Source organism: Agrococcus jenensis, from assembly GCF_003752465.1.
In the GTDB taxonomy this organism is placed as follows: domain Bacteria; phylum Actinomycetota; class Actinomycetes; order Actinomycetales; family Microbacteriaceae; genus Agrococcus; species Agrococcus jenensis.
In genome coordinates this window covers 278,835-506,119 of the sequence record NZ_RKHJ01000001.1, presented here as the reverse complement: position 1 = coordinate 506,119, position 227,285 = coordinate 278,835, and the positions used below count along the sequence as shown (strand labels likewise).

The following is a 227,285-nucleotide window of genomic DNA, read 5'->3' as shown; positions in this document are numbered from 1 at the left end:
GGCGCAGATCAAGGTCAACGAGCCGCTGCGGGTCGCCGGCGCCGACCTCTACCTGATCTCGAACGGCTACGCGCCGCGCATCTCGGTGCGCGACGCGGAGGGCGAGGTCGTCTACGACCAGTACACGCCGTTCCTCGCGCAGGACGACAACATGACGAGCCTCGGCGTGATCAAGCTGCCCGACGGGCTCGAGGAGCAGCTCGGCCTGCGCGGCTTCTTCTACCCGACCGCCGTGCCGCTCGAGACGGGCGCGCTCGCATCCGCCTATCCCGACCTCGCCAACCCGGTGCTGTCGCTGCAGGCGTTCACCGGCGACCTGGGGCTCGACGCGGGCATCCCGCGCTCGGTCTACGCGCTCGACACCGACACGATGACGCAGATCGCCGGCGGTGACTCGGGCACCGAGTCGCTGACGCTCGCGGCCGGGCAGACGATCGACATCCCCGGCGGCCTCGGCACGATCACGTTCGAGGACGTGCGGCGCTACGGCGTCATCGAGGTGCACGTCGACCACACGCAGACCCCCGTGCTGTGGATCGTGATCGTGCTGTTCGTCTCGCTGCTCGGCTCGCTGCTCATCCCGCGCCGCCGCATGTGGGTGAAGGCGACCCCTGCGGGCCTCGAGCTCGCGGGCCTCGCGCGCGGCGACGACCCGACGCTCGAGCGGGCGGTCGACGACCTCGCCAAGCGCGTCCGCGAGGGGTGGCCGGGTGAGGCTCCGGACGAGGCGGCCGATGCGCCACGAGCGTAGGATCGGACCGTGACCCTGGCCGACCTCGACTCCTACTCGCTGCTGCTCGTGTACTCCGCGATGGCGGTGTACACGCTCGCGTTCATCGCGTACGCGGTCGACGTCGCGCGCCGCTCGGCGGCGAAGGTGCCGGCCGAGCGGGAGCTCGTCGGTGCGGGTGCGCCGATCGAGGCACCGGCGGCTCCGGCCGCGCCGGCGGCTGCGCTGCCCGGTCGCGGTGCCCGGATCGGCTACGTGCTGACGGTGCTCGCCTGGGTGCTGCACGTCGCGGGCGACGTGCTCCGAGGGCTCTCCGCCGGCCGCGTGCCGTGGGCGAACATGTACGAGTTCGCGCTCACCGGCGTCGCCGTCATCGTGGGCGTCTTCGTGGTCTCGCGCGTCTGGCGCGACCTGAACTTCCTCGGCGTGTTCATCACCGGCCTCGCGACGGTCTTCCTCGGCGTCGCGACCGTCAACTTCTACGTCGCGCCCACGCCGCTGCCGCCGGCGCTCCAGTCGTACTGGCTCGTCATCCACGTCTTCGTGGCGACGCTCGCGACCGGCTTCTTCGCGCTCGGGTCGGGACTCAGCATCCTGCAGCTCCTCAAGGAGCGTCGCGACAGCGGCTTCCTGCGCTCGCTCCCGTCGGCGGTGCAGCTCGAGGACCTCGCGTACCGCGTCGGCGTGGTCGGCTTCATCTTCTGGACCTTCACCCTCATCGCCGGCGCCGTCTGGGCCGAGCACGCGTGGGGCCGCTACTGGGGCTGGGACACGAAGGAGGTCTGGACCTTCGTGATCTGGGTCATCTACGCCGGCTACATCCACGCACGTGCGACGCGCGGCTGGCGCGGCTCGCGGTCGGCCTGGCTGCAGCTGATCGGCTTCGCCGCCATCATCTTCAACTTCACGGTCGTGAACCTCTTCTTCAAGGGCCTGCACGCCTACAGCGGCCTCTAGCCCTTTTCTCAACGGAGCGACTGGCAGCACGAGGGGATAGTGCCCTCGCGGCGCCAGCCGCTCCGTTGAGTTCAGGTCCAGAGCTTCCGGCGGTGGGCGTCGCGCCGGACGAGCGCGAGCACGCGCTCCCGCACCAACTCCGGCTGGAAGAGCATCTGCTCGTACGTGAAGCGGAGCGTGCGGTAGCCGAGCGCGAGCAGCTCGGCGTCGCGGCGCCGATCGGTCTCGATGTCGACCGGGCGTCCGTGCCACGTTCGCGAGTCCAGCTCGACGATGAGCGATGTCCCGATGAGGAAGTCGACGAACATCCCGGGGATGGGTTCGAACTGCTGCACGTAGGCGATGTGCGCATCGCGGAGCATGAGCGCGAAGATCGACTCGACGCCGGATCCGGACCGGTCGCAGAGCCGCTCCAGCCCGCGCCGTCGGCGACGGGGCAGTCCCGCCGCGATCGTCCTGACCTCGTGCGGCTGCACGGTCCCGAGAGCGAGCCCGCGCTCGGCCGCGGCAGCGAGATCCTCCGCCGAGACGCACCCGGATGCGACGGCGAGCGTCGCCACCACCGGATCGAAGCCGTGCGTAGGTCGCGCGTCGTCCAACCACTCGTGCATGCGGTGCACGACCACGCCAGGCGTCCGTTCCGCCTCGGTGATGCGAGCGCTGTGGGAGCGCCGGTTCACACGGACGTGCAGCCGAGTCTCGCCATGCGGCGTCCAGAGGCCGTGCATCCGGAGCGCCGTGACGCAGGTCGCGACGCCGCCCACCCGCAGCGCGCGCGTCACATCGTTGCTGACCCCGGTCAGCGCCACCCACCCGCGCAGGGGCGTCCAGATCGCGCCGCTGCCCTTCAGGTCGAGCAGCTCCTCAGCGCTGACCAGGTCGCGAGCGGCCTGGACGGTGCTGACGCCGCCGTTGGCTGCGAGCCATTCCAAGAGCTCCATCGGCGCATCGTCGTGCCCCGGATCGAGTGCTCGCTGCGCCCCGAGCCCCGCCTGTGGACGGAGCCTTCGATCTCAACGGAGCGATCGGTAGCTCGAGGGCACTATCCCCTCCAGCTACCAGCTGCTCCGTTGAGAATCTCAGAGGTGGGGGTGGGCGGCGGCGAGGCGGGCGCGCCAGGCGGCCGTGCGCTCGGGGGAGGCCTGGTGCGTAGCCAGGAGCTCGGGGGTGGGGGTGACGCGGACGACCGGGATCGAGCCGGCGACCGGCACGAGCGGCTCGGCGACGTCGGCGGCGAGCAGCGCGCCGGTGCCGAGCCCGCAGTCGTAGGGGAGCGACGGCATCGCGCCCGCGAGCGCCGCACCCATCGACAGCCCGACGCTCGAGTCGAGCGCGCTCGACACGACCGCGGGCAGCCCCGCCTCGGCGACGATCGCGAGCGCCGATCGCACGCCGCCGAGCGGCTGCGCCTTGACGACCAGCACGTCGGCGGCGCCGGCGCGCGCCACGAGCAGCGGGTCCTCGGCCTTGCGCACCGACTCGTCCGCCGCGATCGGGATCGCCAGCCGGTGCACCCGCATCCGCAGCTCGGCGAGCTCCGGCACGGTCGCGCACGGCTGCTCGACGTACTCGAGGTCGAAGCGCTCGAGCGCCCGCACCGCGTGCTCCGCCTCGTCGATGTTCCAGCCGCCGTTCGCGTCGACGCGGATGCGCGCGTCCGGCAGCAGCGCGCGCACCTCCGCGACCCGGGCGACGTCGTCGTCGAGCGTCTGCCCCCGCTCGGCGACCTTCACCTTCACCGTGCGGCAGCCGTCGTAGCGCGCGAGCACGCCCGCGACCGCGTCCGGCCCGACGGCCGGCAGCGTCGCGTTGACCGGGATGCGGTCCCGCACCGCCGCCGGACGCTCGAGATCCGCGTCCTCGAGCGCCGCCCGCAGCCAGCGCGCCGCCTCCTCCGGCGGGTACTCGAGGAAGGGGCTCCACTCGCCCCACCCCGCCTCGCCCGAGAAGAGCGCCACCTCGCGCACCTCCACCCCGCGGAAGCGCGTGACGAGCGGCAGCGAGACGACGTGCATGCGATCGGCGAGCCGTTCCAGGGCGAGGTCCACGCGGCCATGCTCGCATGCCTGTCAGAATCGTCGCGTGACCGAACTGCCCTGGGTGCTCGAGACCCGCCTCGCGCCCCGCCGCAATCCCGTCTGGGGCGTGCTCGCGCTCGTCGCCGCGGTGCTCTGCGGTGCGATGCTGCTCGTCGCGATCGGTGTCGCGTTCGTCGACCTCGACGGCCTCGTCATCTGGCTGCTCCCCGTCTGGGGCGTCTGCACACTGCTGTCGATCGCCTTCGCGATCACCGCCGCGGTGAAGCGCGGCACCGCCAACATCACGATGGCGGCGATCAGCGGCGGCTTGCTGGTCATCTCGAACCCGGTCGTGTTCCTCGTCACCGGCTTCGCGCTCGGCCTGCTGGAGTAGCGAGCGCGCCTCCCGCGCCGACCGCCGCGGCGCTCGTAGCATCGACCGATGCTCGACGAACTCATGACCGACGCCCCGCCGAGACCCGCGCGCGTGCGCAGCACCGACCGCCGTGCCCGCTTCGGCGTGCTCTCGCTCTGGCTCCTCGCCGCCGCGGTCGTGCTGCAGGTCGTCTCGCTCGTGCAGCAGGTCAGCTACCTCTTCGCGCCGCGGCCCGGCGAGCTCCCCCTGCTCGTCGCCGTGCTCGTGACGGCCGTGCTCGTCAGCCTCAGCGGGATCGTCGCCGGATGCATCGGCGCGACCGTGCCGGACGGCCGACGCACGGGCGTCTTCGGTGCCGCTCTCGGGCTGGGCCTGCTCGTGCTCTTCGGCGCCGCCAGCTCCTTCGGCTGGGGCTTCCTCGAGGCGCTCTCCGCCTCGGTCTGACCGCGGTAACGATTCGCGCACTGCTCTTTCCGTCGGCACCGCCGCGCGACAGGATGAGGGCGTGCCGTCACCGGAGTTCGTGATGCCCGAGCCGGCGCCCGTCATCGAGGCGCCGGTCGAGCCGCCGCCCGTCCGCGATCCGCGGTCGAGCGCGCCCGATTCGGTCGCGGAGCGCGACCTCCCCGAGCCGTTCGCCCGCCCGCGCCGGCCGTGGAGGCAGCTCGTGATCGCGGCGCTCATCGGCGTGCTCGTCGGCGCGGGACTGCCGACCGCCATGCAGGGCATCGACCAGGCCGCCGCCGACGCGCGCATCGAGCGCCTGCGCCAGACCGCGATGGACTACCTGACGGCCATCGCGGAGGGCGCATCCGACCGAGCGACCGCGATGGCGCCGGTCGAGGGCGAGACCCCGCCCGACGCGGTGCTGCAGTCGGCCGATCGGCTGGACGAGCCGGAGGTGCGGATGACCACCGTCGACGGCGACGCGGCGACGGTCGAGGTGCGCTACCGCGTGGCCGGGCAGACGGTCACGCGAGCGCTCGAGGCGGAGGAGGTCGACGGTGCCTGGCAGCTGCGCACGTCGATCGCCGAGCCCACGATGGCCTACACCTACGAGGGCTATGCGGCGGTCACCATCGCCGGCGTCGAGCTGCCCTCCTCGCGTCGCACGCTGCTCTACCCCGGGGCGTACGAGTCCGACCGCGTGGAGGGATCGCTCGTCGTCAGCGGCGGCAACCCGATCATCGTCGACGGCGACCCGCTGACGCCGACCGAGCTGGTCTCGACCATGGAGCTGGCGCCGGGACTCGACGAGCTCGCGCAGGAGGTCGCGGTCGCCCACGTGCGTGCCTGCGATGCCGAGTGCACGTTCGAGCCGGATGCGGCGCTGCGCGTCGATGGGCCGTGGGTGATGGGCGAGGAGCCGACAGGCGCCGTCAACGTGTCGATGCAGGTGTACACGAGCGCCTTCAGCGGTCAGACGGTGGAGATGCAGCTCCGCGCGATCGTCGACGAGGCCGGCACGCTCGTCTCGTGGCAGTGCGCGATGCCCAGCGCCTCCGAGTTCGAGCTCGAGCCCTGCCGCGGCTAGTCCGCCCGCGCGACGCGGCGCTCCGCCTGCCCCGAACTGCCCTCTTCTCGGCCTGCCGCGACGGCGTGAGAATGGTCGCGTGTCGACGGCGATGCCCGAGTTCGAGATGCCGTCGCAGGCGGTCGCCCCGCCCGCGGCGGTGGTCGAGCCCGCCGTCGACGTGCGAGTGGAGACGGCGGAGCCGCCGGTCCTCCGCCGCCGCAGCGTCCCGACCTTCGGCTGGCGCCAGATCGCGATCGCGGCCGTGGTCGGCGCGATGCTCGGGGCGGCGGTGCCGGCCGCCTTCGAGGCGTCGGAGCGCAGCGCGGCGACGGCGAGCGTCGACGGTCTGCGCGCGGTGGCGCTCGACTACCTGACGGCGATCGCGGAGGGCAGGGCCGAGCTCGCGTCGGAGGTCGTGCCGCTCGAGAGCAGGGGCGCGGTGGCGCCCGATGCGGTGCTGCAGGCCGCGGACCGGATCGAGGCGTTCGAGGTGCGGCTCGTGCACGTCGACGGCGACGTCGGCACGGCGGAGGTGCGATACCGCGTCGGCGGCAGCGACATCTTCCGCACGCTGCAGGCCGAGCGCGCGGGCGGCACGTGGCGACTCATGACCTCGCTCGCCGAGGTCGCCGACCTCGCCTACTACGACCCGATCACCCGCGTGCAGATCGCGGGCGTGCCCCTCGGCGGCGAGGAGCCCGTGCTCCTGTACCCGGGCACCTACACGATCGACATCGTCTCCGGACCGATCTTCCTCACCGGCGGCGACGTGTTCGTCGTCGACGGCGACCCGCTCACCCCGACCGTGCCCTACGTGACCGCGGGCATCGTGCCGCAGATCAGCGACTACGCCACCCAGCTCGCGCTCGTCACCATCGCCGCCTGCCAGGTCGAGCCGGGCTGCCCGGTGCCCGCCGAGGCGCGGCTCGAGCCGGCCGGCGAGGTCTACCCGATGGGCATGGGCACGACGATGGGCTCGATCGACCTGTCGGTGCCGGTCACGGCGACGGTCGACGGCGCCCCGGAGTGGTTCGAGGTGCGCGTGCGCGTCGTCTTCGACGACGACGGCGTCGCGACGGAGTGGCTGTGCGGCGAGCCCGGCGAGTACGGCGCCGAGCTCCAGCCCTGCGCCCCCTGAGTCGAGGGAAGGCCTCGAGGATGGCGGCAGCACGGGCTGACGGGGCCGGCGCGCGACGGTCGCTCGGCTGGCGGCACCTGCTGGTGGCCCTCGTCGCCGGCGGGCTCGTCGGAGCCGCGGTCGTCGTCGGCATCCGCGCCGCCGACGATGCGAGCGCGGGCGATCCGGCGGCCGTTCTCGAGGCGACCGCGAGCGCCTACCTGCAGGCGATCGCCGACGGCGAGGCAGTCCGAGCGGTGCAGCTCTCGCCGCTCGGCCCGGGACGCGTGCTCGCGCCGGAGGCGGCACTCGCATCCGCGACGCGCATCGAGCCGGTCGCGGTGGGACCGACGCGCGTCGACGGCGCGCGAGGGAGCGTCGACGTGCGCTACCGGGTGGGCGGTGCGGAGGTGCAGCGCACGCTGCAGGCGTCGCTGACGCCCGCGGGGTGGCGGCTCGCCACGTCGCTCGCGGAGGCGCCCGACACCCGGTACAACGAGCCGACCGCGGTGCTGCGCGTCAGCGGCGTGCCGCTCCCGGAGGGTGGCGCGCTGCTGCTCTACCCGGGGGTGTACCGGCTCGACGTCGTCGAGGGGCCGCTGTTCGCGTGGGGCGGCGACGCGTTCGCGGTCGACGGCGACCCCGCGACGCCGACGCAGGTGCAGGCCGCGCGCGAGCTCATGCCGTCCTTCCAGGATCGGCTCGCGAGGCTCGGCCTCGAGGTCATCGACGCGTGCCGCGAGCGCCCCGACTGCCCGATCCGCACCGGCTACGACTTCGAGCTCGCCGGCGAGATCAGCGTGCTGGAGGCGCTCGACGACGGCCGCACGGTCGACCTCAAGGTGCCGCTCGTCGCGCGCGACGCCGCCGGCTGGGAGTGGCGCGACGTGATCGTGCGCGTCAGGCTCGACAGCCGCGACCTGCCGGTCGAGCTGCAGTGCTCGGCGTCCGGCACCGCCTTCGAGCCGTGCGGGCCCTGAGCCGGCGCCACGGCGAGCGCTCCTCGTCCCCGCCGTGAGCCGCCACGCGCACGGCCCGATGGCTAGGGTGGACACGTGATGCCATCGCCGCTCTTCGACCCAGCCGAATGGGCCGACGCGGCGCCGGGCTACGACGACATCACCGTGCACCGATCCCGCGACGGGCGCATCGCCCGCATCGCGTTCGACCGCCCGGAGGTGCGCAACGCCTTCCGCCCGCACACGGTCGACGAGCTCTACCGCGCGCTCGACGACGCGCGGCAGGACAGCCGCATCGGCGTCGTGCTGCTCACCGGCAACGGCCCCAGCCCCAAGGACGGCGGCTGGGCGTTCTGCTCGGGCGGCGACCAGCGCATCCGCGGCCGCGACGGCTACAAGTACGCCGAGGGCGACACCGCCGGCTCGATCGACCCGGCCAGGTCCGGGCGCCTGCACATCCTCGAGGTGCAGCGGCTCATCCGCTTCATGCCGAAGGTCGTCATCGCGGTCGTGCCCGGCTGGGCGGCCGGCGGCGGCCACTCGCTGCACGTCGTCTGCGACCTCACGATCGCGAGCGCTGAGCACGGCCGCTTCAAGCAGACGGATGCGGACGTCGGCTCGTTCGACGCCGGCTACGGCTCCGCCTACATGGCGCGCCAGACGGGGCAGAAGTTCGCCCGCGAGGTGTTCTTCCTGGCTCGGGAGTACAGCGCGGAGCGCGCGCTCGCGGCGGGCGCGATCAACGCGGCGGTGCCGCACGCGGAGCTCGAGTCGACGGCCCTCGACTGGGCGCGCGAGATCCTGACGAAGAGCCCGACGGCCATCCGGATGCTGAAGTTCGCCTTCAACGCGGTGGACGACGGGCTCGTCGGCCAGCAGATCTTCGCGGGCGAGGCGACGAGGCTCGCCTACGGGACCGACGAGGCGGTCGAGGGGCGAGACGCCTTCCTCGAGAAGCGGGAGCCCGACTGGTCCCCCTTCCCCTGGCAGTACTGATCGAGCGACGCGGACGGAGGTGCCCATGACGATCGTCGTCGAGACGAGCGGGTCGAGCGGCGTGCCGAAGCGCGTCATCATCTCCGAGGCCGCGATCCAGGCGTCGACGGACGCCGCGAACGAGCGACTCGGCGGCCCCGGCCAGTGGGTGCTCGCGCTGCCCGAGCACTACATCGCCGGCAAGAACGTGATCTGGCGCAACGAGGCCTCCGGCACCCCGCTCGTGCGCACCGAGGGCTCCTTCACGGCGGAGGCCTTCGTCGAGGCCGTGCAGAGCCTCGAGCACGACCGCAAGTTCACCTCGCTCGTGCCCACGCAGCTCGCGCGGCTCGTCGACGCCGCGCTGCTCGACCGCTCGTTCATCGGACCCATCGCCCGCCTCGACCGCATCCTGCTCGGCGGCCAGCGGGCGCCGTTCGGGCTCATCGAGCGCGCCGCGCGGCTCGGCTGGCGCATCACGCGCACCTACGGCGCGACCGAGACGGTCGGCGGCTGCGTCTGGGACGGCCGGCCGCTGCGCGACGTCAAGGTGCGCCTCACCGACCAGATCGAGATCTCCGGCCCGCAGCTCGCCGACGGCTACGACGACCCGCAGCTCACGGAGCAGCGCTTCATCACCGACGGCACCGGCACCCGCTGGTACCGCACCGGCGACGCCGGCTCCCTGCTGGGCGGCACCCTGCAGGTCTCCGGCCGCATCGACGACGTCATCATCTCCGGCGGCATCAAGGTGTCGCTCGCCGCGGTCGAGCACGTCGTCCAGACGTTCGCGCCGGATGCCGTGGTCGTGGCCGCGCCGCACGCCGAGTGGGGCGAGGTGCCAGCCGTCGTCACGACGCTCAAGCCGTCGCTCGCCGAGATCCGCGCCGCGGTCGGGAACGCGCTCGGCAAGCCCGCCCGGCCCAACCACCTCGTGACGGTCTCGGTGATGCCGACCACGGCATCCGGCAAGCCCGATCGCAAGCGGCTCGCCCGGCTCGTCGCCAACCGCACGCAGGAGCGCCGGCGCCGCGGCATCTTCGGCTGACCGGTCGCCGCGCGGCCAGGCGATCGGCCCCTCGCCCCGACGGTGATTGGTCGCTTGCAGCGGTGTGGGGGGGCCCCGCTGCAGCCACCCGCGACCAATCGGGCCCTGGCGCGGGCGCGAGCGACCAATCGGGGCCCGGCGCAGGCGGGAGCGACCAATCGGAGCCACGGGGCGACGCGAGCGACCGATCGAACGCGCGAATAGCATGGAGGGGATGGCTTCCAACCGCTCCGGCAACCCTGCTCGACGCTCCCAGACGGCCGGCACCTCGTCCGGTCGGGCGACCTGGCGCGACTGGGTGGCCGCCGCGAGGCCGCGCACGCTCGGCATGGCGATCGCGCCGGTCGCGCTCGGCTCCGCAGCGGCGTTCAACGCCGAGGGGTTCCACCTCGGGATCGCGCTCGCGTGCCTCGTCCTCGCGCTCTGCATGCAGATCGGCGTGAACTTCGCGAACGACTACTCCGACGGCGTGAAGGGCACGGATGCCGTGCGCGTCGGCCCCGGGCGACTCGTCGGCGCGGGGAAGGCGGCGCCGCGCGTCGTGCGGAACGTCGCGATCGGCTTCCTCGCCGCCGGCGCGCTCGCCGGCATCGCCGTGGTGCTCATCTCCGGGCGCTGGTGGCTGCTGCTCGTCGGCGCGGTCTGCATCGTCGCCGCCTGGACCTACACCGGCGGCAAGCGCCCCTACGGCTACTTCGCGCTCGGCGAGCTGATGTCGTTCCTGTTCTTCGGCCCGGTCGCGGTGCTCGGCACCACCTACGCGATCATCGGCCGGATCACCGAGGACGCGCTCGCGCTCAGCGTCGCGATCGGCTGCTTCTCGGCCGCCCTCATGCTCACGAACAACCTTCGCGACATCGACACCGACCGGGCGGCCGGCAAGCGCAGCCTGCCGACGCTCATCGGCCGGCGCGCCTCGAAGGCGCTGTACGCGCTGCTGATGCTCGTGCCGTTCGGCATCCTGTGGGTGTTCTCCTACGCGCTCGCCTACGGCTTCGCGGTGTTCGCCGTGCTGCTGCTCGCGGGCCCCGCGATCGTCATCGTGCTGCTCGCCCGCAACGCGCGCGACCTCACCACGGCGCTCGGCCTCACCGGCATCTCGGCGCTGCTCTACGGCGTCGGCCTCGCGGTCGCCATCTGGGGCGGTCCTGCGGGGTTCGTCGGCGCGTAAGCCCGGTCCGCGCGGCGAGCGCTCAGCGGCCGGATGCGTCCGGCTCGTCGCGCCGGTCGGTGACCTCGGCGTCGTCGTCGCCGAGCGCCGCATCCTCGACGTCGCCGTCGTCGGGGCCTGCGCCGTCGCGCCGACGGCCCTCGCGCATCCGCTGCAGGTCGGCCGCCGCCTCGTTGCGCAGCTTCCCGAAGAAGACGATGCTGGCCGCGAAGGCGAACGCGAGCGCCACGAGCAGCGAGAGCCACCACGGCACCTGCGCGATCATGAGCACCGCGAACGGCACGACGAACAGCAGGGCGCGCGCGATGAGGTATCGCATCGAGGGAGCCATGCACCAAGTCTATGAGCGACCCACAGACTCCGGACGTAGGGTGGAGCCATGAGGTGGTTGATCATCGGCGGAGTCCTGGCCCTCGTGGTCACGGTCTACGCGCTCGTCGACCTCACGGTCACGGACGATCGACGCATCCGCCGACTGAACCGGGTGCTGTGGGTCGTGCTGATCGTGGTGCTGCCGATCATCGGTCCGCTCGGCTGGCTGGCCTGGGGCAAGGGACCGGTCTCCTCTGCCCGCCCGATGGCGCCGGACGACGACCCGTCCTTCAAGCGCTCGAGCGACGTGACCGACGACGAGGCGGATCGCCGCATCGCCGAGATCGAGGCGCAGCTCGCCGCGCTCGACGCCGAGGTCGAGATCGTGCGGCCGGAGAAGCCGCAGCCGAAGCCGAAGCCCGAGCCGGCACCGGAGCCCGAGGCGGAGCGCGATGCCTCCACGGACGACGACACAGACGGGCAGGGCCACCGGGCACCTGACGACGGCGACCCCGCGCGTGCCTGAGGCGCTCGCCGCCGCCGCATACGCCGACCGGCTGGTCGCCGCCCTCGCCGCCGCAGGCGTCGCCGACATCGTCGTCTGCCCGGGCTCCCGCTCGCAGGCGATCGCGCTCGCCGCGGCCCGTGCCGCGCGCGACGACGGCATCGGGCTGCACGTGCGCGTCGACGAGCGCACCGCCGCGTTCCTGGCGCTCGGCCTCGCCCGCGAGACCGGGCAGCCCGCGGCGATCGTCGTCACGAGCGGCACCGCGCTCGCGAACCTGCATCCCGCGATGCTCGAGGCGCACCACAGCGACGTGCCCGTCATCGCGATCACGGCCGACCGCCCGGCCGAGCTGCAGGGCATCCGCGCGAACCAGACGACCCGCCAGCCCGGCATCTTCGGCGAGGCGGCGCGCGTGGTGCTCGACATCGGGGCGGACGCGCTGCACGACCCGGAGGGCGACGCCGTCGCGGCCGTGCGCGCCGCGCTCGGCTGGCGCGGCGACGGCGATCCCGCTGCCCACACCGAGCCCGGCCCGGTGCAGCTGAACATCGCGTTCCGCGAGCCGCTCTCCGGCGGCGAGCGCGCGCACGGACCGGCCGTCGCCCGCGTCGAGCGCCCGCCGCTGCCGACCTCGACGCTCGAGGCCGCCGAGCGCACCGTCGTCATCGCCGGCGCCGATGCCGGCCCCGCTGCCGTCGACCTCGCAGAGGCGATCGGCGCACCGCTCATCGCCGAGCCCACCTCCGGCGCCCGCTTCGGGCCCATGCTCGTGCCGCACGGCCGCGACGTCATCGCCTCGCTCGCCGACGAGGTGCGGCGCGTGGTCGTGATGGGCCACCCGACGCTCGCGCGCGCCGTGACCGGGCTCATCCGCCGCCCCGACGTCGAGGTGGTCGCGATCGGCCGCGCTGGGCAGGACAACGTGCGCGGCACGGGCGTCACGAGCGTGCGCTCCGGTCGCATCCAGGTGATCGAGGCCGAGCCCGACCGCGCGTGGATCGACCGATGGATCACCGCCGGCCGCGCCCTCGCAGCCGAGCGCGACGCCGAGCGCGCCCCCGACTCGCAGCTGCCCCGCGCCGCCTACGCCCGCGCCGAGCTCGCCGAGGGGCGCACCGCCATCTCGCGCCGCGACCTCGTGACGGCCGTGTGGGATCGCACCTGGCCGCACGACCGCCTCGTCGTCGCGGCCTCCCGCCTCATCCGCGAGCTCGACACCTACGCCGGGCCGAAGGCGGTGACCGCGCGCGCCAACCGCGGGCTCGCGGGCATCGACGGCACGGTCAGCACCGCATCCGGCGTCGCGATCGCGCACGAGCGCTCGGGCGCCGGCGGGCTCACGCGGCTGCTGATCGGCGACCTCGCGCTGCTGCACGACGCGGGCGGGCTGCTCGTGCCGCCCGGCGAGGAGCGGCCCCGGCTGCAGATCATCGTGGGCAACGACCGCGGCGGCTCGCTCTTCGAGCTGCTGGAGGTCGCGGGCAGCGCCGACCCCGACGACTTCTCGCGCGTGCAGCGCACCCCGCACGACGTCGACCTCGAGCACCTCGCCGCGGCCTACGGCTGGCCCTTCGAGCGGGTCGTGGACCGCGCAGGCCTCCGCAGGGCGCTCTCGCAGTCGGAGCCCGGCATCATCGAGGCTGTGCTGGAGGGGGAGACGGATGCGCAGGGGCTCTGACGCAGGAAGCAGGTCGGGCGCGATCGGCGCCGGCACCACCATCGTCATCACCGGTGCCGCGAGCGGCATCGGCCGGCTCGTGGCGCTCGGCGCCGCCCGCAAGTGCGCACACGTCGTCATCTGGGACCGCGACGCCGTCGCCGCGCGCTCGGTCTCGGATGCCGTGCACGAGGCGGGCGGCCGCGGCACGGTCGTGGTCGTCGACCTCGCCGACGCCGACGCGATCGAGCTCGCCGCCGCCGAGACGCTCATGCTCGGACCCGTCGACGTGCTCATCAACAACGCCGGCGTCGTCTCCGGCCGACCGCTCGCCGAGCTCACCGCCGCGCAGATCGACCGCACGATGCGCGTCAACGCGATCGCGCCCATCCTCGTCACGCGCGCGCTGCTGCCCGCGATGCGCGACGCAGGCCGCGGCCGCATCGTGACGGTCGCGAGCGCCGCGGGGCTCATCGGCGTCGCCGGGCAGACCGACTACGCGGCCTCGAAGTTCGCCGCGGTCGGCTTCATGGAGTCGCTGCGCGCCGAGCTGCGCAAGGAGCGGTCGCCGATCACGACGCTCACCGTCACGCCGTTCTACATCGACACCGGGATGTTCGCCGGCGCGACGACGAAGGTGCCGGCGCTGCTGCCGATCCTGTCGTCCGCCGCGGTCGCGACGCGCATCCTCGCCGCGATCGACTCACGCCGGTCGATGCTCGCGCTGCCGCCGCTCGTCCGGGTCGTCCCGGCGCTCAAGGTGCTGCCCGCGGCGATCGCCGACCGGCTCGCGGATGCGCTCGGCGTCAACGAGGGCATGGACGGCTTCACGGGCCGCGAGGCGGTCGTCGAGCCGCCGCGCGCGAGGCGCGACTGATGCGCTGGCCGTGGCAGCGGCAGCGCGAGCTGCCGGTCGTGCCGGTGGTGACCGAGGCGGTCGAGCGGCGCTGGATGCTGCCGCGCACGCTCATCATCCTGCTGTCGATCATCGCGACGATCGCGGTGCTCATCCTGCTCAGCCAGGTCGCGACCTTCGTCGCGCCGGTGTTCCTCGGCGTGAACCTCGTGATCGCCGTGCTGCCCCTGCAGCAGTGGCTGCTGCGCAAGGGCGCGCCTCGGCTCGTCGCCGCGCTCGCGGCGCTGCTGACCGTCTACGTGTTCCTGGCGGCGCTCTTCTGGTCGATCTACTGGTCGGTGCAGTCGCTCGTGCAGGAGCTGCCGGCCTACGGCCCGGAGTTCAACGCGCTCTACCGCGACGTGCTCACGTGGCTTGAGGGCTTCGGCGTCTCGCAGGACGAGGCGCTGCACCAGCTGCAGAGCGCCTTCAGCCCGAGCGCGATCGCCAGCGCGCTGACGAGCGTGCTGTCGAACGCCGGCAGCGTGCTCGCCTTCCTCGCGACGCTCACGGTCGTGGTGTTCTTCCTCGCCTGGGACTCGATGAACATCCCCGCCCGGGTCGAGCGGATCGCGCTGACCAACCCCGGCATCATCCGCGGCGTCGACCGCTTCGCCGCCGGTGTGCAGCGCTACTGGGTCGTGACGACGCTCTTCGGCCTCATCGTCTCGGCGCTCGACCTGGTCGCGCTCACCGCGCTCGGGGTGCCGCTCGCGCTCGTCTGGGCGGTGTTCGCGTTCGTCACCAACTACATCCCCAACGTCGGCTTCGTGGTCGGCGTCATCCCGCCCACGCTCATGGCGCTGCTCGCCAACGGCCCGATCAACGCGCTGCTGACCGCGATCCTCTTCAGCGTCATCAACTTCGTGATGCAGTCGCTCATCCAGCCGAAGGTCGCGGGGGATGCGGTGGGCGTCACGCCCGCGACCTCGTTCCTGTCGCTGCTCGTGTGGGCCTACGCGCTCGGGCCGGTGGGCGCGCTGCTGGCGCTGCCGGCGACGCTCGCCGTGAAGACCCTCATCGTCGACCCCGACCCGCGGCTCGGCTGGGTGAGCACGCTCATGTCGAGCAAGCTCGAGGCGCCGAAGGCGGGCAGGCTCGGCCGCGCCGTCTCGCCGGGGGTCCAGGGCAGGCGCTGAGCCGGGCGACTACGCTCGGCGCATGACAGCGATCACCGACGCGCTCCGCGTCATCCGCTCCGTCCGCCTCGCCGACGTGGATCCCGCATCCACTCCTGGCTTCGACGGCGACAAGGCCGCCGGGGAGGCCGCGCTCGCGGCCGGCGCCGACCGGCTGGAGGAGCTGCAGGAGCGGCTCTTCGCCGAGAGCCGCGCGGGCGGCCAGCGCGCGGTGCTGCTGATGGTGCAGGGCATGGACACCTCCGGCAAGGGCGGCATCATGCGCCACGTCGTCGGCCAGGTGGATCCGCAGGGCGTGCGCATCAAGGCGTTCAAGGCGCCGACGGCCGCCGAGCGGCGACACGACTTCCTGTGGCGCATCGAGCGGGAGCTCCCGCAGCCCGGCTTCATCGGCGTCTTCGACCGCTCGCACTACGAGGAGGTGCTGATCCACCGCGTGCGCGGGCTGTCGACGCCCGATGCCATCCAGGAGCGGTACGGCCGCATCGTCGAGTTCGAGCGGCAGATCGCCGAGCGCGGCATCGCGCTCGTGAAGGTGATGCTGCACGTCTCGCGCGAGGAGCAGGGCGCGCGGCTGCTCGAGCGGCTGGATCGGCCCGACAAGCACTGGAAGTTCAACCCCGGCGACATCGACGAGCGCCAGCGGTGGGACGACTACATGGAGGCCTACCAGGTCGCGATCAACCGCACCGCCCGCGCCTCGGCGCCGTGGCACGTGGTGCCCGCCGACCGGAAGTGGTTCGCGCGGCTCGCGGTGCACGAGCTGCTCGTCGAGGCGCTCGAGCGGATCGACCCGCAGTGGCCGGTCGCCGACTTCGACGTCGCGGCCGAGCGGGAGCGGCTGCTGGCGACGGGGGATGTCGTGATGGTGGAGGCGGATGTCGCGGATGATGCGGATGCCGCGGGCGCGGACGGCGGCGGTGTCGAGGGGCAGGACGCGCTGGACGGGCGGGGCGAGCAGGGCGAGGACGACGCGACGCGCACGAAGGCCAAGAACGTCAAGCAGGACAAGCAGGACAAGCAGGACAAGCAGGACAAGCAGGACAAGCAGGACAATCAGGACAAGCAGGACAAGAAGGACAAGAAGGACAAGAAGGACAAGAAGGACAAGCAGGACAAGCAGGACAACAAGGACGACAAGAGCAAGAAGGACAAGAAGGCCAAGAAGGACAAGAAGGCCAAGAAGGACAAGAAGCGCAAGCAGGGGAAGCAGGGCAAGGACACGAAGGCCGGGGAGCAGTCCGGCGAGCAGGCGGGGGCGAAGGGCGATCACCAGGCCGCGATGTAGGCGGGCGGTGCAGCCGCGCGGGGCTAGGGGAGCGGGTCGGCGAGCGCGTCGGTGATCGGGCGCAGCTTCACGGCCGTCTCGGTGAGCTCGTCGTGCGGGTCGGAGCCCGCGACGACGCCGGCGCCCGCGAAGGCGCGGATGCAGCCGTCGTCGTCGATCTCGGCGCCCCGCAGCGCGATGACCCATTCGCCGCCGCCATCGGCGTCGACCCAGCCGACCGGGCCCGCGTAGCGGCCGCGATCGACGCGCTCGAGCTCTCGGATGATGGCCAGCGCCGCGGCGCGCGGCGTGCCGGCGACCGCGGCCGTCGGATGCAGCAGCGCCAGCACGTCGAGCGTCGAGCTGCCGCCGAGGGTGCCGGTGATGTCGGTCGCGAGGTGCCACAGGTTGGGCAGCCGCAGCGGGAACGGCTCCGACGCCCGGGTGTCGGGCGCGAGCTCGCGCAGCACCTCGATGGCGGAGTCGGCCGCGAAGCGGTGCTCGCGCACGTCCTTGTCGCCGCTCGCGAGCGACTCCGCGATCTCCGCGTCGAGCGACGGGGTCGCGCCGCGCGCCGCGGTGCCCGCGAGCACGCGCGAGAAGAAGTGGCCGCGGTGCGCGGCGATCAGGGTCTCGGGGCTCGCGCCCACCACGCCGTCGACGGCGTAGGTGACGGCATCCGGGTAGCGACGGCCGAGGCCCACCACGACCGAGCGGATGTCGCCCTCGGGCGGCAGCTGGCCGACGCGGTCGCGCGCGACGACGACCTTCTCGGCGTCGCCGGCGCGGATGCGCTCGGTCGCCGCGGCGACGATCGCCCGGTAGCGCTTCGCGCCGATGGCGCCGTCGTGGAGCTCGACGCGCACCTCGTCGATCGCGGTCGGGTGCAGGCGACCGCCGTCGCCGATCCACGTCACCCACTCGTCGTCGCCTCGGCGGCCCACGACGAGCCGCGGCACGATGAGCACGCTCGTCGCCGCGGAGGCGTCGTCGAACGCGAAGGCACCGAAGGCGATGAGCCCGGTGCCGGGCACGCCCACCTCGTCGTCGACCTGCGCGTCGCGGGCGACCTCGCGCCACGCGTCCGCCGCATCCGTCAGCCGCGAGGGGCCGCGGAACTCGAGCCGCAGGGCCTCGCCGCGCCCGACGATGCCGTCGGCGCCGCGTCGGATCGCGAGCGGTGCGCGCGGATCGGCGTGCTCCAGCAGGCGTCCGAGCTCCGCGCGCTCGGTGCGCGCCCGCAGGGCCGGCATGCGAGCCAGCCTATCGCCGCGCTCCGGAGGGACCCGTGCCGGCCGGCGATCACGAGCCTGGACGGCCGCCGGAAGGGCCGCACGTCGGGGAGCCTAGGATGGAGGACGTGAGCCGAGCAGACATGCAGAAGGACCCAGCAGAGGTCGCGGGCATGTTCGACGCGACGGCCAAGCGCTACGACCTGCTCAACTCGCTGCTCTCGGGCGGCAACGACAAGCTCTGGCGCATCCACATGCAGCGCGCCGTGCGGCCGCAGCCGGGCGAGCGCATCCTCGACGTCGCCGCGGGCACCGGTGCCTCGGCCGCCCCGATGGCGAAGGCCGGCGCGCTCGTCACCGCGCTCGACATCAGCCAGGGGATGCTCGAGGAGGGCCGCAAGCGCCACGCCGACATCGAGTTCGTGCACGGCTCCGCCGAGGAGCTGCCGTTCGAGGACGACACCTTCGACGCCGTCACCATCTCGTTCGGGCTGCGCAACGTGCAGCACCCGCGTGCCGCGCTGAGCGAGTTCTACCGCGTGCTGAAGCCCTCCGGCCGCCTCGTCATCTGCGAGTTCTCGCAGCCGCCGGTGAACGTCGTGCGCAAGGGCTACGAGCTCTACCTCGGCACGATGCTGCCCGGCCTGGCCAAGGTGGCGAGCTCCAACCCGGAGGCCTACCGCTACCTCGTCGAGTCGATCCGCTCGTGGCCCGACCAGCAGTCGCTGTCGCAGTGGATCCGCACCGCGGGCTTCACGCGCGTCGCGCACCGCAACCTCACGATGGGCGTCGTCGCGCTGCACCGCGGCCGCAAGCCCACGGAGCAGACCGCCGCGATGCGCGTCGCCCGCCATGCGCAGGCGGAGGAGCAGGCCGACTGATGCCGTCGATCGCTGAGGCCTTCGGCCTGCGAGGGCCGCGCTTCGTCGCGCCCGCGGACGCTCGCGTCGTCGACAACGTCGACCGCGGCCTCGACGAGCTCGAGGCGCGCCTCGACGCGCACCTGCGGGTCGCCGACCCGGTCGCGGATGCGGTCACCCGCTACCTGCTCGAGGCCGGCGGCAAGCGCGCCCGCCCGCTGCTGCTGCTGCTCACGGCCCACCTCGGGTCCGGCGTCGACGACGACGTGCTCTCGGCCGCCGAGGTCGTCGAGATCACCCACCTCGCGAGCCTGTACCACGACGACGTGATGGACGAGGCGGACACCCGCCGCGGGGTGCCGTCGACGCACACCGTCTGGGGCAACTCCGTCGCGATCCTCGCCGGCGACCTGCTGTTCGCGCGCGCCGGCCAGATCGCCGCGCCGCTCGGCCGCGAGGTCGCGGTGCTGCAGGCGCGCACGTTCGAGCGGCTGTGCCTCGGCCAGCTGCACGAGACGCTCGGGCCGGGCGACGCGGATGCGGTCGACCACTACCTGCAGGTGCTCGCCGACAAGACCGGCTCGCTCATCGCCGCCGCCGCCGAGCTCGGCGTGGTCGTGAGCGGTGCCGACGACGCCTACCGCGAGCCGCTGCGGCTGTTCGGCGAGCGCATCGGCGTCGCGTTCCAGATCGTCGACGACGTCATCGACCTCTCCGCCGACCCGGAGACGGGCAAGGACCAGGGCAACGACGTGCGCGCGGGCGTCGCGACGCTGCCCGTGCTGCTGCTCGCGAAGCGCGACGACGAGGCCTCCGCCCGGCTGCACGCCCGGCTCGAGAGCCCGGCCGACGACGCCGACCTCGCGGCCGCGGTCGCCGAGCTCGCCGCGCATCCGGTCGTCGACGAGACGATCGCCGAGGCCGAGCGCTGGCAGCGCAGCGCCCTCGAGGCGCTCGCGCCGCTGCCGCGCGGCACCGTGCGCCGGGGGCTCGAGACCTTCGCCGAGCACGTCGTCTCGCGCACCCGCTGAACCCCGACTGAAGAAGACTCGGGCGGCGAGACCGCCCCGCACCTGAGGAGAATCGTGAGCGCAGCGCTCCGCATCGCCGTCGTCGGCGCCGGCCCGGCGGGCATCTACGCCGCCGACATCCTGAAGAAGTCGGCCGCCGAGTCCGGCCGCGAGGTGCTCATCGACCTGTTCGAGCACCTGCCCGCGCCCTACGGGCTCGTCCGCTACGGCGTCGCGCCCGACCACCCGCGCATCAAGGGCATCATCGCCGCGCTCCGCGAAGTGCTCGAGTCGGGCGTCGTGCGGCTGTTCGGCAACGTGCGGTTCGGCGAGGACATCACGCTCGCCGACCTCGAGCGGCTCTACCACGGCGTCATCTTCGCGACCGGGGCGACGAAGGACGCACCGCTCGACATCCCCGGCATCGACCTGCCCGGCTCCTACGGCGCCGCCGACTTCGTCTCCTGGTACGACGGTCACCCCGACGTGCCGCGCGAGTGGCCGCTCGAGGCGAAGGAGATCGCGGTGATCGGCAACGGCAACGTCGCGCTCGACGTCGCGCGGATGCTCGTGAAGCACCCCGAGGACCTCATGCCCACCGAGGTGCCGGCCAACGTCGTCGACGGCCTCGAGGCATCCCCGGTCACCGACGTGCACGTCTTCGGCCGTCGCGGCCCGCTGAACGTCAAGTTCACGCCGCTCGAGCTGCGCGAGCTCGGCGAACTGCGCGACGTCGACATGATCCTCCACGACGACGACTTCGGCGTCGACCCCGACGAGGAGACGCTCAAGCAGAACAAGCAGATCCTCGTGATCTCGCGCGTGCTCGAGCAGTGGCGGCAGCGCGAGGTCGGGCAGGCGTCGCGCCGCCTGCACCTGCACTTCTGGTCGCGGCCGGATGCCGTGCTCGGCGACGGTCGCGTCGAGGCGCTGCGCATCGAGCGCACCCGGCCGACCGAGCACGGGCTCGAGGGCACGGGGGAGTACCGCGAGATCCCCGTGCAGGCGGTCTACCGCGCGGTCGGCTACTTCTCGTCGCCGCTGCCCGACGTGCCGTTCGACGAGCGCCGCGGCGTCGTCCCCAACATCGCCGGGCGCGTGCAGGACGGCTCGCGGCCGATGCCGGGCATGTACGCGACCGGATGGATCAAGCGCGGGCCGGTGGGCCTCATCGGCCACACGAAGTCCGACGCGAAGGAGACGGTCGAGCACCTGCTCGGCGACGAGCACTCGTGGTGGACGCCCGAGGCGTACGACCAGGATGCGGTGCCCGCGCTGCTGCGCGAGCGCGGCGTCGCGTGGACCGACATCGACGGCTGGATCCGCCTCGACCAGCACGAGATGGCCCTCGGCGAGCCGCACGGCCGCACGCGCATCAAGGTCGTGCCGCGCGACGAGATGATCTCCGTCTCGCGCGACGAGTGACGGCGCCGCAGCCGCGGGCCGGGCGCTGACGTGGAGCTGCCCGGCTACCTGCTGATCGCGCTCGCCTCCCTCGGCGCAGGCGCGATCAACGCGGCCGCGGGCGGCGGCACGCTCATCACCTTCCCGGCGATGCTCGCGGCCGGCATGAGCCCGCTGGCCGCCAACATGACGTCGTCGGTCGGGCTGCTGCTCGGCACCGTCGGCGGCGCGTGGAGCTATCGCCAGGAGCTGCGCCGGCAGCGCCGCCGCTTCATCGCGAACGCCCCGTTCGCCGCGATCGGCGGCGTCATCGGCGCGGTGCTGCTGCTCCTCACCCCGTCCGACTCCTTCGAGGCGATCGTGCCGTGGCTCGTGCTCACCGCTGCGGCCCTCTTCGCCGCGCAGCCGCTCGTCGCGAAGGGCCTGCGCCGCGGCGACGCCGCGGGGTTCGACGTCGAGTCGACCGGCGGCTGGGTGACGAAGGCGTCGTTCGTCGCGATCGGGGTCTACGGCTCGTACTTCGGCGCCGGCATCGGCGTCATGATGCTCGCGATGCTCGGGCTCGTGATCCACGACTCGCTGCAGCACCACAACGCGCTCAAGAACGCGATCGCCGGCGTCATCAACGGCACGGGCGTGCTCATCCTGGCCTTCTCGCCGCTCATCCACTGGGGCGTCGTGCTCGTCATGCTCGCGAGCTCGCTGCTCGGCGGGCTCGCCGGCGGCTGGCTCTCCCGGCGGGTGCCGTCGTGGGCGCTGCGCACCGTGGTGATCGCGTTCGCGGTCGTCGTGGGGCTCGCGATGCTGCTCGACTGAGTCGCTACTGCAGGGCGGAGGTCAGCCGCGCGACGCTGTCGAAGAGCTGGGCGACGCGCGGCCGCGCCATCCAGTCGTCGAGCTGCAGCTCGGTCGACTGCCGCCGGTACCCCTCGGCGATGCCGTGCAGCTGCGCGACCATCGACGTGCCCTCGATGAGCATCGAGACCTCGAAGTTGAGGCCGAAGGAGCGCAGGTCGATGTTCGACGAGCCGATGACCGAGACCCGGTCGTCGAACGTCATGAACTTCGAGTGCAGCACCGTCGGCTTCTCGAACAGGATGATGCGCACGCCGGCGCGCAGCAGCTCCTCGTAGTATGAGCGCTGCGCGTGATACGTCCAGAACTGGTCGCCGATCTCGCTCGCGTACAGCTCCACCTGGACGCCGCGCATGGCGGCGGAGGTGATCGCGTAGCGCATCGCGTCGTCGGGCACGAAGTACGGGCTGACGATCGTGATCCGGTCCTCGGCGGCGTGCACGAGCTCGACGAAGACGCGCAGGTTGATCTCGCCCTCGAAGCCCGGCCCCGAGGGGATGGCGGATGCCAGCAGGTCGCCGCCCGTCTCGGACTCGCTCGTCGCGAGCTCGACGAGCTCGTTCGTCTCGGCCCACCAGTCCGACCAGAAGAGCACGTCGAGCGCCCGCACGGGCGGGCCGCTCAGCTCGATCCAGGTGTCGCGCCACTGCAGGCCACGCCGCAGGTTGCGCCGCCACAGGTAGGAGGGGTCGATGAGGTTGAGCGAGCCGGTGAAGCCGACGCGGCCGTCGACCACCATGAGCTTGCGGTGGTTGCGCAGGTCCGGTCGCTGCCACTTGCCCGCCCACGGCCGCAGCGGCAGCATGTCGCGCAGCTCGGCCCCCATGGTGTCGAGGCGCGCGAGCGTCTCCTTGCGGCGCGGGTACCGCACGCTCGTCAGGTGGTCGACGAGCACTCGCACGGTGACGCCGCGGGCGGTCGCCCGCTCGAGCGCCGCGAAGAACGGCTCGGTGCGCTCCGACGCGACGATGAGGTAGAACTCGACGTGCACCCAGTGCTCCGCCTCGTCGATGCGGCGGGCCATCGCCTCGAGCTGCGCGTCGAACTCACCCCAGACGATGCCCGACGATGGACCCACGTGCGGCATCGACGTGAGCGTGCGGTTGAGCTCGAGCACACCGGGCAGCCACGACGGCCGCTCCGCGGGCGGCGTCGCGTCGTCGATCGCCTCGGTGCTCTCCCCGATGAGCTCCTGGATCGCCGACATCTTCGCGTGCCGGCCGCGCGAGACCCGGTTGTTGCCGAGCAGCAGGAAGACGATCCAGCCGACGACCGGCTGGATCATGACGATGAGCAGCCATGCGATGGCCGTCGCGGGCCTGCGGTTGTGCGGGATGACGACGAGTGCGAGCAGGCGCAGCGCCACGTCGAGGGCGATCCAGAGCGCGCCCAGCGCCTGCGTCAGCTCCACGGCCGGCGGTCAGCGGAAGTTGATGAACTGCAGGTCGATGTCGAGATCAGCGCCCTTGAGCAGCTGGATGGTGGCCTGCAGGTCGTCGCGGCTCTTCGAGGTGACGCGCACCTCGTCGCCCTGGATCTGCGTCTTCACGGTCTTCGGGCCCTGCTCGCGCACGAGCTTCGTGACCTTCTTCGCGTCCTCGGTCGAGATGCCGTCCTTCAGGCCGACCTCGATGCGGAACTCCTTGCCGGAGGCGTAGGGCTTGCCGGCGTCGAGCATCTTCAGGTCGATCCCGCGCTTGACGAACTTCGACTGCACGACGTCGAGCACGGCCTTCACGCGCTCCTCGCTGGAGGCCTTCAGCAGCAGGCTGTCGCCGCTCCACGAGACGTCGGCGCCGACCCCCTTGAAGTCGTAGCGCTGCTCGACCTCCTTGCGGGCCTGGTTGACCGCGTTCTCGGCCTCCATCTTGTCGACCTTGCTGACCACATCGAACGAGGAATCTGCCATACGGCAACCCTAGATCACCACGGTTCCGAGGGAATCCATGGGTCGCGGAGCGCTGGACCCCCCGGATCACCTGCGGCAACGACGAAGCCCCGCCTCGAGGGCGGGGCTTCGGATCGGTGGCGAGTGAGGGATTCGAACCCCCGAATGCTGAGCAGTCTGATTTACAGTCAGATCCCTTTGGCCGCTTGGGTAACTCGCCGTGGCCGGACAGGCCGTCGTCAAGGATACATGCCCCGCAGGCGGCCCGGCGACCGCGACCGCCCGGCGACGTGGGCGGTAGGTTCGAGGCATGCGCGAGCTCCATGACCTGGTCGTCGGCATCGCCACCGAGGCGGCCGAGCTCGCGCGCACGCGCCGTCACGAGGGCGTCGCCGTCGCGGCGAGCAAGTCGAGCCTCGTCGACATCGTCACCGAGGCCGACCGCGAGGTCGAGCGCTTCGTCGTCGAGCGCCTGCAGGCGGCACGGCCCGACGACGGCATCCTCGGCGAGGAGGGCGCGAGCGTCGCCGGCACATCGGGGCTCACGTGGGTCATCGATCCGATCGACGGCACGGTGAACTACTTCTACGACATCCCGGCCTACGCGGTCTCGATCGCGCTCGTCGAGGGCGAGCCCGAGCCCACGACCTGGCGGGCGCTCTCGGGCGTCGTCATCAACGGCGCGACGGGGGAGCGGTTCGAGGCGCTCCGCGGCGAGGGCGCCCGGCTCGACGGCAGGGCGATCCGGGTCGCGGATGCGGTGCCGGCGTCGATGGCGCTCGTCGGCACCGGCTTCGGCTACGACGCCGGGCGCCGCGAGCGGCAGGCCGCGGTGGTGCAGGGCCTCATCGGCTCGGTGCGCGACATCCGCAGGATCGGCTCGGCGGCGCTCGACCTCGCTTCGGTGGCGTGCGGTCGGCTCAACGGCTACTACGAGCGCGGCCTGCAGCCGTGGGACATGGCGGCGGGCGCGCTGCTCGTCGAGGAGGCGGGCGGGCTCGTCCGCGGCTGGGACGGCGCGCCCGCGAGCTCCGCGTTCCTGCTGGCCGCGCACCCGGCGCTCGCGGACGAGCTCGATGCGCTGCTGGCGCCGCTCGCGCCGCACGAGGTCTGACACCTTGCCCTCTCGTTACCGTTCCGTTATATTTGAACCTTGAGCGAGTGATGATCGGCCGCACAGCGTGCCGCTTCCCGCCACGGCCGGTTCATGCGAGCATCGTTTCCGGCACCGCACAGTTGCAGAACGACCCAGCTGCGCGCCCCACCGCACATCGAGCATCAGGACGGCATCCAGCGTGACGCACCCCACCCGACGAGCACTCCGCTCGTCCCCTGAGGGCGTCTCCCGACCCGATGCGGCTCCCGCCGCCACGCGACGGTCGGTCCGGGATCGCGAGCGCGCCGCCGAGGCCATCGCCCTCACCGCGAGCGAGGCGCGCGCCGCCGAGCGCGTCACCGTCGTCGAGGGTTCCGCGCCGCTCTACACGACGCGTCGCGCCATGCGCGACGCCGCGACGCGGATCGCCCGCGACCTGCCCGTGCAGATCGCCGAGCCCACCTTCGAGTCGCCCAGCATCGTCGTCGACGCACCCTCGCTCGGCAACGGCGGCGACCAGATCCCCAGCGTCCGGCCCGTGCCTCGCGCCCTCGCGCCCCGCGTCATCCGCCAGGCGCCGATCGCGCCGCCGACGCAGGCCAAGCGCGGCGCGCGCAAGATCGTGCAGAAGATCACCGCCGGTGGTGCGCTGCTCTTCATCGGCTCGCTCGTGGTCGTCACCTCGCTGCCGGCCCAGGCCGTGCAGTCGCCGGACGGCCTCGACCCCGAGGTCGCCCAGATGAGCGAGGGCGTCCAGACGCTCGAGGGCGTCAACGCGGAGTCGACCGGCTACTTCCAGCGCGACGACATCATCGTCAACGACCAGATCGCCGCCGCGCGCATGGCGCCGGGCGAGCTCGCCGCCTACCAGGCGGTCGCGGACTCCGAGGTGGCCGGCCCGTCCTACACCGGCGACCCCGCGTTCCCGCAGGTGTGGGGGATGCTCCAGACCGGCTTCGTGCAGACGCCCTTCCCGAACCTCGACCAGGTGCCGATGTCGAGCGGCTTCGGCTACCGGCCCGGCGGCTTCCACGGCGGCAGCGACTTCATCCCCGGCATCGGCACCGACGTGCGACCGATCGCCAACGGCGTCGTCTCGGCCGTCTTCCAGGGCAACAACCCGGGCGGTGGCGGCTACTCCGTCTTCATCGACCACAACATCGACGGCCAGTTCGTGCAGTCCTGGTACGGCCACATGCTGCCGGGCTCGCTCACCGTCGAGGTCGGCCAGGTCGTCGACATCACGACCGTCATCGGCCAGGTCGGCAACTCCGGCCGCTCCACGGGCCCGCACCTGCACCTCGAGCTGAAGAACGCCGACTACGTGTCGTTCGACCCGCTGCTGTGGCTGCAGACGCGCGAGATGAACCTGGAGTACCGCTAGCGCGGTGCCGGTCTCGATGCGCGCGCCTTCGGCGTGATGCTCGGCCGGCGCGTGTGGTCTCGATGCGCGCGCCGTCGGGGTGCTCCTCGACCAGCGACGCGTGCGACATGACGGAGGGCCCTGCCGGGTGGCAGGGCCCTTCGTCGTCGCGGGAGGCTAGGAGGTGCGGACCCAGACCACCTCGTCGGCCGAGAGCGACGCCGAGTCGAGCGGCGACGAGGCGAGCAGGATCTCGCCGCGGGGCACGTCGACCGCGTCGTGCCCGAGGTTCGCGACCACCGTGATCGAGCCGTTGCGGAACGCGAGCGCCGTGGGGCCCACGTCGAGCCACTCGAGCGTGCCGGTGCCGAGGCCCAGCTCGCGCCGCAGGTGCAGCGCGCGGCGGTACATCGCGAGCGTCGAGTCAGGGTCGTGCTCCTGCCGGTCGCGGGCGAGCTCGCCCCACAGCGGCGGCTGCGGCAGCCACGTCTGGCCGGTCTCGCTGAAGCCGTAGGCGGGCGCCGCCGACTCCCACGGGATCGGCACGCGGCAGCCGTCACGGCCCCACAGCTCGCCGCCCGTGCGGGCGAACGTCGGGTCCTGGCGCTCGTGCGGCTCGATCGCGGTGACCTCGGGCAGCCCCAGCTCCTCGCCCTGGTAGACGTAGGCGCCGCCGGGCAGCGCGAGCATGAGCGCGGTGGCGGCGCGGCCGCGGCGCAGCGAGACGGTCGGGTCGGCCTTCGAGCGCGATGTCGGGCCGATGCCGGCGCCGTGGATGGGCGGCGGCACGAGCGCGAGCCGCGTGCGGTGCCGGATCGTGTCGTGGTTCGAGAGCACCCAGGTCGGGGGAGCGCCGACGGCACCGAACGCCGAGATCGAGTCGTCGATCACCTCGTGCAGCAGCTTCGCGTCCCACGGGGTCTCGAGGTAGACGAAGTTGAACGCCTGGTGCATCTCGTCGGGGCGCACGAAGCGCGCCATCTTCTCGAGCGGGGTGACCCACGCCTCCGCGCACAGCACCCGGTCACCGTCGTACGCGGCGAGCACGTCGTGCCAGCGGCGGTAGATCTCGTGCACGTGCTCCTGGCCGAAGAACGGCGAGTCCATCGAGCCGGCCGCGACGAGCTCGACGTCGACGTCGGGCAGCCCCTCGGCCTTCGCGTTGCCGTGCGCGACGTCGACCCGGAAGCCGTCGACGCCGCGGTCGAGCCAGAACCGCAGGACGTCGACGAACATGTCGCCGACGGCGGGGTGGTTCCAGTCGAAGTCGGGCTGCGACGTGTCGAACAGGTGCAGGTACCACTGGCCGTCGGGCACGCGCGTCCACGCGGGGCCGCCGAAGACGCTCTGCCAGTTGTTCGGGGGCAGCTCGCCCGACTCGCCCTTGCCGTCGCGGAAGATGTAGCGCTCGCGGGCCTCGCTGCCGGGACCGGCGGCGAGCGCCTCCTGGAACCAGGCGTGCTGGTCGGACGAGTGGTTGGGCACGAGGTCGACGATCACCCGCAGGCCGAGCGCGTGCGCCTCCGCGAGCATCCGGTCGAAGTCGTCGAGCGTGCCGAAGAGCGGATCGACGTCGGTGTAGTCGGCGACGTCGTAGCCGGCGTCCTTCTGCGGCGAGCGGTAGAACGGGCTCAGCCACACCGCGTCGACGCCGAGGTCGGCGATCGCCGGGAGGCGCGCGGCGATGCCGGCGAGGTCGCCGATGCCATCGCCCGAGGCGTCGGCGAACGAGCGCGGGTAGATCTGGTAGATGACGGCGGATCGCCACCACTCGCTGCCGGGGGCGGTCGGGGCGAGGCGGGCGTCGGGCGCGGATTGCGTCGAGGCGTCGGTCATGCGACCAAGGCTATGCGGAGGCGACTGGGTGCGCGCGGAGCGCGCGCAAGGTCACGAGTTGCGAACGATTGGCGGAGCGGGGGCGCTTCGGCTTGCGATGCGCCGCACCCGACCGCCACGATGAGCCGGGCTCAGCCGACGATGGCCGTCGGCGCCGCGAGTCCCGAAAGCTGAGGAACGCAACCATGAAGCAGAGCAGCCTCATGAAGGTCGCCGGAGTCGGGGCGCTCGCGCTCTCGCTCGCGGCATGCTCCGGCGGCGGCACCCCCGCCCCCGCTCCGTCGCAGAGCGAGTCGGCAGCGCCCCAGGGCGGCGGCGAGCTCGTCATCTGGATGGACCAGAACCGGGCGGATGCCCTGACCGACGTCGTCGCGACGTTCGAGGAGGAGACCGGCACGACCGTCGAGGTCGTCGTGCAGGACTTCGACTCGATCGACGAGAACCTGACCACCCAGGCGCCGTCCGGCGAGGGCCCCGACGTGATCGTCGGCGCGCACGACTGGATCGGCAAGCTCGCGCAGAACGGCGTCATCGCGCCGGTCGAGCTCGGCGACACCGCGGGCGACTTCCAGGAGATCGCCGTCAACGCCATGACGTTCGAGGGATCGACCTACGGCGTGCCCGTGTCGATCGAGAACATCGCGCTCGTGCGCAACACCGACCTCGCCCCCGAGGCGCCCGCGACGTGGGACGAGCTCATCTCCACCGGTCAGGCCGCTGTGGACGCCGGATCGGCGGAGTTCCCGCTGCTCGTCGGCATCGACCCGAACAACGCCGACCCGTACCACCTGTACCCGCTGCAGGCGTCGTTCGGCGGCCCGGTCTTCGGCATCAACGAGGACGGCTCCTACAACGCCGACGACCTGCAGCTCGGCAACGAGGGCAACGTCGCGTTCGCGCAGGCGCTGGGCCAGTGGTCGGCAGAGGGCATCATCAACCCGAACATCAGCCAGGACATCGCCAAGGAGCAGTTCGCGAGCGGTGCGTCGCCCTACACGATCACCGGTCCGTGGAACCTCTCCGCGTTCCAGGAGGCCGGCGTCAACTACGCGGTCAGCGAGATCCCGTCGGCCGGCGGCGAGCCCGCCACGCCGTTCGTCGGCGTGCAGGGCTTCATGGTCTCGGCCTACGCGAACAACCCGATCGTCGCCTCGCAGTTCCTCACCGAGTACATCGCCGGCGAGGAGGCGCAGACGGCCATCTACGAGACCGGGCAGCGCGCGCCCGCGCTGACCACGGCGTTCGAGGCAGCGCAGTCGAACGAGGACGTCGCCGCGTTCGGCGAGGTCGGCGCGGCCGGCGTGCCGATGCCGAACATCCCCGAGATGGGCCTCCTGTGGGAGGACTGGGGCGTCGCGGAGGGACAGATCATCGCGCAGCAGGGCGGTGACCCGGCCACGGTCTGGACGGCGATGGCCGACAAGATCCAGAGCTCGCTCGACGGCTGACAGCCTCTCGACGCGGCGGCCGGTCCGATCGGGCCGGCCGCCGCGCCATCCCCGCAACCCACCTCGGTGATCAGGAGCTCCGCGTGACGACGACCGTCTCGAAGGACAGCAAGGCGACGCGCACGCGGAGCATCAGCACCGCGCCGCCCAGCATGAAGGTGCTGGCGGTCAAGATCCTCTTCCTCGCGATCGTCGACGCCGTCGCGGTCTTCGCGATGTCGATGCTGTTCTTCCGCGGCGACTGGCTCGTGCTCGGCATCGTCGCCGTCACCACGCTGCTCGTCAACATCGTCTACCTGTCGCCGGGGCTGCTGCCCGGCAAGTACCTGACGCCGGGCCTCATCTTCCTCGCCGTGTTCCAGGTGTTCGTGGTCGTGTACTCGCTCTACATCGCGTTCACGAACTACGGCGACGGGCACAACTCGACGAAGGAGGACGCGATCTCGGCGATCGTGCTGCAGAACACGCAGCGCGTCGAGGGGTCGCCCACCTACCTCGTGCAGCTCGTCGAGGGCCCCGGCGGGCTCGGCCTGCTCGCGACCTCGCCAGAGGGCGAGGTGCTCGTCGGCACCCAGGAGGAGCCGCTGCAGCCCCTCGACCCCGGAGCGGTCACGCTCGACGGCGACCGCGCCGTCGCGGCCGAGGGATGGACGAGCCTGCAGCAGCAGGACGTGCTGCAGCGGCAGCAGGAGGTGGCGGCGCTGCAGGTGCCGCTGAGCGACGACCTCGCCGACGGGTTCCTCCGCACGACGGATGCCCGCAACGCCTTCGTCTTCCAGTCGGTCTTCGTCTACGACGAGGCCGCCGGCACGATGACCGACACCACGACCGACACCGTCTACGCCGACCTCGGCAACGGCCAGTTCGAGACCGAGGGCGGCGAGGTGCTCGGCACCGGCTGGCAGATCGTGGTCGGCCCGGAGAACTTCCTCTATCCCTTCGAGAACCCGCGGTTCGGCGGCGCGCTCCTCGGGGTGGCCGTCTGGACCTTCGCCTTCGCGATCCTCTCGGTGGGGCTGTCGTTCTTCCTGGGCCTGTTCCTCGCGCTCACCCTCAACGACCCGCGCATGCGCTCGCGCAAGGTCTACCGCGTGCTCTCGATCCTCCCGTACGCCTTCCCGTCGTTCCTCTCGGCGCTCGTCTGGCTCGGCCTGCTCAACACCGAGTTCGGCTTCGTCAACGAGGTGCTGTTCGGCTCCGCCAACATCCCCTGGCTCACGGATCCGTGGCTCGCGAAGTTCTCGGTGCTGCTCGTCAACGTCTGGCTGGGCTTCCCCTACATGTTCCTCGTCTGCATGGGCGCCCTGCAGTCGATCCCGGAGGAGCTCACCGAGGCGGCGACCGTCGACGGCGCCAACGGCTGGCAGGTGTTCCGCGGCATCAAGTTCCCGCTGCTGCTCGTGTCGACCGCGCCGCTGCTGATCTCGTCGTTCGCCTTCAACTTCAACAACTTCAACACCACCTACATGCTCACGCGCGGCGGGCCGCGCATGGAGGGCGTCACCGAGAACGTCGGCCACACCGACCTGCTCATCACGCTCGTCTACAAGACGGCGTTCGAGGGCGGCAACCGCGACTACGGCCTGGCGGCCGCGCTCTCGATCCTCATCTTCATCGTCGTCGCCGCCGTCTCGGCGATCTCGTTCCGCCAGACCAGGGCACTGGAGGATCTGCACTGATGAGCATCAACATCGACCCCGCCGCCATCGAGCTCGACGCCGAGCCCGAGCGCCGCCCGGCCCCCCAGCCCAGGATGAGCTTCCGCAAGTGGGTGCGGGAGCTCGGCTGGCGCCACCTCATCGGGATCGCCGTGGTGATCTTCGCCGCGTTCCCGCTCGTCTACGTCCTGAGCGCCTCGCTGAACCCCGGCGGCACGCTCACCGGCTCGAACGCGCTGTTCCGGAACTTCTCGCTCGAGAACTACGTCGACCTCTTCACCGACCCCAACCGCCCCTACGCCGCGTGGTTCGCCAACACGATGGTGATCGGCCTCGTCACGTCGGCCGGCACCGTCTTCCTGGGGGCGCTCGCGGCCTACGCCTTCAGCCGGCTGCGGTTCACGGGCCGCCGGGTCGGGCTGCTGAGCCTCATCCTCGTGCAGATGTTCCCGCAGCTGCTCGCGGTCGTCGCGATCTACCTGCTCATGCGCGGCATCAGCGACATCTTCCCCGTGCTCGGGCTCGACTCGCAGATCGGCATCATCCTCGTCTACCTCGGCGGCGCCCTCGGCGTGAACACCTACCTCATGTACGGCTTCTTCAACACGATCCCGACCTCGATCGACGAGGCGGCGAAGATCGACGGCGCCGGGCACGCCCGCATCTTCTTCACGATCATCCTGCGGCTCGTGGCCCCGATCCTCGCCGTCGTCGGCCTGCTCTCGTTCATCGCCACGACGAGCGAGTTCGTGATCGCCTCGACGCTGCTGTCGAGCAACGACAAGCTGACGCTCGCGGTCGGCCTCTTCCGCCTCGTGTCGGACGAGACGAACTCGAACTACCCGGTGTTCGCCGCCGGCGCCGTGCTCGCGGCCATCCCCGTCATGGCGCTGTTCCTCTGGCTGCAGAAGTACATCGTCGGCGGCCTGACCGCGGGAGCCGTGAAGTAGCGACGCGCCCGGCCGGACCGGACACCGCGGATCCCTCAGCATCCGCGCCGCGTGCCGCTACGCTCGTCGCACCTCGACGGTGAGGCGGGCGCAGCGTCGCGTCCGGGAATGGGAGCGTCACGCATGCCTGAGTCCGACCCCGTAGCCGAGCGCAGCCTGCAGATGCAGCGCTCACCCGAGTTCCAGCGCCTGCGGCGCACCTTCATGGGCTTCATCGTCCCGCTCACGGTGCTCTTCCTCGGCTGGTACCTCGCGTACGTGCTGATCGCCGGCTTCGCGCCGAGCTTCTTCGCGACCCGCATCGGCGACAGCAACATCAACGTCGGGCTGCTCTTCGGGCTCGCGCAGTTCGTCTCAACGTTCGTCATCACGATGGCCTACAGCCGCTGGGCGAACCGCACCTACGACCCGCTCACCGAGCCGCTCGCCCTCGAGATGGAGCAGGCGGCGCAGTCGGGGGGTGCGCGATGATCATCCAGGCCGGCCCCGTGAGCCTCGACGAGATCAACCCCACGATCAACATGATCGTGTTCGCGGCATTCGTCGCGGTCACCCTCTTCATCGTCTTCCGCGTCTCGCGCCGCAAGGCGACCGAGAACGAGTTCTACGCCGCGGGGCGGTCGTTCTCCGGCCGCCAGAACGGCATCGCGATCGCCGGCGACTACCTCTCCGCCGCGAGCTTCCTCGGCATCTGCGGCGCGATCGCGGTCGCGGGCTACGACGGCTTCCTCTACTCGATCGGCTTCCTGGTCGCGTGGCTCGTCGCGCTGCTGCTCGTCGCCGAGCTGCTGCGCAACACGGGCCGCTTCACGATGGCCGACGTGCTCAGCTTCCGGCTCAAGCAGCGCCCGGTGCGGATGGCGGCGGCGCTCGCGACGCTCACCGTCTGCTTCTTCTACCTGGTCGCGCAGATGGCCGGCGCCGGCGGCCTCGTCGCCCTGCTCATGGGCTTCACCGAGCCGATCGCGAAGACGATCACGGTCGCCGTCGTCGGCGTGCTGATGATCGTCTACGTCATCTTCGGCGGCATGAAGGGCACGACCTGGGTGCAGATCATCAAGGCCGTGCTGCTCATCGCGGGCGCCGGCATCCTCACCCTGATGGTGCTCTTCATCGTGCGGTTCGACTTCAACGAGCTGCTGCAGCGCGCGATCGACGCGTCGCCCGACGGCGAGGCGATCCTCGCCCCGGGCCTCAAGTACACGAACCCGATCGACTTCCTCTCGCTGGGCCTCGCGCTCGTGCTCGGCACCGCCGGCCTGCCGCACGTGCTCATGCGCTTCTACACGGTGCCGTCGGCGAAGGAGGCCCGGCGCAGCGTCGTCTGGGCGATCTGGCTCATCGGCATCTTCTACCTCTTCACGCTCGTGCTCGGCTTCGGCGCCGGCGCCCTCGTCGGGCCGGAGACGATCCGCGAGGCCGCGGGCGGCGAGAACGCCGCGGCGCCGCTGCTCGCGCTCGCCCTCGGCGGCCCGGTGCTCATGGCGATCATCTCGGCGATCGCCTTCGCGACGATCCTCGCGGTGGTCGCCGGCCTCGCGATCACGGCGGCGACCTCGTTCGCGCACGACATCTACGCATCCATCATCAAGCGCGGCGACGTCGCGCCCGGTGCCGAGGTGCGGGTGGCCCGCTACACCGTGGTCGTGATCGGCATCATCGCGATCATCGGCGGCATCGTCGCGCAGGGGCAGAACGTCGCGTTCCTGGTGGCGCTGGCGTTCGCGGTCGCGGCGAGCGCCAACCTGCCGACGATCCTCTACTCGCTCTTCTGGCGGCGCTTCAACACCGGCGGCGCGCTCTGGTCCATGTACGGCGGGCTCATCTCGTGCGTGCTGCTCATCGTCCTCTCGCCGGCCGTGTCGGGTCGCGAGACGTCGATGTTCCCGGATGCGAGCTTCGCGATCTTCCCGCTGTCGAACCCGGGCATCGTATCGATCCCGCTCGCCTTCCTGCTCGGCATCATCGGCACGCTCGTCACGAAGCCGTCGGCCGACCACGAGGTCAAGCAGGCGGAGATGGAGGTGCGCTCGTTCACCGGCGCCGGCGCCGAGAAGGCCACCGAGCACTGAGGATCGGCGTCAGGGGGCCCACCAGCCGCCGAGGTACGCCTCGAGGTCGGGCGCCTCGGGCAGCGGCACGACGCCGTCGCCCGGGCGCTCGACCCGACGCCACCCGGTCGGCCGGGCCCACCGGCGGTCGCGCGCGTCCGCGCGCGTGGCCGTGACGGTCATGAGCGCACCGAGGGCGATCGAGCCGAGGTCGCCCTCGCCCACCTCTCCGGTCGCCGCCCGGAGCCGCGCGGCGGCCGCGGCGTCGACGTGCACCGGGGCCGCGAGCTCGATCGCGACCCTGGGAGTGCCGCTCCAGCGCTCTACCACCCGCGGGTCGCCGGCGAGGGCCTCGTGCACGACCGGCGGCACGATGACGCGGGCGCCGGGCAGGGCCTGCAGGATGCTGTCGACGCAGACGACGCCGGCGGCCGCCGAGCCGGCCGACCCCAGGGTGACGAGCACATCCGCCTCGCGCACGAGCACGCCGCGCGGGGCGGAGCCCGGTGCCGCGATCGACTGCATGAGCCGGAGCGTCTCGACGTTCTTGCGCCGCAGCCGGTCGGCCTCGTCGCGGCCGGCCCAGTCGGGGCCGTCGTGCCAGGCGACGGCGTCGGGCACGTGCGCGAGGGCGGCGCCGCCGAGCCACGCGCGGTACGCCCACTCCCAGTCCTCGCCGCCGTAGGCGTCGAACGTCTCGTCGAAGCCGCCGACGTCGTCGAAGAGCCAGCGGCTGCAGGCGACGACCGCGCTGATGACGAAGCGATAGGAGCGCGCATCGGCGTCGCGCAGGTCGCGCGAGCGCGCGTAGGCGTCGGCGAGCCAGGCCGGCTCGTCGATCGCGCGCGCCGCACCGGCCACCTCGATCGGCCGGTCGTCCCCGCTGCCGGCCAGCATCGCGTGGCGTCGCCGCCCGACCGCGACGACGTCCGGGGCGAGCGAGGGCAGCCGCGCGACCCTCGACACGTAGTCCGGCTCGGGGGCGGTGTCGGCGTCGAGGAAGCACAGCACGTCGCCCGAGCTGTGCCGCACGCCGAGGTTGCGCGCCGCAGCGACGCGGAAGCCGAGATCCTGCTGGCGCACGAGCGTCACGTCGTCCGGCACCGCGGGCGGCGTGGGCGAGCCGTCGTCCGCGACGATCACCTCGAGCAGCGCGGCGGGATGCGTCTGGCGGCGCAGCGCCGCGAGCGTGCGGTCGAGCTGCTCCTGCTGGTCGTAGTGCGCGACGATCACCGAGACGGACCGCGGCGCAGCCGGCTCCCCGTCGAGCGCATCCCAGCCGTTGCCCGCGATGGGACGGCCGAACGGGGCCGTCACCACGCCGCCCACAGGTCGAGGTAGGCCGCGGCGGTGTCGTCGAGGTGCGGTGCGCTGCTGGCGTCGTCCGGCAGCCACGTGCGCGACGGGTCGAGGAGCGCCGCGGCGACGGCGGCCGCGAGGCCATCCCGCTCCACGAGCTCGACGGTGCCGGGCCGGAGGGCCGCCATCTCGGCGAAGTAGTCGTTCACGATCGTGATCGGCCGCCTGCCTGCCGCGATCCAGTCGTTGAGCGAGCCGGACGCCGACACGTGCTGATGCGCGACGACCGGCACGGCCGCACGGCGGGCGCGCTCGAGCAGCCCGTCGTCGGGCACGAAGCCGGTCGCCGAGAGGTGGACGCCTCGCGCGGCGGCGTACCGCTGCAGCTCGGCGAGCTCCGCCTCATGGCCCGGGGCGGCCCGGCCGATCGCGGTCACGGCGATCGACGGCTCGAGCGAGGCGACGGCGTCGACCGCCTCGCGGTGTCCCTTGCCCGGGTAGAAGAAGCCGAGCACCGCGACCTCCGCGAGTGGCTCCCAGCGCTGCGGCCGCGGGAGCGGCGCCGCCGCGGGCAGCGGCACGACCTCCGCCGCCACGTCGCCCAGCGCCGCCCGCAGCAGCGCTCGCTCGTGCCGGCTGTTGCAGACGACGAGCTCGGCGGCGTCGACGACGCGACGGTAGGCCTCCGTGCGGCGCCGCATCGAAGCGACGCCGTCCGACACCTGCGGCACGTCGTGCAGCGTCACCGCCACCCGCGACCCAGCGGCGATCGCCTCGACCGCGTCGGCCGCGGACTCGGGCGACGCGCCCCAGAGCCGGTCGGTGAAGTGCAGGTGCACGCGCTCGGCGTCCGAGGCGTCGCCGTCCAGCTCGAGGCGCACGCCGGGGTGCATCGCCCGCGTCGCGTCGGCGAGGCTCTTGGCGCACCGGTCGACGCCGTGCTGCGCGTCGCCCCTATGGAGCAGCACGGGGAGCACCACGGGGAGCACCACGGGAAGCAGCGCGGGGAGCAGCGCGGGCGGCGGCTCGGCCGGAGCGGCCGTCACAGCCCGAGCACCGCCATGGCCTCGGCGTGCCGCTCGGTGCCCGCGACCACGACGTCGGGGTGCTCGCGGTACCAGGCGAGGTGCGCCGCGCGCACGTCGCCGTCGTCCACGGCCTCGCCGTCGACGATCCAGTGCTCGCGCGGCTCCGCGTCGAGGCCGAGGGCGTCGATGACCCGGGCGGCCCGCGGCGCGTGCACGCGGTCGAGCAGCGGCCGGGGGAGCGGTGCGGGAGCCCCGCCGAGCCGGAGCGCCTCGTGCACGCGTGCCGCGAGCGCGTGCCAGACGGGGTTGCCGGGGTGGTTGATGGTGCGCATGTGCTCGAAGGTCGGGCGCGCGAGCACGTCCGAGATCGGCACGGTGCCGAAGCGCTCCTCGCGCCACCGCAGCTGGTCGAGCGAGGCCTGGCCGACCTCGCGGAGGGCGGCGGGCGACGCGGGGGCCGACGCATCCGCCCCCGCGGCCTCGGCGAGCGTGCGGAGGTCGTGGTACGGCACGATCGGCGGGGCGGCCGAGGGGTCGTGCGGCGGCCGCACGATCGCCTGCCACGGGTGGAGCCCGGCGAAGCGGATCACCGGCACGATCGCCGAGCGCGCGCCGACGCGCGCGGCGTCGAGCAGCTGCCGGGTGCCGAGCGGCATGCCGCGGTAGTCGTCGCGGATCGGCTGCGCGACCACGACGTCGACGCCGGCGAGCAGCCGCTCGAGGTGCGGCAGGTCCGACGCCTCGAGCTCGTGCACGGGCGGCACCCGGAGCAGCCGCACGTCGGAGCCCGAGAGCGCCTGGCGCAGCGACTCCGCCTGGCAATTGCCGAGCAGCACGCCGGTCGGACCGTCGTGGGGGGTCGGGTCGTAGAGGTCGGCGTAGTGCTGCCGGCGGCCGGCGTCCGATGCGGCCTCGCTCGTCATGCTGCCTCCTGTCGGCGCGCGCGCCGACGGCGGCAGGGTCGCGGGGCGGTCGCTCAGCCGCCAGCACCTAGTGTACGAACCGGTGGTCCTCCACTGCTGCGCACCGACGACGCCTCGCGCCGCTTGTCCCCGCGCCTGTTGAGAAGGAGCACCGCATCGACGTCATCGAGCCCGCATCGCGGACCGCCACCGTGCGGGTCGCCTCGGTCCGGGTCGCCTCCGTGCCGGCCGCGCACCCCTACGTGCGGGCCGTCTCCGCGGCCGAGGGCGTCGCGGTGCTCGCGGACCCGGTGCCCGACCCCGCGCATCCGGACCGCTGGTGGCCGCCGGCGATGCTCGACGCCGAGTGGATCCGGCGGTCCGCCGACCGCTTCGACGTCATGCACGTGCACTTCGGCATGGAGTCGCTGCCCGAGGGGCGCCTCGCGGCAGCGCTCGACGCGCTCGACGCGCTCGGCAAGCCCCTCGTCTACACGGTCCACGACCTGCAGAACCCGCAGCTGGACGAGCAGACCGGCCACCGGGGCGACCTCGACCTGCTCGTCCCGCGCGCCGCCCGGCTGGTGACGCTGACGCGCGCCGCGGCCGACGAGGTGCGACGCACGTGGGGCCGCGATGCGCTCGTGCTCGCGCACCCGACGCTCCTCGACGACGATGACGACGAAGCGGTCGACGCGGATGCGCACCCCGACGCCGGGCTCGACGCGCCGCTCGTCGTGGGCGTGCACCTCCGCGACCTCCGCCCGAACATCGACGCCGAGGGGGCGGTGCGCGCGCTCCTGCAGGCGCTCGACGCGCTCGCGAGCGCCGGTGTGGCCGCGACGGGACGGGTGCTGCTGAACGCGACGACGCGCGACGAGGCGCTCGCGCGACGGCTCGAGGCATCGCTCCGCGGCCGCGGGGACTGCCACCTCGTCGTGCGCGCGCGTCCCGACGACGCCGCCCTGCTGGCCGAGCTCGACCGCCTCGACGTCGCGCTGCTGCCGTACGGCCACGGCACCCACTCCGGCTGGGTCGAGCTCTGCTACGACCGCGGCGTGACCGTCGTCGGGCCCGGCTCGCTCGCCATGGCGGGGCAGCACCCGGACGGCTACGTCGGGATCACCGCGCCGGACGACGCGGGCCGTGCCGTGGTCGAAGCGGTCTCGCGCGGTGCGCGCGCCGGATCGCCCGAGCGACGGCGGCTGGTGGCCGCGCGCCGCGAGCGGCGCCTGGCCGAGCGCGCGGTCGTGGCCGAGGCGCACGCGGCGCTCTACCGCGAGGTGCTCACCGAGGGCCGGTCGCGGTGATGCGGCTCCCGCTCGGCGACCGGCTCCGCATCCTCGTCATCGCCCCGTCGCGCCATCCGATCCGCGAGCCGCACGCGGGCGGCCTCGAGGCGCTCGTGTGGGACCGCGTGCGGTCGCTGCGGGCGAGCGGCCACGACGTCACGCTCGTGGCGGCGCGCGGCTCCGACTTCCTCGATCGCACCCCCGAGCGGATGCGGCTGCCCCGTGTCGTCTGGGGCGGCGGCCGCTCGTCCGACGAGGCCTATCCGGACGGCTACCTCGACCAGGTGGCGAGCGTGCTCGACGCCGTGGTCGACGAGCTCGTCGTCGACCGCACCGCCTTCGACCTGATCGACAACCACAGCCTGCACCCGGTGCCGATCGCCCGTGCCGCCGAGCACGGCATCCCGATGCTCACGACGCTGCACACGCCGCCGCTGCCCGAGCTGGTCGCGGCGGCGGATGCTGCCGGGCCCGCGCACTCGTTCCTCGCGGTGAGCGCCCACACGGCGGGGGAGTGGCGCGCGAGCGGGGTCGAGTCGACGGTGCTGCTGAACACGGTCGACGCCGACGCGTGGCCGCTCGGGCCGGGCGGCCCGGGGCTCGTCTGGTTCGGGCGCATCGTGCCGGAGAAGGGCCCCCACCTCGCCGCCGATGCGGCGCGCGCGATGGGGCGCCCCCTGGTGGTGGCGGGTCGCGTGGGCGACGAGCAGTACTTCGAGCGCTCCGTGGTGCCGCGGCTCGGGGGCGGCATCCGCCACGTCGGGCCCATGCGGCGTCGCCGGCTCGCCCACCTCGTGGGGCGCAGCGGCTGCGCGCTCGTCACGCCGTGCTGGGACGAGCCCTTCGGGCTCGTGCTGGCCGAGGCGCTCATGACCGGCACGCCGGTCGCCGCCTTCGACCGCGGCGGCATCTCGGAGGTGCTCGAGGGGCTGCCCGGCACGCGCCTCGTGCCGCCCGGGGATGTCGCGGCGCTCGCGGCCGCCGCCGACGAGCTGCTGCGCCTGCCGAGCACCGCGCGGGTCGGCATCCGGGAGCACGCGGTCGAGCGGTTCTCGGCGATGCGCCGCGACCGCCAGCTCGAGGCGCTCTACCGCGACCGGCTCGACGCGGTCGAGCGCACGGCGGCCCTGCCGTGACCGCGGTCGGCTGGTACGTGCACCACCACGGCATGGGGCACCTGACCCGCTTCCTCGCGATCCGGCCGCACGTCGCCGCGTCGGTGGTCGCGTTCAGCTCGCTGCCGCAGCCCGCGGCGCTGCCCGTCGGCACGACGTGGGTGCAGCTGCCTCGCGATGACGAGGACGAGGGGGCGGGTGCGCCATCCGCGGCCGAGCCGACGGCGGGCGGCGCGCTGCACTGGGCGCCCATCGGGCACCGCGGGCATGCCGAGCGGATGGCGGCGATCGCGGCTCGCGCGCCGCACCTCGACGCGATCGTCGTCGACGTCTCGGTCGAGGTGACGCTGCTCGCGCGGCTCCTCGGGCGCCGCGTCGTGCTGATGACGCAGCCGGGCGACCGCACCGACGAGCCGCACGTGCTCGGCCGACGGCTCGCCGACGCGGTGATCGCCCCGTGGCCGGCCGACGACGGCGAGGTCCACCCGGTGGGCGGCATCTCGCGCTTCGCGACGTGGGAGCGCTCGGCCTCGCGCCGTCCCGGCGCCGTGCTCGCGCTCGGCGGCGGGGGCCGGGACGCGGCGTGGGACGCGATGCTGCGCCAGGCGATCGCGGCGACGCCCGACCGGCAGTGGCGCATCGCCGGCGGCGCGACGTGGATCGACGACCCGTGGCTGGCGCTCTGCGAGGCGGAGGTCGTGGTCACGGCCGCGGGGCAGAACGCGATCGCCGACGTCGCCGCGGCCGGGGCCAGCGCCATCGTCGTGCCGCGGCCGCGCCCGTTCGACGAGCAGCACCGCACGGCCGCCATGCTGGACGAGCTGGGCCTCGCCGTCGTCGTCGACGCCCCCGCGCCCGATGACTGGCCGGCGCTGCTCGCCCGCGCGCAGGCGCTCCAACCGGACTGGAGCGCATGGGGCGTGCCCGGCGCCGCGGGCAGGGCCGCGGCGATCATCGACCGCGTCGCGGCAGGAGGACGGCCATGACCATCGCCACCATCACGCTCGCCTCGCGCGCGCGGGCCGGGCACCTGGCGCGGCAGCAGGAGCGGCTGCAGGGCGTCCCCGGCCTCGAGCGGGTCGTCGTGTGGCTCGACGCAGAGCCGCCCGGCGACGAGGTGCCCGCGACCGTCGTGCTGCACGTGCCGCCCGCGGCCGCGGGCATGCGGCTCGCCGCCGCCCGCAACGCCGGTGCGCGGGCCGCGATCGACCGCGGATGCGACCGGCTCGTCTTCCTCGACGCCGACTGCGTGCCGGGCGACGCGCTGCTCGATCGCTACGACCGCGCGCTCCGCGCGCACCCCGGAGCGCTGCTCGCCGGCCCGGTGACCTACCTGGCCGAGGGCGTCGCCGTCGATGCCCAGACGGATCTCGCGGCGCTCACGGCGCCGCACGCCGCGCGTCCGTCGCCGCCCGACGGCGAGGTCCACGTCGCGGCGCCGGAGGACCAGCTGCTGTTCTGGTCGCTCTCCTTCGCGCTCAGCGCCTCGACCTGGCGCCGCATCGGCGGCTTCGACGAGGCCTACGTGGGCTACGGCGCGGAGGACACCGACTTCGCGATGCGCGCGCAGGCAGCGCCGGCGCCGCTCGCGTGGGTCGGCGGCGCGCACGCGTACCACCAGCACCACCCGACCTCGAGCCCGCCGTGGCAGCACCTCGACGACATCCTCCGCAACGGCGGGCTCTTCGCCGACCGCTGGGGGTTCTGGCCCATGCGCGGGTGGCTCGAGGCGTTCGAGGCGGCAGGGGCGGTCGAGCGCGTCGACGGCCGCTGGCGCCGCGCGTCCGTCGCTCCTCGCTAGCCGGCGCCGGTCAGCGCGCGGCGGGTGACGGCGCGCGCTCCGTGGGCGGCTCGGCCACGGGTCGGGCGGCGCGACTCCCGCCGCCCAGCGCGCCGGATCCCAGCAGCACGCCGGCCACCACCACGCCGGCGCCGGCGATCTCGACGGCCGTGAGCGTCTCGCCGAGCACGACCCAGGCGGTGAGCAGGCCGACGACGGGCACGAGCATCGAGAACGGCGCGACCCGCGCGGCCGGGTGGCGGCTCAGCAGCCACGTCCAGAGCCCGCTGCCCACGACCGTGCCGAGCAGGATCGTGTAGGCGAGGCCGGCGATGGCGAGCAGGCCGGTCGCGGTCTCGAGCCCGACGAACGACTGCGCGATGCGGTCGGGGCCCTCGACCCACAGCGAGGTCGCGAGCATCGGCAGCACCGGCACGACCGACATCCAGAGCGTCAGGTGGAGTGGCTTCGAGGGCCGCGCGAGCCGGCTCGAGACGTTGCCGAGCGCCCAGCCGAGCGCGCCGAGCAGCGTGAGCAGGAACGGCCCGAGCGCGGCGGTGCCGAGCTGCTGCGCACCGATGACGGTCAGTCCCGCGACGGCGAGCAGGATGCCCAGCACCTGCGCGCGGTCCAGGCGCTCGCGCAGCAGGGTCGCGCCGAGCAGCACCGTGAAGGGGGCGGATGCCTGCAGCACGAGCGAGGCCAGCCCGGTCGGCATGCCGGCCGCCATCGCCCAGTAGAGGAAGAGGAACTGCAGCGTGCCGAACCCGAGCCCGTAGCCGAGCAGCCACCGCAGCGGCACGTCCGGCCGCGGCACGAGCAGGATCGTCGGCACCGCGAGGAGCGCGAACCGCAGCGCGACGAGGAAGAAGGGCGGGAACTGCTCGAGCGAGAGGTGGATCGCCAGGAAGTTGAGCCCCCACAGCACCGCGACCAGCAGGCCCAGCAGTCGTTCTCTCGTCGTCATGCGCACAGCCGAGCAGGCGATCACCGTGCAGCACAAGCGATGGATGCTGCATCGACTGTGTAGCGTTGCTGCATGGAGTTGCGTGACCTCATCCTGCTGCGCGAGCTCGACGACCGCGGCAGCCTCTCGGCCGTGGCGCGGGCCACGCAGGTGACCCCGTCGGCCGTGTCGCAGCGCATCCGATCGCTCGAGCGCACGATCGGGCTGCCGCTCACCGAGCCGCTCGGGCGCGGCGTGCGGCTGACCGAGGCCGGGCGGCTGCTCGCCGCCGGTGCGATCGAGGTGGCGGCCGTCGTCGCGCGCGTCGAGGGCAGGCTGGCCGCCTACCGAGGCGGGATCGGCGGGCGGGTCGACGTCGCCGCGCTGCCGAGCGCGGGCGTCGTGCTGCTGCCGTCGCTCATCGCGGCGCTCGGCGCGGACGTCGACCTCCGCGTGCACGACCACGACGTCGCCGAGGCCGACTACGCGGCGCTCGCCCGCGACCACGACCTCGTGATCGGGCACCGGATGGCGCCCACGCCGCTGCCGGACTGGCGCGGCCTGCACGTGGTCGACCTGCTGCGGGAGCCGATCGACATCGCCGTGCCCGAGGCGCATCCGCTCGCGGGGAGCGGCTCCGTGCGGCCGTCGGACATCGCGGGCGAGCGCTGGATCGGCGTGCCCGGGGGGTATCCCTTCGACGACCTGCGCGTCGCGGTCGAGGCGGCGGCGGGGGAGCGGTTCGCGATCGGGCAGCGCGTGCGCGACAACCGCCTCGTCGAGGCGCTCGTCGCCGCGGGCCTCGGGATCGGGATGCTGCCGCGCTTCAGCACGCGGCCCGGCGGCGGCATCGCGCTCGTGCCGCTCGCGGGGCTCCCGACCGGCCGGATCGTGAGCGTCCTCGCCCGCCCGGACGTCGCGGAGCGCGCCGTCGTCGCGCACACGATCGATGCGCTGCGGCGCTGCGCGCGGGCGATCGGGGGCGTCGACGCGCTCGCGCCGTGAGGTGCGCGAAGGGCCCGTCCGCGGTGCTACGATATTCCGGTTGCCATCACGGCTTCGCCCCGATAGCTCAGCGGTAGAGCACTTCCATGGTAAGGAAGGGGTCGCGAGTTCAATCCTCGCTCGGGGCTCGCGTTCGCTTGATGCTTCGTGCTTGGGTGGGCGTTCTGGCGGGGTAGCTCAGTTGGTGAGAGCGCACGACTCATAATCGTGAGGTCGCGGGTTCGAACCCCGCCCTCGCTACCAGAAGGCCCGGAATCTCAACAGATTCCGGGCCTCTCCGCGTTTGGCGGGTAGATCCATCCCGCACAGACCCCGCGCATTCAGCGGGGCTCGGGCGCCGCGCCCACCGCCGCCGCAGCTCGTGTGGAGTTCGAGCGCTTCGCCATGTGGACGTCCTGGGTCACTGAGGGGTTCTCGTGCCCCAGGCACTCCGCGATGTCTCGGGCTGAGAGCCCAGCGCGGTCCAGAGCGGTTGCTACCGTCTTCCGGAACGAGTGGGTCGGGACCGTCGGGAACCCCAGCCGAGCTCGAGCCTCCGCCCGTGATAGCCGCCCCAATCGACAGTCGTCGTAGTGCTCCGCCGCGACCTCCGAAGCGAATCGAGGCTGCGACCAGCGGACGAACCGGTCGAGGTGCTGAGCAGGGACTGCCTCCCAGGGCGTCGTCATGAGATCGAGGTGCCGAAGACCCCTGAGGGCGGTGGCCGAGATCGACTCCATAGCCGGATGTCGCCGAGAGGGAAGGGCGGAGCCGCCGCTGGCCAAGCGGGCCAGTGGCCCCTCCCCCCTGTGACGGCGCTCCGGGAGGCCAGCGCTCATACCCGGACGGATGCGGCTCTGGGCCGGGCGATACCGCCCGGTCGGGCGGCTTGTGGAGGTTGTCTCACCTGACCTAGCGTTCATTGCACGCATCGATGAACGTAGGCGAGCAACCTAGAGGAGACGCATGAGATTAGTGGGAGCGTGTGCGTTGGTTGTCGTCGCGGCGCTCGGCCTCACGGGGTGTCAAGCGTCCGGCTCAGCGACGCCGGCACCGCTGGCGACGCCGGAAGCATCGCGGTCCGCCGCGCCGGAGGCCGCCTCGCCGAGCGCATCAGCGCAGACCTTCGACACCTACGTCTCCGGCCTGGTGCTGGCAGCTGAGGACTTCCCGATCCAGGGATGGGAGCCGATCGAGAGGGATACCGGTGGTGACTGGCCGACGACCGCAGTGCCGTGTGCGCTCGACGTTGAGCCCCTGCTCGGCGACGTCTACCTCGAGCGGGATGGCGACCTCGGGAGCCAGGCTGGACAGGTCTACTCGACGGCTCCCGCGACGTCACCCCTCACAGCCGCGACGGTCCACGTCTATATGACCGAGACGGCGGTTGACGGCGTGCGTGCTGCGCAAGAGGCCGTCGCCGCGTGCCCTCTCGATGTCGTCGGTCCATCGAACTCGTACGGGCCAGTCACCTTGACGGAGCCTGCTGCGCACATCGACGCGGGTGAGGCTTCGTTCTGCGCCTCTGCGTCGGTCGATCACTTCCAGTACGGGCTCATGACGGAGACGTCGTGTTGGGCTGCCGTGCCCGGGCATCGGCTCGAGGTGCTGGTGTCGGCTCCGGCTGGCGCTCCGGTGCCCGCCGTCGATGTGCAAGCCATCATCGACGCTGCCGCCGATCGCGCGTTCCCAGGCTGAGCCGCAGCGCGACCTTCGCTGCGGTGCTAGATGTGCGCTCTGACGGTCAGCGGCGCCCGCAGCTTGGCAGGCAGGTCTGCGGACTTCGCCAGCAGCCAGAGTGGTGCGGCCAGCGGGAAGCACAGGATGAGCGCAGCGAGCATTGCGAGACGTGCGAGCGGGGCCATCGTGGTGTCGCGGATCACGCTGATGACGGCCCACGATCCGGACAGGATGAAGGTGAGCCCGACGGCGAGCACGAGAGCGAAGACGAGGGGATCATCCTGTGGCATGGTCGGAACCTAGCAGGCACTCAGCAGTCGCTCGACTGCCACAGGCCGGCCGTCGAGTGGGTGCAGCACGTCCCACTCGCACGGCCTGATCGTCACGCATCCAAACGTGCGTTCCAACTCGCCCGACGCGCCAAACGGCGTCGCGTAGAGCATCACTAGGCTCCGAGCATGACCGAAGCCGAGCCCCTGCTGTCCGTGCTCGGCACGCGATGGGTAGAGGACCCTACGGTCGATGTCCGATGGCGCGGCTTCCTCCGGCTACGCATGGACGTGGTCGACGCGCAGGCCCGCAGGTCCCTCGGCTGGACGGTGGACGGTGAGCCAGTGCGGGACTGGTTCACGACTGATGACGTCGAGCTGAACGAGACGACGCACATCGTCGAAGGTGCCACTGATGGAGGGCTGGTCGACGCCAGCCTCGGCGCGCCTCTGCCCGACCGTGCAGCCGCATTCGACCCCGACGTGCACTTCGACGACGGGCGAGTGGCGATCCTGTTCTGTGCGGCCTGCGGTGATCTGGAGTGCGGCGCGTTGAGCGTCGACCTGCGCTGGACCGAGACGACAGTGGAGTGGCGGAACGTCACCTACCAGGACACGATATCCGGCGAACTGTGGACCCCAGAGATGCCCGTGCGATCGGTGCGCTTCGAACGCGAGGCGTACGAAGCAACGATTCGCGACCTCCTCGGCCAGTGGGGCACTCGGCGCAAATAGTCCGCTCTCTGCTTCGCTCGCGGAGCGGTCCCACAATCTCACCACCCGCGAATGCCCGGCACCTCGCCGTCGTCCGGCTTGTCGACGTGCGGTGGAGGCTCGCGAGCGCGCCCGCAGGCTCGGCACAGCTCGTCCCAGATGAGCGCCCCGCGCCGCGACGTCGAATCGTGAGGTCGCGGGTTCGAACCCCGCCCTCGCTACCGCCACGAAGGGGATCGGATGCGTCCGGTCCCCTTCGGCATGTCGGCAGCAGATCGGGGCATGGACCGACAGCGCCGCCGCGAGTAGCCTGCGGCCGGGCAGACCGCCCGGCCTGCCGCTGTGCTCGGCGGAAGGACGACGATGTCCAGCATGATCCCGAGGGCGGCATTGCCCTCGCTCACGGAGAAGCCCTCCACCCACCACCACGTCGTGCCGCATCGCCGCACGGGGCGCTGGCCGTCGCCCGAGCATCCGTTCGTCACCGACGGCGGCCTCGAGACCGACCTCATCTTCCGCCACGGCATCGACCTGCCGCACTTCGCCGCCTACCCGCTGCTGCGCAGCGAGCACGGCAGGGCGACGCTCGCGGCGTACTTCGGCGAGTACGCGGCGATCGCCGCGGCCGTCGGCGCCGGTCTGGTGCTCGAGACGGCGACGTGGCGGGCCAACCCCGACTGGGGTGCGAGGCTCGGCGACGCGCGCCGGGCGCTCTACGACGTCAACGTGCTGGCCGTGCGCCACCTGCAGCAGCTGCGCGAGTCGTACGTCGACCTCGACGCGGTGCTCATCAGCGGCGCGATCGGTCCGCGCGCCGACGCGTACGCCGACGTCCCGCCCGTCGACCCCGACGACGCGAGGACCTATCACGAGGCGCAGGTCGACGCCTTCGCGGAGGGCGGGGTCGACCTCGTCACCGCGTTCACGCTCAGCGACCCCGGCGAGGCGATCGGCATCGCCCGTGCCGCCTACTTCCACGGACTGCCCGCGGTGATCGGCTTCACGGTCGAGACCGACGGACGGCTGCGCGGCGGCATGACCCTCCGCGAGGCGGTCGAGCTCGTCGATCGGGAGACCGACACGGTGCACTTCATGGTCAACTGCGCGCATCCGCAGCACGTGCTGCGCGCGCTCGACGGAGGGTCGTGGCGCGAGCGCATCGCCGCCGTGCGCTACAACGCCTCGACGCGGAGCCACGCGGAGCTCGACGCCGCGACGACCCTCGACGCCGGCGACATCGGCGAGCTGGGACGCGCGCACGAGCAGGTGCGGGCGCTGCTGCCGTCGCTCTCGGTGGTGGGCGGATGCTGCGGCACCGACAGCCGCCACGTCGCCGCCCTCTGGCAGGCGCACGCCACTGCCTAGACTGGCTGCGTGCCAGTGAACCCCGAGATCCAGGGCAGGCAGTACCCGCCCACGGCCCCCTACCTCGTCGGGCGAGAGAAGGTGCGCGAGTTCGCCCGCGCGGTGCAGGCGACGCACCCCGAGCACCTCGACGTCGAGGCCGCGCGTGCCGCCGGCCATGCCGACGTGATCGCGCCGCCCACCTTCCCGATCGTCATCCAGGAGCTCACGCTCCGCCAGCTGCTCGAGGACGAGACCGCGGGCGTCGACTTCACCCGCGTCGTGCACGGCGACCAGCGGTTCAGCGCGACGCGGCCGATCGTCGCAGGCGACGAGCTCACGGCGCAGCTGACTGTCACGAGCGTCAAGTCGCTCGGCGGCAACGACATGGTGACGAGCGAGAGCGTCATCACGGATGCGGACGGCGAGCACGTGGTCACCGCCACGTCGACGCTCGTGGTGCGGGCCGCCTGATGGAGGGGACGACGCCGATGACCGGCGCGCAGCAGCTCGGCGAGCTCGAGGTGGGGCAGGTGGTCGCGGAGCGCGACCTCGCGCTCACGCGCGACTCGCTCGTGCGGTACGCCGGTGCCTCCGGCGACTTCAACCCCATCCACTACCGCGACGACGTCGCCGAGTCCGTCGGTCTGCCGGGCGTGCTGGCCCACGGCATGCTCACGATGGGAGTCGCCGTGCAGCCGGTCGTGGACTGGGCCGGCCCCGGTCGGATCCTCGACTACCAGGTGCGCTTCACGCGGCCCGTGGTCGTCGATCCCGAGACGGGTGCGGCGCTGCACGTGGTCGCGAAGGTCGCGCGCGTCGACGAGGGCAGCGCCCGCATCGACCTCACGGTCACCGTCGGCGAGCAGACCGTGCTCGGCAAGGCGCAGGTCGTCGTGGCGACCGACCGATGACGGCGTCGCGCAGGCTCGCCGACGCCACCACCATGCGCGTCGGCGGCGAGGTCGGCCGCTGGATCGAGGCGGGCACGCGCGACGAGGTCATCGCGGCCTACACCGAGATCGTGGCGGACGGCGGCGAGCACCTGCTGCTCGGCGGCGGCTCCAACACGGTCGCGTCGGACGAGCCCTACGACGGCACCGTCCTGCACATCACCACGCGCGGCATCCGCACGCTCCCCGCCGCGGAGCGGCCGCACCGTCCCGCGGGCGAGGACGCGCCCGTCGACGACGCCGTCGTGCTGCGCGTCGAGGCCGGCGAGTCGTGGGATGCGCTCGTCGCGCTCGCGGTCGAGCAGGGCCTGACGGGCATCGAGGCCCTGAGCGGCGTGCCCGGCTCGGTCGGCGCCTCGCCCGTGCAGAACATCGGCGCGTACGGCCAGGAGCTGTCGTCGACGCTGCAGGGCATCGAGCTGCTCGATGCCGAGACGCTCGAGGTGCGCTCGGTGCCGGCCTCCGAGCTGCGGCTCGGCTACCGCGACTCGGCGATCAAGCGGGGCGTGCTGCGCGGCGTCGTGCTGTCGGTCGACCTGCGGCTGCGCCGCTCGCCCGACGGTCGCAGCCAGCCGGTCGCGTACCAGCAGCTCGCCTCGGCGCTCGGGGTCGAGCTCGGCACGCGCGTGCCCCTCGAGGACGTGCGCGCATCGGTGCTCGCGCTGCGCGGCTCGAAGGGCATGGTGCTGTCGGACGACCCCGACTCGGTGAGCGCCGGCTCGTTCTTCACCAACCCCATCGTCTCCGCACGCTTCGCCGCGGCGCTGCCGAAGGACGTGCCGAGCTGGTCGACGTCGCCCGCGCCGCAGGCGACGGTGCTGCCGCTCGACGCCGACACGGCGGTGCCCTCGCTGGAGCGACCGGTGCCGCAGGTGAAGCTGTCGGCCGCGTGGCTCATCGAGCACGCGGGCATCGGCCGCGGCTTCTCGCTGCCGGGCTCGCGCGCGGCCATCTCGGACAAGCACACCCTCGCCCTCACCAACCGCGGCGGCGCGACGGGCGAGGAGATCGCCGAGCTCGCGCGCTTCGTGCAGGCGCGCGTCGAGAACCAGTTCGGCGTGCACCTCGTGGCGGAGCCGGTGCTCGTCGGGCTGACGCTCTAGCCGCCCCGCCGCGCGCTCGATCGGCCGCAGCGGCCCGCCGAGCGCGTGGAGCGGCTCGCCCCGGCGTCAGACCGATCGAGCGTGCGCCGGACGCGTGCGCTCGCTCGCGGTGCGCGGCGCCACGATTGCTCCCCGCGTCGGGCCGTGGCAGAGTCGATGCTCGGGGGACAGCCATGGATCAGCACGAGCCGGACGACACCTCGCCGATCGAGCACGAGCTCGAGGTGGCGGTGAGCCGGACGCGCGCCTGGGACGCCTACGTGCACGGCCTGAGCGAGTGGTGGCACCCCGGCTGGACCGCGACGGGCTCCGGGCTCGACCGCATCGAGGTGGAGCAGCGCGACGGCCTCCGCATCGTCGAGCACGGGCGCGACGGCCGCGAGGTCGTCTGGGGCGAGGTCACCGAGACGGTCCCTGGTGAGCGCTTCGGGCACACCTTCCGCCTCACCCACGAGGGCGACGCGACCACGGTGCTCGTCACCTTCACCGACCTGCCGCACGGCGGCACCCGCGTGCACCTCACGCACTCCGGCTGGAACGCCTCCAACCAGCGCGGCCGCGAGCAGCACGGCGGCTGGCCGAAGCTGCTCGAGCGCTACCGCGCCTACGCCCAGCACGTGTAGCGGGCGGCTCGGCCCGTCGGCGCGGTCAGAGCCGGGCTCGGAGCCACTCCTGCGCCGCGCGCCGGTAGCGCTCGGCGAGCGCCGACCGCGCTGCGACCGCCAGCAGCCCGTGCGGCGCACCCGGCACCACCAGCAGGTCGACGTCGACGCCTGCGGCGCGCAGCCGCTCGGCGTACGCGACGTCCTCGTCGTGGAAGAGGTCGATCGAGCCGACCCCGATCCACGCCGGCGGCAGCCCGCCGAGGTTCGCGCGGCGCGTGGGCACGGCATGGGCGGGCACCGACGGCGCGCCCGGCTCCTGGCCGAGCAGCGAGCGCCAGCCCAGGCGGTTCTCGCGGTTGTCCCAGACGAAGTGCGCCTCGTCGTCGCGCGCGGCGTCGGCGGCGGTGCGGTCGTCGAGCATCGGGCAGTCGAGCAGCTGCGCGATCGGCTGCGGTCCGCCCTCGTCCAGCAGCCGCTGCGCGAGCCCCGCGGCGAGGCCGGCGCCGGCGCTCTGGCCGCCCAGCGCGATCCGCGCGTGACCGCGCGCGATGAGCCCGGCGAAGACGCGGGCGCAGTCGTCGAGCGGCGCCGGGAACGGATGCTCGGGCGCGAGCCGGTAGTCGACGCTCACGACCCGGATGCCGAGGCGGGCGGCGGTCTCGGAGCAGAAGTGGTCGTCCATCGCCGGCGCACCGATCAGCATCCCGCCGCCGTGGATCCACAGCAGCACGGCGTCGCTGCGCACCTCGGGCGGCGCGTAGGTGCGCACGCGCACGCCGCCGACGCGGGCGCGGCCGATGCGCACACCCGGCTCCCTCGGCCAGCGCATCAGCCGGGGCGCGATCCTGCCGATCGCCCGGCCGACCCGACGCTCGAGCGGGACGCCGCCGAGCCGCGCGACGGCATCGCGCAGCTCGGGCGCGACCTGCTCGAGCTCCACCGGCTACGCGGCGAAGAGGCGCTGCAGCCGCTGGACGCCCTCGAGCAGCGCGTCGTCGCCGAGCGCGTACGAGAAGCGCAGGTAGCCCGAGGGGCCGAACGCCTCGCCCGGCACCGCGGCCACGTCGGCCTGCTCGAGCATCAGGTCGGCGAGCTCGAGGCTCGACGAGGGCGTGACGCCGCCCCACGTCCTGCCGAGCAGCCCGGCGACGTCCGCGTAGACGTAGAAGGCGCCCTTGGGCGTCGGCACGGTGATGCCGTCGATCTGCGAGAGCTCGGCGACGATCGTCTGCCGACGGCGGTCGAACGCCGCGAGCATCTCGCCGACCGCGTCCTGCGGACCGGTGAGCGCCTCGAGCGCACCGCGCTGGGCGACGTTGTTCACGTTGCTCGTCAGGTGCGACTGCAGGTTCGCGGCCGCCTTGATGACGTCGGCGGGGCCGGCCATCCAGCCGACGCGCCAGCCGGTCATCGCATAGGTCTTCGCGACGCCGTTCACGAGGATGGTGCGGTCGGCGAGGGCGGGGACCGCCTCCGTCACCGAGACCGCGCGCTCGCCGTCGTAGACCAGGTTCTGGTAGATCTCGTCGCTCACGACCCAGAGGCCGTTCGCCTCCGCCCACTCGGCGATCTCGCGCACCCGGTCGGCCGGGTAGACGGCGCCGGTCGGGTTCGACGGGCTCACCATGAGCAGCGCCTTCGTGCGGTCGGTGCGGGCGGCCTCGAGCTGGTCGACGGTGACGAGGTAGCCCTGCTCGGCGCCGGCGAAGACGTCGACCTGCCGTGCACCCGTGAGCGCGATCGCCTCGGGGTAGGTGGTCCAGTACGGCGTCGGCACGAGCACCTCGTCGCCCGGGTCGAGGATGGTCTGGAACGCCTGGTAGACCGACTGCTTGCCGCCGTTCGTGACGAGCACCTGGCTCGGCTCGACCTCCAGGCCGGAGTCGCGCCGCGTCTTCGCGGCGATCGCCTCGCGCAGCTCCGGCAGACCGGCCGCGGGGGTGTAGCGGTAGTTCTTCGGGTCGGCGAGCGCGCGCTGCGCGGCCTCGACGATGTTCTGCGGGGTGGCGAAGTCCGGCTCGCCCGCGGCGTAGGAGATGACGTCGCGGCCGGCGGCCTTGAGCGCCTTGGCCTTCGCGTCGACCTTGAGGGTCGCGGACTCGTTGATGGCGGCGATGCGGGCGGCGATGCGGTTCACGGCGCCCAGCCTAGGCGGCACCGCGTGTCGCCGCCCGGATCTCTCCCGATCGAGCTGGCGGTGGCGCGCCGTCAAGTGGACAGGGGATGCCGAGCCGTCGTAGACTCTCTCCTTGGTGGTTGACAACCGCCATGCTGTCGTATGCCCTGCACGGGCGATCATGGGCGACACCATGGCACTCCACCCGCCCAGGGCGGTGGCTCAATTGGTAGAGCAGCGGTCTCCAAAACCGCAGGTTGCAGGTTCGAGTCCTGTCCGCCCTGCTCGAGGCGCCCGTGAGGGCGCCTGACGGGCCTGGCACCCGCCGGGCCGAACAAACCGAAGGGTCACCGTGGCTGAGAACGCGATCGAGGAGGCACCCCGCACGCGCGAGGGTGCGTCTCGCAACCCGTTCATGCGCCTGTGGACCTTCCTCAAGGAAGTCCTGGTCGAGCTGCGCAAGGTCGTCACCCCGACCCGCAAGGAGCTGATCCGGTACACGCTCGTCGTGCTCGTGTTCGTCGTCTTCATGATGCTGCTGGTGTCTGGCCTCGACCTCCTGTTCGGCTCGTTCGTGGGCTGGATGTTCGGCGACCTGCCGATGTTCGGCCTCGCCGGCTGAGCCCGATCCAGGACCTGAAGGAGAAGGTGGACTGTGTCTGACGTCAACGACCTCGACATCGAGCTGAACAAGGCGCTCGACGACCTCGTGCCTGCCGACGAGAAGCCGGCCGAGCCCGAGACCGACCCGTACGACGACTTCAAGCGCGAGATGCGCCTGAAGCCCGGCCGCTGGTACGTCATCCACTCGTACGCCGGCTACGAGAAGAAGGTCAAGGCGAACATCGCCTCCCGTGCCGAGAACATGCAGGTCGACGGCATCTACGAGATCCAGGTCCCGACCGAGGACGTGCTCGAGACGAAGAACGGCCAGGCCAAGCGCGTCAACCGCGTGCGCGTCCCCGGCTACGTGCTCGTCCGCATGGAGCTCGACGAGGACACCTGGTCGGTCGTCCGGCACACGCCCGGCGTGACCGGCTTCGTGGGCAACGCCCACAACCCCGCGCCGCTGCGCTTCGACGAGGCCTTCACGATGCTGAAGCCCATCGCCGACGAGCAGCTCGCCGAGCAGCAGAAGTCCGCGCCGTCGCAGCAGCCCACGCAGCTCGCGGTCGAGGTCGACTTCGAGGTCGGCGAGACCATCACCATCACCGAGGGCTCGTTCGCGGGCTTCCCGGGCACGATCAGCGAGATCCAGCCGGCGAGCCGCAAGCTCACCGTGCTCGTCAGCCTGTTCGAGCGCGAGACCCCTGTCGAGCTCGGCTTCGGACAGGTCAGCAAGCTCTAGCCCCCACAGGGGACTGGATGCGGTCCAGGGCGCTCAGCGCTGCCTGCGATCGCGACACACCAAGAAGGAAGAGACATGGCACCCAAGAAGAAGGTCACGGGTCTGATCAAGCTGCAGATCCAGGCCGGCGCCGCCAACCCGGCGCCCCCGATCGGACCGGCGCTCGGTCAGCACGGCGTCAACATCATGGAGTTCTGCAAGGCGTACAACGCTGCGACGGAGAACCAGCGCGGCAACGTCATCCCGGTCGAGATCACGGTCTACGAGGACCGCTCGTTCGACTTCATCCTCAAGACCCCGCCGGCCGCAGAGCTCATCAAGAAGGCCGCAGGCGTCAAGAAGGGCTCCGGCGTCCCGCACACGACGAAGGTCGGCAAGCTCACGTCGGCGCAGATCACCGAGATCGCCGAGCAGAAGATGGCCGACCTCAACGCGAACGACATCGAGGGCGCGAAGAAGATCGTCGCCGGCACCGCCCGCTCCATGGGCATCACCGTCGAGGGCTGACCTCGACTCCCGAGCCCTACGGCTCACCAGTGGGAGCGCCTGCCAGGCGCGCACCACGAACTCTGATCTAGGAGATCCACATGGCACAGAAGTCCAAGGCCTACAAGGCCGCAGCGGCGAAGATCGACGCTGACAAGTCCTACACGGCCGCCGAGGCCGTCGCGCTCGCTCGCGAGACCGGCTCGACGAAGACGGACTCCACCGTCGAGGTCGCGCTGAAGCTCGGCGTCGACCCCCGCAAGGCTGACCAGATGGTCCGCGGTACCGTTTCTCTTCCTCACGGCACCGGCAAGACCGCTCGCGTCATCGTCTTCGCGCAGGGCCCGGCCGCTGAGGCCGCCATCGCCGCGGGCGCCGACGAGGTCGGCTCCGACGAGCTCATCGAGAAGGTGGCCGCAGGCTGGACCAACTTCGACGCCGCCGTCGCGAGCCCCGAGCTCATGGGCAAGGTCGGTCGTCTCGGCAAGGTGCTCGGCCCGCGCGGCCTGATGCCGAACCCGAAGACCGGCACCGTCACCCCGAACGTCGCGCAGGCCGTGACGGACATCAAGGGCGGCCGCATCGAGTTCCGCGTCGACAAGCACGCCAACGTGCACTTCATCGTCGGCAAGGCCTCGTTCTCGGCAGAGCAGCTCGGCGACAACATCCAGGCCGCGCTCGACGAGATCGTCCGCCTGAAGCCGTCGTCGTCGAAGGGCCGCTACGTGCAGAAGGCGACCGTCTCGACCACGTTCGGTCCGGGCGTGCCGGTGGACGTCACCACGATTTGATCCCGAAGCGCGCGACGCGGCGAAGCCGCATCGCGCGCGGAGGCGTCAAGGTCGAGTAGCAGCGCCGCAGGCGCCGCGTATCGAGACCCAAGACGCCCCTCACCCCAGGAGAGCCCCGCTTCGGCGGGGCTCTCCTGCGTTTGGGGGACGGTGCGAACTCGTGGTGGGATGGAGCAATGCCACCAGCCTCCGCCTCGAGCACGCTCACCGCGCAGGTGCAGCGCTCCATCCTCGACCTCATCGAGGCCGACGGGCTCGAGCCGGGGCAGTCGCTGCCGTCCACGGCCGCGCTGAGCGAGCGCTTCGAGGTCTCGCGGCCGGTGGTGCGCGAGGCGCTGAGCGCGCTGCACGCCACCGGCGTCGTCGAGCTCATGAACGGCCGCAACGCGATCGTCCGGCAGCTCGACGACCACCTCATCTCGCTCTTCCTGACGCGCGCGCTGCAGGCGACCGGCGAGCCGCTCGCCGCGCTCATGGAGGTGCGCGCGCCGCTCGAGATCCAGGCCGCCCGCCTCGCCGCCGAGCGGGCGACGCCCGACGCGCGGGCGGAGCTCGTCGACGAGGTGCACCGGATGGCCGCGCTCGCCGACGACCGCGACGCCTACGCGCTCGCCGACCTCGACCTGCACCGCAGCATCGCCGACCTCGCCGGCAACCCGGCGCTGCTGTGGTTCACGGGCGCCGTGCGCCACCGCGTCTACGAGGCGATCGTGCAGGTGCGCCAGCACCGCGAGGAGCACGGGCTGCTCGGCATCGAGCACGAGCAGCACGAGGCGATCGCGACGGCCATCGCCGCAGGCGACGCGCCCGCCGCCGAGTCCGCCATGCGCGAGCACATGGCGTCGGTCGCGGGCATCGTCGCGGCGATCGAGTCGCCCGGCCGCTGACTACGCCTCGATGAGGCGGTGCTCGTAGGCGAGTGCGATGAGCTGCACGCGGGACGCGACGCCGAGCTTCGCGAGGATCGCGCGCATATGGGTCTTCACCGTCGTCTCCGCCACCCACAGCTGCTGCGCGATGTCGGCGTTCGAGAGCCCGCGCGCGGCGAGCGCGAAGAGCTCGCGCTCCCGGTCGGTGAGCGGCTCGAGCACGCTGGTGTCGGGTGCCGGCCGCACCGGTGCGAACGCTCGCAGCAGGTCGAAGGTCTCGGCGGGCGCGATCACCTGCTGACCGTCGACGACCGCCCGGATCGACTGCACGAGGAACTCCGGTCGCGCGTCCTTCAGCAGGAACCCGCTCGCCCCCGCGCGGAGCGCATCCACCACCGCGCGATCGTGCCGGATGGTGGTGAGGACGATGATGTGCGGCGGCTCGGCCGAGGCCCGGCGGATGGCGGCGGTCGCCGCGACGCCGTCGAGCACCGGCATGCGGATGTCCATGAGCACGACGTCGGGCTGCAGCTCGCGCGCCCGCTCGACCGCCTGCGCGCCGTCGAGCGCGGTGCCGACGACCTCGAGCCCGTCCTGACTCTCGAGGATCATCGACAGCCCCTGCAGGAAGAGCTCCTGGTCGTCGACGAGCAGCAGCCGGATCACGCGCGCTCCGGTTCCGGTGCCACATCCGGTCGCGGCGCTGCGTCCGGTCCCGGCATCGGGTTGGTGACCCTGCCGTCCGACGGCGGCACGGGCGTCAGGTCCACCGTCGTCGCCTGCGACCAGTCGGCGGCCGGCTGCCGCGGGTGGCGCTGCTCATAGCGCCGCGAGGCCTCCACGATCCAGGGCGCCACGACATCCTCGGGTCGCCGCTGCACCGGCACGGGCAGCGTGGCGAGCTGGTCCTCGCTGAGGGGCGGGGTCGGGGCGTCGCTGACGGGCGAGTACGGCAGGTGCGCGCTCACCACGAAGCGATCGCCCTCCGCATCGACCTCGAGCGAGCCGCCCGCCAGCCGCGCCCGCTCGAGCATGCCGGCGATCCCGCGCCCGGCGGGTCGCAGGGCGGCGCGGTCGCGGATGGGGGAGGAGACCACGATCGTGAGCCCCGGGCCGGTCCAGGTGAGCGAGACGGAGACCTCGACGTCCGCGCCGCCGTGGCGCAGCGCGTTCGTGAGGCTCTCCTGCACGATGCGGTACGCGGCGATGTCGGCCACGCGGGCGAGGTGCCCGTGCGTGCCGACGTCCTGCAGCGCGACGGTGGGACCGGCGGAGCGCAGCTGCGCGACGAGCCCCGGGATGTCGGCGCTCGTCGCCTGCGGTCGCCTGTCGTCCTCGTCGACGCGCTCGAGCAGCTGCCGCACCTCGACGAGGGCGAGCCGCGCGGTGTCGCTGATCGTCGTCAGCACCGGGTCGATGCGCTCGGGATGCTGGCGGTGGCTGAGCCGCAGCCCCTCGGCCTGGGCGGCGAGCACGGCGAGGGAGTGGGCCATGACGTCGTGGAAGTCATGGGTGAGGTCGGCGCGCAGCCGCTCGTCGCGCAGCTCCGACTCGACGACGGTCGTGCGGGCGACGGCCTGCTGCTTCGCGGACTCCACCCGCAGGTAGTCGCGCAGCGCGCGAGCGCCGACGACCGCCGCCCACGCCACGACGGCGAAGGCCCACGCGTACCCGGCCGCCCAGCTCGCGACCGAGGAGGAGCCGATGCTCGCCTCGGCCCGCAGGCCGAGCAGGATGAGCGCCGCAGCGGCCGTCGCCGCCACCGGGATGCCGAGCAGCAGCCGCCAGCGCAGCGGCTCGACGCCCCAGCTCGCGAGCAGGCCGACCGCGAGCGCGAAGGCGAGCAGCACCCATCCCGTGCTCGTCTCCCCGGCGAGCGGGGCGAGCACGGCGCCGAGCGCGGCGACGCAGAACGCCTGCAGGGGGACGACGCGCGCGACGGCGAGCGCGAGGCACAGCACGAGGATCGCGAGCATGAGCAGGGGCTCCCCGAAGCGCGTCAGCAGGTTCGCGAGGAAGACGATCGCGGCGATGGGTGCGGGCCACCAGCGCTCGGCGAGCCGACGGCTCCGGGTCATGTCCATGGCGTCAGGCTAGGCCTGCCCGCGCGGCCGCGGCACGGCATCCGGCCGGATCTCCTCCCCGAGGACGAGACCGCCGCGCGCCGCCCCGGACGACCGCGGGTCGAGCCGACGCGACCCGGCTGCACCGAAACCTGATCGTGACCCTGCTGTGACATTCGAGGCGCCTGTGACTCGCTAGGTTGTCCCTACGCAGCCTCACGGCCGAGCCGCGGCGTGCGTCCAGTCCCAGAAGGAAAGGTCCAGCACCGTGAACCGAACCGCACACCGGCGACTCCTCGGGGGTCTCGCGGCAGGCGCAGCATTCGCGCTCCTGCTCACCGGCTGCCAGAGCCAGCGAGACGACGGCGATCCCGCAGCATCAGAGCCGGGAGCAGCCAGCGACGTCGACTCGACGTTCGTCTTCGGCTCGTCGAGCGATCCCTCCGGCCTCGACCCCGCGTTCGCATCCGACGGCGAGACCTTCCGCATCTCGCGCCAGATCTTCGAGGGCCTCGTCGGCGTCGAGCCCGGCACGGCCGACCCGGCCCCGCTGCTCGCCGAGAGCTGGGAGTCGACCGAGGACGGCCTCTCCTACACGTTCGCGCTCAAGAGCGGCGTGACGTTCCACGACGGCACCCCGTTCGACGCCGAGGCCGTCTGCGCCAACTTCGACCGCTGGTACAACTGGACCGGCCTCACGGCGACCGAGAGCCTCTCCTACTACTACGGCTCGCTCTACGGCGGATTCGCCGGCGACGAGAACGCGCTCTACGAGTCCTGCTCCGCCGATGACGAGAGCACGGCGACGATCAACCTGACGCGTCCGTTCTCCGGCTTCATCGCCTCCCTCTCGCTCCCGGCCTTCTCGATGCAGAGCCCGACGGCGCTCGAGGAGTACGGCGCCGATGAGGTCGGCGGCTCGGAGGAGGCACCCGAGTACAGCGAGTACGGCGAGGCGCACCCGACGGGCACCGGCCCGTTCGTGTTCGAGTCGTGGTCGCCCGGCAACGAGGTCGTCCTCGCGGCGAACCCCGAGTACTGGGGCGAGCAGGGCCAGGTCCAGGAGATCGTCTTCCGCGTCATCGACGAGTCGACCGCGCGCCGCCAGGCGCTCGAGGCCGGCGACATCGACGGCTACGACCTCGTCGCACCGGCCGACACCGCCGCGCTCGAGGACGCCGGCTTCAACGTCATGCAGCGCGACCCGTTCACGGTGCTCTACCTCGGCTTCAACCAGACCGTGCCGGAGCTCCAGGACGTGCGCGTCCGCCAGGCCATCGCGCACGCGATCGACCGCGAGTCGCTCGTGACGCAGGTGCTCCCCGAGGGCACCGAGGTCGCGTCGCAGTTCATCCCGCCGGTCGTCAACGGCTACAACGAGGGTGTCACCGACTACGCGTACGACCCCGAGGCCGCGCGCGAGCTGCTGGCCGAGGCCGGCTTCGCCGATGGCCTCGAGCTGACGTTCAACTACCCGGTGAACATCTCGCGCCCGTACATGCCGAACCCGGAGCAGATCTTCACGGCGCTGTCGTCGCAGCTCGCGGAGGTCGGCATCACGGTGAACCCCGTCGCCGACGAGTGGACGGACTACCTCGACCGCATGCGCGGCACGTCCGACCACGGCATCCACCTGCTCGGCTGGACCGGCGACTACAACGACACCGACAACTTCGTCGGCGTCTTCTTCAACGGCTACTCGAACGAGTGGGGCTTCGAGAACCCGGAGCTGTTCTCGGCGCTCACCGAGGCTCGGCAGATCCCGACCCCGGAGGAGGCCGCGAGCACGTACGAGGAGATCAACGAGCAGATCGCGCAGTTCGTGCCCGGTGTGCCGCTCGCGCACCCCGCGCCGTCGCTCGCGTTCGACCCGCGTGTCACGTCGTACCCGGCCAGCCCCGTCAACGACGAGGTGTTCAACATGATCGAGCTGAGCGAGTAGCCTCGATCGTCACCAGCGGATGCCGCGGGCCCCTACCGGCCCGCGGCATCCGCCACGATCGGCCCGCGCGACCCGCGCGCCGTGACCCGCCCGCCCCTGACGGAGAGACCACGTGCTGAGAACCATCGGCAGACGACTGCTGCTGCTGATCCCGACGCTGTTCGGCCTGACCGTGCTGCTCTTCTTCTGGGTGCGGGCGCTGCCCGGCGGCCCGGCCGCGGCCCTGCTCGGCGAGCGCGCCACCCCGGAGGCGATCGAGCGCATCAACGAGGCCTACGGCTTCAACCGGCCGCTGCCCGAGCAGTACATCACCTGGCTCGGCAAGCTGCTGCAGGGCGACTTCGGCAACTCGATCGAGACGCGCAGGCCGGTGCTCGAGGAGTTCGTCAACCGGTTCCCCGCGACGGTCGAGCTCGCGATCATCTCGCTCATCATCGCGGTCGGCATCGGCGTGCCCCTCGGCTACTGGGCCGCGCGCAACCACGGCCGCCTGATCGATCACCTGTCGGTCACGGGCAGCCTCATCGGCATCACGATCCCCGTCTTCTTCCTCGCGTTCATGCTGAAGTACGTCTTCGCGGTGCAGCTCGGCTGGCTGCCCTCGACGGGCAGGCAGGACAGGGAGATCGATGCCACGCATGTGACGGGCTTCTTCGTGCTCGACGGTCTGCTGACCGGCGAGCTCGACGCCTCGATCAACGCGATCGTGCACCTGCTGCTGCCGGCGCTCGCGCTCGCGACCATCCCGCTCGCCATCATCGTGCGCATCACCCGCGCCTCGGTGCTCGAGGTCGTGAACGCCGACTACGTGCGCACCGGCCGGGCCAAGGGCGTCTCGACGCAGGTCATCCGCAACCGCTTCGTGCTCCGCAACGCGATGCTGCCCGTCGTCACCACCATCGGACTCCAGGCCGGACTGCTCATCTCGGGCGCCGTGCTCACCGAGACCGTCTTCGCGTTCCCCGGCATCGGCGCGTTCCTCGCCGGCGCGATCTTCGCCCGCGACTTCCCGGTGCTGCAGGCCTTCGTGCTCTTCATCGCGATCGCGTACGCGCTCATCAACCTGCTCGTCGACATCTCCTACAGCTTCATCGACCCGAGAGTGAGGATCCAGTGAGCGCCGCAGAGGTCCTGCCCACCGTCCCCACGCCCGAGACCGGGCCGGCCGCGAGCGGGCGCCGCAGCGGCAGCTTCTGGGGCGACGTGCTGCGCCGCGTGCGCCGCAACCCGGCCGCCTGGATCGGCGGCGTCGTCATCGCCGCGTTCGTGCTCGTCGCGCTCCTCGCGCCGTGGCTCGCGCCCTATCCCGAGCTCGCGACCCCGGGCCGCGAGTACCTGCGGCCGACGTCGCTGCCGGGCATCGGCGAGATCCCGGAGTTCCCGCTCGGCATCGACCGCTTCGGCGGCGACGTCGTCTCGAAGCTCATCTGGGGCGCGCAGGCGTCGCTCCTCATCGGCATCGCCTCGACGTTCTTCGGCCTGCTCGGCGGCATGGTGCTCGGCGCCCTCGCCGGTGCGTTCGGCGGATGGGTCGACACGATCGTCATGCGCGTGGTCGACATCCTGCTCTCGGTGCCGCACCTGCTGCTCGCCGTCTCGATCGCCGCGGTGCTCGGTCGCACCCCGCTCGCCATCATGATCGCCATCGGCGTCGCGCAGGTGCCGATCTTCGCCCGCCTGCTGCGCTCGTCGATGCTCGGCCAGCGCGAGGCCGACTACGTGCTCGCCGCCCGCACCCTCGGGCTCGGCACCGGTCGCATCACGATGTCGCACCTGCTGCCGAATTCCGTCGGCCCCGTGATCGTGCAGGCGACGCTGACGCTCGCGACCGCCGTCATCGACGCCGCCGCGCTGTCGTTCCTCGGCCTCGGCGGCGGGCGCCCGGAGACCGCGGAGTGGGGGCGCATGCTCACCTACGCGCAGCAGGAGCTCGCGATCGCGCCGCAGCTCGCGTTCCTGCCCGGCATCTGCATCATGATCACCGCGCTCGGCTTCACGCTGCTCGGCGAGGCCCTCCGCGAGGCGATGGACCCCCGCACCCGCAAGCGCTGACCCGCCGGCCCGCTCCCGCCCCGCGCCCCGAGCGAGCGCGTCAGCGCCGAACTTCCCTGAACTCCGGGTTTCGCGCCCCGAATCCCGCCGTTCAGGGAAGTTCGGCGATCCCGCGGCTCGAGGACGCTCGGCGAAGGGCGGGGGTCAGCTCGCGATCTGCAGCTCGTTGCCGGGGATCGACGCGAGCAGCCTGCGCGTGTAGGGGTCGCGCGGATTCGTGAAGATCTCCTCGGAGGTCGCCGCCTCGACGAGCCTGCCGTTCTGCATCACCGCGACGTAGTCGCTGATGAGCCGCACGACGGCGAGGTCGTGGGAGATGAAGAGGTAGCTGAGCCCGAGGTCGCGCTGCAGGTCGCCGAGCAGCCGCAGGATCTGGTCCTGCACGAGCACGTCGAGCGCCGACACCGGCTCGTCGCAGACGATGACGTCGGGGGAGAGGGCCAGCGCGCGGGCGATCGCGACACGCTGCCGCTGCCCGCCCGAGAGCTCCGAGGGGTAGCGGCGCGCCATGTCGCTCGGCAGCGCGACGTGGTCGAGCAGCTCGCGCACGCGGCGCTGCCGCTCGGTCTTCGAGCCCTGCTTGTAGAACGAGAGCGGCTCGTCGATGATGCGCTCGATCGTGAACATCGGGTTGAGCGACGAGTACGGGTCCTGGAACACCGGCTGCACCCGCTGGCGGAACGCCTTCTGCTCCTCGCGCGAGAGCGCGAACACGTCCTTGCCCTCGAAGCGCACCGTGCCGCTCGTCGGCTCGAACGCCTTCAGCAGCATCCGCGCGGCGGTCGTCTTGCCCGAGCCCGACTCGCCCACGATCGAGACCGTCGTGCCGCGCGGCACCTTCAGGCTGATGTCGTCGACGGCCTTGAACGGCTCGCGCCGCCCGCGCACGTGGAACTCCTTCGACACGTTCTCGAACTCGACGATGATGTCGGATGCGTTGCGCGGCACCGCGACGTCGGGTCGCCCCTCGGTGCGGGCGAAGTCCTCGGGCCGCAGGCGGGCCATCGCCACCGACGGCGCCGCCTTCACGAGCGACTGCGTGTAGGGGTGCTGCGGCGACTCGAGGATCTGCTTGGCCGGCCCCTGCTCGACGACGCGGCCGCGGTGCATCACCACGACCCGCTGCGCGCGCTCGGCGGCGAGCCCGAGGTCGTGCGTGATGAGCAGCACGGCGGTGCCGAGCTCCTTCGTCATGGTGTCGAGCTGGTCGAGGATGGTGCGCTGCACCGTCACGTCGAGCGCGCTCGTGGGCTCGTCGGCGATGAGCAGCTGCGGCCGGCAGGCGAGCCCGATGGCGATGAGCGCGCGCTGCCGCATGCCGCCGGAGAACTCGTGCGGGTACTGCTTGGCGCGCTCGGCGGCGTTCGGCAGCCCGGCGGCCTCGAGCGTCTCGATGACCTTCGCGTCGACGGTGCGGCGGTCGGCGAGGCCGTGCGCGAGCAGCGTCTCGGCCACCTGCGAGCCGATGCGCGCGACCGGGTTGAGGTTCGACATCGGGTCCTGCGGCACGAGGCCGATGCGGCGTCCGCGCACCTTGCGCATCGCCGCCTCGTTGGCGCCGACGAGCTCCTCGCCGTCGAGCCGGATGCTGCCGGACGTGACGCGGCCGTTGCCGGAGAGCAGCCCGATGATCGCCATCGCGGTCGTCGACTTGCCGGAGCCGGACTCGCCGACGATCGCGAGCGTCTCGCCCGCGGCCAGCGTGAGGTCCGCCTCGTGCACGGCGGTGACCAGGCCGTCCTGGGTCGTGAACTCCACCTTGAGTCCGGAGACCTCCAGCAGCGGCTTCTTCGCGTCGCTCATGCGACCATCCTGCACTGCCACGGGGGCTTTCGGTGACTCAGCGGATCTTCAGCACGAGCTTGCCGCGCACGTGCCCGCCCTGGAGCTCGGCGAAGGCGTCGTGCACCTGATCGAGCGGGTAGATGTGCTGCACCTCGACGTGCACGTCGCCCGCGTCGATGAGGCGGCCGATGATGCCGAGGTTGGAGCCGTCCGACTCGACCTTGACCGAGGAGGAGCGCAGTCCGCGCTCGCGTGCCGCTGCGGCGTACTCGGGCCACGACCCGGTCGGCACGTTGAGGTAGAGGCCGCCGTGCTTCAGCACGTCGAGCGAGCGGGTGCCGGTGTCGTCGGCGACGTTGCCGACGAGGTCGATGACCACGTCGACCTTCTGCAGCGCGTCCTCGAAGCGCGACTGCGTGTAGTCGATGACCTCGTCGGCGCCGAGCGACCTGGCGAAGTCGACGTTGCGCGTCGAGACGGTCGTCGCGACCTGCGCGCCGAAGTACTTCGCGAACTGCACGGCGAAGTGCCCGACGCCGCCGGCGCCGGCGTGGATGAGGATGCGCTGCCCGGCGCGCGCCTTCGCGACGCGCACCACGGCGTCCCACGCGGTGAGCGCCGCGCACGGCACGGCCGCGGCCTGCTCGAAGCTGAGCGACTCGGGCTTGAGGGCGAGCGCGAGGCTCGGCACGACCGCCTGCTCGGCGTAGGAGCCGCGCGTGCGCCAGTGGTTCACGATGCCGAAGACCGCGTCGCCCGGCTGCAGGTCGTGCGCCTCGTACGGGGCCTCGGCGACCACGCCGGCGACGTCGCCGCCCGGGATCCAGGGCAGCAGCGGCTCGACGGCCTTGGCGGCGCCCTTGCCGATGACGGTCTTGAAGTCGATGGGGTTCATGCCCGCGGCGTGGACGTCGACGACGACCTCGGTGCCGAGCTTCAACGGGGCCTCCGTCTCGCCCACCTCGACCTCGTCGGTCGGACCGAACTCCCGCACCAGCACTGCGCGCATCGCACTTCCCCTCGCCTCGCTTTCGACGCTAGCGCACGCGTGTGACGGGCAGATGACGGCTTGGCGACGCGGCTGGTCGCGGCGCGGCTACAGTGCTCGTGTGCCGCTGCGCCCCCGGATCGTCGACGCCACCGTCGCCGTGCTCGCCGCCGCGTGCCTCGTCGCGGGCGCGGTCGTGATCGGCGTCGCCCGGGTCGTGCTGGACCGCTACCTCTACATCTCGGAGCTCGGCGCCCTCACGATGCCCACGGCCGAGCTCTTCCAGGTCGGCTTCCTGCTCGTCGTCGCGGGCATCGTGCTCGTCGGCGTCGTCGTGCGGGACGTCCGCACGCGGCTGCCGGTGCTGCGGCGCTGGGCACCCGCGGCGTCGCTCGTCACCGCGGGCGGCCTCTTCCTCGTCGCCGCCGCCGTGCCGTGCTCGCTCGGCTGCCCGTCGCTGCTCACCGACGGCGCGCAGTGGCGCGACTGGGTGCACATCGCCGCCGCGGTGCTCGCCTTCGCGGCCGGCTGCGTCGCGATGCTGCAGTTCGCGACCGCGGGCGACCGCTGGGTCGCGCGGCTCTCGGCGGTGAGCGGCATCGCGGTCGGCGTGATCGCGGCCACCGGCGGCATCATCTCGCTCGCGCGCGGCAACACCGACGTCGGCTCGACGCTCGAGTACGTGGCGGCGGGCATGGGCGTCGTGTGGATGCTCGCCATGGTCGTCGTGCACACCGTCCCGGCCCGTGCGGGGCGGCCGGCCGCGCCGGCCGACGCGCTCGTCGGCGCAGAGCGCTAGCGGATCCCGACCAGGAAGCTGCCCAGCCGCTCGCGGAACCACGCGAACATCGCGGCCTCGCCGTCGTCGCGCGCGGGGGAGATGAGCATCCGGCACCCGAGCTCGTCGCGCCACGCCTCGGCGACGTGCAGCGGATGCACGGGGTCGCGCGGGCTCGCCAGCACGACCGTCGGCGCGGGGATGCGCAGCTCGCCCGTTCGGTAGGCGACGTCGCGCGGGATCTCGAGCAGCCGGATGCGCCGCTCGGCCGCGAGCGGCTGCGTCAGCTGCGCCTCGAGGCCGTGGGCATGCGCGAGCGACTCGTGCGCGATCGCCCGCCACGCGCCGGAGCGGTGCAGCTCGGCGAGCGCCCTGCGGGGCCGGTGCTCCTCGAGCAGCCGACCGAGCACGGGGAAGATCGCGAGGTTCGGGGGCAGGGGCTCGGTCGTGAACGCGGGCCGGACGAGGGCGACGCGGTCGAGCGGGAAGCGGCCGGAGCGCGCGATGCTCGCCGCGAGCGCCGCCCCCAGCGAGACCCCGACGATCGAGACGGGCGAGCCGTCGCCCGCGCGGGCGCGCCGGTCGGCGAGCTCGTCCGCGACCTCGGCGGCGAGCGCCTCGAGCGCGAAGTCGCCGGGCTCGCCGATGAGCGTGCTCGACCCGTGGGCGCGGAGGTCGGGCGCGAGCACCCGCACGCCGGCGGGCACCGCGCCGTCGAGGTAGCCGTGCATCGCACCCGCATCCGAGCCCAGCCCGTGGATGGCGAGCAGCATCAGCCGCGCAGGATCGCGAGCAGCCGGTCCGCGCGGTCGACGAGCATCGCGATCTCGTCCTCGTCGCGCTCGACCCAGACGTGCTTCGGCCGGCCGACCGGCACGAACTCGCTGTGCAGCTCCCAGACGAACAGCGTGCGCTCGGCGCCGAGCACGTACTGCTGCCACCAGATCTGGCGCAGGTACTGCTTCGGCACCCGGTCGAACGGCTTCGACGTGGTCTTGATCTCGGCGAGCACGCTGCCGTCGTCGCTGACGCAGTCGGGCGTCGCCAGGTGCTGGCGGTCCGGCACCGCGTGGAAGAGCGCATCCGAGGGCACGAGCGAGAAGTGGTCGTGCACCCACCGCGCGATGTGCGGCTCGCGCGCCCGACCGTGGTCGGTGAAGGCGTTGCCCGAGAAGCCGCGGAGCCCCATCTTCTCGCGGGCGACGGCCTCGACGGCGCGCGAGGTGCTGAGCCGCGCGGCGTCGGTCGCGGTGACGCCGCGCGAGCGGGCGCGCAGCCAGGCGATGCGGTCGCTCGAGCGCGCCACGATGCGGCTGGTGTGGCCCAGCACCGTCGGCTGATCGCCGAAGATGTCGAGCTGGAGCTGCATGCCTCCATCGTCCCACGCCGGACCGACGCGGGACGCGCGCCGCGCGCCGCGCGCCGGGAGCGACGTGATGGGATGGCCGCATGACGCAGGCGTACGACGAGCTGGGCGAGGCCGAGCAGGTCGAGGTGCTGCGCGGCGTCGCCCTGCGCGCCGCGTCGGCGTTCGGGCTCGAGGTCGAGGGCATGGCGCTCGCGCTGCACGGCTACAACACCACCTTCCGCGTCGACCTCCGCGACGGCCGGCGGCTCGCGCTCCGGGTGGGCACCAACTCGCACAGCACGCCGGAGCACGCCGTCGCGCAGCAGGCGTGGCTCGGCGCGATCGCGGCGCAGACCGACGTGCGCGTGCCCGAGCCGCTGCGCACGTCCGACGGCGGATGGTTCGTGTCGGTCGACGCCGAGGAGCTGGGTCGGGCGGTGCTCGTCACGATGGCGAGCTGGCTCGAGGGCCCCGACGCAGAGGTGCTCGAGCCCGACTCGGCGCGGGCGCTCGGCCGCGCGATGGCGGCGCTCCACGCCCAGGCCGCCGGCTGGGCGCCGCCGCCGGGCGGCGCGCTGCCGCGGCTGGACGCGCCGCTGTTCGGCGACCTCGACGTGCTCGACGACGCCCCAGGCCTCACCGCCGACGACCGCTCGGTGCTCGACACCGCCCGCTCGCGGGCGACGGAGGTCTTCGACCGCCTGCACCGGGGCGCCGAGGTGCGGCCGCTGCATGCCGACCTGCACGGCGGCAACCTGAAGTGGCACGAGCGGCAGCTCGCGGTCTTCGACTTCGACGACGCAGGGCTCGGCCTGCCGGTGCTCGACCTCGCCATCTCGACCTTCTACCTGCGCGGCAGCGATCCGGCCCTCGAGGCGGCGCTGCGCGAGGGCTACGCCGAGGTCGCCCCGCTGCCGCAGGCCGACCCTTCAGACGTCGAGGCGCTCATCGCCTCCCGCCAGCTGCTGCTCGCGAACGCCCTGCTCGTCTCGACCACCGCGGAGCACCGCGCGCAGGCCGCCGACTACACGGGCGTGGCACTCGCGCGGCTGCGGCACTGGCTCGCGTCCGGGAGGTTCTCGCTCAGCCCCGGAGACGGGTGAGCAGGGAAAGGCGACGCACAGGAAGCGCATAGGTAGACTGGGATGCCTCCACAGGATGCTCTGACGGAATGGATGGCATGACCGACACCGCTCAGCAGCAGCTGCGTGCACAGCCCCGCCTCACGCGCCCCGACGGGTCGCCCATCCGCATCGTCGTGGTCGACGACGAGCAGAGCCTCGCCGACCTCGTCGCCATGGGCCTCAAGTACGAGGGCTGGGACGTCAAGACCGCCGCGAACGGCCAGCAGGCGCTGCAGGCCGTGCGGGAGTTCCGCCCCGACGCGGTCGTCCTCGACATCATGCTCCCCGACATCGACGGCCTCACCGTCCTGCAGCGGCTCCGCTCCGCCGGGTTCGACGTGCCGGTGCTCTTCCTCACCGCGAAGGACTCCCTCGACGATCGCGTCGCCGGGCTCACCGCCGGCGGCGACGACTACGTGACGAAGCCGTTCGGCCTCGAGGAGGTGGTCGCGCGACTCCGCGGCCTCATCCGTCGCACCGCCGCGACCGCCGAGGAGTCGAGCGTGCTCTGGGTGGGCGACCTGATGATGGACGAGGACTCCTACGAGGTGCGCCGCGGCGGCCAGCAGGTCGACCTCACGGCCACCGAGTTCGAGCTGCTGCGCTACCTCATGCGCAACCCGCGCCGCGTGCTCTCGAAGGCGCAGATCCTCGACCGCGTCTGGTCGTACGACTTCGGCGGGCGCGCGAGCGTCGTCGAGCTGTACATCTCCTACCTGCGCAAGAAGATCGACACCCTCGGGCCGCCCATGATCCACACGGTGCGCGGCGTGGGCTACCAGCTGCGCGCCGCTGAGTGAGCCCGGCGGGCGTGACGATCGGCCGACCGCACCCGTGAACCCGGCGACGTCCGCATCCCAGACCCGGCGCATCCAGAACCCGTCGTCGTGGTCGCTGCGCCGACGCCTGCTCGTGGTGGTCGTGACGCTGTTCGCGCTGCTCACCGCGGCGGTCGCGATCGCCAGCGTCATGACGATGCGCGTCGTGCTCGAGACGCGCGTCGACGAGCAGCTCACCGAGCTGGGCAACCGCACCGCCGTCGAGGTGGAGCGCGCGATGGCGACCGGCACGCAGGCGCTCGTCGACCCGCGCAGCGCGCCGACCGGCGCGCTCTTCGCGGTGCAGGAGGGCGACGCCCTCAGCCAGCACTTCATCCTGTCGAAGGCGCAGACGGAGCAGGCGCTCACCGCTGCCGGCGAGCAGGCCGTGCTCGCCGTCCCGTCGGACACCATCTCGAGCGCGACCCTGCCGGGCTACGGCTCCTACCGGATCGTCGCGCACGACGTCGGCGGCGCTCGGGTGATCGTCGGGCTCTCGCTCGCCGACGCGAACCAGACGCTCGCCGCGCTCGCGTTCGTCATCGCGGTGTCGGCGTTCGCCGCGGTGTCGATCGTGCTGCTCGTCGGCGACATGATCATCCGACGCGCGCTGCGCCCGCTCACGGCGTTCATCGCGACGACCGAGCGCATCTCGCAGCTGCCGCTCGCCTCGGGCGACGCGCAGCTGACGAACCGCGTGCGGATCGAGGAGCCCGCGTCGGAGGTCGGTCGCGTGCAGGAGAGCATGAACCGGATGCTGAACCACATCGAGGAGGCGTTCGACGCGCGCGCCGCGAGCGAGCGGCGGGTGCGGCAGTTCGTCGCCGACGCCTCGCACGAGCTCCGCACGCCGCTCGCGGCGGTGCGCGGCTACGCCGAGGTGACGCGCAAGCACGACAACGATCTGCGCCCCGACTCGCGCGAGTCGCTCGAGCGCATCGAGGCCGCCGCCCGCCGCATGCAGGCGCTCGTCGACGACCTGCTGCTGCTCGCGCGCCTCGACGAGGGACGCGAGGTCGAGCGCGGCGAGGTCGACCTGTCGCTCCTCGTGGTCGAGGCGGTCGCCGACGCGCAGGCCGCGGGTCCCGAGCATCCGATCGCGCTCGAGCTGCCCGAGGAGCCGGTGACGGTGGCGGGCGACGCCCTGCGGCTGCAGCAGGTGATCGCCAACCTGCTCGCGAACGCCCGCGTGCACACCCCTGACGGCACCGCGATCGACGTCACGCTCCGCGCGGACGGCACGCACGCGATCGTGCGGGTGGTCGATGCCGGACCGGGCATCCCGCTCGAGCAGCAGCGCACGGTGTTCGAGCGCTTCGCGCGCGGCGACTCGTCGCGCTCGCGCGCGACGGGCTCCTCGGGCCTCGGGCTCGCGATCGTGCAGGCGCTCGTCGACGCCCACCACGGCAGCATCCAGCTCGAGAGCGAGCCGGGCCGCACGGCGTTCACGGTGCGGCTGCCTCGCTGGCAGCAGGCGCCGGCGGACGCGCTCCGCGAGGCGCCGCTCACCGCGGAGGCCTAGGGCAGGCGGCGCCGGGTTGCGCCGCGCGTCCGTCGTGCCGTAGTCTGATGCCATACCAAAGACCGCTGGTCGCTGGTGCGTGCCCGCAAGGGTGTGCAGCAGTCGAAGGCTCGCCCAGGAGCGACGTCCCGCGCAGGTGTGACACCCCGTCGAGGGTCGAGCTCCGTGCGCGTGCGCCGGAGCTCTTTTCATGTTCGAGCCAGGGAAGCCAGCAACGACGCAAGGAGCACCATGGCGAACAAGGAAGCTGCGGTCGCCGAGCTCTCGAACCTCTTCGAGACCTCGAACGCCGTTCTGCTGACCGAGTACCGCGGTCTCACCGTCGGCCAGCTGAAGACGCTGCGCCGATCCATCAGTGAGCACGCGACGTACGCCGTGGTGAAGAACACGCTCACCAAGATCGCAGCCAACAACGCCGGCATCTCGGCGTTCGACGAGTCGCTTGCCGGCCCGTCCGCGATCGCATTCGTGCACGGCGACCCTGTCGCCGTCGCGAAGGAGCTGCGTGCCTTCGCCAAGGCGAACCCGGCGCTCGTGGTCAAGAACGGTTTCTTCGACGGGAACCCGCTCACGGCCGACGACGTCAACAAGCTCGCCGATCTCGAGTCCCGGGAGGTGCTGCTGGCCAAGCTGGCCGGTGCCTTCAAGGCCTCGCTCTTCGGCGCTGCCTACATGTTCAACGCTCCGCTCGCCCAGGCCGTTCGCACGGTCGACGCGCTGCGGATCAAGCAGGAGTCCGCGGCCGAGTAAGGCCCGGTCGATACCAGAAACAAGGAGAAGACGATGGCAAAGCTGTCGACTGACGAGCTGCTCGAGCAGTTCAAGGAGCTCACCCTCATCGAGCTCAGCGAGTTCGTGAAGGCGTTCGAGGAGACCTTCGAGGTCACCGCCGCCGCTCCGGTTGCTGCCGCTGCTGCCCCCGCAGCCGCTGCTGCTGCCGAGGAGGTCGAGGAGAAGACGGAGTTCGACGTCGTCCTCGAGGCCGCCGGCGCGAGCAAGATCCAGGTCATCAAGGTCGTCCGTTCGCTGACGTCCCTCGGTCTCGGCGAGGCCAAGGCGCTCGTCGACGGTGCACCCGCGACGGTGCTCGAGGGCGCCAAGAAGGACGACGCTGACAAGGCGAAGGCTGACCTCGAAGAGGTCGGCGCGACGGTCACCGTCAAGTAGCCTGCATCACCTGCGAAGGGCCGCACCCGCGAGGGTGCGGCCCTTCGTCTTCGCGTCGCCGGGTCGGGCGGCGCCGGCTGCCGCACGAGGCGGCGATCGAGGCCAGCGCCCGGCGCTACGGTTGACCCGATGAGCATGATGGGTGGGGGCGGCGGCCGCGGCGGCCGCGTGGCGATGCGCGACGAGGCGGCGCAGAAGGCGGTCAACGCCGACGCCCCGCGCGTCCCCGACCTGGGACGGCGCATCATGGCGCTCTTCGCGCCCCACCGGTCGGCGCTCACCCTCACCATCGTGCTCGTGCTGCTCGTCGCGACGATCACGGTGTTCCCACCGCTGCTGACGCAGCGCGTGTTCGACGAGGCGCTGTTCCCCGCGGCCGGCGGCCCGAACATCGACCTGCTCTGGGTGCTGGTCGGCACGATGGTGGCGCTGCTCGTCGCCGCCAACCTGATCGGCGTCTGGCAGACGTGGATCACGTCGAAGGTCGGCAACCAGGTGATGGGCGAGCTGCGCAACGCGCTGTTCGAGCGGCTGCAGGGCATGGAGCTCGCGTTCTTCACGCGCACGAAGACCGGCGTCATCCAGTCCCGCCTGCAGAACGACGTCGGCGGCGTCGCGAACGTGCTCTCCAGCACGGTCTCGTCGGTCGTCGGCAACACCGTCACCGTCATCGCGAGCCTCGTGACGATGCTCATCCTGTCGTGGCAGCTGACGATCGTCGCGGTGCTGCTCACCCCGGTGCTCGTGCTGCTGCAGCGCCGCGTCGGCCAGGTGCGCGCGCGCATCGCGACGAAGACGCAGGAGTCGCTGAGCGACATGACCGCCATCACGCAGGAGTCGCTGTCGGTCTCCGGCATCCTGCTGGCGAAGGCCTTCGGTCGCCAGGCCGACGAGTCCAAGCGCTACCGCGACGAGAACGACCGCCAGATCGACCTGCAGGTGCGCCTGACGATGAGCGGCCAGACGTTCTTCGCGCTCGTCTCGATCTTCATCTCGGTGCTGCCCGCGGTCGTCTACCTCATCGCCGGCTTCCTCATCGTCGGCGGCGACGCGGCGGTCACCGCCGGCACGCTCGTGGCGTTCACGACCGTGCAGGCGCGGCTGCTCATGCCGCTCATGGGCCTGCTGCGCGTCGCGCTCGACCTGCAGACGTCGGGCGCGCTCTTCGCCCGCATCTTCGAGTACCTCGACCTCGTGCCCGCGATCGAGCCGCCGGCCGACCCCAGGCCGGTCGACCCGGCGCGGCTCGGCGAGGTCGAGTTCGACGACGTCGAGTTCCACTACCCGGATGCGAAGGAGGGGGAGCGGGCGACGCTCGACGGCGTCTCCTTCTCGCTCGAGCCCGGCACCTTCGCCGCCTTCGTCGGTCCGTCGGGGGCCGGCAAGACGACGATCGGCTACCTGCTGCCGCGCCTGCACGAGGCGAGCGCCGGCGCGGTGCGCTTCGCAGGCGTCGACGTGCGCGAGCTCGACCCCACGGCGCTCACCGACAACATCGGCATCGTGAGCCAGGAGCCGTACCTGTTCCACGCGTCCATCGCCGAGAACCTGCGCTACGCCAAGCCCGACGCCACCGACGAGGAGCTCGACGCCGCCACCCGCGCCGCGAGCATCTACGACACCATCCACCGCTTCCCCGACGGCTACGACACGATCGTGGGGGAGCGCGGCTACCGCCTCTCCGGTGGCGAGAAGCAGCGCATCGCGATCGCGCGCGTGCTGCTCAAGGACCCGGCCGTGCTCGTGCTCGACGAGGCGACGAGCGCGCTCGACACCGTCTCGGAGCGCGTCGTGCAGGCCGCGCTCGACGAGGCCGCGCGCGGTCGCACGACGCTGGCGATCGCGCACCGGCTGTCGACCATCCGGCACGCCGACGTGATCTTCGTGATCGACGCCGGGCGGATCGTCGAGCAGGGCACGCACGACGAGCTGCTCGCCCGCGGCGGCACCTACGCGACGCTCTTCGCGCAGCAGGCGCGCGGCTGACGCGACCCGCTGCGTCCCGTCAGCCGGATGCGTCCTCGGCGACCGCATCCGGGTGCGGCAGGTCGGCGATCGCCGCCCGCCATGCCTGGGCGAGCGCATCCGGGTCGGCCGCGAAGTCGGCGTAGCGGCACCCGAGCCCGTTGGGCTTCACCCGGATGCCCTCGGCGTCCCAGCGCGGGCGCGCTTCCGCGAGCAGGTTGGCGGGCAGGTCGCCGGACGCGTTCGTGATGCGCCACCAGGTCACGTCGTGCCCGTAGGCCTTCATGATCGAGCCGACCTGGCGCGGGCCGATGCCGCAGACGGCGGCGATCGCGCCGTACGAGGCGACGCTGCCGGGCGGCACCTGCTCGACGCAGCGCAGCACCCGCTCGATCACGAGCTCCCGCCTGGCGTCCACGCCCCCATCCTGCCGGTTGCCCACCCGGCTGGCCGCACGACGCAAGCCGGCAAGACGTGTACAGCCCCGAGCGAGGAGCAGCCGCCCATCGGCCGCGGGATCGCAGGGCCGGGCTTGCGTTGTGCATCGGGGGACCGGGGTGCTGCCGCCGGGCCTGGCTCTGTGCGGCGGTAGGCTCGATCGTCAGTCAGGAGGCACGATGCGCTACGCAGAGTCGATCCTCGAGACCATCGGCGACACCCCGCTCGTGAGGCTCTCGAAGGTCACCGAGGGGATCGCCGCGACGGTGCTCGCGAAGGTCGAGTTCCTCAACCCGGGCGGCTCGGTCAAGGACCGCATCGCGCTCGCGATGGTGCTCGACGCCGAGGAGCGCGGGCTGCTGCGCCCCGGCGGCACGATCGTCGAGCCGACGAGCGGCAACACCGGCGTCGGGCTCGCGCTCGTCGCGCAGCAGCGCGGCTACCGCTGCGTGTTCGTCTGCCCCGACAAGGTCTCGGAGGACAAGCGCTCGACGCTGCGCGCCTACGGCGCCGACGTCGTCGTCACCCCCACCTCGGTCGCGCCCGACAGCCCCGAGTCGTACTACGGGGTCGCGAACCGCCTGACGGCCGAGATCGAGGGCGCCTACCAGCCCAACCAGTTCTTCAACCCGGCTGCCCCCGGGGCGCACGAGGTGACGACCGGGCCCGAGATCTGGCGCGACACCGACGGCCGCGTGACGCACTTCGTCGCCGGCGTCGGCACCGGCGGCACGATCACCGGCACCGGGCGCTTCCTCAAGCGCGCCTCGGACGGCGGGGTCACCGTCATCGGCGCCGACCCGGTGGGATCGATCTACTCGGGCGGCACCGGCCGCCCCTACCTCGTCGAGGGCGTCGGCGAGGACATGTGGCCCGGCAACTACGACCCGAGCGTCATCGATCGGGTGATCGCCGTCGACGACGCGGCGTCGTTCGCGATGACCCGCCGCCTCGCGCGCGAGGAGGGCCTGCTGGTCGGCGGCTCGAGCGGCATGGCCGTCGTCGCCGCGCTGCGAGTCGCGCGCGAGCTGCCCGCCGACGCGGTGCTCGTCGTGCTGCTGCCCGACTCCGGCCGCGGCTACCTGCAGAAGGTCTACTCCGACGCCTGGATGCGCTCCTACGGCTTCGCGGCGCCCGACGAGGGGACGACGGTGCGCGACGTGCTCACGGGCAAGGGCGCCGCCGCCGACGGCGGCGTGCCCGCACTCGTCCACGCGCATCCCAGCGACACCGTGCACGACGCGATCGAGATCATGCGCGAGTACGGCGTGAGCCAGCTGCCCGTGCTGACCGCCGAGCCGCCGGTCGTCGTCGGCGAGGTCGCCGGCGCCGTCGACGAGCGATCGCTGCTCGACGCCGTCTTCGCGGAGCGGGCGCAGCTCGCCGACCCGATCGCCGAGCACGTCGGGCCGCGGCTGCCGCAGATCGGCATCTCCGAGTCGGTCGACGCGCTGCGCGCCGCGCTCAAGGATGCCGACGCGCTGCTCGTGCTCGACGAGGCCAAGCCCGCGGGCGTCATCACCCGCACCGACCTGCTCAGCTACCTCGCCAAGGAGGCATGACCGTGACCGACGCACCCGACCTCGGCTTCTCGACCCGCGCCATCCACGCCGGACAGGCGTTCGAGCCGCGCACCGGCGCCGTGATCCCGCCCATCTTCATGACCTCGACGTTCGTGCAGGACGGCGTCGGCGGGTTCCGCGACGGCTACGAGTACTCGCGCGGCGGCAACCCCAGCCGCGACGCGCTGCAGCAGCAGCTCGCGAGCCTCGAGGCGGGCACGCACGCCTACACGTTCGGCTCCGGCCTCGCCGCCGAGGACGCCATCCTGCGGGCCGTGCTGCAGCCGGGTGACCACGTGCTCATGGGCAACGACGTCTACGGCGGCACGCACCGGCTCGTCTCGCAGATCCACGCCCGGTGGGGCATCGAGATCACGACCGCCGACGCATCCGACCTCGACGCCGTGCGCGCCGCCATGCAGCCGAACACGCGCATCCTGTGGGTCGAGACGCCCTCGAACCCGCTCATGAAGGTCGCCGACATCCCCGGCCTCGTCGAGCTCGGGCACGCCGCCGGCGCGATGGTGGTCGCCGACAACACGTTCGCGACGCCCTACCTGCAGCAGCCGCTCGTGCTCGGCGCCGACGTCGTCATCCACTCGACGACGAAGTACATCGGCGGGCACTCCGACCTCGTCGGCGGCGCGGTCGTGACCTCGGATGCCGACCTCGCCGAGCGCATCGCCTTCCAGCAGTTCGCAGTGGGCGCCGTCAACAGCCCGTTCGACGCCTGGCTGACGTCGCGGTCGCTCAAGACGCTCAGCGTCCGCGTCGAGCGGCACTGCCGCAACGCGCAGGCGGTCGCGGAGTCGCTCGTCGGCCACCCGGCTCTCACCGCGGTGCACTATCCGGGCCTGCCCGACCACCCGCAGCACGAGCTCGCGTCGCGCCAGATGCGCGGCTTCGGCGGCATGGTGTCGATGCAGCTGGCCGGCGGCCGGGAGGCGGCGCTCACGCTCGTGCAGCGCACCCGCCTGTTCCAGCTCGCGGAGTCGCTCGGCGGCATCGAGTCGCTCGTCTGCTACCCGACCGAGATGACGCACGCGTCGGTGCAGGGCACCGAGCTCGCGGTGCCCGACGACCTGCTGCGGCTCTCGGTGGGGCTCGAGGACGCCGACGACCTGGTCGAGGACCTGCGGCAGGCGCTCGACTCGCTCTAGCGATCGGCCGCGGTCGCGCCTATGCCTGTCGGACGGCGATGCCGGGGTAGTCCAGGACGAGGCCGGCGCCGTCGAACACCAGCTCGCACGCGACGTCGAACGTCGACGACTCGTAGTGCACCAGCACGCGCTGCGGCCCGGCCTCGACGAGGCTGTACCGCTGCTCGAGGCGCTCGACGCGCAGGTCGTCGGCGCGGATGAAGGCGGCCGGCACGTCGACGCTCGCGCCCGCCAGGATGTCGAGGCGGTGCAGGGGGAGCGTGTTCGTGACCGCCGACGACTCGAGGTCGACGTCGACGCAGCCGTCGAGCTCGGGGCGGTGCTCGCCGTCGACCGTCCAGCGATCGCCCTCGTCGCGGCGCAGGCGCACCTCGCGCACGCCGGCGGCGGTCGCGGTCGTGGCGCTGACGGCGAGGGTCCGCCAGGCGGCGTCCACCGCGACGTCGTAGACGACCGACCAGAGCGATCCCGACTCGTTGGCGGTCGTGTGCCCGCGCAGGCGGGCGCCCGCTGCCCAGGTTGCGAAGAAGGCGACCTCGAACCCGTCGCGAGCGCCTCGGTGGATCCAGCTCGCGGCCGCGGGCGGTGGCAGGAGTCGCATGCGTCGACGGTAGGGCCGATCGGGCCAGGGCGGGAGGTGCCGATGTACGGCCGTGGCCCCCTCGCGCCGCTAGGCGAGCACGAGCCGCGCGGCGCCGCGCCGCGCCGCGCGCGCAGCTGCGGCCGGGAGGGACGCATCGCTCACGAGCACGTCGAGCTCGTCGAGCGCGGCGAAGGTCGACAGGCCCTGCAGCCCCCACTTCGACCCGTCGACGAGCACGATCGTCTCGCGCGCCGCCGCGATGAGCGCGCGGTTCGTCTCGGCCTCCGCGAGGTTCGGCGCGGTGCAGCCGCGCTCGGCGTCGATGCCGTGCGCACCGAGGAAGAGCGCGTCGAGCCCGATCGACGCGGCGCTGCGGTTCGCGACCGGCCCGACGAGCGCATCCGACCGGGTGCGCTCGCCGCCCGTGAGCACGACGTGCTCGTGGTGGGGCAGGGCGAGCGCGACGGACAGGGAGTTCGTCACGATCGTGAGCCCGGGCACCGCCCCGATGAGGCGCGCGAAGGCGAGCGTCGTCGTGCCGGCGCCGATGCCGATCGCGGTGCCGGGCCGCACGAGCCCCGCGGCCGCCTGCGCGATGCGCGCCTTCTCGTCGCTGTGGAGCGCGGCCTTCGCGAGCGGCCCCGGCTCGTCCGTCACCGTGGAGCGGACGAGCCGGATGCCGCCGCGCACGCGCTCCGCGCGGCCCTCGGCGACGAGCCGATCGGCGTCGCGGCGCACGGTCATCGGCGAGACCCCCAGCGCGGCGGCCAGATCGGCCACGCGCGCCGTGCCCGCCGCGCGCACGTGGCCGAGGATGCGCTCGCGCCGCTCGACGTCGAGGAGCCCCGCCTCGAGCGCCGACCCGGGCCGCGGGTCGCTCGATCCACGCGCCGCGAGGCTCGAGCGTGATCGATCGTCGTCCATGCGCACACTTTCGCACACCAACGCGCAGCATCGCACGGGGTGCGGCATGATCGAGGGGTGAGCCGCATCCGTCAGACCTCCGACCTGCTCGCCGACGGGCGGGAGATCGTCTACTTCGACGACCCCGGGACGCCGGCGCGCGAGCGCCGGGCCGACAGCCGCGCGCTCGACCCGCGCCCGCAGACGCCGACGATGCGCTTCGACGCGCTGAGCGCGGAGTGGGTCACGGTCGCGACCGCGCGCCAGGGCCGCGTGCACCTGCCGCCCGCCGAGTTCGACCCGCTCGCCCCGCAGTCGCCCACGAACCCGAGCGAGATCCCGGACGACTACGACGTCGCCGTCTTCGAGAACCGGTCGCCGTCGTTCGGGCCGGGCACCGCAGCCGACGACCAGCCGGCGCTCGCCGTCGAGGCGCCGATCGCGCTCGGCGCCGCGCGCCCGGCGATCGGCCGTTGCGAGGTCGTGTGCTTCAGCCCGGATCACGCAGGCTCCTTCGGCACGCAGTCGACGCTCCGCGCCCGCACCGTCGTCGAGGCGTGGGCGGAGCGCACGCGGGCGCTCTCCGCCGTGCCCGGGATCGCGCAGGTGTTCCCGTTCGAGAACCGCGGCGTCGAGATCGGTGTGACGCTGCACCACCCGCACGGCCAGATCTACGGCTACCCCTACGTGCCGCAGCGCATCCGCCGCATCTGCCAATCGGTCGAGGCGTACGGGCAGGGACTCTTCGCCGACCTGCTCGACAGCGAGGCGACCGGGCCGCGCGTGCTCATCGCGGGCGAGCACTTCACCGCGTTCGTGCCGTTCGCGGCCCGCTGGCCGGTCGAGGTGCAGCTCATGGCGCACCGCCATGTGCCCGACCTCGCCGAGACCACCGACGCCGAGCGCGACGAGCTCGCCGTGCTGACGCTGCGCATCGCACGCGCACTGGACGCGCTGTACGACGCGCCGCTGCCCTACATCGCCGGCTGGCTGCAGGCGCCGGTCGGGCGGCACCGCGACGACGTGCGGCTCACCTGGCAGGTGACGAGCCCGCGCCGGGCCGCCGACAAGCTGAAGTTCCTCGCCGGCTCCGAGGCCGCGATGGGCGCGTGGGTCGCCGACATCAGCCCCGAGGACGGCGCCGCGCGGCTGCGCGACGCGATCGCGAAGGCCGACGAGGCCCGCCCCGTCGAGCCGCTCGCCACGACCGGAGCCGCGGATGCGTGAGGCGTTCGCGGCCGCGTTCGGCGCCGAGCCCGACGGCATCTGGTCGGCCCCCGGCCGCGTCAACCTGATCGGCGAGCACACCGACTACAACGGCGGCCTCGCGCTGCCGTTCGGCATCGACCGCCGCACGCGCGTCGCCGTGCGGCTGCGCGACGACGACGTCGTGCGCGTCGCGACCGACTCCGCGCAGGCGCAGGCCGACGACGGCGGCGGCATCGTGACCGCGACGCTCGCCACCGCGGGCGAGGCGACCGGGTGGAGCCGCTACCTGCTGGGCGTCGTGCACGTGCTGCGCCGCGAGCGCGCGGTCCGGGGTGTCGGCTTCGACGCGCTCGTCTCGAGCGACGTGCCCGTCGGCGTCGGCGTCTCGTCGTCCGCCGCGCTCGAGTCGGCCGCGCTCGTCGCGCTCGATGAGCTCTGGGGGCTCGGCATCCCGCGAGGCGAGATGGTGCGGCTCGGCCAGCTCGTCGAGAACGAGGTGGTCGGTGCGCCGACCGGCACGCTCGACCAGTCCGCGGTGCTGCTCGCCGAGCGCGACCACGCGGTGCTGCTCGACTTCCGCGCCGACACCGCGGAGCAGGTGCCGCTCGGCTTCGAGGCGGCAGGGCTCGAGATCCTGGTGATCGACTCGCTCGTGCGCCACGACCACGCGACCGGCGGCTACGGCGAGCGGCGTCGCGAGTGCGAGGAGGCCGCCCGCATCGCGGGCGTGCCGACGCTGCGCGAGATCGCGGTCGACGACGTCGAGGCGTGGGCCGACCGCATGCCCGCGCACGTGCACCGGCGGATGCGCCACATCGTCACCGACACCGACCGGGCCGCCCGCGTCGCCGCGCTCGTGCGCGACGGCCGGCCGCGCGAGATCGGGCCCATCCTCACCGACGGGCACGTCTCGCAGCGCGACGACTTCGAGGACTCCGTGCCCGCGATCGACGCGGCCGTCGAGGCCGCGCTCGCGGCGGGCGCGCTCGGGGCCCGGCTCACCGGCGGCGGCTTCGGCGGCGCCGCCATCGCCCTCGTCGACGCGGCCGAGTCGGCGCGCATCGGCGCCGAGGTCGCGGATGCGGTCGAGGCGGCCGGTCACGCCCGCCCGGTCGTGTTCACGGTGCGGGCGTCGCAGGGCGCCCGCCGCGACCCGGACTGACGCGCCCCGCACGCCCAGCATCCGCACGCCGATTGGTCGCCCGTGGCTGCCTGGCGTCGTCGGATGCCACCACTCGCGACCACTCGGCGGGCTCGGCTCGCCGGGAGTGACCAATCGGGGCGCCGCTGGTGCCGAGAGCGGCCAATGGACGCGGGGTCAGTCGAGCGGACGGCCTCGGCGCTCGGGGAGCGTCCACGCCGCGATCGCGGCGACCGCGAACGCCGCGGCGAAGACGCCGAACAGGGCGATCGTGCCGCCGGCGCCCAGCAGCAGCGGCACCGCCAGCGGCGCGAGGATCGATGCGATGCGGCCGAAGCCCGCGGCCGCGCCGGTGCCCGTGCCGCGCACGTCGGTCGGGTAGAGCTCCGGCCCGATCGCGTAGAGCGCGCCCCACGCGCCGAGGTTGAAGAACGACAGCGTGCAGCCCGCGGCGATGATCATCGCCTCCGTCGACGCGGTGCCGTACCAGGCGGCGGCGAGCGCCGATCCGACCAGGAACACCGTGAGCGTCGGCCTGCGGCCCCACTTCTCGATCAGGAACGCGGAGACCGCGTAGCCGGGCAGCTGCGCGATCGTGATGATGAGCGTGAACTCGAAGGAGCGCACGAGCGAGAACCCCTGCGCGACGAGCAGCGACGGGATCCAGATGAACGCGCCGTAGTACGAGAAGTTGATGCAGAACCACACGACCCAGAGGGCGATCGTGCGACCGCGCAGCTCTCGCGACCAGATGGAGGCACGGGGCGCCGCCGTGCGGGTCGCATCCGCAGCCGCGACCCCCGCGCCGGCGCCGGCCGACGCAGCCGCCGGCACGCCGGCGGCCTCCTCGAAGCTGCGCACCGTGCGCTCCGCCTCGGGCAGCCGCCCCTTGGCCTCCAGGTAGCGCACCGACTCGGGCATGCCCCAGCGCACCACGATCGAGAAGATCGCCGGGGCCATGCCGATCGCGAGTCCCCAGCGCCAGCCGTCGTCGGACGCGCCGACCACGAAGGTGCCGATCACGGCAGCCGCGATCCACCCGACCGCCCAGAACGCCTCGAGCCAGACGACGACGCGCCCGCGGATGCGCTTGGGCGCGAACTCGCTGATGAGTGTCGAGGCGACCGGCAGCTCCGCCCCGAGGCCGAGCCCGACGACGAAGCGCAGCGCGAGCAGCGCGGCGAGCGAGCCGACGAGCGCGGAGGCGCCGGTCGCGAGGCCGTAGACGATGAGCGTCAGCGCGAAGACGCTGCGGCGGCCGATGCGGTCGGCCAGCAGCCCGCCGACCGTCGCGCCGATCGCCATGCCGACGAAGCCGATCGAGGCGATCCAGCTCGTCTCGGTCGTCGAGAGGCCCCACTGCTGCACGAGCGCCGCGATGACGAACGAGACCAGGCCGACGTCCATGGCGTCGAGCGCCCAGCCGATGCCGGCGGTGCCGAGCAGGCGGCCGTGCTTGCGCGTGAAGGGGAGGCGGTCGAGCCGCTCGGAGCGGGTCAGCTCGCCGGCAGTGGGCAGCGCGGTCATGCGGAGGCCTCTCGGGCGGCGGCGCGGATGCCCCCACGATAGTGCCCGGCGCGGCTGGCGGGCGCGAGCGATGGGCTAGCGGCGGGCGAGGGGCGCGGTGGTGCTGCGCTCGACGAGCCGCGTCGGCAGCCGCAGGTGCCGCTCGGTCTCGCGGCCCTCGAGCAGGTCGAGCATGAGCGTGAGCGCCGAGCGGCCCATGTCGTGCAGCGGCTGGGCGATCGTCGTGAGCGGCGGGCTCGCGATGGCCGCCTCCGGGATGTCGTCGTAGCCGATGACCGAGAGGTCGTGCGGCACGCGGATGCCGAACTCGGCGGCGACCTCGAGCACCGGGAGCGCGGAGCGGTCGTTCGCGGCGAAGATCGCGGTCGGTCGGACGTCGGCGGGGAGCGCGAGCAGCTCGCGCGCGGCCTGCTCGGCGAGGTCGGGGCGGTAACCGACGACGCGCACGAGCGCGGGATCCGGCGCGACGCCCGCGGCGTCGAGCGCCTCGCGCCAGCCGGCCTCGCGCATCCGCGCCGACTCGAGGTCCTCGCGACCCCCGAGCAGCCCGATGCGGCGGTGCCCGAGCGCGAGCAGGTGCTCGGTCGCGAGCCGAGCGCCCGTGCGGTTGTCGGAGTCGACGGTGTGCGGCCCCTCCGGGCCCGAGTGCGGGTCGACCGCGACGATCGGGATGCCGAAGCTGCCGGTGATGAGCGTCGACGGCGTGACGACGATGGCGCCGTCGAAGAGGGTGCGGGCGAGCCGCGAGAGCGAGCGCCGCTCCCAGCCCACCTCGGTGACGTCGTCGCGACGACCGGCGTATGCGAGCAGGCCGTACCCGGTGCCCGCGACGGCCTCCGAGATGCCCTTGAGGAGCTCGGTCGAGTAGGACTCGAACTCCGAGACGAGCACGCCGATGTTGCCGGTGCTCTGCCCGCGCATGCTGCGCGCGACGAGCGACGTCTCGTACCCGAGCTCGGCGATCGCGGCCTGCACGCGCGCGATCGTGCCGGGCGCGACGCCGTAGCGGCCGTTGACGACCTTCGACACCGTGGCGACCGAGACCCCGACGCTGCGCGCGACGTCCGTGATCGTGACCCGGCCATCGCCGGAGTCGCCGAAGACGTCGGATGCTGTCGTCACGTGCCGACCATAGCGGAGCCGGAGCCCGCCGACGCCGTGCGACGGCCGGGTTGCGAAAACGTTATCGAAAACGTTTGACAAGTGCTCGCGCCGATGCCATCGTCATCAGCACGCGCACCGCGGATCAGCGATCGCAGGTGCGGGGCACACCACTCAATGACGAGGAGCACTGCCATGAAATCACGCACCGTGCTGACGCTCGGAGCCATCGCGGGGGTCACCGCCCTCGTCGGCTGCTCGGGCGCGCAAGGCGACCCTGCGGCATCCGGGGGCGAGGTGACGATGACCTTCTGGCACAACTCCACGACCGGCGACGGCAAGGCCTACTGGGAGGACCGCGTCGCGGCCTTCGAGGCGGCGAACGAGGGCGTCACGATCGAGATCCAGTCCATCCAGAACGAGGACATGGACGGCCGCCTGCAGACCGCCGTCAACTCGGGCGACATGCCCGACATCTTCATGGCGCGCGGCGGCGGCAAGCTCGCCGACATCGTCGGCGCGGGCGCTGTGCGCGACCTCACCGACCTCATCTCGGAGGACGTCTCGAGCGACTACGGCGAGGGCGTCTTCAGCGCCTTCACCGTCGAGGGCGCCATCTACGGCATGCCGGTCGCGGTGCTGCCCGGCGGCATCTTCTACAGCGAGGACCTCTTCGCCGACGCCGGCATCGACGGCACGCCAGCCACGATGTCGGAGCTGGACGACGCCGTCGGCGCGCTCGAGCAGAGCGGCGTCGAGCCGATCGCGCTCGGTGGCATGGCCGCGTGGCCCGCCGCCCACTGGTACTACTTCTTCGCGCTGCGCGAGTGCAGCCAGGAGGTCATGGAGTCGATCGCGTCGACGCTCGACTTCAGCGACGCGTGCTGGCTCGCCGCGGGCGAGGACCTGGCCGAGTTCGCCGCGACCGAGCCCTTCAACGAGGGCTTCCTCACGACCGCCGCGCAGGAGGGCGCCGGCTCCTCCGCGGGCCTCATCGCCAACCACCAGGCGGGCATGGAGCTCATGGGCGGCTGGAACGTCGGTGTCATCGGCGGGCTCACGCCCGACCAGCAGCCGCTCGCCGACCTGGGCTGGTTCCCGTTCCCCGAGGTCGAGGGCGGCGCCGGCTCGCCGTCCGCGATGATGGGCGGCGTCGACGGCTACTCGTGCGCCAACGATGCGCCGACGGCGTGCGAGGCGTTCCTCAACTTCATCGCCTCGCCCGAGTCGCAGGCCGGCTACGCCGAGGCGTTCGACACCATCCCCGCCTCGTCCGAGGCGCAGACGGCCGTCGAGGACCCGGCGCTCGAGCCGCTCGTCGAGGCCTACGAGTCGGCCGACTACGTCGTCGTCTGGCTCGACACGCTGCTCGGCCAGAACATCGGCAACTCGCTCAACACGGCGGTCGTCGAGCTGCTCGCGGGCAACGGCACGCCGCAGGGCATCGTCGACGCCGTCACGACCGCAGCACAGCGAGGGTGAGCACCGCGGCGGCGTCCGTCGCGCCGGTGCGCCAGGGATCCGCGGAGCCGGAGGTCGACGCCCAGGCGTCGGCCCCGGCCCCGCGGGGCCCGCGCCGCGGGCGGACGGACTGGCGGAAGCGCGCGGAGATCCTGCTGCTCGCGGGACCCGCGGTCGGCGTCTTCGTCTTCTTCGTCATCGTGCCGGTGCTGATGGCGGCCTTCTACGGCTTCTTCCGCTGGAACGGCTTCGGCGCCCCGACCGACTTCGTCGGGCTGCAGAACTACGTCACGATCCTCGGCGACTCGACCTTCCGCGACGCCGTCGCGCACAACCTGTTCATCGTCGTCGCCTCCCTCGCGCTGCAGGGGCCGCTCGCAGTCCTCTTCGCGCTGCTGCTCAACCAGCGCATCCGCGGCCGCTCGATCATCCGCGTGCTCATCTTCGTGCCGTACGTGATCTCGGAGGTCGTGGTCGGCACGGGCTGGAGCCTGATGCTCCAGGACCGCGGTGCCGTCAACGACCTGCTCTCGAGCGTCGGGCTCGACGCGCTGCGCAACTCCTGGATCGCCGACCCGCAGATCGCCCTCTGGACCCTCATGGTGATCATCACGTGGAAGTACATCGGCTTCGCGGTGATCCTCATGCTCGCCGGCCTGCAGTCGATCCCCGACGAGCTCTACGAGGCGGCGTCGATCGACGGCGCGTCGTTCTGGCAGATGCAGCGCAGCATCACGCTGCCGCTGCTCGGGCCGACGATCCGCATCTGGGCGTTCCTGTCGATCATCGGCTCGCTGCAGCTGTTCGACCTCGTCAACATCATCTGGGGCCAGTACGTCTCCGCGACCGCGGGCACCTCGACGATGGCGACCTACATGTACCTCAACGGCCACATGGCCGGCAGCTACGGCTACGGCAACGCCGTCGCGGTCGTGCTCTTCATCATCTCCCTCGCCATCGCGCTCGGGTACCAGCGCTTCGTGCTGCGGCGCGACACCGAGGGCGCCCTCACCGGCATGGCCGGATCCAGCACGAAGGAGCCGCGACCGTGACGACCTCCATCCTCCCCGCGCGACCCGCCCTGCGGCGCCCGAACCGACGCGTCGCCGCCTGGGGCAGCCCGGTCGTCTACCTGTGCTCGATCGTGCTCATCGCGATCTGCATGGGACCGGTGATCTACATCATCCTGGGCGGGTTCCGCACGAACTCGCAGATCACCACGAGCCCGTCCGGCTTCCCGAGCCCCTGGGTCGCGACGAACTACCTCGAGGTGCTCGCGAGCGGCAGCTTCTGGCAGACGATGGGCAACTCCGCCGTCGTCGGCGTCGCGACCGCGGTCGGCGTCGTCGCGCTCGGCCTCATGGCGAGCTTCGTGCTCGCCCGCTACGAGTTCGTCGGCAAGGGCGCCATGTACGCGCTCTTCGCCGCCGGCCTCATGTTCCCCGTCACGGTCGCGATCACGCCGCTCTACCTGCTCGTGCGCAACCTCGGCCTGACGAACACGCTCGCCGGCGTGATCCTGCCGCAGATCGCCTTCGCGCTACCCGTCACGATCATCATCCTCGTGCCGTTCCTCCGGGCGATCCCGGTGGAGCTCGAGGAGGCGGCGGCGATCGACGGCGCGAGCCGGCTCGGCTTCTTCTTCCGGATGGTCGTGCCGCTCAGCCTGCCGGGCGTCATCACGACCGGCATCCTCGCGTTCGTGGGCTCGTGGAACGGCTACATGCTGCCGCTGTTCATCCTCAACGACCCGAACCTCTACACGCTGCCGCTCGGCGTGCAGAACTTCTCGTCGCAGTACTCCGTCGACACCGCGCGCGTGATGGCCTTCACCGCACTCTCCACGGTGCCGGCCCTCGTGTTCTTCAGCATCTTCGAGCGCCGCATCGTCGGCGGCCTGACGGGAGCGATCAAGGGATGACCACCACCGTGCACACGAGCGGCGCACCGCTCGCCGACGTCGGACGGGCGCCTGCCCTGCCCGCGAGCCCGCTCGTCTCCGAGCGGGTGCGCGAGCTCCACGCCCGCATGACCCTCGAGGAGCGGCTGGCCCAGCTCGTCGGCTACTGGCTCGACCAGGGCGGCAGCGTCGTCGCCCCGATGCAGGGGGAGATGGCGAGCGCGGCGGACGGGGCGTCGCTCGCGTCGATCACCGAGCACGGGATCGGCCACTACACCCGCGTCTACGGCACGCGACCCGTCGAGCCCGCGGCGCGCGCCGCGTGGCTCGTCGCCGAGCAGCGGCGGCTCCAGCGCGAGACGCGGCTCGGCATCCCCGCGATCGTGCACGAGGAGTGCCTCACGGGGCTCGCGGCGTGGAAGGCGGCGACCTTCCCCACGCCGCTCGCCTGGGGCGCCGCGTTCGACCCGGGGCTCGTCGAGGAGATGGGGCGCGCGATCGGCGACTCGATGCGCAGCCTCGGCATCCACCAGGGCCTGGCGCCCGTGCTCGACGTCGTCCGCGACCCGCGCTGGGGCCGGGTGGACGAGTGCATCGGCGAGGACCCGTACCTCGTCGGCACCGTCGGCAGCGCCTACGTGCGCGGCCTCCAGGGCGCCGGCGTCCACGCGACGCTCAAGCACTTCGTCGGCTACAGCGCCTCGAACGCGGGCCGCAACCACGCGCCCGTCTCGGCGGGGCCGCGCGAGATCGCCGACACCTACCTGCCGCCCTTCGAGATGGCCATCCGCGACGGCGGTGCGCGCTCCGTCATGAACAGCTACACCGACGTCGACGGGATCCCGGTGGCATCCGACGAGCGGATGCTCACCGACGTGCTGCGCGGCGAGCTCGGCTTCGACGGGGTGGTGGTCTCCGACTACTTCTCGGTCGCGTTCCTCGAGGTCATGCACGGCATCGCCGCCGACCGCGGCGAGGCGGCGGCGCAGGCGCTCATCGCCGGCATCGACGTCGAGCTGCCGACGGGCGACGCGTTCCTCGGCCCGCTCGCCGCACGCATCCGCGCCGGCGAGCTCGACGAGGCCTACGTCGATCGCGCCGTGCTGCGCGTGCTCGCCCAGAAGGAGGAGCTCGGGCTGCTCGAGCCCGACGCCTTCGCCGACGACGCGCCCACGACGATCGACCTCGACTCGCCGCGGCACCGCGCCATCGCCCGCAGGCTCGCCGCGGAGTCGCTCGTGCTGCTCGCCAACGACGGCACGCTGCCGCTGGCCGCGCCCGCGCGCGTCGCGGTCATCGGCCCCAACGCCGACCGGTCGGAGGCGCTGCAGGGCTGCTACTCCTTCGCCAACCACGTGCTCGCGCACCACCCGGGGGTCGAGCCCGGCTTCGCGATCCCCACCGTGCGCGAGGCGCTCGCGGCGGCGCTCCCCGGCAGCGCGATCGAGGCCGTCGAGGGGGTCGGCGTCGAGGACGGCGACGCGCGCGGCATCGCGGATGCCGCGGCTGCCGCGGCGCGCGCCGACGTCGCGATCGTCGTCGTCGGCGACGACGCGGGGCTCTTCGGCCGCGGCACCGTCGGGGAGGGCAACGACGTCGCCTCGCTCGAGCTGCCTGGCAGGCAGCGCGAGCTCGTCGAGGCGGTCGTCGCGACCGGCACGCCCGTTGTGCTCGTGCTCCTCACCGGCCGGCCCTACGCGGTGCCGTGGGCGCTCGAGGGCGACGTCGCGCCCGCGGCCGTGCTGCAGGCGTTCTTCCCCGGGGAGGCGGGCGGCGAGGCGATCGCCGACGTCCTGACCGGTGCCACCTCGCCGTCCGGCCGGCTCCCGGTCTCGCTGCCGCGCACCACGGGCGCCCAGCCGTACACGTACGCGCACGCGCGGCTCGGCGGGCCGTCCGACGTGACGACCGCCGACCCGACGCCGCTGCGCCCGTTCGGCTTCGGCCTCTCCTACGCGTCGTTCTCGTACACCGACCTCGAGGTCGACGCGTCGGCGCCGACCGACGGCGCGTTCCGCGCATCCGTCGTCGTCACGAACACGGGCGACGTTGCCTGCGACGACGTCGTGCAGCTGTACGGCCGCGACCTCGTCGGCTCGATCCCGCGGCCGCTCGTGCAGCTGCTGGGCTACGCGCGCGTCTCGCTCGCCCCCGGCGCCTCGGCGAGGGTCGAGCTCAGCGTGCCCGCGCGCCGCTTCTCGTTCACCGACCGGCGGATCGTGCGCGTCGTCGAGCCCGGCGAGGTCGAGGTGTGGATCGCGTCGCACGCTGCGGCCTCCTCGCCGCGGTCGGACGACGACGACCCGTCGCAGGGCGTCATCTCGAACGCGCGGCGGAGCGAGGCGGTCGCGATCCCCGGCACCGCGACCGCTCGCGCGCGCCTGACCCTGACCGGGCCGGTGCACGAGGTGGGCCCGGGCGACCGGCGCGTCGTCGACGTGACGATCGGCTGACGCGTGCCGGTCGCGAACCCGATCCTGCCGGGCTGCTTCCCCGACCCCTCGATCTGCCGCGTGGGGGAGTGGCACTACCTCGTCACGTCCACGTTCGAGCTGCTGCCCGGCATGCCGGTGATGCGGTCGCGCGACCTCGCGACCTGGGAGACGATCGGCCACGTGCTCGACCGGCCCGGGATGGTCGACCTGGCCGGCATCCGCTCGTCCGGCGGCATCTTCGCGCCGACGATCCGGCACGACGGCGAGCGGTTCTGGATCGTCACGACGCTCGTCGACCCCGCGGACGGCGAGCGCGGCGGCACGTTCCTCGTCACCGCCGACGACGCGGCCGGCCCCTGGAGCGACCCGATCTGGATCGACGTGGCAGGCATCGACCCGTCGCTGCTGTTCGACGACGACGGCCGGGCGTGGATGCACGGCACGCGCCTCGTCGCCGAGCCCGAGTGGCACCACCAGACCGAGGTCTGGGTGCGTGAGCTCTCGCTCGACGAGGGGCGGCTCGTCGGCGAGGAGCACGTCGTGTGGACCGGAGCCGTGCGCGGCGCCGTGTGGGCCGAGGGCCCGCACCTGCTGCGCATCGACGGCACGTGCTACCTGCTCGCCGCAGAGGGCGGCACCGCGTTCGAGCACGCGGTGTGCATCGCGCGCGCGGAGCACCCGACCGGCCCGTTCGTCGGTTCGCCCGCCAACCCCGTGCTCACGCACCGGCAGCTCGGGCACGGCGCCGAGGTGCAGGCTGTCGGCCACGCCGACCTCGTCCAGGCACCGGACGGGCGCTGGTGGGCGGTGCTGCTCGGCACCCGCCCATACGACGGGCACCGGCACCCGCTCGGCCGGGAGACCTTCCTGTGCCCCGTCGAGTGGCAGGACGGCTGGCCGGTCTTCGCGCCCGGGGAGGGGCGCGTGCCTGCCACGGTCGAGCTCGGCGTGGCGCTGACGCCTGGCGTCTGGCAGCCCGACTCGCGCTCGGCGGGCGCCGTCGCGCCCGAGGATCCGCGCTGGACGAGCGTGCGCGGCTTCGCCGCGCCGTTCGCGACGCCCGACGGCGAGGGCTGGTCGCTGCGGGCCACCCAGGACGGCCTCGGCGACCCCGGCACCCCCGCCTTCCTGGGCGTGCGGCAGCAGCACCGGGAGCTCGACGTCACGGTGCGGGTCGAGCACGTCGCCGACGGCGCCGCCGCCGGCCTCGTGCTGCGCCAGTCGGAGGACGACCACGTCGCGCTGCTCGTCGAGCCGCGCGGAACAGGGTCGCGCGTGCGCGCGGTGCACCGCCGCGCGGGCGAGGAGACCGAGGTCGGCGCCGTCGACCTCGACGCCGGCGCAGCGCTGCTTGGCGTGCGGGCGCGCGGCAGCGACTACCGGCTGCTCGTCGACGGCGACGTGGTCGCGACCGTCGACGCCCGCACGCTCGACACGGCCGCGACCGGCGGCTTCCTCGGCGTCTGGATCGGCATCGCCGCCGTCGGCGTGGCCGGTGCCGAGGCCCGCTTCGGGGCGCTCGACTACCGGCCGGCCGCGTCGCCGATCGGGTCGGCGGGCGTCGCGGCGTAGGCCGCGCGCACCTCCGGCCGCGGCTGCTCGACGACGGTCGTTGCCTCGACGGCCCAGGACGGCCGCGAGCCCGTGAGCGCCCACGCCGCCTGCACCGCCGCGCCGGCGGCGACGTACTCGCCCGGCGTCGGCACGGCGACCGGCCGGCCGAGCACCGCGGCAGCGATGCGCTGCACGGCGGGCGACTGCGCCGCGCCGCCGATGAGCAGCACGCGGCGGGGCTCCACGCCGAGCCGCTCGAGCGCGTCGAGCCCGTCGGCGAGCCCGCACACCATGCCCTCGATCGATGCGCGCGCGAACCCCTCGCGCGTGAGCGAGCGGCTCGTCATGCCGTACAGGGTCGCGGTCGCGGTCGGCAGGTTCGGCGTGCGCTCGCCCTCCAGGTAGGGCCGCAGCACCAGGCCGTCGGCGCCGGCGGGCGCGGCGAGCGCCAGCTCGCCGAGCGTCGCGTGGTCGACGCCGAGCAGGCGCGCCGCGGCGTCGAGCACGCGCGCCGCGTTGAGCGTCGCGACGAGCGGCAGCCGCAGCCCGGAGGCGTCGGCGAAGCCGGCGACGGTGCCCGTCGCATCCGGGGCGAACGCGCGCGTCACGGCCGTCACGACGCCCGAGGTGCCGAGCGACACGATCACGTCGCCCTCGGCCGCGCCGAGGCCCAGCGCGGCGCCGGCGTTGTCGCCGCAGCCGACGCCGATCACGAGCCCCGGCGGGATGCCGGGATGCGCTGCGGTGACCCCCGCGGTCGCTCCGGCCGGCAGCACGCGCGGCACCACCACGTCGCTCGCGTCGCGGCGGAGCGCTGCGCCGAGCAGCGCGCGGTCGTGCTCCCCGTCGACCGTCGTCCAGCCGGTGCCGGAGGCGTCGGAGGCGTCGGTCGTGAGCGCCGACAGCTCGGGGGCTGCGGGGCCGAAGCCCCGCAGCCGCCAGGTGAGCCAGTCGTGGGGGAGCGCGATCGCGGCGACGCGCGCCGCGAGCTCGGGGTGCGCATCGGCGAGCCAGCGCGCCTTCGCGATCGTGAACGACGCGACCGGCACGACGCCGGTGCGCCGCGCGAGCGCCTCGGCGCCGAGCTCGTCGACGAGCGCGGCGGCCGCGGCCGCGGAGCGCACGTCGTTCCACAGCAGCGCGTCGAAGACGGGCTCGCCGCGGTCGTCGAGCGCGACCATGCCGTGCTGCTGCGCCCCGACCGAGATGGCGGTGACGTCGTCGAGGCCGCCGGCGTCTGCGACCGCGGCGAGCAGCGCCTGCCACCACCGCTCGGGGTCGACGGCCGTGCCGTCGGGGTGCGGCGCGCGACCCGCGCGCACCGTCGCCCCGCTCTCGAGGTCGCGGACGACGACCTTGCACGACTGCGTCGAGGAGTCGACGCCCGCGACGAGGGTCATGCGCCGGTCAGCGCGCGCCGAGCAGGTGCTCGGTCGCCAGCTGCTGCAGGTGCACGAAGCCGGCGCCCTTGCCGCCGAAGTAGGCCTCGGCGTCGAAGTCCTCGAACGCGCTGCGGTCGGCGACGAGGTCGGCGATCGACTCGCCCTCGGCGAGCGTCGGGGTGCGCAGCTCGTCGACCTTCGCGGCCGAGAGCGCGGCCTGCACCTCGGGGTCGGCGCGGAACGCCTGGGCTCGCTCCTTGAGCAGCAGGTAGTTGCGCATGTTCGCGGCGGCCGACGCCCACACGCCGTCGTAGTCCTCGGTGCGCGACGGCTTGTAGTCGAAGTGCCGCGGTCCGTCGTAGGCGGGGCCGCCGGTCGGCGAGCCGTGCTCGAGCAGGTCGACGAGCGAGAACGCGTTGAACAGGTCTCCGTGGCCGAAGACGAGGTCCTGGTCGAACTTGATGCCGCGCTGCCCGTTGAGGTCGATGTGGAAGAGCTTGCCGTGCTCGAGCGCCTGCGCGATGCCGGCGGTGAAGTTGAGACCGGCCATCTGCTCGTGCCCCACCTCGGGGTTGACCCCGACGAGGTCGGGCCGGTCGAGCGTCGCGATGAAGGCGAGCGCGTGCCCGAGCGTCGGCAGCAGGATGTCGCCGCGCGGCTCGTTCGGCTTCGGCTCGATCGCGAAGCGCATGTCGTAGCCGCGCTCGACGACGTGCTCCGAGAGCAGGTTCACGGCCTCGCGGTAGCGGGCGAGCGCGGCCTGCACGTCCTTCGCGGAGTCGTACTCGGCGCCTTCGCGGCCACCCCACATGACGAAGGTCTGCGCGCCGAGCTCGGCGGCGAGGTCGATGTTGCGCAGCACCTTGCGCAGCGCGAAGCGGCGGACCGAGCGGTCGTTGCTCGTGAAGCCGCCGTCCTTGAAGACGGGGTGCGAGAACAGGTTCGTCGTCACCATGGGCACGACGAGACCGGTGTCGTCGAGCGCGCCGCGGAGCCGATCGATCTGGTGCTGCCGCTCGGCGTCGCTCGAGCCGAAGGGGAACAGGTCGTCGTCGTGGAACGTGAGCCCCCACGCGCCGAGGCCCGCGAGGCGCTCGACGGCCTCCACGACGTCGAGGTCGGGGCGGGTCGGCGGGCCGAACGGGTCGTTGCCCGTCCAACCGACGGTCCAGAGGCCGAAGGAGAAGCGGTCGTCGGGGGTGGGGGTCGTGGCCATGAGGGATGCCTTCCGTGCTGCGTTGCAGGATGCGTCGCGCCTCGGGCCAGGACCGTCAGCGTCGACGACTAGAATGTTCTGGACGGAAACATATCAGCAGGACGAGCCGCGCGCACCACGTGCTACCCGACGCGCAGCCGTAGCATGCGAGCGGCCCGACTCCGAAGGAGCGACATGAGCACGCAGGCGCACACCGGTTCGCGCGAGCTGCGCCGCGCCAACCTCTCGCGCGTGCTGCGGCTCGTGCACGAGGAGGGCGCGGCGTCGCGCGCCGCGCTCACGCGCCGCACGGGCCTGAGCCGCTCGACGATCGCCGACCTCGTGGCCTCGCTCGAGGAGGCGGGGCTCGTCGTCGAGCGCGACCCGACCGGCACGGGCGGCGTCGGCAGGCCGTCGCCCGTCGTGCACGCCTCGGCCGACGTCGTGGCGATCGGCACCGGCGTCGAGGCCGACGCCGTGACGGTCGCGGTCGTGGGGCTCGACGGCGCCGTCGCGCACCGCATCCGCCACGAGTACGAGGCCGAGCCCTCGGCGGCGGCGACGGTCGAGATCGTCGGCAGGCTCGTCGACTCGCTCGCGCCGGCGCTCACGGGCGCCCGCGTGCTCGGCATCGGCGCTGCGGTGCCAGGGCTCGTGAGCGCCGCCGACGGGCTCGTGCGGATGGTGCCGCACGCGGGCTGGGTCGACGAGCCGATCGCCCGCCTGCTCGCCGACCGCACCGGCCTGCCCGCGTTCGCCGACAACGACGCGAACCTCGGCGCCGCAGCGGAGTCGACGTTCGGCGCCGGCCGGGGCCTGTCGAGCCTCGTCTACCTCCACGGCGGCCCCTCCGGCATCGGCTCCGGCGTGCGCCTCGGCGGCACGGCGCCGGCGAGCGCGCACGGCTTCGCGGCCGAGCTCGGCCACACGCTCGTCGACCCGCGCGGCGCGCGCTGCCGCTGCGGCGCGACGGGATGCCTCGAGACCGAGGTGCGCTTCGACCTGCTGCTCGACGTCCTCGGCCGCGACCGCCTCGACCTGCCCGACGTGAGCGCGGCGCTCCGGGAAGCGGCGAGCCCGGAGGTCGACGCCTTCGTCGCCGAGCAGCTGCGGCGGCTCGCGACCGGGCTGCGGAACGCGGTCAACGCGTTCGACCCCGAGGCGGTCGTGCTCGGCGGGTTCCTCGGCGCGCTCTTCGCGGAGCAGCCCGAGACGCTGCTCGCGGCGCTCCGCGCCCAGCTCATGCCGCCCATCGCCGAGTCGCTCGTGGTGGTGCGCGGCGCGCTCGGCGAGGACCGGCTGCTCATCGGCGCCGCGCAGCTCGCGCTCCGCGGGCTCCTCGAGGATCCGCTCGGCGCGTGACGCGCGACGGCGCGGAGCCGAGTGCGGCTAGCGTTGCGGCATGGCACTCGACAGCGAGCACGACGGCGGGCAGCGGGTCGAGGTGACCGGCTTCGTCGCCGCGACGACCGACGCGGTGTGGGCGCTCTGGACCACCGCCGACGGCCTGCGGCAGTGGTGGTGGCCCCAGTTCGACGACACGCGCTACGAGGTCGACGCCCAGGAGGGCGGCTGGTACCGCATCCGCACGGCCGAGGGCGGCATCGGCGTGCAGGGCACGTACGTCGAGCTGCTCGAGGGGGAGCGCATCGTGCAGACGTGGGACTGGCTCGGCGGCGACGGCACCGCCGCCACGCAGCTCGTCACCGTCGAGCTCGAGGAGCTCGACGGCGGCACGCTCGTGCGGGTGACGCAGACCGGGCCCGCGGACGAGCTCGAGCAGCTCGAGCAGGGCTGGAGCGACATCCTCACGCGGCTGGAGGAGCTGCTCGACGACTGATCGCGACCGGATGCGAAACGGTCACTTCGTGCCATGCTTGGGGCTCAGCATGCAGCGAGCGGAGGGGCGATGGCGTCCGGAGAGCGGAGGCGACCGAACATCCGCGACGTCGCGGCGGTCGCCGGGGTCAGCTATCAGACGGTCTCGCGCGCGCTGAACCGGCACCCCAACATCCGCCCCGAGACCCTCGCGCGGATCGAGGCGGCCATCGTCGAGCTCGGCTACCGGCCGAACGCCGCGGCGCGCGCGCTCGTGCGCCGCAGCTCGCAGACGATCGGGCTCCTCACGCTCCCCACGACCCACTACGGGCCGCAGGCGCAGCAGATCGCGATCGAGATGGCGGCGCGCGACGCCGGGTACCGGATCGCGCTCACGAACGCGGCCACCGGCAGCGTCGAGGACCTGGCGGCGGGCGTCACGTTCCTGCGGGAGACGAGCGTCGACGCGCTCGTCGTCTCGGTCGCCGAGACCGCGATGCTCGAGGCGCTCGCGCAGCTGCGCGTCGAGGTGCCCTACGTCACCCTGGAGCCGACCGGCCTCGCATCCGGGCACAGCGTCGCCATCGACCAGCGGCTCGGCGCGCGGATGGCGATCGACCACCTCGCGAGCCTCGGTCACCGGCGCATCGCCCAGCTGTGCGGGCCGAGCGGCTCGATCGACGCGACCGCGCGCACGTCGGGCACGGAGGAGCGCATCGCGGAGCTCGGCCTCGAGCTCGTCGGCACGGTCGAGGGCGACTGGACGCCCGACTCGGGCCACGCGGTCGGGGCGCGCGTGCTTGCGCTCGGGGCCACGGGGATCGTGGTCGGCAACGACCAGATGGCGCTCGGCCTCATGCACGCGTGCCGCGACGCGGGCCTCGACGTGCCGGGCGACGTGTCGATCGTCGGCTTCGACGACGTGCCGGAGGCGGCCCACTTCCCCACGCCGCTCACGACCGTGCGGCAGGAGTTCGAGCAGGTCGGCGCAGCCGCGATGCGCGTGCTGCTCGACGACCTCGAGGGGCGCGCGGGGCTCGTGCACCTGCGGATCCCGCCCGTGCTCGTGACCCGCGCGTCGGTCGCTCGCCCCTGATCCGCAGCGCCGCCACGCCGAAGGTCACGGTTCGGCCACGGATTGGCATGCATGTGACCGTTTCGCATACAGTGTCACCCATTGCATCGCGGCATCGGCCGCACGAGACGACGGAGTCCCATGGGAATGAGCCGAGATGACGCGGTCGCTGCTGTGCGCGAGCAGGTCGCCGCGCTGCACGCGGAGCTCGTCCGGTACGGCCTGGTCGTCTGGACCGGCGGCAACGTCTCTGGCCGGGTGCCGGGGGAGGACCTCTTCGTCATCAAGCCGTCGGGCGTCGACTACGACGACCTGACGCCCGCGTCGATGATCCTGTGCGACCTCGACGGCGTCGTCGTCCCGGGCAGCGAGGGCTCCGAGCGATCGCCCTCGAGCGACACCGCGGCGCACGCCTACGTCTACCGGCACATGCCCGAGGTGGGCGGCGTCGTCCACACGCACTCGACCTACGCGACCGCGTGGGCCGCGCGCGGCGAGTCGATCCCGTGCCACATCACCGCGATGGCCGACGAGTTCGGCGGCGAGATCCCCGTCGGCCCGTTCGCGATCATCGGCGACGACTCGATCGGCCGCGGCATCGTCGAGACGCTCACCGACCACCGGTCGCGCGCTGTGCTCATGCAGAACCACGGCCCCTTCACGATCGGGAGCGACGCACGCGACGCCGTCAAGGCCGCCGTCATGTGCGAGGACGTCGCGCGCACGATGCACCTCGCCCGGCAGGGCGGCGCGACGATCCCCATCGACCCGGCGGCGATCGACGCGCTGTTCGACCGCTACCAGCACGTCTACGGCCAGCAGGAGGCTCCCGAGTGACCAGCATCATCCCCGACCCGACGACGCGGACCGTCTGGTTCCTCACCGGCAGCCAGGGGCTGTACGGCGAGGAGACGCTCGCGCAGGTCGCGGCCCAGTCGCAGGAGGTCGCGGCGCTCCTCGCGGACGCCGACGAGATCCCCGTGACGGTCGAGTGGCGCCCGGTGCTGACCTCGCAGGACGCGATCCGCCGCGCCGCGCTCGAGGCGAACGCCGACGACTCCGTGGTCGGCGTGATCGCCTGGATGCACACCTTCAGCCCGGCGAAGATGTGGATCGCCGGCCTCGAGGCGCTCGCGAAGCCGATGCTGCACCTGCACACGCAGCACAACGTGGCGCTGCCGTGGGACGAGATCGACTTCGACTTCATGAACCTGAACCAGGCGGCGCACGGCGACCGCGAGTTCGGCTACCTCGCCGCGCGCCTCGGCGTGCCGCGCACGATCGTCGTGGGCCACGCCTCGGCGCCCCGCGTCCGCGCCGAGATCGGCACCTGGTCGCGCGCCGCGCTCGGCACCGCCGCCGTGCGCTCGCTCAAGGTCGCGCGCTTCGGCGACAACATGCGATTCGTCGCCGTCACCGAGGGCGACAAGACCGAGGCCGAGATCCGCCTCGGCACCCAGATCAACACGTGGGGCGTCAACGAGCTCGCGGATGCCGTCGCCGCGGCCGACGACGCCGCGGTCGCCGCGCTCGTCGACGAGTACGTCGCGAGCTACGACGTCGCCGACGAGCTGCTCCCCGGTGGTGAGCGGCACGAGTCGCTGCGCGACGGCGCCCGCATCGAGGTGGGCCTGCGCGACTTCCTCGAGGCCGGCGGATTCGGCGCCTTCACGACCAGCTTCGAGGACCTCGGCTCGCTGCCGCAGCTGCCCGGGCTCGCGGTGCAGCGCCTGATGGCCGACGGCTACGGCTTCGGCGCGGAGGGCGACTGGAAGACGGCGATCCTCGTGCACGCGGCCGCGCACATGGGCGCCGGGCTGCCGGGCGGCGCGAGCCTCATGGAGGACTACACGTACCACCTGGTCGAGGGCGAGGAGGTGATCCTGGGCGCGCACATGCTCGAGGTGAGCCCCAGCCTCACGACCTCGCGCCCGCGACTCGAGGTGCACCCGCTCGGCATCGGCGGCAAGGACGACCCGGTACGGCTCGTCTTCACGGCCGACGCCGGCCCGGCCGTCGTCGTCGCGCTCAGCGACATGCGCGAGCGGTTCCGGATGACCGCCAACGCGGTCGAGAACGTCGCGCTGCCGCAGCCGATGCCGAAGCTCCCGGTCGGGCACGCCGTGTGGCGCCCCGCGCCGGACCTGGCGACCTCCGCCACCGCCTGGCTCACCGCCGGCGCCGCCCATCACACCGTCATGTCGACGCAGGTCGGCATCGACGCCTTCCGCGAGTTCGCCCGCCAGTCCGGCATCGAGTTCCTCGCCATCGACGAGACCACCACGAAGGACGGCTTCGAGCGCGAGGTGCGCTGGAACGCCGCCTACCACCGACTCGCACAGGGCCTCGGCTGACGCCCCGACCCTTGCCGCGGCCGTCCCGGTCGCACCAACCCGCCGCATCGCGGCACCCCATGAAAGGAACCACAGTGAAGAAGCACCGCATCCTCGGCGCTGTCGCCGCTGCAGGCGTGATCGCGCTCGTCGCGACCGGCTGCGGCCGTGGCGGCACCGCAGAGCCGGCTGCGTCCGACGGGGCACAGGAGCCCGGCGGCACCGGCCAGATCGTCGGCGTGGCCATGCCGACGCAGCAGTCGGAGCGCTGGATCGCCGACGGCGACAACGTCCGCTCGCAGCTGGAGGAGATGGGCTACACCGTCGACCTGCAGTACGCGAACGACGACATCCCCACGCAGGTCTCGCAGATCGAGAACATGATCTCCTCGGGCGCTGAGGCCCTGATCATCGCCTCGATCGACGGCACGACCCTCACCGACGTGCTGGCGCAGGCCGGCGACGCGGGCATCCCGGTCATCGCCTACGACCGCCTCATCAACGGCAGCCCGAACGTCGACTACTACACGACCTTCGACAACTTCCAGGTGGGCGTGCAGCAGGCGACGAGCCTGCTGACCGGTCTCGGCCTGGTGGACGAGAGCGGCGAGCGCACCGACGAGGCTGGCCCGCTCAACGTCGAGCTCTTCGCCGGCAGCCCGGACGACAACAACGCCACGTTCTTCTGGGAGGGCGCGATGAGCGTCCTGCAGCCCCTGATCGACGAGGGCGTGCTCGTGGTCCCCAGCGGCCAGGTCGACTTCGAGCAGGCGGCGATCCTCCGCTGGCTGCCCGAGACGGCGCAGGAGCGCATGGAGAACATCCTCACCGTCATCGGCGACACGAAGCTCGACGGCGTGCTCTCGCCCTACGACGGCCTCTCGATCGGCATCATCTCGGCGCTCACGTCGGGTGGCTACTCGACCGACGCCCTGCCGGTCATCACCGGCCAGGACGCTGAGGTCGGCTCGGTGCAGTCGATCATCGCTGGCGAGCAGTACTCGACGATCTTCAAGGACACGCGACTGCTCGCCGAGCAGGCCGTGACCATGGTCGACTCGATCCTGCACGGCGAGGAGCCGGAGGTCAACGACACGGAGACCTACGACAACGGCGACCACATCGTGCCGTCGTACCTCCTCGAGTCGACCATCGTGACGGTCGACAACTACGAGGAAGTGCTCATCGACTCGGAGTACTACACCGAGGACGAGCTCTCCTGACGGCCCGGGGCGGGGGCGAGAGCCCCCGCCCCGCACCATCACCCATCGGCATCGGAACGGAAGGAGGGGCGCTGTGACGGCGATCCTCGAGATGCGCGGCATCACCAAGGAGTTCCCGGGCGTCAAGGCCCTCTCCGACGTCAACCTCACCGTCGAGCGCGGCGAGGTCCACGCGATCTGCGGCGAGAACGGCGCGGGCAAGTCGACGCTCATGAAGGTGCTGTCGGGTGTGTACCCGCACGGCACCTACGACGGCGAGATCGTGTTCGAGGCGGAGCCGGTGCAGTTCCGGTCGATCAGCGACTCGGAGCACAAGGGCATCGTGATCATCCACCAGGAGCTCGCCCTCAGCCCCCACCTGTCGCTCGCCGAGAACATCTTCCTCGGCAACGAGCGCGTCGGCCGCGGCGGCCTCATCGACTGGCACGCCACGAACACCGAGGCGCAGAAGCTGCTCGCGCGCGTCGGCCTGGGCGACAACCCGGCCGTGCGCGCCAACGAGGTCGGCGTCGGCAAGCAGCAGCTCGTCGAGATCGCGAAGGCGCTCTCCAAGGACGTGAAGCTGCTCATCCTCGACGAGCCCACCGCGGCGCTCAACGACGAGGACTCCGCCCACCTGCTCGACCTCATCCGCCACCTGCAGCAGCAGGGCATCACGTCGATCATCATCAGCCACAAGCTGAACGAGATCAAGGCGATCGCCGACAAGGTCACGGTCATCCGCGACGGCCGGACGATCGAGACGCTCGTGACCCACGACGTGACCGAGGACCGCATCATCAAGGGCATGGTGGGCCGCGACCTCGAGTCGCGCTACCCCGACCGCGACGTGACGATCGGCGACGAGGTCTTCCGCATCGAGGACTGGCGGGTGCACCACCCGACCGAGGCCAACCGCGTGATGATCCACGACGCGAACCTGTCCGTGCGTGCCGGCGAGGTCGTCGGCATCGCCGGCCTCATGGGCGCGGGCCGCACCGAGCTCGCGATGAGCGTCTTCGGGCGCTCCTACGGCTCGCACATCACCGGCACCGCCTACCTGCACGGCAAGCCGATCGACGTGCGCAGCGTGCCGGCCGCCATCCGCGCCGGCCTCGCGTACGCGACCGAGGACCGCAAGATGTACGGCCTCAACCTCATCGAGGACATCAAGCGCAACATCTCCGCCGCCGCCCTCGACAAGCTCGTGAAGCGCGTGCTCGTCGACGGGGAGCAGGAGATCATCGTCGCCGAGGGCTACCGCAAGAGCATGCGCATCAAGACGCCGACCGTGAACGCGGTCGTCGGCAAGCTCTCGGGCGGCAACCAGCAGAAGGTCGTGCTGTCGAAGTGGCTCTTCACCGACCCAGAGGTGCTCATCCTCGACGAGCCGACCCGCGGCATCGACGTGGGCGCCAAGTACGAGATCTACACGATCATCAACCAGCTCGCCGCCGCCGGGAAGGCGGTGATCGTCATCTCGTCCGAGCTCCCCGAGCTGCTCGGCATCTGCGACCGCATCTACACGCTGTCGGAGGGCCGCATGACGGGTGAGTTCCCGATCGCCCAGGCGACGCCAGAGGCGCTCATGCAGCGCATGACCCAGGAGAAGGAGGCGGACCATGTCCTCGCCCAATGACACGTCGACCCAGGGCACGTCGACCGGCGGCTCGTCAGCACCGGGCGGCGCCGGCCGGCGCGCGCCCCGCGGCGACGCGGGCCGCGACCTGAGCCCCTCGCCGCTGCGCACCGCAGGATCGTTCCTGCTGTCGCGCGTGCAGCAGATCGGCATCTTCATCGCCCTCGTGGTGATCGTGCTGCTGTTCCAGGGCCTCACCGGCGGCCGCCTGCTCACCGCCGGCAACGTCGCGAACATCATCGTCCAGAACAGCTACATCCTGATCCTCGCGATCGGCATGGTGATGATCATCATCGCCGGCCACATCGACCTCTCGGTCGGCTCGGTCGCCGCCTTCGTGGGCGCCGCGACCGGTGTCATGGTCGTGCAGTGGGGATGGCCGTGGTGGCTCGCCATCGTCGTCGGCATCGTGCTCGGCGCGGTCGTGGGTGCCTGGCAGGGCTTCTGGGTGGCGGTGGTGGGGATACCGGCGTTCATCGTGACGCTCGCGGGCATGCTCATCTTCCGCGGCCTCACGCAGATCACGCTCTCGAACACGCAGATCACCCCGTTCCCCGCCGAGTACCGGCAGCTGGGCGGCGGCTACCTGTTCCCGCAGCTGTTCCCGGCCTCGACGAGCCCGGCGGAGTGGATCACGGTGGGCCTCGGCCTGCTGACGCTCGTGCTCTTCGTCGGCTCGCAGCTGCGCGGTCGCGGCAAGCGCGTCAAGCTCGGCGTCGAGGGCGAGCCGGCCTGGTGGTTCTGGACCCGCACCGGCTTCGGCGCGCTGCTGATCGTGCTGCTGACGTACCTGCTCGGCATCGCCGAGGGTTCGCGCGGCACGCCGATCGTGCTCATCGTGCTCGGCGCGCTCATCGTGGCCTACTCGGTCGTGATGCAGCGCACCCGCTTCGGCCGGCACATCTACGCGGTCGGCGGCAACCGGCACGCGGCCGACCTGTCGGGCATCCGCTCGAAGCGCATCGACTTCATGCTCTTTGTGAACATGGGCATGCTGGCGGCGCTCGCGGGCATCGTGTTCACCGGTCGCCTCAACTCCGCAGGCCCCGGCGCCGGCAACCTGTTCGAGCTCGACGCGATCGCCGCGGCGTTCATCGGCGGCGCGGCCGTCCAGGGCGGCATCGGCACCGTGGTCGGCGCGATCACCGGTGGTCTCATCATGGGTGTGCTCAACAACGGCATGTCGCTCATGGGCGTCTCGACCGACTACCAGCAGTTCATCAAGGGCATGGTCCTGCTGCTGGCCGTCGCGTTCGACGTCTACAACAAGCGGCGCGCGCGCTCGCTCGGCTGACGAGCATGCGTGCGACGGCCCCGGGCGGATGCCCGGGGCCGTCGTCGTGCGCGGGGCTTGCGGGCCCGTGGTGCGGATCGCTACACTTCACCACATGGTGAAGTCATCCGTCGACGGCGTCGCGCACGCGATCGCGTCCGCACCGCGGCGGCTGCTCGTCGGCCGGCTCGCGGAGGGCCCGGCGACGATGAGCGAGCTCGCAGCCCTCATCGGCGTGACGCTGCCCGCGATCGACAAGCACGTGCGCGTGCTCGAGGCGGCGGGGCTCGCGCGCAAGCGCCGGGTCGGCCGGCACGCGATCGTGACGCTCGAGCCGGGCGGTCTCGACCTGCTCGCCGACTGGGCGACCGGCGTGCGCGCGATGTGGCGTGCGCGGCTGGCCGACTTCGCCGCCCACGTGGAGTCGCAGCCCGCGGCCGCGGACCAGGAGGAGCAACCATGACCTAGACGCAGATCGAGCTGACGCAGCAGGTGGCGGCATCGCGCGAGACCGCATGGGCCGCCTGGACCGACCCGGCGCGCATCGCGCGCTGGTGGTGGCACCGCATCCCCGGCACGACGATCGCGGCGGACGCGCGGGTCGGCGGCGCCTACCGGTTCGAGAGCGTCGACGCCGGCTTCGGCGTCACGGGGGAGTACCTCGAGGTCGAGCGGCTCGAGCTGCTCGTGTTCACGTGGCGCTGGATCGACGACGGCGTCGAGGGCGAGGCGCTCGACACCGTGACGGTGCGCTTCGCGGATGCGGCGGGCGGCACCGCCGTGACCGTCGTGCACGAGACGGATGCGGCGGGCGTCGCGGACTACGAGCTCGGCTGGCGCGACACGCTCGCCCAGCTGCCGCAGTCGGCCTGACCGCCGCTCGTCCACGCAGAAGTCGTTCGTCCGGCTAAGGAGGTAGGCTGGTCGGAGGAAGTCTGACACGAAGAGGGAACGCATGCTGCTCGCCATCGTCAACGCCAAGGTCATCCCGGTCGAGGGCCAGGAGTTCGACGGCACGATCGTCGTGCGCGACGGCCGGATCGCCGAGCTCGGCGCCGACGTCGCCGTCCCGGAGGGCGCGGAGGTGCTCGACGCCGCGGGCGCCCAGGTCACGCCCGGCCTCGTCGACGCGCACGTGCACCTCGGGGTCCACCCCGAGGGCGACGGGCCCACCGCGAGCGACACGAACGAGATGACGAACCCCAACACCGCCGGGGTGCGCGCGCTCGACGCGATCGATCCTTTCGACGAGGGCTTCGACCTCGCGCTCGCCGGCGGCGTGACGACCGTGAACGTCAACCCCGGATCGGGCAACCCGATCGGCGGCCAGGCGGTCACCCTCCACACGCACGGCCGGATCGTCGACCACATGGTGCTGCGCGAGCCCGCCGGGATCAAGAGCGCGCTCGGCGAGAACCCGAAGCGCGTCTACGGCGACAAGAAGGTCATGCCCTCGACGCGGATGGGCACGGCCAAGATCCTGCGCGACGCCTTCGTCGCCGCGCAGAACTACCAGCGCAGGCTCGCCGATCCCGACAAGGGCAGCCAGCAGGACGTCGACCTCACGATGGAGGCGCTCGGCAAGGTGCTGCGCCGCGAGATCCCGTGGCGCCAGCACGCGCACCGCGCCGACGACATCGTCACGGCCCTGCGGCTGCAGGCCGAGTTCGGCTACGACCTCATCATCGACCACGGCACCGAGGCGCACGTCGTCGCCGACCTGCTCGCCGAGCGCGGCGTGCCGGTGCTCATCGGGCCGCTCTTCACCACGAAGTCGAAGATGGAGCTGCGCAAGCGCTCGATCGCGAACCCCGGCAAGCTCGCGAGGGCCGGCGTCGAGCTGTCGCTCATCACCGACCACCCGGTGATCCCCATCTCGTTCCTCGTCCACCAGGCGTCCCTCGCCGTCCGCGAGGGCCTCGACCGCGAGACGGCGCTGCGCGCGATCACGATCAACCCCGCGAAGGCGCTCGGCGTCGCCGCGGAGGTCGGCTCGCTGGAGGTCGGCAAGCGTGCCGACCTCGTCGTGTGGGGCGGCGACTGGATGGACCCGATGGCCCGACCCCGCACGGTGCTCATCGACGGCCGCGTCGTCTTCGAGCACGACGCCGCCACCGGCGACGAGCGCATCGCGTCGCGCGACGAGGTGCCCCTGGCGCTGTCGGCGTGACGGGGCACCCCGGAGACGCGCTGAGCCCCAGCCGTCGCTTCACCACCCTGCTCGTGCTCGGCCTGCTCGCCGGGCTCGGGCCGTTCACGATCGACCTCTACCTGCCGGCGTTCCCGGCGGTGAAGGAGGAGTTCGCCACGACGGATGCGGTCGTGCAGCTCACGCTGTCGGCCACCACGATCGGCTTCGCGCTCGGCCAGCTCGTGGTCGGGCCGCTCTCCGACCGCATCGGGCGCCGACGGCCGCTGCTCATCGCCACGACCGTCCACGTGCTCGCGAGCGTCGGCGTCGCGATCGCGCCCGACGTCACGTCGCTCATGCTGCTGCGCGTGCTGCAGGGCTTCGGCGCTGCGGCCGGCACGGTCGTCGCCATGGCGATGGTGCGCGACCTGTTCAGCGGCTCGCGGCTCGTGACGGCGCTCTCGCGCCTCGCGCTCGTGATCGGCATCGCGCCGATCGCGGCGCCCGTGCTCGGCTCCTGGCTCCTGGGCCTGCTCGACTGGCGCGGGCTCTTCTGGGTGCTCGCGGGCTACGCGGTGCTCGTCATCGTGCTGCAGCTGCTCTTCCTGCGCGAGACGCTCCCGCCGCACCTGCGGCAGGAGCCGGGACACTCGACGCTCCGGCAGCGCTACCGGGCCGTGCTGGGCGACCGCGTCTTCGTCGGCGTCGCGATCATCGGTGCGAGCATCTTCGGCGGCATGTTCGCCTACCTCTCGACCTCGTCGCTGCTGCTGCAGGAGGTGTACGGCTTCTCGCCGGGGGAGTTCGGCCTCATCTTCGCGCTCTGCTCGGTCGCGGTGCTCATCGGCACGCAGACCGCGGGCCGCGCCGCGAACCGCTGGGGTCCGCAGTGGGTGCTCGCGGTGTCGACGTCGCTGCTCATCGTGGGCGCCTCCGCGATCATCCTGCTCGACCTCGCCGGGCTCGGCATCGTGGGCCTCGTGCCGCCGCTCGCCGTCTTCGCCTTCGCCTTCGGCCTGTCGATGCCGTGCGTGCAGTCCCTCGCCCTCGCGAACCACGGCCAGGAGGCCGGCACCGCGGCGTCGCTCCTCGGCGCGCTCAACATGTCGATCGCCGGGCTCGTGAGCCCGATCGTCGGGCTCTTCCGCATCGAGAACGCCATCCCGATGGGCGTCGTGATGCTGCTCTGCGGGATCCTCGCGACGTGCTCGCTGTGGCTCGTCGTGCGGCCGCGGCAGGTGCAGCCGATCGAGTGAGCCGGCGCCGGGAGCCGCGCGGCGCGGCCCTCGCGCTTCGGGGCGCCATGCGGTCGAGACCTAGGATGGCGACATGACCGACGAGCTCGCGAAGGCCCAGGCCGAACTCGAGGCGGCTCGGCAGGCGCAGGCCGCCGCCGCGGCCCGCCTCGCGGAGCTCCAGGCGGGCGAGGCGCGCGCGAGGCTCGACACCCCGCCGTCCGCGGCCGACGACGCGACGCCCGAGGGCGCGCCGCCCGTCGCCGAGTCGTACACGCGGGCGCCCGAGGCGGAGACCGCGCCCGCCGACCCCGAGCACCCGTCGGAGCCCGGCGACCGCGTCGAGCCCGCGGCCACCGCCGGCCCGCTGAGCGTCGACGAGGTGGCCGCCGTGCGGGCCGGCTACGCGTTCACCGGCTCCGTGCTCGAGATCGGCGCGCTCGTCAACGGCGAGCCCGACGCGGCGACGCAGGTGCGCATCCCGCTCGCCATGGTCAACCGGCACGGGCTCATCGCCGGCGCGACCGGCACCGGCAAGACGAAGACGCTGCAGGTCCTCGCCGAGCAGCTCTCCGCTGCCGGCGTGCCCGTCTTCGCGGCCGACATCAAGGGCGACCTCTCGGGCGTCGCGACGGCGGGCACGTCGAGCGAGAAGCTGCTCGCGCGCACCGCGGGCATCGGGCAGGCGTGGCAGGGCGCCGCCTTCCCGGTCGAGTACTTCGCGCTCGGCGGCCAGGGCACCGGGGTGCCGGTGCGGGCGACGGTGCTGTCGTTCGGACCGACGCTGCTCGCGAAGGTGCTGGGCCTCAACGACACCCAGGAGTCGAGCCTCGGCATCGTCTTCGCCTACGCCGACGAGCAGCGCCTGCCGCTCGTCGACCTCAAGGACCTGCGCGAGCTGCTGCTGTGGCTCACGGGCGACGAGGGCAAGGCGGACCTCAAGCGCCTCGGCGGCATCTCGACGCAAACCGCCGGCGTCATCCTGCGCGAGATCACCGCGTTCAGCGAGCAGGGCGCCGACGTGTTCTTCGGCGAGCCCGAGCTCGACACCCGCGCGCTCATGCGCACGACGCAGGACGGCCGCGGGATCATCAGCCTGCTCGAGCTGCCGGACGTGGCCAGCCGCCCTGCCCTCTTCTCGACCTTCCTCATGTGGCTGCTCGCCGACCTCTTCGAGGACCTGCCCGAGGTGGGCGACGTGGAGCGGCCGAAGCTGGTCTTCTTCTTCGACGAGGCGCACCTGCTCTTCCAGGACGCGTCGAAGGACTTCCTCACGGCCATCACCCAGACGGTGCGGCTCATCCGCTCGAAGGGCGTCGGCATCTTCTTCGTCACCCAGACGCCCAAGGACGTGCCCTCCGACGTGCTCGCGCAGCTCGGCTCGCGCGTGCAGCACCAGCTGCGCGCGCACACGCCCGACGACGCGACGGCGCTCCGGCAGACGGTGCGGACCTACCCGCGCAGCGGGTACGACCTCGAGGAGGTCCTCACGAGCCTCGGCATCGGCGAGGCGATCGTCACGGTGATGGACGAGCGCGGCGCGCCCACCCCGGTCGCCTGGACGCGGCTGCGGGCGCCGCAGGGCTCGATGGAGCCGACCCCGGCTGCCGCGATGCAGCAGAGCGTCCAGGCGTCGCCGCTGTCGGCGACCTACGGGCAGGCGGTCGACCGCGAGTCGGCGTACGAGCTGCTGCAGGCGCGGCTCGCGTCGGCGCAGCGGGCCGAGCAGGACGAGGCAGCTCGTGAGGCGGCCGAGCAGGAGGCGCAGCGGCTCGAGAAGGAGGCGCAGCGCCTCGAGGAGGATGCGCAGCGGGGCCGCTCGACCGGGCGATCCTCCGGCGAGCGCGCGGGCGGCAACGTCGTGACCGACTTCATCGGATCGCGCACCGGCCAGTCGCTCATCCGCGAGATCGTGCGCGGCGTGTTCGGCAACCGGCGCCGGTGAGCGGCACGGAGAGCCTCGAGGCTCGCGAGCGACCGCGCGGCATCGCCGCCCTGACGGAGACGCTGCGCGGGCAGCTCCTGTCCCTCGCGGTGCTCGCGCTCGTGCTGATCGTGCTCACGGCCGTCGCGCCGGGCGTCTGGGACCGCCCGTGGGTGTGGGCGAGCGTCGCCGCGGTCGCAGTGGCGACCGGCCTCGCACTGCTGGGGCAGGGCCCGCTGTACGACGCGCGCTGGATGGAAGTGCTCGTGCCGGCGATGGACCTCCTGGCCATCATGCTCCTGCTGGGCGACGTCGGGATGCCGCGCATCGTGGCGATGCTCGCGGTGGTCCCGGCGTTCTGGCTCGGCTTCGTCGGTCGCCGCGTCGGCCTCGTCATCGTCGCCGCCGGCGGCATCGCGATGGGCATCGCGATGGCGCTCCAGATCTCGGCGTCGACCGGCACGACCACCACGGCGAACGCGGTCGGTGCGGTGCTCGTGCCGGTCGCGCTCATCGCCGCCGCCTACTTCGCCGACAGCTACACCGGCAGGATCGACCAGCAGCAGCTCGTCCTGCTCGAGCGGGAGCGGGAGAAGACGGAGATGGCCCGCCAGCTCGCCGCCGACGGCGTGCTGCTCGACAACATCTTCGACACCGCGCGCGTCGGCCTCATGCTGCTCGACGCCGACGGCGGCGTCGTGCGCATCAACCCGACGCTCACCGGCCACCCCGCGCTCGAGGGCACCGACCTGGAGCATGTGCTCGACGGCGCGAGCTTCCTCGACCTGGAGTCGCGTCAGCCCATCCCGTACGGCGAGATGCCGTTCCTGCGGGCCGCGCGCGGCGAGTCGTTCGACAACAGCCGGTTCTGGATCGCGCGACCCGGTCACGACATGTTCGCCGTGACGGTGTCGTCGCGGCCGCTCATGGTCGACGGCGAGTTCCGCGGATCGATCGCGTCGGTCGACGACGTGACGGCCTACATGCGGATGCTCGAGGACCGCGACGACTTCGTCGCGCTGATCTCGCACGAGCTGCGCACCCCGCTCACCTCGATCGCCGGGTACATCGAGCTGGCGATCGACGAGGAGATGTCCGACGAGCTGCGCTCGTGGCTCAAGATCGTGGAGCGCAACAGCACCCGCTTGCGCACGCTCGTCGAGGACCTGCTGATCGTCGGCGAGATGAGCCGCGGTGAGCTGCACCTCGAGCCTGCGGAGACCGACCTGCGCTCGCTCGCCCAGGACGCCGTCGCGACCCTCGCCCACCGGGCGCGGAACCGCGGCGTCGAGCTGCGGCTCGTCGACGGGCCGCCCGTGCCGCTCGTCGCGGATGCGCGCCGCGTGAGCCAGGTGGTCGAGAACCTCATCTCGAACGGCATCAAGTACACGAGCGACGACGGCTTCGTCGAGGTGCGCGTCGGCGCGGAGGGCGCCGACGCGCTGCTGGAGGTCAGCGACGACGGCCCCGGCGTCGCGCCCGACGAGGCGGCACGCGTCTTCGAGCGCTTCTACCGCTCGTCCGCCGCGCGCGCCTCCGGCGTGCAGGGCGCAGGCCTCGGGCTCTGGATCTGCCGGATGATCGCGCAGGCGCACGGCGGCACGATCGCGTTCGACAGCGAGGTGGGCGCCGGGTCAGTCGCGTCGGTCCGACTGCCCGCCGGTCGCTGACACGCCGGGCATGACCGGGTCCGATGCATCCGAGGCGCCGGCGAACCCGGTGCGGGTCATCTCGCCCCACACCTGCTTCCGGTTGGTGAGGCCTGCCCACCAGCCCTGGATGCGCCAGATCGCGGTGAGCTGGCGGTAGCCGAGGCTCTCGGCAACGACCGCCCACAGCGTCGTGCCCATGTCGCGCCAGCGCTCGTAGCGGTGGAAGCTCGCCTCCTCGACGACGACGGCGGCGAGCGTGACGATGGTGCCGTAGACGTAGGCGACGATCAGGAGCAGCAGCGCCATCCCGGGGTGGACGGCGCCGACGAGCAGCCCGAGCACGACGAGGACGATGCCCACGAGCTCGATGAGCGGCGCGAACAGCTCGAAGAGCCAGTAGTAGGGGAGCGCCAGCATGCCGACGCGGCCGTAGCGGGGGTTCAGGAGCATGCTGCGGTACTTCCACAGCACCTCCCAGAGCCCGCGATGCCAGCGGCGGCGCTGCCGCGCGAGCACCTTCAGGGTCGATGGCGCCTCGGTCCAGCTGACCGGCTCGGCCACGAACTCCACCCGGGACTCGCGGTGGCCGTGGCGGATCCAGCGCTGGATGCGCATGACGAGCTCGAAGTCCTCGCCGATCGAGTCGGCGTCGAGGCCGCCGACGTCGATGAGCACGTCGCGGCGGAACATGCCGAAGGCACCCGAGATGAGGATGAGCGCGTTGAGGTCCGACCAGGCGGTGCGCCCCAGCAGGAAGGCGCGCAGGTACTCGACCACCTGGATGCGGGTGACGAGCTCCTTGGGCATGCGGATGTCGACGATGCGCCCGGCCTGCACGCGGCTGTTGTTGACGATGCGCACGACGCCGCCGGTGGCGACGACGCGCTCGGGGTCGTCGGCGAACGGCTTCGACACCGACAGCAGCGCGTCGGGCTCCAGGATCGAGTCGGCGTCGACCATCACCACGAGCTCCTTGCTCGCGAGGTCGAGGCCGAGGTTGACGGAGTCGGAGCGCCCGGAGTTCTCCTTGTCGACGACGAGCAGCGGCACGGCCGGGTCGGGGGAGCGCCACACGCCGCGCAGCGCACCGCGCACGGGGATGCGCCCGGGCACGTCGCGCTCGTCGGGCACGAGCCCGAACCCCTCCTTGAGGAGCCGCATCGTATCGTCCTTGCTGCCGTCGTTCACGACGATGACCTCGTGGTCCGGGTACCGGAGGTCGAGCACGGAGCGGACGCTCGTCAGGATGACGGCGGCCTCGTTGTAGGCGGGCACGATCACGCTCACGCCGAGGCTGAGCGGCGACGCGGCCATGGCGTCCTCGCCGCGGTGCTCGCTGCGGCGCAGGTACCGGGCGAAGTGCCGAGCTGCGAGCAGCACGAGCAGCAGCATCGAGGTGTTCGCGAGCACGAAGTACGCGGCAGCCGGCCACGCGATGACGGCGAAGATCGCCTCGAGGGTGTCGTGCAGCCAGGTCACGCGCGCGCCTCCGCCCTCGGGAGCCCGGCTGCGCGCCGCACGCCGGGCTGCGCCTCGGCAGCGATCTCTGCGATCGCGTCGGCGGTCCAGCTGCTGGGCATCGCGACGAGCGCCCGGGCGGCGGCCTCGCCGACCGTGCCGCCGTCGAGCGCGGCCGACCGGAGCGCGGGCACCGCGGCGCGCACGGGCATCCGCTCGAGCGACCGCATCGCGGCGAGCCGCACCGACTCGTGCTCGTCGGCCACGAGGCGGGCGAGCGCGTCGGCGGTGCCGGATGCCTGCAGCAGGCCGGCGACGCGCGCTGCGCCGCGGCGCACGCCCGCGTCGTCGTCCTCGAGCGCGAGCCGCACGCGGTCGCCGACCGCGCCGCCCTGCTGCAGCAGCGACGATGCCGCGACGCTCGTCGGGATGCCGCTGCCCTCCGCGAGCGCCGCCACGACGCGGTCGATGGCGGCGGGCTCGTCGAAGGCGCCGAGGGCGCGGATCGCGACCGTGCGGACGTCGGTGGAGGGGTCGTCCGCGAGCTCGAGCAGCAGCGCGAGCGCGCCGTCCGGTGCGAGGAGCCCGAGCGCCTCCGCGACGTCGGCCCGGATCACGGGGTCGCGGTGGTGCGCGGCCGCGATGACCCGCGGTGCGAGGCCGCTGGCGTCGGCGACGGCGCGCAGCCGGTCGGCGGCCTCGCCGGTGATGCCCCGCAGCATCAGCGACACGGTCCGGCCCACGTGCGCTCGCTCCTCGGCGTCGAGCGCACGCACGCGCGCGAGCAGCGCGTCGACCTCGTCGTCCTCGGCGACCGACGCCTCGAGCACGAGCGGTCGCAGGCGCTCGTCGAGCTCGGCGCGGCGTCGCTCGCGGCGATGGCGCACGAGCCGCTGCGCGACGAGGCTGATGAGCATGCACACCACGACGAGCGACGCGATGGCGAGCAGCCACCACAGCAGCGATGGCGGCAGCAGCGTGGTCATCCCAGCGCGGCGGTCACGCGGGCGAGCAGCGCCCTCGGGCTGAACGGCTTCGTGACGTAGTGGTCCGCGCCGGCCGCGAACCCCGCCTCGATGTCCTTCTCCTGGCCCCGAGCGGTGAGCAGGATCACCGGGGTCCGGTCGCCGCGGTCGCGGATGAGGCGCAGCACGTCGATCCCGGACATCCCGGGCATCATGACGTCGAGCACGATGACCGACCAGTCGCCCTCGCTCGCGGCCTGCAGGGCCTCGGAACCGTCGGCGCGCGTCTCGACCTCGAGCCCCGCGGACTCGAGCTTGATCGCGACGAGGTCGCGGATGTCGCGGTCGTCATCGACGACCAGGATGCGCTTGCTCACGAGCGTGCTCCAGCACACCCGAGCGAGCGCGGACTGCTTGGGCCCATCGGGTGCTCCAACGTGACGAGTCTGCTCTACCGGTGCTCTCACGGTACACCGGCGGCCATGGCCACGCCCGATCGGTCGCTCGCCGCACGAGAAGAGCCCCCGGCGGGGCCGAGGGCTCTTCGTGCGCGACATGCGTCGCGGGGCGGAGGATGGGGGATTCGAACCCCCGAGGGCTTGCACCCAACACGCTTTCCAAGCGTGCGCCATAGGCCACTAGGCGAATCCTCCAGGCCGGTCCCGAGAGACCAACCCTGCGATCCTACCCGGTAGCGGAAGGGGGCGAGGACCTCGCGTCCCCGCCCCCTCCCGTCAGTGCTGCACTACGGGCAGATCGCGTACGCCGCGACCTGGGCCGACAGCGTCTGCTCGTCACCGAGCAGGTACACCGGCGGCTGGTCGAGCCGCAGGCTCTCCGTCACCACGGCCGAGTCCACGCAGGACGAGCGCGACAGGTACAGCGGGGAGCCCTCGGCAGCCGCGAGCGCCGAAGCGGCCAGGGCGTCCGGGAACTTCTCGCCGCTGGCGATGTACATCGCCGGCACCGGTGCGTCGAACATCGCGCGGTTGACGAGCACGGCCGTGTCGAACCGGTCGGAGCCGCCGAAGCGGTGCACGGCCAGTCCGGCGTTGTCGAGCTGGAGCTCGATGCCGTTCGACATCGACTGCTGGTCGCCCATCAGGTATGCGTTCTGCACACCCAGTCGGTCGAGCTCAGCCACCGTCGCGTCGTCCAGACCGCCGGCCTTGCCGTCGACCAGGATGACCGGTGCGTCGATCGAGCCGGCCGCAGAGCCCGCCGTCAGCGCGTCCGGGAACGCGCGGCCGGTGGCCATGAATGCGGAGCCCGAGGCGTCGAAGGCGTAGGCGGCGATGAGACGGCTGGTCTCGTACCGGTCTGCGCCCGCGAGGCGGACGACCTCGGCCGCGAGCGGCTCGAGGGCGTCGGCGACGGCCGGCGACACCGAGGGCTCTCCACCCACGATGACGATGCGATCGGGCGACAGGCGCTCGACCTCCTCCATGACGACGTCGTTCAGCTCGCCGCGCGACGTGAGGAGCAGCGGGCCGCCCTCGTGCGCCGCGGCCGGAGCCGCCGCGAGACCGTCGGGGAAGTTCTCGCCGCTGGCCACGTAGACGACATCAGCGCCGTCCGGGTAGCCGTGCTGCGAGACCTCGACTGCGGTCTCATAGCGGTCGTCGCCTGCGAGCCGCTCGGGCACCGGCATCGTCGCGTCACCGGTCGTGACGTGCACGAAGGTGCGCACGTCCGTGCCGGAGTACTCGATGATGCCGAGGTACTCGGAGTTCACGTCCAGGCCGTTCCACTTGGCCGAGAACACGAACTCGTCGCCGATGCCGACGTCGACCGAGCTGGGCTCGGTCCGGAACTGGCCCTCCTGCTGGCCCTCGCCGACACCGACGTGGTCGAGCGTGAAGCTCGCCTCGGTGCCGTCTCCGTTGGCAGCGAAGACGTCGACGTACGCGACGTAGTCACCGGCCGTCGGGGCGTCGAGGAGCAGCTCCTCATCGGCCGAGCCCGTGCCGGCGACGTACTCGGCGATGGCCTCGCCCTCGTCGTCGAGCAGGTAGACGAACAGGTCGAGGTCCGACGTGTCGTCCGCGGCGTCGAGCGAGAAGTAGTGCACGAGCTCGCCCTCGGGGATCGAGAACTCGTACGCGAACTCCTCGTCCTTCGCACCGGTGTCCGCACCGAGCTGGCTGAACGGCGCGAGGCCGTTCGCCTCGAGGCCGATGGTGCCCTCGATGCCCGACATGGCGGTGATGGGGGTCTCGCCGACGGTGCCCATGCCCTCGACCCAGACCGGCGCCGCGACGGCGACCGGCTGCACCGCGATGGGCGACCGGACCGTGTGCTCGGCGCTCGTCCAGGTGAGGAAGCCCGACGACCAGGTGCCGAGCTCGGCGGTCGTGGTCGTGAACGTCACCGTGTAGTCGAGCGTCTGCCCGGCCTCGGTGAACGCGAGCGACGACGGCGACACCTCGACGTCGACGCCAGGGACGTCCTGGACCGACGGCGTGTAGGTGCCGGCCTCGAGCGACGTGACCGAGCGGGTGATCGTCTGCGTGCCTGCCAGCGAGCCGATCGCGATCGACGCCTGGTTGAGGTCGCTCGGATCGATCGGGCTGCCGACCCACTCGTCGGGCAGCACGTAGCCGAGCCCGCGGAGGTAGCCGTACCAGTCAGCCGTGCCGGCCTCGTAGACCAGGCCCGCGTCGAGCATCGACTGCGTGTTCACGAAGCCGGCGCCCTGTGCCCACGGGTCCGTCGAGACGGTCCCGTCGAGGTTGCGGGTGTCGGTCGCCGTCGTCATGAGCGCGGACTTGACCTCCGCCGGCGACGCGTTCGGGTGGACACCCAGGTAGATCGCGCCGAGACCCGCGACGTGCGGGGCCGACATCGACGTGCCCGAGAGGAACTCGTAGGTCGGCTCGCCGGCGGCCGGGTTCGGGCCGGCGGCGATGATGCCGACGCCCGGAGCCGTGACGTCCGGCTTGAGGACATCGCTGCCCTCGGCCAGGACCGGGCCGCGCGACGAGAAGCCGGCCACGACCGGAGCGACCGTCTCGATGCCCGACGTGTTGCCCGGCTCGAACGAGATCACCGTGGTGCCGTCGGCGGCTGCGAGCAGCTCGTCGCGGTACTCGGCGTCGACGTGGATCGTCGGCACGGCGTGGTCGTCGAGGTCGATCGACCCCGGCGTCACGTTGACGAGCACCGTCGCGATGCCGCCGGCGTCGGCGACGACCTGCGACTTCTCCGCGCGCGCGTTGACGCCGCGGTCGCAGAGCACGATCTTGCCCGCTGCCGCCGCCTCGTCGAGGGTGTCGATCTGGCAGAGCGCCGCGTCCTCCGCGTCCACGCCTGCTGCCGGGATGTCGCCCGCGTAGACGAACTCGCCGCTGATCGTCTCAGCGTCGTCGCCCATCGGCACGGTCACCGAGCCGCCGGGGATGCGCACGTCGCCCGGCAGGACGACGGTCGCCTCGTAGTTCGGCACGCTGGCCGCGGCCACCGTGGTGTACCAGGGGGCGCCGTGGTCGAGCGTCGAGGCACCGGGGCCGTCGTTGCCCGCCGAGACGGAGACGAACACACCGGCCGCGGCAGCGCCGAGGAACGCGATGTCGTCAGCCGTGACGACCGAGGTCGCCGCGCCGCCGCCGATGGAGAAGTTGATGACGTCGACGCCATCCTCCGTCGCCTGCTCGATCGCCTGGACGGAGTCGCTCGTCGAGCAGCCGTCGTCGTCGGTCGTCGTGGGGTCGGGACCCGACCAGCACACCTTGTACGCGGCGATGCGCGCCTCGGGCGCGACGCCCGACATGGTGCCGAGGTCGGCGCCACCGGGCGAGGTCACGGGCACCTCGGCGTTGCCGGCCGCCGTGGAGGCGGTGTGCGAGCCGTGGGCGTCGCCGTCGCGCGGCGAGAGGTACTCGCCGGGGATCTGCGTCTCGGTGCCGATGTTCTCGGCCTCGAAGCCGTCGACGTAGTAGCGGGCCGAGACGATCTTCGTCGAGCAGTCGGATGCCTCGAACTGCTCGCCCGTCTGGCAGACGCCGGTGAAGGTGTTGCCGTCGCCCTTCGCGTAGACGATCTGGCCCTGCGCGTTGAGGTACGGCTCCGCACCGGGCGTCGTGCCCAGCGGGTCGCCGGCGAAGAGCGGGTTCTCGGGGGCGATGCCGGTGTCGAGCACGCCGACGACGACGCCCTCACCAGCGGCGTCCACGCCGCCGGCCTGCGCCCAGAGGCCCTCGAGGTCGAGGTACTCGTTGGCGGGGCTCGCCTGGATCTGCTGGATCTCGTCCGGGAAGATCTGCGAGACGCGCGCGTCGCGCGAGAGCTCGAGCGCCTGCTCCCGCGAGAGGTCGGCGATGAAGCCGTTCATCGTGGTCGTGAGGCTCGCCGCGATGTCGGCGCCGATGGCGGAGGCCACCTGCGACTGCTCGCTCTCGAGGTGCGCCGCGTACGCGTCGGCCGCCGAGGTGTCGAGGTCGATGTCGTCCGTGCCGAGCGGAGCCGTGCGAGCGAGGTTGGGGAGGCCGCCGCGGTAGGTGGCCAGGGGGTCCTGGTCGAGGACGACGATGTAGCGACCGGCATCGAAGCCGCTCGTGTCGATCGGTGGTTGCGTGGGAGCGGCGCTCGCCGCGGACGCACCAAGCACCGACGCCCCCGCGCTGAGCGCGAGGGCGGTGGTGAGTGCGATGCCGCTGCGAAGGCGCACACGCTTGGACTTCAGTGTGCTCACAGGGTGATCCTTCGTTCAGGACGAAGCCCCCGTCGTCGGGGGCGGATGCGCTCGAATCTATGGCGGGACTGTGCGCAGGAACATGGGGTACCGGAAGCGTTACCGTTTCGTGACCTTCCGCCGGACGCCGCCCCGTCGGCGAGCGGGACGGCGCGGTGCGACGAGAGCGGGGCGGGGGCTCGCGCCCCCGCCCCGCTCCGGCCCTGCTGCGCTACGGCAGCTGACCTCGACCGGTCGTCGGGCCGGGGGCCGACTCCGCGTACACGTAGGTGCGCTCGGTGAAGCCGCCCAGCTCGGTCATCACGACGCCGAGGTACTGCTCGTTGGCGCCGAGCCCGCGCCAGTCGGCGTCGACCGTGAACGTGTCGCCCACCGACACCGACTGCGACGACGGGCTCGCCATCAGCTTGCCCTTGCCGCCGTTCGGCGAGAGGGCGGCGTGCTCGAGGACGAACGGCGTCGACGCGCCCCCGTCCACGGCGTACACGTGCACGAGCACCGCGTAGGCGCCCGGCTGCGGGTCCTCGAGGAGCACCGCCTCGTCGGCCGACGACGTGCCGCCCACCCACTCCTCGACCGGCTGACCGGCGCTGTTGAGCCGGTAGACGTAGAGGTCGAGGTCCGCGACGGTCTCATCGCCCGCGAGCACGAAGTCGTGCGCGAGCTCGCCGTCGCGGATCGTGACCGGGTAGACGAACTCGTCGTTCGTCACGCCCGCGTCGCGCCCGAGGTCCGCGTACGCCGCGAAGCCGGCCGTCGTGGTCGTGAGCTCACCGGAGAGTCCGGCGATGCCCTCGATCTCGATCGAGCCGACCCGGCCCGATGCCGTGGCCCATGCCGGCACGTCGAGTGCCAGCGGCCGGACGGCGATCGGCGAGCGCACGGCGTGCGCGTCGTTCGCCCAGGTCAGGAACCCGTTCGTCCAGGCATCCGGGGTCGCCGACGTCACGGTGAACGTCACCGAGTACGTCTGCGTGTCACCGGGTGCGGCGAAGTCGAGCGTCTGGGGCGACACCTCGACCTCGACACCCTCGACGCCCTCGACCGAGACCGCGTAGCTGCCGGCCTCGTGCGCCGTCAGCGTGCGGGTGACCGTCTGCGTCCCGGCGAGCGCGCCGATGCCGATCGACGGGATGTTGAGGTCGCTCGGGTCGATCGCCTCCCCGACCCACGCGTCCGGCAGGCCGTAGCCCAGGCCGCGGAGGTAGCCGTACCAGTCCTCGGTGCCGTTCTCGTAGTACAGCCCGGGCTCCAGGAACGTCGGCGAGTCGACGATGCCCGCACCCTGGCTGAACGGGTCGGTCTCCCGGTCGCCGTTCGCGAGCACGGTGTCCTCGGCGCTCGTCATGAGCGCGCTCTTCACCTCGGCGGGCGAGGCGAGCGGGTGCTCCGAGAGGTAGATCGCCGCGAGGCCCGCGATGTGCGGAGCGGCCATCGAGGTGCCGGAGAGGAACTCGTAGCGGTCGGGACCGCCAGGAGCCTGCCACGCGGCGGCGACGATGCCCACGCCCGGCGCGGCGATGTCGGGCTTGATCACGTCGGATCCGTCGGCGAGCACGGGGCCGCGCGACGAGAAGCCGGCGACGACGGGCGCGGGCGTCGCGACGCCCGAGGTGTTGCCCTGGGTCAGCGTGACCGTCTCGCGCGCCGCGGCGGCGGCGTTCACGGCGGCGAGGTGCTGCGCGTCGACGTGGACGGTCGGGATCGCGTGGTCGTCGAGGTCGATCGACCCCGGCGTCACGTTGACCACGATGGCGCCGATGGCGCCGGCGGCTGCGGCCACCTCCGACTTCTCGACGCGCGCGTTCCCGCCGCGCTCGCAGACCACGATCTTCCCGGCCGCTGCCATCGCATCGAGCGAGCCGGGGAGGCAGAGCGCGGCGTTCGCCGCGGTCTGGCCGCTGGCCGGGATCGCGCGAGCGGCGACCAGCTGGCCCGTGAGCCCGGCAGCCGGCACCGTGATGGAGCCGCCGGAGATCTTCGAGCCGTCCGCGAGCGTCACGGTCGCCTCGAAGTTCGGGATCGTCGTCGCCGCGACCGTCGTGTACCAGGGCGACGCGTGGTCGAGGGTCGATGCGCCCGGCCCGGAGTTGCCCGCCGAGGCCGAGACGAAGACGCCTGCCGCGGCAGCGCCGAGGAATGCGACGTCGGTGGCCGCGACGACCGACGTCGCCGCGCCGCCGCCGATGGAGTAGTTGATGACGTCGACGCCGTCGATCACGGCCTGGTCGATCGCTGCGACGAGGTCGGTCGACGAGCACCCGTCGTCCGTGGTCACGGCCGGGTCGGGACCCGACCAGCAGACCTTGTACGCAGCGATGCGCGCCTCGGGGGCGACGCCCGACATGGTGCCGAGATCGGCACCGCCGACCGAGGTGATCGCGACATCCGCGTTGCCCGCGGCCGTGGAGGCCGTGTGCGAGCCGTGGCCGTCGCCGTCCCGCGGCGAGAGGTACTCACCGGGCACCTGCGACGCCGTGCCGAGCCGGCTCGCGCCGAAGCCGTCGACGAAGTAGCGGGCTCCGACGATCTTCGTCGAGCAGTCATCGGCGGTGAAGCCGGAACCGGTCTCGCAGACGCCGGTGAACGTGCCGCCGTCGCCCTTCTCGAAGGTGATCGTCTCGCCGTCGAGGTACGGCTCGGAGCCGGGGGCCGTGCCGAGCGACTCGCCGGCGAAGAAGGGGTTCTCCGGGGCGATGCCCGTGTCGAGCACGCCGACGACGACGCCGGCACCCGCCTCGCCCATGCCGCCGACCTGCTCCCAGAGCGTCTCGAGCTCGAGGTACTCGTTCGCGGGGGAGCCGGTGATCTGGAGGATCTCGTTGGGCTCGACCGAGCGCACCCCGGCCTGGCGCGACAGGTCCTCCGCCTGCTCAGCGGTGAGGTCGGCGACGAAGCCGTTGATCGCCGCCGTCAGATCGACGTCGATGGTGGCACCCACCGCGGCGGCGACATCCTGGTGACGGGCCTGCAGGTGGGCGTCGTACGCCCGCGAGGCGGGCGAGGAGGCGTCGAGGTCCTGGCCGCGCTGCGGCGCGGTCGGGGCGAGGCCCCGGATGCCTCCGTCGTAGGTGGCGAGGGCGTCCTCGGCGAGGACGACGACGTAGCGCCCGTCCTCGTAGGTCGTCGCCCCGGACGGCTGTGCGACCGCGTTGGCGGTCGTGGCGGTCAGGACGCTCGCGCTCGCGCTGAGCGCGATCGCCGTCCCGACCGCTACGGCGCGGCGCAGCGCCGTCCGCTTCGTGCTCGGTGAACTCACGGTGTTCCCTTCGGGTGGTGCCCATGGCATGTGGCGTCCATCCTGACTGCCTTCACCGTCTGCAAAGTTGCGTTGACGCAAGCGTTACCGTTTCGTGACCGCCCAGACATCGAGGACTAGCCTGGGGGACGTGCCGACCCGCATCGTGATCGCGTCCCCGGAGGGACATGCCGGCAAGTCGATCGTCGCGCTGGGGCTCGTCGAGGCCCTCAGCCGCCGCGTCGGGCGGGTCGGCGTGTTCCGCCCGATCGCCCGCTCGTCGCAGGAGCGCGACCGCGTGCTCGAGCTGCTGCTCGCCCACGACGCGGTCGACCTCGAGTACGACGAGGCGATCGGCACGACGTACGCCGCGGTCCACGACGACGCGGAGGCGGCGCTCTCGACGATCGTCGACCGGTACCACCGCATCGACGAGCGCTTCGACGCGATCGTCATCGTCGGATCCGACTACACCGACGTCGGCAGCCCCACCGAGCTCGGCTTCAACGCGCGCGTCGCCGCCAACCTCGGCGCGTCGGTGCTGCTCGTGCTCGGCGGTCACGACCCCGAGACCGACGCGCCCCGCACGCCCGACGAGCTGCGGCAGCTGGCAGAGGTCACGACGGCCGAGCTCACCGCGGCGCACGCGTCCATCGCGGGCGTGATCGTGAACCGCGCCGACCCGGATGCGATCGACGGCATCCCCGCCGCGATCGCGGATGCGGTGCCCGCCGAGGTGCCGGTGTGGTCGATCCCGGAGGACGCGCTGCTGAGCGCCCCGAGCGTCGGCACGCTCTTCCGCGCGACCGACGCGGAGCTCGTGCGCGGTGACCCCGAGCTGCTGCAGCGGGAGTCGCTCGGCACCGTGGTCGCGGGCATGTCGATGGAGCACGTGCTCGAGCGCCTCATCGAGGGCGGCATCCTCGTGATGCCGGGCGACCGCTCCGACGTCGTCGTCGGCACGCTGCTCGCGCAGCAGTCCGAGACCTTCCCGTCGATCGCGGGCATCGTGCTGAACGGCGGCTTCGAGCTGCATCCCGCGGTGCAGCGGCTGCTCGACGGCCTCGACCTCGACCTCCCGATCGGCCGCAGCCCGCACGGCACCTACGAGACCGCGCGGCGCATCGCGACCACCCGCGGCTCCCTCATCGACGGCACGCAGCGCAAGCGCGACGCGGCCCTCGCGCTCTTCGACGAGCACGTCGACGCCGACGCGCTGCTCGAGCGGCTCGAGGTCGCGACGAGCGACGTCGTCACGCCGCTCATCTTCGAGCACAGCCTCATCGAGCGGGCGCGGGCCGACGTGCGCCACATCGTGCTGCCCGAGGGCGAGGACGACCGCATCCTGCAGGCCGCGTCCACGGTGCTCGCGCGCGGCATCGCCCGCCTCACGATCCTGGGCGACGAGGCCGCGATCCGGCAGCGCGCCGCGGCGCTCGGGCTCGACCTGGCCGACGCCCGCATCGTCGCGACCGACGACGCCGAGCTGCGGCCGCGCTACGCGGCCGAGTACCAGCGGCTCCGCGCGCACAAGGGCGTCACGATCGAGCAGGCCATGGAGCGGCTGCTCGACGTCTCCTACTTCGGCACGCTCATGGTGCACACCGGCGACGCCGACGGCATGGTGTCGGGTGCGGCGCACACGACCGCGCACACGATCAAGCCGTCGTTCGAGACGATCAAGACGAAGCCGGGCGTCTCCGTCGTCTCGAGCGTCTTCCTGATGGCGCTCTCGGACCGCGTGCTCGTCTACGGCGACTGCGCGGTCATCCCGGAGCCGACCGTCGAGGAGCTCGCCGACATCGCCGTCTCGTCGGCGCAGACCGCGCGCGACTTCGGCATCGAGCCGCGCGTCGCGATGCTCTCGTACTCGACCGGCGAGTCGGGCACGGGCGCGGAGGTCGACCGCGTGCGAGCGGCCACCGCGCTCGTGCGGGAGCGCGCCCCCGAGCTGCTCGTCGAGGGCCCGCTGCAGTACGACGCGGCGGCGGATGCGGCGGTGGCGCAGAAGAAGATGCCCGATTCGCAGGTGGCCGGGCGGGCGACCGTCTTCGTCTTCCCCGATCTCAACACGGGCAACAACACCTACAAGGCGGTGCAGCGGTCCGCGGGCGCGCTCGCGATCGGGCCGGTGCTGCAGGGCCTCAACAAGCCGGTCAACGACCTCTCGCGCGGCGCGCTCGTGAGCGACATCGTGAACACGATCGCGATCACCGCGATCCAGGCGCAGGCCGAGGCGAGCGCGGGCGGCGCAGCATGACGCGCTCGGTCTTCGTCATCAACGCGGGCTCGTCGAGCCTGAAGTACCAGCTCGTCGACGTCGACTCGGGTGCGGCGCTCGCGGGCGGCCTCATCGAGCGGATCGGCGAGACGACCGGCGAGGCCAAGCACCAGGCGCCGGGCATCGAGAAGGTCGTCGAGCGGCGCGTGATCCCCGACCACGAGCACGCGTTCGGCTGGGTGCTGCGGCAGTTCGACCAGCACGGGCCGTCGCTCGACAGCGCCCAGCTGCTGGGCGTCGGGCACCGCGTCGTGCAGGGCGGCGCTCGCTTCGACCGCGCGGTGCGCATCGACGAGGACGTCCAGCAGCAGATCGAGGACCTCGCGCCGCTCGCCCCGCTGCACAACCCGGCCAACCTGCAGGGCATCCGCTCGGCTAGGGCGACCTTCCCTGGCTACCCGCACGTCGCCGTCTTCGACACGGCCTTCCACCTGACCATCCCGCCCGCGGCGCATCGGTACGCGATCGAGGCGCAGGTCGCCGCCGAGCACCGCATCCGCAAGTACGGCTTCCACGGCACGAGCCACCAGTTCGTCTCGCGCCGCATGGCTGAGCTGCTCGGCCGGCCGCTCGACGAGGTGAACACGATCGTGCTGCACCTCGGCAACGGCGCCTCCGCGACCGCCGTGCGCGGCGGGCGGAGCGTCGAGACGTCGATGGGCATGACGCCGCTCGCCGGGCTCGTGATGGGCACGCGCTCGGGCGACATCGATCCCGGCGTCATCTTCCACCTCCACCGGGTGGCCGGCCTCTCGATCGACGAGATCGACACGCTGCTCAACAAGCGCTCAGGACTGCTCGGGATGACGGGGACCGGCGACATGCGCGACGTGCTGCAGGCCGCGGACGCGGGCATCGAGCGGGCGGTCGAGGCGCTCGAGGTGGTCGGGCACCGCCTCCGCGGCACCGTGGGCGCCTACCTCGCGCACCTCGGGCGCACCGACGCCATCGCCTTCACCGCCGGCATCGGCGAGAACGCGGCACGGGTGCGCGAGATCGCGCTCGAAGGCCTCGAGGGGCTCGGCATCGTGCTCGACCCCGAGCGCAACGCGGGGCGGGGCGAGCGCCGCATCTCGGCCGACGGCTCCGCGATCGAGGTGTGGGTCGTGCCGACGAACGAGGAGCTCGAGATCGCCCGCCAGGTCGCCGACCTCGTCGGCTGACCGCGCGCTCAGCGATCGGCGAGCTGGCCTATCGCGAACTGGCTGAGCTGCTCGGCCGGCGCCGCCTGGCCGGTGTGCTGCGTGCCGAACTCGTCGGTCGCATCCGTGCCGCAGACGCCGAGGATGCGGTCGGGCCCGCCCGGGTGCTGCGTGATCCAGCCGGTGAGGTCGTAGACGGTGCCCTCGATCGCGACCCAGCAGCTCGCGGAGTCGTCATGCTGCGCGACCTCCCCGATCGAGATGCCCTCGGTGCCGTCGCTCCCGCCCGTGCTCGCGCTCGCCGACGGCGCGGCGGCCGGCGCGGGGTCTGCGGCGAGGCCGCCCCACACCGACGTCGCGCCCGTGTGGCCCGTGAGCACGGTGACGATGAGGGATGCGGCGGCGAGCGTCCCCAGCACGATGCCGACGATGACGCCCGTGACGCCGGTCGCGCGGCGCTGCCGGCGGCGCTTGCGCTGCCACAGCCACCACGCGAGCGTCGCGGCGAAGAGGATCCACGCCATCGCGACGAGCCAGTTGCCGAGCTCCTCGTGCTGGCCCGGTGCGCCGACCCGCGCTGCGAGCGCCTCGCCGGAGAGCTTCGCCGCGAGCGAGCCCACCGCGGCGATGCCGAGCACCGCGACGACCGGCCATGCGAGCTGCGCGCGCCAGCGGGGCACGACGAGCAAGAGCAGCACCGACAGCGCGCCGAGCGGGAGCAGCACGACGGGCACGTGCACCGCGAGCGGGTGCAGGGGCAGGCCGAACGCGAGGTCGAAGGGGCCGCTCGAGGCCGCTGGCGGAAGCATGCGCCAACCGTACTGGGCGCCGGCTTCGCGCTTCGCCGCGCGCCCGGTACGATGGTCACGGCTCCCCGCGTGGCGCCATCCAGGCCAAATCCCCCAGGTCGGAGACGAAGCAAGGGCAACCGGGCTCTGGCGGGTGCGCGGGGAGTCCTTCATGTCCAGGCCCGTCGCTGGTCGCCTCGGGCTCGCGCCGCGACGCGATGCGTCGCGGGTGCGCGGGGAGTCCTTCATGTTCAGGCCGGTGTGCGGAAGCGGCCATCGGCGTGGGCGGCGGGAAGTAGCCTGAACGCATGGTCGCTGCCCTCTATCGTCGCTATCGACCGGAGTCGTTCTCCGAGCTGATCGGGCAGTCCCACGTCACCGACCCGCTCAGCACCGCGCTGCGTGCCGACCGCGTCAACCACGCCTACCTCTTCTCCGGCCCGCGCGGCTGCGGCAAGACGACGAGCGCGCGCATCCTCGCCCGCTGCCTCAACTGCGCCGAGGGTCCGACGCCTGACCCGTGCGGCGTCTGCGACTCGTGCGTCGAGCTCGGGCGCGACGGCGGCGGCTCCCTCGACGTCGTCGAGATCGATGCGGCGAGCCACGGCGGCGTCGACGACGCCCGCGACCTGCGCGAGCGCGCCACCTTCGCGCCGAGCCGCGACCGCTACAAGGTCTTCATCATCGACGAGGCGCACATGGTGACGTCCGGCGGCTTCAACGCGCTGCTGAAGATCGTCGAGGAGCCGCCGGAGCACATCAAGTTCATCTTCGCGACCACCGAGCCCGAGAAGGTCATCGGCACGATCCGCTCGCGCACGCACCACTACCCGTTCCGGCTCATCGCGCCCGCGCCGATGCTCGAGTACGTGCAGCAGCTGTGCGCGAAGGAGGGCGTCGAGGTCGAGCCCGGCGTGCTGCCGCTCGTCGTCCGCGCCGGTGGCGGCTCCGGGCGCGACACGCTCAGCCTGCTCGACCAGCTCATCGCCGGGTCCGAGGGCCGCGTCGCCTACGGGCACGCCGTCGCGCTGCTCGGCTTCACGCACGGCGAGCTGCTCGACGAGATCATCGAGGCGCTCTCGGCGGCGGATGCGCCGCGGCTGTTCGCGTCGATCGACCGCGTCGTGCAGTCGGGTCAGGACCCCCGCCGCTTCGTCGAGGACCTGCTCGAGCGGCTGCGCGACCTGATCGTCGCGCACGCTGCGAGCGATCCCGCCGCGATCCTGCACGGCGTGCCCGAGGACGAGCTCGCGACGCTCGTCGAGCAGGCCGGCGGCTTCGGCAGCGCCGAGCTCTCGCGCGCCGCCGACATCGTGGCGAAGGCGCTCACCGACATGGCCGGCGCCACGAGCCCGCGCCTGCACCTCGAGCTCATGGCCGCGCGACTGCTCGTGCCCGAGTCGGGCGACCCCGAGGTCGGCACGCTGGCGCGCGTCGAGCGGCTCGAGCAGCGCCTCGACGGCGGCGTGCCCGCTGCGCCCGCGCCCGCTGCTGCGCCGACGGTCGCGCAGGCCGCCGCGCCCGCGCGGGGCCCAGCCTCCGCATCCGCCCCGGCCCCCACGCCCGAGCCTCCGGCCGATCGGGACCCCTCCCACCGAGGGGGACCCGGTGCACCGGGTCCCGACGGGTCGAGCGGGTCCCAGAAGCGTCAGCCCGCTGCGGGGCAGGCGAGCACCGATCCGGCAGCGCCCGCCGCACCGCAGATCACGGCCGCCGAGCCCGTCGCCTTCGCGCAGCTGCGCGACGCGTGGGACGAGGTGCTCCAGCAGCTCGCCGACCAGAACCGCTCGGCGTGGATGGTCGCCGCGACGATCACCCCGAAGGAGCTCCGGCCGGGTGACGTGCTCGTGCTGAGCTTCCAGTCGGAGGCCGACGTGCAGCGCTTCCGCGAGTCGCAGGCCGGCAAGCCGAGCATCGCCGACCTGCTGCGCACCGCGATCAGGTCGCTCCTCGGCATCGAGGTGAAGTACATCGCTCGCGCCGAGCCGTCCGCGCGGGGCGCGCGCGAGCAGGCAGCCGCGTCCGACGCCGCCGAGCTGCCCGCCGCGTCCGCCCCCGCGCCCATCGCTCCGCCCGCCCAGCGGGCGCCGACCACGCAGCCGGTCGCCGCATCCGCCCCGACGCCGACGCCCGCGCCCGCTGCGACGGCCACCCCGGCGCCGGCGACGCCGCGGCCGGCCCCGACTGCGTCGCAGCCGACAGCGGCCGCGCGGCAGTCGACGCCCGCGCGAGGGGCGAAGGCCGCTGCCGCATCCGCACCAGCGGCGCGGCAGGGCACGACGGAGCCCGCCGCCGCGACGGCGGTGACCGGCTGGGCCGTCGCGGTCATCCCGACCGACGCAGAGGCGCCGCCCGAGGACCTGCCCGAGCAGGCGCTGCCCGACCAGCCGGAGCCCGACCCGTTCTCGTTCGTCTCGGCGCCCGATGCGCCGGAGGGCACGCCGCTCGCGCCGGAGGTCGAGGCCGCACCCGCTGCGCCGTCGCCCATGCGCACCGCGCGCGCGAGCGAGCCGGTCGCACCGGAGCCGGTGCTCTCGGCGTCGCAGGCTGCGCGCTACGGCGAGTCCGTCGTGCGTGAGGAGCTCGGAGCCGAGCTGATCGAGGAGCGCCCGCGGGTGCGAGGGGAGCGCTGAGCGCGTGTACGACGGCATCGTCCAGGACCTGATCGACGAGCTGGGCAGGCTCCCCGGCGTCGGTCCGAAGTCGGCGCAGCGCATCGCCTTCCACATCATCCAGACCGAGTCGTTCGACGTCGACCGGTTGGCGACGATCCTGCAGACCGTCCGCGAGCGGGTGCGGTTCTGCATCATCTGCGGCAACATCGGCGAGGAGGAGCGCTGCGCGATCTGCCGCGATCCGCGCCGCGTGCCGACCGCGATCTGCGTCGTCGAGGAGGCGAAGGACGTCGTCGCGATCGAGCGCACGCGCGAGTACCGCGGGCTCTACCACGTGCTCGGCGGCGCCCTGAACCCCATGCAGGGCATCGGCCCCGACCAGCTGCGCGTCGCGCAGCTCATGACGCGCCTGCAGGACCCGACGGTCGAGGAGGTCATCATCGCCACCGACCCCAACGTCGAGGGCGAGGCGACCGCGACCTACCTCATCCGCTCGCTGCTGCCGCTCGGCGTGCGGGTCTCGCGGCTCGCGAGCGGGCTGCCGGTCGGCGGCGACCTCGAGTTCGCCGACGAGATGACGCTCGGCCGCGCGTTCGAGGGGCGCCGCACCGTCGAGCGGTGACCTCGGCGAGCTCGCCGCCGGGGCCTGGCCGGGATCAGCACGCACCGCCGCCTAGACTTGAGCAGTCCAGGACTCCAAGGAGCGGTGTGAGCCTCATCGTGCAGAAGTTCGGCGGGTCCAGCGTGGCCGATGCCGACAGCATCAAGCGCGTCGCCAAGCGCATCGTCGAGACGCGCAAGCGCGGTGACCACGTCGTCGCGGTGGTCTCCGCCATGGGCGACACGACCGACGAGCTGCTCGACCTCGCCCACGCGGTCGTCCCCGGCCTGCCGGCCGTCGGGCGCGAGCTCGACATGCTCCTCACCGCCGGCGAGCGCATCTCGATGGCGCTGCTCGCGATGGCGATCAAGTCGCAGGGCGCCGACGCCGTCTCGTTCACGGGCAGCCAGGCCGGCATGCTCACCGACGACCGCCACGGCGCCGCCCGCATCGTCTCGGTCACGCCCGACCGCGTGCGGGACGCGCTCGACAAGGGTCAGATCGCGATCGTCCAGGGCTTCGCCGGCTTCAACAAGGTCACCGGCGACATCACGACCCTCGGTCGCGGCGGCTCCGACACCTCCGCCGTCGCGCTCGCGGCAGCGCTCGGCGCCGACGTGTGCGAGATCTACACCGACGTCGACGGCGTCTTCACCGCCGATCCCCGCGTCGTCCCCAGGGCTCGGCGCATCGCCCGCGTCACGAGCGAGGAGATGCTCGAGCTCGCTGCCGCCGGCGCGAAGGTGCTGCACATCCGCAGCGTCGAGTACGCGCGCCGCCACGGCGTCACCCTGCACGTCCGCTCGTCGTTCACGAACGACGAGGGCACCATCGTCTACGACCCAGAGAGAGCAGGCTCCACCATGGAAGAGCCGATGATCGTCGGCGTCGCGCACGACCTGTCGGAGGCCAAGGTCACCGTGGTCGGCGTCCCCGACGTGCCTGGCACCGCTGCCCGCATCTTCACGATCGTCGCCGAGACCGGCGCGAACGTCGACATGATCGTGCAGAACGTGTCGGAGGCGGCCACCGGCCGCACCGACATCTCCTTCACCCTGCCGAAGGAGGAGGCCGGCAGCGTGCTGCAGGCGCTCGAGTCGCACCGCTCCGAGGTGGGCTTCGCTTCGCTCCAGCACGACGACCAGATCGGCAAGCTCGCGCTCGTCGGCGCCGGCATGCGCACGAACGCGGGCGTCTCCGCTCGTCTCTTCAAGGCGCTGTCCGACGCCGGCATCAACATCGAGATGATCTCGACCTCCGAGATCCGCATCTCGGTCGTGACGCGCGCCGACCAGCTGGTCGACGCCGTGCGGGTCGTGCACACGGCGTTCGAGCTCGACGGCGACGACGAGGCCGTCGTGCACGCGGGGACCGGCCGATGATCCGCCGGCTGAGCGAGGAGCCGGGCGAGGCCCGCGCACTGCGCCTCGGCGTCGTCGGCGCGACCGGGCAGGTGGGCGGCGTCGTGCTGCGCCTGCTCGCCGATCGTGGCCTGCCGATCGAGGAGCTGCGGCTCTTCGCCTCCGCCCGCTCGGCGGGCTCGACGATCGACTTCCAGGGCCGCCAGATCGTCGTGGAGGACGCGGATGCGGCCGACCCCACGGGGCTCGACGTCGCGATCTTCTCGGCCGGCGGGGCGACCTCGCGCCGGCTCGCGCCGAGGTTCGCGGAAGCGGGCGTCGTCGTCATCGACAACTCGTCGGCCTGGCGCATGGACCCGGACGTGCCGCTCGTCGTCTCCGAGGTGAACCCGCACGCGATCGCCGGCGCGGTCAAGGGCATCATCGCGAACCCGAACTGCACGACGATGGCCGCGATGCCGGTGCTGAAGCCGCTCGACCTCGAGGCCGGCCTCGTGCGGCTCGTCGTCGCGACCTACCAGGCGGTCTCCGGCTCCGGCATCGCCGGCGTCGAGGAGCTGCGCGGGCAGCTCGCGGCCGCCGCCGACCAGCACCCCGAGCGCCTCGCGCTCGACGGCTCCGCCGTCGACCTGGGGGAGCCGCGCGTCTACACGGCGCCGATCGCGCACAACGTGCTGCCGCTCGCCGGCAGCATCGTCGATGACGGCTCGGAGGAGACCGACGAGGAGCAGAAGCTCCGCAACGAGTCGCGCAAGATCCTCGAGCGCCCCGAGCTGCGCGTGGCCGGCACGTGCGTGCGCGTGCCCGTCTTCTCGGGCCACTCGCTCGCGATCCACGCGGAGTTCGAGCGCGACCTGTCGCCCGAGCAGGCGCGCGCGCTGCTCGAGCACGCGCCGGGCGTCGAGCTCGTCGACGTGCCGACCCCGCTGCAGGCCGCCGGCGCCGACGCCTCGCTCGTGGGACGCATCCGCGCCGACCAGTCGGCAGAGCCCGGTCGCGGCCTGGTGCTGTTCGTCTCGAACGACAACCTGCGGAAGGGCGCGGCCCTCAACGCGGTGCAGCTCGCGGAGCTCGTCGCGCACCGGCTCGGCTGACGCGGCGCACGGTGTGAGCGGAGGGCGGGGCCGATCGGTCCCGCCCTCCGCTGCGTCTCAGGCCTGGCGGTCCTGCTCGTCGTCCTCGCCGGCCGCGGCGTGGGCACCGGCGTCGGTCGCGCTCGCGTCGGCGTCGCCGTCGCTGTCGACCGTGCTCCCGTCACCGGTCACCTCGACCCACTCCTCGGCGGGCGAGGGCGCGGCCTCGGGCTCGGGCGCGACCGCGAACGTGCCGCCGCCGGCCACGCGAGCCTCGGGGTCGTCCGTGCCGACCTTCGAGCCCACCCAGTGGCGGGCGTCCGCCGCCTTCTCGCCGAGCGTCTGCCCCGCGCCCTGCGCCTGCTCGCCGAGCTGTCCGGCCTTGTCCTTGACCCACTCCGCGGCGTCGCCGAGCTTGTCCTTCGCGTCGTCCAGGATTCCCATGTGCGGCTCCTTCTGTCGTGTGTCGGCGCGCCCATGCTAGGCCTGGTCGATCCATAGCGGATGGACGCGAACGGGGTACGGATGGAAGTCGTAGACTCGACGGCGTGACGAAGACCATCGATGTCGCCCTGATCGGCGGCGGAATCATGAGCGCGACGCTCGGCGCGCTCCTGCACCGCCTCGAGCCCTCGTGGACCATCGAGGTCTTCGAACGGCTGCCGAGGGTCGGCGAGGAGTCGTCGAACCCCTGGAACAACGCCGGCACCGGGCACGCCGCGCTCTGCGAGCTCAACTACACGCCCGAGGCGCCCGACGGCTCGATGTCGAGCGCGAAGGCGATCGACATCAACGAGCAGTTCCAGCTCTCCCGCCAGCTGTGGGCGTCGTTCGTCGAGGACGGCACGCTGCCCGACCCGCGCGGCTTCATCTCCGCGACTCCGCACATGACCTTCGTGTGGGGCGAGCAGAACGTCGACTACCTGCGCCGGCGCTGGGAGCTGCTCAAGGACGAGCCGCTCTTCGCCGGGCTCGAGTACTCCGAGGACGCCGAGGTGATCCGCAGCTGGGCGCCCACGCTCATCCCCGGCCGGAAGAAGTCGCAGCCGATCGCCGCGACCCGATCGACCGACGGCACCGACGTCGACTTCGGTGCGCTGACGCGGATGCTGTTCGGCAGGCTGCAGGACGACGGCGTGATCGTGCACACCGACACGACCGTCTCGGGCCTCAAGCGCCTGTCCGACGGCACGTGGCGGCTCAAGGCCCGCCGCGAGGTCGGCATGACCCCTGCAGAGGTGCAGGCGCGCTTCGTCTTCGTCGGCGCCGGCGGCGGCGCCCTCAAGCTGCTGCAGCAGTCCCGCATCCCGGAGGCCAAGGGGTTCGCGGGCTTCCCGATCACTGGGGCCTTCCTGCGCACCGACAACCCAGAGGTCGTCGCGCGCCACAACGCGAAGGTCTACGGCAAGGCGAGCGTCGGCGCTCCGCCGATGTCGGTGCCGCACCTCGACACCCGCGTCGTCGACGGCGAGGCGAGCCTGCTGTTCGGCCCCTACGCCGGCTTCAGCCCCAAGTACCTCAAGACCGGCTCGTACACCGACATGTTCGAGACGATCAAGGGCCACAACCTCATGCCCATGATCCGCGCGGGCCTGGCGAACCTGCCCCTCGTCGGCTACCTGGGCGGGCAGGTCTTCGCATCGCGCGCCCAGCGCCTCGACGCCCTCCGCGAGTTCATGCCCGACGCGCGCGACGAGGACTGGCGGCTCATCACCGCCGGCCAGCGCGTGCAGGTGATGAAGAAGGATCCCGAGAAGGGCGGCGTGCTGCAGTTCGGCACCGAGGTCGTCACCGGGGCCGACGGCACGATCGCCGGCCTGCTCGGCGCCTCGCCCGGCGCATCCACCGCCGTCCACATCATGCTGACCATCTTCGAGCGGTGCTTCCCGGAGCACATGCCGAGGTGGCGCGACACCATCCGCGAGCTGATCCCCAGCTACGGCGCGAAGCTCAACGAGGATCCGGCTGCTGCGCGGGAGAGCATCGCGCGCACCGCCCGCGTGCTCCGGCTCGTCGACGAGCCCGAGCGCCAGCTCGAGGCGGCTGCGTCCGCAGCTGCGACTCCCTGACCCAGGAACCACCATGGACACCCAAGCGGCACCCTCGGCGGGTGCGACCCGGAGCGTGAGCATCGTCGCGGATGCAACGCGCAGCGGGCCGTTGCGCGCCGCCATCGCCGCTGAGCCGTCGCTCCACCTCGCCGCCGAGGCGCCGCGGTTCGCGCAGCTCGTCGTCGCCGCCGGGTTCCCCGGCGACGTGGTGCTGCTGGCCGAGGAGCCGGGCCATCCGCTGCTCGCGCACGCGCGCACGGCCGTCGCCGCAGGGGCCGCCGTCGTCGTGCAGGCCGACGTCGAGGGCGAGCTGCTCCAGCAGCTCGAGGCGGTCGGCGCGGTCGTGCTGTCCCACGACGTCAGTGCCGACGACGTGACCGCCGAGGTCGTCGCGGTGCGCCGTGCGCGCCGGGGCCGCGGCGGAGGACGACCGCGCATCGATTCGCTCGACCGCAGGCCCCGGCTCTCCGCGGGTGAGCGGCGCGCCCTCGGGCATTACGCGCAGGGCCTCACGACCGTCCAGGTCGCCGCCGAGATGGGCGTCGGCTACGAGACGGCGAAGACGTTCCTGCGGCGCGTCCGCGCGAAGTACGCGGCCATCGACCGCCCCGCCGGCAAGCGCGCCGAGCTCATCGTGCGCGCTGAAGAGGACGGCATCCTCTAGCGGTGGCGAAGCTGTACTTCCGCTACGGGGCGATGAACTCCGGCAAGTCCACCGGGCTGCTCCAGGCGGCATTCAACTACGAGGAGCGCGGCCAGCGCGTGCTGCTCGCCAAGCCCGCGACCGACACGAAGGGCGAGCGCGACGTCGTCTCGCGCCTCGGCATGACGCGGCAGGTCGACTTCGTCGTCGGCCCCGAGGAGTCGGTGCTCGCCGGTTTCGAGGCCGCGGCGGGCGAGCGCGAGGAGCCGGTCGCCTGTCTGCTGGTCGACGAGGCGCAGTTCCTGCAGCCGCACCAGGTCGACGAGCTGCTGCGCGTCGCGGTCGAGCGCGGCGTGCCCGTGCTGGCCTACGGCATCCGCACCGACTTCCTCACGCACGCGTTCCCCGGCTCCGCGCGGCTGCTCGAGCTCGCGCACACGCTCGAGGAGCTGAAGACCATCTGCCGCTGCGGCCGCAAGGCGCTGTTCAACGGCCGGAAGGTGGGGGAGCGGTTCATCTTCGACGGCGACCAGGTCGCCATCGACGGCGAGGCGGTCACCTACGAGTCGCTCTGCGCGTCCTGCTACCTCGAGGAGTCGGGCGGGCGCCTGGGCTAGCGCCCCGCTCCACGCGGAAGGGCCCCCGCCTCTCGGCGGGGGCCCTTCCTGTTGGTCGGGGTGACAGGATTTGAACCTGCGACCTCGTCGTCCCGAACGACGCGCGCTACCAAGCTGCGCCACACCCCGAAGTGCGAGACCGGAGCCGAGGCTCCGACTTTGCAACCTCGCCAGTCTACCCGATCGAGCGGGGCAGGAGCGACACGACGACCGCTTCGGGCGGCGTGCCCAGCCGGAACGGCGCGAAGATCGACGAGCCGATGCCCTGCGAGACGTTGAGCGGCACCGAGCGGCCCTCGTGCAACCACGTGCTGAGGCCGGATGCCTGCTCGCGCGGGATGTCGCAGTTCGTGACGAGCGCATGCCCGCCCGGCACCCGCACCTGGCCGCCGTGCGTGTGGCCGGCGAGGATCGCGTCCGCGCCGAGGTCGACGAACGCGTCGAGGATCCGCCGGTAGGGCGCGTGGGTGACGCCCAGCGTGACGCGCGGCGCGCCGCCGAGCGCCTTCCGCATCCGCGAGATGGCGGCCTCGGTCTCGTCGAGCCGGTCCCAGTGGCGGTGGGCGTCGGCCACGCCGAAGGCGGCGATCGTGGTGCCGCGCACCTCGATCGCGCGCGCGGTGTTGTTGAGGTTGAGCCAGCCGAAGCCCTCGTACGCGCGCTCGAGGCCCGCCGTGTCGAGCCGCTCCACGTCGCCCGCCGACGCGAGCTTCGAGGGGCCGCCGAAGTAGCGCAGCGGGTTCTTCAGCACGGGCCCGTAGACGTCGTTCGAACCGTGCACGAAGTAGCCGGGCACGCCGTCGAAGACGCGCAGCGCCTCCGTGAGCGCGGGCAGGGCGGCGCGGTGCCCGAGGCTGTCGCCGGTGTTGACGATGAGGTCGGGCTCGAGGCTGCGCAGGCCCTCGAGCCAGTCGAGCTTCGTCTCCTGCCACGGGGCGAGGTGGATGTCGGCGAGGTGCAGCACCGAGATCGGCCGGGCGCCGACGGGCAGCACCCGCAGCTCCTCGGTGCGGATGCGGAAGGCGCGCGGCTCGATGGCGGTCGCGTAGGCGGCCACAGCGGCGCCGGCGGCGAGCACGCCGCCGGCGACAGCGCTGAGCGCCCGAGCGCTAGCAGCCAGGGTCGCCCCCGGAGGCGTTCGTGCCGACCACGACCGAGATCGGGTCGCCGGGTGCCCCGGCGGTCTCGGGCTCGGGATTCTGCGCCAGCACCTGGCAGAGGAACTCCTCGCCGTAGTCCTGCCACGAGACCTGCACGTTCGCGGGATCGAACCCGGCGCCGGAGAGCGTCGCCCGCGCATCCGTGAGCGACTGCGTGACGAGGTTCGGCCACGTCTGCGCGTTCGGGTCGGCAGGCGCCTCTGTCTCGCCGGCACCGGCGACGAGGGCGCCGTTCGACGGGTAGATGATGATCGGCGTCGCCGTGGTCACGAGCGAGCCGGCGCCCGGCGCCGTGTACTCCACGAGCCCCTCGGCCTGCAGCCCGTCGATCGGGTTCGCGACCTGCACGGTGAAGCCGAGCGCCTCGAGCGACGCCTGCGCGTCGGCCGCCGACTGGCCGGCGACGTTCGGCAGCTCGCTCGCGCTGCCGCGCACCGTCTCGGCGTCGGGCGTCAGGAACTCGCCACCGGGGTAGCGCGCCATCGCCTCCTCCATCGCGCCGCGGAAGAGCGTCGACCGGATGTTCCAGCGCGGCTGCAGCGAGTAGTTGCCGACGATGTTGCCGACCCACACGGAGGTGGCGATGGTCGGGCTCGCACCGTTGACCCACGTCTGCACGACGCCGTTCGAGGTGCCCGTCTTCGAGATGACGGGCGTCGCGCCGGCCGGGTTGTTCAGCGGGTTGCGCTGGGTGACCGTCTCGAGCGTGAGCTGCAGCACCGACGCCACCTCGGGCGTGATGGCCTGCTGGCACTGCTGCGCGGGCGGCTGCACCTCGGAGCCGTCGCGCGCGACGATGCGGTCGATCGCGGTCGGCTCGCAGTGGATGCCGCCGTTCGCGATGGTCGCGAAGGCCTCGGCCATGCCCATGGGCGTCACGTTCGAGCCGGAGCCGATCACGGCCGGCGCGAAGATCTCCCAGTCGCCGCCGTTCGCGGGCGTCGTGCCCATGCGCTCGGCGGTCTCGTGGATGTCGCAGAGGTCCATCTCGCTCGCCATGCGCGCGATGCCGGTGTTGACCGAGTTCACCATGATCTCGGTCGGCGTCATGCGCGTGTACTCCTGGCCCTCGTTGTTCTGCGGGTCCCACTCCTCGGAGACGAGCCCGGTGCACGACGCGGTGAAGGAGCCCTGCGGCCACTTCTCGCGCGTGGCGTCGAGCTGCTCGTTCACCGAGTGCCCGTCGATCACCCACTGCGCGAGGGTGAAGATCTTGAACCCGGAGCCGGGCTGGAAGCCACCCGACCTGCCGTGCGCGTAGTCGGCGTTGAAGTTGACGCTCGTCGCGGTGGGCGGCGCATCCTCGGTGGGGAAGTAGTCCTTGTTCTGCACCATCGTGAGGATGCGTCCCGTGCCGACCTCGAGCTGCGTCACGGCCGCACCCGACTGCCAGCGGGTCTCGTCGTTCGGCACGTTCGCATCCACCATCGCCTGCACGGCGTCGTTGAGGTTCAGGTCGATCGACGTGTAGATCTGGTAGCCGCCCTGGAAGAGCGCGGCCGCGTTGTCCTCGGGCGTCGCGCCGAGGATGTGGTGGCCGTCGACCTGGTCGGTCTGCAGCACGCGCTGCACGTAGTCGCAGAAGAAGCGCGCCGAGTCGTAGCCGGCGATGCAGCCATTGTTCGGCGGCTGGATGTTGACGAAGGCCTCGTCGACCGGGATCGCGAGCGCCTCGTCACGCTGCTCCGCGGTGATGTAGCCCTCGGCCGCCATCGAGCTGATGATGAAGTCGCGCCGCTCCTGGTTGCGCGCGAAGTTGTCGGCGCTGAAGAGGTTGCGCGTCGACGGGTTCTGCACCGTCGCGATGAGGGCGGCCGACTCGCCGATCGAGAGCTCGGACGCCGGCTTGCCGAAGATGCGCTGCGCGCCTGCCTCGATGCCGTAGACGTTGCCGCCGAAGTTGGCGATGTTGAGGTAGGCGAGCACGATCTCGTTCTTCGTGTACCGCTGCTCGAGCCCGATCGCGAGGCGCATCTCGGCGAGCTTGCGCTGGTAGCTCGCCTCGTACTGCTGCTCGTACGTCTCCTGGTCGCCGCGGATGAACGCATCCATCGCGATCTGCTGGCGCACGAGCTGCATCGTGAGCGTCGAGGCGCCGGAGTCGCCGCCGAAGCCGAGCTGCGAGAGTCCGGCGCGCACGACCGACGGGGCGTCGACGCCGCCGTGCGTGTAGAAGCGGCGGTCCTCGCCCGCGATGAGCGCCTCGACGGCGTTGCGGGGCACCTGCTGCCACTGGAGCACCTGGCGGTCCTGGGCGTAGAACGAGGCGATCTCGACGGGCTGGCCGTCGCGCATGCCGTAGATGCGGTTGCGCTCGGCCTGCTCGGTGATCTGCGCGTAGGAGGGCAGGCTCTCGAAGACGTCGAGGCTGCTGTTGGCCGTGGTCGAGGCGACGGCGAGGGCAGGCGTCAGCGTCGCGGAGACCAGGATCCCGGCGATCGCGCTGAACCCGATGAGCCCGAGGAGCGAGCCCAGCAGGCTTCCTGGCTTGTGTCTTGTGGCGGCCATAGCATACGAGGGTACGGGACCAACCTATGAGGGCAGAGGAAGCACACCGATGGCGAAGACGACCTGGGAGTACGCGACCACGCCGCTCCTCATCCACCGCGAGACGGCGATCCTCAACACCTGGGGCGGCGACGGCTGGGAGCTCGTGCACGTGGCGAACGGCCCGGAGGGCGGCCTGGTCGCGTTCCTGAAGCGCCCGATCGAGGCCTCCGCATGAGCATCGCGCAGCGCATGCAGGAGCTCGGGTTCGAGCTGCCCGCCGTCGTGCCGCCGGTCGCGTCGTACGTGCCGGCGGTCTCGAGCGGCCGGCTGGTGTTCACCTCCGGCCAGCTGCCCATGGTCGACGGCGCGATGCCGCGCACCGGCAAGGTGGGAGCCGAGGTCTCGGCCGACGAGGCGACGGCCGACGCCCGCCAGTGCATCCTCAACGCGCTCGCGGCGATCGACGCAGAGATCGGCTCGCTCGACCGCATCACCCGCATCGTCAAGGTCGTCGGGTTCGTCGCGTCGGCCGAGGGCTTCCACGGCCAGCCCGGCGTCATCAACGGTGCGAGCAACCTGCTCGGCGAGATCTTCGGCGACGCGGGCAAGCACGCGCGCAGCGCCGTCGGCGTCGCGGAGCTGCCGCTCGGCGCCCCCGTCGAGGTCGAGGTCATCGCCGAGTTCGCCTAGCCGGCCGCGCGCGCCCCACCCCCACCCCTCAAGCTCGAACTTCCCGAGATCGACCGGATTCGCGCGAAACTGACCGATTCGAGGAAGTTCGCCGGAAGGCGCGGGATCGAACTTCCCGAATCTGCGCGGTTCGCGCTGGGATCGCGCTGCTTCGGGAAGTTCGGGCTCAAGCGCTGAAGAGCCAGGGCTCGCTGCCGAAGGCGGAAGGTCCTTGGAAGAACGGTGCGATGGGCGGTGGCTTGCGCGACGCGTCCCATCGGCTCCGGAGCCGGTCGACGATCGGCGCCAGCTGGCGTCGCGCCTCAGCGGGCGTCGTCGCCACGACGCGGTGCACCTCGATGTCGGACCGCTGCGCCCGGTTGTACCGCTCGAGGTCGGTCAGCCACTGCGCGCGGTCGACGCGATGCTGATCGCCTTCGACCTCGATGATGAGCCTCGCCTGCCAGAACGCGGCGTCCGGCGCGACCGCCTCCTCCGCGTCGAGGACGACGGGCACGTTGCACCACGGCTCCGGCGCGCCCAACGCCTCGAGCTGCAGCCTCGTGATGGTCTCCGGGCGAGAGGCTGAGCGCGGACGCACCGCCGATGCGGCGGCGACCAGGCGGCGGTGCGCGCGGCGGCCGCGATGCCCCTCGATCGCCTCGACAAGGGCGGCGCGTGTCGCCCGCGGGGCTCGCTCCCATACGACCGAGTCGCCCAGCGCGACGAGGTCCTCGAACGCCAGGTAGTCGCATCCGTCGACGAAGGCCTGCGCGGGTGACGCCACGCGTAGTCCGTCGAACAGTTCGATCGCCGTCAGCTCGAGGGTGCGCTGGCGTCCCCGGATGCCGCTGCCCCGTGGTGCGTGCATCGGCGAGGGCACCGTCAGATCGATGCGGTCGAGTTTCCGCAGCCTCGGCGGTAGGGCGAGCTCGTGCACCGTTGCGGCGGTGGCGTGGCTGACCCACGCGAGCTCATCGGCCGTGCCGAGGGCGGCGCGGGCGCGGTCCGGCACCGACAGCTCGGCTGCTGCGTCAGACCAGACACCGTGGTGCAGCTGCCGCGCTCGATCGCCACGCAGTCGGCGCCGTCCGACGCCGAGCGCCGCTGCCTCCCGGCTTGTGAACGCTCCTCCGCGGAGCGACTCGGGCAGGGCCCATCCGTCATCGGTCATCTAGGGAGCATGCGGCAGCCGACCGGTGCTCGTCGGCGCGCGGACCCGGTCTGTGGAGAGCGGTTCCGCCGCGAGCCTCCCGAGACCGCGCGAATCTCCACAGAACAGACCGCTTCAGGGAAGTTCGCGCAGTCGCGGTTCCGCGAACTTCCCGACGTTGCGCGGACCGGGGCGTAAGCGCGCGATCTCGGGAAGTTCGACGGACGGGGGAGGGCTCGAGGGAAAGCCGAGCTAGCGCAGCTGCGAGCGGATCGCGTCGACGACCGTCTGGTCGGCGAGCGTCGTCGTGTCGCCGAGGTCGCGGCCCTCGGCGAGGTCGCGCAGCAGGCGGCGCATGATCTTGCCGGAGCGGGTCTTCGGCAGGTCGGGCACGATGAAGACCTGGCGCGGCCTGGCGATCGCGCCGATGTCGGTCGCGACGTGCTGGCGCAGCAGCTGCTCCGCCTCCTCGACGGTGTTCTCGCGCGATGCGGACTGCTTGAGGATCACGAACGCGACGACCGCCTGGCCGGTGGTGGCATCCACCGCGCCCACGACCGCCGCCTCGGCGACGCCGTCGTGCGCGACGAGCGACGACTCGATCTCGGCCGTCGAGAGCCGGTGCCCCGACACGTTCATGACGTCGTCGACGCGGCCGAGCAGCCAGATCTCGCCGTCGTCGTCCTTGCGGGCGCCGTCGCCGGCGAAGTAGCGGTCGCCGAACTTCTGCCAGTACGTCTCGCGGTAGCGGTCGTCGTCGCCCCAGATGGTGCGGAGCATCGACGGCCACGGGCTCGTCACGACGAGGAGGCCACCGTCGCCGTCGCCGACCGGCTCGCCCGCCTCGTCGACGACGTCGATCTCGATGCCGGGGATCGGCACCTGCGCGCTGCCGGGCTTGAGCGTCGTCACCGACGCGAGGCCCGAGATCATGATCGCGCCGGTCTCGGTCTGCCACCACGTGTCCATGACGGGCGTCGTGCCGCCGCCGACGACGTCGCGGTACCACATCCACGCCTCCGGGTTGATGGGCTCGCCCACCGTGCCGAGCACCCGCAGGCTCGACAGGTCGCTCGACTGCGTGTGCTGGCGGCCGAGCTTCATGAACGTGCGGATGGCCGTGGGCGCCGTGTAGAACACGGTCACGCCGTAGCGCTGGATGATCTGCCACGGCCGCTCGGGCGTCGGGGTGTCGAAGGTGCCCTCGTGCATGACCTGCGTCGTGCCGTTGGCCATCGGGCCGTAGACGATGTAGCTGTGGCCCGTCACCCAGCCGATGTCGGCGGTGCACCAGTAGACGTCCGACTCGGGCTTGAGGTCGAAGACGTGCCGGTGCGTGAACGCCGTCTGCGTCAGGTAGCCGGCGCTCGTGTGGAGGATGCCCTTCGGCTTCCCCGTCGTGCCCGACGTGTAGAGGATGAAGAGCGGATGCTCGGCGGGGAACGCCTCGGCGACGTGCTCGGCCTCGGCGTCGGCCATCGCCTCGTGGTACCAGACGTCGCGGCCGTCGACCCAGTCGATCTCGTTCTCGCCGCGGCGCACGACGAGCACGTTCGTCACGCCGTGGCCGGGCTCGCGGAGCGCCTCGTCGACGGTCGGCTTGAGCGGGAAGACCTTGCCCTTGCGCCAGGCACCGTCGGTCGTGATGACGAGCGTCGCGCCGGCGTCGTCGATGCGGCCGCGCAGGTTCGAGGGGCTGAAGCCGCCGAAGACGGCGGTGTGCACCGCGCCGATCCGCGCGCACGCGAGCATCGCCGCGACCGCCTCGGGCAGCATCGGCAGGTAGATCGCGACGCGGTCGCCGGCCTCGACGCCGAGCGAGGTCAGCACGTTGGCGAGGCGCTTCACCTCTGCCGTCATGTCGGCGTAGGTGAGGGTGCGGCGGTCGCCGGGCTCGCCCTCCCAGTGGAACGCGACGCGGTCGCCGTTCCCGGCCTCGACGTGGCGGTCGAGGCAGTTGACGGCCACGTTGAGCGAGCCGTCGTGGAACCACCGCGCGTGCGGCGGCTGCCAGTCGAGCACCTCGGTGAAGGGCGTCTCCCACTGCAGCTCACGGGCCTGCTCGGCCCAGAAGCCGAGCCGGTCCGCGCCCGCTCGCTGGTAGAGCTCGGCGGAGGTCGCCGACGCACCGGCCAGCTCCTCCGGCGGCGCGAAGCGGCGGGTCTCGGTGAGCAGGTGGTCGATGCGGTCAGACACGGGCATTCCTCCAGACGTCGTCGTCGAGCCCGAGCCTAGCGAGGGCGCTCGCCGCGCGGGCCTCGTCGCGTCCGGGCGTGTGCATCCGCGGGCTGCACCACGGCGAGCCGGATCGTGTTGCAGCGATGCTCGGCGCGGACGTGCACCTAGCATGGGCCCCGTCGGCCTGGCCGACCCAAGCAGGTGACCGGCGGATCCCCCATCCGCCTCCCTGTGGCGGCGCCCCCTCCCCCCAGGCGGGCGCCGCCTCCCTGCCCGTCCACAGGACGACCGGCCGATCGCGCGCCGTCCGCACGCCTCGCCCTACGGTGCGCCCCATGCCAGCACCGCCGACCACCGGCATCCCGTTCGTGGCGGGCGCCACCCGAGCGCCGGGGACGGGCCCCGTGCGGACGGCGTCCGACGGCGCGGCGCTGCGCGAGTTCGGCGAGCTCGCCCCGCTCGTCGCCGAGGCGGCGGTGACGGATGTGTTCGTCACCGGCGGCGAGGTGTGGGTCGATCGTGGCGGGGGCGCGGCTCGGGCGGGCCTGCGCCTCGAGCCGGAGCGCGCGCGGGCGCTCGCGGTTGCGCTCGTCGCGGCGGGCGGCAGGCACGTCGACGAGGCGACGCCGTGCGTCGACGTGCGGCTGCACGACGGCATCCGCGTGCACGCCGTGCTGCCGCCGATCGCGGTCTCGGGCACGCAGCTGTCGATCCGGCTGCCGCGCGTGCGGGCGCTCTCGCTCGACGAGCTCGAGCGCACGGGGATGTTCGCCGTCGTGCCGCTGCCCCTCGTGCGGGCGCTCGTCGCGCGGCGGGCGAACGTGCTCGTGACGGGCGCCGCCGGATCGGGCAAGACGACGCTGCTCGGCGCGATGCTCTCGGCGGCTGCCGCCACCGAGCGGATCGTGACGATCGAGGACGTGGCCGAGCTGCGCATCCGCCACCCCCACGTGGTCGCGCTCGAGTCGCGGCAGGCCAATGCGGAGGGTGCGGGGGCGGTCGGGCTCGAGCAGCTCGTGCGCGAGGCGCTACGGATGCGGCCCGATCGGCTCGTGTTGGGGGAGTGCCGCGGCGCGGAGGTGCGCGAGCTGCTCGCGGCGCTCAACACCGGGCACGACGGCGGCGCCGGCACGCTGCACGCGAACTCGCTCGACGACGTCCCGGCACGGCTGGAGGCGCTCGGCGCGCTCGCGGACCTGACGCCCGCGGCGCTCGCGAGGCAGGCGGTGAGCGCCCTCGACGCGGTGCTGCACGTCGAGCGCGACGGCGACGGACGCCGCGTCGCCGCGGTCGGCGAGCTCGCGCTCGACGACGACCGGCTGGTGGTGCGACGGCGATGAGCGCGACGGGGTCTGCCGCGACGGCGATGGAGGATGCGGCGGCGACCGTGCACCGCCTCGCGGCGCTCGTGGCGGGCGGTCTGCCGCTCGAGCGCGCGTGGCGGATGCTCGGCACGGATGCGGCCGAGGTCGACGCGCGCGTCGGCGCGGTGCGCGCGGGCGGTGGCCTCGTGACCGCCGTGCTGGAGGTCGCGCGGCGCACCGGCGCGCCGACGGCGCCGACCCTCGAGCGGCTCGCCGGGCTGCTGCGCGAGCGTGCAGCGCAGGCGCGAGCGCTCGACGCGGCGCTCGCGGGACCCCGGGCGACGGCGCGGCTCGTGATGGTGCTCCCGATCGTCGGCCTCGGCTTCGGCGCGGCGCTCGGCCTCGACGTGGTGGGCGCGCTCGCGGGCGGCGGGCTGGCGACGTGGTCGGTGCTCGCGGGAGCCGCGCTGCTCGTGGTCGCCTGGGGCTGGTCGCGCACGATCGTGCGGCACGCCGCGCGGGGCGATGAGGCGCCGGGGATCGCGCTCGACCTCGTGGCTGTGGCGCTCGCGGGCGGCGGAGCGGTCGATCGGGCGCGCACCGCCGCCGCGGCCGCGCTCATCGACGCCGGCGTCGCGTCGAGCGGCTGGGACGACGTCGACGCGGCGCTCGACCTCGCCCGCAGGGCCGGCGTGCCGGTGCGGGGGCTGCTGCTCGCGGAGGCGTCGGCAGCCCGCACGCGGGCTCGGCTCGAGGGGGAGGCGCGAGCCGAGCGCGCCGCGGTGCAGCTCGCGCTGCCGCTCGGCGTCTGCGTGCTGCCGGCGTTCTCGCTGCTCGTGGTCGTGCCGCTCGTCGTCTCGATGCTCGAGGGTGCGCTCGCGCCGCTCGGCTGAGGGATCGGCCGCGCCGAGTGTCGGCTTGCGGTGCGAGTGTCGCGACACTCGCGCACGAACCCGACACTGCGGGAGCGAGGCGGCGAGCGCCGCGGGTGCGAGATCGATCGGGCAGAGCGGCCCTCCGCCACCGCATGCCGCTTCGCCGCCCGCTCAGCGCCATCGAGCGCACGCCCAGCCCCCGCTCGTAGCGTCGAGGCATGCGGAACCCCTTCAGCGCCATCGTCAACTGGGTCGCCGCGCTGCTCGCGTCCGGCAGCGGCGCTCCGCACCCGATCGTCTCGACGGACCGCGCGCGCAAGCCGCAGACGTCCCGGAAGCGGCAGCCCTCGCGCAAGCCCAAGCCCAAGCCCAAGCCCAAGCCCTCGCGCAAGCCCAAGCGCCGACGTCGCTGAGCCGGCGCCGTCCGGCCGGCCAACGCGTCGCCCTCCACAGGCCACGCTGATCGCCGCACGCGGCGGCAGGCTCGTGCCGCACGCTGGGCCTCCTGAGGGAAGGAGGCGAGCATGCGGATGCTCGAGAGGCTGGTGCACGAGGAGGACGGCGCGGCGACCGCCGAGTACGTCATCGCGACGATGGCGGCGGTCGGGTTCGCAGGGCTGCTGGTGGTGATCCTGCGCTCCGACGAGGTGCGCGGGATGCTCACCGACATGGTGGAGCGTGCGCTCTCCGTGCAATAGCGGGGGCGCCCGCGGGGAGCTCGGCGCGGTGACGGCCGAGCTCGCCGCGGCGCTGCCGGCCGCGGTGCTCGCGATCGGGCTCGCGGTCGGCGGCGTGGCCGCCGCTGCGGCGCAGGTCGCGCTGGAGCAGTCCGCGGGCGCCGCGGCGAGAGCCGCGGGGCGCGGTGACGACCCGGCCGCGTACGCGGGCGGTGCGCGGCTGCGCATCGACCGGCACGGCGAGCTCGTCTGCGCCGAGCTGTCGCGGGACGCCCTCGCGGGCGCGCTCACGCTCGTCGCCCGCAGCTGCGCGCACGGCGGTGGGCGGTGACCGGCGCTCCACGGGGTGCAGGGCGCGCGCTCGAACATCGTGTGGATGAGGCTGCGGACGTGCTCGACGGCACCGCGCAACGCCGCCCGGACGTCCGAGGCGACGGCGGCGCCGGTGCTGCACTCGCGCTCGCGGTCGCCACCGCGGCGGTGCTGCTGGCGCTGCTCGTCGTCGGCGCGGGCACGGCCTCGATCGCCCAGGCTCGCGCCGCGGCGGCGGCCGATGCGGCGGCCCTCGCGGCAGCCGACGCGCTGTCCGGCTACGCCGATGGCAGCCCGTGCGGGCTCGCGCAGGCGGTCGCCGCGGCGAGCGGTGCGCGGCTCGGCGCGTGCGCCGTCGACGGCCTCGAGGTGCGCGTGACGACCGCCGTCCCGATCGGACCGCTGACCGCATCCGCCGCCGCGATCGCCGGTCCGCCCGCTGTGGGCGCACCATGACACCGTGTGTATTGTGGCGAGGCATGGCCCGGTCGGGCCGGAACCCCAATACGAAGAAGCAGTGAGCGTGAGCATGGGCAAGAAGCTCGTCATCGTCGAGTCCCCCGCGAAGGGAAAGACGATCGAGCGGTACCTCGGCGAGGGATACCAGGTGCTGGCATCCGTCGGCCACATCCGCGACCTCGTCAGCCCGCGCGACCTGCCCGCCGACCTCAAGAAGGGGTCGTACGGCAAGTTCGCCGTCGACGTCGACAACGGGTTCGCCCCCTATTACGTCGTCAGCGACGAGAAGAAGAAGACGGTCGCCGAGCTCAAGAAGGCGCTCAAGGACGCCGACGAGCTCATCCTCGCGACGGATGAGGACCGCGAGGGCGAGGCCATCGCGTGGCACCTGCTCGAGGTGCTGAAGCCGAAGGTGCCGGTCCGCCGGATGGTGTTCCACGAGATCACCGAGGACGCGATCCAGCAGGCCAAGGACTCGATGCGCGAGCTCAACATGCCGCTCGTCGACGCCCAGGAGACGCGCCGCATCCTCGACCGCCTCTACGGCTACGAGGTCAGCCCGGTGCTGTGGCGCAAGGTGCGGCAGGGCCTCTCGGCCGGCCGCGTGCAGTCGCCCACCGCGCGCCTCATCGTCGACCGCGAGCGCGAGCGCATGGCGTTCGTCTCCGCCGGCTACTGGAGCCTCGCCGCGCAGTTCGAGGCCGACGGCACCCGCTTCGGCGCCCGCCTCGTGCGGCTCGACGGCGCCCGCGTGGCGACCGGTTCCGACTTCGACGACCGCGGCCAGATCAAGGGCGTGCGCACGGTCCTCGACGAGGAGGCCGCGGAGACGCTCGCGACCGAGCTCGAGCGCTCCGCGTTCGCCGTCGCCGGCGTCGAGTCGAAGCCCTACCGTCGCCGCCCGTCCGCGCCGTTCACCACCTCGACGCTGCAGCAGGAGGCAGGCCGCAAGCTCAAGCTCTCCGCGAAGCAGACGATGTCGGTCGCCCAGTCGCTCTACGAGCAGGGCTACATCACCTATATGCGCACCGACTCGCCCTCGCTGTCGTCGCAGGCCATCACCGCCGCGCGGGCGCAGGCGACGAGCCTCTACGGCGCCGGCTCGATCCCGGCGGCCGCCCGCCACTACGCCGGCAAGTCGAAGTCGGCGCAGGAGGCGCACGAGGCCATCCGCCCCTCGGGCGAGCGCTTCCGCACCCCGAGCGACGTCAAGGGCTCGCTCACGCCGAACGAGCAGCGCCTCTACGAGCTGATCTGGAAGCGCACCGTCGCGAGCCAGATGATCGACGCCACCGGGCAGACCGCGACCATCACGATCGCGTCCGACAAGACCTCCCGCGGCATCGCCGAGTTCACCGCATCCGGCACCGTCATCACCGAGCCCGGCTTCCTGCAGGCGTACGAGGAGTCGACGGATGCGTCGCGCTACGCCGACGAGGCGTCGAGCGACGCCGCGGCCGGCGACGCGCGGCTGCCGGAGGTCAAGCAGGGCGACCCGCTCGGCCTCGCGGAGCTGGAGCGCAAGGACCACGCCACCACCCCGCCGCCCCGCTACACCGAGGCGAGCCTCGTGAAGGCGCTCGAGGAGCTCGAGATCGGCCGCCCGTCGACCTACGCGTCGATCATCGACACCATCGTGCGGCGCGGCTTCGTCACGCAACGCGGTGGCGCGCTCGTGCCGAACTGGATCGCGTTCTCGACGATCAAGCTGCTCGAGGACAACCTCGGCGACTACGTCGACTACGACTTCACCGCCGAGATGCTCGCCGACCTCGACCGCATCGCCGACGGAGAGCTCGACCGCCAGGAGTGGCTGCAGCGCTTCTACTTCGGCAGCGAGGCGCGGCCGGGCCTGCAGAGCACCGTCGCCAACCTCGGCGACATCGACGCGCGCGCCGTGAACTCGATCCCGGTCGCCGAGGGCGTCACGCTCCGCGTGGGCCAGTACGGGCCGTACCTCGAGGGCACCGACGCCGACGGCGAGACGAAGCGCGCGAACATCCCCGAGGACCTGACCCCGGACCAGCTGACGCCCGAGAAGGCTCAGGAGCTGTTCGCCGCGGAGCCCGTGCAGGACCGGGTCCTCGGCCAGCACCCGGAGACGGGGCTCGACGTGGTCGTGAAGAACGGCCGCTTCGGGCCGTACATCGAGGAGGCGCTGCCCGTCGAGCTCGACGACGAGGGCAAGCCCGTGCCTCCGAAGAAGGGCAAGGCCGCGCCCAAGCCGCGCCGCGCATCCCTCTTCAAGGCGATGGAGCCCGAGTCGGTCGACCTCGAGACCGCGCTCAAGCTGCTCGGCCTGCCGCGCGTCGTCGGCGTCGACCCGGAGTCCGGCGTCGAGATCACCGCCCGACCCGGCCGCTACGGGCCGTTCCTGTCGAAGGGCGAGGACACCCGCTCGCTCGACGAGGAGGACCAGATCTTCTCGATCACGCTCGAGCAGGCGGTCGAGAAGTTCGCGCAGCCGAAGTACGGTGCCAGGAAGGCGGCGACCGCGCTCAAGGAGTTCGACGCCGACCCCGTCTCGGGCAAGCCGGTCAAGGTTCGCGACGGCCGGTTCGGGCCGTACGTCACCGACGGCGAGACGAACGCGACGATCCCCCGCGGCGAGGACGTCGAGGGCATCACCTTCGAGCGCGCGATCGAGCTGCTGCAGCTCAAGCGCGAGAAGGGTCCCGCGAAGAAGCCGGTGCGCAAGGCCGCGGCCAAGAAGCCGGCGGCGAAGAAGCCGGCTGCGAAGACGGCCGCCGCCAAGAAGCCGGCTGCGAAGACGACGGCCGCCAAGAAGCCCGCCGCGAAGAAGCCGACCGCGAAGCCCGCGCCCACCAGCGACGCGTCGTGACCGGGGCGTTCATCACCCTGGAAGGCGGCGACGGCTCGGGCAAGTCGACGCAGGCGGGGATGCTGCAGGCGTGGCTCGAGGGCGAGGGCCGCACCGTCGTGCGCACCCGCGAGCCCGGCGGCACCGAGCTGGGCGTCGAGATCCGCCGGCTCGTGCAGCACACCGAGGGCCACGTCGCGCCGCGCGCCGAGGCGCTGCTCTACGCCGCCGACCGCGCGCACCACGTCGCGACCCTCGTGCGCCCGGCGCTCGAGCGCGGCGAGGTCGTGCTGCAGGACCGCTACCTCGACTCGTCCGTCGCCTACCAGGGCGCCGGCCGCGAGCTCGACGGCGGGCAGATCCGCGACCTCTCGCTGTGGGCGGCCGACGGGCTGCTGCCCGACCTCACGATCCTGCTCGACCTCGATCCGGCCGCCGGGCGCGAGCGGATGGCCGCGCGCGAGGACGCGCCGTACGACCGCCTCGAGGAGGCGGGGGAGGCCTTCGCACTCCGCGTGCGGCAGGCCTACCTCGAGCTCGCGGCGGCCGAGCCCGACCGCTTCGCCGTCGTGGACGCATCCGGCAGCCCAGCCGACGTGCATGCGCGCGTGGTGTCGCACGTGCGTGCGATGCTCGACGCGGACCGCTGATCGACCGGGCGATGGCGGCCGCGGACGAGAGGGTGCGCATGGCGAGCGGCTGGGACGCGAGCGTCGGCCAGGCCGATGCCGTCGCGCAGCTGCAGCGGGCCGCCGCCGTCGATCCTGACGTCGACGGGTCGGGCGCCATGACGCACGCCTGGCTGCTCACCGGCCCGCCCGGCTCCGGCCGCTCGAACCTCGCCTACGCGTTCGCGGCCGCGCTGCTGTCGCCGCCGACCGGCATCGACGAGGGGGTCGCCACGCTCGTCGAGGCGCGCACCCACCCGGACCTCGTGACGCTCTCGACCGAGGGGGTGCTCATCACGATCGCGCAGGCCCGCGCCGTCGTGCAGCGCGCGTCGCTCGCGCCGTCAACCGCCCGGTACCGGGTGATCGTCGTCGAGGACGCCGACCGGATGGCCGAGCGCACGTCGAACGCGCTGCTCAAGGCACTCGAGGAGCCGCCGCCCGAGACGGTGTGGATCCTGTGCGCACCGAGCGAGGCCGACCTGCTGCCGACGATCCGCTCGCGCGTCCGCACGCTCACGCTGCAGGTGCCCGACCCGGCAGCGGTCGCGCAGCTGCTCATCGACCGCGACGGCGTCGCCCCAGAGGTCGCCGCGCGCGCCGCGCGCGAGGCCCAGAGCCACATCGGCATGGCGCGCAGGCTGGCGACGAGCGAGGAGGCGCGCGCCCGTCGCGCCGAGACGCTCCAGATCGCGATGCGGGTGTCGACCGCCGCGTCGGCGGTGCTCGCGGCGGCCCGCTACGTCGAGATCGCCACGGCCGACGCCGACGCGCTCTCGGCCGAGCGCGACGAGGCGGAGCGCGCGCAGGCGCTCCACCAGCTCGGCATCGAGCCGGGCGGCACCGTGCCCCCGGCGCTGCGGCGCCAGCTCAAGGAGCTCGAGGACGCGCAGAAGCAGCGCGCGAAGCGGGGCATGCGCGACGGCGTCGACCGCATCCTCGTCGACCTCCTCTCGCTCTACCGCGACATCCTCATGACGCAGCTCGGCGTGGGCAGCGATCTCGTCAACGAGGCGATGCGGCCCACGGTGCTCGCCGCGGCCGCCTACCTGCAGCGCGCCGCCGTGATCGACGTGCTCGACAGCATCCGCATCGCGCGGGAGCGCATCGAGGCGAACGTGCCGCCGGTGCTCGCGCTCGAGGCGATGCTCGTGCGCGCCGCGCGCGCGGCGCAGCGCCGCTGAAGCGAGCGCCGCTGAGCGGATCATGCGCCGCGGCGGTGGGGTCGCACGCCCGACGCCGCGTACCGTTGGAGGCATGCTCCGCACCCGCCGCCTCGCAGCCCTCACCGCGGTCGTCGCTGCGACCTCGGTCGCCCTGACCGGGTGCATCATCCTGGCGCCGCCGGTGCCGACGGTCGCCGACGGGCCGGGTTGGACGCCGACCGGCGAGGACGTCGCCCCAGAGCTCGCGAGCTACTTCGAGCAGGACGTCGACTGGCAGCAGTGCGACGACAACTGGTGCGGCACCGTGAACGCGCCGCTCGACTGGTTCGCGGTCGGCGAGGAGTCGATCGACGTCGCGGTCACCGTCGCGCCGGCGACCGGTGAGCGGCTCGGCGCGATCCTCTACAACCCCGGCGGCCCGGGCGCATCCGGCGTCGAGTACGTGCAGCAGTACGCCGACTACCTCCTGCGTCCCGAGGTGCGCGAGCACTACGACCTCGTCGGCTTCGACCCCCGCGGCGTCGGTGCCTCGACGCCGATCTCCTGCTACGACGACCCGCAGGAGCTCTACGACTGGCTGTGGGAGATCCCGGATGGGCCGCGGCCCGAGCCGCTCAGCGACGAGGACCTCGAGCAGCAGCTCGCCGACGCGCAGTGGCTCGGCGACTCGTGCCTCGAGCACAGCGGCGAGCTGCTCGGCAAGATCGGCACGGAGCAGGTCGCGAGCGACCTCGACCTCGTGCGCTCGCTGCTCGGCGAGGAGCGGCTCAACTACCTCGGCGTCTCCTACGGCACGCTGATCGGCTCGACCTACGCAGACCTGTTCCCCGAGAACGTCGGACGGATGGTGCTCGACGCCGCCGTCGCGCCCGACTCGACCGACTTCGAGGGCACGCTCTACCAGGCGGCCGGCTTCGAGCTCGCGTACGGCAACTTCGTCACCGACTGCCTGCAGCAGGACGACTGCCCGTTCGTCGGCTCGAAGGAGGACGCGCTGCAGCAGACGCGCGACCTGCTCGACCGCCTCGACGCCCAGCCGATCCCGGTCGCCGACGGCCGCGAGCTCGGCGCGAGCGCGCTGTTCACCGCGATCGCCGCGAACCTCTACGCGGATGCGCAGTGGTCGACGCTGCGCAGCGTGCTGACCGACGTGCTCTCGGGCAGCGGGGAGTCGGCGTTCGCGGAGGCGGACGCGTACTACGGCGTGAACCCGGACGGCACGTTCGCCGACAACTCGCTCGAGACCCTCATCGCGGTCAACTGCCTCGACTACCCGGCCGTGACGGACTTCGACGAGGTGCGCGCGAACGCCGAGCAGATCCTGGCGGCCGCGCCGACGCTCGGCCCGGACTTCGTGGGCCTCGGCAGCTGCGCCGGCTGGCCGGTCGAGGCCACCCGGGAGCCGCACGAGATCACCGCGCCCGGGGCCGAGCCGATCATCGTCATCGGCGGCGTCAACGATCCGGCGACGCCCTACCAGCAGGCCGTCGACCTCGCGGCGATGCTCGAGTCGGGCGTGCTGATCTCGGTCGAGGCGGAGGGGCACGGGCAGTACTTCACCGGCAACGAGTGCGTCGACCAGCCCGTGAACCGCTACTTCCTGGAGGGCATCGCGCCGACCGCGCAGCTCGACTGCTGAGCGCCCGGCATCTCAGCGAATGCGGCGGGGGAGCGGAGCGCGCTCGCAGACGCCGCGCGTACCGTCGCCGGCATGAGCAACACGAGCGAGACCCGCACCGCGAACGACGCCGACACGCGCTTCCAGCCGCGCCGCGCGATCGTCACCGCCTCCGACTCAGGCATCGGCCGCGCGACCGCCGTCGCGCTCGCCGAGGCCGGCATGGACGTCGGCATCACCTGGCACACCGATGAGCAGGGCGCCCTCGACACCGCCGAGGAGGTGCTGTCGCACGGGGTGCGGGCGGCGGTCGCGCGGCTCGACGCGACGGACATCCCCGGATGCGGCGACGTCGTCGACAGCCTGGCCGACGAGCTCGGCGGGCTCGACGTCTTCGTGAACAACGCGGGAACGGGCGGTGCGACGCTGCTGCTCGACCTCGATTACGACGAGTGGGACGAGATCGTGAAGACCGATCTCAGCGGCGCCTTCGTCTGCATCCAGCGCGCAGCTCGACGGATGGTCGCAGGCGGTGCGGGAGGCCGCATCATCGCGGTCTCGAGCGTGCACGAGCACCAGCCGCGCGTCGGCTCGAGCGCCTACGATGCCGCGAAGCACGGCCTCGGCGGCCTCGCGAAGACGGCGGCGCTCGAGCTCGGGCGGCACGGCATCACCGTGAACACCGTCGCGCCCGGTGAGATCGCAACGCCGATGACCGGCCAGACCGACGAGGATCCCCACGGCGAGGACCGCCCGGGCATCCCGCTCGGCCGGCCCGGCGACGCGCGGGAGATCGCATCCGTCATCGCCTTCCTCGCATCGCCCGCCGCCTCGTACGTGACGGGCGCCTCCATCGTCGTCGACGGCGGGATGCTGCAGATGGGTCCGCAGGCCGGCTCGCACCTGCAGAGCGACGACTGGCGCTCGGTGTAGCCACGGCCGACGGTTCGTGGTGCGATCGAGACATGCGCTATGATCGTTGATCGTGCCTCGGCACGCCGCCTTAGCTCAGTCGGCAGAGCGATTCACTCGTAATGAATAGGTCCGGAGTTCGATTCTCCGAGGCGGCACCACCACCGAAACGGCCCCACCGGGACTCCTCGAGGAGACCGGGTCGGGGCCGTTCCGCCGTCCCGGGGCTATCCGCGGCTCGCCGCCCGACGCGCTTCGCGCACGCGCGTGCCCGCCGCGATCCTGCGCCGCGCGCGGTGCAGCGCCAGGTCGTCGACACGGGGTGCGAGCGGCCGCGGTGCCGCTCGCTCCCATGTGTGCTCGACGTGCATGAGGATGACGGGCCCGCCGTGCTCCGCTTCGCCGGCGAGTCGGACGTAGGTGATGTCAGGCCCGACGATGACGCGGTCGGGCTTGATGGACGACTGGGCGGCCCACCGGTCGAGGTCCTGCAGACCCGCGTCGCCCTCGTTGAGCTCGTCGAGGATCGCACCCACCAGGGCATCGGTGAGGAGGGTGTCGGTGACGGCGAGGCTCTGCATATTCGAACGGTAGGGACGCCGACTGGACGGCGGCCGGGGTGACGCAGAGGGCGAGCGCAGGGTCGACGCTCGATCGGCTCAGGGTGCACCACGGACGCGTGAGTCAGCGCTGTCGGCCTGCGGTCCGCGTCGCTCAGATCGCACCTGGACGAGCGCCAGTGCGGCGAGTAGAAACGGAAGCGCACCGGTCACGGGTGCCGCGGTCACGCGTGCGATCGCGAGACGCTGCTGCCAGGGAGCGGAGGATCCGTGATCACCTTCGCCGAGTGGCTGGAGGACGTCGAGGGCAAGGAGATCGACAACTCGGCTGGGCAGCCACATCCGCAGTGCACGGATCTCGTCCGCGACTACTACATGCGGGTGCTCGGTGCGCCCTGGGGCATCGGCCACGTCGCCGACTTCGCGTGGCAGTGGTGGACGGAATTCGAGACCGACGTGGATCGCCCGAGCAGATGGCTCCAGCGGGTCGCGGGCGACGCACGAGCGCAGTGGGGCGACGTCGCGATCTGGTCGGCTGCGATGACTCGGCCACAGTCGGAGTCGGGGCATGTTGCGGTCGTGGAGCGCGACCGTGGCCCGAGCCTGGACGTCATGAACCAGAACTTCATGGGGCATCGGTACTCGGAGCGCAGCACGATCAGGAAGCGGCACCTGCTCGGCTACCTCCGGCCGATACAGCCGCTCGCCGGTGCGCCGGGCGTCGCGAGCGCGCACGACAGCAAGGCAGAAGGGGAGCTCACCATGTCCGAAGCAGCCGAGATCCGCGCGGAGATCGCCGCACTGCGCGACCACCTCGACAACCTCCTGAGCCCTGGCGGTCGTGGCAGGTACTCGTGGGGCGACGTGACCGTCGACGAGCTGCGCGCCATGGTGCAGAAGGTGGACGACGCGAGCAAGCGTCTCGACGAGACCCTCGCATATGTGAAGGCCATCAGAGAGGGCCAGATCGCCCCGGGGCAGTACAGCTACGACCAGGCCATCCTCGCGCTGGTGCAGGGACTGACCGGATCGGTCGGCCGTCTCAAGGCGCGCCCTGCCCTGGACGTCGACGCGCTGGCTGCACAGCTGAAGGACGGGCTCGGGGCCGATGCGGCGAGCGACCTCGCGAAGCGGCTGAGCGATGGCTGAGCACCGCGCCGGTCAGCGGTCGCGCAGCCGGCCGACGATCTGCTCGAGCTCGGTGCCCTCGGCGACGCGCCAGTCGTCCTCGACCCCCTCGCGCGGGTGGTGGGTGATCGCGTGGCCCTCGACCTCCGACCGGTCGACGCTGCCGTCGGGATCGATCTCGGCGAGAGCGGTGCGGAGGTGCTCGGCGGCCGCGTCGCGGCTGGGGTGCTGGCTCATGGGTCGATGGTGGCAGAGCCCGTCTGCGATGCACCATGGAGCGACCTGACCCACGGCCCCTCGCTACCCTGCATGCATGACCCGTGGCATCCTCATCGTCGACGTCCAGAACGACTTCACCGAGGGCGGCGCCCTCGCAACCGACGGCGGTGCCGCGGTGGCTGCGGCCATCACCGAGCACCTCCGCGCCCACGCCTACGACCTCGTCGCTGCCAGCCGGGACTGGCACGACGCGACCGGCGACAACGGCGGCCACTTCGCGCCCGGCGCGCCCGACTTCGTCGACACGTGGCCCGTGCACTGCGTCGCGGGCTCGCCCGGGGCTGAGTACCACCCGGCGCTCGACGCGCTCGCGATCGACGTGCACGTCAAGAAGGGGCAGGGCAAGCCCGCCTACTCCGCGTTCGAGGGCGTCACCGACGATGGCGAGACGCTCGACGAGGTGCTCGCCGAGCAGGGGATCGACGAGCTGGACGTCGTGGGGATCGCCACGGACTACTGCGTCAAGTCGTCGGCGCTCGACGCGGCGCTCGCCGGCATCAAGGTGCGCGTCATCGACGGCCTGACGTCGGCGGTCGCTGCGGAGTCGCGGGCGACGGCACTCGACGAGCTGCGAGACGCGGGCGTGGAGGTCGTGGCACGGCCGTGACCACGGAGTGCGGCGAGGTGCATCGACCCTCGCATCGTTAGCCGACGACAAGTAGGCCGAGTACATATAGTCTGTCTGCATGACTTCGTCGCACCCGACCGACCGCTCCGAACGCCGCGGCGTGCCCCGCTGGCTGCGGGTGCTCATCCCCGCGGTGCTCATCCTCGGCTGGCTCGCGGCCGCGGGCATCGGCGGGCCGACCTTTGGCAAGCTCTCGACGGTCGTCTCGAACGACCAGACCAGCTTCCTGCCGGCGACTGCCGAGTCGACCGAGGTGCAGGCGCTGCTGCCCGAGTTCCTCGGTGCCGACGAGCTGCCCGCGATCGTGGTGGTCGCGGCCGACGCGGAGCTCGACGCCTCCGCGCTCGAGGGCGTCGACGCGCTGCAGCAGGCCATCGCCGAGCTCGACGGCGTCGTCGAGACCTCGCCCGTCGTGCCGAGCGACGACGGCCAGGCGGCGCAGATCGTCGCCCTGCTCGACGCGAGCGGGCCGTCGAGCGACCTCACCGGGGTCGTCGAGGAGCTGCGCGCCGAGGTGACGGATGCCGACCTGGGCGAGGGCGTGCAGGCGGCGGTCACGGGGCCGGCCGGCTTCACCGCCGACATCGCAGCGGCCTTCGAGGGGATCGACGGCATCCTGCTGCTCGTCGCCCTCGGCGCGGTCTTCATCATCCTGGTGCTCGTCTACCGCTCACCGCTGCTGCCGCTGCTCGTCCTCTTCACGTCCGTGGCGGCGCTCTGCCTCGCGATCCTCATCGTGTTCACGCTCGCGCAGGCCGACATCCTGACGCTCAGCGGTCAGACGCAGGGCATCCTCTTCATCCTCGTGGTCGGCGCCGCCACCGACTACGCGCTGCTCTACACCGCGCGGTTCCGCGAGGCGCTCGGGCAGACGCAGTCGCGCTGGCAGGCGACGCTCGCCGCGCTGCGCGGCTCCACCGAGCCGATCGTCGCCTCCGGCGGCACCGTCATCGCCGGCCTCCTCTGCCTGCTGCTGAGCGACCTGGTCTCGAACCAGCAGCTCGGGCCGGTGGCGGCCATCGGGATCGCGACCTCGATCCTCGCCGGGCTCACGCTCCTGCCCGCGCTGCTGCTCGCGTTCGGCCGCGTCGCCTTCTGGCCCGTCGCGCCGACGCCCGCGCGTCCCCGCACGAAGCCCGAGGACAAGGGCGTGTGGGGCGCCGTCGCCCGCCTGGTCGACCGCCGCTCGCGGGCCGTCTGGATCGTCACCGCGCTCGTGCTCGGCGCTGGCGCGCTCGGCGTCACGCAGCTGCAGGCCAACGGCGTGCCCTCGAGCGATTTCGTCGTCGGCGAGTCCGAGGCACGCGACGGGCAGGCGCTGCTGTCGGCGCATTACCCGGGCGGCTCGGGCAGCCCCACGCAGGTCGTCGTGCCGGAGGCGGATCAGGACGCGGTGGCGGAGGCCCTGGCAGACGCCGAGGGCGTCGAGGGTGTCGCGGTCGCGAGCGAGGACTCGCCGTCCGGGTCCATCCCGCTGCCGGTCGACCCCGCGTCGCCGTTCGCGGCGGCCGCCCCGACCGTCGTCGACGGGCAGGTGCTGCTGCAGGCGACGCTCGTCGCCGCACCCGACTCCGACGAGGCCCAGCAGGTCGTGCGCGAGCTGCGGGATGTCGTCCACGGCGCGTCCGCCGACGGCATCGTCGGCGGGCCGACGGCCACAGCGATCGACACGAACGACGCGTCCCAGCGCGATCGCGCGCTCATCATCCCGATCGTGCTCGTCGTCATCTCGCTCATCCTGATGCTGCTGCTGCGCTCGATCGCCGCCGCGCTGCTGCTGCTCGCCACGACGGTGCTGTCGTACGGCACCGCGCTCGGCGTCGGTGCGCTCATCCTCACGGCGCTCGGCATCCCGGCGATGGATCCGTCGGTGCCGCTCTTCGCGTTCGTCTTCCTCGTCGCGCTCGGCGTCGACTACAACATCTTCCTCATGACGCGGGTGCGCGAGGAGGTCGGCCGGATCGGGCACCGACGCGGCGTGCTGCGCGGGCTGCGCGTGACCGGAGGCGTCATCACCTCAGCCGGGGTCGTGCTCGCGGCCACCTTCGCCGCCCTTGGCGTCATCCCCGTGCTCTTCCTGCTGCAGCTCGCGATCATCGTCGCCCTGGGCGTGCTCATCGACACGACCCTCGTGCGCTCGCTGCTCGTGCCCGCGCTCGCGCTCGAGATCGGGCCGAACACATGGTGGCCGTCGAAGCTGGGTCGCGGACCGCGCTGACTTGCTCCCGCAGGTATGATCGTATTACGGTCATACAGACGAGGAGGTCGCCCCATGCTGGAACGACGTGCAGCGCCCCTGCGGGAGCAGGCGGTGGAGGAGATCCGCACCGCCATCATGCGGGGTGAGCTGGCCCCGGGCTCTCGGATCACTGAGAAGGCCGTCGAGCAGCGGCTGGGCGTGAGCCGCACGGTCGTGCGGGAGGCGCTCCGGCAGCTCGAGTCGGAGCGGCTGATCCGCATGGAACCGGGATCGGGGCCCGTCGTCACACGCCTGACGCGCGATGAGGCCCGGCAGCTGTACGAGGTGCGCGCCGCTCTGGAGGCTGCCGCGGCGCGCCTCGCCGCCGAGCACGGGGACGAGACATCCATCGGCGCGCTGGAGGACGCCTTCTCGAAGATCGACGAGGAGGCCCCTGCGAGCCTCGAAGCACTGCTCGCGGTCAAGAACGACTTCTACGCCGCGCTCATCGCGGCGAGCCGCAACCACATCATCGGGGAGCAGCTTGCCAACGTGCAGGCTCGCATCAGCCAGCTTCGGGCAGTCACGCTGTCGTCGCCGAACCGCCACCCGCAGATGCGCGCGGAGCTCAGCGCGGTCGTCGCCGCGATCGCGCGCGGCGACGCCGACGCTGCGTACGAGCTTTCCGTCGCCCACGTGATGGCGGCATCCGTGATCGCCCTCGAGCATCTCGACGACCGTCAGGAGGCGTTCGCATGAGCGTCACCCTCTTCCTCGGCCTTGGGCGGATGGGTGCGCCGATGGCGCGCCTGCACGCCGCGGCCTTCGAGACCCGCGTCTACGACGTGTTCGCCGAGGCCGCGAAGGCGGTCGCCGATGCGTCGGACGCGGTCGCGGTGTCCGACCTGGCGTCGCAGGGTGCGGATGCCGACGTCGTCATCCTCATGCTGCCGACCAGCCGTCACGTCGAGGAGGCGCTGCAGGGCGACGGTCTGTTCGCGCGACTGCCGAAGGGAGCGCTCGTGATCGACATGGGCTCGAGCGAGCCGGCGAGCACCCGCGCGCTCGCCGCGTTCGCGGCGGGCCTCGGCCTCGAGTACGTCGACGCACCGGTCTCCGGCGGCATCGCGAAGGCGGAGACCGGTGAGCTGACGATCATGGTCGGTGGCGAGGATGACGCGGTGGCCCGCGCCATGCCGCACCTCGAGACGGTCGGCACCTCCATCGTCCACGTCGGCCCGGCTGGTGCCGGGCACGCCGCGAAGGCGTTGAACAACCTCGTGAGCGCGACAAACATCGCAGCCGCGACCGAGGCGGTCACCGTCGCCAAGCACTTCGGCATCGAGCCCGCGACGATGGTCGAGGTCTTGAATGCATCCACTGGCATGAGCCAGGCGACGCAGGTCAAGTTCCCTCAGCACATCCTCCCCGGCACCTACGCCTCGCGATTCGCCTACGACCTGATGCTCAAGGACATGGGCATCGCGGTGCAGATGGCGGGCGAGGTGGGCTTTGCGCCGGTGACCGGAGCCGCGTTCACCACGCTCGCAGAGGGCCGCGCCGGCCTCGGCGAGCACCCCGACCACACCGAGATCGCTCGCGTCTACGCGAGGGCGACGGGCATCAGCATCGACGAAGGGCAGCCCCTATGACGACCATCGACCCGCAGGACTACATCGACGAGATGGCGCGCAAGCGCGGCTACGTGCTCGACTATCACAAGGTCATGGCGAAGCAGGATTTCCCGGTGCTGCAGGCGGCGAACCAGATGGTCTCCGCCGCGTACCTCGACCAGCGCACGCTCGACCGCAAGACGAAGGAGCTCATCTTCATCGTCTCGCTGACGGTCATGCGCGCCTCGAAGGGGCACATCCAGTCGCACATCCGCGTCGCGCTCGACCTGGGCCTCACGCCCACGGAGATCCTCGAGGCGATCGAGATCGCGCTGCCCGAAGCGGGCATCGTCGCCTTCCAGGCCGGTTTCGACGCTTGGCGCGAGGTCGTCGGTGCCGACGGCATCGAGCCGACCGTCTCGGTCCACGAAGGCGGCTCCGGCTCCGGCGCATAGCTGGTACGGAGAGGGCAGCATGCAGACGCAGCATCCGTGGGAGGTCGTGGTCGTGCGGCACGGCACGCGCGACACGCGACGGAGCGAGGTCTTCCTCAACTACCCGTTCTACGGCGAGCCGGACGGCCCGTTCACGCTCGACTACTTCTTCTGGGTGCTGCGCCGCGGTGACGAGGCGATCGTCGTCGACACCGGCTACTCCGCAGCAGGTGCGGCCTCGCGCGGGCGAGAGGTGCTGATCGACCCGCTGGAGGCGCTGCGCCGGTTGGGCGTCGAGCCCGCCTCGGGCGTGCCGGTCGTCGTCACCCACGCGCACTACGACCACATCGGCAACCTGCCGGCGTTCGGAGCATCTCCGGTCCACATCGCGCAGTCCGAGATGGACTTCTGGACCAGCGACATCGCGACGCGCGCGCTCTTCTCGCACTTCGGGGATCCCGACGAGGTCGAGGAGCTGCGGCGCGTCCAGGCGGAGGGTCGCCTCCGGCCGTTCAGCGAGCGGGCCCCGATCGCGGACGGTGTGGAGCTCGTGGAGGTCGGCGGGCATACGCCGGGCCAGTCGATGGCGATCGTCGAGACGACGGCAGGCCGCGTCCTCATCGCGAGTGACGCCGCGCACTTCGTCGAGGAGCTCGAGCGTGACATGCCGTTCGTCTCGATGGTCGACGTGCCGCAGTCGTACCGCGTGCTGGACGAGATCCGGCGCATGGACGTCGCTCACGTGCTGACCGGGCACGACGCCGGCACGCTCGATCGCCTCGAGCCGCTCGGCGACCAGCTGCCCGGCCTCGCGGCCGTCATCGGCAGGCTGCGGTGAGCCTGCCGGCCGACGTCCTGGCCGTCGTGCGCGACGACGCGCGACTGCTGTCCATGAGCAGGGGAGCCGATGTGTCGTTCGCGCTCGTCGACGACCGCGGCCCGCAGCGACTCCGCCTCCGCGACGGCAAGATCACCGCGGCGGAGCGTTCGGACTTCGCGGTCCGCCTCGGTGATGCGGAGTGGGCCCAGCTCCTCGACGCCGCGCCGCACGCAGGAGCCCATCACGTCCTGCCCATGCTGCGCGACGGCCGTGCGACGCTCTCGGGAGATGAGCTCGCGTTCTCGCAGCACCTGCAGCTGCTGCGCCGTCTCATCGAGGCGCTCCGACAGGCGCCGGCCGCGTCGGCCCCGTCGGCGCCGACGCGGCGACCGCTCACGATGCGCGGCGAGTACGTCCGGGTCGACGGGCCGCTCGGGACATCCGACGTCTACGTTGAGCGCGCGGGCACCGGTCCGCAGCTGCTGTGCCTCGCGACAGCCGGCAGCGACTCCAGTCAGTTCCACGGCCTCATCACCGACACCGACCTCAGTGATCGGTTCGAGCTCGTCGCCGTCGACCTGCCGTGGCACGGGAAGTCGACGCCCGTACCCGGCGTCGATCCCGTCGAGTACCGGCTGGACCCCGGCGCCTACACCGCTCTCATCGTCGCAATCGCGGATGCCACGGCGCTCGTCGGGCCGATCCTGCTCGGCCCGTCGATGGCGGGCGCCGCCGTGGTGCGGGCCATCGCGACCCACCCCGAGCGATTCGCCGGCGCGGTCTCCTGTCAGGCGGGGCCGCGGGTGACCGGCCGCAGCACGCCCGCGCTGCGATCAGCGGTCATCAACCAGGCCCTGCATGTGCCTGAATGGACGTATGGGCTGATGAACCCGGCATCGCCGCTCGAGCACCGCGACCGCGTCTGGTGGGGCTACTCGAGCGGCGGCTACGGCGCCTACGACGCAGACATCGCCGGCTACCAGCAGTGGGACCTCGCCGAGGTCGAGCACCTGCTCACTCTCGACAGCCCGCACATCGCCGTGCTCTCGGGGGCGTATGACACCAGCGTGCCGCCCAGCGCGTCGCGGGAGCTCGCAGGCCGCATCCCGAACGCCTCGTTCGAGCTGATGCCCGACCTCGGGCACTTCCCCCACGCGGAGCACCCAGCACGCTTCGCTCACTATCTTGAGGGTGCGCTCGCGCGCATCCTCTCGGCGCCCTGACGCCCCCTTTCGTATACGATTATCCAACCGACGAAGGAGTCATCCATGACCATCACTGAGACCCATGTCCTCGACGGCGTCCGCGGCCAGCTGTTCATCGGTGGCGAGTGGATCGATGGGGAGCAGGGCACGATCGAGGTGCGCGATCCGGCGACCGGGGAGGTGCTGAAGCAGATCGCGGACGGCTCGGTCGACGACGGGGTGCGGGCGCTGGATGCTGCGGTGGATGCGCAGGAGTCGTGGGGCCGGACTCCGGCGCGGGTGCGGGGGGAGATCCTGCGGAAGGCGTTCGATCTGCTGCAGGAGCGGAAGGAGGAGTTCGCGCTCCTCATGACGCTCGAGATGGGCAAGCCGCTCGCCGAGGCGCGCGGCGAGGTCGCGTACGGGGGCGAGTTCCTGCGCTGGTTCTCGGAGGAGGCGGTCCGGATCGATGGCCGCTACACGATGACGCCGGAGGGCACCGGGCAGATGATCGTCACCCACCGGCCGGTCGGTCCGTGCTTCCTCATCACCCCGTGGAACTTCCCGCTCGCGATGGCGACGCGGAAGCTCGGGCCGGCGCTCGCGGCCGGCTGCACCGCGGTCGTGAAGCCCGCGACCCTCACGCCGCTGACGACGCTCGCGCTCGTGGCGCTGCTGGAGGAGGCGGGGCTGCCGAAGGGTGTCGTGAACGTCATCACGACCAAGTCCACCGGCGCCCTCTCGGAGCGGCTGCTCGCCGACCCGCGCCTCCGGAAGGTGTCGTTCACCGGGTCCACGCCGGTGGGCGTGCAGCTGCTGAAGCTGGCGGCCGACAACGTGCTGAAGGCGTCGATGGAGCTGGGCGGGAACGCCCCGTTCGTGGTGTTCGAGGACGCTGACCTGGACAAGGCGGTGGAGGGGGCGCTGCTGGCGAAGTTCCGCAACATCGGGCAGGCGTGCACGGCCGCGAACCGGTTCATCGTGCACGAGTCCGTCGCGGACGAGTTCTCGAAGCGGATCGGTGAGGCGGTCAAGGGCATGAAGATCGGCCGCGGCACCGAGGAGGGCGTGCAGATCGGCCCGCTGGTGGAGGACAAGGCCGTCGACAACGCCGTCCGGCTGGTCGATGGGGCGGTCGCCGACGGGGCGACGCTCGTCACCGGCGGGAAGGCGATCGACGGGCCGGGCTCGTTCTTCCAGCCGACCGTGCTCGACGACGTCACGGCCGAGATGGCGGTGTCGATCGAGGAGATCTTCGGCCCCGTGGTGGCGATCCAGCGGTTCGCGACCGAGGACGACGCGGTGCGGCTCGCGAACGCGACCGAGTACGGGCTCGTCGGCTACGTGTTCACCGAGGACACCAAGCGCGGCCAGCGGATGATCGACCGCATCGACACGGGCATGATGGGCCTCAACGTCGGCGTCGTCTCCAACGCCGCCGGGCCGTTCGGTGGGGTGAAGCAGTCCGGGCTCGGCCGTGAGGGCGGCGCCGAGGGCATCCACGAGTACCTCGAGACGAAGTACACCCTCATGCCCAACCCCTTCGCCTGAGCATCCTCGTCGAGGGCCCGTGTCCGACTCCGGTCGGCGCGGGCCCTCAGCGCATGAGGTCGAGGACCAGCTTGCCGCGCGCGTGCCCCTCCATGAGCTGCCGGTACGCGTCGCGGAACCGCTCGAGCGGATACCGCACCTCGATCGGGACGAGCAGCGCACCGGCGGCGGCCAGCGCCGCGAGCTCGTCCAGCGCGCCGGTCCGCGCCAGGTCGGTCGCGACGCCTGCCGCGCCGTGGGCGCCCTTCACTGCGATCGCGATGCAGCGCTCGATCGGCACGCCCGCCTCGAGCCCCGCGGCGACGCCCGCCCCGTCGGCGCAGTCGAAGCACGCGTCGACCGGCAGCATCCCGAGCAGCCGCTCGGCAAGACCCTCGCCGTAGGCGACCGGCTCGACTCCGAGTCGGCGCAGCATGTCATGGTTCCGCTCGCTCGCCGAGCCGATCACGCGTGCGCCCTTGCGCTCGGCGAGCTGCACCGCGAGCTGACCGACCCCGCCTGCAGCACCGTGCACGAAGAGGGTGTCTCCCTGGCGCTCGACGAGCCGCCCGACCGCATCCCACGCAGTGCGGCCGGCGACGACGAGGCTCGCGGCGACGCCGGCGTCGAGGCCGTCCGGGATGCGTGCGAGCCGCTCGGCGTCGGGATCGACGACGGTCCAGTCCTGCAGCGCCCGCGTGCGTGCCGAGCCGAAGACGCGGTCGCCCACGGCCCATCCGCGCACATCGTCGCCGACCTCGTCGATCGTGCCGGCGATGTCGTTGCCGACGCCCAGCGGCGGCTCGAGGCCACGCGTGGTCGCCGCCGGGCCGCCGCCGAAGATCTTCCAGTCGACCGGGTTGAGGGCTGCCGCCTCGACGCGGATGCGTACCTCGCCGGCGCCCGCGTGCGGCTCGTCCACCTCGCGCAGCTCGAGCACCTCCGGGCCGCCGAAGCGGTCGTGCATCACGCGTCGCATGCGGGTCACGCTACCCGGCGCGAGGGTCAGGGCGTCTCGGCGAAGCGCTGCAGAACGCCTCGGAGCCAGGTGTTCTCGGCTGAGCCGTCGGCGCGCGTGCTCCAGATCGCAGAGACCGAGAAGCGAGGCGAGTCGATGGGCACCGGGCTCGTGCTGAGCCCGGTCATCGCCGCGAGCGCTCGCGCGGCGTGCTCGGGCACCGTCGCGACGGCGGGCACGCCCTGCAGCAGCGCGCCCAGGCCGGCGAAGTGGCTGATCGTGCAGAGCGTCCGACGGGTGAACCCCAAGGCTGCCATGCGCTCGTCGACCCAGCCGCGCTGCAGGTCGAAGGAGACCCGCACGTGCTGCGCCTGCAGGTACACCGCTCTCGAGAGCGGCTGAGGGCAACCGAGCGCCTGCTCGTCGTACAAGCAGAGGTAGCTTCCCGACAGCAGCGGCTCCGACTGGTAGCTCGCGGCCTGCGGCTCAGGCCGAGTGCCGCACACCACGATGTCGATCCGCGGATCAGCGAGCGTCTCGCGCCACACGGTGCTGTTGGTCTGATGGATCGCGAACTGCACGCTCCAGCCCTCGGCGAGCTTGCGTGCCATGAGCCACGGAGCGAGCACGAGCTCAAGGTCGTCGGACATCGCGAGGTGGAAGATCCGAGTGGTGCGCTTCGGGTCGAAGGCGACGTCGTCGAAGATGAGATCGACGATCGAAGACAGGGTCGGCGCGACGCGCGCCGAGATCGCGAGCGCCTTGGGGGTGGGCGTCATCCCGTCGCGCGTGCGGACGAAGAGCGGATCGTCGAACAGCGTCCGCAGGCGAGCGAGCGATGCGCTCACCGCGCTCTGGCTGAGGTTGAGCTTGAGCGCGGCGCGCGTGACGTGGCGTTCCTGGCAGAGCACCTGGAACACCACGAGCAGGTTGAGGTCTATGCGACGCAGATCGACAGTGTTGATAGTCCCCATGATACCCATCGATGAGACAGGACGGTATGACCGTATGACGATACTCTGATCGTCCGCGCAGTGGACAAGGGAGATCACATGCCGTCATCCATCACCGACCCGACGGTCGGGCAGCACCAGCCGCGCCAGCTCACGAAGGACGACCGCCGCAAGCGCCTGCTCGCCGTCGGCATCGGCAACTTCATGGAGTGGTTCGACTTCGCCATCTACGGCTACTTCGCCGCCATCATCGGCGCGCAGTTCTTCCCCTCCGGTGACCCGACCGCGGAGATGCTGTCGGCACTCGCGGTCTTCGCCGTCGGCTTCCTGTCGCGGCCCATCGGTGCCCTGTTCCTCGGGCCGATCGGCGACCGTCTCGGCCGGCGGGCGGTGCTCATCATCACCGTCATGGGCATGGGCATCATCACCGCGCTCATCGGTGTCGTGCCCTCCTACGCCGCCATCGGTATCGCCGCTCCGATCGTCGTCGTGGTGCTCCGCCTGCTGCAGGGCATGATGGTCGGCGGCGAGTGGACGAGCGCGGCCGCCTACATCGGCGAGAGCGCGCCTGCGGACAAGCGCGGGCTCTATGCGAGCATCATCACGGCGACCGCCGGGCTGGCATTCCTCGTCGGCACGCTCACGGCCGTCATCCTGACCGCGAGCATGGACTCGGAGTCGCTGGCCGCGTGGGGCTGGCGCGTGCCGTTCATCGCGTCCTTCCTGATGGCAGTCGTCGCCGTCTACATCCGCCGGAAGCTCGAGGACACTCCTGTGTTCGAGGAGGTCGAGCGCAAGCGCAAGGCCAACGAGATCGAGTACACGTCGCGCGCCGACAAGGCGAAGGCATTCGTGATGACGCTCGCGTTCGCAGGCATCTTCGGCGTCTCGCTCTACTACCTCGTCACGTACGCCAACAACCACCTCACCGGCGCCGTCGGCATGGCGCGCTTCGACGCACTGTGGGCGACCGCCATCGTGATGGTGATCTACGTGGGCTTCAACCCGCTCATGGGCATGGCGGCCGACCGGTGGGGGCGCAAGCCCGTCAACCATGCCGGCATCATCGGGCTGATCGTGTGGGCCGTCCCCGCGTTCATGCTCATGAACACCGGCAACCCGCTGCTCGTGATCGTCGGCCTGGTGCCGTTCGCGCTGTTCGTCGCGGCCACCGCCGTCACGAACAACGTGCTGCTGGTCGAGGTGTTCCCCGCGTCCGTCCGCTCGACCGGCTCGGCGATCGGCTACAACGTCGCGTACGCGGTGCTCGCGGGGCCCGGCCCGCTCATCGCGGCGGCGCTCGTCGCTGGCACCGGCTTGCTCGTCTCGCCCGCCTTCTACGTGATCGCCGTCGGGATCGTCGCCCTGGTCGTCCTGTGGCCGATGCTGCCGGAGACCAAGGGCCGCGACATCTCGCGCGGCTGACGATCGACGAGGACAGGAGCAGCACGATGTACAAGGTCGCAGTGGTCCAGGCGGCGTCTGTGCCGTTCGACGCGGACGCCGCCACGCGCCGGGCGGAGGAGCTGATCGCCGAGGTGGCGGCAAGCGGCGCGGAGCTCGCCGTCTTCCCGGAGGCGTTCATCGGCGGCTACCCGAAGGGCACGTCGTTCGGCACCGCGATCGGCGTCCGCACCGAGGGCGGGCGCCGTGAGTACGAGCGCTACGTGCGCGGCGCCGTGGCGCTCGACGGCCCCGAGGTCGCCCGACTGGTGCAGGCGTCGTCCGACCACGGCGTGCATCTCGTCATGAGCGTCATCGAGCTGCTCGGCCGCACGCTCTACTGCACGGCCGTCATGATCGCGCCGGGCGAGGGCGTCGTGGGCAAGCACCGCAAGCTCATGCCCACCGCTACGGAGCGGCTCGTGTGGGGCTTCGGCGACGGGTCGACGCTCGACACGATGGAGACGCCCGGAGGGCGCGTCGGCACCGTCATCTGCTGGGAGAACTACATGCCGCTGCTGCGGCAGGCGATGTACGCGAAGGGGGTGCAGATCTACTGCGCGCCCACTGCCGACGACCGGCCGAGCTGGCAGTCGACGATGCAGCACATCGCGATCGAGGGGCGCACGTTCGTGCTCTCCAGCTGCCAGGTGGTCACCCGCGACGCCTTCCCCGACGATCACCCCGTCGAGCACGAGCTGCCGGGCGGCGACATCCTGATGCGCGGCGGCAGCGTCATCATCGACCCTTCCGGTGCCGTGCTCGCCGGGCCGGTGTTCGATGAGGAGGCGATCCTCTACGCCGAGCTCGACCCGAGTGCCAAGACGCGGTCGCACCTGGACTTCGACGCGGTCGGGCACTACGCCCGCCCCGACGTCTTCACGCTCAGCGTCAATGAGGCCGCGGCGACCTCGGTCCGCTTCACCTCGTAGCCGATCCGAGCGCCGACCGCACGCATGCCGGCGGTCGGCGCTCGTTCGCGTCGAACCGGCGCCACGTGCGCCGAACCGCGTCAGGCTGCGGGCGCCAGCAGCTGGTGCGCCGCGAGCTCGCGGTACAGCGGCGACGCGTCGAGCAGCTCGTCGTGCGTGCCGCGCGCGAGCACGCGACCGCCGTCGAGCACGACGATCTGGTCGGCGTCGACGACCGTCGCGAGTCGATGCGCGATGACGAGCGTCGTGCGGCCCTCGCTCGCCACGTCGAGCGCCGCCTTGAGCGACGCCTCGTTGCGGGCGTCGAGGTTGGCGGTCGACTCGTCGAGCAGCAGGATCGGCGTGGCCGCGAGCAGCGCGCGGGCGATCGCGAGCCGCTGCCGCTCGCCGCCGGAGAGCAGCACGCCGCCCTCGCCGACCTCGGCGTCGAGCCCGGCGCTCGCGCGCCGCACGAGGTCGCCCAGGTTGACCGCCTCGAGCGCGTCGAGCAGCTCCGCGTCGGTCGCGTCCGGGGCGCCGAGCCGCAGGTTGTCGCGCAGCGATCCGGCGAGCACGGGGGCGTCCTGCTCGACGTAGCCGATGCGCGCGCGCAGCGAGTCGCGGTCGACGTCGCGCACGTCCGCGCCGCCGATCCGCACGCTGCCGGCGGTCGCGTCGTAGAAGCGCTCGATGAGCGCGAAGGTCGTCGACTTGCCGGCGCCGGATGGGCCGACGAGCGCGGTGCGCGTGCCGGCGGGCACCGAGAACGAGACGCCCTCGAGCACGACGCGCGGCTCGTCGGCGGCGGGGTAGGCGAACGTGACGTCCTCGAGGGCGACCATTGGCGCATCCGCGCGCGGCACGAGCGGCGCCGAGGCGTCGGCATCCGTCTCGCTCGGCAGCCGCACGATCTCCTGGATGCGGCCGAGCGCGCCGAGCGCGACGCTCACGGCCGAGATCGCCCCGGCCAGCTGGCCGAGCGGCATGATCATGAGGAAGAGGAACAGCAGGAAGCCGACGAGCTGGGCGATGCCGATCTCGCCCGTGGCCACGCGCAGGCCGCCGACGCCGAGCACGACGAGGAACGCGAGCTGCATCGCGACGCCGAAGATCGGCACGACGAGCGCTGAGATGCGCGCGACCCGCACGCCTGCGTCGAAGGCGCCGCTCGCGCGCTCGCCGATCGCGGCGGCCTCGCGGTCGGTGGCGCCGGCGGCGCGCACGGTGCGCACGGCGCTGATCGCGCGCTCGAGCGCGCTCGTGAGGTGCCCCACCTGCTCCTGTGCCTTGCCCGACGCGCGGGTGAGCAGGGGCATGACGGCGAGCATCGCCGCGATCGCGACGGCCAGCACGAGCACTGTGAGGCCGAGGAGCAGCGGGTCGATGACGAGCATCGCGATGACCGCGCCGATGAGCGTCAGCAGCCCGCCGATCGACTCCACGAGTCCCTGCGTGAGCACGGCGCGCAGCAGCGTCGTGTCGCTGCCGACGCGGCTCACGAGGTCGCCGATGCGCCGCGCGTCGAACTCCGCGATCGGCAGTCGCAGCATCCGCTCGACGAGTGTGCGCCGCGTGCGCAGCACCACGTGCTCGCCGAGCACCTGCAGCAGGAAGTGCTGGAAGCCGTCGAGCAGCGCGCCCACGACGACGATGACGAGCAGCACCGCGGGCAGCCACTCGAGCGGCCGCGACTGCTCGACGCGCGCGATGAGCTCCTGCGCGAGCGCCGGCTGCGCGAGCGCGAACCCGGCGCCGACGACCGACAGCACGATCGCGCCGACGAGCAGCCCCTTCTTCGGGAAGAGGTAGGGCAGCAGCTCGCGCACCGACGCGCGCGGCCCGTCGTCGTCGCGCCGCCGCCGGCCGAACATCCCTCGTCGCTCGCTCATGTGCCGCGCTGTCCCGTCTACCGCTTGCCGTGCTTCTTGTGCACCGCCTGGCGCGTGACGCCGAGCGCGTCGGCGATGGCCTGCCAGGGGAACCCCTCCATTCTTGCGCGTCGGACGAGCGCCGACTCCGCGCGCTCGATCTCGCGCCGCGCGGCGGCGGACTCGGAGAGCAGCTCGAGCACGCCCAGCGGCTGCTCCGACGATGCGGTGATGCGGTCCATGTGTCAATGATGGTTGACACGGCAGAGGGATGTCAACCCGGGTTGACGAGGACGCAGGATGCCGCGCGTGGGCGGCACGGTCTAGCGTTGGGTCTCGTGCCAGCACCAGTGATCGAGGCCAAGGGCCTGCGCAAGGAGTACGGCGACTTCACCGCTGTCGACGGCATCGACTTCGCGATCGAGGCGGGCGAGGCCTTCGGGTTCCTCGGCCCCAACGGCGCCGGCAAGTCGACCACGATGCGGATGATCGCGGCCACGTCGACCAGGACGTCCGGCGACCTGCAGGTGCTCGGCTTCGACCCCGAGAGCCACGGTCCCGAGATCCGCGCGCAGCTCGGCATCGTGCCGCAGGCCGACCAGCTCGACGAGGAGCTGCGGGTGGTCGACAACCTCATCGTCTACGGCCGCTACTTCGGGCTGCCGTTGCCCTATGTGAAGCGCCGGGCCGAGGAGCTGCTCGAGTTCGCGCAGCTCACCGAGAAGCGCAAGGCCCGCGTCGACGGGCTCTCCGGCGGCATGAAGCGCCGCCTGACCATCGCGCGCGGCCTCATCAACAGCCCGAAGGCGATGCTGCTCGACGAGCCGACGACGGGGCTCGACCCGCAGGCCAGGCATGTGCTGTGGGACCGTCTCTTCCGGCTGAAGGAGGAGGGCACGACGCTCGTGCTCACCACGCACTACATGGACGAGGCCGAGCAGCTGTGCGACCGGCTCGTCGTGGTCGACAAGGGCGCGATCGTCGCGGAGGGCAGCCCGTCGTCGCTCATCCGGCAGTACTCCACGCGCGAGGTGCTCGAGGTCCGCTTCGGCTCGAGCCGCAACGCCGAGGCCGCGGAGCGCATCGAGGGCATCGGCTCGCGCATCGAGGTGCTGCCCGACCGCGTGCTCGTCTACGACGACGACGGCGAGGCCGCGATGGCGGCCGTGCACGCCCGCGGCCTGCAGCCGGTCACGAGCCTCGTGCGCCGCTCGAGCCTCGAGGACGTCTTCCTGCGCCTCACCGGACGGTCGCTGGTCGAATGAGCGGCACCGTCGTCGATGGCGGCCTGGCTGCGGCCGGGCGGGTCGACCACGCCGCCGTCGCGCGATCGTCGCGCGCGTGGGGGTGGTGGTTCGTCGCCGAGCACCGCATCCGCGCCATGCGGTCGTACGTCGCCTCCGCGGTGATCATCGGCCTCGGATCGCCGTTCCTCTTCCTCATCGGCCTCGGCGTGGGGCTCGGCCTGCTCGTCGACGCGAACCAGGGGTCGCAGGGCGTCGACGGCGTGCCCTACCTCGTGTTCCTCGCCCCCGCGCTCGCGATGGCCGGCGCGATGCAGACGTCGTCGCAGGAGAACACCTACGGCGTCTTCGGCGGCTTCAAGTGGTTCCCGATGTTCTTCGCCATGAACGGCACGCCCATCGGTCCCGCCCACATCGTGCTGGGGTTCCAGGTGGCTGTGCTCGTGCGGGTGCTCGTCTCGCTCGTCGCCTTCGTGCTCGTGATGATGCTCTTCGGCATCGGCGACCCGCTCGGCGCGCTGCTGCTCCTGCCGATCGGCCTGCTGATGGCGACGGCCGTCGGCTTCGCCGTGATGTCGTGGGTCTCGACGCAGACGGAGGATCGCGGGCAGCTGTCGTTCATCGAGCGGTTCGTCGTCGTGCCGCTCACGCTCTTCTCGGGCACCTACTTCCCGCTCGAGACGCTGCCGGCGTTCCTGCAGTGGATCGGCTGGATCTCGCCGCTCTGGCACGCGGCCGAGCTCGGCCGCGCCGCGCTCTACGGCGCGCCGCTGCCCGCCGTGATGCTGCTCGTGCACGTCGGCTACCTCGTGCTGCTCGCGGCCGTCACGTGTGCGCTCTCCATCCGCACCTTCCGAAAGAGGCTCGACAAGTGACCGAGCAGCTGCTCGAGGCGCCAGCGCCCGCCATCCGCGGCCCGCTGCGCGGCCTCTACGCCGGCAACACCCGCTCCGTCGTGGCCCGCGGGCTGCAGGTGATCGCGCGCAACAACTGGCTCATCGTCGTCACCGGCTTCTTCGAGCCCGTCTTCTACCTGCTGTCGATGGGCATCGGCTTAGGCGCGCTCATCGGCACCGTCGACTTCTACGGCGTCGACGTGCCCTACGCGGCGTACATCGCGCCCGCGCTCATGGCCGTGAGCGCCATGAACGGCGCGGTCTACGACTCCACGATGAACGTCTTCTTCAAGATGAACTTCGCGAAGCTCTACCAGCAGATGCTCTCGACGTCGCTCGGCCCGCTCGACGTCGCGCTCGGCGAGATCCTGCTCGCGCTGTTCCGCGGGCTGCTGTACGCGTGCGGGTTCATGCTCGTGACGACGCTCATGGGGCTCAACCTGTCGTGGACGGCCGTGCTCGCGATCCCGGCCGCGCTCATCATCGCGTTCGGCTTCGCCTCGTTCGGCATGGCGGTGACGAGCTACATGAAGACGTTCCAGCACCTCGACTACGTCTACTTCGTGATGATGCCGATGTTCCTGCTCTCGGCCACGTTCTTCCCCATCGAGGTCTACCCGCAGGGCGTGCAGTGGATCATCCAGGCGATGCCGCTGTGGCACGGCGTCGACATGGTGCGGCAGCTCACGACGGGCCTCATCCAGCCCTCGATCCTGCTGCACCTGCTCTACTTCGCGGTCATGATCGTCTTCGGGCTCTGGTTCACGACCGCGCGACTGAAGGCGCTCTTCCTCCGCTGAGCCGCCCCGCTCCGGACGCGTCCAGGCTCGCTCCCTAGGGTTGCGGGCATGGCTCGCGTGCTGATCTTCGCCCCCGCTCCGACGCTCACCGTCACGATCGAGGACCTCCGCGGAGAGGCGGACGTCCACGTGCACGTCGGCGGCCAGGGCGTCTGGCAGGCGCGGATGCTGACGGCGCTCGGCCTCGACGTGGTGCTGACGTGCTCGGTGACGGGCGAGGTGGGCGGCGTCGTCCGGCACCTGCTCGACGACGAGGGCTTCGAGGTCGTCGCGATCGAGCGCGAGGGCATCAGCCCGGCGTACGTCCACGACCGCCGCGGCGGCGAGCGGATCGCGGTCGTCGAGGAGGACGGCGAGGTCCTCGAGCGCCACGCGCTCGACGACCTCTACTCGGCGACGCTCCGCGAGGCGGCGCGCGCCGACCTCGTCGTCCTCTCCGGCCCCGACGGCGACGACGTGCTCGAGCACGACGTCTACCGCCGCCTCGCGAGCGACGTGCGCGCGCTCGGGAGGCCCGTGCTCGTCGACCTCGCCGGTCCCCGGCTGGAGGCGGCGCTCGAGGGCGGCGTCGACGTGCTCAAGGTCAGCCACGAGGAGCTCGTCGCCGACGGCCGCGTCGAGGACGGCGACGACGAGGCGCAGCTCGTCGCGGCGGCGCGCGAGCTGCACGAGTCGGGCATCGGCCTGGTCGCGGTGACGCGCGCGGACGCCGGCTCCGTCGTGGTCGGCGACGACGGCGCGTGGCGCGTGTCGGCGCCGCAGCTCGAGCCGGTCGAGACGCGCGGCGCGGGCGACTCGTACGCCGCGGGCGTCGCGTCGGTGCTCGCCGGCGGCGGCGCGCACGACGCGGCGATCCGGATGGGCGCGGCGGCGGGGGCGGTCAACGCGACCCGTCGCGGGCTCGGCACGGGCGAGGCCGAGGCGATCCGCGCGATCGCGGAGCAGGTGCAGCTGGACGACATCGAGGAGGACGACTGATGCGGGCACTCATCACGAACGACGACGGCATCGACTCGCCGGGCCTCGCCGCGCTCGCGCGCGCGGCGGCCGATGCGGGGCTCGAGGTGGTGATCGCGGCGCCCGCCCACGAGCACTCGGGCGCGAGCGCGTCGATCATCGCCACCCAGGGCACGGCGGTGACGGCCGCCGGCGGCAAGGGCACGGTGCGCTCGGAGCGCCGCACGATCCCCGGGCACGAGGGCCAGGCCTACGCGGTGCACGCGGCGCCCGCGCTCATCGTGCTGCTCGCGCTGCACGGCTCGTTCGGGCCGGTGCCCGACGTCGTGCTGAGCGGCATCAACCGGGGCGCCAACGTCGGCACGGCCATCCTGCACTCCGGCACGGTCGGTGCGGCGCTCACCGCGGGGCAGGGCGGCGTCCGCGCGCTCGCGGTGTCGCTCGACGTGGGGCTGCGCGAGGGAGGTGGCGAGCACTGGGAGACGGCGGCGGCGCTGACCGCCCGTGCGCTGCCGGCGCTCCTCGACGCGCCCGCGGGTGCGGTGCACAACCTCAACGTCCCGGACGTCGCCGACGCCGAGGCGGTCGAGCTCACGACCGCGCCGCTCGCCCCGTTCGGCATCGTGCAGACCACGATGACCGAGATCGACGGCGACGAGGTGCGCCTCTCGATCCGGCAGCATGCCGCGGCATCCGCGCCCGGCACCGACATGGAGCGGCTCGCCGCCGGCGTCGCGACCGTGACGGCCGTGCGGGCGCTCGCGGCCTCGGGGGCTGAGACGACACCGCGCTGAGACGACACCGCGCTGAGACGACAGCGGGGCCGCGCCCAGCGGCGCGGCCCCGACGTCGGTCAGCGAGCGTCGATCACGGCTCCTCGGCCGCGATCACGACCGAGCTGTTCTCGACGTACTCCTGGTCGCGCGTCTCCTTCGTCAGCAGCAGCGCGACGAAGGTGATCGCGCCGGCCGCCGCGAGGTAGAGGCCCACGAGCAGCGTCGAGCCACCCGCGGCGCGCCACAGCGCCACGGCGATGAACGGCGCGAGCGCCGCGCCGAGGATCGACGAGAAGTTGTACGCGATCGCCGAGCCGGTGTAGCGCACGTTGCTCGGGAAGAGCTCCGGCAGGAACGCCGCCATCGGGCCGAACGTGAGGCCCATCAGCGAGAAGCCGAGCACCAGCATGGCCATCGTGCCGACGAAGCCGGACGAGAACAGCGGCACCCACAGCAGGCCGAAGACGACGATGCCGAGCGTGACCGCGCCGAGCATCTTGCGGCGGCCGAAGCGCTCCGCGAGCGGGCCGGCGACGAGCGTGAAGACGCCGAAGAAGACGACACCGGCGATGAGCATCCACAGGAAGTCGATGCGCGCGTAGCCGAGCCCCGGCACCGGCGCGTCGCTGGGGGAGGTGCCGTAGGTGAGCGTGAACGCGGTCATCAGGTAGAAGAGCACGTAGGTCGCGAGCATGATGAACGTGCCCTGCAGCAGCTGCACGCCGTTGCGGCGGAACACCCGGGCGAGGGGCAGCTTCACGACCTCGTTGCGCTCGACGACGCGCGTGAACGCGGGGGTCTCGAGCAGCGACAGGCGCACCCACAGGCCGACGAAGAGCAGCACCGCGGAGGCGAGGAACGGCACGCGCCAGCCCCACTCCTGGAACGCCTCGGGGCTCATCGTGTAGCTGATGATGATGAAGGTGACGTTGGCGAGGATGAAGCCGATCGGCGCACCGAGCTGCGGGAAGGTGCCCCAGATGGCGCGCTTGCCGGCAGGCGCGTTCTCGGTGGCGAGCAGCGCGGCGCCCGACCACTCGCCGCCGAGGCCGAGGCCCTGGGAGAAGCGCAGCAGCGCGAGCAGCGCCGGCGCCGCGATCTCCCAGCCGGGTGTGAGCGCGGTCGGCAGGAGGCCGATGAGGACGGTCGCGACGCCCATGGTGAGCAGCGACGCCACCAGGGTCGCCTTGCGGCCGATCCGGTCGCCGAAGTGGCCGAACAGGATCGAGCCGATCGGTCGGGCGATGAAGGCGACGCCGAACACCGCGAACGACGACAGCAGCTGCGCGGTCGGGTCGTCGGCCGGGAAGAAGAGCGCCGGGAAGACGAGCACGGCGGCGGTCGCGTACGCGTAGAAGTCGTAGAACTCGATCGACGTGCCGATGAGGCTCGCGAGGATGACGCGGCGCGGGGTGTTGGCCTTGCCCGTCGGCTTTGCTGCGGTGGTGGGGGTGGACATGGTGCTCCGAGGATAGGAAGGTCTGCGCGCACCCGTCGCCGGTGTGGGGCCCGGGTGCTCGGCGCGCTCGTGGCGCACCGGCCGTCGAGGGAGCGACATCGGTCCCGGTTGGCGGCGATCCAGCCTAGCGACCGGCCGCATGCCCTCGACGCCGCGAGCGCGGGCGCGTCGCCTAGCCCTCGAGCGAGCGCAGCGACCGCAGGGCGAGCGCCGCCTCGACGACCGCCTCCGCCGCCTCCCGGCCCTTGTCCTCCTTCGAGCCGGGCAGGCCGGCCCGGTCGATGCCCTGCTGCTCGTCGTCGAGGGTGAGCACGCCGAAGCCGACCGGCTTGCCCGTGCGCACCGCGACCTCGGTCAGGCCCATGGTCGCGGCCTGCGAGACGTACTCGAAGTGCGGGGTGCCGCCGCGGATGATGACGCCGAGCGCCACCGCGCCGTCGGCGCCCGCCTCGAGCGCCGCCTGCGCGACGACCGGCAGCTCGAACGAGCCCGGCACGGGCAGCTCGAGCACGTCGGCGCCCATCTCGGCGAGCGCGCGGCGCGCGCCCTCGAGCAGCCCCGCCGCGATCTGCTCGTGCCACCGGCCGTGCACGACCACGATCCGCAGTCCGCTCGCGTCCAGTCCGCCCGCCGTGGGCGCTCCTGCTCCAGCCATGTCAGTCGTCTCCCTGTTCGTCGTACGCCTCGATCACGGCCGGGAGCTGGTGCCCCATGCGGTCGCGCTTCGCCTCGAGGTACTGCTCGTTGTACTCGCCCACGCCGACCAGCAGCGGGACGAGCTCGGTGACGGCGATGCCGTGCTGCTCGAGCTGCTGCTGCTTGAGCGGGTTGTTCGACAGCAGTCGGATCGACTGCACGCCCTGCTGCCGGATGATGCCGGCCGCGGCGCCGTACTCGCGCGCGTCCGCGGGCAGGCCGAGGGCCAGGTTGGCGTCGAGCGTGTCGAGCCCGTCCTCCTGCAGCCGGTAGGCGCGCAGCTTGTTGATGAGGCCGATGCCGCGGCCCTCGTGGCCGCGGAGGTACACGACCATGCCGCCGCCCGCCTCCTGGATCTGCTGCAGGGAGGCGTCGAGCTGCGGGCCGCACTCGCACTTGAGCGAGTGGATCGCCTCGCCCGTGAGGCACTCGGAGTGCACGCGCACGAGCGCGCCGTCGGCGAGCGCGTCGCCGGCGATGATCGCGACGTGGTCGGCACCGGTCTGGCGGTCGCGGTAGGCCGCGACGCGGAACGTGCCGAACTGCGTCGGCACGTGCGTCTCGACCTCGAAGGAGACGCGCGCCGACTCGTCGTTCGCGCCCTTGCACGCCGACGGCAGCCCGCCGGCCTCGAGGTGGTCCACGAGGTCCTCGATCGTGATGACGGGCAGGTCGTGCTCCTCGCCGAAGGCGATGAGCGAGGGCAGCCGGCGCATCTCGCCGCTGTCCTCGACGAGCTCCCCGATCACCGCGACGGGCTCGAGGCCCGCGAGCGTCATGAGCTCGACGGCCGCCTCGGTGTGGCCCTTGCGCTCGCGCACGCCGCCCTCGACCGCACGGAGCGGCACGATGTGGCCGGGCCGGCGGAGGCTCCTGGGCGTCGACGCGGGGTCCGCGAGCACGCGCAGGGTGTGCGCGCGGTCGTCGGCGGAGATGCCGGTCGAGTCGCGGTCGGCGGCGTCGACGGTGATCGTGTACGCCGTCTGCCGCGCATCCTCGTTCTCGAGCACCATGAGCGGCAGCTCGAGCAGGTCGGCGCGCTCGGCCGTGAGCGGCGCGCACAGGTAGCCGGAGGTGTGGCGCACCATGAACGCCACCTGCTCGGCCGTCGCGAGCTGCGCCGACATGATGAGGTCGCCCTCGTTCTCGCGCCCCTCGTCGTCGACGACGATGACGGGCTTCCGCTCGCGCAGCGCCTGCAGCGCGACGTCGATGGTGGTGATGCTCATGAGGCCTCCCGCTGGAGCATGCGCTCGACGTGCCGAGCGACGATGTCGGTCTCGAGGTTCACGCGGTCGCCGACGGCCCGGAAGCCGAGCGTCGTGGACGCGAGCGTCTCGGGGATGAGCGAGACCTCGAACCACTGCTGCGCCTCGGACGGGTCGCTGACGGCCGAGGTGGTGAGGCTGATGCCGTCGACGGCGATCGAGCCCTTCCGCACCACGAGGTGCGCGTGCGCGGCGTCGAGCGAGATCCGGACGGTGCGCTGCCCGTCGCCCTCGACGATCGACAGCACCTCGGCGGTGCCGTCGATGTGGCCCTGCACGATGTGGCCGCCGAGGCGGTCGCCGACGGCGGCCGCGCGCTCGAGGTTGACGCGGTCGCCGGGCGTGCGGTCGCCCAGCGTCGACATGTCGACCGAGATCTGCATGACGTCGGCCGTGAACGCATCCGCCGTCTGGTCGACGACGGTCAGGCAGAGGCCGTCGACGGCGATGGAGTCGCCGTGGGATGCGTCGCTGACCGCGAGCGGCCCGCGCACGGTGAGGCGCCACGCGTCTCCGCTGCGCTCGAACGAGACGACCTCGCCGAGCTCTTCGATGATGCCGGTGAACATCAGTGCTCTTTCCCTGTCGTGGCCTCGACCAGGAGGTCGCGGCCGAGCTGCTCGAGCCGCGTCACCGTGAGGCGCCGCTGCTCGTCGATCGTGCCGACGCCGATGTCGTCGAGCACGGTGCGCGGACCTCCGAGGAGCGTCGGCGCGAGGTAGATGGTGAGGCGGTCGGCGAGGCCGGCGCGCAGGAAGGCGCTCGCGAGCGTCGGTCCGCCCTCGACGTAGAGCGTCTGGAGGCCGGCGGCGGCGAGCCCGAAGAGCTCGCGCTCGAGCTCGTGGCCGGCCGTGCGGTACCCGCGCGGGTGCTGCCGGATGGCGGCGCCGGCCGGGATCTCGCGGGTGCCGAAGACGACGGGGATGGGCTGCGGCGCGTCCGGCTCGCCGTCGACGCGCGCGGTGAGCAGCGGGTCGTCGGCGAGCACCGTGCCGGTGCCGACCGCGATCGCGTCGTGCGCGCTGCGCTCGCGGTGCACGTGAGCGCGCGCCTCCGGGCCGGTGATCCAGCGGCTGGTGCCGTCGGCCGCGGCGGCACGGCCGTCGAGCGACTGCGCCCACTTGACCGTCACCCTCGGCCGGCCGGTGCGCTGCACGAAGAGCCAGTCGGCGATGAGGGCCTCGCCCTCGGCCTCGTCGAGGCGGTCGACGTCGACGCCGCCCGACGTGAGCCGGGCTGCGCCGCCGCTCGACGCCTCGCCCGGGTCGGCGCTCGCGTAGACGACGCGCGCGACGCCGGCGGCGAGCAGCGCCTCGGCGCAGGGCCCGGTGCGGCCGGTGTGGTTGCAGGGCTCCAGGGTGACGATGGCGGTCGCGCCGCGCGCCTCCTCGGGGCGCAGGCGCGAGAGCGCGTCGACCTCGGCATGCGGCGTACCGGCACCGCGGTGCCAGCCCTCGCCGAGGACGCGGCCGTCGGGGGAGAGGAGCACGGCGCCGACCTGCGGGTTCACGCCGCGGGGGCCGCGGGCCGCGAGCTCGCGGGCGCGGGCCATCGCGTCGCGCTCTGCGACCGGGTTCCCCGCCATGACGTTCCTCTCCGAAGCGCGCGCGGGGAACGAGGGGTCGCGAGCGACCCCACGTGCGCCTCCCCTCCGGACTCTCACCGTCGGTGCTGGAGTTCCACCAGCTCAGCCGATCGCGCTGCTCGGGTTCGAGCAGCACTCACGGGTCGCGGACTATCACCGCCGGTTCAGACTTGCACTGACCCCGGGCACGTTGCACTGCCACCCTACAACTCGCCCCTCCGCCGCCCCATTCCCGCCCATCCACCCGGTCCCCTGGCGCGGGTGGTCACGACACGCCGTGCTGGGTGGCGCGACGCGGCGCGTCGTGACCACTCGACGCTCGCCACGCGGCGTGTGGTGACCACCCGGCGCGGGGATGCAGGGAGCGAGGAGGGGCGGGGCGGGGTCAGTCGAGGGGCGGCCAGGGGCGGGCGCCGGCGGGCATGCCGCCGGCGACGCGCACCGCGTGGTGCTCGAGGCGGCGGGCGCCGGCGCGGCCCCTGCCGGTCGTCGGCTCGGTCTCGTGCGCGCCGAGGTAGGAGAAGCCGGCCGCCTTGGCGACGCGCATCGACGCGACGTTGCCGTCGAAGCAGCGCCAGTGCACCTCCGGCCACGTCAGGCAGCCCTCGGCGTGCCCGACGAGCGTGCGGAGCGCATCCGCCATGAGGCCCCGCCCCTGCGCGTCGGGGTGCAGCCAGTAGCCGACCTCGGCGCGCTCGCCGCGGAGGCCCACGACGCCCGCGATCGGCCCGCGCAGCGACTCGCGGATCGCCCAGGTGCGCTCGTCGTGCTCGCCCCGCCAGCCGGCGGGCGCGAACTCGCGCACGAACGACTCGGCATCGGCGCGGCGGTACGGCCAGGGCGTGTCGAGGAAGCGCTCGGCATCCTCGGTCGAGCACGCCTCGACGATGCGGTCGACGTCGTCCTCCCGGAGCGCCGTGAGCAGCACCTTGCTGCCCAGCACGGGCAGCGAGGGGCCGGCCAGGGGCGCGCTCATCGCAGGCCCATCGCCTCCAGCGCCCGCCGGAGCGTCGCATCCGCGACCGCGGCCGCGCGCTCGGCGTTCGCCGCGAGCAGGCGGTCGAGCTCGGCCGGATCGTCGAGCAGCTCGAGGGTGCGCTCGCGCACCGGGGCGAGCTCCGCGACCACGGCGTCGGCGACCGTCGTCTTGAAGACGCCGTAGCCCTGCCCCTCGAACTCCGCCTCGAGCGTCGCCACCGGCGAGCCGGTCATCGCGCTCAGGATGTCGAGCAGGTTCGTCACGCCGGGCTTCTGCGCGCGGTCGGCGCGGATCGACCCCTCGGTGTCGGTCACCGCCGAGCGGATCTTCTTCGCGGTCTTCGCCGGCTCGTCGAGCAGCCAGACCACGCCCTTGTCGTTGTCGGCCGACTTCGACATCTTCGACTCGGGCGACTGCAGGTCGTAGATGCGCGCGCCGCCCGCGAGGATGACCGGCTTCGGCACCGTGAACGTCGCGCCGAAGCGCTTGTTGAAGCGCTCGGCGAGGTCGCGGGTGAGCTCGACGTGCTGCTTCTGGTCGTCGCCGACCGGCACGACGTCGGCGTCGAACAGCAGGATGTCGGCGGCCATGAGGATGGGGTAGGTGAAGAGGCCGACGGAGGCCGCGTCCTGCCCGCCCTTGGCTGCCTTGTCCTTGAACTGGGTCATCCGGCTCGCCTCGCCGAAGCCCGTGATGGTGCCGAGCAGCCAGGCGAGCTGCGCGTGCGCGGCGACGTGCGACTGCACGTAGAGGCACGACCGGTCGGGGTCGATGCCGCCGGCGATGTACTGCGCCGCGAGCGTGCGCACCTGCTCGCGCAGCACCTGCGGCGACTGCGGCACGGTGATCGCGTGGAGGTCGACGATCGAGAAGAACGCGTCTACCTCGTCCTGCATGCGCCGCCACTGCTGCAGCGCGCCGATGTAGTTGCCGAGGTGGAGCGAGCCCGACGAGGGCTGCATCCCGGAGTAGAGCCGGGGCTTGGGCATGGGGGTTCCAGTCTGAGTGATCACAGGTCGTAGTCGACGATGACGGGGGCGTGGTCGGACCATCGCGTGTCCCACGCGCTCGCCCGGTCGACGCGGTAGCCGCTCGCGGTCGCCGCGAGCGCGGGGGTGGCCATGTGGTAGTCGATGCGCCAGCCGGTGTCGGTGTCGAACGCCTTGCCGCGCTGCGACCACCACGTGTAGGGGCCGTCGACGCCCGGATGCGCGGCGCGGCCGACGTCGACCCAGCCGTGGCCGCGGCCGCGCTTGCCGTCGACACCGGTCACCATGCCGGTGCCGAGGAATCGGTCGAGGTAGCTGCGCTCCTCGGGCAGGAAGCCGGCGGTCTTCTGGTTGCCGCGCCAGTTCTTGATGTCGAGCGGCGTGTGGCCGACGTTGAAGTCGCCCATCACGACGGCGTGCTCGGTGTGCGCGCGCAGCTGGGGCAGGCGCTTCGCCATGGAGTCGAGGAAGCGGTACTTGTCGGTCTGCTTCTGGCTGCCGACCTCGCCGCCGGAGTGCACGTAGGCCGACACGACCGTGAGCAGCGTCTCGCCGATGAGGAAGTCGGCCTCGAGCCAGCGCCCCTTCGTGTCGAACGTCTTCAGGCCGATGTCGGTGCGGTGCTCGATCGACGGCTCGCGGGAGAGCACGGCGACGCCGGCTCGGCCCTTCGCGGTCGCGGGGTCGTGCAGCACGTGCCAGCCCGGCACGAGCGGCAGCAGGTCCTCGTCGAGGGCCCGCACCTCCTGCAGCGCGACGATGTCGAAGTCGCCCGCCTCGAGCCAGCCGCCCATGTCCTTGCGGAAGGCGGCGCGCACGCCGTTGACGTTGACGGAGGCGATGCGGACCATGCCGACGAGCCTACCGACGCCCGCCAACGCGGGAGGACGCGGCGGCGCCTGCCGGGCTCGCGTCAGCGGCGCCTCGCGAGCCGCTTGTGGAGGCGCACGGCGTCGCCGCCCTCCGCGCGGTTGGCCTGCACCTCGGCGAGCAGCGCCTTCGCCTCGCCCTTCGAGAGGGTCGCGTCGATGCCGCCCGCCTGCACGAGCCGCGTGTACGCGCGACCCGTCGGGCCGACGGCCAGGAACGCGAGCGCGAGCAGCAGGATCTGCATGATGAAGCCGAGCCAGATGAGCATGATCACCGGCGCCGCGATGCCGGCGAGCAGCGGGTTGTTCTCGACGCCGCGGAAGAGCGCGGAGGCGATGAGCTTGAGCCCGGAGAACACCACCGCGCAGGCGAGCGCCGCGGGCACGATCTGCTTCGCGGGGAGCCGCAGGCGTCCGCCGAAGCGGTAGAGCAGCAGCACGACGGCCGTGTCGAGCAGCAGCTGCACGCCGAAGGCGACGACCGGCGCCGCCCATCCGAGGCCGAGCGCATCCGCGAGCGCCTGCGCGACGAGCAGCAGGCCGGAGGAGACGACCACGAGCAGCCCGATCCCGACGCCGACGCCGAGGTCGCCGATCTTGAGCAGGACGAAGTTCGCCGGGGGCGCCTCGAGCTCGAACATCGCGCGGAACCCCTCGCGGCTCACGGCGACCCAGGCGATCGCGGTCAGCAGGATCGAGACCGCGGCGATGGCGCCCGCCCAGCCGAGGATCGTCGAGCCGGTGAGCGTGTCGACGTCGACGGCGCCGCCGTCGCCGATCAGCCCCGGCACAGCGGATGAGATGGAGTCGATCACCGCGTCGCGCAGGGTCGCGTTGTCGCCGAGCACCGCCATGAAGACCGCGAAGCCGACGAAGAGCGCCGCGAAGAGCGACAGGAACGCCTGCACGGTCATGCCCTGCGCCAGCACCGGCCCGCGCTCGCCGGTGTAGCGCTGCCACGCCCGCAGGGGCCGCGACCGCATGAGCCTGTCGATCAGAGCCTTCATCGACGCCCTTCCCGCGGCAGCGGCGGCGCGTGGCGGCCACCGGCTGCCCAGCGTAGTGTGGCGGCATGAGTGCGCTCGCAGGAGTCGGAGTCGGACGCGGCATCGCTGTCGCGAAGGTGCTGAGGATGCCGGAGCCCCTCGCGCCGCCGAGCGACGAGCCGCTCGCGGCCGACGTCGATGGCGAGCACGAGCGCGTCAGCGTCGCGCTGCAGGCCGTGGCCGACGAGCTCAATGCGCGCGCCGCGGCGGCCGGCGGCGACGCCCAGCAGGTGCTCGAGGCGTCCGCGCTCATGGCGCAGGACCCGGCGATCCTCGACGACGTCCGCGCGAGGCTCCAGGGCGGCGCGAACGCGGAGCGCGCGACGTGGGATGCCTACGCGGGCTTCCGCGACCTGCTCACGTCGATGGGCGGCTACATGGCCGAGCGCGCGACCGACCTCGACGACGTCGCCCAGCGCGTCGTCGCGCGGCTGCGCGGCGTCGCAGCGCCGGGCGTGCCGGTCTCGGCCGAGCCCTTCATCCTCATCGCGCGCGACCTCGCGCCGGCCGACACCGCCACGCTCGACCTCGAGAAGACGCTCGCGCTCGTGACGCAGGACGGCGGGCCCACGAGCCACACCGCGATCCTCGCGCGCTCGAAGTCGCTGCCGGCCGTGGTCGGCGTCGTCGGGCTGCTCGACGCGGTGGCCGACGGGCAGCGCGTCATCGTCGACGCCCGCACCGGCACGGTCGAGCTCGACCCGGACGACGCCGCGGTCGCCGCCGCCGAGGAGGAGCGGACCGCGCGCCTCGGCGCCGCATCCGCCCCCATCACCGAGGGCGCGCTCGCCGACGGCACGAAGATGCCCCTGCTCGCGAACGTCGGCTCGCCGAAGGACGCCGCGAAGGCGATCGAGCTCGGCGCTGAGGGCGTCGGGCTGTTCCGCACCGAGTTCCTGTTCCTCGACTCGGCGACCGCGCCGACCGTCGAGGAGCAGACCGCCGCCTACACCGAGCTGCTGCAGGCGTTCTCCGGCAAGAAGGTCGTCGTCCGCGTGCTCGACGCCGGCGCCGACAAGCCGCTGTCGTTCCTCAACGACGCGCACGAGGAGAACCCGGCGCTCGGCCTCCGCGGCATCCGCGCGCTCCGCGCGAGCGAGCACATCCTGCGCGACCAGCTGACGGCGCTCGCGAACGCGCAGGCGGCGTCGGATGCGCGGCTGTATGTCATGGCGCCGATGATCGCCGACGTCGAGGAGACCGAGTACTTCGTCGGGCTCGGGCGCGAGCTGGGGCTCGAGGTCGTCGGCGCGATGGCCGAGGTGCCGTCGATCGCGGTGCTCGCCGACCAGGTGCTCGAGGTCGCCGACTTCGTCTCGATCGGCACGAACGACCTGACGCAGTACACGCTCGCCGCCGATCGGCAGCTCGGCTCGGTCGCCGCGCTGCAGGACCCGTGGCACCCGGCGGTGCTGCGGCTCATCAAGATGCTCGGCGACGCGGGCGCGCGCGCCGACAAGGGCGTGGGCGTGTGCGGCGAGGCCGCGGCGGATCCCGCGCTCGCGGTCGTGCTCGTCGGCCTCGGCGTCACGTCGCTGTCGATGAGCGCGTCGGCGCTCGCGGACGTCCGCGCCGAGCTGCTCACCGTGACGCTCGACGAGGCGAAGGCGCGCGCGGAGCGCGTGCTCGGCGCGCGCTCGGCGGCGGAGGCGCGGCAGCTGGCCGCCGCCTCGCTCGTCGACTAGCTGGGTCAGCGCTTCCGGCCCGCCGCGCGCGTGCTCCGCGGTCGCCGAGCAGCGCGGCGACGGAGCCGTCGCACGGGCCAGGCTCGTGCGTCCGATCGGGCCGAGCCGTGTGCGAGCGTCCATGCCGGCTCGGAGGCCGGCTCAGGCCGATCGGAGTCGCGCGGCGGCCGCGCGGTGCGGATCGGGGTGGCCTCCCATCACGCCCCGGCGGGGACGTCGTCGAGGCCGCCTGCGCGAGCGGGGCGGGTCGAGGTCCGCGAGCTCGATCGCGCTGAGCCGTGTGCGAGCGTCCATGCGGGCGCGGAGGCCGGCTCAGGCCGATAGGAGTCGCGCGGCGGCCGCGCGGTGATCGGCCACCTGCTGCTCGTCGACGAGCGGGTCAGCGCTTCCGTCCCGCCGCGCGGCGCACGGCGACCGCGAACTCGCGTGCTCGCTCCCGCTCGCCCTCGATCGGCAGCACGACGACCTCCTGCGCGACCCGGTGCACCTGCTTGCGCAGACGCCGCCGGGGCGCGGGCGCGGCGAGCAGCGCCGACCGCCCCACTCACGAGCGCGCCGAGGAGCCCGAGCACGACGCCGAGCAGCAGGCCGCCGACGAGCGCCACGAGCGGCACCGGCCAGCCGTCGAGCCAGGTGCCGGTGCCCTCGAGCTGGGGCAGCACCGGCGCCACCATGCCCCACAGCGGCAGCAGGATCGGCAGCAGCAGCCACACGCCGCCGAGTACCGCGACGATGAGCGCGAGCCACTGGAGCGCGGCGAGCACCGGCCACCACCACGATCCCCGCGCGCCGAGGTCGGTCCTGGCGATCGCGCGGTCGAGCTCCGACGGCAGCGACTCGAGCGCGTCGCCGGCATGCTTGTGGACGGCCGCCGACCATCCCTCGCCCAGACCGCTCGCCGCCGCGTCGGCGTAGGCGCGGACGGCCATGCCGGCCTGCGCGCGCTGCGCGGCGCTCATCGGCGGCAGCCCGGTGCGGTGCACGTCGGCGTCGCGGCCGCGGTCGCGGCCGGCCGCGAGGTGGAGGCGCCGCAGCGGGTCGGGCGCGAGCCGCAGCACCCAGGCGGTGAGCGGCCAGCCCGTGACCTGGCCGGCGCGCTTTCGATAGGAGCCGGCCACGGCGTCGGCGACCGCGTCGACGCCGGCCGCGGCGGCGAGGCCGCGCTCGAGCGCCTGCACGTCGGCCGACCGCAGCGAGCCTGGCACGCCCGCGTGCTCGAGGCGGGCCGCGATGCCGCGCACGTCGGCGGCGAGGCGCTCGGACGCGGCCTTCCGCTCGGCGGCGAAGCGCGCGATGCGCGTCCGCAGCTCGTCGATCCCGGCGCCCGTGGTCGCCGACACCGGCAGCACCTGCACGCCGTCGAGGCCGTCGCCGCGCAGCAGCCCGCGGAGCGACTCGACGACGTGCCAGACCTCGTCCGGCGGCAGCCGGTCCACCTGGTTGAGCACGGCGGTGGTGACGGACGCGTGCGTCGCGAGCGGCGCGATGAAGTCGCGGTGAATGACGGCGTCGGCGTACTTCTGCGGATCCACGACCCACACGAGCACGTCGACCTGCCCCGCGAGCCGCTCGGCGATCGCCCGGTGCTCGAGCGCGACGGAGTCGAAGTCGGGCAGGTCGAGCACGATGAGCGAGAGCTCCTGCCCGGGCGCGAACGGCCGCTCCATGATGCGGCGGTCGGAGACCTGCAGCCAGTCGAGCAGGGCGGATGCGCCGCGCGGGTTCCAGACGGCCGCGAGCGGTGCCGAGGTGGTGGGGCGGCGCACGTGCGTGCGCGCGATCGCCTCGCCGGCGAGCGCGTTCATGAGCGACGACTTGCCGGACCCGGTCGCGCCGAAGAAGCCGACGACGGTGTGCTCGGAGGAGAGCGCGCGCCGCTGGCCCGCGCTCGCGGTGATGCGCCGCACCGCCTCGAGCTCGGCCTGCGGCACGCGCCCGGCGCCGAGCTCGGCCGCCTCGGAGAGCGCGCCGAGCAGCGCGTCGACGCCGCGCTCTCCCCGGACGTGCTCCCCGCGGCCGTGCTCGTCCCGGTCGCGCTCGCTCACCGGTCGTGCCCCGCGTCGCGCTCCCGCGGCGTGCCGCGCTCGAGCTCGCGCACGTCGTCGGCCTCGCCGTCGAGGGGCGCCTCGGCGGCGGGCGCGGCGTCGTCGAGCGCCTCGCCCTCGACGAGCTCGCTCGGCAGCAGCGCGCGCGAGCGCGCGGCGGGCGACGCCACGTCCAGCCGGGCAGTGTCGGACCGGGCAGTGTCGGACTCGGGTGCGTCGGGTGCCGTCGCGACGGCGCGCATCGCGGCCTCGAGCTCGGCGGCGGCGTCGCGCAGCACGTCACCCGAGGCGCCCTGCTCGACCGGCGTGAGCAGCGCGTCCCAGCGGGCCGCCTCGGCGCCCATGAGCGCGCGCACGCGGGTGTCGAGGTCGTCGCGCGCCTGCGCGGCGAGGCGGCGCACGGCGTCCTCGCCGAAGATCGTCTCGAGCAGCTTCTGGCCGACGACGGCCGAGCCGCCCGCGATCGCGAGCTCGCCGCCCGTGAGCCCACCGGTCGACGCGAAGACGACGACCATGAGCGCCACGGTGATGACGTTCAGCCCGAGCGACATCACCCGCGCCTTCGTGCGCTTGCCCGCGGCCTGCTCGGTGATGAGCTCCATGAGCGCGAGCTGCCAGTCCCGCACGAGCAGGCTCGCGCGCTCCGACAGCGCCGACGACGGATGCGCGAGGTCGGCCCCGGCCGTCAGCTCGCGGCCGACGGCCGACTGGCGCACCCGCTGCCACGCATCCGACGCCGCGCGGCCGGCCTCGTCGACCATCACGGCGTGCAGGCCGCTCTCGATCTCGTGCTCGACCTCGACCGGCGGCGTCGGCCGGCCCTGGAACCACGCGACCACCCGGTCGCGCGTGCGGGAGTACCACGACTCGATGGTGCGGAACACATCGGAGGTGCCGACGAAGTCCTGCCAGCGGGCGAGCACCTCGCCGCGGAGCAGCACGCCGTCGCGCGTAGCGTCGCCGACGCGGTCGGCGGCGTCGTCGTAGGCGGTGTCGACCGTGCCGCGCAGGTCGGCGGCCGTCACGACCTGCTCGTCGCGCGCGTCGGCGATCGCTCGCGCGGTGACGCCGAGCCGGCCGACGGCGCCGGCGAGGGTGCGACCGGCGATGCGGGCGCGCTCGGCGCGATCGCCGGCGATCCCTGCGAGCCAGCCCCGGATCTCGGCGACGGCCGCGGCCGGCAGCATGCCGCGATCGTCGAGCGGCGACTCCGTGACGACGAAGACCGGCGCGGAGCCGAGGCCGCGGAGCTCGAGCATCTGCCGCAGGTCGGCCTCCACCTCGCCCTCGGCGCCGGCGGGCACGCGGTTCAGTACCACGCCGACAGTGATGTCGCGCGCGGCGGCGTCGTCGAGCAGCCGCCACGGGACGGCGTCGGCGTAGCGGTTGGCGGTGGTCGAGAACAGCCAGAGGTCGGCGGCGGCGAGCAGCTGCGCGGCGAGCAGCCGGTTCTCGTCGGCGATCGAGTCGACGTCGGGCGCGTCGAGGATCGCGAGGTCGCGCGGCACGCGATCGTCGGCGACGAGCACGACGGAGCCGATCTGGGCGGCGTCCGGCTCCTCGCCGGCGCGGCTCGCGGGCGCCTCCCGCACGACGCCGGTCACCCGCGCGAGCCTGGGCAGGATGCGCGTCGAGCCGAACCAGGCGGCGTCGGCGGGGGAGTGCAGCAGGATCGGCTGCCGCGTCGTCGGGCGGATGACACCGGTGCGGGTGACCGGCACGCCGATGAGCGCGTTCACGAGCGTCGACTTGCCGGCGCCGGTCGAGCCGCCGACGACCGCGAGCAGCGGGGCATCGAGGTGCCGCAGGCGTGGCTCGACGTAGTCGTCGATCTGCCGCACCGCCGCGCCGCGGGCGTCGCGCGCCGCATCGGCACCGGCGATCGACAGCGGCAGCGCCACGCCGTCGAGCGCGGAGCGGAGCGCGTCGAGGCGGTCGAGCGCCGCGATGGTCGAGGTCACGCGGCTAGTCTGCACCCTCGATCACGGCGCGACCTGGCGGCGTCCCGCCGGAGCGACGCGAGCGGGCGCGGGGGCGCGGAGCCGTGCCGCGACGGTCACGAACCCGATGAGCACGCAGACCACCGCGGCGGCGATCGCGACCGTCGCCGAGGCGGGCTCGCCGATCGCCCGGCCGACGCCGATCCATGCCACGCCCCAGAGCATCGCGAGCGCCGGCGCGATGCGGCCCGCGCCGCGCACGGCGAGGAGCGCGGCGACCACCGCGACGAGCAGCAGCACGAGGATCGTCGGCAGCTCCCAGTCGGTGGGCCGCACGCCGGCATCGGCGAGGAACGCCGCGATGTTCGCGACCGTCGCGACCGCGACCCAGCCGAGGTAGAGGCCGAACGTGCCGTCGACGACCACGGTCTCGACCAAGGATGCCGGGCGCGAGCGCCGCAGCACCTCGAAGATCGCCAGCAGCACCGCGAGCAGCAGCAGGATCACGACGACGGTGACCGGCAGCAGCCCCGCCTGCGCGCAGAGGATCCACGAGGCGTTGAGCACGAGCGAGGCGACGGCGAGCCAGCCGAGCAGGCGCTGCCGCGGATCGTGGCGCTGGCGCGGCAGCAGCTGCCACACCGCGTACGCGGCGAGGCCGAGGTAGATGAGCGACCAGATCGAGAACGCCGGGCCGTAGGGCGCGAGCGGCGTCGCCGAGTCCGAGAGGGCGCCGCTCGACGACGCCTCGACCTCGGTGCCGCCGAAGAACCCGGAGCCGAGCGCGGCCGCGGCGATCGTCACGGGCAGCGCGATGAGCACGACCCACGGGCGGATGCGGTCAGCGGTCGTCGTCGAAGCGTCCATGGCGGGGACGATACATCGGCTGCCTACACATCAGCCGAGAGCGGAACGACGGTCAGGGCCGCCGACGGCCGCAGCGAGGGCCGGCATCCGCGTGGATGCCGGCCCTCGGGTCGAGCGGTGCGGCTAGAGCCGGACGCCCGTCATCATGGCCTGCTTGACCTCGGCGATCGCCTTGGTCACCTGGATGCCGCGGGGGCAGGCATCCGTGCAGTTGAAGGTCGTGCGGCAGCGCCACACGCCCTCCTTGTCGTTGAGGATGTCGAGCCGCACCTGGCTGCCCTCGTCGCGCGAGTCGAAGATGAAGCGGTGCGCATTGACGATCGCGGCGGGTCCGAAGTACTGGCCGTCGGTCCAGAACACCGGGCACGAGGTCGTGCACGCGGCGCAGAGGATGCACTTCGTCGTGTCGTCGAAGCGCTCGCGCTGCGCGATCGTCTGGTGGCGCTCCTTCTCGGGCTTGCCCGTCGCCTGGAGGAAGGGCTGGATCTCGCGGAAGGAGTCGAAGAACGGCTCCATGTTCACGATCAGGTCCTTCTCGAGCGGCAGGCCCTTGATCGCCTCGACGTAGATCGGCTTCGAGATGTCGAAGTCCTTCACGAGCGCCTTGCAGGCGAGGCGGTTCTTGCCGTTGATGCGCATCGCGTCGGAGCCGCAGACGCCGTGCGCGCACGAGCGACGGAAGGCGAGCGACGGGTCGATGTCCCACTTGATGCGGTGCAGGGCGTCGAGGATGCGCTCCGTCGGGTACATCTGCACGTCGTAGTCGACCCAGCGCGGCTCCTCGTCCACCTCGGGGTCGTAGCGGCGCACGATGACCGTGACGTTGAAGCTCTGCGGCACGTCGATGGGCTCCGACGGCTCGACCTCGCGGTCGGCGCCGTCGTACTCGTTCTCGACCGGCTTCGGGCTGGTCGGCGACTGCGCCGCGGCCTCGGCGGCCTGGTGCGCGCTCGCCTGGTCCTCGGTGGAGCCGGTGTCGGGCCGGTCGGCCATCGGCGTGGGCGCGCCCGTGGGGCCGCTCTGCGCCGGGTGCACGCCCGACTCCTGGCCCTTCGGGTCGCCCTGGGGCAGCTGGTTGTCGCTCATCAGTACTTCCGCTCCGTCGGCTCGTAGTGCGTGAAGCGCACCGGCTTCCAGTCCAGACGGATGCCCTGGCTGTCACCCGTCTCGGCGGCCGTCCGGTACGCCATGGTGTGCTGCATGAAGTTCACGTCGTCGCGCGTGGGGTAGTCATCGCGCATGTGGGCGCCCCGCGACTCCTTGCGGTTGATCGCGGAGATTACGACCACCTCGGCGAGGTCGAGCAGGAAGCCCAGCTCGACGGCCTCGAGGAGGTCGGTGTTGAAGCGGCGACCGCGGTCGTGCACGCGCACGTTGGGGTAGCGGCCGCGGAGCACGGCGATGTCGGCGAGCGCGGTCTGCAGCGTCTCCTCGGTGCGGAACACCTGGGCGTTGCGGTCCATCGTCTCCTGCAGCGCCTTGCGGATCGCGGCGACCGACTCGGTGCCGTCGCCCTCGCGCAGCTGCGCGAGCAGCTTCACGACGCCGTCGGCGGCATCCGCCGGCACGTCGACGAAGTTGGCCGTCTGCGCGTACGTGACCGCGTTGTTGCCGGCGCGCTTGCCGAACACGTTGATGTCGAGCAGCGAGTTCGTGCCCAGGCGGTTGGCGCCGTGCACTGAGACGCACGCGCACTCGCCGGCGGCGTAGAGGCCCGGGATGACGGTGTCGTTGTCGCGGAGGACCTCGGCGTCGTTGTTCGTCGGGATGCCGCCCATGGCGTAGTGCGCCGTGGGGTAGACGGGCACGCGCTCTGTCACCGGGTCGACGCCGAGGTAGGTGCGCGCGAACTCGGTGATGTCGGGCAGCTTCGTCTCGAGCACCTCGGCGCCCAGGTGGGTGCAGTCGAGGTAGACGTAGTCCTTGTTCGGGCCGGCGCCGCGGCCGTCGAGGACCTCCTGCACCATCGAGCGGGCGACGATGTCGCGCGGCGCGAGGTCCTTGATCGTCGGCGCGTAGCGCTCCATGAAGCGCTCGCCCGACGCGTTGCGGAGGATCGCGCCCTCGCCGCGGGCGCCCTCGGTGAGGAGGATGCCGAGGCCGGCGAGGCCCGTCGGGTGGAACTGGTAGAACTCCATGTCCTCGAGCGGCAGGCCCTTGCGCCAGATGATGCCGACGCCGTCGCCCGTGAGCGTGTGCGCGTTCGAGGTGGTCTTGTAGATCTTGCCGAAGCCGCCGGTCGCGAACACGACCGACTTGCCCTGGAAGACGTGGATCTCGCCGGTCGCCAGCTCGTAGGCGACGACGCCGGCGGGCCGCGGCACGCCGTCGACCTCGCCCATGATCAGGTCGAGCGCGTAGAACTCGTTGAAGAAGTCGACGCCGTGCTTGACGCAGTTCTGGTACAGCGTCTGCAGGATCATGTGGCCCGTGCGGTCGGCGGCGTAGCAGGCGCGGCGGACCGGCGCCTTGCCGTGGTCGCGCGTGTGCCCGCCGAAGCGGCGCTGGTCGATCTTGCCGTCCGGCGTGCGGTTGAACGGCAGCCCCATGTTCTCGAGGTCGTAGACCGCGTCGATCGCCTCACGCGTGAGGATCTCCGCCGCGTCCTGGTCCACCAGGTAGTCGCCGCCCTTGACCGTGTCGTAGGTGTGCCACTCGTTGCTGTCCTCCTCGACGTTCGCGAGGGCGGCAGCCATGCCGCCCTGCGCCGCGCCCGTGTGGGAGCGGGTCGGGTACAGCTTCGTGATCACCGCGGTCGACGCCTTCGGGGCCGACTCGATGGCGGCGCGCATGCCTGCGCCTCCCGCTCCGACGATGACGACGTCATGCTGGTGGTAGTGGATGCCGTCGACGACGGAATGCTGATCAGCCATGGATGTGGGGGACTCCGAATCTCGCCTAGAGGGAGGCGCAGAACGACGGGAGCAGCGCGGGGTCCGCGGCTTCCGGGCAGGGGTTGAACGTGAAGGTGATGAGCGTGCCCAGCAGGATGAGCAGCACGGCGGCGGTGCCGATCGCGCCGAGCGCGAGCGTGCGGACCTTCGGCTTGTGCACGTAGTCGTTGACGATCGTGCGCATGCCGTTCGAGCCGTGCAGGATGGCGAGCCACAGCATCAGCACGTCCCACCACTGCCAGAAGGGCTGAGCGAGCTTGCCGCCCACGAAGCCGAAGTCGATGGCGTGGATGCCGCCGGGCGTCCAGATGAGGTTGTAGGCCAGGTGGCCGAAGATCAGCACGATCAGCACGACGCCGGAGGCGCGCATGAAGATCCAGCCGGCCTTCTCGAGGTTCGGGCCGCGACGGCTCCTCGAGCGGGCGGGGTAGGCGTAGTTCGGGCTCTCGACGGTGACGCTCATCAGTGGGCCTCTTCCATCGGCGAGAACACGTTGATGAGGTGGTTCGGCGTGAAGTAGAGCATGAGCGCCACGACGAGGCCCATGACGATCCAGAACAGCACGCGCTGGTTCTTGGTCGCCCACGGCCAGACGTCGACGAGGATGATGCGCAGGCCGTTGAGGGCGTGGAGCACCACGGCGCCGACGAGACCGACCTCGCCGAGACCCATGATCGGGTTCTTGTAGGTCGCCATGACGGCGTCGTACGCCTCCGGGCTCACCCGGATGAGTGCCGTGTCGAGCACGTGCACCAGCAGGAAGAAGTAGATCGCCACACCGGTGATCCGGTGCAGCACCCACGACCACATGCCCTCGTTGCCGCGATACAGCGTGCCGCTGAACGTGGTCTTGCGAGGGGAGGGATCGGGGAGGACGAGGCTGCTCTGCGTCTTCGACACGCGCAATCCCTCCGTTGTTCGACCGGGCAGATGCATCCATCCTATGCCCGTGGCGAACGGCGTCCGGGCTCGGCGGGTCGCCGCGGTGCGCTCCGGGCGAACGCCAGGAGCGGCGTGCCGGGGCCTACGCGCCGACGAGGCCGTCGATGCCGCGGAGCGCGCGGTGCGATGCCCGCTCGTAGTGGGCGAGCAGCTGGTCGACGACTGCCGACCACGAGCGGGGCAGCACGCGCCGACGGCCGGCCTCGCCCATCCGCGCCCGCATCGACGCGTCGGCGGCGAGCCGCGCGACGGCGGCGCGCAGGTCGGATGCGTCGTCGGGGTCGAAGAGGAACCCGGTCGTGCCGTCGTCGACGAGGTCGATCGGTCCGCCGGCGCGCGGCGCGACGACCGGCAGGCCGCTCGCCGCCGCCTCCTGCAGGGTCTGCCCGAACGTCTCCTCGGTGCCGGTGTGGACGAACACGTCCATCGCGGCGTACGCGGCGCGAAGCGCGGCGCCGTGCAGCTGGCCGAGGAAGACGGGGCCGACGTCGGCGAGCTGCCTGCGGGTCTCGTCCATCGCCGGGCCGTCGCCGACGATCACGACGCGGATGCCCGGCACGCCCGCGAGCGCGCGCAGCCGGTCGAGGCCCTTCTCCGGTGCGACGCGGCCGACGTAGCCCACGATGGACTCGCCGCCCGGCGCCAGTCGGCGGCGCAGGTTGGCGGCCGCCGGGCCCTGGCGGTTGTCGGGGTGGAAGCCCTCGAGGTCGACGCCGCGCACCCAGCGGTGGACGCGCTTGACGCCCGCGTCCTCGAGGTCGGCGATCGCCGACGTCGACGGCGCGAGCGTGCGGTCGGCGGCGTTGTGGATGAGCCGGATGATCTGCCACGCGAAGGGAGAGCCCGCCGCGAGCCGGTTGCGGCGCGCGAAGCCGGCGACGTCGGTCTGGTAGATCGCGACGCTCGGCAGGCCGATGCGGGCGGCCTCGGCGATCGCCTGCCCGCCGAGCATGAACGGGCTCGCGGCGTGCAGCACGTCGGGCTGGAAGCGCGCGAGCAGCGCGGCGACCTGCGGGCTCGGCAGCCCGACCGGGAAGCGCCGGTAGGCGAACGACGGCACCTCGTGGACGGGCACGCCGCGGTAGTGGACGGGGGCGCCGCAGCGCGGTGTGATGACGATGGCCTCGCGGCCGGTCTCGACGAGGCGGTCGAGCACGCGGCAGACCGAGGTGGTCACGCCGTTGACGGTGGGGAGGAAGCTCTCGGTCACGATGGCGACTCGCTCGATGCGCACGATGCCACGGTACGTCGGAGCGGCCGACGGGCGGGAGAGCGCACGGTGAACGGTGCATGAACTGGGGTGCGCGGGGGCCCCCGGGAGGCCCTTGGCTAGGCTCGGGGCCGTGACGGCGATCGACGACTTCTTCAGCATCATCCCCGCAGGTGGCGTGGGCTCGAGGCTCTGGCCGCTCTCGCGCGCCGACGCGCCCAAGTTCCTGCACGACCTGACCGGCAGCGGCAAGACGCTGCTGCGCGCCACATTCGACCGGCTCGGGCCGCTCGCCGGACCCGGCCGGACCATGGTCGTGACCGGCCGGTCGCACCGCGCGGCGGTCGAGGCGCAGATCCCCGAGCTCGACGACGCGAGCATCGTGCTCGAGGCCGACCCGCGCGACTCCACGGTCGCGATCGCGCTCGCCGCCGCGATCCTGCGCCGCCGCGAGCCCGACGTCATCGTCGGCTCGTTCGCCGCCGACCACGTGATCGATGACGAGCGCTCGTTCCGGCGCGCGGTCGGCGAGGCGGTCGCTGCCGCCCGTGCCGGCTACATCGCGACCATCGGCATCACCCCGACGGAGCCGGCGATCGGCTTCGGCTACATCCGCGCGGGCGAGCCGGCGGGCGTCGACGGCGCCCCGAGCGCCGCGCTCGTGCGCGAGTTCGTCGAGAAGCCCTCGGCGAAGGTCGCGCGCAAGTACGTCGACGGCGGCGACTACCTCTGGAACGCGGGCATGTTCATCGCGCGCGCCGACGTGCTGCTCGAGGAGCTGGCGCGCGAGGAGCCCGAGCTCGCCGCGCAGATCGAGGAGCTCGCCGAGGTCTGGGACGAGCCGGCCCAGCGCGGACCGGCCGTCGACCGGCTGTGGCCGCAGCTCAAGAAGATCGCGATCGACTACGCCGTCGCGGAGCCCGCCGCGGCACGCGGCCGGATGGTCGTCGTGCCGGGCGACTTCGACTGGGACGACGTGGGCGACTTCTCCGCGGTCGCGAAGCTGCACAACGGCGCGCACCGCGGCCGCCTCGCGATCCTCGGCGCGGAGGGCACGGTGATCGCCGACTCCGCATCGGGCATCGTCGTCTCGCAGTCGAACCGCATCGTGTCGGTGGTGGGCATCCAGAACGTGGTCGTCGTCGACACCCCGGATGCGCTGCTGGTCACGACGACCGACAACGCGCAGCGCGTGAAGCAGGTCGTCGACGCGGTGCGCCGCTCGGGCAACACCGACGCCCTTTGACCCCCGCGAGCTCGATCGGCCTGAGCCGCTCGCGGACCGGCCAGCGGGGCTGGCGCCGCGGTGAGCCCGATCGAGCTCACGCTCGCTCGGGACGGAGGCGGCCAGGCCAGCGGTGATCGCCGCGACGCACGATCGCGAGGATGTCGCGCTCGATCGCCGGCCACTCGTCGTGGATCTGCTCCCACGTCAGCCGGATCACCAGGTAGCCCTGCGCAACGTGGATGCGGTCGGTGCGCCGATCGCGCTGGAAGGCCTCGGGATCGGCGTGGTAGGTCGTCGAGTCGCACTCGATGATGAGCCGATCGCCGATCAGCAGGTCGACGCGACGGCGCGCGATCCGGACCTGCACCCGCAGGCGGATCCCGCGCGCGCAGAGGCGCACCCGCACCATCGACTCGGTGCCGGCCTCCGACAGCGGCTCGACGCGGTTCAGCAGGGTGCGGACCTCCTTCGGTGCGTCGGTGGCCCACTCGCGCAGGTCCTCCAGCGTCGCGAGCTCGCGGTGCACGATCGAGTCGGCCACGGCGATCAGCTGCTCCGCATCGGCGCACCGGAGTGCGCACCGGAACGCGGTCTCGAGGTCGTCCACCGAGGCACGCACCGGCGGATTGGGTCCATAGGGACGACAGCCCTTCTCGTCGGCCGCCCTGCGAGACCGCTGCCCATCGGCGCGGCGCATGTGACCGCCCGAATGCCGGGGCTGCCACGCCCCGAGCGACGCCATCGCGCTGAGGCAGCTGACGCAGCCGCCCTCGCGCACGGCTGCGAGCGCCATCGGGTCGGGCTGCCACGCGATCCAGCCGCGTCGTACGCGCTCCACCCTGCCTGCGGCGATGGAGGCATCGATCTCGCGCCTCGTGACACCGGCGTCGAGCAGCTGCGCGGTCGTGAGGACGCCGAGCGCCCCGCGGAAGAGCTCGGTCGCATCCATGCCGGGAGTGTGCGGCTCGTGGCGGCTGCGCCGATGCGCTCCGGCCGGTGGCTGTGGATGACGCGCACTGCGGCCCCCGCGAGTACGTGAGCCCGATCGGGCCGAGCGGCCCGCCGGGCATCCATCCCGCTTCGCGCCGCGCTCTGCCCGATCGAGGGCGCGGGGCGGCGGGCACGGGCGGCGCTCGCGGCGAGGGCCGGTGTGAGCCCGATCGGGCTGAGCGGCCCGCCGAGCATCCATCCCGCTCCGCGCCGCGCTCTGCCCGATCGAGCGCACGGGGCGGCGGGCACGGGCGGCGCTCGCGGCCAGAGCGGCGGGAGCCCGGTCGGGCTGAGCGGCCCCCCGAGCATCCATCCCGCTCCGCGCCCCGCTCTGCCCGATCGAGCGCACAGGGCGGCGGGCTCCGCGAGGCGGGTGCGCGCGGGCGCACGGGCGCCGGGCTACGATTCGGTCACCCGCTCGAAGGAGTCCCCGTGTCCCGCACGCTCGCCCTGCCCGCGCTCGCCGCGCTCGTCCTCCTCGCGGGCTGCGCCACGCCGCCGCCCGCCGCCACCGAGACCGCGGGCGGCTCCGAAGCGCCCGAGCAGGCGCTCGAGTGCGCCCAGATGGTGACGAACTCCGGCGGCCTCAACGACCGCTCGTTCAACGAGACGAGCTGGGCCGGCATGGAGCGCGCACAGCAGGAGCTCGGCATCGAGGCGAACGTGCTCGTCTCCACCTCCGAGAGCGACCTCGCGCCCAACGTGCAGGCGGCGGTCGACACCGGCTGCGGCTTCGTGCTCACCGTCGGCTTCGAGCTCGCCGCCGCCACCGGGGAGCAGGCGGAGGCCAACCCCGACGTGCAGTTCGCGATCGTCGACGAGATCGTCGAGGCCCCGAACGTGCGCTCGATCGTGTTCGACACCGCGCAGGCGGCGTACCTCGCCGGCTACGCGGCCGCATCCGTGAGCGAGACCGGCATCGTCGCCACGTTCGGCGGCGGCAACCAGCCGCCGGTCACCCTCTTCATGGACGGCTTCGCCGCCGGCATCGACGCGTACAACGAGGCCAAGGGCACCGAGGTGCGGCTGCTCGGCTGGGACCCGGAGACGCAGGACGGCACCTTCACCGGCGACTTCGAGAACGTGCAGCTCGGCCAGACGCAGACGCAGGCGTTCATCGCGCAGGGCGCCGACGTGATCCTGCCCGTCGCCGGCCAGGTGGGGGAGGGCGCGTTCCGCGCCTCGCTCGACGCCGGCGGGACCGCGCTCGTGCTCTGGGTCGACAACGACGGCTACGACACGCTCCCCGAGGAGTTCCGCCCGCTGCTGCTGACGAGCGTGCTGAAGAACACCGAGGAGGCCGTGGTGGGCGCCGTGAGCGACGCGCTCGACGGCACGCTCTCGGACGAGCCGATCATCGGCACGCTCGAGAACGGCGGCGTCGACATCGCCCCGTTCCACGACCTCGACGCCCGCGTGAGCGACGAGACGAAGGCCGAGCTGGAGGCGCTGCGGGAGCAGATCATCGCCGGCGAGATCACGGTGGAGTCGCCCTCGAGCCCGTGACGTGACGGGTTTGCAACGATTGCGTTTCGGTGGCGCGATCGGTGCGCTGGCGCCGTTCGGGCGGCCCTATGCTCAACCATCATGCGCTCAGCCGCGTCGCGGCGAGCATCCTTTGCACTGGAGGATCCCTTGAGGAAGTTCAACCGTTCCGCCGCGCGCGGCGGCGTCATCGCCATCGGCGCGGCGCTCCTGCTCGCCGGCTGCGCCGCAGCGCCGGAGGCCCCCACCGGCTCCGAGCCGGCCGGCTCCGAGTCCGCGGCCCCGACCACCGACATCCAGCCCTGCATCGTCTCCGACGAGGGCGGCTTCGACGACCGCTCGTTCAACCAGCTCGGCGCCGAGGGCCTCCGTGCCGCGGCCGAGGGCCTGGGCGTCGAGCCGATCGAGGTCGAGTCCGCCTCGCCCGCCGACTACGCGCCGAACCTCGACAGCGTCATCGCCGAGGGCTGCAACATGGTCGTCTCGGTCGGCTTCCAGCTCGCCGAGGCCACGGGTGCCGCAGCGACCGCGAACCCGGACATCAACTTCGCGATCATCGACGACCAGTCGGTGACGGCGGACAACGTGCAGCCGATCGTCTACGACACGGCGCAGGCCGCGTTCCTCGCCGGCTACGCCGCCGCCTCGTACACCGAGTCGGGCACCATCGCCACCTGGGGCGGCCTCCAGATCCCGCCGGTGACGATCTTCATGGACGGCTTCGTCGAGGGCGCCGAGTACTACAACGAGCAGAACGGCACCGACGTGCAGGTGCTCGGCTGGGACGCCGAGGCGCAGTCCGGCTCGTTCACCGGTGGCTTCGCCGCCGGCGTCGAGGCGAAGGCCATGGCGGAGACCTTCATCGGCCAGGGCGCGGACGTGCTCATGCCGGTCGGCGGCCCCATCTTCCTGTCGGCCGCTGAGGCCATCCGTGACCAGGGCGACGACTCGGGCATCGTGATGATCGGCGTCGACGCCGACCTCTACGAGACCTCGCCCGACAACGCCGACCTCTTCCTCACCTCGGTGCTGAAGGGCATGTCGACGGGCGTCCAGACGGTCGTCGAGCAGGCTGCGGCCGGTGAGTTCTCCAGCGAGCCGTACGTGGGCACGCTCGAGAACGACGGTGTCGGCCTCGCGCCGTTCCACGACTTCGAGGGATCGGTCGACCCCGAGCTGCAGACGCAGCTCGACGACATCCGCGAGGCGATCATCGCCGGCGAGATCACGGTCGAGTCGCCCGCCAGCCCGTAGTCACAGGCCAGCGCATGCGCGTGGGGGTCGGCTCCGGCCGGCCCCCACGCGCGTGAGCGGCACAGGAGCGCGCGCCGGATGCGCCGTTCCGGCTAGATTCTTGAGTCGTCAGCGCCGTCGAAGGAAGGCACCATGACCGCCCCGCACTCGACCCTCCAGCTTCGTGGCATCACGAAGCGCTTCGGCGCGCTCACCGCCAACGATCACATCGACCTCGAGGTCAAGGCCGGCGAGATCCACTGCCTGCTCGGTGAGAACGGCGCGGGCAAGTCGACCCTCATGAACGTGCTCTACGGCCTCTACCAGGCCGACGAGGGCGAGATCCTGCTCGACGGCGCACCGCAGCGCTTCGCAGGACCCGGCGATGCCATGCACGCCGGCATCGGCATGGTGCACCAGCACTTCATGCTCATCCCCGTGTTCACCGTCGCCGAGAACGTGCTGCTCGGCCACGAGAAGGCGCTCGGCGGGCTCGCCGGCGCGAAGCAGAAGGTGCGCGAGATCTCGCAGCGCTTCGGCTTCCACGTCGACCCCGACGCGAAGATCGAGGACCTGCCAGTCGGCGTCCAGCAGCGCGTCGAGATCATCAAGGCGCTGTCGCAGGACGCGAAGGTGCTCGTGTTCGACGAGCCCACCGCGGTCCTCACGCCGCAGGAGACCGACGAGCTCATGGCGATCATGCAGCAGCTCCGCGACGAGGGCACCGCGATCGTCTTCATCACGCACAAGCTGCGCGAGGTGCGCGCGATCGCCGACCGCATCACGGTCATCCGCCTCGGCAAGGTGGTCGGCGAGGCGAGCCCCACGTCGACGAGCACCGAGCTCGCGTCGATGATGGTCGGCCGCCCGGTCGAGCTGACCGTGCAGAAGAGCCCGCCGGTGCTCACCGACAACCTGCTCACGGTCTCGGGCCTGACCGTCCTCGACGCGATCGGCCAGAAGGTCGTCAACGACGTCTCGTTCACCGTGCACGGCGGCGAGGTGCTCTGCATCGCCGGCGTCCAGGGCAATGGGCAGACCGAGCTCACCGAGGCGATCCTCGGGCTCCAGTCGCGCGCCAAGGGCTCGATCGACCTCAACGGCAACGAGCTGCTGGGCGACTCGGTGCGCGAGGTGCTCGACGCCGGCGTCGGCTTCGTGCCCGAGGACCGCAAGGTCGACGGGCTCGTCGGCGACTTCTCGATCGCCGAGAACCTCATGCTCGACCGCTACCGCGGCACGCCGTTCATCAAGGCCGGCACGGTCGACCGCGGCGCGCGCGACGCGTTCGCCGACGAGAAGCTCGGCGCCTTCGACATCCGCGCGCAGGGGATCGACACGCACGTCGGCACCCTCTCGGGCGGCAACCAGCAGAAGGTCGTGCTCGCGCGCGAGCTCGGCCGGCCGCTCGCGCTCTTCGTCGCGTCGCAGCCCACCCGTGGCCTCGACGTCGGCTCGATCGAGTTCGTGCACAGCCAGATCATCGCGACGCGCGACGCCGGCATCCCGGTGATCGTCGTCTCGACCGAGCTCGACGAGGTCGTCGGGCTCGCCGACCGCATCGCGGTCATGTACCGGGGCGGCATCGTGGGCATCGTGCCCGCGGACACCAGCCGCGACACGCTCGGCCTCATGATGGCCGGCGAGCGACCCGCCCACCTCGAAGGAGCCGCAGCGTGAACGACCGACCGCTCGACGGCGACGACCCCATCCAGCCCGACCCGCCGCAGCGCCCGGGCGGCTCGCCCGACTCCGGATCCGCGCCGGCCGTCGTGCACGCGCCGGAGGTCGCGGAGGTCGCCGCGCCCGCCGCCGTCGCGCCGACCGACGACCGCACGGTCGAGGACGACGACCCCTGGGGCAGCGCCTTCCGCCGCATCATGGGCGGCAACCTCGTCATGGCCGTGCTCGCGATCCTCACCTCCCTCGTGGTCGGCGGCATCCTCATCGCCGCGACCGACGAGCGGGTGCAGGAGACGAGCGGATACTTCTTCGCTCGCCCCGGCGACATGCTCGGCGCCGCCTGGGACGCCGTCTTCGGCGCGTACTCCGCGCTCTTCCAGGGCTCGATCCTCAACCTGTCGCGCGCCGACGCCGGCTTCGCGCAGCTCATCAAGCCGCTCACCGACACGCTGAACTTCGCCACCCCGCTCATCGCCGCGGGCCTCGGCGTCGCGATCGCGTTCCGCGTCGGCCTGTTCAACATCGGTGGCCGCGGCCAGATGCTGTGGGCCGCCGCCGCGGCGGGCTGGGTCGGCTTCTCGTTCGAGCTCCCGCCCGTGCTCCACGTGCTCGTCGCGATCGCCGTCGGCATCGCCGCCGGCGCGATTTGGGGCGGCATCGCGGGTGCGCTCAAGGCGTTCACGGGCGCGCACGAGGTGATCGTCACGATCATGCTCAACTTCGTCGCGCTCTGGTTCATCACCTGGATGCTGCGCACGCCCGGCCTGCTGCAGAACCCGGGCAGCAACAACCCGATCTCGCCGCCCATGCCCCCGTCGGCGACGCTGCCATCGATGTTCGGCCCGCCGTTCACGCTGCACTGGGGCTTCGTGCTCTCGGTCGCCGCGGTGATCTTCTGCTCGTGGCTCATCAACCGCTCGAGCCTCGGCTTCCAGTTCCGCGCGGTCGGCTTCAACGCCAACGCCGCCCTCAACGCCGGCATGGACGTGCGGCGCATCACGGTGCTCGCCATGCTCTTCTCGGGCGGCTTCATGGGCCTCGCGGGCGCGCAGCAGGTGACGGGCGCGGTCACGACCGGGTTCACCTCCGGCATCGACGCGGGCATCGGCTTCGACGCGATCACGGTCGCGCTGCTCGGCGGCTCCACCCCGTGGGGCACGTTCTTCGCCGGGCTGCTCTTCGGCGCGTTCAAGGCCGGCGGCTTCCGCATGCAGGCCGCCGAGGGCGTGCCGATCGACATCATCCTCGTCGTGCAGTCGTTCATCGTGCTCTTCATCGCGGCCCCGCCGCTCGTGCGCGCGATGTTCGGCCTGCCGCAGCCCGGCAAGAAGTCGCGCCGCCAGCGCCGCGACGAGGCCGCGCTCGCCGCCGCGACCCAGACGAAGGGGGAGCAGGCGTGAGCACGCAGCAGCCCATCGACGCGCAGTCGCCTGCGCCCGCCCAGACGGTCGAGCTCGAGCGCGCCGTCGTCCGGCACTGGAAGGCGCCCGTCGCCTACGCCGTGCTCACCCTCGTCGCCGCGATCCTCATGATCGGCCTCGGCCGCGACGGCAGCGCGACGCTCCGGCTCGCCGACTCCGGCGACATCATCGCGCTCCCGGATGCGGTGCTCCCGTCGCGCCCGACCGGCATCGTCATCGCGCTCGTGCTCGCCGCGCTCACCGCGTTCGCGTTCTGGGCCGCGGCCTCCGCGCGCCGCGTCGGCGCCTGGCTGCCCGTCGTCTTCGGCCTGCTGTTCGTCATCGGCTTCCTCAGCTGGGCCGGTGCGGGGTCGATGATTCCGATCGCCGGCCTGCTGTTCGCGACCGTCGGCCTGTCGGTGCCGATCATCTTCGGCGCCATGGGCGGCGTCATCTCCGAGCGCGCCGGCGTCGTCAACATCGCGATCGAGGCGCAGCTGCTCGGCGGCGCCTTCACCGGCGCGGTGGTCGCCTCCGCCACCGGCAGCACCATCGTCGGCGTGCTCGCCGCGATGCTCGCGAGCGTGCTCATCTCGATGGTGCTCGCGGTCTTCGCGATCCGGTACTTCGTCGAGCAGGTGATCGTCGGCGTCGTGCTCAACGTGCTCGTCGCCGGGCTCACGAACTTCTTCTACTCGTCGGTGCTCACCGACAACCAGGCGCTCAACTCGCCCGACCGCCTGCCGAAGCTCCCGATCCCGCTGCTCGAGGGCATCCCGCTGCTGGGGCCCGCGCTCTTCAACCAGTCGATCATCGTCTACGCGATGTACATCGCCGTGCCGCTCATCGCCTGGGGCCTCTTCAAGACCACCTGGGGCCTCCGCCTGCGCGCGATCGGCGAGCACCCGATGGCTGCCGACACGGTCGGCATCAAGGTCAACCGGCTGCGCTTCTGGAACGTCTCGCTCGCCGGCGCGGTCGCGGGCCTCGGCGGCGCGTACTTCACGCTCGACTCGAACGGCTCGTTCACGCGCGAGATGACGGCGGGCCTCGGCTACATCGCGCTCGCCGCGGTGATCTTCGGCCAGTGGCACCCGATCAAGGCGACGGCGGCGGCGCTGCTGTTCGGCTTCGCGTCGGCGCTGCAGCAGACGCTCGGCGCGATCGGCTCGCCGGTGCCGAGCGAGTTCATGCTCATGCTCCCGTACGTCGTCACGCTCCTCGCGGTCGCCGGCTTCATCGGCCAGTCGCGGGCGCCGGCGGCGAGCGGCAAGCCCTACATCAAGCAATAGGACGACGGATGCCCGACATCGACTGGCCGGCGCTGCACGGCGCCGCCGTGGGGGCGGCCGCGAAGGCCTACGCGCCCTACTCGGGGTTCCCGGTGGGCGCGGCGGCGCTCGTCGACGACGGCCGCCTCATCACCGGCGCGAACATCGAGAACGCCGCCTACGGCGTGACGCTGTGCGCGGAGTGCTCGCTCGTGAGCGAGCTCGTGATGGGCGGCGGCGGCCGGCTGGTGGCGTTCGCGTGCGTGAACGGCGCGGGGGAGCGGCTCATGCCGTGCGGACGGTGCCGTCAGCTGCTGTCGGAGCACGCGGCGCCCGGGATGCTGCTCGACACCGTCAGCGGCATCCGCACGATCGACCAGGTGCTCCCGGACGCGTTCGGCCCGCGGGAGCTCGACGACTACGCGGCGACCCGCGACGCCTGACCATCCGGCCCGGCCACGACGGGCCTCCCGGCGCGAGTGTGCTTGGGTCGAGGTTGCAGGGACCACCACGAGGGCCCGACCGCGCGGTCGGGCGAGGCGAGGAGCAGCATGGCTGAGGCGTTCGACGTCGTCGACATCATCCGCACGAAGCGCGACCGGGGCACGCTCGGCACCGCGCAGATCGACTGGCTCGTCGACGCGTACACGCGCGGCTACGTCGAGGACCCGCAGATGGCGGCGCTCGCCATGGCGATCCTGCTGAACGGCATGGACCGACGCGAGATCCACGACCTGACGATGGCGATGATCGCCTCGGGCGAGCGGATGGACTTCTCGTCGCTCGACGCGCCCACCGTCGACAAGCACTCGACCGGCGGCGTCGGCGACAAGATCACGCTGTCGCTCATGCCGCTCGTCGCGGCCTTCGGCGCCGCGGTGCCGCAGCTGTCGGGGCGCGGCCTCGGCCACACCGGCGGCACGCTCGACAAGCTCGAGTCCATCCCCGGGTGGCGCGCCGACCTGTCGAACCAGCAGATGCTCGAGCAGCTGCGCACCGTCGGCGGCGTCATCTGCGCGGCCGGCGCCGGCCTCGCGCCCGCCGACAAGCGGCTCTACGCGCTCCGCGACATCACCGGCACCGTCGAGGCCATCCCGCTCATCGCATCCTCGATCATGTCGAAGAAGATCGCGGAGGGCACGGGCGCGCTCGTGCTCGACGTGAAGTTCGGCTCCGGCGCCTTCATGCAGGAGTTCGAGCGGGCGCGCGAGCTCGCGCTCACGATGGTCGAGCTGGGCCGCGACGCGGGCGTCGAGACCCGCGCGCTGCTCACCGCGATGGACACGCCGCTCGGCCTCGCGATCGGCAACGCCAACGAGGTGCGGGAGTCGGTCGAGGTGCTCGCCGGCGGCGGGCCCGCCGACATCGTCGAGCTCACCGTCGCGCTCGCGCGCGAGATGCTCGACGCGGTGGGGCAGCCCGACGCCGACGTCGAGGCGGCGCTCGCCGACGGCCGTGCCATGGATGTCTGGCGGCGCTTCGTCGTCGCGCAGGGCGGCGACCCGGATGCGGCGCTGCCGACCGCGAACGAGACGCACACGGTGGTCGCGGAGGCCGACGGCGTGCTCGCGCGCCAGGAGGCGCTGCCGTTCGGCATCGCCGCATGGCGGCTCGGCGCCGGTCGCGCCCGCGCGAGCGATCCCGTCGTGCACGCCGCGGGCATCGACCTGCACGTGAAGCCGGGCGACGCGGTGCGGAAGGGCGACCCGCTCTGGACGATCTCGGCCGACGACGCCACCCGCATCCCGCGCGCGCTCGAGGCGCTCGAGGGCGCGTGGGAGCTCGCCGCGCCGGGCGCCGAGGTGCCGGTCCCGCCGATCGTGCGCGAGCGGATCGGCGCCTGATCCCGGCGACATCCGCGGCAGGTACGATCGAGGTCCTGCAGGAACCGACGACGGGGACGAGATGAGCCGCTACGAGGTCGACGGCGTCGACATCCAGACGCTGCCGAAGGTCAGCCTCCACGACCACCTCGACGGCGGACTGCGACCGCAGACCATCCTCGAGCTGGCCGACGAGATCGGGCTCGAGCTGCCCGCGAGCGACGCCGCGTCGCTCGGCGCGTGGTTCGCCCAGCAGTCGAACTCCGGCTCGCTGCCCGAGTACCTGAAGACGTTCGACATCACGACCGCGGTGATGCAGACGGAGCACGGCCTGCACCGCGTCGCGAAGGAGTTCGTGCTCGACCTCGCCGAGGACGGCGTGATCTACGGCGAGATCCGCTGGGCGCCCGAGCAGCACCTGCAGCGAGGCCTCACGCTCGACGCGGCGGTCGAGGCGGTGCAGGCCGGCATCGAGGAGGCCATCGCGCTCGTCGCGACGCACGGCGGCCGCATCCGGGTCGGGCAGCTCGTCAGCGCCATGCGCCACCTCGACCGCGGCGACGAGATCGCCGAGCTCGCGCTGCGGCACCGCGATCGCGGCGCGGTCGGCTTCGACATCGCCGGCCCCGAGGCGGGCTTCCCCGCGTCGCGCATGCAGTCGGCGTTCGACATCCTGGCGCGCGCGCACTTCCCGGCCACCGTCCACGCGGGCGAGGGCGACGGCATCGCGAGCATCGCCGACGCGCTGTTCTCGGGCCGCGCGCTGCGGCTCGGGCACGGCACCCGCATCGCGGAGGACATCCACGTCGAGGAGGAGACCGACGACGCGGTCGTCGTGCGCCTCGGCGAGGTCGCCGAGTGGGTGAAGGACCGGCAGATCGCCCTCGAGGTGAGCCCATCCTCCAACCTGCAGACCGGCACGATCGCGCAGTGGGGCACCGCGCTCGAGGACCACCCGATCGACCTGCTGCACCAGCTGGGGTTCTGCGTCACCGTCAACGTCGACAACCGCCTGCAGTCGGGCACGACGCTCACGCGCGAGCTCGGGCTGCTCGTCGACGCCTTCGAGTGGGACCTCGACGACCTCGAGCAGGTGACGCAGAACGCCGCCGCGAGCGCGTTCTGCTCGTTCGAGGAGCGCGAGGAGCTGGCGGACGAGATCGCCGACGGGTTCGACGACCTGCGATGAGCCTGCCGCTCGACGAGGCCACCTTCTCGCCAGGGGTGCACGCGGACGACTGGCGCGCGGCCGTGCGCGCGGCGGGCGTCGACCTCGTGACGGCGAGCGCCGTGGGGCGGGCCTACGTCGAGGAGCTCGTGCAGCAGATCGAGTCGGCGGGGCCCTACTGCGTCGTCGCGCCGGGTGTCGCGGTGCCGCACGCCAAGGCGAGCGGCGTCGTGCGTCGCGACGCGCTCGCGATCGTCGTGCTCGACGAGCCGGTCGCGTTCGGCCACCCGCACAACGACCCGGTGCGCGTCGTCATCGGCCTCGCGGCGACGAGCGCGCGGCAGCACCTCCGGATGCTCGCCGAGCTCGCCAACGCGCTCGACGGCTCCGGCGTCACCGACGCGCTCGCGGCCGCCACCACGCGCGACGAGGCGATCGCCGCCCTCCGCACCTGAGCACCTGATCCTCGACGTCGCCAGTGGTCGTTCGTCGCGTATAGGCGGTCGACCGACCACCGGCGACGTTGAGTCTCAGGCCTCGAGCAGGGGGCGGACCGCGTCGGCGATCGCCGCGACGCGGGCGCGCGCCGCGCGCACGCGCTGGGCCGGTGCGCCCTCGGCCGACATCGCGTCGATGTAGACCTTGACCTTGGGCTCGGTGCCGCTCGGCCGCACCATCACGCGCGAGCCGTCGTCGAGGGTGAAGCGCAGGATGTCGCCGATCTCGCCGTGCTCGGGCAGCGACAGGTCGTCGGCGGCGAGCACCGCGGATCCCGCGAGCTCGGCCGGCGGCGTCGCCCGCAGCGCGGCCATGGTCGCCGGGATGCGCGCGAGATCCGTCACGCGCACGCTCACCTGACCCGACTCGAACGCGCCGAACTCGCCGGCCAGCGCGAGCAGCTCCTCGGTGAGCGACGAGCCGCGCTCGTGCAGCTCGACGGCGAGCGTGAGCACCCGCACGAGCGCCGAGACGCCGTCCTTGTCGCGCACGGTGCCCGGGTTCACGAGGTAGCCGAGCGCCTCCTCGAACCCGAAGGTGAGGTCGGGCACGCGCGAGACCCACTTGAAGCCCGTGAGCGTCTGCACGAAGCGCAGGCCGTGCGCCTCGGCGATCGTGCCGAGGCCGGGGGAGGAGACGATGGATGCGGCGAGCACGCCGCGCCCGCGGGCCGCGCGGGCCGCGTCCCAGCCGAGCAGCAGGCCCACCTCGTTGCCCGTGAGCATCCGCCAGCCCGAGGGGGCGGCGGCGTCGGGCACGGCGACCGCGAGCCGGTCGGCGTCGGGGTCGTTCGCGAGGATCAGGTCGGCGCCGCGCTCGGTCGCGAGCGCCATGGCGAGGTCGAGCGCGCCGGGCTCCTCGGGGTTCGGGAACGCCACGGTCGGGAACGCGCCGTCGGGCTCCGCCTGCTCCGGCACGACGATGACGGGCGGGAAGCCGGCCTCGGCGAGCACCGCCTCGACGGTCTCGAGGCCGACGCCGTGCAGCGGCGTGTAGACCACGGTGAGCGCGGATCCGGCGTCCTGGTCGGTCGGCAGGCCGATCGCGGCCGTGGCGGCGACGTACGCCTCCCAGACACCTTCGCCCGCGACCTCCGGCTCGCCGCGCGGGTAGTCGGCGACCGGCACGGCCGCCGCCTCGACGATCCGCTCGGCGATCTCGCCGTCGACGGGCGGGACGATCTGGCTGCCCTCGTCGGCGCCGCCGAGGTAGACCTTGTAGCCGTTGTCGGCGGGCGGGTTGTGGCTCGCGGTCACCATCACGCCAGCGCTCGCGCCCAGGTGGCGCACCGCGAACGCGGTGACCGGCGTCGGCAGCAGGCGCGGCAGCAGGATCGCCCGCACGCCGGCGCCGGCGAACACCTCGGCCGCGTCGCGCGCGAACTCCTCGGAGCCGCGGCGCCCGTCCCAGCCGATCACGATCGACGGATGCGGCTCGCGCCCGACGAGGAAGGCGGCGAGCCCGGCGGACGCCTGCTGCACCACGACCCGGTTCATGCGGTTGGGGCCGGCGCCGATCGCGCCGCGCAGCCCGGCGGTGCCGAACTGCAGGCGGCCGCGGAACGCATCCGTCACCGCGGCGACGGCGAGCTCGTCGCCGGCCTCGGCGGCGGCGATGGCGGCCTCGAGCTCGGCGCGCGTCTCGGGGTCCGGATCGCCGGCGGCCCAGGCGCGCGCGGCGTCGAGCACGTCGGGCGCGGTCATGCCTGCTGGCCGATCGCGGCGACGACGTCGGCGAGCAGGCGACCGAGGCGTCCCTCCGCCTCCCGGCCAGCCTCGATGACCTCCGCGTGCGAGAGGGGGGTCGTCTGGATGCCCGCAGCGAGGTTGGTGATGAGGCTGAGCCCGAGCACCTCCATGCCGGCCTCGCGCGCCGCGATGGCCTCGAGCGCGGTCGACATGCCGCAGATGTGGCCGCCGATCGCCTTCGCCATCTGCACCTCGGCGGGGGTCTCGTAGTGCGGCCCGCGGAACTGCACGTAGACGCCCTCGTCGAGCGAGCCGTCGACCGATCGGGCGATGTCTCGCAGGCGCGGCGCGTACAGGTCGGTGAGGTCGACGAAGGTGGCGCCCTCGAGCGGGGAGTCGGCGGTGAGGTTGATGTGGTCGCTGATGAGCACGGGCTGGCCGGGGGTCCAGTGCGGCTTGATGCCGCCGGCGCCGTTCGTCAGCACCATGACGGATGCGCCCGCCGCGGCCGCGGTGCGCACGGAGTGCACGACCCGGCGCACGCCGTGCCCCTCGTAGTAGTGGGTGCGCGCGCCGATGACGAGGGCGCGGCGGCCGTCGTCGAGCAGGATCGAGCGCAGCGTGCCCACGTGCCCCTCGAGCGCGGGCTTCGAGAAGCCGGTGACGTCGGTCGCCGGGATGGTGTGCGTCGTCTCGCCGATGAGGTCGGCCGCCTTCGCCCAGCCCGAGCCCAGCGTGAGGGCGATGTCGTGCGACTCGACGCCGGTGATGCGGCGGATGTCGTCGGCGGCCTGCCGGGCGACGGCGCGCGGGTCGGCGCCGCCGTCGAGCGGGTGGGTGTCGTGCTCGTGCTTCATGGCGCCCACTCTAGAGGCGGTGCGGGCGTCACCGGCCGAGCACCAGGGCACGCCGCCCGGCGTCGTCGCCGTAGAACCATCCGAGCCACGCGACCGCCAGCGCGAGCAGCGCCGCGCCGAGCGCGCACCACGTGAGCCCGGCCGCGAGCAGCACCACCGCCCACCCGAGCTGGAGCACCACGAAGCCCACCTCGGCGAGCACGGCGGGCCAGTGGATGCGCACCCGCTGGGTCGCGACTCCGGCGCCGGCCTTCGGCGTGCGCTCGAACTCGGTGTGCATCGGGCCGTGCAGGCCCTCGACGAAGGCCATGAGCTGGTGCGGCAGCATGCCCGCGTTCAGCACGACGTACGGCACCACGCGCGCGAGCCGTCGCAGGAGGCCGCGCGCCGTCGGTCGCGGGTCGTCGAGGCGCATCCCCTCGACGCTCGCGAGCGCGGTCGACAGCAGCAGCCAGGCGAGGGTCGGCGCGAGGTACGCGGCGATGCCCGCGCCGGCGCCGAGCGCGCCCGCCCACAGGCCGGTGGAGATGAGGAACGGCAGCGTGCACACCCACAGCGCCCACAGCGGCCACTGCCACGCGATCGTCATGTGGTACGCCAGCTGCAGCCGGCGGGCGGGGCGCTCGCGGAGCGATCCGAGCAGGGTGCCGAGGTGCAGCCGCTGCAGCTGCACCCAGCCGGAGGTCCAGCGCTTCTGCTGCGCCTTGTAGGCGGTCACGGTGGCGGGCAGCTCGCTCGGCACCACGATCTCCTTCACCGCCGTCGTGCGCCAGCCGAGGAAGAGGTGCCGGAAGCTCAGCTCGCAGTCCTCCACGAGGCTCGCCGCCCGCCAGCCGCCCGCCGACTCGATCGCATCCGCCCGCCAGACGCCGGCCGTGCCCGTGAAGTTCACGAATCGCCAGCGGGCGCTGCGGAACGACTTCTGCACGATGTGGTGGTCGTCGACCCAGAGCGACTGGGCCCGGGTCAGCCAGGAGTCGTCCGCGTTCAGGTGGCCCCAGCGCGCCTGCACGAGCGCCAGGTCGGGCAGCGGTCGTCCCTGCTCGTCGTGCAAGTGGGCGACGGCCTCGAGCAGGAAGCCCGGCGCCGGCACGAAGTCGGCGTCGAGGATGACGAGCAGCTCGGCGTCGGTCTGCCGGCGGGCGGCCTCGAGCGCGCCCGCCTTGTAGCCGGCGCGGTCAGCGCGGCGCAGCACCCGGCAGTCGACGCCCCGGTCGCGCGCCCGCGCGGCAGCCCGGTCGACGACCCGCCGCGTCACCGGGTCGACCGAGTCGTCGAGCACCTGGATGACGAGGCGGTCGGCGGGCCACCGCAGCGCGGCCGCGGCCTCGATCGCGCGGCTCGCCACCGCCGGCTCCTCGAACATGGGCAGCTGCACGGCGACCTTGGGCAGTCGCATCGGCAGCCGGCCGGGCCGGGCCGCCGCGCGCCCGTGCCGCAGGTAGCCGATGCGCTCCGCGAGCCCCGCGGCGAGGTAGGCGAGGATCACGAGGAAGGGCACGTGGCCGAGCAGCACCTGCAGCCACCACGTGGCGGTGCCGGTGGGGGCGGCCTCGACCACGCCGAGGCCGGCGAGCACGAGCATGCCGGTGAGCACGAGGGCGAGCGGCACGACCGGCAGCCACCAGGGGAGCGGCTCGGTGGCGGCATCCGCACGCGCGGGCGGCGGCGCGACGGGGCCGGGCCCCTGGACGGTCGGCGGCTGGTGGACGGGGTGCTGGACGACGGACATGGCGGCTCCTCCGCTGGACGTGCGGCCAGTCTCGGCGCGGCGCATGAGGGCGGTGGGTGCTGCCCGATGAGAGCTCCCTCATGGCGGCGCCAGGCCGCACGACATCGCCCGTGCCCCGGCGGCCCGTGGCCCGCGCTCGCGTAGGCTCGGCGACCATGGCCATCGGCGCGACCATCCACACCTTCGAGATCCAGCTGTCCGACGTCGACCGCGGCGTCTACGAGCAGCTGTCGCTCAAGGTCGCGCAGCACCCGTCGGAGACGCTCCCGTTCATGGTCACCCGCGTGCTCGCCCTCTGCCTCGAGCACGAGGACGGCATCGCCTTCGGCGACGGCATCTCGGGCGGCGACGAGCCCGCGGTGGTGGCGCGCGACCTGACCGGCTCGCTCACCGCCTGGATCGAGGTCGGCGCACCCGAGGCGGAGCGCGTCCACCGCGGCAGCATGGCCGCCGATCGCACCGTGGTGTACACGCACCGCGACCCCGAGCGCGTCGCGGGGCGGTGGTCGGGCAAGCGCATCCACCGCCCGGAGGACGTGCGGCTCGTCTCGTTCGATCCCGGCTTCATCGATGCGGTGGCCGACGCGGTGGCCCGGCGGACGACGATGTCGGTCTCCGTGACGGAGGGCACCCTCTACGTCGAGGTGAACGGCACGACGCTCTCCACCGCCGTGCACGAGCGCCGCGCGGGCTGACCCGCGGCAGGAGGATCCGACCGCGGCTCCGGATGCGGGATGATGGAGCGCGTGAGTGCATTCGAGCGCAAGCAGCGCGTGGTGATCATCGGCGGCGGACCCGGCGGCTATGAGGCGGCGCTCGCGGGCGCCCTCCTCGGTGCCGAGGTGACGCTCATCGAGCGGACGGGCGTCGGCGGCAGCGCGATCCTGACCGACGTCGTGCCGTCGAAGTCGCTCATCGCGACCGCGGAGTCGGCGGCCGCGATCCGCGACGCGAGCCAGCTGGGCGTGCAGTTCTCGGTGCGCGGCGCCTCCGGTCGGCCGCAGAAGCCCGAGGTCTCGGTCAACCTGCGCGCCGTCAACCGGCGTCTGCTGTCGCTCGCGGCGAAGCAGTCGCTCGACATGAAGGCCGACCTCGAGAAGGCCGGCGTCACGATCGTGCAGGGCGAGGGCCGGCTCGACGGCCCCGGCCGGGTCGTCGTGTCGACCGGCAAGCAGGGCGCCGACTTCGACGAGTTCGAGGCCGACACGATCGTCGTGTCGGTCGGCTCGCGGCCCCGGCAGCTGCCGAGCGCGATGCCCGACGGCGAGCGCATCTTCACCTGGACCCAGCTCTACGGGCTCGAGGAGGTGCCGGAGCACCTCATCGTCGTCGGCTCCGGCGTCACCGGCGCCGAGTTCGCGAGCGCCTACAGCCTCATCGGCGCCGAGGTCACCCTGATCTCGAGCCGCGACCAGGTGCTGCCCGGTGAGGACACCGACGCGGCGGGCGTCATCGAGGACGTCTTCACGCGGCAGGGCATGCACGTGCTCTCGAAGTCGCGGGCCGAGAAGGTCGAGCGCACCGAGACGGGCGTCGTCGTGACGCTCACCGACGGCCGCACCGTCGAGGGCTCCCACTGCCTCATGGCGGTCGGCTCCATCCCGAACACCGCGGGCATCGGGCTCGAGGAGGCGGGCATCGAGCTCGCCGACTCCGGCAACATCCTCGTGAACCGCGTCGCGCGCACGAACCTGCCCAACGTCTACGCGGTCGGCGACTGCGCCGACGCGCTGCCGCTCGCCTCCGTCGCCTCGATGCAGGGGCGCACGGCGATGTTCCACGCGCTCGGCGACGCCGTCGACCCGATCTCGATGCGCACGGTCGCGTCGAACATCTTCACGCAGCCCGAGATCGCCACGGTCGGCTGGTCGCAGCGCGAGATCGAGGAGGGGATCGCGCAGGGCGAGGTGTACCGCATCGACCTCGCGACGAACGCGCGCGCCAAGATGATGGGCGTCGAGGACGGCTTCGTGAAGCTCTTCGCCCGCACCGGCTCCGGCACGGTGATCGGCGGCGTCATCGTGGCGCCGAAGGCCTCTGAGCTCATCTTCCCGGTCACGATGGCGCTCGAGCACCGGCTCACGGTCGACCAGCTGGCGCGCGTCTTCCCCGTCTTCCCGTCGCTCACCGGCTCGATCTCCGACGCCGCGAGGGCGATGCACCGCGTCGAGCCCTGACCCGCAGCGGGGTCCGCTCGGGATGTCGAGTCCCGGCGGCCCCGTGCGTCTCCCATGCGAGACTGCCGACACGCGCAGTCCGTGACGGAGAGGACGCGGCCATGGCCGACCAGTACATGTTCATGATCGTCGAGCCCGACTGGGACTCGGATGCCTACGGCGACCAGCCGGGGCAGATCGCGGTCGAGTTCCCCGAGTTCGAGGTGTTCGAGCGCCGGGTCGAGGAGCTCGGCGCCCGCATCGTCGGCGGCAACGCGCTGCAGCACCGCAAGCACGGCGGCACGGTGCGCCCCGGCGCGGAGGGCCGCGAGCTCGAGGACGCGGTGTGGACCGACGGCGCGAGCATCGAGAGCGATGAGGTCATCACGGGCTTCTACCTGATCGAGGCCGACGACGTCGAGATCGCGAAGCAGCTCGCCGTCATGGTGCCGACCGGCGGCCACATCGAGTGGCGGAGGGTCTTCGACTTCGTCTGAGCCCGCTCCGACGGCGCAAGCTCTGGCAGGGGGCTGCGCAGCCGCGTGCCACGATGGGCGCGTGCCGCCGGCTGACGATGCCTTCACGGCCGCATGGCCGAGCGTCGTGCGGCAGCTCGCGGCGCACGCCCGGTCGATCGACGAGGGCGAGGAGCTGGCGGCGGAGGCGTTCGCCCGCGCCGTCGCGCACCCGGACGAGATCGACGACCTCGTCGCCTGGTGCACGACGGTCGGGCGGCGCCTGCACCTCGATCGGGTGCGCCGGGGCGCCGTGCGCGACCGCGCCCTGCCCGACCTCGCGCGGCGGGCGGAGGAGCGCGTGCCCGGTGAGACGGGCATCGACGATCGGCTTGCGCTGCTGCACGTCGCGTGCGATCCGGCGCTCGGCTTCGGCAGCCGGCTCGTGCTGGCGCTGCGGCTCGTCTGCGGGCTCGACACGGCCCGGATCGCGTGGCACCTCGGCATCGACCCTCGCACGGCATCCGCTCGGCTCACGCGCGCGAAGCGCGGGCTCGCGGAGGCGGCGGGCGCGTTCCGCGTGCCCGACCGCGTGGAGCGCCGGGCCCGGCTGCCGACCGTGCTCGAGTGCGTCGCCGCCGTCCATGCCGTCGGCCAGCGGGACGCGCTGCAGCCCGACACCCCGGCGGACGACCTCGGCCGCAGCGCGCTGACGCTCGCGACCGCGGCGTCGCTCGACCAGCCGGACGACGCGGAGGCGCGGGCGCTCGTCGCGGTCGTGCTGCTCGCGCTCGCGCGCAGGCCCGGCCGCTTCGACGACGAGGGCGTCGCGCTGCCCCTCGACGAGGTCGACCGCATGCGCTGGGACCGGCGGCTCGCGCTCGCCGGGCTCGAGCGCGCGGCTGCGACGGCTGGGACGGGCGGGCGCTTCGCGCTCGAGGCGTCGATCGCCGCGCTGCACGTCGCGGCGCCGACCGCGGCTGCGACCGACTGGGCGACGATCGTCGCGCTCCACGAGCGGCTCGTCGCGCTGCGGCCCACCCCGGCGGCGCGGGTCGCGGCAGCGGTCGCGCGCGGCAGGCTCGCGCTGCGCGACGGCGGCGACCTCGACGAGGTCGCGGCGGCGCTCGCCGCACTCGAGCACGAGGGCGCCGAGGCGTCGCGGCGCGACGCGTCGCTCGCCCTCGCCGACCTCGCGTGGCAGCGCGGGGAGCGCGCCGAGGCCGCCGCGCGCTACGCGGCGCTCGCCGACGCCCTGCCGGCGCCGCTCGCGGCCTTCGCGCGCCGTCGCGCCGGGCTGTCGTAGCACGCATCGACCGCGCTGTACGTTTTGCAGGCGATTCGCCGCTCGCGAGGGAGCAGCTCCCTTGTGGCCAGCGCATCGCCTGCACAACGGATGTTGCGCCCGGCGGTCGGCCGTGGGACACGGGCGGGTCCGTCCACAGCGGGACCGATGTGCTCGACGGTGCGGCGAGCGGCGACGGCACCATGCGGCCATGTCGATCGATGGCGTCGTTCGCTCGCTGGGCGGTGTCGCGTCGCTCGAGCAGCTGCGCTCCCGGGGCTTCGGGAGGGCGGATGTGCTCGACGCGCGGCGCGCAGGCCTGCTGATCGCCGTCCGAAGGGCGTGGTGCGCGGTCCCGGACGCCGACGCGCAGCTGGTCCAGGCCGTGCGGATGCGCGGCCAGCTCACCTGCATCTCGGCAACCCGGGCGATGGGGATCTGGACCCTCGACGACGGGCGGCTGCACGTCGCGGTGCCGGGCAACGGCTCTCGGCTCAACCCGCGCGTGCCGGGCGCGCCCGCGGCGACGGCCGATCCCGCGGTGACGCTGCACTGGCGGGGTCGGACGCGAGCCCCGCAGCTCGCGCGGCAGCCGCTCGGCGACATCCTGCTCCACGTGGTGGAGTGCCAACCGCCCGCCCTCGCACTCGCCGTGCTCGACGCCTGCCTGCACGAGCGCCGCTGCAGCGTCCGCTGGCTCGTGGCGCGACTGCAGGCGAGCGCGCGAGGGCGCGCGCTCGCCCCCCTACTCGACGCCGGTGCCGGGTCGGGCCTCGAGAGCATCGCCCGCCACGGGTTCCGCGCTGCGGGACTCGCGGTGCGCACCCAGGTCGACGTGCCCGGGCTCGGGCCGCGCGACTTCCTCATCGGCGATCGGCTGTGGGTCGAGATCGACGGGCGGGCGTTCCACACCCGGGTGCAGGACTTCCCGCGCGATCGTCGCATCGACCGGGAGCTGCAGCGCGCCGGCGGCACGGTGCTGCGGTTCCTCCCCGAGGACGTGCTGCACCACTGGCCGCGGACCCTCGAGACGGTGCTCGACTTCGTGCGCCGGGACCGTCATCGGCGACGCTGAGCCGTTCCGCGCGCAGCCGACATCGTCGACGCGATCGTTGTGCAGGCGATCCGGGGGTGGCGGGGGAGCATGTCCCTTGCGGGATGCGGATCGCCTGCAGAACGAGAGCGAGTCGCGCCGCGCCGGCCTAGGCCGCGTCGGGCGTGATCGCGACGAGCAGGTGGCCCGACGGCACCGTCTTGCCGACCGGCGCGTCGATCGCGCTGATGACGCCGTCGATGGGGGAGGAGAGCGGCTGCTCCATCTTCATCGCCTCGAGCACCACGAGCAGGTCGCCGGCCACGACGCGGTCGCCGGCGGCGACGGCGGCCTTCACGACGGTCGCCTGCATCGGCGAGACGATCGAGCCCGACCCGGCGCCGCCGGCGAGCGCGGCGCGCGTGCGACGGGGCGCGGGGCCCTTCGCGTCCTTCGTGTCGGAGAAGAGCTGCTTCGGCATCGAGACCGCGATCCGCTTGCCGTCGGCCTCGACGACGACGGTGCGCCGCGGCTCGGGCCCGCCGAGCTCGCCCGGCTCGCCGCCCCACGCCGGGATGTCGTTCTCGAACTCGGTCTCGATCCACGAGGTGTAGATCGAGAAGGTCGCACCGTCGGCGGGCGCGAACGCGGGGTGGTCGACGATGCGTCGGTGGAAGGGCAGCACGGTCGGCAGCCCCTCGACCTCGAACTCGGCGAGCGCGCGGCGCGAGCGCTCGAGCGCCTCGGCGCGGTCCCGGCCGGTGACGATGAGCTTCGCGAGCATCGAGTCGAAGTTGCCGCCGATCACGTCGCCCGCGACGACGCCCGAGTCGATGCGGATGCCGGGGCCGGTCGGGGCGCGGAAGATGCGCACGGGGCCCGGCTGGGGCATGAAGCCGCTGCCGGCGTCCTCGCCGTTGATGCGGAACTCGATCGAGTGCCCGCGCATCTCCGGGTCGTCGTAGCCCAGCGCCTCGCCCTCGGCGATGCGGAACTGCTCGCGCACGAGGTCGATGCCCGTGACCTCCTCGGAGACCGGGTGCTCGACCTGCAGGCGGGTGTTCACCTCGAGGAAGGAGATCGTGCCGTCGGCGCCGATGAGGAACTCGCAGGTGCCGGCGCCCACGTAGGACGCGGCGCGCAGGATCTCCTTCGAGGCGCGGCGCAGCTCCGCGTCCTGCTCGGCCGAGATGAACGGCGCGGGCGCCTCCTCGACGAGCTTCTGGTGGCGGCGCTGCAGCGAGCAGTCGCGGGTCGAGACGACGACGACGTTGCCGTGCGCGTCCGCGAGGCACTGCGTCTCGACGTGCCGCGGCTTGTCGAGGTACTTCTCGACGAAGCACTCGCCGCGGCCGAACGCGGCCACGGCCTCGCGGGTCGCGGAGTCGAACTGCTGCGCGACCTCCTCGCGCGTGCGGGCGACCTTCAGGCCGCGACCGCCGCCGCCGAAGGCCGCCTTGATGGCGACCGGCAGGCCGTGCTGGTCGACGAACTCGAGCACCTCGTCGGCGCCCGAGACCGGGTTGATCGTGCCCGGCGCAAGCGGGGCGCCGACCGACTCCGCGATGCGGCGCGCCGAGACCTTGTCGCCCAGCTGCTCGATCGCGGTCGGGCTCGGGCCGATCCAGATGAGGCCCGCGTCGATGCACGCGCGGGCGAAGTCGGCGTTCTCCGCCAGGAAGCCGTAGCCGGGGTGCACGGCGTCCGCGCCGGAGCGGCGCGCGACCGAGAGGATCTTGTCGATCACCAGGTAGCTCTCGGCGCTCGTCGAACCCGTCAGCGAGTAGGCCTCGTCGGCGAGGTGCACGTGCTGCGCGTCGCGGTCGGGCTCGGCGTAGACCGCGACCGAGCCGATGCCCGCGTCGCGCGCGGCGCGGATGATGCGGACGGCGATCTCGCCGCGGTTGGCGATGAGGACCTTGGTGATGCGGGGCATGGTCACTCAGCCTAGGCGGCGATGCATGACGGATGCGTGCACACCGCACACAGGAATGCCCGGTTCGCTTGCGGTTTCCCACAGCCGCGGGCCGATCGATGCCGCTCCCTGTGCGGGGTGGGACGCCGCACCTAGCATGGACCCGTGAACCCCGTGGTGCTCGCGCTCGTCGCCGAGTGGTGGTGGATCGCACCGGCAGGCGCGGGTGCGGGCGCGCTCGGCGTGGTCGGCGTGCGGCGCGGCCGACCGGTCGGCCGCCGGCTCGAGCTGCATGCGGCCGTGCACGACGCCCGGCGGGCGCAGGATGCCGTCACCCGCTCGCGCGCGGACCTCAAGGTCGCGCGCGCCGAGCTGCTGCGTACGCAGGCAGAGCAGGCCGCTGCCCGCGTCGGGCTCGGCGCGGTGCTCGAGGCCAAGCGGCGCGTGCAGGCGGCCGAGCGCGGCGTGAAGGTCGCGGTCGCGGAGCTCAAGGCGAGGCGCGCGTCGGTGCAGGCCGCGCGCGCGACCCTGCCCGCGAGCCGCGCACCGCTCGAGGCCATGCCGCTCGCGCGGCTGCGCGCCGAGCATGACCGCCTCACGGCGCGCTGGATCGCCTACGAGACCGACCCCGCGAAGGCGATCGACTACCCGGTGATGAGCGATGCCTCGTCCCCGGCGCTGCAGGAGTTCCTGCGCGAGCAGCGGCTCGCGCTCGAGCTGCGGCCCGCGAGCGTCGACGCCCGCATGGCGCCCGGTGACTTCGCGACCTACCGCGACGCGGTGCGGCGCGCGACGCACGCGTTCGAGGCGGCCGAGCACGCGGCGCGCCGCGGCTCCGGCGACTGGCAGCCGAGCATCGGTGACCGCACCGACTGGGCGACGCTCGCGCAGGAGCTGCTCGACACCGCGCAGAGCGCGATCGCCCGCTCGGCCGAGGCCTGGCAGCGCGGCGACCGTGGCCGCCGGCGGCGCCCGGAGGCGTGACCGGGCGACACGCCGCGCCCTGTAACCCTGGTGAGTGAGCACTCACTCAACTAGCATCGTCGCGTGACCCCGATCCCACGCCTCAGCGGCGACGACCGCCGCGCGCAGATCATCGAGGCGGTGACGCCCGCCGTGCTCGAGCACGGGCTCGCGATCACCACGCGCCAGCTCGCCGACGCGGCCGGCGTCGCGGAGGGCACGCTCTTCAAGGCGTTCGGCGACAAGGAGTCGCTGCTGCTCGCGCTCGCCGAGCATCACCTCTCGATCGACGAGTCCGGGGAGGTCGGCGTGCTCGGCCTCGACTCGCTCGAGGAGGTGGTCACGTGGACCCTGCGGGTGCTCGTCGACCGGATGGGCTTCATCTTCCGGCTCATCATGGTGCTCGGGCCCATCGGGCAGCGCGCGGCCGGCGCGGCGCGGGCCGACTTCGAGGCGTCGAAGCACCGGCTGGCGGAGCGCTTCGTGCCCTTCCGCGACGACCTCCGCGTGCCGCCGGTGGTGGCGGCGGAGGTGGTCCGCACGCTCGCGTGGGCGGCCGCCTCGAACTGGGGCGAGCAGGACGCCGTGTCATCGGTCGATGACATCCTGCAGGTGCTCCTGCACGGCATCGCGCGCACCGACGCCGGGCCGGCCGATCCCGCCGGTCATCCCTCCGCCGCAGTCGCGGCATCCGCTCCCGAGGCTCAGAAGGTCTGACCATGCTCTGGAAGCTCATCGTCCGCTACGTGAAGCCCTCGTGGCCCGCGCTCCTGCTCGTCGTGCTGTTCCAGTTCGCGCAGTCGGTGCTGTCCCTCATGCTGCCCACCATCAACGCCGACATCATCGACGAGGGCGTGCTGCGGGGCGACACCGACACCATCTGGCGGCTCGGCTTCCTCATGCTCGGGCTGAGCCTCGGCCAGGTGGCCGCCAACATCCTGGCGATCCTCTTCGGCGCCCGCCTCGCGATGCGCGCCGGCCGCGACCTGCGCGCCGACATCTTCGGCAAGGTCGGCGACTTCAGCGAGCAGGACGTGCAGCGCTTCGGTGCCGCGAGCCTCATCACCCGCAACACGAACGACGTGCAGCAGGTGCAGATGCTCATCCTCATGTCGTGCACGATGCTGCTGTCGGCACCGATGCTCGCGATCGGCGGCGTCATCATGGCGGTGCGCGCCGACGCGACGCTGTCGTGGCTCATCGCCGTCGCCGTGCCGCTCATGCTGCTCGTGCTGGGCTTCCTGGTGTCGCGGCTCGTGCCGATCTTCCGCCAGCTGCAGGAGCGCATCGACCGCATCAACAAGGTGCTGCGCGAGCAGCTCACCGGCATCCGCGTCATCCGCGCCTTCGTGCAGGAGCGGCGCGAGCGGGAGCGGTTCGCGGTCGCGAACGACGGCGTCACCGACGCGATGCTGCGCACCGGCAACCTGTTCGTGCTGATGTTCCCGATCATCATGCTCATCGTCGAGGTCTCGAGCGTCTCGGTGCTGTGGTTCGGCGCCGGCCTCGTCGACTCGGGCGAGCTCGAGATCGGCACGATGATGGCCTTCCTGCAGTACCTCATGCAGATCCTCATGGGCGTGCTCATGGCGACCTTCATGACGATCATGATCCCGAGGGCCGCGGTCTCCGCGAAGCGGATCGGCGAGGTGCTCGACACCGAGCCGTCGATCGCGCGCGTCGCGGTCGGCGACCGGATGCCGACGCCCGGCACGGTCGAGCTGCGCGACGTGCACTTCCACTACCCGGGCGCCGACACCCCGGTGCTCGACGGCGTCTCGCTGCGCGCGGCGCCGGGCGAGACGGTCGCGATCATCGGCTCGACCGGCTCGGGCAAGACGACGCTCGTGAACCTCATCCCGCGGCTCTTCGACGCCACGGGCGGGCAGGTGCTCGTCGGCGGCGCCGACGTCAAGGACGTCGACGCCGAGACGCTCTGGCGCGGCATCGCGATCGTGCCGCAGCGGCCCTACCTCTTCGCCGGCACCGTCGCGTCGAACCTCCGCTACGGCAACGAGGACGCGACCGACGAGCAGCTCTGGCGGGCGCTCGAGATCGCGCAGGCCGCGGGCTTCGTGCAGCAGATGGACCGGCAGCTCGAGTCGCGCATCTCGCAGGGCGGCACGAACGTCTCCGGCGGGCAGCGGCAGCGACTCTCGATCGCGCGGGCGCTCGTCGCCGAGCCCGACGTGCTCGTCTTCGACGACTCGTTCTCGGCGCTCGACCTGACGACGGATGCGCGGCTCCGGGCGGCGCTCCGCGAGGCCGTCGGGTCGACGACCCAGATCGTGGTCGCCCAGCGCGTGTCGACGATCGTCGACGCCGACCGCATCGTGGTGCTCGAGGCCGGCCGGGTGGTCGGCACGGGCACGCACGACGAGCTGCTGGAGCGCAGCGACACCTACCGCGAGATCGTCGAATCGCAGATGGCAGTGGAGGCCTGAGATGGCACGCGAGAAGCTCACGAGGGAGCAGCGCCTCGAGGCGCGCAGGGCGCGCTCGGCGAAGCCCGAGCCCGAGCTCACCGAGGAGGAGCGGATCGAGGCCGAGCAGGCCGAGGCCGCGCGCCTCGGCGCCGGGGACTGGGAGCCGCCGCCCGGCAAGGCCAAGTCGTTCGGCGCATCCGCCAAGCGGCTGCTCGGCCTCATGCACCCCTACCGCTGGCTGCTCGCGCTCGTCTTCGCGCTCGGCGCGATCGGCGTCGTGCTCGTCGTGCTCGGGCCGAAGATCCTCGGCCAGGCGACGAACATCATCGTGCAGGGGCTCGTGCAGCGGAACCTGCCGGCCGGCGCGAGCCAGGAGCAGGTCGTCGCGGGCCTGCGCCAGAGCGGCCAGGACGAGTTCGCCAACATGATCGAGCGCATGGAGGGGCTGAACCCGGGCCAGGGCATCGACTTCGACGCCCTCGGCGGCATCCTGCTCGTCGTGCTCGCGATCTACCTCGTGGGCGCCGTGTTCCAGTGGCTGCAGGGCTACGTCGTCAACCGCGTCGTGCAGCGCACGGTGCAGGGGCTGCGCCGCGACGTCGAGGAGAAGATCCACCGGCTGCCGCTGTCGTACTACGACCGCACGCAGCGCGGCGAGCTGCTCTCGCGCGTCACGAACGACCTCGACAACGTCGGACAGACGCTCTCGCAGACGATGTCGCAGATCGTCACCGGCCTGCTGACCGTCGTCGGCGTGCTCGTCATGATGCTCACGATCAACGTCTGGCTCGCCCTCGTCGCGCTCATCGCGGTGCCGCTCACGGGAGTCATCCTCGGCGCCGTCATGGGCCCGGCGCAGGGGCTCTTCAAGGAGCAGTGGCGCCGCACCGGCCGCGTCAACGCGATCGTCGAGGAGGCCTTCACCGGCCACGCCCTCGTCAAGGTGTTCGGCCGCGAGGAGGCCGTGCGCGCGCGCTTCGCGACCGAGAACGACGGCGTCTACCAGGCGTCGTTCAAGGCGCAGTTCCTCTCCGGCCTCGTCTTCCCGCTCATGACCTTCGTCGGCAACATCGGCTACGTCCTCGTCGCCGTCGCCGGCGGCCTCTTCGTGGCCGCGGGACAGATCCTGGTCGGCGACGTGCAGGCCTTCATCCAGTACTCGCAGCAGTTCTCGCAGAACCTCGGCCAGATCGGCCAGACCGTGACGATGGTGCAGTCGGGCGTCGCGAGCGCCGAGCGCGTCTTCGAGCTGCTCGACGCGGACGAGGAGGCGTCCGACGCGCACGGCACGACGGCCGCGGCGAGCTCCGGCCGCGTCACCTTCGAGCACGTGCGCTTCGCGTACTCGCCAGAGAAGCCGCTCATCGACGACCTCTCGCTCGAGGTGGAGCCCGGGCAGACCGTCGCGATCGTCGGACCGACCGGCGCGGGCAAGACCACGCTCGTCAACCTGCTCATGCGCTTCTACGAGATCGACGGCGGGCGCATCACGCTCGACGGCGTCGACACCGCGACGATGACGCGGGATGCGCTGCGGTCGCAGACCGGCATGGTGCTGCAGGACACGTGGCTCTTCGGCGGCACGATCCGCGAGAACATCGCCTACGGCAGGCCCGACGCGACCGAGGAGGAGATCCTCGAGGCGGCGCAGGCGACCTACGTCGACCGCTTCGTGCACGCGCTGCCCGACGGCTACGACACCGTGATCGACGAGGACGCGTCGAACCTGTCGGCGGGCGAGAAGCAGCTCGTCACGATCGCGCGGGCGTTCCTAGCCCAGCCGAGCGTGCTGATCCTCGACGAGGCGACGTCGTCGGTCGACACCCGCACCGAGCTGCTGCTGCAGCACGCGATGGCGGCGCTCCGCACCGACCGCACGTCGTTCGTGATCGCCCACCGGCTGTCGACCATCCGCGACGCCGACCTCATCCTGGTGATGGAGCAGGGGCGCATCGTCGAGCAGGGCTCGCACGAGCGGCTCGTCGCCGAGCGCGGCGCCTACTGGCGGCTGCTCAACGCGCAGTTCGAGCAGGCGGCGGTTGACATGGAGCTCGACGCGTCGCTCGCCGACCGCACCGGCAGCATCGCAACGCAGCAGTCCACGTAGCAGGCACCGGCTCAGGCGGGCAGGGCGCTCCAGTACTGGTGGTCGTGCACCGCGACCCCCGCGAACCGCGGGTCGCCGGCGAGCTGCGCGGCGACCGCCGCGAGCTCCCGCTCGAGCACGGCGCGGCCGTCGTCGGCGAACGTCTCGCGAGGCTCGGGCACGGGGAACGTGTCGACGCCGATCCGGTAGGGCTTCCGCGCCTCGGCGATGAGCCGTCGGGCGCTCGCGCTGCCCGCGAGGATGTCGGTCGCGCGGTCACGGTATGCCATGAGCCCGACCGCGTCCGCGCGACGGACGATCGCCGCGAAGGCGGCCGGGTGCACGTCGGCGAGCCAGGGGGAGAGGTCGACCTCGACCGGGAGCGCCGTGCGCGCAGCGACGTCCTTGACGGTGCGCTCGAGCCCGGCGAGCAGCTCCTGCTCGCGGCCCGGCCAGTCGCGCCGCGTCCACGGCTCGATGTCCAGGTGCACGCCGTCGAACAGCCAGGCGGCGGTCGCGCGCTGCATCCAGGTGATGGCATCCGTGCCCGTGGTCCAGGAGGGGTCGCCGCCGAGCGCCGACACCCGCACGCCCTTGCCGCGCAGCGCCGCCACGCACTGGTGGGTCGCTGCGGTCGGCCCGCCCCACGGGACGCTGACGAACGCCTCGGTGACGCGCTGCTGCGCGGCGAACGCCGCGACGGCCGCGGGGTCGGGCGGGGCGGCCTCGTGCACCCAGACCCACATCGCTCGTGCGCTGCTCGCCATCGTCATCCCTCCGTCGTGGTCAGTGCCGGCCAGCCGACGCCGAGCTCGCGCGCGAGCCGGCGGACGGCCGGGATGCTCATGCCGATCACCGTCGACGGGTCGCCGTCGATGCGGTCGATGAAGGCGGCGCCGCGGCCGTCGATCGTGAAGGCGCCCGCCACCTCGAGCGGCTCACCGGTGGCGACGTACGCGTCGATCTCGGCGTCGTCGATGTCGGGCGAGAAGTCGAGGTGGGTCGCGGTCGCGACGCCCGCGGAGTCGCCGATCCTGCCGTGCCGCACCCGCAGCATCCAGTGGCCGGAGTGCAGCGTCGCCGACCTGCCGCGCTGCGCGAGCCAGCGCTCGCGCGCCCGCTCGGGGGTGTGGGGCTTGCCGAGCATCGCACCGTCGAGCTCGAGCGACGAGTCGCCCCCGAGCACGAGGCCGTCGAATGCCGTCAGCGGGTCCTGGTCGAGCAGCGCCTCGGCCTTCGCGCGAGCGAGCAGCAGCACGTACTCCTGCGGCGTGAGCGGGCCGTGGTCGGCCTCGTGCGCCGCGACGAGCAGCTCCTCGTCGAGGTCGGTCGGCGCGACGACGGGCTCGATGCCCGCCTGGCGCAGCAGCGCGAGCCGGGCGGGCGATGCGGAGGCGAGGATGAGCTGCACGCGATGATCCTCGCACCGCGCGCTCCGGTTCCCTCCCAGGCGTCAGCGCTCGGCGACGACCGCGCAGGACGTGCGTTGTCGCCGCCGACCCCCGGGTGTACGGTTCGCGCACACCGCGCCACCGGAAGGAGCCCGACATGGGCATCCGTCGCAGCACCCGTCACCTGCTCGCCGCCGTCGCCGCGGCAGCGCTCATCCTCTCGGGCTCGGTGGTCTCGACGACCGCCGCCCAGGCCACGGCTCCTCCGCCGTCCCAGGTCACGCGCATGGCGGCCCTCGGTGACTCGATCACGCTCGGGGTGTCGTCGTGCAGCAGCTGGTCCGGCTGCGCCCAGAACAGCTGGGCGACCGGCTCCAGCACGACCGTCGGCTCGCACCTGCTGCGGCTTCGAGCCGCCGGCGCCACCGACCTGGTCGCCTTCAACGACGCGGTCTCCGGCTCGCGCTCCGCCGCGCTCACGACGCAGGCGCAGCAGGCGGTGCGGCAGGGCGCCCAGTACGTCACCATCGAGATCGGCGCGAACGACGCCTGCACCCGCACGGTCGCCGAGATGACGCCCACGACGACCTTCAAGGCCAACGTGGCGGCCGCGCTCGCCGCGCTCGGCGCGAGCGCTGCTGCACCGCAGATCTTCGTCGCCAGCATCCCGAGCCTGCAGCGCCTCTACGAGGTCAACCGCGCGAGCAGCAGCGCTCGGTTCACGTGGAGCCTGCTCCGCATCTGCCAGTCGATGCTCGCCAACCCGAGCAGCACGCAGCCGGCGGACGTCCAGCGACGCGCTGCCGTGCAGCAGCGCGTGGACGAGTACAACATCGCGCTGCGCGACGCGTGCTCGGCGGTCGCGAGCTGCCGCTTCGACGGCGGTGCCGTGGCGGGATACGCCTTCGCCAGGGCCGACATCTCGACGCGCGACTACTTCCACCCCTCGGTCGCGGGGCAGGCGAGGCTGTCGAGCATCACCTGGCCGACCACGCAGTGGGTGTCGCCCTGACGCGGTCTCCCTGGCGCGTGCAGCCCGCCCGCGCCTAGCGTCGGGGCATGCACGCGATCCCCGGCCCTGCCCGTCCCTCGAAGCTGTCGGTGATCGGAGCGGGCGGCGTCGGCGTCGCGATCGCCTACGCGGCGCTCATCCGCGGCTCGGCGGACGTCGTTGCGCTGCACGACCTGAACGCCGCCAAGGTCGAGGCGGAGGTGCTCGACCTGGCGCACGGCACGCAGTTCCTGGCGTCGAAGCACGTCGAGGGAGGCGCCGACCCCCGCGTGATGGAGGGCAGCGACGTCGTCGTCATCACCGCAGGCGCGAAGCAGCAGCCCGGCGAGCCGCGGCTGGCGCTCGCGGCGCGCAACGCGGACATCCTCAAGTCGGTGCTGCCGGGCATCCGGGAGCACGCACCCGACGCGATCGTCGTGCTCGTGACGAACCCGTGCGACGTGCTGACGGTCGTCGCCCAGCGGGAGGGCGGGCTCGATCCCGCTCGGGTGCTCTCCTCCGGCACCGTGCTGGACTCCTCGCGGCTGCGGTGGAGGCTGTCGGAGCTCGTGCAGGTGGACCCCCGCAGCGTCCACGCGCTCATGATCGGCGAGCACGGCGACAGCGAGTTCCCGCTCTGGTCCCGGGCGAAGATCGGGCCGATGCTCGTGCGGGAGTGGATGGAGGACGACCGGGTGCGGTTCACGGGCGCCGACCTCGACCGGATCGCGGACGAGGTCGTGCACGCCGCCTACCGGATCATCGAGGGCAAGGGGGCCACCTCGAGCGCCATCGGCGTCTCGAGCGCCCGCATCGTCGAGGCGATCCTGCGCGACGAGCGCGCCGTGCTGCCCGTCTCGAGCATCCTCGCCGGTCAGCACGGGCTCTCGGGCCTCGCGCTGTCGCTGCCCACGATCGTCGGGCGCGGCGGCATCGAGCGCGTGCTCGAGGTGCCGATGGAGGAGCACGAGCTCGCACGGCTGCACGCCTCCGCCGAGACGATCGCCGCCTCCGTGCGCTCCGTCATGGGCTAGCGGCCCCGTCGCGTCGGCGTGGATGCCGGAGGTCGATGGGAGGATGGACGCATGTCCGCACCCCACACGCCCCGAGGCCTGGTCGAGCCCGGCCAGATCGTCGAGCTCACGATCGACAACGTCGCCCACGGCGGCCGCTTCGTCGGCCGGCACGAGGGGCGCGTCGTGTTCGTGCCCGACACGATCCCCGGCGAGACCGTGCGCGCGCAGGTCGTCGAGGTGAAGAAGTCGTTCGCGACCGCTGTCGCGCTCGGCGTCGTCGAGGCGAGCCCCGACCGGGTGCCGCACGTGTGGGCCGAGGCATCCATCGACCGGGCGCCGCTCGAGCGCGCCGGCGGGGCCGAGCTCGGGCACATCGCCCTGCCGCGCCAGCGGCAGCTCAAGCAGCGCGTCATCGAGGACGCGCTCGAGCGCACCGGCGGCATGCAGCGCGAGGTGCCGGTCGCCGCGGCGCCGGGCGACGACGCGCGGGGCGGCCTGGCCTGGCGCACGCGCGTGCGCCTGCACGTCGACGACCGCGGCCGCCAGGGGCCGTTCGCCCCGCGCAGCCACGAGGTCGTGCCGGTGACGAGCCTGCCGCTCGCGACCGAGGGCATCCAGCGCTCCGCGCAGCTCGACCAGCGGCTGCCGCGCGTCACGGCCGTCGACTACGTCGAGTGGAGCGAGGGCGAGGTCGACGTGATCGCGATGGAGGGCGAGCCGGAGCGCGGGCGCACCGACACGATCGTCGAGACGGTCGGCGGGCGCGAGTTCCAGCTCGACCGCTCGGGGTTCTGGCAGGTGCACCGCGAGGCGCCCGCCGTGCTCACCGACGCCGTGCGTCGCGCGATCGACACCGACCGCGTCGACGCGGGCGGGTGGAGCCTCGACCTCTACGGCGGCGTCGGCCTCTTCGCGGCCACCGTCGCGGAGGCGCTTGGGGAGCGCACGCGGGTCACGAGCGTCGAGGCCGACGAGGTCGCGACCGATCACGCGAGCGAGAACCTCGCGGAGTGGCTCGGCGCGAGCGCCGAGACCGGCAAGGTCGACCGCTGGCTGCGCGAGCTCGGCCAGCGCGCGAGCCGCGCCGAGCGCGAGCGCCTGTCGCGCGGGCTCGTCGTGCTCGACCCGCCGCGCGCGGGCGCCGGCCGCGAGGTCATCGAGCAGGTCGTCGGCCTCGAGCCGGGCCAGATCGTCTACGTCGCGTGCGACCCGGTCGCGCTCGCGCGCGACGCGAAGCTGCTCGGCGAGGCCGGCTGGCAGGTGGAGTCGCTCGAGGCGTTCGACCTGTTCCCGCACACGCACCACGTCGAGGCGGTGGCGTCCTTCCGCCGCTAGCCGCCTCAGCTCGCCTTCGTGACCCCGCCGGCAGCGCGCGCCACGAGGTGCGCGACGCCGGGGATCGCCGCTGCCCGCCACATCGCGCGGTTGCCCTCGAGCTCGATGCGCGTGTGCGGGGCGAACGTCGCCTGCACGCGTCGGCCCCGCGCCTGCTCCCGCTCGACGATCGGCCGCCAGTCGCGCTCGTAGGCCGCGAGCCCCGCGGTCACGTCGCTCGGATGCCGCGCCCACGCCAGCTCCTCCGCGAGC

205 protein-coding genes, 7 tRNA genes, 1 other RNA gene, 2 pseudogenes and 1 riboswitch (2 of these 216 cut by a window edge) are annotated in these 227,285 nt (G+C 72.7%); of the genes and pseudogenes, 142 read left to right on the top strand and 73 right to left on the bottom strand.

What is annotated here, in order from left to right:
• Positions 1-751, top strand: the final stretch of a protein-coding gene (gene resB / locus EDD26_RS02455) for a cytochrome c biogenesis protein ResB (RefSeq protein WP_245989714.1). Its footprint begins 857 nt before the window's first position; only the last 751 of its 1,608 coding nucleotides appear in the window; its start codon lies off the left edge, out of view; the stop codon is at positions 749-751.
• Positions 752-811: 60 nt separating this feature from the next.
• Positions 812-1,687, top strand: coding sequence for a c-type cytochrome biogenesis protein CcsB (gene ccsB, locus EDD26_RS02450; RefSeq protein WP_123698399.1), 876 nt, complete (start codon positions 812-814; stop codon positions 1,685-1,687).
• A gap of 71 nt (positions 1,688-1,758) precedes the next feature.
• On the opposite strand, the gene EDD26_RS02445 is transcribed toward ccsB, so the two are convergent.
• Together EDD26_RS02445 and EDD26_RS02440 are read right to left on the bottom strand one after the other, a co-directional pair.
• The gene (locus EDD26_RS02445) at positions 1,759-2,628 is read right to left on the bottom strand and encodes an endonuclease domain-containing protein (RefSeq protein WP_123696257.1); all 870 of its coding nucleotides are present in this window, start codon (positions 2,626-2,628) and stop codon (positions 1,759-1,761) included.
• Positions 2,629-2,766: 138 nt separating this feature from the next.
• Positions 2,767-3,735, bottom strand: coding sequence for an o-succinylbenzoate synthase (locus EDD26_RS02440; protein WP_281273306.1), 969 nt, complete (start codon positions 3,733-3,735; stop codon positions 2,767-2,769).
• 34 nt (positions 3,736-3,769) lie between these two features.
• Here EDD26_RS02440 and EDD26_RS02435 point away from each other — a divergent pair, with 34 nt between their 5' ends.
• The 8 genes from EDD26_RS02435 to EDD26_RS02400 all read left to right on the top strand — a co-directional run bounded on the left by EDD26_RS02435 (position 3,770) and on the right by EDD26_RS02400 (position 10,867).
• Positions 3,770-4,099, top strand: coding sequence for a hypothetical protein (locus EDD26_RS02435; RefSeq protein WP_123696256.1), 330 nt, complete (start codon positions 3,770-3,772; stop codon positions 4,097-4,099).
• Positions 4,100-4,147: 48 nt separating this feature from the next.
• Positions 4,148-4,525 (top strand): hypothetical protein, encoded by a 378-nt coding sequence (locus tag EDD26_RS02430; protein WP_123696255.1) that lies wholly within the window; start codon positions 4,148-4,150, stop codon positions 4,523-4,525.
• A gap of 61 nt (positions 4,526-4,586) precedes the next feature.
• Complete coding sequence (locus EDD26_RS02425; protein ID WP_123696254.1) at positions 4,587-5,615, top strand: hypothetical protein; 1,029 nt, start codon at positions 4,587-4,589, stop codon at positions 5,613-5,615.
• A gap of 79 nt (positions 5,616-5,694) precedes the next feature.
• A complete protein-coding gene (locus EDD26_RS02420) occupies positions 5,695-6,735 on the top strand; it encodes a hypothetical protein (RefSeq protein WP_123696253.1) in 1,041 nt (346 codons plus the stop codon).
• Between the two features lie 20 nt (positions 6,736-6,755).
• Positions 6,756-7,694, top strand: a complete 939-nt coding sequence (locus EDD26_RS02415) for a hypothetical protein (protein ID WP_123696252.1) — start codon at positions 6,756-6,758, stop codon at positions 7,692-7,694.
• Between the two features lie 78 nt (positions 7,695-7,772).
• Complete coding sequence (locus EDD26_RS02410; protein WP_123698397.1) at positions 7,773-8,669, top strand: 1,4-dihydroxy-2-naphthoyl-CoA synthase; 897 nt, start codon at positions 7,773-7,775, stop codon at positions 8,667-8,669.
• A gap of 25 nt (positions 8,670-8,694) precedes the next feature.
• On the top strand, positions 8,695-9,696 hold the full coding sequence (locus EDD26_RS02405; RefSeq protein WP_123696251.1) for an AMP-binding protein: 1,002 nt from the start codon (positions 8,695-8,697) through the stop codon (positions 9,694-9,696).
• Between the two features lie 214 nt (positions 9,697-9,910).
• Positions 9,911-10,867 (top strand): 1,4-dihydroxy-2-naphthoate polyprenyltransferase, encoded by a 957-nt coding sequence (locus EDD26_RS02400; RefSeq protein ID WP_245989713.1) that lies wholly within the window; start codon positions 9,911-9,913, stop codon positions 10,865-10,867.
• Between the two features lie 22 nt (positions 10,868-10,889).
• Here EDD26_RS02400 and EDD26_RS02395 read toward each other — a convergent pair whose 3' ends face one another.
• A complete protein-coding gene (locus EDD26_RS02395) occupies positions 10,890-11,198 on the bottom strand; it encodes a DUF4229 domain-containing protein (RefSeq protein WP_123696249.1) in 309 nt (102 codons plus the stop codon).
• A 48-nt stretch (positions 11,199-11,246) separates the two neighbouring features.
• On the opposite strand from EDD26_RS02395, the gene EDD26_RS02390 reads away from it, so the two are divergent.
• The 5 genes and pseudogenes from EDD26_RS02390 to EDD26_RS02370 form a co-directional block, all read left to right on the top strand.
• On the top strand, positions 11,247-11,705 hold the full coding sequence (locus tag EDD26_RS02390; protein ID WP_123696248.1) for a PLDc N-terminal domain-containing protein: 459 nt from the start codon (positions 11,247-11,249) through the stop codon (positions 11,703-11,705).
• Complete coding sequence (gene menD, locus EDD26_RS02385; protein ID WP_123696247.1) at positions 11,632-13,365, top strand: 2-succinyl-5-enolpyruvyl-6-hydroxy-3-cyclohexene-1-carboxylic-acid synthase; 1,734 nt, start codon at positions 11,632-11,634, stop codon at positions 13,363-13,365. The genes EDD26_RS02390 and menD overlap by 74 nt, the downstream gene beginning before the upstream one ends.
• Entirely contained in the window at positions 13,349-14,221 is an 873-nt protein-coding gene (locus EDD26_RS02380; RefSeq protein WP_123696246.1) for an SDR family oxidoreductase, read from the top strand. The genes menD and EDD26_RS02380 overlap by 17 nt, the downstream gene beginning before the upstream one ends.
• Positions 14,221-15,378: an AI-2E family transporter gene (locus tag EDD26_RS02375; protein ID WP_123696245.1), complete on the top strand. Its 1,158-nt coding sequence runs from the start codon at positions 14,221-14,223 to the stop codon at positions 15,376-15,378. Before EDD26_RS02380 ends, EDD26_RS02375 begins: the two co-directional genes overlap by 1 nt.
• Positions 15,379-15,400: 22 nt before the next feature.
• Positions 15,401-16,231: pseudogene (locus tag EDD26_RS02370) on the top strand (PPK2 family polyphosphate kinase); the annotation flags it as partial.
• A 458-nt stretch (positions 16,232-16,689) separates the two neighbouring features.
• On the opposite strand, the gene EDD26_RS02365 reads toward EDD26_RS02370, so the two are convergent.
• Positions 16,690-17,898 (bottom strand): isochorismate synthase, encoded by a 1,209-nt coding sequence (locus tag EDD26_RS02365; RefSeq protein ID WP_123696244.1) that lies wholly within the window; start codon positions 17,896-17,898, stop codon positions 16,690-16,692.
• 98 nt (positions 17,899-17,996) lie between these two features.
• Between EDD26_RS02365 and ubiE the strand changes: the two genes are divergently transcribed.
• From ubiE to EDD26_RS02345, 4 genes are read left to right on the top strand one after another with little or no spacing between them, the layout of a single operon-like run.
• Positions 17,997-18,758 carry a bifunctional demethylmenaquinone methyltransferase/2-methoxy-6-polyprenyl-1,4-benzoquinol methylase UbiE gene (gene ubiE / locus EDD26_RS02360; RefSeq protein WP_245989712.1) on the top strand — a complete coding sequence of 254 codons (762 nt, stop codon included), beginning with the start codon at positions 17,997-17,999 and terminating at the stop codon, positions 18,756-18,758.
• Positions 18,758-19,768, top strand: a complete 1,011-nt coding sequence (locus EDD26_RS02355; protein WP_123696242.1) for a polyprenyl synthetase family protein — start codon at positions 18,758-18,760, stop codon at positions 19,766-19,768. The genes ubiE and EDD26_RS02355 overlap by 1 nt, the downstream gene beginning before the upstream one ends.
• A 54-nt stretch (positions 19,769-19,822) precedes the next feature.
• On the top strand, positions 19,823-21,172 hold the full coding sequence (locus EDD26_RS02350; RefSeq protein ID WP_123696241.1) for an FAD-dependent oxidoreductase: 1,350 nt from the start codon (positions 19,823-19,825) through the stop codon (positions 21,170-21,172).
• A 30-nt stretch (positions 21,173-21,202) separates the two neighbouring features.
• A complete protein-coding gene (locus EDD26_RS02345; RefSeq protein ID WP_123696240.1) occupies positions 21,203-21,967 on the top strand; it encodes a sulfite exporter TauE/SafE family protein in 765 nt (254 codons plus the stop codon).
• A 4-nt stretch (positions 21,968-21,971) separates the two neighbouring features.
• On the opposite strand, the gene EDD26_RS02340 is transcribed toward EDD26_RS02345, so the two are convergent.
• The 3 genes from EDD26_RS02340 to EDD26_RS02330 form a co-directional block, all read right to left on the bottom strand.
• Positions 21,972-23,417: a phospholipase D-like domain-containing protein gene (locus tag EDD26_RS02340; RefSeq protein WP_123696239.1), complete on the bottom strand. Its 1,446-nt coding sequence runs from the start codon at positions 23,415-23,417 to the stop codon at positions 21,972-21,974.
• Between the two features lie 9 nt (positions 23,418-23,426).
• Positions 23,427-23,915, bottom strand: a complete 489-nt coding sequence (locus tag EDD26_RS02335) for a YajQ family cyclic di-GMP-binding protein (protein ID WP_123696238.1) — start codon at positions 23,913-23,915, stop codon at positions 23,427-23,429.
• Between the two features lie 117 nt (positions 23,916-24,032).
• Positions 24,033-24,114 (bottom strand) — tRNA-Tyr (locus EDD26_RS02330).
• Positions 24,115-24,204: 90 nt separating this feature from the next.
• On the opposite strand from EDD26_RS02330, the gene EDD26_RS02325 reads away from it, so the two are divergent.
• Positions 24,205-25,008: an inositol monophosphatase family protein gene (locus EDD26_RS02325; protein ID WP_123696237.1), complete on the top strand. Its 804-nt coding sequence runs from the start codon at positions 24,205-24,207 to the stop codon at positions 25,006-25,008.
• A 181-nt stretch (positions 25,009-25,189) separates the two neighbouring features.
• Positions 25,190-26,374, top strand: a complete 1,185-nt coding sequence (locus tag EDD26_RS02320; RefSeq protein ID WP_123696236.1) for a M23 family metallopeptidase — start codon at positions 25,190-25,192, stop codon at positions 26,372-26,374.
• Positions 26,375-26,530: 156 nt separating this feature from the next.
• Here the strand turns inward: EDD26_RS02320 and EDD26_RS02315 are convergent, their stop codons facing one another.
• Positions 26,531-28,189 carry a glycoside hydrolase family 13 protein gene (locus EDD26_RS02315; RefSeq protein WP_123696235.1) on the bottom strand — a complete coding sequence of 553 codons (1,659 nt, stop codon included), beginning with the start codon at positions 28,187-28,189 and terminating at the stop codon, positions 26,531-26,533.
• 185 nt (positions 28,190-28,374) lie between these two features.
• On the opposite strand from EDD26_RS02315, the gene EDD26_RS02310 reads away from it, so the two are divergent.
• From EDD26_RS02310 to EDD26_RS02290, 5 genes are all read left to right on the top strand, one after another.
• Positions 28,375-29,637, top strand: coding sequence for a sugar ABC transporter substrate-binding protein (locus tag EDD26_RS02310; RefSeq protein ID WP_123696234.1), 1,263 nt, complete (start codon positions 28,375-28,377; stop codon positions 29,635-29,637).
• Positions 29,638-29,720: 83 nt separating this feature from the next.
• Positions 29,721-31,316, top strand: a complete 1,596-nt coding sequence (locus EDD26_RS02305; RefSeq protein ID WP_245989711.1) for an ABC transporter permease subunit — start codon at positions 29,721-29,723, stop codon at positions 31,314-31,316.
• 74 nt (positions 31,317-31,390) lie between these two features.
• Positions 31,391-32,245, top strand: coding sequence for a sugar ABC transporter permease (locus tag EDD26_RS02300; RefSeq protein ID WP_245989997.1), 855 nt, complete (start codon positions 31,391-31,393; stop codon positions 32,243-32,245).
• A 123-nt stretch (positions 32,246-32,368) separates the two neighbouring features.
• Positions 32,369-32,716: a DUF485 domain-containing protein gene (locus EDD26_RS02295; RefSeq protein ID WP_211333812.1), complete on the top strand. Its 348-nt coding sequence runs from the start codon at positions 32,369-32,371 to the stop codon at positions 32,714-32,716.
• Positions 32,713-34,317, top strand: a complete 1,605-nt coding sequence (locus EDD26_RS02290; RefSeq protein ID WP_123696230.1) for a solute symporter family protein — start codon at positions 32,713-32,715, stop codon at positions 34,315-34,317. Before EDD26_RS02295 ends, EDD26_RS02290 begins: the two co-directional genes overlap by 4 nt.
• A gap of 9 nt (positions 34,318-34,326) precedes the next feature.
• Here the strand turns inward: EDD26_RS02290 and EDD26_RS02285 are convergent, their stop codons facing one another.
• The 3 genes from EDD26_RS02285 to EDD26_RS02275 are packed head-to-tail and all read right to left on the bottom strand — an operon-like array spanning position 34,327 to position 37,546.
• On the bottom strand, positions 34,327-35,613 hold the full coding sequence (locus EDD26_RS02285) for a glycosyltransferase family 2 protein (protein WP_245989710.1): 1,287 nt from the start codon (positions 35,611-35,613) through the stop codon (positions 34,327-34,329).
• Positions 35,610-36,587 carry a glycosyltransferase family protein gene (locus tag EDD26_RS02280; RefSeq protein WP_148058672.1) on the bottom strand — a complete coding sequence of 326 codons (978 nt, stop codon included), beginning with the start codon at positions 36,585-36,587 and terminating at the stop codon, positions 35,610-35,612. The genes EDD26_RS02285 and EDD26_RS02280 overlap by 4 nt, the downstream gene beginning before the upstream one ends.
• A gap of 50 nt (positions 36,588-36,637) precedes the next feature.
• A complete protein-coding gene (locus tag EDD26_RS02275; RefSeq protein WP_123696227.1) occupies positions 36,638-37,546 on the bottom strand; it encodes a WcbI family polysaccharide biosynthesis putative acetyltransferase in 909 nt (302 codons plus the stop codon).
• 191 nt (positions 37,547-37,737) lie between these two features.
• Between EDD26_RS02275 and EDD26_RS02270 the strand changes: the two genes are divergently transcribed.
• The 4 genes from EDD26_RS02270 to EDD26_RS02255 are packed head-to-tail and all read left to right on the top strand — an operon-like array spanning position 37,738 to position 41,733.
• Positions 37,738-38,835 (top strand): glycosyltransferase, encoded by a 1,098-nt coding sequence (locus EDD26_RS02270; protein WP_170165502.1) that lies wholly within the window; start codon positions 37,738-37,740, stop codon positions 38,833-38,835.
• Positions 38,835-39,953, top strand: a complete 1,119-nt coding sequence (locus EDD26_RS02265; RefSeq protein WP_123696225.1) for a glycosyltransferase — start codon at positions 38,835-38,837, stop codon at positions 39,951-39,953. The genes EDD26_RS02270 and EDD26_RS02265 overlap by 1 nt, the downstream gene beginning before the upstream one ends.
• Positions 39,950-40,918, top strand: a complete 969-nt coding sequence (locus tag EDD26_RS02260) for a glycosyltransferase (RefSeq protein WP_245989707.1) — start codon at positions 39,950-39,952, stop codon at positions 40,916-40,918. Before EDD26_RS02265 ends, EDD26_RS02260 begins: the two co-directional genes overlap by 4 nt.
• Positions 40,915-41,733 carry a glycosyltransferase family 2 protein gene (locus tag EDD26_RS02255; protein ID WP_123696224.1) on the top strand — a complete coding sequence of 273 codons (819 nt, stop codon included), beginning with the start codon at positions 40,915-40,917 and terminating at the stop codon, positions 41,731-41,733. The genes EDD26_RS02260 and EDD26_RS02255 overlap by 4 nt, the downstream gene beginning before the upstream one ends.
• 10 nt (positions 41,734-41,743) lie before the next feature.
• On the opposite strand, the gene EDD26_RS02250 is transcribed toward EDD26_RS02255, so the two are convergent.
• Positions 41,744-42,679 (bottom strand): EamA family transporter, encoded by a 936-nt coding sequence (locus tag EDD26_RS02250; protein WP_123696223.1) that lies wholly within the window; start codon positions 42,677-42,679, stop codon positions 41,744-41,746.
• Between the two features lie 72 nt (positions 42,680-42,751).
• Between EDD26_RS02250 and EDD26_RS02245 the strand changes: the two genes are divergently transcribed.
• From EDD26_RS02245 to EDD26_RS02235, 3 genes are all read left to right on the top strand, one after another.
• Complete coding sequence (locus tag EDD26_RS02245) at positions 42,752-43,663, top strand: LysR family transcriptional regulator (RefSeq protein WP_123696222.1); 912 nt, start codon at positions 42,752-42,754, stop codon at positions 43,661-43,663.
• A 56-nt stretch (positions 43,664-43,719) separates the two neighbouring features.
• Positions 43,720-43,791: transfer RNA gene (locus EDD26_RS02240), tRNA-Thr, on the top strand.
• Between the two features lie 38 nt (positions 43,792-43,829).
• Positions 43,830-43,906, top strand: a tRNA-Met gene (locus EDD26_RS02235).
• 77 nt (positions 43,907-43,983) lie between these two features.
• Here the strand turns inward: EDD26_RS02235 and EDD26_RS15035 are convergent.
• Complete coding sequence (locus EDD26_RS15035; protein ID WP_425453458.1) at positions 43,984-44,331, bottom strand: tyrosine-type recombinase/integrase; 348 nt, start codon at positions 44,329-44,331, stop codon at positions 43,984-43,986.
• Between the two features lie 277 nt (positions 44,332-44,608).
• Here EDD26_RS15035 and EDD26_RS02225 point away from each other — a divergent pair, with 277 nt between their 5' ends.
• Positions 44,609-45,340: a hypothetical protein gene (locus EDD26_RS02225; RefSeq protein ID WP_123696220.1), complete on the top strand. Its 732-nt coding sequence runs from the start codon at positions 44,609-44,611 to the stop codon at positions 45,338-45,340.
• Between the two features lie 26 nt (positions 45,341-45,366).
• Here the strand turns inward: EDD26_RS02225 and EDD26_RS02220 are convergent, their stop codons facing one another.
• Positions 45,367-45,612, bottom strand: a complete 246-nt coding sequence (locus EDD26_RS02220; protein ID WP_123696219.1) for a hypothetical protein — start codon at positions 45,610-45,612, stop codon at positions 45,367-45,369.
• A 168-nt stretch (positions 45,613-45,780) separates the two neighbouring features.
• On the opposite strand from EDD26_RS02220, the gene EDD26_RS02215 reads away from it, so the two are divergent.
• From EDD26_RS02215 to EDD26_RS02190, 6 genes are all read left to right on the top strand, one after another.
• The gene (locus tag EDD26_RS02215; RefSeq protein ID WP_123696218.1) at positions 45,781-46,326 is read left to right on the top strand and encodes a hypothetical protein; all 546 of its coding nucleotides are present in this window, start codon (positions 45,781-45,783) and stop codon (positions 46,324-46,326) included.
• Positions 46,327-46,668: 342 nt separating this feature from the next.
• Complete coding sequence (locus EDD26_RS02210) at positions 46,669-47,670, top strand: homocysteine S-methyltransferase family protein (RefSeq protein WP_245989706.1); 1,002 nt, start codon at positions 46,669-46,671, stop codon at positions 47,668-47,670.
• A gap of 9 nt (positions 47,671-47,679) precedes the next feature.
• Positions 47,680-48,123: a MaoC family dehydratase N-terminal domain-containing protein gene (locus tag EDD26_RS02205; protein ID WP_123696216.1), complete on the top strand. Its 444-nt coding sequence runs from the start codon at positions 47,680-47,682 to the stop codon at positions 48,121-48,123.
• Positions 48,123-48,563, top strand: a complete 441-nt coding sequence (locus tag EDD26_RS02200; RefSeq protein ID WP_245989705.1) for a MaoC/PaaZ C-terminal domain-containing protein — start codon at positions 48,123-48,125, stop codon at positions 48,561-48,563. The genes EDD26_RS02205 and EDD26_RS02200 overlap by 1 nt, the downstream gene beginning before the upstream one ends.
• Positions 48,560-49,705: a UDP-N-acetylmuramate dehydrogenase gene (locus EDD26_RS02195; protein WP_123696215.1), complete on the top strand. Its 1,146-nt coding sequence runs from the start codon at positions 48,560-48,562 to the stop codon at positions 49,703-49,705. Before EDD26_RS02200 ends, EDD26_RS02195 begins: the two co-directional genes overlap by 4 nt.
• Before the next feature lie 173 nt (positions 49,706-49,878).
• Positions 49,879-50,328 (top strand): SRPBCC domain-containing protein, encoded by a 450-nt coding sequence (locus EDD26_RS02190; RefSeq protein WP_123696214.1) that lies wholly within the window; start codon positions 49,879-49,881, stop codon positions 50,326-50,328.
• Positions 50,329-50,353: 25 nt separating this feature from the next.
• Here the strand turns inward: EDD26_RS02190 and EDD26_RS02185 are convergent, their stop codons facing one another.
• Positions 50,354-51,250, bottom strand: coding sequence for an alpha/beta hydrolase fold domain-containing protein (locus EDD26_RS02185; RefSeq protein ID WP_123696213.1), 897 nt, complete (start codon positions 51,248-51,250; stop codon positions 50,354-50,356).
• Between the two features lie 3 nt (positions 51,251-51,253).
• Positions 51,254-52,447, bottom strand: coding sequence for a pyridoxal phosphate-dependent aminotransferase (locus EDD26_RS02180; RefSeq protein ID WP_425453388.1), 1,194 nt, complete (start codon positions 52,445-52,447; stop codon positions 51,254-51,256).
• A 190-nt stretch (positions 52,448-52,637) separates the two neighbouring features.
• On the opposite strand from EDD26_RS02180, the gene EDD26_RS02175 reads away from it, so the two are divergent.
• The 6 genes and pseudogenes from EDD26_RS02175 to EDD26_RS02150 all read left to right on the top strand — a co-directional run bounded on the left by EDD26_RS02175 (position 52,638) and on the right by EDD26_RS02150 (position 55,938).
• Positions 52,638-52,710 (top strand) — tRNA-Trp (locus EDD26_RS02175).
• 131 nt (positions 52,711-52,841) lie between these two features.
• Entirely contained in the window at positions 52,842-53,048 is a 207-nt protein-coding gene (gene secE, locus EDD26_RS02170) for a preprotein translocase subunit SecE (protein WP_245989992.1), read from the top strand.
• Between the two features lie 120 nt (positions 53,049-53,168).
• A pseudogene (nusG, locus tag EDD26_RS02165) lies at positions 53,169-53,774 on the top strand (transcription termination/antitermination protein NusG); the annotation flags it as partial.
• A gap of 75 nt (positions 53,775-53,849) precedes the next feature.
• Positions 53,850-54,281: a 50S ribosomal protein L11 gene (gene rplK, locus EDD26_RS02160; protein ID WP_123696209.1), complete on the top strand. Its 432-nt coding sequence runs from the start codon at positions 53,850-53,852 to the stop codon at positions 54,279-54,281.
• An 80-nt stretch (positions 54,282-54,361) separates the two neighbouring features.
• Positions 54,362-55,051 (top strand): 50S ribosomal protein L1, encoded by a 690-nt coding sequence (gene rplA / locus EDD26_RS02155; protein WP_123696208.1) that lies wholly within the window; start codon positions 54,362-54,364, stop codon positions 55,049-55,051.
• 176 nt (positions 55,052-55,227) lie between these two features.
• Positions 55,228-55,938, top strand: a complete 711-nt coding sequence (locus EDD26_RS02150) for a FadR/GntR family transcriptional regulator (protein WP_123696207.1) — start codon at positions 55,228-55,230, stop codon at positions 55,936-55,938.
• On the opposite strand, the gene EDD26_RS02145 is transcribed toward EDD26_RS02150, so the two are convergent.
• Together EDD26_RS02145 and EDD26_RS02140 are read right to left on the bottom strand one after the other, a co-directional pair.
• Positions 55,939-56,586, bottom strand: coding sequence for a response regulator (locus EDD26_RS02145; RefSeq protein WP_123696206.1), 648 nt, complete (start codon positions 56,584-56,586; stop codon positions 55,939-55,941).
• The gene (locus EDD26_RS02140) at positions 56,583-58,004 is read right to left on the bottom strand and encodes a sensor histidine kinase (RefSeq protein WP_123696205.1); all 1,422 of its coding nucleotides are present in this window, start codon (positions 58,002-58,004) and stop codon (positions 56,583-56,585) included. Before EDD26_RS02140 ends, EDD26_RS02145 begins: the two co-directional genes overlap by 4 nt.
• A 247-nt stretch (positions 58,005-58,251) precedes the next feature.
• Between EDD26_RS02140 and EDD26_RS02135 the strand changes: the two genes are divergently transcribed.
• The 3 genes from EDD26_RS02135 to EDD26_RS02125 all read left to right on the top strand — a co-directional run bounded on the left by EDD26_RS02135 (position 58,252) and on the right by EDD26_RS02125 (position 61,977).
• A complete protein-coding gene (locus EDD26_RS02135) occupies positions 58,252-59,925 on the top strand; it encodes an ABC transporter substrate-binding protein (RefSeq protein WP_123696204.1) in 1,674 nt (557 codons plus the stop codon).
• 112 nt (positions 59,926-60,037) lie between these two features.
• The gene (locus EDD26_RS02130; protein ID WP_123696203.1) at positions 60,038-61,042 is read left to right on the top strand and encodes an ABC transporter permease; all 1,005 of its coding nucleotides are present in this window, start codon (positions 60,038-60,040) and stop codon (positions 61,040-61,042) included.
• Between the two features lie 14 nt (positions 61,043-61,056).
• Positions 61,057-61,977: an ABC transporter permease gene (locus tag EDD26_RS02125; RefSeq protein WP_245989989.1), complete on the top strand. Its 921-nt coding sequence runs from the start codon at positions 61,057-61,059 to the stop codon at positions 61,975-61,977.
• A 144-nt stretch (positions 61,978-62,121) separates the two neighbouring features.
• Here EDD26_RS02125 and EDD26_RS02120 read toward each other — a convergent pair whose 3' ends face one another.
• Positions 62,122-63,780 carry an ABC transporter ATP-binding protein gene (locus EDD26_RS02120; RefSeq protein ID WP_123696201.1) on the bottom strand — a complete coding sequence of 553 codons (1,659 nt, stop codon included), beginning with the start codon at positions 63,778-63,780 and terminating at the stop codon, positions 62,122-62,124.
• Between the two features lie 37 nt (positions 63,781-63,817).
• Entirely contained in the window at positions 63,818-64,771 is a 954-nt protein-coding gene (locus EDD26_RS02115) for an NADP-dependent oxidoreductase (RefSeq protein WP_123696200.1), read from the bottom strand.
• Between the two features lie 100 nt (positions 64,772-64,871).
• On the opposite strand from EDD26_RS02115, the gene EDD26_RS02110 reads away from it, so the two are divergent.
• Positions 64,872-65,549 (top strand): DUF998 domain-containing protein, encoded by a 678-nt coding sequence (locus EDD26_RS02110; RefSeq protein ID WP_170165501.1) that lies wholly within the window; start codon positions 64,872-64,874, stop codon positions 65,547-65,549.
• On the opposite strand, the gene EDD26_RS02105 is transcribed toward EDD26_RS02110, so the two are convergent.
• Together EDD26_RS02105 and EDD26_RS02100 are read right to left on the bottom strand one after the other, a co-directional pair.
• The gene (locus EDD26_RS02105; protein ID WP_123696198.1) at positions 65,546-66,301 is read right to left on the bottom strand and encodes an alpha/beta hydrolase; all 756 of its coding nucleotides are present in this window, start codon (positions 66,299-66,301) and stop codon (positions 65,546-65,548) included. The two genes, EDD26_RS02110 and EDD26_RS02105, sit on opposite strands and share 4 nt — an antisense overlap.
• A complete protein-coding gene (locus EDD26_RS02100; protein ID WP_123696197.1) occupies positions 66,301-66,897 on the bottom strand; it encodes a YqaJ viral recombinase family protein in 597 nt (198 codons plus the stop codon). The genes EDD26_RS02105 and EDD26_RS02100 overlap by 1 nt, the downstream gene beginning before the upstream one ends.
• Before the next feature lie 80 nt (positions 66,898-66,977).
• Here EDD26_RS02100 and EDD26_RS02095 point away from each other — a divergent pair, with 80 nt between their 5' ends.
• The 6 genes from EDD26_RS02095 to EDD26_RS02070 all read left to right on the top strand — a co-directional run bounded on the left by EDD26_RS02095 (position 66,978) and on the right by EDD26_RS02070 (position 73,493).
• Positions 66,978-67,979, top strand: coding sequence for a phosphotransferase enzyme family protein (locus EDD26_RS02095; protein ID WP_123696196.1), 1,002 nt, complete (start codon positions 66,978-66,980; stop codon positions 67,977-67,979).
• A gap of 77 nt (positions 67,980-68,056) precedes the next feature.
• On the top strand, positions 68,057-68,800 hold the full coding sequence (locus EDD26_RS02090) for a response regulator transcription factor (RefSeq protein ID WP_123698394.1): 744 nt from the start codon (positions 68,057-68,059) through the stop codon (positions 68,798-68,800).
• A 34-nt stretch (positions 68,801-68,834) separates the two neighbouring features.
• On the top strand, positions 68,835-70,340 hold the full coding sequence (locus EDD26_RS02085; RefSeq protein ID WP_123696195.1) for a sensor histidine kinase: 1,506 nt from the start codon (positions 68,835-68,837) through the stop codon (positions 70,338-70,340).
• Between the two features lie 231 nt (positions 70,341-70,571).
• Positions 70,572-71,090 (top strand): 50S ribosomal protein L10, encoded by a 519-nt coding sequence (gene rplJ / locus EDD26_RS02080; protein ID WP_123696194.1) that lies wholly within the window; start codon positions 70,572-70,574, stop codon positions 71,088-71,090.
• Between the two features lie 33 nt (positions 71,091-71,123).
• Entirely contained in the window at positions 71,124-71,507 is a 384-nt protein-coding gene (gene rplL / locus EDD26_RS02075) for a 50S ribosomal protein L7/L12 (protein ID WP_123696193.1), read from the top strand.
• Positions 71,508-71,636: 129 nt separating this feature from the next.
• A complete protein-coding gene (locus tag EDD26_RS02070) occupies positions 71,637-73,493 on the top strand; it encodes an ABC transporter ATP-binding protein (RefSeq protein WP_123696192.1) in 1,857 nt (618 codons plus the stop codon).
• A 19-nt stretch (positions 73,494-73,512) separates the two neighbouring features.
• Here the strand turns inward: EDD26_RS02070 and EDD26_RS02065 are convergent, their stop codons facing one another.
• Positions 73,513-73,890, bottom strand: coding sequence for an MGMT family protein (locus tag EDD26_RS02065; protein WP_123696191.1), 378 nt, complete (start codon positions 73,888-73,890; stop codon positions 73,513-73,515).
• Between the two features lie 199 nt (positions 73,891-74,089).
• Between EDD26_RS02065 and EDD26_RS02060 the strand changes: the two genes are divergently transcribed.
• Both EDD26_RS02060 and EDD26_RS02055 read left to right on the top strand, forming a co-directional pair.
• Positions 74,090-75,472 (top strand): cystathionine beta-synthase, encoded by a 1,383-nt coding sequence (locus EDD26_RS02060; RefSeq protein ID WP_123696190.1) that lies wholly within the window; start codon positions 74,090-74,092, stop codon positions 75,470-75,472.
• Positions 75,469-76,632: a cystathionine gamma-synthase gene (locus EDD26_RS02055; RefSeq protein ID WP_123696189.1), complete on the top strand. Its 1,164-nt coding sequence runs from the start codon at positions 75,469-75,471 to the stop codon at positions 76,630-76,632. Before EDD26_RS02060 ends, EDD26_RS02055 begins: the two co-directional genes overlap by 4 nt.
• A gap of 19 nt (positions 76,633-76,651) precedes the next feature.
• Here EDD26_RS02055 and EDD26_RS02050 read toward each other — a convergent pair whose 3' ends face one another.
• Positions 76,652-77,233 carry a putative glycolipid-binding domain-containing protein gene (locus EDD26_RS02050; protein ID WP_211333810.1) on the bottom strand — a complete coding sequence of 194 codons (582 nt, stop codon included), beginning with the start codon at positions 77,231-77,233 and terminating at the stop codon, positions 76,652-76,654.
• Positions 77,234-77,302: 69 nt separating this feature from the next.
• Positions 77,303-78,139 carry a DeoR/GlpR family DNA-binding transcription regulator gene (locus EDD26_RS02045; protein WP_123696188.1) on the bottom strand — a complete coding sequence of 279 codons (837 nt, stop codon included), beginning with the start codon at positions 78,137-78,139 and terminating at the stop codon, positions 77,303-77,305.
• 57 nt (positions 78,140-78,196) lie between these two features.
• Between EDD26_RS02045 and galT the strand changes: the two genes are divergently transcribed.
• Positions 78,197-79,345 carry a galactose-1-phosphate uridylyltransferase gene (gene galT / locus EDD26_RS02040; protein ID WP_123696187.1) on the top strand — a complete coding sequence of 383 codons (1,149 nt, stop codon included), beginning with the start codon at positions 78,197-78,199 and terminating at the stop codon, positions 79,343-79,345.
• Entirely contained in the window at positions 79,338-80,489 is a 1,152-nt protein-coding gene (galK, locus tag EDD26_RS02035; protein ID WP_123696186.1) for a galactokinase, read from the top strand. Before galT ends, galK begins: the two co-directional genes overlap by 8 nt.
• A 156-nt stretch (positions 80,490-80,645) precedes the next feature.
• Here the strand turns inward: galK and EDD26_RS02030 are convergent, their stop codons facing one another.
• Positions 80,646-81,995: an MFS transporter gene (locus tag EDD26_RS02030; protein WP_123696185.1), complete on the bottom strand. Its 1,350-nt coding sequence runs from the start codon at positions 81,993-81,995 to the stop codon at positions 80,646-80,648.
• 75 nt (positions 81,996-82,070) lie between these two features.
• Complete coding sequence (locus tag EDD26_RS02025) at positions 82,071-83,117, bottom strand: LacI family DNA-binding transcriptional regulator (RefSeq protein ID WP_245989704.1); 1,047 nt, start codon at positions 83,115-83,117, stop codon at positions 82,071-82,073.
• A gap of 174 nt (positions 83,118-83,291) precedes the next feature.
• On the opposite strand from EDD26_RS02025, the gene EDD26_RS02020 reads away from it, so the two are divergent.
• The 5 genes from EDD26_RS02020 to EDD26_RS02000 are packed head-to-tail and all read left to right on the top strand — an operon-like array spanning position 83,292 to position 90,464.
• Positions 83,292-84,578: an ABC transporter substrate-binding protein gene (locus EDD26_RS02020; protein WP_123696184.1), complete on the top strand. Its 1,287-nt coding sequence runs from the start codon at positions 83,292-83,294 to the stop codon at positions 84,576-84,578.
• Entirely contained in the window at positions 84,575-85,609 is a 1,035-nt protein-coding gene (locus EDD26_RS02015; RefSeq protein ID WP_123696183.1) for a carbohydrate ABC transporter permease, read from the top strand. The genes EDD26_RS02020 and EDD26_RS02015 overlap by 4 nt, the downstream gene beginning before the upstream one ends.
• Positions 85,606-86,478: a carbohydrate ABC transporter permease gene (locus EDD26_RS02010; RefSeq protein WP_425453386.1), complete on the top strand. Its 873-nt coding sequence runs from the start codon at positions 85,606-85,608 to the stop codon at positions 86,476-86,478. Before EDD26_RS02015 ends, EDD26_RS02010 begins: the two co-directional genes overlap by 4 nt.
• A complete protein-coding gene (locus EDD26_RS02005) occupies positions 86,475-88,910 on the top strand; it encodes a beta-xylosidase/alpha-l-arabinosidase (RefSeq protein ID WP_123696182.1) in 2,436 nt (811 codons plus the stop codon). Before EDD26_RS02010 ends, EDD26_RS02005 begins: the two co-directional genes overlap by 4 nt.
• Positions 88,911-88,913: 3 nt before the next feature.
• Positions 88,914-90,464 (top strand): glycoside hydrolase family 43 protein, encoded by a 1,551-nt coding sequence (locus tag EDD26_RS02000; protein WP_123696181.1) that lies wholly within the window; start codon positions 88,914-88,916, stop codon positions 90,462-90,464.
• Here the strand turns inward: EDD26_RS02000 and EDD26_RS01995 are convergent.
• Both EDD26_RS01995 and xylA read right to left on the bottom strand, forming a co-directional pair.
• On the bottom strand, positions 90,416-91,846 hold the full coding sequence (locus tag EDD26_RS01995) for an FGGY family carbohydrate kinase (RefSeq protein WP_123696180.1): 1,431 nt from the start codon (positions 91,844-91,846) through the stop codon (positions 90,416-90,418). The two genes, EDD26_RS02000 and EDD26_RS01995, sit on opposite strands and share 49 nt — an antisense overlap.
• A 7-nt stretch (positions 91,847-91,853) precedes the next feature.
• Positions 91,854-93,044 carry a xylose isomerase gene (gene xylA / locus EDD26_RS01990; RefSeq protein ID WP_123696179.1) on the bottom strand — a complete coding sequence of 397 codons (1,191 nt, stop codon included), beginning with the start codon at positions 93,042-93,044 and terminating at the stop codon, positions 91,854-91,856.
• 174 nt (positions 93,045-93,218) lie between these two features.
• Between xylA and EDD26_RS01985 the strand changes: the two genes are divergently transcribed.
• From EDD26_RS01985 to EDD26_RS01920, 14 genes are all read left to right on the top strand, one after another.
• Positions 93,219-94,385 (top strand): ROK family transcriptional regulator, encoded by a 1,167-nt coding sequence (locus EDD26_RS01985; protein WP_123696178.1) that lies wholly within the window; start codon positions 93,219-93,221, stop codon positions 94,383-94,385.
• Positions 94,386-94,425: 40 nt separating this feature from the next.
• Complete coding sequence (locus tag EDD26_RS01980) at positions 94,426-94,863, top strand: SRPBCC family protein (protein ID WP_123696177.1); 438 nt, start codon at positions 94,426-94,428, stop codon at positions 94,861-94,863.
• A gap of 69 nt (positions 94,864-94,932) precedes the next feature.
• The gene (locus EDD26_RS01975; protein ID WP_170165500.1) at positions 94,933-95,937 is read left to right on the top strand and encodes a LacI family DNA-binding transcriptional regulator; all 1,005 of its coding nucleotides are present in this window, start codon (positions 94,933-94,935) and stop codon (positions 95,935-95,937) included.
• A gap of 126 nt (positions 95,938-96,063) precedes the next feature.
• On the top strand, positions 96,064-96,753 hold the full coding sequence (locus EDD26_RS01970; RefSeq protein ID WP_123696175.1) for an L-ribulose-5-phosphate 4-epimerase: 690 nt from the start codon (positions 96,064-96,066) through the stop codon (positions 96,751-96,753).
• Positions 96,750-98,270, top strand: coding sequence for an L-arabinose isomerase (gene araA, locus EDD26_RS01965; protein WP_170165499.1), 1,521 nt, complete (start codon positions 96,750-96,752; stop codon positions 98,268-98,270). Before EDD26_RS01970 ends, araA begins: the two co-directional genes overlap by 4 nt.
• A 74-nt stretch (positions 98,271-98,344) precedes the next feature.
• On the top strand, positions 98,345-99,472 hold the full coding sequence (chvE, locus tag EDD26_RS01960) for a multiple monosaccharide ABC transporter substrate-binding protein (RefSeq protein ID WP_245989703.1): 1,128 nt from the start codon (positions 98,345-98,347) through the stop codon (positions 99,470-99,472).
• 91 nt (positions 99,473-99,563) lie between these two features.
• On the top strand, positions 99,564-101,090 hold the full coding sequence (mmsA, locus tag EDD26_RS01955) for a multiple monosaccharide ABC transporter ATP-binding protein (RefSeq protein WP_123698389.1): 1,527 nt from the start codon (positions 99,564-99,566) through the stop codon (positions 101,088-101,090).
• Positions 101,074-102,384: a multiple monosaccharide ABC transporter permease gene (mmsB, locus tag EDD26_RS01950; RefSeq protein WP_123696173.1), complete on the top strand. Its 1,311-nt coding sequence runs from the start codon at positions 101,074-101,076 to the stop codon at positions 102,382-102,384. Before mmsA ends, mmsB begins: the two co-directional genes overlap by 17 nt.
• Positions 102,385-102,478: 94 nt before the next feature.
• A complete protein-coding gene (locus tag EDD26_RS01945) occupies positions 102,479-102,826 on the top strand; it encodes an ArsR/SmtB family transcription factor (protein ID WP_170165498.1) in 348 nt (115 codons plus the stop codon).
• Positions 102,827-102,855: 29 nt separating this feature from the next.
• On the top strand, positions 102,856-103,236 hold the full coding sequence (locus EDD26_RS01940; protein ID WP_170165497.1) for an SRPBCC family protein: 381 nt from the start codon (positions 102,856-102,858) through the stop codon (positions 103,234-103,236).
• 82 nt (positions 103,237-103,318) lie between these two features.
• Entirely contained in the window at positions 103,319-104,533 is a 1,215-nt protein-coding gene (locus EDD26_RS01935; RefSeq protein WP_123696170.1) for an amidohydrolase, read from the top strand.
• Complete coding sequence (locus tag EDD26_RS01930; protein ID WP_123696169.1) at positions 104,530-105,750, top strand: multidrug effflux MFS transporter; 1,221 nt, start codon at positions 104,530-104,532, stop codon at positions 105,748-105,750. The genes EDD26_RS01935 and EDD26_RS01930 overlap by 4 nt, the downstream gene beginning before the upstream one ends.
• 73 nt (positions 105,751-105,823) lie before the next feature.
• The gene (locus EDD26_RS01925; RefSeq protein WP_123696168.1) at positions 105,824-107,674 is read left to right on the top strand and encodes a helicase HerA-like domain-containing protein; all 1,851 of its coding nucleotides are present in this window, start codon (positions 105,824-105,826) and stop codon (positions 107,672-107,674) included.
• The gene (locus EDD26_RS01920) at positions 107,671-109,323 is read left to right on the top strand and encodes a sensor histidine kinase (protein WP_123696167.1); all 1,653 of its coding nucleotides are present in this window, start codon (positions 107,671-107,673) and stop codon (positions 109,321-109,323) included. The genes EDD26_RS01925 and EDD26_RS01920 overlap by 4 nt, the downstream gene beginning before the upstream one ends.
• Here the strand turns inward: EDD26_RS01920 and EDD26_RS01915 are convergent.
• The 6 genes from EDD26_RS01915 to EDD26_RS01890 all read right to left on the bottom strand — a co-directional run bounded on the left by EDD26_RS01915 (position 109,288) and on the right by EDD26_RS01890 (position 119,677).
• Positions 109,288-110,784, bottom strand: a complete 1,497-nt coding sequence (locus EDD26_RS01915; protein WP_245989702.1) for a glycosyltransferase family 2 protein — start codon at positions 110,782-110,784, stop codon at positions 109,288-109,290. The genes EDD26_RS01920 and EDD26_RS01915 overlap by 36 nt on opposite strands.
• Positions 110,781-111,749 (bottom strand): HEAT repeat domain-containing protein, encoded by a 969-nt coding sequence (locus EDD26_RS01910; protein WP_123696166.1) that lies wholly within the window; start codon positions 111,747-111,749, stop codon positions 110,781-110,783. Before EDD26_RS01910 ends, EDD26_RS01915 begins: the two co-directional genes overlap by 4 nt.
• A complete protein-coding gene (locus EDD26_RS01905; RefSeq protein ID WP_245989700.1) occupies positions 111,746-112,105 on the bottom strand; it encodes a response regulator transcription factor in 360 nt (119 codons plus the stop codon). Before EDD26_RS01905 ends, EDD26_RS01910 begins: the two co-directional genes overlap by 4 nt.
• 191 nt (positions 112,106-112,296) lie before the next feature.
• Positions 112,297-112,381, bottom strand: a tRNA-Ser gene (locus tag EDD26_RS01900).
• Between the two features lie 92 nt (positions 112,382-112,473).
• A complete protein-coding gene (locus EDD26_RS01895) occupies positions 112,474-116,418 on the bottom strand; it encodes a cell wall-binding repeat-containing protein (RefSeq protein WP_123696164.1) in 3,945 nt (1,314 codons plus the stop codon).
• Positions 116,419-116,629: 211 nt separating this feature from the next.
• The gene (locus EDD26_RS01890; protein ID WP_170165496.1) at positions 116,630-119,677 is read right to left on the bottom strand and encodes a S8 family serine peptidase; all 3,048 of its coding nucleotides are present in this window, start codon (positions 119,675-119,677) and stop codon (positions 116,630-116,632) included.
• Between the two features lie 130 nt (positions 119,678-119,807).
• On the opposite strand from EDD26_RS01890, the gene pta reads away from it, so the two are divergent.
• Together pta and EDD26_RS01880 are read left to right on the top strand one after the other, a co-directional pair.
• On the top strand, positions 119,808-121,916 hold the full coding sequence (gene pta, locus EDD26_RS01885; RefSeq protein ID WP_123696162.1) for a phosphate acetyltransferase: 2,109 nt from the start codon (positions 119,808-119,810) through the stop codon (positions 121,914-121,916).
• On the top strand, positions 121,913-123,100 hold the full coding sequence (locus tag EDD26_RS01880; RefSeq protein ID WP_123696161.1) for an acetate/propionate family kinase: 1,188 nt from the start codon (positions 121,913-121,915) through the stop codon (positions 123,098-123,100). Before pta ends, EDD26_RS01880 begins: the two co-directional genes overlap by 4 nt.
• 8 nt (positions 123,101-123,108) lie before the next feature.
• Here the strand turns inward: EDD26_RS01880 and EDD26_RS01875 are convergent, their stop codons facing one another.
• Positions 123,109-123,888 carry a cytochrome b5-like heme/steroid binding domain-containing protein gene (locus EDD26_RS01875; protein ID WP_123696160.1) on the bottom strand — a complete coding sequence of 260 codons (780 nt, stop codon included), beginning with the start codon at positions 123,886-123,888 and terminating at the stop codon, positions 123,109-123,111.
• Positions 123,889-123,944: 56 nt separating this feature from the next.
• Here EDD26_RS01875 and ffs point away from each other — a divergent pair.
• The 5 genes from ffs to EDD26_RS01850 all read left to right on the top strand — a co-directional run bounded on the left by ffs (position 123,945) and on the right by EDD26_RS01850 (position 129,538).
• Positions 123,945-124,041, top strand: an RNA gene (gene ffs / locus EDD26_RS01870) — signal recognition particle sRNA small type.
• A gap of 134 nt (positions 124,042-124,175) precedes the next feature.
• Positions 124,176-126,500 (top strand): DNA polymerase III subunit gamma and tau, encoded by a 2,325-nt coding sequence (locus tag EDD26_RS01865; RefSeq protein ID WP_123696159.1) that lies wholly within the window; start codon positions 124,176-124,178, stop codon positions 126,498-126,500.
• A 4-nt stretch (positions 126,501-126,504) separates the two neighbouring features.
• On the top strand, positions 126,505-127,104 hold the full coding sequence (recR, locus tag EDD26_RS01860; protein ID WP_123696158.1) for a recombination mediator RecR: 600 nt from the start codon (positions 126,505-126,507) through the stop codon (positions 127,102-127,104).
• Positions 127,105-127,190: 86 nt separating this feature from the next.
• Positions 127,191-128,465, top strand: coding sequence for an aspartate kinase (locus EDD26_RS01855; protein WP_123696157.1), 1,275 nt, complete (start codon positions 127,191-127,193; stop codon positions 128,463-128,465).
• Positions 128,462-129,538 (top strand): aspartate-semialdehyde dehydrogenase, encoded by a 1,077-nt coding sequence (locus EDD26_RS01850; protein WP_123696156.1) that lies wholly within the window; start codon positions 128,462-128,464, stop codon positions 129,536-129,538. The genes EDD26_RS01855 and EDD26_RS01850 overlap by 4 nt, the downstream gene beginning before the upstream one ends.
• Before the next feature lie 57 nt (positions 129,539-129,595).
• On the opposite strand, the gene EDD26_RS01845 is transcribed toward EDD26_RS01850, so the two are convergent.
• A complete protein-coding gene (locus tag EDD26_RS01845) occupies positions 129,596-129,961 on the bottom strand; it encodes a hypothetical protein (protein ID WP_123696155.1) in 366 nt (121 codons plus the stop codon).
• A gap of 104 nt (positions 129,962-130,065) precedes the next feature.
• Between EDD26_RS01845 and EDD26_RS01840 the strand changes: the two genes are divergently transcribed.
• From EDD26_RS01840 to EDD26_RS01830, 3 genes are read left to right on the top strand one after another with little or no spacing between them, the layout of a single operon-like run.
• Positions 130,066-131,586: a malate:quinone oxidoreductase gene (locus tag EDD26_RS01840; protein ID WP_123696154.1), complete on the top strand. Its 1,521-nt coding sequence runs from the start codon at positions 130,066-130,068 to the stop codon at positions 131,584-131,586.
• Positions 131,587-131,599: 13 nt separating this feature from the next.
• Positions 131,600-132,232, top strand: coding sequence for a helix-turn-helix transcriptional regulator (locus tag EDD26_RS01835; RefSeq protein WP_148058671.1), 633 nt, complete (start codon positions 131,600-131,602; stop codon positions 132,230-132,232).
• A gap of 2 nt (positions 132,233-132,234) precedes the next feature.
• Positions 132,235-132,828, top strand: a complete 594-nt coding sequence (locus EDD26_RS01830) for a thymidine kinase (RefSeq protein ID WP_123696152.1) — start codon at positions 132,235-132,237, stop codon at positions 132,826-132,828.
• Positions 132,829-132,880: 52 nt separating this feature from the next.
• Here EDD26_RS01830 and EDD26_RS01825 read toward each other — a convergent pair.
• The 3 genes from EDD26_RS01825 to EDD26_RS01815 all read right to left on the bottom strand — a co-directional run bounded on the left by EDD26_RS01825 (position 132,881) and on the right by EDD26_RS01815 (position 136,496).
• Positions 132,881-132,957: transfer RNA gene (locus EDD26_RS01825), tRNA-Pro, on the bottom strand.
• Positions 132,958-133,003: 46 nt separating this feature from the next.
• The gene (locus tag EDD26_RS01820; RefSeq protein WP_170165469.1) at positions 133,004-133,906 is read right to left on the bottom strand and encodes a metallophosphoesterase; all 903 of its coding nucleotides are present in this window, start codon (positions 133,904-133,906) and stop codon (positions 133,004-133,006) included.
• A gap of 31 nt (positions 133,907-133,937) precedes the next feature.
• Positions 133,938-136,496: a transglycosylase domain-containing protein gene (locus EDD26_RS01815; RefSeq protein ID WP_123696150.1), complete on the bottom strand. Its 2,559-nt coding sequence runs from the start codon at positions 136,494-136,496 to the stop codon at positions 133,938-133,940.
• A 49-nt stretch (positions 136,497-136,545) separates the two neighbouring features.
• On the opposite strand from EDD26_RS01815, the gene sp36 reads away from it, so the two are divergent.
• Positions 136,546-136,713 (top strand): Sp36 family protein, encoded by a 168-nt coding sequence (gene sp36, locus EDD26_RS14585; RefSeq protein ID WP_170165495.1) that lies wholly within the window; start codon positions 136,546-136,548, stop codon positions 136,711-136,713.
• Complete coding sequence (locus EDD26_RS01810) at positions 136,710-137,168, top strand: RidA family protein (protein WP_123696149.1); 459 nt, start codon at positions 136,710-136,712, stop codon at positions 137,166-137,168. Before sp36 ends, EDD26_RS01810 begins: the two co-directional genes overlap by 4 nt.
• A gap of 166 nt (positions 137,169-137,334) precedes the next feature.
• Here the strand turns inward: EDD26_RS01810 and EDD26_RS01805 are convergent, their stop codons facing one another.
• Entirely contained in the window at positions 137,335-138,087 is a 753-nt protein-coding gene (locus EDD26_RS01805; RefSeq protein ID WP_148058670.1) for a hypothetical protein, read from the bottom strand.
• Between the two features lie 465 nt (positions 138,088-138,552).
• On the bottom strand, positions 138,553-140,496 hold the full coding sequence (gene acs, locus EDD26_RS01800) for an acetate--CoA ligase (protein WP_123698387.1): 1,944 nt from the start codon (positions 140,494-140,496) through the stop codon (positions 138,553-138,555).
• A 317-nt stretch (positions 140,497-140,813) separates the two neighbouring features.
• Here acs and EDD26_RS01795 point away from each other — a divergent pair, with 317 nt between their 5' ends.
• From EDD26_RS01795 to EDD26_RS01740, 12 genes are all read left to right on the top strand, one after another.
• On the top strand, positions 140,814-141,818 hold the full coding sequence (locus EDD26_RS01795) for a TadA family conjugal transfer-associated ATPase (protein WP_123696147.1): 1,005 nt from the start codon (positions 140,814-140,816) through the stop codon (positions 141,816-141,818).
• A complete protein-coding gene (locus EDD26_RS01790) occupies positions 141,815-142,675 on the top strand; it encodes a type II secretion system F family protein (protein ID WP_148058669.1) in 861 nt (286 codons plus the stop codon). The genes EDD26_RS01795 and EDD26_RS01790 overlap by 4 nt, the downstream gene beginning before the upstream one ends.
• Before the next feature lie 200 nt (positions 142,676-142,875).
• On the top strand, positions 142,876-143,070 hold the full coding sequence (locus EDD26_RS01785; protein WP_123696145.1) for a hypothetical protein: 195 nt from the start codon (positions 142,876-142,878) through the stop codon (positions 143,068-143,070).
• 111 nt (positions 143,071-143,181) lie between these two features.
• Positions 143,182-143,355: a DUF4244 domain-containing protein gene (locus tag EDD26_RS01780; protein ID WP_123696144.1), complete on the top strand. Its 174-nt coding sequence runs from the start codon at positions 143,182-143,184 to the stop codon at positions 143,353-143,355.
• Between the two features lie 28 nt (positions 143,356-143,383).
• Positions 143,384-143,665 (top strand): hypothetical protein, encoded by a 282-nt coding sequence (locus tag EDD26_RS01775; protein WP_123696143.1) that lies wholly within the window; start codon positions 143,384-143,386, stop codon positions 143,663-143,665.
• Between the two features lie 59 nt (positions 143,666-143,724).
• Positions 143,725-144,102 carry an Rv3654c family TadE-like protein gene (locus EDD26_RS01770; protein ID WP_123696142.1) on the top strand — a complete coding sequence of 126 codons (378 nt, stop codon included), beginning with the start codon at positions 143,725-143,727 and terminating at the stop codon, positions 144,100-144,102.
• Positions 144,103-144,175: 73 nt separating this feature from the next.
• A complete protein-coding gene (topA, locus tag EDD26_RS01765; protein ID WP_425453457.1) occupies positions 144,176-146,947 on the top strand; it encodes a type I DNA topoisomerase in 2,772 nt (923 codons plus the stop codon).
• A complete protein-coding gene (gene tmk, locus EDD26_RS01760; RefSeq protein WP_123696141.1) occupies positions 146,944-147,576 on the top strand; it encodes a dTMP kinase in 633 nt (210 codons plus the stop codon). The genes topA and tmk overlap by 4 nt, the downstream gene beginning before the upstream one ends.
• A gap of 38 nt (positions 147,577-147,614) precedes the next feature.
• A complete protein-coding gene (locus tag EDD26_RS01755) occupies positions 147,615-148,778 on the top strand; it encodes a DNA polymerase III subunit delta' (protein WP_123698385.1) in 1,164 nt (387 codons plus the stop codon).
• A 73-nt stretch (positions 148,779-148,851) separates the two neighbouring features.
• Entirely contained in the window at positions 148,852-150,399 is a 1,548-nt protein-coding gene (locus EDD26_RS01750) for an alpha/beta hydrolase (protein WP_170165494.1), read from the top strand.
• Between the two features lie 72 nt (positions 150,400-150,471).
• Positions 150,472-151,311 (top strand): SDR family oxidoreductase, encoded by an 840-nt coding sequence (locus tag EDD26_RS01745; protein ID WP_123696139.1) that lies wholly within the window; start codon positions 150,472-150,474, stop codon positions 151,309-151,311.
• Positions 151,312-151,375: 64 nt separating this feature from the next.
• Positions 151,376-151,451 (top strand) — tRNA-Thr (locus EDD26_RS01740).
• A 66-nt stretch (positions 151,452-151,517) separates the two neighbouring features.
• Here EDD26_RS01740 and EDD26_RS01735 read toward each other — a convergent pair.
• Complete coding sequence (locus EDD26_RS01735; protein ID WP_123696138.1) at positions 151,518-151,871, bottom strand: hypothetical protein; 354 nt, start codon at positions 151,869-151,871, stop codon at positions 151,518-151,520.
• A gap of 249 nt (positions 151,872-152,120) precedes the next feature.
• Here EDD26_RS01735 and EDD26_RS01730 point away from each other — a divergent pair, with 249 nt between their 5' ends.
• A complete protein-coding gene (locus EDD26_RS01730) occupies positions 152,121-152,999 on the top strand; it encodes a CHAP domain-containing protein (protein ID WP_123696137.1) in 879 nt (292 codons plus the stop codon).
• A 12-nt stretch (positions 153,000-153,011) separates the two neighbouring features.
• Here the strand turns inward: EDD26_RS01730 and EDD26_RS01725 are convergent, their stop codons facing one another.
• A complete protein-coding gene (locus tag EDD26_RS01725) occupies positions 153,012-153,215 on the bottom strand; it encodes a hypothetical protein (RefSeq protein WP_123696136.1) in 204 nt (67 codons plus the stop codon).
• A gap of 76 nt (positions 153,216-153,291) precedes the next feature.
• On the opposite strand from EDD26_RS01725, the gene EDD26_RS01720 reads away from it, so the two are divergent.
• The 8 genes from EDD26_RS01720 to EDD26_RS01685 all read left to right on the top strand — a co-directional run bounded on the left by EDD26_RS01720 (position 153,292) and on the right by EDD26_RS01685 (position 161,666).
• Positions 153,292-153,864 carry an isochorismatase family protein gene (locus EDD26_RS01720; protein ID WP_123696135.1) on the top strand — a complete coding sequence of 191 codons (573 nt, stop codon included), beginning with the start codon at positions 153,292-153,294 and terminating at the stop codon, positions 153,862-153,864.
• Positions 153,865-153,943: 79 nt separating this feature from the next.
• Entirely contained in the window at positions 153,944-156,103 is a 2,160-nt protein-coding gene (locus tag EDD26_RS01715; protein ID WP_123696134.1) for an MMPL family transporter, read from the top strand.
• A 93-nt stretch (positions 156,104-156,196) separates the two neighbouring features.
• Positions 156,197-156,823 (top strand): GntR family transcriptional regulator, encoded by a 627-nt coding sequence (locus EDD26_RS01710; protein ID WP_170165493.1) that lies wholly within the window; start codon positions 156,197-156,199, stop codon positions 156,821-156,823.
• Complete coding sequence (locus tag EDD26_RS01705; protein WP_123696132.1) at positions 156,820-157,716, top strand: NAD(P)-dependent oxidoreductase; 897 nt, start codon at positions 156,820-156,822, stop codon at positions 157,714-157,716. Before EDD26_RS01710 ends, EDD26_RS01705 begins: the two co-directional genes overlap by 4 nt.
• Positions 157,713-158,132 carry a carboxymuconolactone decarboxylase family protein gene (locus tag EDD26_RS01700; protein WP_123696131.1) on the top strand — a complete coding sequence of 140 codons (420 nt, stop codon included), beginning with the start codon at positions 157,713-157,715 and terminating at the stop codon, positions 158,130-158,132. Before EDD26_RS01705 ends, EDD26_RS01700 begins: the two co-directional genes overlap by 4 nt.
• Before the next feature lie 19 nt (positions 158,133-158,151).
• A complete protein-coding gene (locus EDD26_RS01695; RefSeq protein ID WP_123696130.1) occupies positions 158,152-158,949 on the top strand; it encodes an N-acyl homoserine lactonase family protein in 798 nt (265 codons plus the stop codon).
• A 53-nt stretch (positions 158,950-159,002) separates the two neighbouring features.
• Positions 159,003-160,154, top strand: coding sequence for an alpha/beta fold hydrolase (locus tag EDD26_RS01690; RefSeq protein WP_148058668.1), 1,152 nt, complete (start codon positions 159,003-159,005; stop codon positions 160,152-160,154).
• Positions 160,155-160,199: 45 nt separating this feature from the next.
• The gene (locus tag EDD26_RS01685; RefSeq protein ID WP_123696128.1) at positions 160,200-161,666 is read left to right on the top strand and encodes an NAD-dependent succinate-semialdehyde dehydrogenase; all 1,467 of its coding nucleotides are present in this window, start codon (positions 160,200-160,202) and stop codon (positions 161,664-161,666) included.
• Between the two features lie 46 nt (positions 161,667-161,712).
• Here EDD26_RS01685 and EDD26_RS01680 read toward each other — a convergent pair whose 3' ends face one another.
• Together EDD26_RS01680 and EDD26_RS01675 are read right to left on the bottom strand one after the other, a co-directional pair.
• Positions 161,713-162,624 (bottom strand): NADP-dependent oxidoreductase, encoded by a 912-nt coding sequence (locus EDD26_RS01680; RefSeq protein ID WP_123696127.1) that lies wholly within the window; start codon positions 162,622-162,624, stop codon positions 161,713-161,715.
• Positions 162,625-162,650: 26 nt separating this feature from the next.
• Complete coding sequence (locus tag EDD26_RS01675) at positions 162,651-163,577, bottom strand: LysR family transcriptional regulator (protein WP_170165492.1); 927 nt, start codon at positions 163,575-163,577, stop codon at positions 162,651-162,653.
• 78 nt (positions 163,578-163,655) lie between these two features.
• Between EDD26_RS01675 and EDD26_RS01670 the strand changes: the two genes are divergently transcribed.
• Together EDD26_RS01670 and EDD26_RS01665 are read left to right on the top strand one after the other, a co-directional pair.
• The gene (locus EDD26_RS01670) at positions 163,656-164,981 is read left to right on the top strand and encodes an MFS transporter (RefSeq protein WP_123696125.1); all 1,326 of its coding nucleotides are present in this window, start codon (positions 163,656-163,658) and stop codon (positions 164,979-164,981) included.
• A gap of 26 nt (positions 164,982-165,007) precedes the next feature.
• Complete coding sequence (locus tag EDD26_RS01665; protein ID WP_123696124.1) at positions 165,008-165,931, top strand: carbon-nitrogen hydrolase family protein; 924 nt, start codon at positions 165,008-165,010, stop codon at positions 165,929-165,931.
• Between the two features lie 80 nt (positions 165,932-166,011).
• Here the strand turns inward: EDD26_RS01665 and EDD26_RS01660 are convergent, their stop codons facing one another.
• Positions 166,012-167,799, bottom strand: a complete 1,788-nt coding sequence (locus EDD26_RS01660; protein WP_123696123.1) for an ABC transporter ATP-binding protein — start codon at positions 167,797-167,799, stop codon at positions 166,012-166,014.
• A 17-nt stretch (positions 167,800-167,816) separates the two neighbouring features.
• Positions 167,817-168,020: a helix-turn-helix domain-containing protein gene (locus EDD26_RS01655; protein WP_123696122.1), complete on the bottom strand. Its 204-nt coding sequence runs from the start codon at positions 168,018-168,020 to the stop codon at positions 167,817-167,819.
• 96 nt (positions 168,021-168,116) lie between these two features.
• On the opposite strand from EDD26_RS01655, the gene EDD26_RS01650 reads away from it, so the two are divergent.
• The 5 genes from EDD26_RS01650 to surE are packed head-to-tail and all read left to right on the top strand — an operon-like array spanning position 168,117 to position 172,469.
• On the top strand, positions 168,117-169,043 hold the full coding sequence (locus tag EDD26_RS01650) for an ABC transporter ATP-binding protein (RefSeq protein ID WP_123696121.1): 927 nt from the start codon (positions 168,117-168,119) through the stop codon (positions 169,041-169,043).
• Positions 169,040-169,897 carry an ABC transporter permease gene (locus EDD26_RS01645; RefSeq protein WP_123696120.1) on the top strand — a complete coding sequence of 286 codons (858 nt, stop codon included), beginning with the start codon at positions 169,040-169,042 and terminating at the stop codon, positions 169,895-169,897. Before EDD26_RS01650 ends, EDD26_RS01645 begins: the two co-directional genes overlap by 4 nt.
• Positions 169,894-170,718, top strand: a complete 825-nt coding sequence (locus EDD26_RS01640) for an ABC transporter permease (RefSeq protein ID WP_123696119.1) — start codon at positions 169,894-169,896, stop codon at positions 170,716-170,718. The genes EDD26_RS01645 and EDD26_RS01640 overlap by 4 nt, the downstream gene beginning before the upstream one ends.
• Positions 170,719-170,766: 48 nt before the next feature.
• On the top strand, positions 170,767-171,696 hold the full coding sequence (locus EDD26_RS01635) for a 1-phosphofructokinase family hexose kinase (RefSeq protein WP_211333806.1): 930 nt from the start codon (positions 170,767-170,769) through the stop codon (positions 171,694-171,696).
• Positions 171,696-172,469 carry a 5'/3'-nucleotidase SurE gene (surE, locus tag EDD26_RS01630; RefSeq protein ID WP_170165491.1) on the top strand — a complete coding sequence of 258 codons (774 nt, stop codon included), beginning with the start codon at positions 171,696-171,698 and terminating at the stop codon, positions 172,467-172,469. The genes EDD26_RS01635 and surE overlap by 1 nt, the downstream gene beginning before the upstream one ends.
• A gap of 73 nt (positions 172,470-172,542) precedes the next feature.
• Here surE and EDD26_RS01625 read toward each other — a convergent pair whose 3' ends face one another.
• From EDD26_RS01625 to EDD26_RS01585, 9 genes are all read right to left on the bottom strand, one after another.
• A complete protein-coding gene (locus EDD26_RS01625; RefSeq protein ID WP_123696118.1) occupies positions 172,543-173,910 on the bottom strand; it encodes an MFS transporter in 1,368 nt (455 codons plus the stop codon).
• A 172-nt stretch (positions 173,911-174,082) separates the two neighbouring features.
• A complete protein-coding gene (ribH, locus tag EDD26_RS01620; protein ID WP_123696117.1) occupies positions 174,083-174,565 on the bottom strand; it encodes a 6,7-dimethyl-8-ribityllumazine synthase in 483 nt (160 codons plus the stop codon).
• A 1-nt stretch (position 174,566) separates the two neighbouring features.
• Positions 174,567-175,835: a 3,4-dihydroxy-2-butanone-4-phosphate synthase gene (gene ribB / locus EDD26_RS01615; protein ID WP_123696116.1), complete on the bottom strand. Its 1,269-nt coding sequence runs from the start codon at positions 175,833-175,835 to the stop codon at positions 174,567-174,569.
• Positions 175,832-176,443: a riboflavin synthase gene (locus EDD26_RS01610; RefSeq protein ID WP_123696115.1), complete on the bottom strand. Its 612-nt coding sequence runs from the start codon at positions 176,441-176,443 to the stop codon at positions 175,832-175,834. The genes ribB and EDD26_RS01610 overlap by 4 nt, the downstream gene beginning before the upstream one ends.
• A complete protein-coding gene (gene ribD / locus EDD26_RS01605) occupies positions 176,443-177,459 on the bottom strand; it encodes a bifunctional diaminohydroxyphosphoribosylaminopyrimidine deaminase/5-amino-6-(5-phosphoribosylamino)uracil reductase RibD (RefSeq protein ID WP_123696114.1) in 1,017 nt (338 codons plus the stop codon). The genes EDD26_RS01610 and ribD overlap by 1 nt, the downstream gene beginning before the upstream one ends.
• Positions 177,460-177,508: 49 nt before the next feature.
• Positions 177,509-177,652, bottom strand: a riboswitch (FMN riboswitch).
• Between the two features lie 192 nt (positions 177,653-177,844).
• The gene (locus EDD26_RS01600) at positions 177,845-178,435 is read right to left on the bottom strand and encodes a GNAT family N-acetyltransferase (RefSeq protein ID WP_123696113.1); all 591 of its coding nucleotides are present in this window, start codon (positions 178,433-178,435) and stop codon (positions 177,845-177,847) included.
• Positions 178,432-179,427 (bottom strand): tryptophan--tRNA ligase, encoded by a 996-nt coding sequence (trpS, locus tag EDD26_RS01595; protein ID WP_123696112.1) that lies wholly within the window; start codon positions 179,425-179,427, stop codon positions 178,432-178,434. The genes EDD26_RS01600 and trpS overlap by 4 nt, the downstream gene beginning before the upstream one ends.
• Before the next feature lie 20 nt (positions 179,428-179,447).
• Positions 179,448-180,278, bottom strand: a complete 831-nt coding sequence (locus tag EDD26_RS01590; RefSeq protein ID WP_123696111.1) for an exodeoxyribonuclease III — start codon at positions 180,276-180,278, stop codon at positions 179,448-179,450.
• A 62-nt stretch (positions 180,279-180,340) separates the two neighbouring features.
• Positions 180,341-181,303: a YihY/virulence factor BrkB family protein gene (locus EDD26_RS01585; RefSeq protein WP_123696110.1), complete on the bottom strand. Its 963-nt coding sequence runs from the start codon at positions 181,301-181,303 to the stop codon at positions 180,341-180,343.
• 65 nt (positions 181,304-181,368) lie between these two features.
• Between EDD26_RS01585 and ptsP the strand changes: the two genes are divergently transcribed.
• The gene (gene ptsP / locus EDD26_RS01580) at positions 181,369-183,027 is read left to right on the top strand and encodes a phosphoenolpyruvate--protein phosphotransferase (RefSeq protein ID WP_123696109.1); all 1,659 of its coding nucleotides are present in this window, start codon (positions 181,369-181,371) and stop codon (positions 183,025-183,027) included.
• A 197-nt stretch (positions 183,028-183,224) separates the two neighbouring features.
• Here the strand turns inward: ptsP and EDD26_RS01575 are convergent, their stop codons facing one another.
• The 8 genes from EDD26_RS01575 to EDD26_RS01540 form a co-directional block, all read right to left on the bottom strand.
• Positions 183,225-185,072, bottom strand: a complete 1,848-nt coding sequence (locus tag EDD26_RS01575) for a GTPase (protein ID WP_342769281.1) — start codon at positions 185,070-185,072, stop codon at positions 183,225-183,227.
• Positions 185,069-187,033 carry a dynamin family protein gene (locus EDD26_RS01570; protein ID WP_123696108.1) on the bottom strand — a complete coding sequence of 655 codons (1,965 nt, stop codon included), beginning with the start codon at positions 187,031-187,033 and terminating at the stop codon, positions 185,069-185,071. Before EDD26_RS01570 ends, EDD26_RS01575 begins: the two co-directional genes overlap by 4 nt.
• A gap of 21 nt (positions 187,034-187,054) precedes the next feature.
• Positions 187,055-187,879, bottom strand: a complete 825-nt coding sequence (locus EDD26_RS01565) for a tryptophan-rich sensory protein (protein WP_123696107.1) — start codon at positions 187,877-187,879, stop codon at positions 187,055-187,057.
• Positions 187,880-188,002: 123 nt separating this feature from the next.
• Complete coding sequence (locus EDD26_RS01560) at positions 188,003-188,725, bottom strand: succinate dehydrogenase iron-sulfur subunit (RefSeq protein WP_245989981.1); 723 nt, start codon at positions 188,723-188,725, stop codon at positions 188,003-188,005.
• A gap of 239 nt (positions 188,726-188,964) precedes the next feature.
• Positions 188,965-190,752: a succinate dehydrogenase flavoprotein subunit gene (sdhA, locus tag EDD26_RS01555; protein ID WP_123696106.1), complete on the bottom strand. Its 1,788-nt coding sequence runs from the start codon at positions 190,750-190,752 to the stop codon at positions 188,965-188,967.
• 25 nt (positions 190,753-190,777) lie between these two features.
• Entirely contained in the window at positions 190,778-191,236 is a 459-nt protein-coding gene (locus EDD26_RS01550; RefSeq protein ID WP_123696105.1) for a succinate dehydrogenase hydrophobic membrane anchor subunit, read from the bottom strand.
• A complete protein-coding gene (sdhC, locus tag EDD26_RS01545; RefSeq protein WP_245989978.1) occupies positions 191,236-191,583 on the bottom strand; it encodes a succinate dehydrogenase, cytochrome b556 subunit in 348 nt (115 codons plus the stop codon). Before sdhC ends, EDD26_RS01550 begins: the two co-directional genes overlap by 1 nt.
• Positions 191,584-191,797: 214 nt before the next feature.
• Positions 191,798-192,949: a glycosyltransferase family 4 protein gene (locus EDD26_RS01540; RefSeq protein WP_483923575.1), complete on the bottom strand. Its 1,152-nt coding sequence runs from the start codon at positions 192,947-192,949 to the stop codon at positions 191,798-191,800.
• Between the two features lie 109 nt (positions 192,950-193,058).
• Here EDD26_RS01540 and EDD26_RS01535 point away from each other — a divergent pair, with 109 nt between their 5' ends.
• Entirely contained in the window at positions 193,059-194,171 is a 1,113-nt protein-coding gene (locus EDD26_RS01535; RefSeq protein ID WP_211333805.1) for a mannose-1-phosphate guanylyltransferase, read from the top strand.
• Positions 194,172-194,247: 76 nt separating this feature from the next.
• Here the strand turns inward: EDD26_RS01535 and EDD26_RS01530 are convergent, their stop codons facing one another.
• Positions 194,248-195,102 (bottom strand): type IV toxin-antitoxin system AbiEi family antitoxin domain-containing protein, encoded by an 855-nt coding sequence (locus EDD26_RS01530; protein WP_170165490.1) that lies wholly within the window; start codon positions 195,100-195,102, stop codon positions 194,248-194,250.
• A gap of 473 nt (positions 195,103-195,575) precedes the next feature.
• Here EDD26_RS01530 and EDD26_RS01525 point away from each other — a divergent pair, with 473 nt between their 5' ends.
• The 9 genes from EDD26_RS01525 (at position 195,576) to EDD26_RS01480 (ending at position 205,661) form a co-directional block, all read left to right on the top strand.
• The gene (locus EDD26_RS01525) at positions 195,576-196,649 is read left to right on the top strand and encodes a BMP family lipoprotein (RefSeq protein ID WP_245989699.1); all 1,074 of its coding nucleotides are present in this window, start codon (positions 195,576-195,578) and stop codon (positions 196,647-196,649) included.
• A gap of 129 nt (positions 196,650-196,778) precedes the next feature.
• Positions 196,779-197,882 (top strand): BMP family lipoprotein, encoded by a 1,104-nt coding sequence (locus EDD26_RS01520; RefSeq protein ID WP_245989698.1) that lies wholly within the window; start codon positions 196,779-196,781, stop codon positions 197,880-197,882.
• 132 nt (positions 197,883-198,014) lie between these two features.
• The gene (locus tag EDD26_RS01515; RefSeq protein ID WP_123696100.1) at positions 198,015-199,541 is read left to right on the top strand and encodes an ABC transporter ATP-binding protein; all 1,527 of its coding nucleotides are present in this window, start codon (positions 198,015-198,017) and stop codon (positions 199,539-199,541) included.
• Positions 199,538-200,944 carry an ABC transporter permease gene (locus EDD26_RS01505; RefSeq protein WP_245989697.1) on the top strand — a complete coding sequence of 469 codons (1,407 nt, stop codon included), beginning with the start codon at positions 199,538-199,540 and terminating at the stop codon, positions 200,942-200,944. The genes EDD26_RS01515 and EDD26_RS01505 overlap by 4 nt, the downstream gene beginning before the upstream one ends.
• The gene (locus EDD26_RS01500) at positions 200,941-202,236 is read left to right on the top strand and encodes an ABC transporter permease (protein WP_245989696.1); all 1,296 of its coding nucleotides are present in this window, start codon (positions 200,941-200,943) and stop codon (positions 202,234-202,236) included. Before EDD26_RS01505 ends, EDD26_RS01500 begins: the two co-directional genes overlap by 4 nt.
• 8 nt (positions 202,237-202,244) lie before the next feature.
• On the top strand, positions 202,245-202,658 hold the full coding sequence (locus tag EDD26_RS01495; protein ID WP_123696099.1) for a cytidine deaminase: 414 nt from the start codon (positions 202,245-202,247) through the stop codon (positions 202,656-202,658).
• Between the two features lie 108 nt (positions 202,659-202,766).
• Positions 202,767-204,059: a thymidine phosphorylase gene (locus EDD26_RS01490; protein WP_123696098.1), complete on the top strand. Its 1,293-nt coding sequence runs from the start codon at positions 202,767-202,769 to the stop codon at positions 204,057-204,059.
• 61 nt (positions 204,060-204,120) lie between these two features.
• Positions 204,121-205,227 (top strand): adenosine deaminase, encoded by a 1,107-nt coding sequence (locus EDD26_RS01485; protein ID WP_123696097.1) that lies wholly within the window; start codon positions 204,121-204,123, stop codon positions 205,225-205,227.
• Positions 205,224-205,661 carry a PTS sugar transporter subunit IIA gene (locus EDD26_RS01480; RefSeq protein WP_123696096.1) on the top strand — a complete coding sequence of 146 codons (438 nt, stop codon included), beginning with the start codon at positions 205,224-205,226 and terminating at the stop codon, positions 205,659-205,661. The genes EDD26_RS01485 and EDD26_RS01480 overlap by 4 nt, the downstream gene beginning before the upstream one ends.
• Before the next feature lie 75 nt (positions 205,662-205,736).
• On the opposite strand, the gene EDD26_RS01475 is transcribed toward EDD26_RS01480, so the two are convergent.
• Genes EDD26_RS01475 through EDD26_RS01465 form a run of 3 tightly spaced genes read right to left on the bottom strand, consistent with a single transcriptional unit; the run spans position 205,737 to position 209,981 of the window.
• A complete protein-coding gene (locus tag EDD26_RS01475) occupies positions 205,737-207,407 on the bottom strand; it encodes a phospho-sugar mutase (protein WP_123696095.1) in 1,671 nt (556 codons plus the stop codon).
• A complete protein-coding gene (locus EDD26_RS01470; protein ID WP_123696094.1) occupies positions 207,404-208,249 on the bottom strand; it encodes a purine-nucleoside phosphorylase in 846 nt (281 codons plus the stop codon). The genes EDD26_RS01475 and EDD26_RS01470 overlap by 4 nt, the downstream gene beginning before the upstream one ends.
• 28 nt (positions 208,250-208,277) lie before the next feature.
• Entirely contained in the window at positions 208,278-209,981 is a 1,704-nt protein-coding gene (locus tag EDD26_RS01465; RefSeq protein WP_170165489.1) for a glycosyltransferase, read from the bottom strand.
• A gap of 155 nt (positions 209,982-210,136) precedes the next feature.
• On the opposite strand from EDD26_RS01465, the gene EDD26_RS01460 reads away from it, so the two are divergent.
• From EDD26_RS01460 to EDD26_RS01440, 5 genes are all read left to right on the top strand, one after another.
• Entirely contained in the window at positions 210,137-210,676 is a 540-nt protein-coding gene (locus EDD26_RS01460; protein WP_123696092.1) for a YaeQ family protein, read from the top strand.
• A gap of 42 nt (positions 210,677-210,718) precedes the next feature.
• Entirely contained in the window at positions 210,719-212,158 is a 1,440-nt protein-coding gene (locus EDD26_RS01455) for an NAD(P)H-quinone dehydrogenase (RefSeq protein WP_123696091.1), read from the top strand.
• Between the two features lie 101 nt (positions 212,159-212,259).
• A complete protein-coding gene (locus EDD26_RS01450; protein WP_123696090.1) occupies positions 212,260-212,634 on the top strand; it encodes a YciI family protein in 375 nt (124 codons plus the stop codon).
• Positions 212,635-212,695: 61 nt separating this feature from the next.
• Entirely contained in the window at positions 212,696-213,898 is a 1,203-nt protein-coding gene (locus EDD26_RS01445; RefSeq protein WP_123696089.1) for a DUF6596 domain-containing protein, read from the top strand.
• A gap of 190 nt (positions 213,899-214,088) precedes the next feature.
• Positions 214,089-214,952, top strand: a complete 864-nt coding sequence (locus EDD26_RS01440; RefSeq protein ID WP_123696088.1) for a DUF559 domain-containing protein — start codon at positions 214,089-214,091, stop codon at positions 214,950-214,952.
• A 127-nt stretch (positions 214,953-215,079) separates the two neighbouring features.
• Here EDD26_RS01440 and EDD26_RS01435 read toward each other — a convergent pair whose 3' ends face one another.
• Positions 215,080-216,846, bottom strand: a complete 1,767-nt coding sequence (locus tag EDD26_RS01435) for an acetyl/propionyl/methylcrotonyl-CoA carboxylase subunit alpha (RefSeq protein ID WP_123696087.1) — start codon at positions 216,844-216,846, stop codon at positions 215,080-215,082.
• A gap of 144 nt (positions 216,847-216,990) precedes the next feature.
• Here EDD26_RS01435 and EDD26_RS01430 point away from each other — a divergent pair, with 144 nt between their 5' ends.
• The 4 genes from EDD26_RS01430 to EDD26_RS01415 all read left to right on the top strand — a co-directional run bounded on the left by EDD26_RS01430 (position 216,991) and on the right by EDD26_RS01415 (position 222,321).
• Positions 216,991-217,809 carry an efflux RND transporter periplasmic adaptor subunit gene (locus EDD26_RS01430; protein ID WP_123696086.1) on the top strand — a complete coding sequence of 273 codons (819 nt, stop codon included), beginning with the start codon at positions 216,991-216,993 and terminating at the stop codon, positions 217,807-217,809.
• A 63-nt stretch (positions 217,810-217,872) separates the two neighbouring features.
• Positions 217,873-218,505: a TetR/AcrR family transcriptional regulator gene (locus EDD26_RS01425; protein WP_123696085.1), complete on the top strand. Its 633-nt coding sequence runs from the start codon at positions 217,873-217,875 to the stop codon at positions 218,503-218,505.
• A 2-nt stretch (positions 218,506-218,507) separates the two neighbouring features.
• The gene (locus tag EDD26_RS01420; protein ID WP_123696084.1) at positions 218,508-220,232 is read left to right on the top strand and encodes an ABC transporter ATP-binding protein; all 1,725 of its coding nucleotides are present in this window, start codon (positions 218,508-218,510) and stop codon (positions 220,230-220,232) included.
• 1 nt (position 220,233) lies between these two features.
• Positions 220,234-222,321 (top strand): ABC transporter ATP-binding protein, encoded by a 2,088-nt coding sequence (locus tag EDD26_RS01415; RefSeq protein WP_123696083.1) that lies wholly within the window; start codon positions 220,234-220,236, stop codon positions 222,319-222,321.
• An 11-nt stretch (positions 222,322-222,332) separates the two neighbouring features.
• Here the strand turns inward: EDD26_RS01415 and EDD26_RS01410 are convergent, their stop codons facing one another.
• Both EDD26_RS01410 and EDD26_RS01405 read right to left on the bottom strand, forming a co-directional pair.
• On the bottom strand, positions 222,333-223,067 hold the full coding sequence (locus EDD26_RS01410) for a hypothetical protein (RefSeq protein WP_148058667.1): 735 nt from the start codon (positions 223,065-223,067) through the stop codon (positions 222,333-222,335).
• A gap of 2 nt (positions 223,068-223,069) precedes the next feature.
• Positions 223,070-223,711, bottom strand: coding sequence for a Maf family protein (locus EDD26_RS01405; RefSeq protein ID WP_123696081.1), 642 nt, complete (start codon positions 223,709-223,711; stop codon positions 223,070-223,072).
• Positions 223,712-223,848: 137 nt separating this feature from the next.
• On the opposite strand from EDD26_RS01405, the gene EDD26_RS01400 reads away from it, so the two are divergent.
• From EDD26_RS01400 to EDD26_RS01390, 3 genes are read left to right on the top strand one after another with little or no spacing between them, the layout of a single operon-like run.
• Positions 223,849-224,703, top strand: coding sequence for a GDSL-type esterase/lipase family protein (locus EDD26_RS01400; protein WP_123696080.1), 855 nt, complete (start codon positions 223,849-223,851; stop codon positions 224,701-224,703).
• Between the two features lie 47 nt (positions 224,704-224,750).
• Positions 224,751-225,716 carry an L-lactate dehydrogenase gene (locus EDD26_RS01395; protein ID WP_123696079.1) on the top strand — a complete coding sequence of 322 codons (966 nt, stop codon included), beginning with the start codon at positions 224,751-224,753 and terminating at the stop codon, positions 225,714-225,716.
• Positions 225,717-225,767: 51 nt separating this feature from the next.
• On the top strand, positions 225,768-227,033 hold the full coding sequence (locus EDD26_RS01390; protein WP_123696078.1) for a class I SAM-dependent RNA methyltransferase: 1,266 nt from the start codon (positions 225,768-225,770) through the stop codon (positions 227,031-227,033).
• A gap of 5 nt (positions 227,034-227,038) precedes the next feature.
• On the opposite strand, the gene EDD26_RS01385 is transcribed toward EDD26_RS01390, so the two are convergent.
• Positions 227,039-227,285 carry the final stretch of an FAD-dependent monooxygenase gene (locus tag EDD26_RS01385; RefSeq protein WP_123696077.1) on the bottom strand. It continues 893 nt past the right edge of the window, so only the last 247 of its 1,140 coding nucleotides appear in the window; the start codon falls outside the window, past its right edge; the stop codon is at positions 227,039-227,041.

Excerpts from the sequence above, each read along its gene's own strand:
- EDD26_RS01515 (WP_123696100.1), top strand. The coding sequence starts at position 198,015 with ATGACCGCCCCGCACTCGACCCTCCAGCTTCGTGGCATCACGAAGCGC.
- mmsA (WP_123698389.1), top strand. The coding sequence starts at position 99,564 with ATGCGCGGCATCACCAAGGAGTTCCCGGGCGTCAAGGCCCTCTCCGAC.
- EDD26_RS02275 (WP_123696227.1), bottom strand. The coding sequence starts at position 37,546 with ATGACGAGCGAGGCCGCATCGGACGCCGGCCGCCGGCAGCACTACGCC.
- EDD26_RS02050 (WP_211333810.1), bottom strand. The coding sequence starts at position 77,233 with ATGCGACTCCTGCCACCGCCCGCGGCCGCGAGCTGGATCCACCGAGGC.
- EDD26_RS02300 (WP_245989997.1), top strand. The coding sequence starts at position 31,391 with ATGAGCTTCCGCAAGTGGGTGCGGGAGCTCGGCTGGCGCCACCTCATC.
- rplL (WP_123696193.1), top strand. The coding sequence starts at position 71,124 with ATGGCAAAGCTGTCGACTGACGAGCTGCTCGAGCAGTTCAAGGAGCTC.
- EDD26_RS02090 (WP_123698394.1), top strand. The coding sequence starts at position 68,057 with ATGACCGACACCGCTCAGCAGCAGCTGCGTGCACAGCCCCGCCTCACG.
- EDD26_RS01690 (WP_148058668.1), top strand. The coding sequence starts at position 159,003 with ATGAGCAGGGGAGCCGATGTGTCGTTCGCGCTCGTCGACGACCGCGGC.
- EDD26_RS01480 (WP_123696096.1), top strand. The coding sequence starts at position 205,224 with ATGAGCCTGCCGCTCGACGAGGCCACCTTCTCGCCAGGGGTGCACGCG.
- EDD26_RS01725 (WP_123696136.1), bottom strand. The coding sequence starts at position 153,215 with ATGAGCCAGCACCCCAGCCGCGACGCGGCCGCCGAGCACCTCCGCACC.
- EDD26_RS01600 (WP_123696113.1), bottom strand. The coding sequence starts at position 178,435 with ATGAGCGCGCCCCTGGCCGGCCCCTCGCTGCCCGTGCTGGGCAGCAAG.
- ubiE (WP_245989712.1), top strand. The coding sequence starts at position 17,997 with ATGGAGGACGTGAGCCGAGCAGACATGCAGAAGGACCCAGCAGAGGTC.
- EDD26_RS01410 (WP_148058667.1), bottom strand. The coding sequence starts at position 223,067 with ATGGCGAGCAGCGCACGAGCGATGTGGGTCTGGGTGCACGAGGCCGCC.
- EDD26_RS02105 (WP_123696198.1), bottom strand. The coding sequence starts at position 66,301 with ATGCTGCTCGCCATCCACGGGCTGGGCTCGGATGCGGGTGCGATGCAC.
- EDD26_RS01720 (WP_123696135.1), top strand. The coding sequence starts at position 153,292 with ATGACCCGTGGCATCCTCATCGTCGACGTCCAGAACGACTTCACCGAG.
- EDD26_RS02375 (WP_123696245.1), top strand. The coding sequence starts at position 14,221 with ATGCGCTGGCCGTGGCAGCGGCAGCGCGAGCTGCCGGTCGTGCCGGTG.
- EDD26_RS01865 (WP_123696159.1), top strand. The coding sequence starts at position 124,176 with ATGGTCGCTGCCCTCTATCGTCGCTATCGACCGGAGTCGTTCTCCGAG.
- EDD26_RS01795 (WP_123696147.1), top strand. The coding sequence starts at position 140,814 with ATGCCAGCACCGCCGACCACCGGCATCCCGTTCGTGGCGGGCGCCACC.
- EDD26_RS01465 (WP_170165489.1), bottom strand. The coding sequence starts at position 209,981 with ATGTCCGTCGTCCAGCACCCCGTCCACCAGCCGCCGACCGTCCAGGGG.
- EDD26_RS01745 (WP_123696139.1), top strand. The coding sequence starts at position 150,472 with ATGAGCAACACGAGCGAGACCCGCACCGCGAACGACGCCGACACGCGC.
- EDD26_RS02395 (WP_123696249.1), bottom strand. The coding sequence starts at position 11,198 with ATGGCTCCCTCGATGCGATACCTCATCGCGCGCGCCCTGCTGTTCGTC.
- ccsB (WP_123698399.1), top strand. The coding sequence starts at position 812 with ATGGCGGTGTACACGCTCGCGTTCATCGCGTACGCGGTCGACGTCGCG.
- EDD26_RS01495 (WP_123696099.1), top strand. The coding sequence starts at position 202,245 with ATGCCCGACATCGACTGGCCGGCGCTGCACGGCGCCGCCGTGGGGGCG.
- EDD26_RS02005 (WP_123696182.1), top strand. The coding sequence starts at position 86,475 with ATGACCACCACCGTGCACACGAGCGGCGCACCGCTCGCCGACGTCGGA.
- EDD26_RS02190 (WP_123696214.1), top strand. The coding sequence starts at position 49,879 with ATGGATCAGCACGAGCCGGACGACACCTCGCCGATCGAGCACGAGCTC.
- rplK (WP_123696209.1), top strand. The coding sequence starts at position 53,850 with ATGGCACCCAAGAAGAAGGTCACGGGTCTGATCAAGCTGCAGATCCAG.
- EDD26_RS02215 (WP_123696218.1), top strand. The coding sequence starts at position 45,781 with ATGACCGAAGCCGAGCCCCTGCTGTCCGTGCTCGGCACGCGATGGGTA.
- EDD26_RS02020 (WP_123696184.1), top strand. The coding sequence starts at position 83,292 with ATGAAATCACGCACCGTGCTGACGCTCGGAGCCATCGCGGGGGTCACC.
- sdhC (WP_245989978.1), bottom strand. The coding sequence starts at position 191,583 with ATGTGGTCGTGGGTGCTGCACCGGATCACCGGTGTGGCGATCTACTTC.
- EDD26_RS02380 (WP_123696246.1), top strand. The coding sequence starts at position 13,349 with ATGCGCAGGGGCTCTGACGCAGGAAGCAGGTCGGGCGCGATCGGCGCC.
- EDD26_RS02200 (WP_245989705.1), top strand. The coding sequence starts at position 48,123 with ATGGAGGGGACGACGCCGATGACCGGCGCGCAGCAGCTCGGCGAGCTC.
- EDD26_RS01845 (WP_123696155.1), bottom strand. The coding sequence starts at position 129,961 with ATGGGAATCCTGGACGACGCGAAGGACAAGCTCGGCGACGCCGCGGAG.
- EDD26_RS01700 (WP_123696131.1), top strand. The coding sequence starts at position 157,713 with ATGACGACCATCGACCCGCAGGACTACATCGACGAGATGGCGCGCAAG.
- EDD26_RS01660 (WP_123696123.1), bottom strand. The coding sequence starts at position 167,799 with ATGAGCGAGCGACGAGGGATGTTCGGCCGGCGGCGGCGCGACGACGAC.
- rplA (WP_123696208.1), top strand. The coding sequence starts at position 54,362 with ATGGCACAGAAGTCCAAGGCCTACAAGGCCGCAGCGGCGAAGATCGAC.
- EDD26_RS01470 (WP_123696094.1), bottom strand. The coding sequence starts at position 208,249 with ATGAAGCACGAGCACGACACCCACCCGCTCGACGGCGGCGCCGACCCG.
- mmsB (WP_123696173.1), top strand. The coding sequence starts at position 101,074 with ATGTCCTCGCCCAATGACACGTCGACCCAGGGCACGTCGACCGGCGGC.
- sdhA (WP_123696106.1), bottom strand. The coding sequence starts at position 190,752 with ATGGCTGATCAGCATTCCGTCGTCGACGGCATCCACTACCACCAGCAT.
- EDD26_RS01440 (WP_123696088.1), top strand. The coding sequence starts at position 214,089 with ATGTCGATCGATGGCGTCGTTCGCTCGCTGGGCGGTGTCGCGTCGCTC.
- EDD26_RS01705 (WP_123696132.1), top strand. The coding sequence starts at position 156,820 with ATGAGCGTCACCCTCTTCCTCGGCCTTGGGCGGATGGGTGCGCCGATG.
- EDD26_RS02225 (WP_123696220.1), top strand. The coding sequence starts at position 44,609 with ATGAGATTAGTGGGAGCGTGTGCGTTGGTTGTCGTCGCGGCGCTCGGC.
- EDD26_RS01610 (WP_123696115.1), bottom strand. The coding sequence starts at position 176,443 with ATGTTCACCGGCATCATCGAAGAGCTCGGCGAGGTCGTCTCGTTCGAG.
- EDD26_RS01550 (WP_123696105.1), bottom strand. The coding sequence starts at position 191,236 with ATGAGCGTCACCGTCGAGAGCCCGAACTACGCCTACCCCGCCCGCTCG.
- EDD26_RS02045 (WP_123696188.1), bottom strand. The coding sequence starts at position 78,139 with ATGGACGACGATCGATCACGCTCGAGCCTCGCGGCGCGTGGATCGAGC.
- EDD26_RS01780 (WP_123696144.1), top strand. The coding sequence starts at position 143,182 with ATGCGGATGCTCGAGAGGCTGGTGCACGAGGAGGACGGCGCGGCGACC.
- EDD26_RS01975 (WP_170165500.1), top strand. The coding sequence starts at position 94,933 with ATGGCGTCCGGAGAGCGGAGGCGACCGAACATCCGCGACGTCGCGGCG.
- EDD26_RS01925 (WP_123696168.1), top strand. The coding sequence starts at position 105,824 with ATGACCGACGAGCTCGCGAAGGCCCAGGCCGAACTCGAGGCGGCTCGG.
- EDD26_RS01685 (WP_123696128.1), top strand. The coding sequence starts at position 160,200 with ATGACCATCACTGAGACCCATGTCCTCGACGGCGTCCGCGGCCAGCTG.
- ribH (WP_123696117.1), bottom strand. The coding sequence starts at position 174,565 with ATGGCTGGAGCAGGAGCGCCCACGGCGGGCGGACTGGACGCGAGCGGA.
- EDD26_RS01485 (WP_123696097.1), top strand. The coding sequence starts at position 204,121 with ATGAGCCGCTACGAGGTCGACGGCGTCGACATCCAGACGCTGCCGAAG.
- trpS (WP_123696112.1), bottom strand. The coding sequence starts at position 179,427 with ATGCCCAAGCCCCGGCTCTACTCCGGGATGCAGCCCTCGTCGGGCTCG.
- EDD26_RS01435 (WP_123696087.1), bottom strand. The coding sequence starts at position 216,846 with ATGCCCCGCATCACCAAGGTCCTCATCGCCAACCGCGGCGAGATCGCC.
- EDD26_RS01670 (WP_123696125.1), top strand. The coding sequence starts at position 163,656 with ATGCCGTCATCCATCACCGACCCGACGGTCGGGCAGCACCAGCCGCGC.
- menD (WP_123696247.1), top strand. The coding sequence starts at position 11,632 with ATGCCTCCACGGACGACGACACAGACGGGCAGGGCCACCGGGCACCTG.
- EDD26_RS01565 (WP_123696107.1), bottom strand. The coding sequence starts at position 187,879 with ATGGACGCTTCGACGACGACCGCTGACCGCATCCGCCCGTGGGTCGTG.
- secE (WP_245989992.1), top strand. The coding sequence starts at position 52,842 with ATGCGCCTGTGGACCTTCCTCAAGGAAGTCCTGGTCGAGCTGCGCAAG.
- EDD26_RS02210 (WP_245989706.1), top strand. The coding sequence starts at position 46,669 with ATGTCCAGCATGATCCCGAGGGCGGCATTGCCCTCGCTCACGGAGAAG.
- galK (WP_123696186.1), top strand. The coding sequence starts at position 79,338 with ATGCGTGAGGCGTTCGCGGCCGCGTTCGGCGCCGAGCCCGACGGCATC.
- EDD26_RS02325 (WP_123696237.1), top strand. The coding sequence starts at position 24,205 with ATGCGCGAGCTCCATGACCTGGTCGTCGGCATCGCCACCGAGGCGGCC.
- ribD (WP_123696114.1), bottom strand. The coding sequence starts at position 177,459 with ATGGCGGGGAACCCGGTCGCAGAGCGCGACGCGATGGCCCGCGCCCGC.
- EDD26_RS02310 (WP_123696234.1), top strand. The coding sequence starts at position 28,375 with ATGAAGCAGAGCAGCCTCATGAAGGTCGCCGGAGTCGGGGCGCTCGCG.
- EDD26_RS02030 (WP_123696185.1), bottom strand. The coding sequence starts at position 81,995 with ATGACCGCGCTGCCCACTGCCGGCGAGCTGACCCGCTCCGAGCGGCTC.
- EDD26_RS01945 (WP_170165498.1), top strand. The coding sequence starts at position 102,479 with ATGGTGAAGTCATCCGTCGACGGCGTCGCGCACGCGATCGCGTCCGCA.
- EDD26_RS01625 (WP_123696118.1), bottom strand. The coding sequence starts at position 173,910 with ATGTCCACCCCCACCACCGCAGCAAAGCCGACGGGCAAGGCCAACACC.
- EDD26_RS01590 (WP_123696111.1), bottom strand. The coding sequence starts at position 180,278 with ATGGTCCGCATCGCCTCCGTCAACGTCAACGGCGTGCGCGCCGCCTTC.
- EDD26_RS01635 (WP_211333806.1), top strand. The coding sequence starts at position 170,767 with ATGGCTCGCGTGCTGATCTTCGCCCCCGCTCCGACGCTCACCGTCACG.
- EDD26_RS02245 (WP_123696222.1), top strand. The coding sequence starts at position 42,752 with ATGGAGTTGCGTGACCTCATCCTGCTGCGCGAGCTCGACGACCGCGGC.
- EDD26_RS02315 (WP_123696235.1), bottom strand. The coding sequence starts at position 28,189 with ATGACCGACGCCTCGACGCAATCCGCGCCCGACGCCCGCCTCGCCCCG.
- EDD26_RS02255 (WP_123696224.1), top strand. The coding sequence starts at position 40,915 with ATGACCATCGCCACCATCACGCTCGCCTCGCGCGCGCGGGCCGGGCAC.
- EDD26_RS01880 (WP_123696161.1), top strand. The coding sequence starts at position 121,913 with ATGACGCGCTCGGTCTTCGTCATCAACGCGGGCTCGTCGAGCCTGAAG.
- EDD26_RS01850 (WP_123696156.1), top strand. The coding sequence starts at position 128,462 with ATGATCCGCCGGCTGAGCGAGGAGCCGGGCGAGGCCCGCGCACTGCGC.
- EDD26_RS02335 (WP_123696238.1), bottom strand. The coding sequence starts at position 23,915 with ATGGCAGATTCCTCGTTCGATGTGGTCAGCAAGGTCGACAAGATGGAG.
- EDD26_RS01450 (WP_123696090.1), top strand. The coding sequence starts at position 212,260 with ATGGCCGACCAGTACATGTTCATGATCGTCGAGCCCGACTGGGACTCG.
- EDD26_RS01980 (WP_123696177.1), top strand. The coding sequence starts at position 94,426 with ATGGCACTCGACAGCGAGCACGACGGCGGGCAGCGGGTCGAGGTGACC.
- EDD26_RS02115 (WP_123696200.1), bottom strand. The coding sequence starts at position 64,771 with ATGCGCGCAGTGCTGGTGCGGGAGTTCGGTCCGACCGACGAGGTCGAG.
- EDD26_RS02390 (WP_123696248.1), top strand. The coding sequence starts at position 11,247 with ATGAGGTGGTTGATCATCGGCGGAGTCCTGGCCCTCGTGGTCACGGTC.
- EDD26_RS01675 (WP_170165492.1), bottom strand. The coding sequence starts at position 163,577 with ATGGGGACTATCAACACTGTCGATCTGCGTCGCATAGACCTCAACCTG.
- EDD26_RS01420 (WP_123696084.1), top strand. The coding sequence starts at position 218,508 with ATGCTCTGGAAGCTCATCGTCCGCTACGTGAAGCCCTCGTGGCCCGCG.
- EDD26_RS02265 (WP_123696225.1), top strand. The coding sequence starts at position 38,835 with ATGCGGCTCCCGCTCGGCGACCGGCTCCGCATCCTCGTCATCGCCCCG.
- EDD26_RS01755 (WP_123698385.1), top strand. The coding sequence starts at position 147,615 with ATGGCGAGCGGCTGGGACGCGAGCGTCGGCCAGGCCGATGCCGTCGCG.
- EDD26_RS01415 (WP_123696083.1), top strand. The coding sequence starts at position 220,234 with ATGGCACGCGAGAAGCTCACGAGGGAGCAGCGCCTCGAGGCGCGCAGG.
- EDD26_RS01390 (WP_123696078.1), top strand. The coding sequence starts at position 225,768 with ATGTCCGCACCCCACACGCCCCGAGGCCTGGTCGAGCCCGGCCAGATC.
- EDD26_RS02195 (WP_123696215.1), top strand. The coding sequence starts at position 48,560 with ATGACGGCGTCGCGCAGGCTCGCCGACGCCACCACCATGCGCGTCGGC.
- EDD26_RS02095 (WP_123696196.1), top strand. The coding sequence starts at position 66,978 with ATGACGCAGGCGTACGACGAGCTGGGCGAGGCCGAGCAGGTCGAGGTG.
- EDD26_RS01785 (WP_123696145.1), top strand. The coding sequence starts at position 142,876 with ATGCGGAACCCCTTCAGCGCCATCGTCAACTGGGTCGCCGCGCTGCTC.
- EDD26_RS01750 (WP_170165494.1), top strand. The coding sequence starts at position 148,852 with ATGCTCCGCACCCGCCGCCTCGCAGCCCTCACCGCGGTCGTCGCTGCG.
- EDD26_RS01490 (WP_123696098.1), top strand. The coding sequence starts at position 202,767 with ATGGCTGAGGCGTTCGACGTCGTCGACATCATCCGCACGAAGCGCGAC.
- ptsP (WP_123696109.1), top strand. The coding sequence starts at position 181,369 with ATGAGTGCGCTCGCAGGAGTCGGAGTCGGACGCGGCATCGCTGTCGCG.
- EDD26_RS01455 (WP_123696091.1), top strand. The coding sequence starts at position 210,719 with ATGGAGCGCGTGAGTGCATTCGAGCGCAAGCAGCGCGTGGTGATCATC.
- EDD26_RS01810 (WP_123696149.1), top strand. The coding sequence starts at position 136,710 with ATGAGCATCGCGCAGCGCATGCAGGAGCTCGGGTTCGAGCTGCCCGCC.
- rplJ (WP_123696194.1), top strand. The coding sequence starts at position 70,572 with ATGGCGAACAAGGAAGCTGCGGTCGCCGAGCTCTCGAACCTCTTCGAG.
- ribB (WP_123696116.1), bottom strand. The coding sequence starts at position 175,835 with ATGAGCATCACCACCATCGACGTCGCGCTGCAGGCGCTGCGCGAGCGG.
- EDD26_RS01475 (WP_123696095.1), bottom strand. The coding sequence starts at position 207,407 with ATGACCGCGCCCGACGTGCTCGACGCCGCGCGCGCCTGGGCCGCCGGC.
- surE (WP_170165491.1), top strand. The coding sequence starts at position 171,696 with ATGCGGGCACTCATCACGAACGACGACGGCATCGACTCGCCGGGCCTC.
- xylA (WP_123696179.1), bottom strand. The coding sequence starts at position 93,044 with ATGGCCACGACCCCCACCCCCGACGACCGCTTCTCCTTCGGCCTCTGG.
- EDD26_RS01715 (WP_123696134.1), top strand. The coding sequence starts at position 153,944 with ATGACTTCGTCGCACCCGACCGACCGCTCCGAACGCCGCGGCGTGCCC.
- EDD26_RS02355 (WP_123696242.1), top strand. The coding sequence starts at position 18,758 with ATGCCGTCGATCGCTGAGGCCTTCGGCCTGCGAGGGCCGCGCTTCGTC.
- EDD26_RS01400 (WP_123696080.1), top strand. The coding sequence starts at position 223,849 with ATGGGCATCCGTCGCAGCACCCGTCACCTGCTCGCCGCCGTCGCCGCG.
- EDD26_RS01395 (WP_123696079.1), top strand. The coding sequence starts at position 224,751 with ATGCACGCGATCCCCGGCCCTGCCCGTCCCTCGAAGCTGTCGGTGATC.
- EDD26_RS02365 (WP_123696244.1), bottom strand. The coding sequence starts at position 17,898 with ATGCCGGCCCTGCGGGCGCGCACCGAGCGCGCGGAGCTCGGACGCCTG.
- EDD26_RS02400 (WP_245989713.1), top strand. The coding sequence starts at position 9,911 with ATGGCTTCCAACCGCTCCGGCAACCCTGCTCGACGCTCCCAGACGGCC.
- EDD26_RS01935 (WP_123696170.1), top strand. The coding sequence starts at position 103,319 with ATGCTGCTCGCCATCGTCAACGCCAAGGTCATCCCGGTCGAGGGCCAG.
- EDD26_RS01985 (WP_123696178.1), top strand. The coding sequence starts at position 93,219 with ATGAGCACGCAGGCGCACACCGGTTCGCGCGAGCTGCGCCGCGCCAAC.
- EDD26_RS01875 (WP_123696160.1), bottom strand. The coding sequence starts at position 123,888 with ATGCTTCCGCCAGCGGCCTCGAGCGGCCCCTTCGACCTCGCGTTCGGC.
- topA (WP_425453457.1), top strand. The coding sequence starts at position 144,176 with ATGGGCAAGAAGCTCGTCATCGTCGAGTCCCCCGCGAAGGGAAAGACG.
- EDD26_RS01665 (WP_123696124.1), top strand. The coding sequence starts at position 165,008 with ATGTACAAGGTCGCAGTGGTCCAGGCGGCGTCTGTGCCGTTCGACGCG.
- EDD26_RS01530 (WP_170165490.1), bottom strand. The coding sequence starts at position 195,102 with ATGGATGCGACCGAGCTCTTCCGCGGGGCGCTCGGCGTCCTCACGACC.
- EDD26_RS02405 (WP_123696251.1), top strand. The coding sequence starts at position 8,695 with ATGACGATCGTCGTCGAGACGAGCGGGTCGAGCGGCGTGCCGAAGCGC.
- EDD26_RS02100 (WP_123696197.1), bottom strand. The coding sequence starts at position 66,897 with ATGCAGCTCCAGCTCGACATCTTCGGCGATCAGCCGACGGTGCTGGGC.
- EDD26_RS02415 (WP_123696252.1), top strand. The coding sequence starts at position 6,756 with ATGGCGGCAGCACGGGCTGACGGGGCCGGCGCGCGACGGTCGCTCGGC.
- EDD26_RS01835 (WP_148058671.1), top strand. The coding sequence starts at position 131,600 with ATGGACACCCAAGCGGCACCCTCGGCGGGTGCGACCCGGAGCGTGAGC.
- EDD26_RS01735 (WP_123696138.1), bottom strand. The coding sequence starts at position 151,871 with ATGCAGAGCCTCGCCGTCACCGACACCCTCCTCACCGATGCCCTGGTG.
- EDD26_RS02150 (WP_123696207.1), top strand. The coding sequence starts at position 55,228 with ATGCCACCAGCCTCCGCCTCGAGCACGCTCACCGCGCAGGTGCAGCGC.
- EDD26_RS01995 (WP_123696180.1), bottom strand. The coding sequence starts at position 91,846 with ATGACCCTCGTCGCGGGCGTCGACTCCTCGACGCAGTCGTGCAAGGTC.
- EDD26_RS02120 (WP_123696201.1), bottom strand. The coding sequence starts at position 63,780 with ATGAGCGACGCGAAGAAGCCGCTGCTGGAGGTCTCCGGACTCAAGGTG.
- EDD26_RS02295 (WP_211333812.1), top strand. The coding sequence starts at position 32,369 with ATGCCTGAGTCCGACCCCGTAGCCGAGCGCAGCCTGCAGATGCAGCGC.
- EDD26_RS02445 (WP_123696257.1), bottom strand. The coding sequence starts at position 2,628 with ATGGAGCTCTTGGAATGGCTCGCAGCCAACGGCGGCGTCAGCACCGTC.
- EDD26_RS02055 (WP_123696189.1), top strand. The coding sequence starts at position 75,469 with ATGACCGTGACCGACGCACCCGACCTCGGCTTCTCGACCCGCGCCATC.
- EDD26_RS02070 (WP_123696192.1), top strand. The coding sequence starts at position 71,637 with ATGAGCATGATGGGTGGGGGCGGCGGCCGCGGCGGCCGCGTGGCGATG.
- EDD26_RS01585 (WP_123696110.1), bottom strand. The coding sequence starts at position 181,303 with ATGAAGGCTCTGATCGACAGGCTCATGCGGTCGCGGCCCCTGCGGGCG.
- EDD26_RS01680 (WP_123696127.1), bottom strand. The coding sequence starts at position 162,624 with ATGCGACGCGTGATGCACGACCGCTTCGGCGGCCCGGAGGTGCTCGAG.
- EDD26_RS02140 (WP_123696205.1), bottom strand. The coding sequence starts at position 58,004 with ATGGACATGACCCGGAGCCGTCGGCTCGCCGAGCGCTGGTGGCCCGCA.
- EDD26_RS02290 (WP_123696230.1), top strand. The coding sequence starts at position 32,713 with ATGATCATCCAGGCCGGCCCCGTGAGCCTCGACGAGATCAACCCCACG.
- EDD26_RS02060 (WP_123696190.1), top strand. The coding sequence starts at position 74,090 with ATGCGCTACGCAGAGTCGATCCTCGAGACCATCGGCGACACCCCGCTC.
- EDD26_RS02410 (WP_123698397.1), top strand. The coding sequence starts at position 7,773 with ATGCCATCGCCGCTCTTCGACCCAGCCGAATGGGCCGACGCGGCGCCG.
- EDD26_RS01645 (WP_123696120.1), top strand. The coding sequence starts at position 169,040 with ATGAGCGGCACCGTCGTCGATGGCGGCCTGGCTGCGGCCGGGCGGGTC.
- EDD26_RS01655 (WP_123696122.1), bottom strand. The coding sequence starts at position 168,020 with ATGGACCGCATCACCGCATCGTCGGAGCAGCCGCTGGGCGTGCTCGAG.
- EDD26_RS01970 (WP_123696175.1), top strand. The coding sequence starts at position 96,064 with ATGAGCCGAGATGACGCGGTCGCTGCTGTGCGCGAGCAGGTCGCCGCG.
- EDD26_RS01460 (WP_123696092.1), top strand. The coding sequence starts at position 210,137 with ATGGCCATCGGCGCGACCATCCACACCTTCGAGATCCAGCTGTCCGAC.
- EDD26_RS02220 (WP_123696219.1), bottom strand. The coding sequence starts at position 45,612 with ATGCCACAGGATGATCCCCTCGTCTTCGCTCTCGTGCTCGCCGTCGGG.
- EDD26_RS02430 (WP_123696255.1), top strand. The coding sequence starts at position 4,148 with ATGCTCGACGAACTCATGACCGACGCCCCGCCGAGACCCGCGCGCGTG.
- EDD26_RS01695 (WP_123696130.1), top strand. The coding sequence starts at position 158,152 with ATGCAGACGCAGCATCCGTGGGAGGTCGTGGTCGTGCGGCACGGCACG.
- EDD26_RS01815 (WP_123696150.1), bottom strand. The coding sequence starts at position 136,496 with ATGGCCGCCACAAGACACAAGCCAGGAAGCCTGCTGGGCTCGCTCCTC.
- EDD26_RS01790 (WP_148058669.1), top strand. The coding sequence starts at position 141,815 with ATGAGCGCGACGGGGTCTGCCGCGACGGCGATGGAGGATGCGGCGGCG.
- EDD26_RS01910 (WP_123696166.1), bottom strand. The coding sequence starts at position 111,749 with ATGACCACGCTGCTGCCGCCATCGCTGCTGTGGTGGCTGCTCGCCATC.
- EDD26_RS15035 (WP_425453458.1), bottom strand. The coding sequence starts at position 44,331 with ATGACGACGCCCTGGGAGGCAGTCCCTGCTCAGCACCTCGACCGGTTC.
- sp36 (WP_170165495.1), top strand. The coding sequence starts at position 136,546 with ATGGCGAAGACGACCTGGGAGTACGCGACCACGCCGCTCCTCATCCAC.
- EDD26_RS02250 (WP_123696223.1), bottom strand. The coding sequence starts at position 42,679 with ATGACGACGAGAGAACGACTGCTGGGCCTGCTGGTCGCGGTGCTGTGG.